This is a genomic window from Pseudomonas sp. NPDC089743 (assembly GCF_044748785.1).
GTDB classification, from domain to species: domain Bacteria; phylum Pseudomonadota; class Gammaproteobacteria; order Pseudomonadales; family Pseudomonadaceae; genus Aquipseudomonas; species Aquipseudomonas putida_X.
The window spans coordinates 1-227,039 of the sequence record NZ_JBIVGS010000004.1 but is presented as its reverse complement, the minus strand read 5'-3'; the positions used below and the strand labels follow the sequence as shown (position 1 = coordinate 227,039).

Here is a 227,039-nt window from a genome sequence, read left to right as displayed (position 1 = left end):
AAGCCGATCGGCGTCAGGCCCTCGGCCATCACCCACTGGGTGATCTGCTGCGGGATCTGCTCGGTGGTCAGCACATGGGCGAACAACATGGCGTTGGCGATGATGAACAGCAGCATGATGGTCAGCCGGCCCGACTCCAGCAGTACTTTCGGGCAGTCGCGCAGGCGCATGTCCTTGTACACGAACAGCGCGATGAACGCCGAGTACACCGCTGCCACGGCGGCCGCCTCGGTGGGGGTGAACATGCCGCTGTAGATGCCGCCCAATATGATCACCAGCAGCAACAGCCCCCAGAACGCACGCCTGGCGGTACTCAACCACTGGGCAAAACTGGCACGAGGTTGTGCGGGCAGGTTCTTGATCCGGGCGACGATGTAGATCGTCACCATCAGCGCCAGGCCCAGCAGGATGCCGGGTACCACACCGGCCATGAACAGCTTGCCTACCGAGGTTTCGGTCGCCGCCGAGTACACCACCATGACGATCGATGGCGGAATCAGGATGCCCAGGGTGCCGGCGTTGCAGATGATCCCGGCGCCGAACTCGCGTGGGTAACCGGAGCGCACCATGCCGGCAACGGCGATCGAACCCACCGCCGCGACTGTGGCCGGTGACGAGCCCGACAGCGCGGAGAACAGCATGCATGCCAGCACCGCGGCAATGGCCAGGCCGCCGCGTATGTGGCCGACACAGGCGTTGGCGAAGTCGATCAACCGCTGCGCCACGCCCCCGGTGGTCATGAACGCGCCCGACAGCAGGAAGAAAGGGATGGCCAGGAAGGTGTAGCTGTCGGAGGTCTCGAACAGTTTGATCGCCAGCGAGCTCAGGGAGTCCTGGCTGAACATCAGGATTGAAAGTGCGCCCGACAAGCCTAGCGAAATCGCGATCGGCACCCCCAGGAACATGAACACGAACAACAACAGGAACAGGCAGATGACCGTCATCAGTGATGCTCCTCACCTGGGTTGGCCAGCTTGCTCGCCTCGGCAGCCTCGTCGGCCAGGCCCAGGCCATACTGGCGGTGGGTGAACAGGCGATAGAGGATCTGCAGGTAGCGGACGATGACCAAGGCGAAACCGAAGGGCACGATCAGTGCGATATGGCCGACCTTGATGCCGTAGCGGTCCAGGTCTTCGGCGCCGATGCCGGCTACCAGCACCGCGCTTACCCATTTGATGCTCGCCACCAGGAACAGCCCGGCATACGCCAGGCAACAGGCACAGGCGATCATCGCCAGCACGCGTTGTACGGGCTTGGGGGTGCGCCGCACCAAAACGTCGACCCCCAGGTGGCCGGCGGTGCGCACGCCATAGGCAATACCGAAAAAGATCAGCCAGCCAAAGAGCGCCTTGGTCAGGGCTATGCTCCAGGTCATTTCCTGGGCGTAACCCATCAGGTGGTCGCCGATGCCCAGCAGCAGGTCACTGGCAAAACTCCAGTGATCACTGAGCGTGTAGAACACGGTATAGAGGTTGTTCAGTGCTACGTAGACGAAGGTCACCAAGGTCATGGCCGCCAGGAGAAAGGCGATCATGCCCTCCTCGAAGTGCTCCCAGACACGCCTGAGCGATTGCATAGGAATTCTCCACACAGAGAGAGGGTTGGCCACCTGTGCCAGAGGTGGCCGGGGCAGGCGTGCGGCTGTCAGGAAGCCTTGTTGGCCGCCTCGGCGGCCTTGATCAGGTCAGCGCCGATCTGGTCGGAGAACTTGTCCCACACCGGGCGCATGGCCTCACGCCATTGCTGGCGCTGCTCGGCAGTCAGGGCATCGATCTCGCTGGTCTTGGCATCGATGATTTTCTGCCTGGAGGTCTGGTTGAGGGCTTCGGCCTGTTTGTTCACCTCGACGGTGACCTGGTCCATGAGCGTTTCCAGCTCGGTACGCACATCCTCAGGCAGGCCGCTCCAGAACTTGGCGTTGGTGATCACCATGTAGTCGATCAGGCCATGGTTGGTCTCGGTGAAGAACGGCTGCACCTCGTTGACCTTCTGGCTTTCGTAATTGGACCAGGTGTTTTCGGTGCCGTTGACCGTGCCGGTCTGCAGGCCTTGATAAACCTCGGCGAAGCTCATCTTGCGCGGGTTGGCGCGGATCGCCTTGAACTGCTCTTCGAGCACGCTGGAGGCTTGCACGCGGAACTTCAGGCCGCGGGCATCTTTGGGCAGGATCACTTTCTTGTTGGCCGACAGCTGCTTGAGGCCGTTGTGCCAGTAGGCCAGGCCGTGGATGCCTTTGTCTTCCATCGAGGTCAGCAATGCCTTGCCCTGCGGGCCTTGCTGGAAGCGGTCGACGGCCGCCAGATCGTCGAACAAAAACGGCAGGTCGAAGATCTGCACCTGCTTGTTGTAGTGCTCGAACTTGGCCAGGGAAGGCGCCAGCATCTGCACATCACCCAACAGCAGTGCCTCCATCTCCTTGCCGTCGCCGAAGAGTGACGAGTTGGGGTAGACCTCGACCTTGACCTTGTCCTTGAGCTTCGGGTCCTGCGCCACCAGCTTCTGGAACATCAGCGCACCCTGGCCTTTGGGCGTGCTGTCGGCCACCACGTGGGCGAACTTGATGATTATCGGATCGGCAGCCTGTGCAAGGCCGGCCATGGACACTGCAGCGGCGCAGAACAGCGCCTGGGTCAGCTTCAACATCGATGTCACCTCTGATTTATTGTTGTAGGAGGATTGGAGGTAAAGATGGACCAATGGCTTGCGTGTGGTGAATTAGCATTTGTATAAGACAGCATTCGGTATAGCCGAACGCCCGCGCGGTTCAAGCGGGCGCCTGTGCCAACAACCGCTGCGCCCGCAACACCACTGGCGCATCCACCATGTGCCCGTCCAGCTGAAACGCACCGGCCCCGTTGGCTGCGGCGCTCGCCGTCAGCACCCGGCGGGCCCATGCCAGCGCCTCGGCGCTGGGGGTGAAAGCCGCGTGAATCACCGCCACCTGCGCGGGGTGAATGCACAACGCCCCGCCATACCCCAGGTCGTAGGCATGGCGCATCGCTTGGTGCAAACCTTCGGCATCGCCAATGGCCGGAAATACCCCATCGAGCGGTGGCAGCAGGTCGGCACCCCGCGAGTGTAGCTGCACGGCCATGCGTGCTTGATCGAGAAATTGCCGGGCCGCAGCGCTGTCGGTGTTCAGGTGAAGGTCCAGCGCCAGGTCCAGGCTGCCGAACGACAAGCGCTCGACCCCCTCGGCATGGGCGATCTGCTCCAGCGCCAACAGCCCCTTGGCGCTTTCGATGATGGGCCATACCGGTTTGCCGGTGTGCCGTGCTACGGCCACCTGGGCTGCGTTTTCCACCTTGGGCAGCAGCACGCCGGCGATGCCAGGCTGCTGCGCGCAAAAGGCCAGGTCCGAGGCATGTTCCGGGTGCTGCGGCGCGTTCACCCGGACCCACACCGACGCCAGTGGCGTGGCCTGCAGGAAAGCCCCCAGGTTGTCCCGGGCCTGACGCTTGAGGGGCTCCTCCACGGCATCCTCGAAATCGACGATGACGGCATCAGCCCCCGCCGCCAGCGCCTTGGCGAAACGCTCAGGCCGGCTGCCGGGTACGAACAGCGCAGAGCGGACGGCGTTCATACCACACCGCTTGCGGCCAGGCTGGCCTGCTCTGCCGGGCTCAAGCCCAGTTCGCCGAGGATGCCCTGGGTGTGTTGCCCAAGCGCCGGCACGCCGTCCATGCGCGGGGCAAAGGCTGCATTGCGCCCTGGTGGCAGCAGCGAGGGCAGCTTGCCGGCCGGGCTGTCCACTTCACGCCAGCAGTCGCGGGCCTGCAACTGTGGGTGGTGCCACACCCCGTGCATGTCGTTGACCCGGGCGTTGGCGATCTGCGCCTCTTCAAGGCGTGCCACTACCTGGTCCAGCGACAGGCTGGCGAAGCCCTCGATGATGATCTGGCGCAGCACCTCGCGGTTATCCGAGCGCTTGAAGTTGGCATTGAAGCGGTCATCACTGGCCCGCTTCGGGTCCAGCAGCACCTTTTCGCAAAACAGCGCCCATTCCCGTTCGTTCTGAAGGCCAAGCATGATGGTGCCGCCACCGCCAGTGGGGAACGGCCCATACGGGTAGATGGTGGAGTGCGAAGCGCCGGCACGTGGGGGCGGCGGCGCGCCGTCGTAGGCGTAGTACATCGGGTAGCCCATCCACTCCACCAGGCTTTCGAGCATCGAGACGTCGATGCGGCTGCCGACACCGGTTTTCTCCCGCAGCAGCAACGCCGAGAGCACGCCCGTATACGCGTACATGCCGGCGGCGATGTCGGCGATCGAGCAGCCGGCCTTGGCCATGTCGTTTTCGCCCGAGCCCCCGGTCACCGAAAGAAAGCCGCCTTCGCTCTGGATCAGCAGGTCATAGGCTTTTTTCTTTTCATAAGGCCCGCCTTCGCCATAGCCGGAGATATCGCACACGATCAGCCGTGGGAAGCGCGCGTGCAGGGCGTCGAACGACAGCCCCATGCGCGCTGCTGCACCCGGGGCGAGGTTTTGCACCAGCACATCCGCCTTGGCCAGCAGGGCCTGGAGAATACCGTCGGCGGCGTCCTGCTTGAGGTCCAGGGTAAGGCTTTCCTTTGAGCGGTTGGTCCATACGAAGTGCGAGGCCAGGCCATCGACACGCTGATCGTAGCCGCGGGCGAAATCGCCGCTGCCAGGGCGCTCGACCTTGATCACGCGGGCGCCTAGGTCGGCCAGCTGACGGGTGCAGAAGGGGGCCGCGATGGCGTGCTCCAGGCTGATCACGGTGATGCCGTCCAGCGGGCGGGGCGTTGTTTGAGTCATAGGGTCACCTGTTGGTGTTCAGTGCAGATCAGCCAGCGAGCGGGCGTCGCGCAGTTGCCACACGCGCTCGATCAATGCCTGGCCCTGGGCCGGGCTGCGCGCGCCGGAATAGGCCAGCAGGCGCTGGAACTTGGCCTCGAGCTCAGGGCGCGACAGGGTGTTGCCGGGGTCGCCTTTGGGTTCGTCGATGGCGGCGCTGAAGCGCCGGCCGTCGTTGCCGGTGACCTCCACGCGGCCCAGCCAGCGCTTGGGGTAGGCGGCGTCCACTTCGGTGTCCAGGTGCATCTCGACGCGCTCGCGAAAGTGCGCGACCTGTGGGTCGTTCAGCGCCAGGTCACGGAAGTCGATGAGTTGAGCGCTGCCATGCACCGCAATCAGCCCAAGTACGGTGCCCATCGAGAACTTGGCCTGGTGGACGGTGGCCGGTGTGGTAACGCGGCCAAGCACATCGATCGCGCCCTGATGCACGCGGGTGACGACCTTGGCGATCTGGTCATGGCGCAGGCCTTCGCGCTGCATCAGCACCAGCAAGGCATCGGCGGCGGGGTGGGTATGGCGACACGACGCGTGGTACTTGAATGAGGTTTCCACCAGGGCCCAACGGGTGCCCAGGCGGTCGCTCAGGCGCGCCGGGTCAGCATCGCAGGACATGCCGGCGGCCATGCCCTGTTCGCCTTCGAGGATATTGCGCGCACCGCTCAGGCCATCGGCGGTGAGGTAGGCGGCCAGCAGGCCGTCGGCGGCAGCCTTGGCGGTGTGCAGCTGTTTGGAGTCGGCGGCGTCGCGCAGAAACTCCCAGAGCCCGGCGGCCTGGGTGCCAGCGCTGCCGAGCAGGTTGATGAACTGCGCCTGGTTGAAGCCCAGCAGTTTGCCCACACCCACGGCGGCGGCCAGGGTGCCGGCAGTGGCGGTGGTATGGAAGATGCGGTAATGCGAGCGGCCGAGGAATTCACCGATGCGGATGCCGGCTTCATAGCCGGCTACCGCAGCCAGCAGCAGGTCCTGGCCAGACTTGCCAAGGTCCTGCGCCGCCGCCAGAACGGCAGAAAACACGACGGTGGCCGGGTGCAGCACCGAGCTGTTGTGCAAATCGTCCTGCTCGACCAGGTGCGAGGCCGCGCCATTGACCAGGGCGGCGAAGTAGGGCGATGACGTGCGCCCGTTGGTCAGCACCCGCGCACGGCCTTGCGCAGGCCCCATGCGTTCGGCATAGCGCTCGAACAGCGGGATCGGATGCGCGCCTTGGCTTGCCAGCGCTGAGCCAAGCCAGTCCAGGAACAGGTCTTCGGTGCGGTCCAGCACGTGGCCGGGCAGGTGCGGGTAGCGCAGGTCGGCGAGAAAGCCGGCCAGGGCATGGGTATGCTGCATGCTCAAGCCCTCAGAAGCTGCGCGGCAGTTCGAGCAGGTGCTCGGCCACGTAGGACAGGATCAGGTTGGTGGAAATAGGCGCCACCTGGTACAGGCGGGTTTCGCGGAACTTGCGCTCGACGTCGTATTCGCAGGCGAAGCCAAAGCCGCCGTGGGTCTGCAGGCACGCATTGGCAGCTTCCCAGGAAGCCTTCGCCGCCAGGTACTTGGCCATGTTGGCGCTGGCTCCGGCCGGCTGCCCGCTGTCGTACTCGGCGCAGGCGCGCCAGCGCATCAGGTCGGCGGCCTCTATTTCGATGTGCGCCTCGGCGATGGGGAACTGCACACCTTGGTTCTTGCCAATCGGCCGGCCGAACACCTCGCGGTCACGGGCGTACTGGCTCGCTTTCTCGACGAACCAGCGGCCATCGCCGATGCATTCGGCGGCAATCAGGGTGCGCTCGGCGTTGAGGCCGTCGAGGATGTAGCGGAAGCCCTTGCCTTCTTCACCGATCAGGCTGCTGGCCGGCAGCTCGAGGTTGTCGAAGAACAGCTCGTTGGTCTCGTGGTTGACCATGTTGGCGATCGGCTGCACGGTCAGGCCCTTGCCGATGGCCTCGCGCAGGTCGACCAGGAAGATCGACATGCCCTCGGACTTTTTCTTCACCTCAGGCAAGGGCGTGGTGCGGGCCAGCAGGATCATCAGGTCGGAATGCTGGACCCTCGAGATCCACACCTTCTGCCCGTTGATCACGTACTTGTCGCCCTGGCGCACCGCAGTGGTCTTGATCTTGGTGGTGTCGGTACCGGTGGTCGGCTCGGTCACGCCCATCGATTGCAGGCGCAGTTCGCCACTGGCCAGTTTGGGCAGGTAGTGGCGCTTCTGCTCTTCGCTGCCATGGCGCAGCAGGGTGAACATGTTGTACATCTGCCCATGCACGGTGCCGGAGTTGCCACCGCAGGCATTCACTTCTTCCAGGATCACCGAAGCTTCGGCCAGGCCCAGGCCCGATCCGCCGTAGTGCTCGGGGATCATCGCCGACAGCCACCCAGCGTCGGTCATGGCTTTTACAAAGGCTTCGGGGAAGCCTTTTTCTTCATCGATCTTGCGCCAGTAGCCGGCGTCGAATTCGGCACACAAGGCGCGCACGCCTTCGCGGATGGCATTGAGATCATCGCTGTCGTACGTATGCATGCGGGGGTTCCCTGTCCAGTTCTCAGTCGAAAAGCACGTCGGCGCTCTGCGCCACGCCGTCGGCATTGCCGGCCCACAGTTGCGCCTGGCCCGGTGCGCCCAGGCGCCCGGCCACGTCGAATGGGGTGGGCACGGTCAGTGGGCGTACACCGCGGTAGGTGAACTGGCGCAGGCGCTTGCCGGGGTTGGCGCGCTGGAAGGCGCGCAGGGTGAGGGTGGCGATCAACGGGCCGTGCACCACCAGGCCGGGGTAGCCCTCGGTGCCGGTGACATAGGGGTAGTCGTAGTGGATGCGGTGGCCGTTGAAGGTGACGGCGGAGTAACGGAACAGCAGGGTCGGGGAGGGCGTAACGGCCTCGCTCCAGTCGCTTGGGGCGCTTGGCACGGCACTGCTGAGTTTGGGCGGGGTCGGTTCGCGGTAGACGATATCCTGCTCTTCACGCACGCACAGTGCGCCGTGCTGTGAATACTCGTGGCGCACGGTGACGAACAGCAATGCGCCACTGCGCCCGTGCTTTTCTTCGATGTTCACGATGGTCGACAGGCGCTGGGCCTCGGCACCGACCTTGAGCGGGGCAATGAACTCGACACGGCCCCCGGCCCACATGCGGTTGCGGTTGTCGGCGGGGGGCAGGAAGCCGCCGCGCGCCGGGTGGCCATCGCGGCCCAGTTGCGATTCGGCCACCGGCTCCTGGAAAAAACACCACATCCACAGCGGTGGCAAGGGCTGCCCCACGGCGGGGGCGCTTTCGCCGAGGGTGGCGGCGATGCGCTTGATCAGGTTGCGGCTGAGCTCATCGACGGCTTCTTCGGTGCGGCCGATCCAGGCGCTGTAATCCGTGGGCGGGTGCGTAGCAGTCATAACCATTGGCCTCTGCATTTGTTGTTATGCAGCGATCATGCGAGGCACCTGGCATTCTGTGAATTTGCATTTGTGTAAAGCAGCGTTCATGTATGCTGAACGCCTGCACCCCTTTCGGATAGGCCCATGCATTTCGATCTGGCAGACCTGAGGCTGTTCATTCATATCGGCGAGTCACCGAGCCTGACCCAAGGCGCGCGGCGGGCATTCCTCTCGCCAGCCGCCGCCAGTGCACGGGTCAAGGCCCTGGAAGCGCAGCTGGACACGCGCCTGTTGTACCGTGACAGCCGGGGTGTCGAGCTGACGCCGGCGGGGCAGAAACTGCTCATGCATGCGCGGTTGATCATGCGCCAGGTGGACTACCTGAAAGCCGAATTCGCCCAGTTCGGCACCGATTCGGCCGGGCATATCCGCATCTTTGCCAACACCACTGCCGTGACCGAGTTCCTGCCCGAAGTGCTGGCGGGCTTTCTCGCCAAACGTCCCGGCGTGACCGTGGACCTGCAGGAGCGCCTGTCGCGGGATATCGTGCGCGGTGTGCTCGATGGCAGCACCGACATGGGCATCATTGCCGGCCCCGTGGAAGCCAGCGGCTTGCAAGTGCTGCACTTCAGTACCGACCGGCTGGTGCTGATCGTGCCGGCAGGGCATGAGCTGGCGGGCAGCCGGCAGGTCACGTTGAGGCAGACGCTGGCGTTCCAGCACATCGGGCTGCACGACGGCAGCACCTTGCTCAGCTTTCTGCGTGACCATGTCGAGCGCATGGGCTTGAGCCTATCGCTGCGTATCCAGCTGTCGAGCTTTGAGGCCATCTGCCGGCTGGTGGAGGCGGGCGTGGGGATTGGCATCATCCCCGAGTCGGCGGCGATCCGCCACAGCCAGACCATGAACCTGGTCACCATCGAACTGGATGAAGCCTGGGCCGTGCGTGAGCGGAGCATTCTGGTGCGTGAGCTGGATGCGCTGCCTGGGACGGTGAGGGCGTTGATCGCCACCTTGATGCCTGAGGGGGAAGACAGCGCATTGCAACCGCCCCCGGCCCCCTAGAAGAAACTACGCTGAGCCTTGAACGTCACCATGCTCTCGCAATACGTGTTGATACCGGCATAGGCATCGCAGCCCCCGCCGTTGAGGTCGGAGTTGCTGTAGATCAGGTTCAGGTCGATGCCCAGCCAGGGCCGCGACAGCTCCAGTGACCAGTCGGAGAAGGCATTGACCTGGCTGCCGTCGCCGATGGTGAAGGGCGTGCCCAGGCGATGATGGGCGAGTTTGACCGTGAGGTCGATGTCGAACAACGGCAATTGGCCGAAATCGGCGAACAGCGTACCGGTGCGATTGTCCGGGTTGTCACGCCAGGCCCCGCCGATCCGGCTGCCCATGACCGAAATGCCGCCATACAACGCATAGCTGTCCGGCCCTGCGATGTTCGGCTGGCTGTAGTGGATCAGGCCTACTTCGTAACCCAGTGTGCTGTCGAAGTGGTGCTTGTAGCCCAGGTAGCTGTCGAGGCGCAGGGTCGAGTCAGGCGTTACCCCCATGCTAGGCGCATACTGGCCCACGTACCAACCGCTGGAGTGGCTGAGGTCCAGGCCACCGTGAAAGGCGCCGCTGGCGCTGGGCGAAATCAGCCCCTGGGCCATGCTGCGTGAAGGCGTGGTGCCAAGTTTGAAGTCGAAATCGCCCAGTTCGCGCTGTATTTGCTGCGCCTGCAGCGCTGTGCTGAACAGCAGAGCCGCACTGAGCAACAGAAAGGGCCTGGTCATGGTCACCGTCCTGGAAGGCTTGCGCTTGAGCGGCACAGGATACCTGTGTTGGCGGGTGGGGAAAACAATACGGCGTATTCCAGCGGATTCAGGCGGGCTCAATCGGGTTCTGGCCCAGGTGGCGAACGTACTGCCTGCTTTTTGAATTCAACCTTCGATCGCCCCGGGCGTTTCGGCCGCCTCGGTCACCACCTGCTTGCTGGCGGCGCGCAAGATCACGCGCTTGCGCAGTTCGTACTCATCCAGGGACAGTGCCTGGCGCTGGATGGCTTCGAGCTGCAGCTGGCGGGTTTCTTCCGCGGTGTAAGGGCGCAATTCCGGGTGGCTGGCGCAACCGCTGAGCACGGCAATGGCTGTAGCGGACAAGGTGGCGAGCAGCAGGCGGGCCGTGGTGTTCATCGCGAAGCTCCAGGATTCGGGGATGGTGTATGACGAATCGATGGAGCAAGGTTATTGAGCGGCCGCGATCATTAGAAATTGCCATTCTCGATAGTGACTATCGATTGCACCGTGTGAAAACGGCAGGCTTTGCTAGCCCTAAGCGCCACGCGGGCTTGAGGGATACTGGGATGCGTATGCCATTGTCATGTCTCGTGGCTCACTCAGGTGTCAAAGGCGATCAGGCTACCCACCGCATCCAAGCGATCACCACCACCATCACGCTGCAAAGCAGCCACTGCACACCACTGAGCCCGGCAATCCGATAGACCGCTTGCAGCGGCCTGCGCCAACGATAGTCGCGGGCCTGCGGCCCCCAATCGGCGGGCTGCAGCAGCCCGATGATGCCAATGAGCACGTAGGTGCCCAGGCCAAGCGGCCCCAGCCAATGCCATAACAGCACGGCCAGCCCAAGCAACGGCCCTGCGTTGCGTATGACCAGGTAGCGACGGTCGCGGGTGATGCGCTTGCTGACGCACCAGGCGCTGAGGCGTTGATCGATGTCTTCAAGGCTGGCTGCAATCTGCGCCCAGTGGCCGAACAGCCACTGGCCCATCTTCGCTGCCAGCAGCCCGCCCACCGCGTAAAGCGGGAGCAGGATCAAGGTGGTGACAGGGTCCAGATTGGGCAAGCTTTTCAGCGCCAGGGCCAGTGTGATCACAGCGGCGGCGCGTTTGACGCCGTGGGGCGGGTCGCGGGGCTCGACCAGCATTTTCCAGAACCAGGCGTCATGGTTGGGGAACATCCCCAGCAGGTCGGGGTAGCGCGCTGCGAACGCCTCTGACAGGCGCTCGCAGGCTTGCCAGTCGGCCTCGACGAAGGCGGCGGCCATTGCCTTTTGCTGCTCAGGGTGAGGCGCCGACAGAAACAGCGCGGCGGCGTTGGCATCGGGGCTGGCCTGCGCCTCGCGGCGATCCGCCAGGCTGCGCAGGTGGCTCAGCCAGGCTCGCTGTTGGTAACGCCTGCGCAGGGTTTGCCAGTGCTCGTCTGCAATCGGCGGCTCGGCACCTGATGCGTTCCAGGCGAATGTCTGGCACAGGTGCTCGAACAGCTCGGGCGGCCAGCCTTCATCGTTCAGCAACAGGGTCAGCACGTGCACTTGAAGCGCTTGGCGACGCTCCAGGTCCGCTAGCCAGCCTTGGCGACTGGCCCGTTCGAGCATGCCGCTAAAGCGCTCATGCTCGCCTACGGCCAATAATTGTTCGAGCGCGTTGTAGAGGGTGGCAGCGAGTATGAGCGACAGGTGCTGCTGTTCGGCGTGCGAGGCGGGAAACTGCTGCCATGGGGTGAGCCACTGACGCTGTTCGATACCCCAGTGCAGGGTATGGGAATGGGCTGATGCGGCGCGCAGGCAACGCTCGAACAAGAGGCGTTCGAAGACGCCCTCGATGCCTTTTGCTTGCGCTTGGGCCCAGGCCTTTTCGATGGCCGAGTCGACGAACCCGTCCAGCAAGGCAACGGCTTGCTCATGGGCTGAACCCGCGTGGAGCGTACGGCTGGCGGGTGGTGTGTCGGGCGCTGGCGCGCGTTCGGTAACTTGAGCATCCGTGCGCTCCCCCTGCAGCGCCTGCAGGGCCTGTTCATAGGCGTCGCGCAGCTGCTGGAACGCGGCCGGGTCTTCGTCGGGTCGCGTGACTTTGAGCAGTTTGGCGTACTGACGCTTGAGGCTTCGCGCGTCGCACGCGGATGTAAGCTCCAGCACCTGCCAGCAATCGTCAACCGAGCTCATCGGTCAGCGCCCGTCGCTGCTTTCGAATGCTGCCATGCGCGCGTTCAGCTCGTGGCGCGCCCGGCCGATGACACGTTCATCCTGGCTGGCAAGCGCCTCTTGGAACCGTGTGGCCCAGTGGTCTACCAGCTCACGACGCTCGCCCAGGCTTTCTTCATACAAGCGCTCCAGGCGGGCGACCAGCAGGGTGTTGACCTGCTGGTCGCGTGGGTGCACTTTCAGCGCTTCGAGCTTGTGCAGGCATTCGGCAATTTCATCGGCGCTGAGCACGCCGGGGTTGTTCTCGATGACCAGCGCGAACTGCTCGCCAGTGATGGGGATGCTGACCTGGCATTCGAGCAGGCCGTTGCTGTCGTAGGTGAAGCGCACATCAATTTCAACCACGCCCTTGTTCGGCGGCACCGGGATTTCCAGTTCGCCCAAGGCGATGTTGTCACGCACCAGGCGGCTCTCGCCCTGGTAGATCTGTACCCGCACGAGCTCTTGCGCCTCATGCACCGTGTACACGGTTTTCACCCGGCTGACAGGGACGGTGGAATTGCGCTCGATGATCGGCAGATAGTGCCCGCTCTCATGTTCGTTGCCCACCCGCCGCAGGGTCGCGATGCCGAGGGTATAGGGGCAGACGTCGGTCAGCACCACTTCTTCCAGCGCCGCGTGCCGTGCCTTCAAGGCGGCCTGCACCGCAGCGCCCAGCGCTACGGTTTCGTCCGGGTTCAGCTGCACCGAAGGGAAGCGGCCGAACAGGCTGGCAGCCAGCTTGCGGACCAGCGGCATGCGCGTGGCGCCGCCCACCAGCAGCACCTGGTCCAGTTCGTCGCTGCGTATGCGGGCATCGCGCAGGGCGCGTTCCACAGGGTTGCGCAGCCGCTCCAGCAAGGGTTCGAACAGCGTGGCCATGGCCTGCTGGGTGAAGGTGTGCTGCCAGCGTTGCGCACCGACCTGCAGCACGAATTCGCTGGTGGGGGAGTGGCCCAGTGCGATTCGTACGCGCTCGGCCTCGCGGCGCAGTAGCGGGCTGATCGACGCGCTATCCGGGAAGTCCGGATCTTCAGCGTGGGCCTGGATAAACTGCCTGGCCAGCAACTGATCGAAGTCCTCGCCACCCAGGTAGTTGTCGCCTGCGCTGGCACGTACCTCCATCACGCCGTCGAACAGCTCGAGGATCGACACGTCGAAGGTGCCACCGCCCAGGTCGAACACCAGAAACGACGACTCACTGCCGTGCTGGGGCAGGCCGTAGGCGAGCGCCGCGGCGGTAGGCTCATTGATCAGCTTGTCGACTTTCAGCCCGGCCAGCTCACCGGCGATGCGGGTCGCCTTGCGCTGGGCATCGTTGAAGTAGGCCGGCACGCTGATCACCGCTTCGGTGACTACCACGCCATAGGTGCGCTCGACATCTGCCTTGAGGCTTCTGAGCAGCATCGCCGACAGCTCTTCGGGACGAAACGGCGTCGCGCCCAGCTGCAGCGTGCGGGCACTGCCCATATGCCGTTTGAATAGCGCTGCGGTCAGTGACGGGTGCGTGCACAAGCGTTCGCGGGCAGCCTGCCCAACCAGTATCCGGCCTTCGTCGTCGAGCCCGACCACAGAGGGCGTCAGCAATTGCCCCAGGGCATTGGGCACCAGTTCACTGGTGTTTTCGTTCCATACCGCGACCAGGCTGTTGGTCGTACCAAGGTCAATCCCGACAATCATGGCGAATTCCTTTTCGTTCCGAATGCAAGTTTACGGCGCTGTCACCGAGGCAGAATGCGAGGCCGGCCACAAAAACGCAAAAAGGCAGGCCCTGCTTGAACTTCATCGAGTATTGAGTCTCTAGAATACCGCTCCCGGCTGATGGCAATGTGTCAGCAGCTGGTCGCCCCAGGACATGACAAGGATGAAGATGATGCAAGCAAGCAGGGTATGGCTAGGACTGCTGATCGCCGCAGGGGTTCTGCTGGCCGGTTGTGACAACGCGCAAGCACCTCGCAGTGCGACGGCCCCTCAAGGCCAGGTTGCGGCCGAACAACCCAGCGCCGAACAAATCGAGATCGAGAAGTACAACGCCTATGTCGATGCCGCCAACAGCGGTGGCAATTTTGCGGCCATTCTGGATCACCGCCGAACAGAGTATTCGAAGGACCTGCAGTCCAAGAACAAGCTGTCGGAGTACTACCTGTTCAGCGCCTACGACATCAGCCTCCTGCGCGACAACCTGAACAAGGCACTGGCCTTGCCGTCACCCATGCCGGACCTGGACGCGCCAGCAAAAGCGATGCTGGTGGCGCTGGACAAGCTGCAGCCCGTCCACAGCGAACTCGCCAACTACGCCGCCTCCAAAGGCTACCTGAGCGATGGTGGCCAGAAGGCCAGGGCGATGGAGCCGGCCCTGGATGCAGCGCTCGAGGGCGTTGCCATCGAGCAGGCCAAGTTCTATGACGGCCTGGCCAAGCGCGATGAAGTCAACACCCGACAGGCGTTCGACGAGGCCGAAAAGGACTCGCTGGCGTATTACCGCGCCGGGATCGTGCTATACGCCAAGCAATCGATGCGCTTGTCCACCGACTTCTTCCAGTCGGCCGGGGCCGAGGCGTCGGTCAAGCCATTTGAAGAAAGCCTGGGTAAAACCGCGCAGATGATCGAAGGCTGGCACAAGCAAAACACGGCAACCGGCCCAGGCTGCAGCGTGATGCTCAGCCGCCTGAACCAGTTTGTCGGCAAGGGCCGCGAAGCTATCGATACGGCCAGATCCGGTGGCTACAAATACAATGAGCAACGCCAGATGGCATGGAAGCACAACAACCCGATCGAGCATGATGCCAAGTTCTTCGGTAGCGCGTTCGACGATGTGATCAACGACCTGAACTCCACGAGCTGCAGCTGAGCAATTTTGGCATTTGCGCGACGCGTCGGTAGCTACCGTACACCGGCGGCACGCGTCGCCCAAAGGTACGTGATCAGCCTCCGGGCCTGCACCACCCCTGTGGGAGCCGCGCTTGCCGGCGATGGGCCGCAAAGCGGCCCCAGTTACCAATGCCTGCTTCGGGTTGAAAGCTGCCGGTCGGGATGGGTTGCTTTGCACCCAATGCAGACACTTGATACTGGGTCGCTTAGCGATCTTTCAGTCATCCAGGAACGGCAATACCGGCATGTAGTAGTGCCGCGATAATAAACGGAGACTTTTTCTCCAGATACTCAGCCATCCCACCCGTATTGCTCGACTCCAGTTGGAGCTTCAACGCTTCATACTGCTGGCGCATTGAGGCATTGCATCTGAGCAAATCTCTGAACCCCAGCATCTGGGTGATCGCAATGTGGCCACGAACACAAGCGTGGAGCTTGTGCGTGCGAATCCCATCCACATTACGCCGATAGAAATGATGCCCTTCCGACAGATCACTTCCTCGTATATACCCCAAACCCATCAACACCTCGTCCCGCGCCGAGGCGTTGCTATGATCGTGAACCTCGATGAGTACATCGATCTCGGGCTTCGCCGCGAGTCCTGGAACGGAGGTACTTCCAACATGTTGGATGGCAATCAGTTCATCGCCAAAGGCCGAAGCGATGAGTGGCTTGTCTGCCAGAAAGCGAGCGGGCCACGTGGGGTTGTAGGGGGTGATCTTGCTGGTCAATGCCATTTCCGTTCCTTGGCGGCTAGTACTCAATGATCCGAATGTTCCCTCAAAACTTGTGCACTCGCCAGCGCCTACATCTGGCCGACTGCCGCCCTATGCGAAGGGCAGCAATGAGTCGAAAGCTGCCGCTCGTTATTGGCTCCTTTCGACACGTAGTAGACAGCGATTCAAAGCTCAGTGGTCAGGTCCGCCCTCATCGCCGGCAAGCCGGCCACAGGAATGTCACCGGCCTTCAGGCATGCGGTGTACCTGTGGGAGCCGCGCTTGCCGGCGATGGGCCGCGAAGCGGCCCCGGGTACAAATGCCAGCTTCGGGTTGAAAGCTGCCGTACGTGACAGGCCGCTATCGACCCTTAGCTGCCTTTCGTTCGGGGCAGCAACCGGCCAGAATCGGGCATAGAAGCCTGAGAATCTATAGCGCCGAAACAGCCTCACTTGGAGCGTAAAGATGAGTAAACTCACCGCACTAATTGCAGAAGCACAGGCAGGACTTTCGATCCAGGAGAGAATTCCTGAGGAGAAATGGGCGGCAATTGCCGCGCAATGTGGGGCTGTAGAGGTAGCAGAAATCATGGAGCGGATAGCACGGCTCAAAGCCGAACTCGAAACCAGTGAAGATTGGGATTGTGACGCTAGGGATGACATTCATGCGGCTATCTACCGCTTTTCCCAACTATTGAGGCGCACCGCCGGCTAACTCGACAAGCACCCGATCATACCTACCTGAGGGAGTCCGCTATGCGTCGAAAGCAGTCAGTCTTGACCGGCAGCCGTTACCCCCTATGATGGGCTCCCGAATCAAGGACTGATTTCATGATTACCTGCCATGTCAAATACATCTTCGACCCGTTCCAAGTAGGCGCCTTCGCTGGCCCACCCTTTGCGAACGCACACTCATGAGTGAAATTGAAATACTGTCCTTGTCTCCAGACGGTCGCTACCAAGTCCAGGCGACCCCGTGGGAAGCTGGCAACACGCACTGGGTGTTCCCGCCGCAAATCATCGATACCCAAAACGCAAACGTGGTGTTTGGCTTTCAGGATCCTCTATGGTCAGCAGACCTCAGCACCTGGTTGAGCCCGACCCGGGTCGAACTCAAGCTGCGCAAATACCCCGGCCATCGAGCCCCTCGGGGGCTCACGGTGATCATTGAGTGTGCGCTGCGTACCGCTGAATATGGCGATGGTACACACATTGAATTAGCCCGTCTGGAAAGCACCCTTGAGGGGATGCTCGATCTGCTCGGCTGAACTCTACTTGTCGGCAAGGACCTGAATGATGGATTGGAAAGCGCTGGAACTGGCGCTGTTCGACGCCGCCAGGCAGGCATTGCAAACGCTGCTCGATGAGGGGGGCAGCCCTTTGTACGCCGCAGCCTTTCACGCCAGCTACCGAGAAGAAGGGGCGGTTTTGTCGCTGCCCAGCTTTGCCGCAAACAGCCTGCAAGCACTCAGCGAAGACTACCCCGACGAGGAAGATGAAAGCTTCAGTTCGGTGAAGTGGAACCCGGTGGACTGGCGCTGGGATTGGGAGATTTGCGCGGGTGAGTCGTTCACGCGGCTTGATGATGAGCTGCAAGCCCACGCCAACCGGCTTGGCCCGCGCCAATGGAAAGCGGCTGAGCAACGCTTGCTGGTCACCGTTAGCCGTGCCGCCAGGGCGCTGGGCCGCCATTTCGCTCAGCATCCTGGTGTGACGCCTGGTTTCGTGGTGATCTTTCATGACTTTGCTGGCTATATGGCCTTGGCCAAGCGCAGCATGACCCGCCAGCAGTTCGAGGAAAATTTCCCGGTCGAACTGGCCATTGAAAACACCCAGCGCGCAGTCGCTGCCTTGCCGCTCGCCGAGCAGGCCGCGTTCTACGTCAGCCGCTTGCATTGTTCGGATGGCATTTCGGGGGAGGACGCAGAGCGCTGGCTGATTGCCAACGGCCGTCCGGCACAGGCAGCGCTTATCGAACAGCTCAACGGGCACAAAGAGCCTACCGCTGCCGCGCGCATTCTCGGGCTGTCTGGCATGGCTGATGAGCCCGTCATTCAGGCTCTGCGCCGGCAGGCTATAGAGGCCTGTGAACAACCGACCCGCAACTGGTGCGCAAAGGCCTTGGGTTACCTCAAGGATTTCGACTGGCTCATGCAGCAAGCGTTCGACGTCGCTGTGGTGGGAGTCTGCGCCAACTTTGACGGTTTCCGCTGGCGGGGCGTGGAGCCACCGGTGCTGGACTACACACCTGTTGAGCGTCTGCTTGATCAGCGTCCTGAGCTCGCGGCTGCTGTTGAAGAGGCCCTTGAAGACGTCTACGGTCAGATCGATACCACCACCGCCGATGTCAACGAAGCCTTGCGCGGTTTGGCTTCACCCCGCGTAGCCATTCGTCGTCACGCCGTGAGTGGGTTGAATAACCGTGGCCTGCTGCCCGACGACGCGCTTCGAGCCATCGAGGCGCTACGCCTGGCAACCCAGGATGCCGATGAGCAGGTGCGGCACCTCGCGGGTCTCGGCCTGGAAGCCATGCAACCGTTTGCTGCCTTCCACCAAGGGTCGCTTTAGGTCGATTGCGGTCAGTCACGACCGGCCGCATTCGACCCGGAGCGTATAAAAACTCTTTGCCAGACCTAGAGTGTGCGCTTTTACATGAAAGCTCAAATTTGTGGGCACGTCAGCCGATCTGGATTTCGCCCAGGAACGCGACTTCCAGCCTAGTTTTTTGTTCCTCTCGCGCTCGAACTCGCCCGTGGCCGCTTCGGATCGAGATCTGCCGGCCGGGATTGGCTGCGTTCGACCCAAGGCAGGCGTTGCGAGGAGAGGCCGTCCCGAGCGGCACGCATAACTTCAGCGTGTCACTGCTAGCGCCTCTCGTATTTCTTGAACTACCAGCTTTTCAATACCTGCCTCTTGCGCCCCCACCGAGTGAACTGCACAGCATACGGCGGAGTCACCAACATCACACCGATAAACCGCAACAACGCTGCCTGGCCCCGATCCGGTATGCCCAGCCAATATCAGGTCTCCCTCGATTGCGCCTCGCATCAGGCCGAGCGCGTAACCAGGCGTCAACCAAGGCCGACCTGCCATTGGGCCACCCAGTACTCGTGTGGCCTGCATTTCCCGAATCAGATTGTCAGGTAGGACATCTCCAGCAAGCACACCATCCAAGAGCCGGGCAGCTTGTGAAACAGAGCCAATCAGCAGTCCGTGATAGACCCAGCCGGGGTCGTAACTCAGGTGATTCCCGTTCAGTTCAGCGCGCTCAGTTGCAAAGCGAACCGTCGATAGGTCGAGCGGCTTCAGGACTTGCTGTCTGACAGTGTCTGCGATCGACAGGTCGGCAGCACGCTCGATGATTTGGGCTACCAGCATGAAACCAACATTCGAGTAACGCCAACCCGTTCCAGGGCTATACCGCAGTCGGTGCCCATCCAGGCGCTGCATCATTTCGCCTACGGGCCATGCAGACTCATGATTGGCTACGGCGGCGTGGTATTCGGGAAGTTCGCCATAGTCCGCGAGCCCGGCCTCGTGACGCAGAAGTTGGCGCAGAGTGAATACACCCTCGGGAAGCGAAGCATCCAGGTCAAGCCTGCCGTCGCGGACTAATGTCAGGGCTGTCGCGGCTAATACCGTTTTCGTGAAACTCCACCAGGGCACGAGGGGGTCGTCCTGCAACGGTGGAGTTTTCAATCGGCCGTTGATAAGGGTAGAAATCAGCATCGGCTACTCAGTCGTGAATGACAGGTGAGTCTGGAGAGTGGGACGAGAGCATGCTTTATTACCGCGCAACCCTTCAATCTGATGTCTTTTGATGCGAGCTTTCCACGCGAACGTCCGCTGGCGGCCGTTTACTACTTTCCGCGAACGGCGCTAGGGTCGATAGCAGCCCTTGGCGACTGACGACTTTCGACCCAGAGCTGGGCCTCACTGCAGAAATCATGTTTCTAACAGCCGGATCGCACCGAACGTTTTTACCCAGCCTGGACCCAAAGCAGACATTTGTAACCGGGGCCGCTTCGCGGCCCATCGCCGGCAAGCGCGGCTCCCACAAGGTATACCGCATGCCTGAAGGTTGCTGACATTTTTGTGGGAGCCGGCTTGCCGGCGATGAGGCCGGAACTGACCACAGAGCGTTGAGTCGCTGGCTGCTATCGATACATTGCAGACATTCCGGACACGGCTTCAGACTGATCGCTGTTTCACACGAGCATATAGCTACTCGGTGTCTTCCTTACGCTTTCATTAGCGATCCACCAAAAATTCTTGGCGGTCACGCAGCAGCGCTTCACTCGCGATTTAGCATCTAATGACCTGGGGTAACCTGACCAGGCTGTGTGCCCACACTCGCGAGAAAAACATCGGTATCTCGATTACTCCGCAGGCAGACCACGCGACAGCTCGACGGGGCTGTTAGCACCAATCGCTTCATCGCCTCCCGCGACGAGGTTTTCGTCCGCCACATGAACCTGAAAAACTCCGGCAGGTTGGCCAGTAAATCCGGACAGTTGTCCGGCAAGTCGGGTCGGGTGCGACCGCGGTTCCACATCGCTCTGAGGAAAACGCGCCAGAATCGAAGCGGTGCCGAGCGATCAATCCAAATCAACATGTCAGCCCGGGCCAGCCGGTTGTTCCATGTGGCCGAATGCCCGCCTTCGAAGATCCAGCGCTCACGGGCCTCGACCACATGACAAAGACGCGTCTTCTCGTCCCGGCTCCGCTCAACCCACCCTGGCTGCCAATGAATCGTGTCGATATGCACGACCGGCAAGCCTGTACGTTCACCGAGCTTGCGCGCCAGGGTACTTTTCCCAGAACCTGGCTGACCAATGATCATCACCCGTTGCATTGAAACTCCCTCTCGCCATGCCTGCTAAATTTCGGGCGCGGGATTTTACGGCAATGGGCGAGGAGGTCAACCGCAAGCACACTTATGTGCTGGGCGTTCGGTGCAAATCGGCAACTGCTGTTGATAGCGAGTATCGACCTATATCGGTGAGCCGAGCCGAGACCGAATGCTGGCCTGTGTCTACCAGGGCGAAGCGTAGTCGACGTGCGCATGTCTTTGATGCGTCGGCACGCGGGGAGGTATCAAGCGTTCCTAGCGCTATGGATATCCAGCCGGCATATTCACCTTCAGAGCGTGACCAGAATAAAGTCGAGAGCCGCACGCCATACAAAATTCGTGCATTACTTTCGGTGAAGGTGCAAGTAACCGGCTGGAGCTTAGTGTTGACAAGGCACTATGAGGCCACTGACGCAAAACAAAAAGAGCCACGCTGGGCATGACTCTTTTATTTCAGCGGGCTGCGTTTTTACAGCGACTGCAGGGAAATACTGGCGCTCGTAGAGTCTTGTGGGCTATCAGCGTCCATCCAGACCCACTGCGTACCGTCACCTTGCAAGTTAGTGCTGACACTTTGAATCTGTGTCGCCACAATGCTAACCGCTCCGGGCTCCGAAGCGGTAGGCCCAATATTGGTAACTTGCCCAGCCAGTAAGCCGTTGGACGTTTCATTCACAACAAACACCGTCGCAGCGGCTTCGCGGAACTGGCACGAGATAAACTGGGTGATCTTGCTGGCGATGGTCAGATTCATCCATTTTGATGGTGGCACCGCATAATAGCGACTGTATTTGTTGAAAGGGTATTGCTCGCCATTGGCCTGCAAGGGATTATTGTTAATCCCGCTGGTGTTGGTCGGCATGCTGGTACTGCCCAACCACAGTTCGACCTGGGCTATACCACTGTTGCTTGGTAAGGAGACCGAAATGGTCTGGGTGTCGGTGCCCGAAACGAAGCCCAATGAGGCCAAACCTGCATTAGCCGTGGTACCTGGCACGGTAATCCGTGCCGGAGGCTGGCTATTGCTCCATACCACACTGACGGTGGCATTATTGTCACTCCCCGCCGAGTTATACAGGAAAATCCCGTATATCTGGCCCGGACGTAACGTCGTGCAGGTGGCGGTATCACCAGGGCTCAACGTAATCCGTTGGCCACCATTCCAGTTGATTTGTGATGCGGCGATAGCGAAGCTTTCCATTTTTATACTCCTTTAATAGATCCGTCATGGTAAGCGCGCGTACATCCCTAATATCCGTTGCGCGCTTACGAGCTTAGTCACGCTTGAAAAAATGGCTATCGCCCATTTAGAATCATTGGCGATTAGTGAAATATGGCTAAAAGCCATTTATCTTGCCTGATTATGCAATGGCTGTTTCCATGCAAATGGATGCTGCAATAATGTCTGTAGTGACAATTGGATGCCGACTATTCTTCGGATTCTATTGAATAGCCCGAGCGCTTCGGCTTTGCGACCAATGGCACATCGTCGGTTTTCCTCGTTCGAACGGTCAGGCAGCGACATCAGCGACGCCCAACCACTGTCGAATGTGCAGCGTGCTATCGCGGGTGGCGGTGGATGACTGCCAACGGCCCATAGCTGCCCTTCATGGAGGGAGCTATGGCCATTAGCAGTCATTAGCCGCCGACAAAAGCTGGGGCATCCTCCACGCAATTGAGCACAGCGCTAGACTGAGCCCAGTATTCTCAATCGCTAATGGTGGCTCCCATGAAGCACTGGCTTCCCCTGCTGCTCACCTTGCCTCTGTCGCACACCCAGGCTGCGGGACCTGCCTTCAACTGCACTCAGGTCGAGGCCGGCAGCATCGAACAACAGATCTGCCAGAGCGAGTCGCTCTCGGCACTGGACCGGCAAATGGCCGAGGTCTACACAGCCGCACAGCAGAAGGCCGGCAATGAACATCCGCCGGTGCTCAAGGCCGAGCAACGGGGCTGGATCAAGGGTCGCAACGATTGCTGGAAAAGCGCGGACCAGCCCACTTGCATCGCCGACAGCTACCGCCTGCGCATCGCCGAACTGCAGGCCCGCTATCGGCTGGTCGAGGCCACCGGTTCGGTGTCCTACCAGTGTGACGGCAACCCGGACAAGGAAGTGGTTGCCAGCTTCTTCCGCACCGAGCCGCCCACGGCTATCGTGGAGTTCGGTGACCGCAGTTCGCTGATGTACATAGAACAGAGCGCCAGCGGCGCGCGCTACAAGGGGCAAAATGAGAGTTTATGGGAGCACCAAGGTGAGGCCACCGTAGTATGGGGCTATCAGGCTCCGGAAATGCACTGCACGGCGCGTCGATAGCCATCGGGAGGGACGATTTCTGAGCGGGTTCCACTGATTCGGCAGAAGCTCGGCGATTCGCTCCCAGCTTCTATAAGGCACCGTCTCGTTAAGAGGTGTGAGTAGGTCGCAGCGCTATGATCATTTGATCAAAAGCTGCCACCGCCTACCTTCCATCAATGCTTTTCAAGGTTGCCATTTCTAAAGGAAAGCCAAGTCGCAAGAGTCGCTGTTGTCGACGATGCTATCGCAGGTGACTCATGGTGGATTCCAGAGGGGCTACGCAGAGATTTGCACCATCCCCGTAGCCCCAGTCTTTCGTTAGCTTCGATAGTTGATAACAGGCTTGCATTTGATTGGGAAGTTGACCGAGTTGGCAATGAAACACTCGTGGTGAGCATCGTCATGCAAGCGCATTGCAAGCTCTTTATCTGATTGGCTACCAATGATGATTTGAGGTCTTAGCTCTGCTTCCACGAAATGGCCCTTGCGCTCGCCATCTCCTTCGACCATCCGGCCCACCGGGTAATCGACGTACTCCAGCACGCACACATTGTTGACGGCGCACAGATGAAGATACCAGAGCTTGTGGCAGGCCGAGATCGAGGCCAGCAACATGTCTTCAGGGTTCCAGCATTCGGGTTTACCACGAAAAGCAGGGTCGGCCGAACCAAGGATAGGCGCTTTCCCTGGCGCCTCGACAGTGAAGTCTCTCTGGTAAGCCATATAGCTGGCAGTACCCTCACCTGTGTTGCCTATCCAATTGATGGTTACAGCGTAGTTGTGTTCTTTCATCGTCACTCCTGTGTTGGTTCACGGCGAAGCAGGTAACTCGGACGACGGCACGGGCTTTACCCGTGTTCGTGGGTAAAGGGGCGGATTACATGATGACGTTCAACCCGCCCTTGATCACGCATTCGCTTCGGTCGCCACCCAGGCTGTCGGGTAAAAAGGCCGTCAGGTCATAGGGCAGCAATAGGGTGTCCAACGCAAAAGAAAACGGCGTATCGATTAGAAATGGCCAACTGCTCAACGTGTCTGGGTGATTTGCCCAGGCCCACGATGCGCGGGTACCGTGATAAACGCAACGTTCCCCGCTCATGTGGCCAATCGTGCTGAAGCAGCCGCCTAGCGATAACACGGTTAAAAGCAACAGAATTTTTCCCGGCATACATTCCCTTGTAGATTTAGTTGTCGTCCGTGGCGATGAAGCTCAATCAGGGCGCCCTGGCAGCACATATCCGACTTCCAGGGTCGGGCGTGGTGCATCAGTGCGAGCTGGTTGATTTTGCGTGGTCTGCATTAGGAATTACAAGGACGTCCATGATTCCTGTCGATATGCCGCTCAGGCCATATGCCAAGAAGCACGATTGCTGCAAAGGCCATGATGCTTACCTGCTCGCAAACCATCTTCAATTGAAGGCCTCCATTGGCCGCTACCCATTTACCACGAGCGTCCGCCTCACGCCCTGATGAGTCAGTACCGGCCTCATCGCCGGCAAGCCGGCTCCCACAAAATGGACTGCCCCCAAGACCTTGGACCCCATCCGACCCTTGTGGGCAGTCCAGGCAGCCTTCAGGCATGTCGTATACCTGTGGGAGCCGCGCTTGCCGGCGATGGGCCGCGAAGCGGCCCCGGTTACACATGTGGCTCGGCACTGGATAACGCAGCGCTGGGCCGCCGCCTGAGCAGACAAACGAGCAAGACGCATCAGCCTGTGAGAGGATGTTCGCCAACCAAGCCATAAGGCCAGACAGGACCCCGAACACAAGCCTGATGAAGACGCCAAAACGAATCGAACCGCTGATTGAAGACGGACTGGTCGACGAAGTACTGCGACCCTTGATGAGCGGCAAGGAAGCAGCCGTCTACGTGGTGCGTTGCGGCGCCCAGGTACGGTGCGCCAAGGTCTACAAAGAGGCCAACAAGCGCAGTTTCCGCCAGGCCGCCGAATACCAGGAAGGCCGCAAGGTACGCAACAGCCGCCAGGCCCGGGCGATGGCCAAGGGCAGCAAGTACGGCCGCAAGGAAGCCGAGGACGCTTGGCAGAACGCTGAAGTGGCGGCGTTGTTCCGCCTGGCCAATGCCGGTGTGCGGGTGCCCAAACCCTATGATTTCCAGGATGGCGTACTGCTGATGGAGCTGGTGACCGACGCCGATGGCGATGCGGCCCCGCGCCTGAACGACGTGCACCTGGAGGCTGAGGAGGCGCGTGAGTACCACACCTTCGTCATCCGCCAGATCGTGCTGATGCTGTGTGCCGGCCTGGTGCATGGCGACCTCTCCGAATTCAATGTGCTGCTGGGCCCGGACGGCCCGGTGATCATCGACCTGCCACAGGCGGTGGATGCAGCCGGCAACAACCATGCATTCAGCATGCTGCAGCGTGACGTGGCGAACATGGCTCACTATTTCGGGCGCTTTGCCCCGGAATTGAAAGACACCCGCTTTGCCCAGGAAATGTGGGCGCTGTACGAGGCCGGTGAACTGCGTGCGGACAGCCCGTTGACAGGCGAATTCGAGGACGATGAGCATGTCGCGGACGTGGGGGGCGTGATGCGCGAAATCGACGCTGCCCGCTTGGACGATGCCCGCCGCCGAGCTGCACGGACCGAAGCCGAGCATGGGCCGGTCAAGGGCGAAGAACCGCCGCCGCCTTGGCTGCAATGATCTGTCAGCCAAGTCAAAGCATCACTTTCTGGGCTACACGATTGTCCCTGTATCGCATGTTGTGACGAAGGCACTGATCGCCGGGGTTCAGTGCGACAGCAGTATGGGCATTCGAAGGGCTTGCAGAACCCCCCGGGTAGCGCCCCCCAGGACGAATGCTTTCAAGCGCGAATGACCGAACCCGCCCATGACCAACAGGTCGGCGCCGACGGTGAGTGCTTCTTGCTGCAGGCACTCAGCGATCGGTCGCCCGGCCAGCTTCACGCTCAGCGGCCGAGCGTTCAGGCCTCGGTGCTGTAAGGCATGGGCCATGTCCTGCGCGATGTCGGCGTGCTCGAGTGGCTTTTCGCCCTGCACGGTCAGGACCGTGATGAGCATGTCGGCAGCCATCAGGTGTGACGCGTCAGCGAGTGCTCGCGCCGCGACGCGGCTGCCGTCCCAGGCCAACGCCATGTGCCTGATGGGCTTGCTGGGCAAAGGGGGAACGAGGATGCATGGCCTGCCAGCGCCAAAAATCACCGACTCTGCCAGCTCTTGGATGACGGGTTTGTCGACTGCCCACGGCAGGAAGGTCAGGTCGAAATACCTTGACGCCTCTGCCGCTGCGGTACCCGTCAGGCCGGGCACTACCTCTCTGGTGGAGAATTCCACACTGCTCTGGCCGTGGTCCAGGCCGCCCACCATGGCCTGCAGCGCTTTGCACTGCGTTCGACTGTTGCTTTCGGTGGTTTGAATCATGTCGGGGATATTCAGCAGGGTGCTGCCAATGGACGGCGAAAGGTAGGGGATCTTCACCGCAAAGGTCATGACATGCAGGTCATACCCCAGCGCGACGGCCAGGTGTACACCGGCTGCCACAGCGTCATCGGGGAGCACATCCGGATAGGTGACCAACGGCAGGTAAGCCAGATGAAAATTTGCCATGTCCGATACCTTCAGCTGTTGCGAGGCGATGCGCTGCAAGCCAGGTGCACGCAGGCAACTGGCAGTTCAGTGAGGCGGGCTGTTTGGGTAACCCAGTTCCAGTGCCATCAGCGCAGGCATGTCCAGAATTTCCACCAGCCGGCCGTGCAGGTTGACGATACCCAGGGCGCGCAAGTGGGCGACCGAGCGGCAGATGGTTTCCAGGCGCAGCCCCAGGTAGGAGGCCATGTCCTCGCGCGACATGCGTAGCATGAAGCCGTGGGATGAATAGCCGCGGGTGACGAAGCGTCGGGACAAGCCGAGCAGAAAACTGGCCAGCCGCTGCTCGGCAGAGAGGTTGCACAGCATCAGCACGCGCTCATGCTCGCGGATGATTTCCCTGCTCATCAGGCGGTTCAAGCTCTGCTGCAGCGTGGGAAAATCACGCGCCAGGGCCTGCAGGCGATGGTATGGGACGGGGCAGACTTCGCTGTCTTCCAGGGCAATGGCGTCACAGACATGGTGCTCGGTGGCGATGGCGTCGAGCCCCAGTACGTCGCCCGGCATCCAGAAATTGATGACCACACCCTGGCCTTCGGCATTGTTCAGGTTGGTCTTGAAACTGCCTGAATACACCGCATACAAGGCGCTCAGGGGCATATTGGCGTTGAAGAGCGCAGCACCCTTCCTGATGCGGATGCGCGGGCCGATCAATGTGCCCAGGCTGCTGTTGTCACGCAGGGGCAAACCCGTGGGCAAGCACAAGCCGTTGACCCGGCACCCATTGCAGCGCGATGCCAGTGGTTGCAGGTGAATGGGTGGGGGCGGGCGCAGCTGTACCGGCTCGCCGAGCGACTGAACGTCGATCAGGCCCGACATCTCAGGCCTCCCTCGCCGGTCTGGAAGCGACGGTGGCGATCTTGCTCAGTGAATGGGGCGCGTTAAGCCGGGCGGTCAGCACGCCGACGAACTGTTCGGCTTCTATGGGGGTTCTGAAACTCACCCGCCATTCGTCCATGTGGACCCACCAGCGGTTGTCATTGGCGCTTTTCTCGACGTAGACGTTCATCGGAACCTCCAGTGCCTGCATGGGCAAGCAATAGCGATTGATTCGAGGCGCAATGGCGTCCTTGTCAGCAGCGAGGCTAGGTACAGCGTGCGCCGAAAAAACCAATAAGTCTTGATCCGTGTCAATTGCCCGGTAAGCGGCAACAGCCGTTGGTCTGCTCGCGTGCACTGTTGACATACATCAAACCGGGCAGCCGCCGGCAGCAGAGCATCGAGGTACTCATCGAGCCCGCAGAGGTGTGCCATGACCAACTCGCAAAGACTTCTTTTCATCGCTTCGCCCTTGATGCGCCGCACGCCGGTCTTTGATCGAGCGGCGGCGCTGGCCAAAGCCAAGGGCATGCCATTGCACATCGTCGCGTTCGACTACCTCGAGGGGCTGGCCACTGCCGGCCTGGTCAACGACCAGGCCTTGGCGGTCATGCGCGAGGGGTATGTGCAGCAACATCGTCAATGGCTGGAAACCCAGGCATCGTCGATGCGCCGCAATGGTGTGACGGTCACTACCGAGGTGTTGTGGGTACAGCACCCATTGGACGAGATCCAGGTGCATCTACGTGAACAGCCGTTCGCCATGCTGATCAAGGGGCTTGAACATGAGCCTTGGTGGATACGAGCCATGTTCACCTCGCTGGACGTGCAGCTGCTGCGTGACACCCGGATTGCGCTGCACCTGGTGCACAACGCCAGTAATGCCTTGCCGCGCCGGATACTGGCAGCGGTCGACCTGTCGCGCCCGGAGGATCAGTTCGAAGGCTTCAACGACCTGATCATCAGCGAAGCGCTCAAGCTGGCCCTGCAATGCAACGCTCAGATCGAACTGCTGTATGCCTACGATATGGGTGCGATGTACCTGAACGCCGAAGGCTCTCGGGAGCATTCGTTCCTGTTCGATTCGAACCGTTCACGGACACTTCACGAGGCCCAGGCCGATGCCTTCCAGGCATTGGCCGAGCGCAACGGGATCGCCTTCGAGCACCGCCACATGCGGGTGGGGGACCCGGCCAAGGTGCTGGCGCTGTTCATGGACAACAACGACATCGATGTGCTGGTGATGGGCAGCTACCACCATCACGGCATCGGCTGGTTCATTGGCAGTACGGCCGAGCGGATCCTGCACCGGCTCAGCACCAGTGTGCTGGTGTTATCACCCGAGCATTCGCAAGGTTAGAGGGGCAAGGCCCGCAAGGGCCTTGTTTCACCTGCGCAGGTCAAGTTCATGAAGGATTTCGCTGACATCGCCGCCCAGGTAGCGCGAGGTGAACCCCAGCGCCTTGGTCAGCCGGTGCATGGCGTAGTTGTTCGAGAGGTCCCTGGACACCATGCACTGGTAACCATTGCGCCGTGCCGCGGCGATCAGGTGCTGCAGCAACAGCTTGCCCAGCCCCTTGCGCTGCCAGCGCTCGTCGACAGCCACGGCGCATTCGCAATTGTGGCTGCCCGGTATTGCGGCATAGCGGCTGACGCCAAGCTGATGCAGCTGGCCATTGTCATGGGCCAGCGCTACGTAGGCCATGTGCTGGTGACCGTCGACCGGCATCAGCTGCGCGTCCAGGCCGGGCAAGCCACCGCTGAGCCCGGCGAGAAAACGAAAACGGCGGGCCTCATGGCTGATCGTGCTCACAAAGCGCCGGTCCCGTTCGTGATCATCATCGCGCAGCGGCCGAATCAGCACGGCTGTGCCGTCAGCAAGGGTGTCGACCCAGTGCTCGCTTGAATCTTCGGTTTCCAGCAACGGCTTGTTCATAGGGCCTCCAGAGGGCTCGACCAACGTGGGCTGTACTGGTTGTACCGTGAGACGGCGTCATGGTTCTGACATTGATCAACTTGGTGCGCCAGTGGTGACTTTCTGATCTGCATCAAACGCGCTATGGCAGGGGGTTCGAATATCGATGTTACTTGCCATCGCCGCGTGCGGCCGGAGGTTTCCCATGGGTCAGTATCGACAACTGCTGGTGCTGCTTACCGACATCGACCCGCACTCGGCGGCTGTGCGCCGGGCGCTTGCCCTGGCGCATGTCAGCGGCGCAGCGGTGCATATCGTTGGGCTGTTCGAGCCACACGCGGACCATGCGTTACGCCAGGAACAGCTGAACGAAGCCGAGATGCAGCGCCAATACGGGCGCTATCGCGAGCAGCTCGAGGCATTGGTCGAGCGTCACCGGCCCAGCGATGCCTGCCTGACGTTCGATACCGTCAAGGCAGAAGACCTGCGCGAGCAGGCCGCCGATTACATCCGCGAGCTCAAGCCCGATATGGTCATCAAGGACACCGAAAAAACACCGGCACTGGCCCGGTTTTTCGCCACGCCCCTGGACTGCGCGCTGCTGCGAGCGTGCCAGTGCTTGCTGCATTTCGTACCTCGGGCAGCCGCGTCCTTGCCAAAACGCATACTGGTCGCCGTGGACACCGCCCTGCACGATGAACCCCATGACCAGATGCTGTTCAATCGCGCCCTCATCCGTGCAGCCGATGCCCTGGCGTTGCAATGCGATGCGCAGTTGCATCTGCTGGGTGCATATGACCTGGCGGGTGTGTTCGCCCCAGAAATGCTGGTGACGCAGACCTGGGTCGAGGAGATGCGAGATGCCTTGCAGGTGTCGTTCGATGCATTGGCCGATGCCGAAGGTGTGCCCCACGATTGCCGGCACTTCAAGGAAGGAGGGGCAGTGCAAGTGATTCGCGAGCAAGTGGCGGCCCTGGACATCGACGTGGTGGTTATGGGGGTTGTGCAGCCCAGGGGGCTGAGCAAGCTGCTGGGCGACACCACCGAGCGCATTGTGAGCGACCCACCGTGCAGCGTGCTGTCCGTTCACCCCTGCGTGATCGACACCTGGGAGCCGCCACCATGCAACTGACCTTCTTCGGCGGTACGGGCACAGTGACGGGCAGCAAGTTCCTGCTGACGCGTGATTCGACACGGGTGCTGATCGACTGCGGTCTTTTCCAGGGTTACAAGCAGCTGCGCCTGCGTAATTGGGAGCCACTGCCGGCGGCGCTGCGGGCGGTCGATGCGGTAGTGCTCACCCATGCCCACCTGGACCACAGCGGCTACCTGCCGGTGCTGGCGCGCGAGGGCTTCAGCGGGCCGGTGTATGCCACCCCGGCAACCTGTGCCCTTGCTGAAATCCTGTTGCTCGACAGCGCCCGATTGCAGGAGGAACAGGCCGACCATGCCAATCGTCATGGCTATTCCAAGCATTCGCCGGCCCGGCCCTTGTACACCGAGCAGGATGCCAAACGTGCGCTGCAGCTGTTCAGGCCCGTCGAGTTGCACCAGCGTACCCCGATCGCACCGGGTGTCGAACTGTTGCTGCGCACGGCCGGGCACATTCTGGGCGCGGCGACCGTGCAACTGACGGTGGATGGTCAGACGCTGGTGTCATCAGGTGACCTGGGGCGGCCCAACGACCCCGTGATGCGTGCACCCGAGCTGATCGGTGCGGCCGATGTGCTGCTGGTGGAGTCGACCTACGGTGACCGCTCACACCCCGCCCAAGCGCCGGAACGCTACCTGGCCGACGTGATCAACCAGACCCTGCTGCGCCATGGCATCACGCTGGTGCCGTCATTCGCGGTGGGCCGTGCGCAACTGTTGCTGTACTACCTGTACAGGCTCAAGCGTGACGGGCTGATACCCGACATCCCCGTGTACCTGAACAGCCCGATGGCGACGGATGCCACCGCCCTGTACCAGCAGTTCAGGCGTGAGCACCGCCTGACGGCGCTGGAATGCGCACAGATGTGCAAAGGTACGCAGATCATCCGCACGGTCGATGAGTCCAGGCGCCTGGATCAGTTGCGCGAACCTGCGGTGATCATTGCCGCCAGCGGCATGGCCACGGGGGGGCGGGTGTTGCATCACCTCAAAGCGCTGGCGCCCAACGCGCACAACAGCATCCTGTTCTCTGGTTTTCAGGCGGGTGGGACCCGGGGCGCCGATATCGTTGCCGGGGCGCGCAGCGTGCGCCTGCATGGCGAAGACGTGCCGATTCGCGCGCACGTCTTCGCCATGGACAATCTGTCGGCCCATGCCGACGCGGACGAAATCATGGAGTGGTTGCGCGGTTTCACCCGGCCACCGCGGCAAACCTACGTCATTCATGGCGAACCGCATGCTGCGGACACCTTGCGTCGGCGGATAAGCCTTGAGCTCGGCTGGCAGGTGTGCGTGCCCGAGCACATGGAAACCGTTGCCATAGACCCTGTGCGTTGAACCGGGGCTGGAGGCTTTCATGAACATGCAAACCAGGGTGAGGCTAAGCGCTTGGGCAAGACGGCCCAAGGGCAGCATTGGGTGCATCGCGGCCATCGCCACATTGGCCATTGCCGCCTCGGTATACCAGGTACTGGGCCCAGCCTGGCGCCTGCCGATGCATGAGCCGGCCATTGCGCTGACGCTGCTGACACTGAGCGCGGCGGTCGGGTTGGGCGTGCACCGGGTTTTCAAGAAAACAGTGGGCACCACCATTTTTTCCGGGCAGGCCACCGGTTGGCAGGCAAGGCTCGCCATGGTCCGGGATGTGGCCAGAGAGTCGAACATTCTGCTGGGCATGTTGCTACTGCTGGCGATGCTGGGCGTCGGCACACTAGGGCTCGCCAGCCGCTCCGTGCAAGGCATCGTCAGCGGATGCGAGACCAACCTGCAGGCACAGGTCGATCTGCCAGAGGACCAAGCGCTCGCCGCGTTGATCGCCAAGCCCGTCTGTCAGTGCCTGGCGCAGACGTTTCTGGAGCGCAATGGTGTCCTTCGGCTGGCGCTGTTCAATACGCCGTTGCTGGAGGTCAGTGCTTTCAAAGGGCTGACCGAGGCTGATGAGCGGCGGTGCCTGGAGCAACTGGACCTGCTGCCCGAGGCTACCGCCGCAGCGCCGCCTCAGGCCAGCGATAGCCGGTGAATCACTTGGCTTGGGTCGTCCGGGTCTCTGGCAGTGGTAAACCCAGCTGCCTGGGCCAGGTCGCGCATCGCCACATTGGCCGCGGCGTCAATCGAATACATCTGGCGCAGGCCCTTGGCCCGTGCGTGGTCGATCAGGTGCCGGAGCAGCAATGTGCCCAGGCCGTGACGCTGCCAGCTGTCGAGCACGGTAACGGCGCATTCGCATGCTTGGTGATCCGCACCGGTGGCGTAGCGGGAGATACCGACTTCCTGTAGCTCACCGTCGACATGCGCGAGGGCCACATAGGCCATATGCTGGTCCTGATCGACCACCATCAGTTGGTCCAGCAGGGCTTCCCCAGGCTCCTTGAGCTGGGACAGAAAACGGAAGTGGCGCGACTGAGGAGACAGGCGTTCGATGAAGTGCTTTTCGCGTTCACGATCCTTGGGCTGCAAGGGCCTGATCAGCACATGGGTGCCATTGTCGAGTGCTTCGATCCAGTGTTCGCCGGTGGTCGCAGGAAATGCCGGTGCTGCTTGTGGGCGGGGTGTTTCGGCGGATGCCATGGCAAGCCTCCTTACGGTTTGCGGGTGTTCAAAGGAGGTTCAGTTTCAACGCGTTGCCTTTGGCGCGCTTGATCGTTGTCAATTGCCGGGTTGATAGGCCCACGCCTCGCTACTTGGCCTTCCAGTATTTCTGCATTTCCAGAAACAGAAAGGAGGCCGTCCAGGTGATCATCACCAGCCCCGTGAGTGCCTGCAGGCCTGTGAGGTATTTGAGGTCGCCGCTGGGCGTGATGTCGCCGAAACCGATAGTGGTATAGGTAGTGAACGAGAAATACACGCAGTCCATGAACGTGCCGTCGAAGTTGCCGCTCAGCGTGCCCCAGCCTTCGGTACTGGCCATCAGGTAATAGGCCAGGGCAAAGCACCAGACTTCCAGTGCGTGGGCCGCCAGCGCGCCGAGCACACCGATGACGATGCGGAACCGGCTCCAGAGCTTGAGCCGCGGCAGCCAGTCGTTCAGGCGCAGCAGGCATTCGTAATGGATCACCACCACCAGCACCACGACCAGCGCGTTGATCAGCGTGACGGTCAGCATCGACGGCTCCCCTGCGGCTTTGAGAGAAGTGTGGCCGGTAATGGCCATCGTGTCGGTTCTACAACTGAAAATCAGCAGGGGATTGATAAAGATCACCCACCTGCCAATTAGCCGCTGGCTTGCCGCCGATGGCGATGGTGGGGGAGCAGCCCAACAACGCAGGTCATCTCCGTAACTTCAGATTGCCTTCAGATTGACCACAGATACTCACCCCATCAAGCCCAAACGGGGGGAGTTTCATGACCCAGTCTCAGTGGAGCAGCCTGCTCCCATTGCCCATCGGCAGCCACGTCGACCACCAGGCTCACTTGTCGCTTCATCTGCACAAGGACCCGGGGCGCGATGAGCTTGAGCATTTCATCCATCAGTGTTTTGCCAACGTGCATCACGCTGATGTGCACCATTACCTGCCCGAGCTGCTGGCGTTGCATGACAGCCAGGGGCGGTTGGTCGCTGCCGCAGGCATGCGCCCGGCCAGCAGCGGGCCGCTGTTTCTGGAGCACTACCTGGATGAACCGCTGGAAGCTGCAGTTTCACGCGTGGCGGGCTGCACCCTTGAGCGCGCATGCATGGTCGAAGTCGGCAACCTGGCCGCGCTCAGTGCCGGTAGCGCGCGAATCATGATCATCGCGGTGACCTGGTTGCTGGCCCTGCGCGGCTTGAGGTGGGTGGCGTTCACCGGCGCGACGACATTGATCAACAGCTTTCAGCGCTTGGGGCTGGTGCCATCGGTACTGGCGTCGGCCGACCCAGCCCGGTTGAACGGGCAGGTGGACCAGTGGGGGACCTACTACGCTCAACACCCGAAAGTCTTTGCCGGCAATATCGGTAGTGGCTTCGATGCCTTGAGCAGGGCAGGGGTGTTCCAGCGCCTGGGCTTGCCAATGGTTTTTGAGGAAACTGGCCATGCCGCATGAGCTGGAGCGTTTTCATCAGCTGCTGGTCTCGTATGCCCGCGACCACGGTGACGCAATCGCCGTACAAGATTCGACAGAGCGCTTCACATTCAGGCAACTACTGGCAGAAGTGGGTTTGCGCATCCAGGATTTGCGCACGCGTTCGCCAGGCACGCTGGTACTGGCCCTGGATAATGGCCCGCAGTTGCTCTTCTGGGATCTGGCGGCGCTTTTTACCCAGCGCCCCTGCGTGGTCGTGCCCCCGTTCTTCAGTGTTGCCCAATTCAGCCACTGCATCGCGCAGAGCGGCCCCAGCCATGTGTTGTGCGGCCCGCAATGGTGCGCGCCGCTCGCTGAGCTTGGGTTCGCCCAACAGGATGGGTTTTGGGTTCGCGAGGCAGACGCCACTGCGGCGCTGCCGCCCGGTACCGCCAAGATCACCTACACCTCTGGCAGCACGGGCAAGCCCAAAGGCGTGTGCCTGTCTGCCGAAGCCCTGTTGCGGGTAGCCCGGGAACTGGAAGTGGCCAGCCGTCCCAGTGAACCGCAGCGTTACCTGGTGGTGCTGCCGCTGGGTGTGCTGCTGGAAAACCTTGGTGTTTATGCCGCACTGATGGCTGGCGCGGGTGTGTTGCTGTATCCCCAGGCACAACTGGGTATGGGAGGAGCCAGCCAGGTCGATTTCAAGCGCTTGCTGGGGGCAATCGTCCTGAGCGGCGCGCAAAGCCTGATCCTGGTGCCGCAGCTACTGATGGGGTTGATCACTGCCATCGAGCGCGGGCTGATGCGGGTGGGGGCGCTGCGCTTCGTTGCGGTCGGCGGTGCCCGGGTGGCGCCCAGCCTGTTGGCCCGCGCCGAAGCGATCGGCCTGCCGGTGTTCGAAGGTTATGGCTTGTCCGAGTGCGCTTCGGTGGTGGCCTTGAACCGGCCAGGCGCAACCCGCCGGGGCAGTGTCGGCAAACCGCTGCCCCATGTGCAGGTGCGTATCGCCGAGGACGGGGAGGTGCTGGTGGCGGGCTCAGTGTTGCTCGGCTACCTGGAGGAACCACCCGTCTGCGATAGCTGGTGGGCTACAGGCGACCTCGGCCACCTCGACGATGAGGGCTACCTGTACCTCGATGGCCGCAAGAAACATCAGTTCATCACCAGCTTCGGGCGCAACGTCAACCCGGAATGGGTGGAGGCGGAACTGACCCAGGGCGGTGTGATCGGCCAAGCGTTCGTGCATGGCGAGGCCCTGCCAAAGAACCTGGCATTGCTCTGGCCGCTGGACCCTGCCACCCCCAACACCCTCATCGACCAGGCCGTACAGCAGTGCAATGCCTTGCTGCCGGACTATGCCCGGGTACATGCCTGGCGTCGCCTGCCGTGCCCGCTGTCCAGTACCGACGACACCTTGACCGCCAACGGCCGCCCGCGACGCGAGGCCATCCTGCGGCGTTACCACTCCCTGTTATCCGATATCTCGTTGTGAGGGCTGCCATGTCTTTTTTCGACACGCTGCAACTGCAAACCACCCAGGAGCGCCAGGCCCTGTTCGCCGTGCCGGTCATACGCGATGCGTTGGCGGGCCACGTCAGCCTCGACAGCTATGTGGCCTTCCTGACCCAGGCATACCACCATGTACGCCACACTGTGCCGCTGATGATGGCGTGCGGGGCGCGCCTGCCTTCGCGCCTGGAATGGCTGCGCGGCGCTGTTTGCGAATACATCGAGGAGGAGTATGGCCACGAGCAGTGGATCCTCAATGACATCAATGCCTGTGGGGGCGACTGGGAAGCGGTGCGTGACGCTCGGCCAGCACTGCCGATCGAGCTGATGGTCGCGTACCTTTACGACCTGATCGCCCGGGGCAACCCGGTCGGGCTGTTTGGCATGGTCAACGTGCTCGAAGGCACAAGCGTTGCTTTGGCCACCCAGGCTGCCGGCACGATCCAGAGCACGTTGGCGTTGCCGGACCGGGCCTTCAGTTACCTCAGCTCCCACGGCGCTCTCGACCAGGACCATATGGTCACTTACAAGCGCCTGATGGACCGCCTTGATGACGCTGATGACCAGCGCGCTGTGATCCATGCGGCCAAAGTGGTTTACCGCCTGTATACCGACATGTTCCTGGGGCTGCCGCGTGCGGGCCTGCATGAGGTGCGTCATGCGCTTGCCTGAGTGCGCAGTGATACTCACCGGCGCCAGCGGAGGCATCGGCCTGGAGCTGGCCGAACAGTTGTGCGCAGACGGTGCCCGGGTGTTGGCGGTGAGCCGGCAGATGGGCAAACTCGCCGGCCTGATGAACCGTTACCACGACAGGCTGCTGTGGCAGTCGGCCGACCTGCGCAGCCATCAGGGGCGTGAACAGGTGCTTGCCCGCGCCCGGACGATGGGGGGCGTCAACGTCCTGATCAATGCCGCAGGCGTGAACCGCTTTGCCCTGCTTGACCAACTAGACGAGCAGGCGCTGGACGAACTGCTGGACATCAACCTCAAAGCCGCGGTGCAACTGACCCGTGTGTGCCTGCCGCTGCTGCGCGAACAACCCCGGGCGATGGTGGTCAACGTCGGCTCCACCTACGGCTCGATCGGTTACCCAGGTTACGCCACCTACTGCGCCAGCAAATTCGCCCTGCGCGGTTTCTCCGAGGCGCTGCGCCGGGAGCTGGCCGATACCTCGGTGAATGTCATGTACGCCGCACCCCGGGCAACCCGCACCGCGATGAACAGCACCGCCGCCACGGCGCTCAACCAGGCGCTGAAGGTCGGCATGGACGACCCTGCGGATGTGGCCCGCGCGGTGCTCAAGGCCGTGCAGTCAGAACGCAACGAGCTGTACCTGGGGTGGCCGGAAAAGCTCTTCGTGCGCATCAACGGCATGTTGCCCGGTGTGGTCGACCGTGCGCTGCGCAAGCAACTGCCGGTGATCCGTCGATACATCGCCAGTCATTCCAAGGAGTCGCTCAAATGAAAGGTCTGTTCATCGCTGGCCTGCTGGCCTTCGCACCGCTCACCTGGGCGCTGGACCAGGCTGGCAGCCAACAACTGGCTGACTTGCAACAGCGCTGGGCGCAGATTCAGTACCAGATGCCTGAAGGCAAGCGCGCCGAGGCGTTCGAGAGACTGGCAAGCGACGCCTCCACGCTGGTTCACCAGCATCCCGGCTCGGCCGAACCCTTGATCTGGGAGGGCATCATCAACAGCAGTTGGGCAGGTGCCATTGGCGGGCTGGGGGCGTTGGGCAAGGTCAAGTCGGCCAAGGCCAGCCTGGAAGAGGCGATCAAACTCGACCCCAGTGCCCTGCAGGGCTCGGCGTATACCAGCCTGGGTACCTTGTATGACCAGGTGCCCGGCTGGCCTATCGGTTTTGGTGACAGCGACAAGGCCGACACCTTGTTGCGCAAGGCGCTGCAGATCAACCCCAATGGTATCGACAGCAACTACTTCTGGGCCGATCATCTGTTCCGGCAAAAGCGCTATGCGCAGGCCACTGCCGCCCTGGAAAAAGCCCGGCAGGCGCCGCCACGCCCGGGGCGCGAGTTGGCCGACCAAGGCCGGCGCAGGGATATCGATGCTTTACTCAAGGCCATCAAGGACAAACAGGACTGAACATGCGGCTGCTGCTGGTTGAGGATGATCCCGCCCTGGGTGAGGGGATCTGCGACGGGTTGCGCCAGGAGGGTTATACCCTCGATTGGTTGCGCGATGGCCTGAGCGGGCTGCATGCCCTGCAAAACGAAATGTTCGACCTGGTGATCCTCGACCTCGGCCTGCCGCGCCTGGGTGGCATCGAGTTGCTGCGACGGGTCAGGGCAGGGGGCGACAGCCTGCCGGTTCTGATCCTTACCGCGCGCGATGCTACCGAGGATCGCATCATCGGCCTGGATGCCGGTGCCGACGACTACCTGATCAAGCCCTTCGACCTCAACGAGCTCAAGGCTCGGCTGCGCGCCTTGCTCAGGCGCAGTGCCGGCCGGGCCACGGTGCTCATCGAGCACGCAGGCGTAAGCCTTGACCCTGCCACTCAGCAGGTGCACTACAACGGTGTACCTGTGGTACTGACGCCCAAGGAGTATCGGCTGCTGCACGAGTTGCTGGCGCAACCGGGCAAAGTGTTTACCCGTGAGCGGCTGACCCAGTTGCTGTACGGCTGGGACGAGGAGCCTGAAAGCAACACGCTGGAAGTGAACATCTATCACCTGCGCAAGAAGCTGTTCAACGGCCTGATCCGCACGGTGCGCGGTATCGGGTATCTGGTCGAGGGCAAGGTATGAGCTCGCTGCGCCAGCGTACGCTGTGGCGGGTGATGGCGCTGATGCTGCTCGGCACCGGTTTGTTGGCGCTGTACAACTATCACGACAGCCGGCGCGAGATCAACGAAGTCTACGATGCCCACATGGCTCAGAATGCCCGGCTGCTGCAGGGTGTCATGAACCTGCCGGTGCAGGATGGCAATCGCGAAAAACTGTATCGGGCGTTCAACGAAGCGCTGGGCAAGGCCGGGCGCCATCGCGTGGGCCACCCCTATGAAAGCAAGCTGGCGTTCCAGGTATGGGGTGAGGGAGGGCGGCTGCTGGTGCACACGCCCAGTGCGCCGACGCTCGACGCACCGCCCACGGCCCCCGGCTTTTATGATTTCGCCAGCGGTGGCGAGCAATGGCGTGGCTTCGTTCTACCGGTGCCCGAGAAGCAGTGGGTGATCTGGGTGGGTGAGCGCGACGATGTACGCTACGACCTGATCGACCGCATCGTGCGCCATACCCTGTTACCGTTTCTGCTCGGCAGCCTGGGCCTGGTAGTGCTGGTCTGGGCAGCCATCGGCTGGGGATTGCGGCCGTTGCAGAACATGGCCGATGTGATTCGTGCGCGCCATGCCGACTCCCTGGAGCCTTTGCAACTGGTGCCGTTGCCGACCGAACTGGAACCCATGCAGGCTGCCATCAACCGCCTGCTGGCGCAGATCGAGGACCTGTTGCGGCGCGAGCATCGGTTCATCGCAGACGCCGCCCATGAGATGCGCACCCCGCTGGCGATCCTGCGCCTGCATGCGCAAAACGCACAGGCCGCCAGTACCGATGCCGAGCGACAGAAAGCCTTGGGCTTTCTGATTGGCGGTGTGGACCGGCTGACCCGGGTAGTCAACCAGTTGCTGACCCTGGCCCGTGTCGAGCCGCGCCTCGGTCAGCGTCCCACCGCCCTTGTCGACCTGAGCGAAGTAGTCACCGATGTGCTGGCGGATCTCACACCCTGGATACTGGATCGCGGCCTGGAGCCCTCGCTGGATATCAGCGAGGGTGACCACGGTCTGCTGATCGATGCTGGTGCGTTGGCCATCGCCCTGCAGAACCTGGTGTCCAATGCAGTGGAGCATTCACCGCCCGGTGGGCGCATCACCGTATCACTCAAGCGTCTGGCCAATCGCCTCGAACTGGTTGTCGAAGATGAAGGGCCGGGCATCGACGAGGCCAACCTCGGGCGGGTGTTCGAGCGCTTCTACAGCCGCAATAGCCCCAATGGGGCAGGGCTTGGGCTCTCGATCGTGGCTACCATCACCGAGCGCCTGGGCGGGCAGGTGCGCCTTGAGAACAGGGCCAGCGGCGGGCTGGCAGCTACCCTGACGTTTGCATTGCAGTAAGCAGCCAGCCAAACAGGCCGCAGCCCAGGACCACCAGCCAGGGTGGCATCTTCCAGAACATCAGGGCCACGAGGGCTGTGAGCGCAAAAGCGAAGTCCGATGGCGTGGCAATGGCGCTCGTCCAGACCGGGTGGTACAGGGCGGCTAACAGCAGCCCTACCACGCTTGCGTTCACACCACCCAGCGCGGCCTGGCTACGCGCGCTGTGCCGCAGTTTTTGCCAGAAGGGCAAGACGCCGACCACCAGCAGGAAGGAGGGAGTGAAAATGGCCAGAATGCAGACCGTAGCGCCCACCCAGCCGGAGGGCTGCACGGTCATGGATGCCCCCAGAAATGCCGCGAAGGTGAAGAGGGGCCCCGGTACCGCCTGTGCCAGGCCATAACCCGCCAGGAAGGTGTCGTTGCTGACCCAGCCGTTGGGCACTGTCGCCGACTGCAGCAACGGCAGCACCACATGCCCGCCACCGAAGACGAGTGAGCCTGCGTTGTAGAAGGCGTTCACCATCGCCAGGACCTGCGACGGCCAGACCTGGGCCAGCAGCGGTAGCCCGAGCAACAGAGCAAAGAACACTGTCAGCGCGATCAGGCCGGTTTTGCGGCTGACTGCAAACGGCAGTTTTTCCGCTGCCGGAGGTGGCGTGGACTTGAACAGCACCCAGCCTGCCAAGGCAGAACACACAATCACGCCGGTCTGCCCCAGCGCAGAGGGCCACACAAGCGCCGCGCAGGTGGCGCACAAGGCGATGGTCACACGCGCAACATCGGTGCAAAGGCTGCGTGCTATGCCCCACACCGCCTGGGCGACAACCGCGACTGCAACGATCTTCAGGCCGTGCAGCAAACCACCAGGGGCGGCGCCGCCCCATGCCGAGATGCCCTGGGCCAACAGGATCAGCATGATGGCCGATGGCAAAGTGAAGCCTGCCCAGGCTGCCACCGCGCCCGAGAAACCTGCGCGTGAGAGGCCAAGGCCTATCCCGACCTGGCTGCTCGCCGGGCCGGGAAGCACCTGGCACAGGGCGACCAGTTCGGCGTAACTGCGTTCACTGAGCCATTGGCGGCGCGATACCAACGCTTCGCGAAAGTAGCCCAGGTGCGCAATGGGGCCACCGAAAGAAGTCAGCCCCAGGCGCAGGAAAATCAGAAAGACCGACCAGGCAGAGTCGCAAGACTTCACCTCGCTGTTGCTGCGTTCTGACATGCAGGCTCCTTGGATTGATGTCGCCGCTGTTTTCCTGGGGCGCAACCACCTGCGTCGGGCGCAGGGTGGCGTTCGGGGTCACAGGCACTGAAAATCCCACGCCAAGCCCAAACTACCGACTCATTTTTTCAAAGTTTGCTGTGCGCCGCCTACGCTGTCCAGAACAGTGGCTGGCAGGAAGCACCATGAGCAATTTCCCTATCGTTGCTACCGTCCTCTCGATGATCTTGGGGCTGTCGGTCACCCGCCTGCTTCTGGGCGCGCTGACGGTCTTTCGTATTCGTCGTAGCGCTGCCCCTGATTGGGTGGCCCTGGTCTGGGCGGTCATGCTCTTCACCACACAGATGGATTTCTGGTGGGCGGTCAATGCACTGCCACAAGTAAGGGCGACCTTCTCGTTCCAGGAATTTCTGCTGCTGGTGCTGCTGGCGCTTTCGCTGTTCGTCTCCTCGGCGCTGATGTTGCCCAGCCGAAGCGAGGACGAAGTGGGAGGGCTGCGCCTGTACTTCGAGCAGGATGGCCGGTACGCGCTGCTGTTCCTGTCGGGCTATTACCTGCTTGGGCTCATCGTCAACATTTTGCTGTTCGGCGTCTCGCCGCTGGCGCTTTGGGGCGCTTTTGACGTGGTGATGATCGTGATTCCCCTGTGCGTGTTCGCAGCCCGCTCGCGGAGGGCCTATTCGCTGCTGACCGTGGTATTCGTGCCTATCAACATTGCGGACCTGGTGATAACGCTACTGGCGTGACCGAGGGTTGGCCCCGGCTCATTTGGCCATGAAGCCCGGCGGTGGCGGGGTAAGCTCGCCAAGCAGGCTTTTCAAACCATCACCCCATTGTTTGCGGATATGGCTGTAGTAGGGGTCGTCTTGATGGATGCGCACCGGCTCCCTGGCCGTGAGGCTGTCCTTGCCATACACCAAAAGGTCCAGCGGCATGCCGACCGACAGGTTGCTGCGAATGGTCGAGTCGAATGAGATCAAGCCGCAGCGCAGCGCTTCGTCCAAGGGCGTGTCGTAGGTCAGGTTGCGGTCGAGAATCGGTCTGCCGTACTTGCTCTCGCCCAATTGCAGGAACGGCGTGTCCGGCGTTGCCTGGAAGAAGTTGCCTTGGGCGTAGACGTTGTAGATGCCCATGGCGCTGCCCGCGATCTGGCCGCCCACCATGAACGAGGCGCTCAGGTCGATCTGCGCCGTCAGCTTGCTGCGGTCACGGGTGATGACTTCGCGAAGGGTTTCGGCCACCAGTGCCGCCGCGTCGTAGAGCGTGCCGACGTTCAGCAGGTGGCTGCCGGTACCTCGGCTACGTTGCTCAAGCAGGTTGACCACCGATTGCGAGGTGGCAAGGTTGCCGGCGGTCTGCAGGACGATCAGCCGGTCCCCCGGCACGCTGAAAACGAACAGTTTGCGAAACGTGGATATCTGGTCGATCCCGGCATTGGTACGGGAGTCGCAGATGAATACCAGCCCGTCCGCCAAATGCATAGCGACGCAGTAGGTCATGCTTTCTACCTTGTTCTTGGAATGGAGCGGCCCCGCCGCGCAGGGCGCGACGGGGCCCGCTAGCGTTGCGCCAGGCGCTTACTGGCGGTGCACGTGGACGCTGGCCTGCATGGATTCGACGCCGCCACCGCGGCGCACGCCCCGGACCGGGCAGGCGTCGAGGTAATCCAGGCCGACCGCCAGTTTCAGGTGCCGTTCGGGCCGGGTGAGGCGGTTGGTGACGTCGAAGCTGTACCAGGCATCATCGATCCAGGCTTCGGCCCACGCGTGGCTGGCCAGGTGGGTTTCGTCTTCGGTGCACAGGTAGCCGGACACGTAGCGCGCCGGGACGCCCAGGCTACGGGCGCAGGCCAGGAAGGCGTGGGTATGGTCCTGGCACACCCCGGCGGCGCCGGCAAATGACTCGCTGGCGGTGGTGCCCACCGAAGTAGCCCCCGGGCTGTAGGGCATATGGTCGGCCAGCCCTTGCATCAGGGCGGTCAGCGCGCCCCGGTCGCGGCGCTCGCCGCACTGCTGGGTGGCAAAGGCCTTGAGTGCGTCACTGGCCTGGGTGAGGTGGCTGCTGCGCAGAAAAGGCAGGGGCGATTGGCCGCCGGCCTCATGTTCACAGCCCGGGTCGATTTCCACCTGGCCACTGGCGGTAAGGGCCAGGTGGCCATGGGGTTTGTCTAGGGTCAGTACGTGCAGGATATTGCCATACGGGTCGATCTGGCTGTTCACCTTGCAGGGCAGGTCCAGTTGCCACTCGAGGATGCGCTGGCGCTCGCTGCTGCGCGGTGTCAGGCGCAGGAACTGGATGCTGTTGCACACATCACTGGCGTAGCTGTAGGTGGTGTCGTGGCGAATGGACAGTTTCATACGACCTCCAGGTAGGAATTGTGCACGGTCTGGCCCAGTTGGTGGATGCGGCCGATGAAGTCGGTCAGCCACACGTGCAGCCCGGCTTCGAGAATTTCATCGATGGCGGTGTAGCGCAGCCGCGCGTTGAGTTCGGCAGCCATCCGTTGTGCAGCGCGGCCGGTAGTGCCAGGCAGCGCGGCGAGTATCTGGTCGAGCTCTTCGATGCAGGCATGCAATGACCGTGGCACGTCAACGCGCAGCAGTAACAGCTCCGACACCGGCCGTGCGCTGGGCGCGTTGCGGTAGATTTCGTTGAAGGCTTCGTAGGACGTCAGGGCGCGCAACAAGGCGCTCCACTGGTAGTAACCCCTTGCCGAGTCGTCGCTGACCTCCTCGGAAGTTTCGCCGAACATTTCGTAGCGGGCATCGAGCAGGCGCAGGGTGTTGTCCGCCCGCTCCAGGAAGGTGCCCAGGCGAATGAAGCTGTAGGCATCGTTGCGCATGATGGTACCAGCGGTTGCGCCGCGGAACAGGTGGGAGCGTTCCTTGACCCAGTCGCAGAACTGGCTGATGCCATAGCGTCCAAGGCCGTTGCTGGCGATGTTGCGCATTTCGATCCAGGTGGCGTTGATGTTTTCCCACATGTCGGCGGTTATGCGCCCACGCACCGCATGGGCGTTGGTGCGCGCTGCCTGCAAGCAGCAATAGATGCTGCTGGGGTTGTTCGCGTCCAGCGCAAAGAAGTGCAGCATGCGCTCGGTGTCCAGCTCGGCGTGCTTGCGGATGTAATCGTCCAGCGTGCCGGACGCCAGCAGCGACATGGCCAGCTCTGTGTGGCCATCCGAACGGCCGGCTTGCGGCATCAGCGACAGCGAGTAGCTGACCTCGAGCATGCGCGCGAGGTTTTCGGCGCGCTCCAGGTAGCGGGACATCCAGTACAGGTCGGAAGCGGTTCTCGAAAGCATGGCTCAGTCCTCCACCACCCAGGTGTCTTTGGTGCCGCCGCCCTGCGACGAGTTGACCACCAGCGAGCCTTCCTGCAGTGCCACGCGGGTCAGGCCGCCCGGCACCAGGCGCGTTTCGCTGCCTGACAGCACGAACGGACGCAGGTCGATGTGGCGCGGCGCGATACCGCTTTCGACGAAAGTCGGGCAGGTGGACAGGCACAGCGTGGGCTGAGCGATGTAGGCGTGCGGGCGCGCCTTGATGCGGGCCCGGAAGTCCTCGATTTGCGCCGCCGTTGCAGCGGGGCCGACCAACATGCCATAGCCGCCGGAGCCTTGGGTTTCCTTGACCACCAGCTCGGGCAGGTGGGCCAGAACGTGGGACAGGTCCTGTGGCTTGCGGCATTGCCAGGTGGGCACGTTCTTCAGGATCGGCTCCTCGCTCAGGTAGAAGCGGATCATCTCGTCGACGTAGGGGTAGATCGACTTGTCGTCGGCAACGCCGGTGCCCACCGCGTTGGCCAGCACGACATTGCCTGCCCGGTACACCGAGATCAGCCCCGGTACCCCCAGCATCGAATCAGGGTTGAACGACAGGGGGTCGAGGTATTCGTCGTCCAGGCGGCGGTAGATCACGTCCACTTGCTGCGGGCCTGCGGTGGTGCGCATGTAGAGGTGGTCGTTGCGCACGAACAGGTCGGCGCCTTCGACCAGCTCGATGCCCATCTCCCGCGCCAGGAAGGCGTGCTCGAAGTAGGCACTGTTGAAGCGCCCGGGGGTGAGCACCACGGCGGTCGGGTTGTCCAGCGGGCTGGCACTCTTGAGTGTGTCGAGCAGCAGGTTGGGGTAGTGGTCGATCGGTGCGATGCGTTGGGCGGCGAACAGTTCAGGGAACAGGCGCATCATCATCTTGCGGTCTTCGAGCATGTAGCTGACGCCGCTGGGGGTGCGCAGGTTATCTTCCAGTACGTAATACGTACCATCGCTGTCGCGTACCAAATCGACGCCGGCGATATGGGCGTACAGCCCGCGGTGCAGGTTCAGGCCCTGCATGGCGACCTGATAACCCTCGTTGGCCAGCACTTGCTCTGGCGCAATGATGCCGGCCTTGAGGATGCGCTGATCGTGGTAGATGTCCTGGAGGAACAGGTTCAGCGCCTGAACCCGCTGGATGCACCCACGTTCAACGATGCGCCATTCGCTGGCGCGGATGCTGCGCGGGATGATGTCGAAGGGGATCAACCGCTCGGTGTCCTGCTGGTCACCGTAGAGGGTGAAGGTGATACCGGCCCGGTGGAACAGCAGGTCGGCCTCATGCCGCCGTTGTTCCAACAGTTCCAGCGGTGTGTTCGCCAGCCAGCGGGCGAACTCCTGATAGTGCGGGCGGCAACTTCCGTTTGCCTCATACATTTCATTGAAAAAAGCCCGGGACATACCCACTCCTTGCCACGACTCGTCGGCAGTTTCGTTTCTCGCTTGCCAAGCGATCGGGAGAGGGCGTTGCAATGACGATGCCGGAACGGGCAGGGCGCAAGCGTCAGGAACAAAAATGGCTCTGGAGCAGCGTGAGTGCGCTTGTCGCTATCAATATCGCGACAATATCAGGCGATTTGACGGAGGTTGGCGTGGGCGGAGCGCGCCGCCGGCCGCAGCCTGCTGCATCAAATGGGTGCACGCCCGGGTTTATCGAAAAAGTCGAACCAAATCAGGGCAAGCGGTCAGGCGTCAGGCTCTGGCCAGCCGTACCATCAGGCGGTTGCATGCCTGTGGTCGACAACCGTCACGCGGTTGCGGCCCGATGCCTTGGAACGGTACATGGCCTTGTCGGCACTGCTGAGCAAGGTATCGAGTTCACTGGCGGGGGCTTTGGCGAAGGCCAGGCCTATGCTGGCGGTAACGGCGTGTTCGCTGTTGACGCTCAGCTTTGCTATCAAGGTCCGCAGGCGCTCGGCGATCTCGCTGGCAGTGGCCAGAGGCGTGTCGGGTAGCAGGATGGCGAATTCTTCGCCGCCCAGCCTGCCGGCGATATCGTCAGCACGCAGGCTGGCGCTGATGGCTGCACCGATCCGTTGCAACACCTGGTCGCCCGTCGCATGCCCGGCGGTGTCGTTGATCTGTTTGAAATGGTCGACGTCCAGCATCAGCACGGCTACGTACGTCTGCGCTTCCTGGCACAGGGCGTGCTGCGCCAGGGCGCAGTCAAAGAAGGCACGCCGGTTGTTCAAGCCGGTCAGTTCGTCCGTGCATGAGGCCACGATGGCAAGGCGGTGTGCGCGCTCCATTTCATGCCTGAGGCGCCAGGCGGTGACCAGCGCTGAAGACAGGCTGTTCGTTGCATTGACCACGAACGACGCAAACACCAGCACCGCCAGGGCGATGCCCTGTTGCAGCGCGGATGGCTGCAGCAGCAGCCAGCCGGTGCAAGGCAGCAGTACCAAGGCGATCGAGACCAGGGTCATGTTGCGGTACGAGGAGTAACACGAGACTGCGCTGACGGACATGCCCACGGCAAACAGCATGATCAATGCCTGCCCCAACAGGTCGTCGGCAGGCATCACCGCCAGTGCGCCCAAGCCCCAGACTGCCGCAGACAACGCCAGGGTGGCCCAGTAGCGCCACTCCCAGCGTTCGGCCGTGCGTTGGCTGGCGGGTGCTCGCAGGTAGGCGATGAACATCGCGGTGCGCAGGGCCGTCGACAGGCTCAGCACTGTCATCCAGACGGCTACCTTTTGCTGGTCGAAACGCTCCCAGCCCAACCAGCACAGCATTGCCGCCGCCAGGAAACTGCCAAGTACAGCGGGTGCCGACTGGACGAACAGCTGGTGCAGGCGATCCGTCCTAACGCAGTGCGCTATCTCATCGCCTGGATTGAGCTCTGTCATGGCATCGGCCGCAATTCGTGATCGGTGGCGCATTGTGGCACTTTGCCTGCGCACTGGAAAAGCGTTCTGGCGTTCACGCCGGATGCACCCTCATGTTGGTGTCAGTGCGTGCCGAGTGGCAGCGCTTGTCTTGCCTGCCTCTTGTCGGGCCGTACGGGCAACATGGCAGACTGTAGCTGCTTTCCAACGGGATGCTCGAAAACAGTGCCGTGCTCGACGGGCCGGTCCTCGACGATGCGGCCAGCGTCCAGCAGTACGACCCGCTGGCAGAAGTACTGCACCAGGCTCAGGTCATGGCTGATCAGCACGAAGGCGGTGCCGCTGCGCTGGCGTAACGCCTCAAGCTGCTGCAGCGTTTGCAACTGCAATACCCGGTCCAGGTTCGACAACGCTTCGTCGAGCACCACCAGCTGCGGCGAGGCGGCCAGCGCCCGGGCGATGTTGGCACGCTGCAACTGGCCGCCACTCAACTGCTGCGGCAGCCGTTGCGCATGCTCGGCGCGCAGGCCCATGGCCTGCAGCAGTTCGAGCGTGCGCGCTTGCCGCTGGGCTTCATCCATGCCGGTGAGGTGGCGCAACGGTTCGGCGATGCTCCAGCCGATGCTGCGCTGCGGGTTGAAGGCACCGGGGGCGTCCTGGAACACCAGTTGCACGGTGCGCTGGAAATCGCGCGCCTGCTCCCCCCGTAGCTGGCTGACATCCTGCCCGGCAGAACTCACCTGGCCCTGGGTCGGTTTTTCCAGCCCGAGCAGCAGCCGCGCCAGCGTACTTTTGCCGCTGCCACTGCTGCCCAGCAGGCCGACCGACTCACCGGCATGCAGTTGCAGCTCGATACCGTCGAGCACCTGCAGCCAGCCCCGTTTGCGCAACAGCCCCCCGGTGCGATAGCGATGGCTCAGGTGGTGGACGTGCAGCAGGCTCATGGCTGGCTCCCGCAAAGTATCTGGTGGGCGTGGAGGAGGGTACGGGCAGTGGCGCTGGCAGGGCGCTGGAAAAGCGCATGCACCGGCTGGTACTCGACGACGCGGCCGGCTTCCATCACCGCGACCTGGTCTGCGCAGCGCGCCACCACGCCCATGTCGTGAGTGACCAGCAATACCCCCAGCCCATGGACCTGCACCAGTTCCATCAACAGGTCGAGAAAACGCGCCTGGCTCAGGGCATCGAGGTCACTTGTGGGTTCATCGGCCAGGAGGAACGGGGTTTCGGCCATGAGCGCCAGGGCGATCATCATGCGTTGCAGCATGCCCCCGCTGAGCTGAAAGGCGAACGATTGCAGGACCCGTTCACGGTCTGCCAGGCCCACCGCCTCCAGGCACTGGGCCATCCGCGCACGGGCTTGCGTACCGGTGACTCCGCGCTGCCGGAGCGTCTCCAGGCCGTGGCTGGCCATGTTGCGTACTGGGTTGAAGGCGCTGCGCGGGTTTTGCAATACCAGGCTGGCCAGGCGGCCACGGGCACTGCTGGCAGCCAGCGGCTGGCCGTCGAGCAGCAACTGCCCTTGGGTGCGGGACAGGCCTGGTGGCAGCAGGTCGAGCGCACCAAGGCAACTGAGGGATTTGCCCGAGCCACTGGCACCGACCAATGTGCAGACTTCGCCGCGGCGCAGTTGCAAGTCGACGCCGTGCACCAGCACGCCGGCCTGCGCCTCTATGCGCAGGCCGCGGATTTCAAGGACCGACGGGTTCATTCAATGGCGCTCCTGTGTAGGGTCCAGGCGGTCGCGCAGCGCATCGCCCAACAGGTTGAAGGCCATCACCGAGAAGAAGATCATCAGCCCTGGCAACAGCAGCAGTTGCGGGTGCGTCCAGATGAACTCCTTGGCGTCGTTGATCATCACGCCCCATTCGGCGGTGGGCGGCGCCACCCCAAGGCCGAGGAACGACAGGCCGGAGACGTGCAGCATCATGTGGCCGATGTCCATGGTCGCCAGCACCAGCAGGGGGCCGGCGATGTTGGGCAGCACATGCTGGCGCAGCCGCGTCCAGCGTGAGGCGCCGGCCAGGCGTGCAACCAAGACGTACTCGCGACCGCGCTGGGCAATCACCAGGCCACGCACCATGCGCGCATACCAGGCCCAGTGGGACAGCGCGATGGCGATGATCACGTTGCTAAGACCTGTGCCCAGCAAGGTGACGAAGAAGAATGCCAGTACCAGGGTGGGGAAGGTCATGAACATGTCGCACACGCGCATCACCAGCAGGTCGGTGCGCCCCCCGACGAACCCGGCCACGCCGCCGACCGCGAGGCCAAGCGCCAGCACCAGCGCCAGGGTCAGCATCACGCTGCCCAAGGACAGCCGCGTGCCGACGATCAGTCGTGAAAGCAGGTCGCGCCCGAGGTGGTCGGTGCCCAGCCAGTGGTTGGCGTCGGGCGCCTGCAAGCGCCGGCCAAGGTCGACCAGGTCGGGGTCATGCGGGGCGATCCACTGGCCGAACAGCGCCAGCATTGCCAGCAGGCCGACCAGGACCAGGCCGATCGTCAGGCTGGGGCGGCGCAGCAGCCAGGGCTGACGCAGGGCAGACGGCGTACTCATGCGTTCACCCCTTCCAGCCGGCTGCGAGGGTCAAGCCAGGCGTAGCAGACATCGACGACCAGGTTGCAGATCATCAGCAGGCCGGTCAGCAGCAGGGTGAAGCACTGCATCACCGGGAAGTCGCGGTTCAGCACTGCTGACACCGCAAAACGGCCAACGCCGGGCCAGGCGAAGATGGTCTCGATCACCAGTGCGCCGCCGATCAGTTCGCCGGTGTGCATGCCGGTGGCCGTTACCAGCGGCAACCAGGCATTGCGCAGGATATGGTCGCGCCAGACGTGCCGCTCGGGCAGGCCGCGGGCACGGGCATAGGTGACGTGGCGTTGCCCGCCGGCTTCCAGCAGGCTGGCACGCAGCAGACGGGCATTGATCGACATCGACATCAGGGCGATCGCCAGCACTGGCATTACCAGGTGCCCGGCCCCCCCGCGCCCCAGCGGTGGCAGCCAGCCCAGCCATAGGGAAAACAGCGCGATCAGCAGAAATGCCAGCCAGAAATTGGGCATGGACACCCCCAGGAAGGTCACTGCCCGCACGGCGTGGTCGGGCCAGCGCCCTTGCCAACGGGCCGCCAGCAGCCCCAGCGGGATCGACAGCAGCAGCGTGCAGGCCAACGCCAGGCCGCCGAGTTGCAGGGTGGCGGGCAGGTAGTAGAGCAGGTCATCGAGCACTGGCCGGCCGGTGATGTAGGAGATGCCGAAGTCCAGGTGCACGGCGTTCCACAGCCAACTCAGGTATTGCGCATACAACGGGCGATCCAGCCCCAGGGTATGGCGAACTTCGGCGATGGCTGCGTCGGTCGGTGGAATGTGCGAAAGCCGAAGGTAGTCCAGCGCCGGGTCGGTGCTGCCCAGGTGCAGCAGTACGAACACCAGCAACGACACGCCAAGCATGACCGGCACGAGCAGCGCCAGGCGCAGCAGGATGTAGCGCAACATGTCAGTCTTCCTGTTTCGGTGTCATGGTTTCGAACGGCACGTCGAACAAGGTGCTGCCGAACTGGACCTTGGCCACCGAGTCACGCCGCACGCTGATGGCCGTGAGGTGCGAGATGGGCAGGTAGACGGCCTGTTCGTGCAAGGTGGTGAGGATGAAGCGGTACTGCTCGGCACGCTGCTGCTCATCGGTGCTGGCCAGCACTTGGCCTATGCGCTTGTCCAGTTCGTCCTTGATGGCCAACCCACGCTGGGCCATGTAGTCGGCATGGCCGGCGTAGCGCATGGAACTGACGAACGAGTGCGGGTCGTAGGGCGCACCCCAGGTGTCGGCGAAGATCATGCCGAAGTCGCCGTCGCGCTGGCGCCGCGCCAGCGCCCCTTCCTCAACCGCACGCAGATCGATGTGGATGCCGATTTTCGCCAACTCCCCCTGCAGCACTTCGGCCAGGCTCTTCTGCAAGGCACTGGTGCCGAGGAACACCAGCTCGATGGATAACGGTTCGCCGCCTTTGCTACGCACTGAAGCGCCTGGCGCCAGGACCCACCCGGCAGCGTCGAGCGCACGTGCGGCCAGGGCAGGGTCATAAGGGTAGGGCTTGAGGCCGATACCGGCGTACGGCATGTTGCTGGCGAACAGGGTGTCTGCCCGTGGCTCAAGGCCATAGAGGATCTTGTCGATGATGGCTTGCTTGTCCACCGCCTCGTTGATCGCCTGGCGTACCGCCAGGTCGCGGGTGGCGCCACGGCCGGTGTTCATCGCCAGCGTGCGGGTGGCCAGCGGCGCCGACAGTGCGGTGGCGAAGCCTTGGTCTCGCAGGCGCACGAATGTGCCGGCCGTGATCTCGCCGGCGGCGCCCTGGATCAGCTCGATTTCGCCGGCCTGCAGCGCCAGTGCGCGGCTGTTGGGGTCTGGGATGACCTTTACCATGACCTCGGCATAGGCCGGCTTTGGCCCCCAGTAATGAGGGTTGCGCACGAAGCGGTCGTATTCGCCCAGGCGCGATTCGGCGCGCATCCACGGGCCGGTCCCGGCGGGCTGGCCAGGTTTGGCCTGAGGCGAGGCAAAGCGTAAGGGGCGAACCTGGGCCAATTCCATCAGCGTCGGGTAGTAGGGGTGCTTGAGTACCAGGCGCAGGGTCAGGCGCTCAGGTGCTTCAACGTGGTCCAGGGTGGTCACCAGCTCCATCCAGCGGTGGCGCTGAGTGTTGGCCAGCACTGCGTCGAAGTTGGCTTTGGCTGCAGGCGCATCGAAGGGTGTGCCATCACTGAAGCGCACACCGTCACGCAGCGTGAACGTGTAGGTCTTGCCGTCATTCGACACCTGCCAGGCCTCAGCCAGCCAAGGCTCCAGCGTACCGGCCGCGGTATAGCGCACCAGGGGTTCATAGACCATGGCCTGGGCGTACATCTGGTTCGGGGAGTAGCCACGCGGGTCGAGCGGCCCGGCATTCACAGGCCACGAGTACACCAGCCGTGGCCCTTGCTCGGCGGCGCTGCTGGCCGGTGCAACCGTGCACGCTGCGAGAAAAAGGAGGCCCAGGAGGGCGGGCTTTCGTTTACCTGGCTGCTGCTTCACACTGCGTTCCCCACCTTCACGGAGGCCGTAGGCTAAAGCGCAGTGGGTATGATGTCTATGTAAAATCATCTTACCGGAAGTTACCAAATGCAACGAATCACCATCACGCTGGATGAGGAACTGCTCGACGTCATCGACCGGCGGGTGGCGAGCCAGGGCTATCAGGGGCGCTCGGAGGCCATTCGCGACCTGTTGCGTGCGGGCATGCGCGAGTCTGAAACGTTGCCGGATGATGCCGCCTGCGTGGCCGTGGTCAGCTACCTGTACGACCACAGCACCCGCGAACTGCCCAGGCGGCTCAACCAGACCCTGCATGCCCACCACGACCTGACCCGGTCCACCTTGCACGTGCACCTGGACGCCGGCCATTGCCTGGAGGTCTCGGTGCTGCAGGGCGAAAGTGGCCGCATTGGCGAGTTGTCTCGGCAATTGATGGTCGAGCGTGGGGTGGAGCATGGCCAGGTGCAGGTGATGCCGGCGCCGGGTCAGGCCAAGGTGCGCTGAGGAACGGGATCGCTGCCCCAGCGCCGAGGCCAGGCAGCCGGGACCTCAGAGCAGGATGTAGTCGCTGTATTGCCGCAGCCCGCCATGCGCACCTTCTATCAAGTGCACATAGCGCCCGCCCACCAGGTCGACTGGCAGGCAATCGTCGACCTCAAGCACTGCATCGGTATGCGGCTTGAGCCAGCCTGCCTGCATGCGTTGCTTGCCCAGGTGCTTGGCCTGGGCCTTGTCCCTGGCCACTACCAGCAGGTAGCGATGCGCCTCACCGAACACCTGTGGCTCGTAGCCACCCAGGTTGATGAAGAACAGCCGCATGTCGTCCGGGCCTGGCGCCAGGGGGCTGAACCCGACACGGTAGCGGTCGATACCGTCGACTTCCAGCCACGAGTCGATATGCAGGCCTGCACGGCTGCCGAACCAGCCTTCGCGCAGTTGCGGGTACGCCTGCTGCAGTGAGTCCGCCTGCGCGAACAGCACGTCGTGCACCTCGATACTGGCCCGTGGGTGGCGGCCACCGAGCATGACTACGTACAGCATGAGCAATTCCTTCACAGGGCCGAAGCCACCTATTCTGCGGGTTATGAGGCCGGTCGACCATCGTCTCTCGACGCACCTTTGCCTGCCGGCTCTGGCGCCGGTCGCAGCGGCCCAGGGGCGATCGCTAAATATCAGCCGAAATCTATACAGTAAAAGCCAAAACCTATACACCGGTCTATTATTGTATAGGATTTACTGAGCCTGACATTTGCAAATGCCGCCCTGCGCAGCTGAAGCCTGCCTGATGGAGTACACGCCATGAACCTGCACAACCTGACGGAACTGGCCGCAGCCGGTAACGTTCGAGAACTTGAGCTGCTGTCGCTGGAAGGCGGCTTTTACATCCTGCGCGCGCTGACCGAAGAAGGGCCGCTCACCCTCAGCGATGCGAACGGCCAGGCACTGCGCTTGCGCTCGACGACCGAGCTGCGCCAACTGTTGGCCGATCTGCCGCCGGTGCCTTGCATGCTGGTGCAACAGGTGGTGCATGACGAGATGTGCGGCCAGCGCAACGGCCCTGTCGAGCCCCTGCGCGTACCGGTGACGCTGGCCAGCCAGTGGTAGACCGTACGATGCGCCTGGGCCTGGTGCTGGGGGATCAGCTGTCGTTCGACTTGGCGAGCCTGGCCACGCTGGACCCTGCACACGACGTTATCCTGATGGCCGAAGTGCAGGGCGAGGCGCGCTATGTGCCCCACCATCCGCAAAAGATCGTGCTCATCTTCAGCGCCATGCGCCATTTTGCCCAGGCGCTGCGTGATCGCGGCTGGCGGGTGGAATATGTGGAGCTGAACGCACCCGGCAACAGCGGCAGCATCGTCGGTGAGTTGCGCCGGTGGCAGCAGGCGCTGGGGGCGACGCACATCCACCTGACCGAGTGTGGTGAGTGGCGCCTGGAGCAGGCGTTGAACGATGCCGGCTTACCGCTGGTATGGCATCGCGATACACGCTTTCTGTGCTCGCGCGAGGCGTTCGCACGTTGGGCGAAAGACCGTCGCCAATTGCGTATGGAGCATTTCTACCGCGGCATGCGCAAGCGCTGCGGCCTTCTGCTGGAGCTCGATGGCAGCCCCGTGGGTGGGACCTGGAACCTGGACGGTGACAATCGCAAACCCTTGCCACGGGGGCTGCGTGGGCCATTCCCGGCGCGCTTTGAGCACGACGAAATCACCACGGCGGTCGTGGCGCTGGTCGGCGAATGCTTCAATGACCACTACGGCGCGGTCGAAGGGTTCGACTATCCCGTGACCCATGAACAGGCCCAGCAGCTCTGGCAACATTTTCTCGAGTTCGGCCTGGCCGCGTTCGGCGATTATCAAGACGCCATGGCCGAAGGCGAGCCGTTCCTGTTCCATGCGCGAATCAGTGCGGCCCTGAACATCGGGCTGCTGGATGTACGGCAGTTGTGCGACGACGTGGACACTGCCTGGCGTGAGGCGCGCATACCGCTCAACGCTGCTGAAGGGTTCATCCGCCAGCTGATCGGCTGGCGTGAGTATGTGCGCGGCATCTATTGGCTACGCATGCCTGAGTATGCCGCGCTCAACTACTTTGGCAACGACCGTGCGTTGCCGGAATTCTACTGGACCGGGCGTACCCGCATGCGCTGCATGGAGCAGGCCATCGGCCAGACGCTGCAACTGGGCTATGCGCATCACATCCAGCGGCTGATGGTCACGGGCAACTTCGCACTGCTCGCCGGCATTGTGCCCAGCGCGATATGCGAGTGGTACCTGGCGGTGTACATGGATGCCTTCGATTGGGTCGAGCTGCCGAACACGCTCGGCATGGTGATGCACGCCGACGGCGGCTACCTGGGGTCCAAACCCTATTGCGCCAGTGGCCGTTACATCCAGCGCATGTCCGACCATTGCAAGGCTTGCAGCTACAAGGTCGAACATGCGGTAGAGGAGGATGCCTGCCCATTCAATGCGCTGTACTGGCACTTCATCATCCGCCATCGTGACCTGTTGGCCGGCAACCCCCGCCTGGCCTTGGTCTATCGCAGCCTTGAGCGCATGTCGGTAGCCAGGCGTGAAGGCGTGTGGGCGCGGGGCGAAGCCTTGTTGGCCCAGCTCGACAATGGCCAGAGCCTGTGAAATAACCGTTCGATAAGCGACCACTTTTCCATGATCTGCAGCTACCGCTGGGCAGCCATCATGCACATTTGTGATGCTCGCAGATCAACCGCTCGGCGCAGTGCTCGCAGGTTCTGGATGCCAAGCCCGGCAGCAGGGCGTTCAGCGCCAGGTTGGGGCTGATCATGAACCGATTCCGGGCCTTCTTTTTGCAGTTCAAGGTGAGCTGCAACCTGAAACCCGCCGCTCTCGATAAGGTGTTCACGCTTGAAACTTCATCAGCTCAAGGCGCTTGTCGCCATTCACCAGGGGGGGAGCATTCTCGAGACCTCCAAGATCCTGCACATCACCCAACCTGCCCTGAGCCGTTCGATCAAGGAACTGGAGCGGGAGCTTGGGTTCACCCTCCTGCAGCGGTCGTACAAGGGCATGGCGTTGACCGATGAGGGCAAGCGCATCATCCGCCATGCCAACCTGGTGGTGGAGAGTATCCGCCGTTTGCAGATCGAGGCGGCGAGCATTCAGGATGCCGCATTGGGGGCGGTGTCGATCGGCGTCACCTCGCTGACGGCGATGCTTGACGGCGTGGATGAAAGCATCCTGGCTTTTCGGCGCAAGTACCCGCGGGTGAAAATTACCATCACCGACCTGCGTCCCAGCCAGATCCTGCAACGCCTGCGCGACGGTAGCCTGGACTTTGCCATCACCTCCCAGCAACCCTTGAGCCGTCTGAATCTGGATTGGGAGGCGGTGGGCAGCATCAAGGGCAAGGTGATCTGCCATGCGTCCAACCAACAGAAGTTTTCCCAGTCGCTGCGTTCGCTGCAGTACGCCAACTGGATCAGCCTGGACGAGTTGAGCGATCAGGCATCGCAGTTCCACCAACTGTTCGAGGTCAACGGCCTTCAGGTGCCACAGAACGCAGTGGAGTGCACATCGATAATGATGGCCCTCAAGCTTTTGAAAAACACCGAGTCGCTGATGACCATCAGTGAACTGGCCGTGAACGACGCCACCACCTTTGCCATCCGGCCAGAGTTCATTCAAGTGGCGGTGCAGGAGTTGGTCCCCGACTATCCGATCAACCTGGTCTGCATCGACCGCGATAGCCTCACGGCTCCGGCTCAAGAACTCTTCCACAGCTTGCGCGCAAGAGTCCTCAAGACGCTGCCACGTGACGTTTCAGAAGTGGTAGTACATGCCTAGTGAAACATTGCTTGGGTCATCGCCCACCTGATCGACAGGGGTGCCTGCGTAGGTCACCGATGACGCGCTCTGGTTGGCGATCATGCCCACCCGCGCATAGGCGGCCCAGCGCGGGTTGAAGAAATGGTCGTAGCCCAGCATCACGCCCAGCGCGTCTTTGTCGCGGGCCGACACCGACCGCTGGACCACCGCCAGCCTGAGCACGTCAAGCTTGCCCACCGGGGCCATCAGGCCGAAGGTGTAAACGGTGGTACTGGGTGTGCCGGCTTGGTCTACCTCCTGGCGTTGCCAGGTCAGGCTGGTGGACAGCGGGCCGAAATCATAGAACGCCGACAGGCTTGTGAAGTGGTTGGCAGTCTGTCGCGAGTTGCCACCATCGTCCCATGGGTCGCTGTAATACAGGTTGTAAGACCCCAACAGCAGCACACGGCTGTTCCGGTACTGCAGCTTCGCACCCCCACCACGCACCGTCCGCCCCTGGCTGCCGACATCATCGAAGCCGAAGCTCACGGCCGTTGCGACGCTGAAGCCGTTCATGCTCGGGCTGGTGTAGGCCAGGGTGTGCTTGGGCCGCAGGTCGAGATAGTAGGCGCCTCTGCCGGCAGCAGGTATGGACAGAAACGTATACGGTGAGCCGTATGCCGCCAGAAACGGGTCGGCGTAGGTCGGGGTGCTCACCCCGTAGGTTTTGCCGAACTCAAGCCTGCCAAGGCTGCGCGAACGCAGGGCGACCGTTGCCAGACGCAGCGTGCCGATAGTGTCCCAGGTCCCCACCATGGCCTTGCCGTTCAGATTGAAGCCTTCTTCGACGTCCAGTTCCAGCACCGTATCGGGGGCAACAGCTTTGCGGGCATACAACCCGAGCTTGTTGGTCCAGGCGCCGCCGCCTGCCAGTTGGAAACCTGAGTGGTGCTCGGAGTCGTGGTAGCTGGCGAATGCATCCACGGTACCGTAGACCTTCAGCTTGTCATCGAAACCCTGATCCACCCCGTAGTAACCGAACCCGGAAGCCAGCCGGTTGAGGGTCGGGAAACCCTCGGCCTCAGCCTGCGTGGCAAGACAAATCCCTTGGCTCATCAACAGCAACGACACGGTGCGAGTGATGCAAGTATTCATTCACGACTCCAGGCACAGGATACGGTCGCGCTAGATTCGATGAACATCAGGTTGCAGCGTGATTGCTTGTTTGGCCAACGTATGCCTGTTGGTTAATAAGGTGGGTTGGACTTGGCAGGGCCGGGAAACGATGGCCACGAAGCGGCTGCCTGGCAGTGCGCGATCCCTGTTCCCAGCCCAGTGCGTGGCCGATTTCGGTGACCCTTATCGGGGCACAAGGACGATGCCAGGGCATCTGTGCGCCATGCCAAGGCAAAGCGGCCACATCAGCGCCAGGTCAATTAACCATTGGTTAGCTCATTGCCAAAACCGCAAGTGTGTTGGCAGCGCGATTGGCTGATAGTCACTGCATGCCGTGATTCGCCATCGGAGATAACAATGAACAGACCGCTACCTGCACCTACGATCCTGGAGGCCGGGCCAAAGCGTCATGCGCAGGCATCATCCTCGCGCAGAACCCTGATAGCGTGCTCACTGGGCAACGCGCTGGAGATGTACGACTTCACGATCTACAGCTTCTTCGCAGTGCTGATCGGCCGGCACTTCTTCCCGTCGGAGTCGGCACTGGCCTCGCTGCTGATGTCGCTGGCAACCTTTGGTGTGGGCTTTTTGATGCGCCCTGTCGGGGGCATCATCATCGGCCGGTACGCGGACAAGCATGGCCGCAAAGCCGCCTTGAGCCTGACGATCGGTTTGATGACATTGGGCACTGCCTTGATCGCCTTCGCGCCGACCTATTCGCAAGTGGGCATCTTTGCAACGTTCATGCTGGTCGCCGGACGGCTTATTCAAGGGGTGTCGGCAGGTGGCGAGGTCGGTACCGCATCCGTTTACCTGATGGAGTCCAGTACTGCCGCCAAGCGCTGCCAGAGCGTGAGCTGGCAGGCGGCCAGCCAGGGGTATGCCGCGCTGGTCGGGGCGGGGTTCGGCTTCACCCTGAGCCAGTTGCTGGACCCGGCTAGCCTCGAGAGCTGGGGCTGGCGCATTCCATTCATTTTCGGCCTGCTGATCGGCCCGGTAGGCTTGTACATCCGCAACCGCCTACCCGAAACCCATGAGGCCGCTGCGGCACAGGAGGGCAGGCAGCCGCTGGACCCGGAGTTGCTCAAACGCATCGGCCTGGGCATCGGCCTGATGGCCAGTTCCACCATCGGCATGTACCTGTTCGTGTTCTACATGCCCACCTACCTGACGACCGCCATGCACTACCCGCAAAGCAGTGCCATGGCGATCGCCGGCATCAGCAGCGGCTGCATGGCGATCATATGCCCGCTGGCCGGCAAGTTCGCCGACAAGTACCAGCTCAGGAAACGCCTGCTGGTCTGGACCATTCTTGCGCCCGTGGTGCTGACGCTGCCGGTGTTCTACGTGCTTGGACACGTGCAGCACATGGGCCTGGCAATGATGTGTGTCGCGGCGTTGATTCTGCCGACCTGCATAGGCGCCGGCGCGTACTTCGCGTTGATCATGGAGGGCTTCCCCAAGGCACAGCGTGCCTTTGGCACCTCGGTCAGCTACAGCCTGGGGGTCACGCTTTTCGGTGGGTTTTCGCCACTGATCGCTACCTGGCTGATCGCCGCAATGGGCACCCCATTGGCACCGGCCTACTACCTGTTGGTGGGTGGTGCGGTAAGCCTGGTCTGCCTCAACTACTTCCCTGAAAACAAAGGATGCGAATGACATGGGTACCTTCGAACGAAATCAAACGCCGCAGTTGGCCGAAGACCTGGACGCGTTCATCAAGATCCGCCGCCAGATCCATGCCGCGCCAGAGCTCGGCGGCGACACGCCTGACACTGCTGCCCTGGTGGCTGAGAAGCTGCAAGCCTGGGGCTATGAGGTACACCGTAATGTGGGCGGGCACGGCCTGGTAGGGGTGCTTAAAGTGGGCGACAGCCCCCGCAGCATCGGGCTACGGGCAGACATGGACGCGCTGCCCATGAGTGAGAAGAACCCCTTCGCGCATGCCAGCAAGATCCCGGGGCGCATGCATGCCTGTGGCCATGACGGGCATACCGCGATCCTGCTGGCGGCGGCTTCGCGATTGGCTGCCACGCGCAACTTCAACGGTACCTTGAACCTGATCTTCCAGCCCGACGAAGAAGGCCTGGCCGGCGCCAAGGCCATGATCGATGATGGCCTGTTCGAGCGTTTCCCGTGTGATTCTGTGTACGCGTTGCACAACATGCCAGGCATGCCGGTGGGCACTTGCGTGGTGCAGAGCGGGCCGACCATGGCGTCTTCCCAGCGGGTGAGCATTCGCATCAGCGGCAAAGGCGGGCACGGCGCCATGCCGGAGCTTGCGGTGGACCCCATCTCGGCTTTGAATAGCCTGATCAGTGGCATCCAGACCATCAAGTCGCGCAACCTGAGCGTTGAAGAGTATGCGGTGATCAGTATCGGCATGATCCAGGCGGGCACGGTCTACAACATCATTCCTGATGAAGCGAGCATGTTGCTCAGCGTGCGCACCGATACGCCCGAAACCCAGTCGAAGATCAACCAGCGCATCGAGGCGCTGGTCAAGGGGCATGCCGAGAGCTTTGGGGTGGAGATCGCGCTGGACTTTACCCAGCTGGCGCCTGCGCTGAGCAACAGCGAGGCGCAAAGCGCAAAGCTGCGTGAGAGCCTGCGCCCGCTGTTTGCCGAAGGGCAGATGCTGGCGCGGATGCCCAAGAAGGTGATGGGAACCGAAGATTTCGCCTACATGCTCCAGGCGCGGCCGGGGTGCTACTTCATGCTGGGCAACGGCACAGGGGAGTTCCACGGTTGCTCGGTCCATAACCCGCACTATGACTTCAACGACGCACTGGTGAAGATCGGCTCCGATTGCTGGGTGAAGTGGGTTGAAGACTACCTCAGCTGATGTGGCGCAGGCTACGTGGCCTGCTCACGGCGATAGGCATAGGTTTCGGCGAAGCGCGACAGCATGTAGGCGCTGCACGAAACCGGCGGGTACTTGGGTGGGTTGTCGGGGCCGGAGCAGTTGGGCAGGCAACTGATCATCGTGTCCGGATGCGGTTCGGCAAAGAACGGCATCGAGTAACGGTGCGCGCCCTGCGGGCTGACGACCCGGTGGGGCGTTGAGGTGTACCTGTCGTTGCTCCAGCGCGCCATCATGTCGCCGATATTGACCACATAGGTGCCCTCGATCGGCGGCGCATCGATCCACTGGCCATCCACGCTCTGCACCTGCAGGCCGCCGGTGCTGTCCTGATACAGCAAGGTGACGCACCCGTAGTCGGTGTGCGCGCCGGCGCCTTGTTGGTCGGTGCTGCTGGCGGCCTGGCGCGGCGGGTAGTGGATCATGCGAAAAACGCTGATGGGGTTGGCGAAGCGCTGGTCGAAGAAATCCTGCTCGATGCCCAACGCCTGCGCCATCGCCCGCAGCAGGGTGAGCGACAGGGCGTGCATGTCTTGGTAATGCGCTTGCAGCAGCGCCTCCCACCCGGGGATGGCGGGGTGCCGATTGGGCCCACGCAGTGGCTTTTTCGCGAGCACGTCGGGATGATCCGGGGCCATGTGAAAGCCCATGTCGAAGGTTTCCTTCAGGTCGCTTGGCCGGGTCGGGTCCAGCTGTTCGGTGGCGATGGCGCCGTAGCCGCGATGGTGCTCGCTCTGGGTGATGTCGATGCGCAGCTTTTCCTCGGCAGGGCAGGCGAAGAACTGTTCGGCGGCCGCTTTCAGTGCGCCAATGCGGCTGGCCGGGATGGGGTGCCCCTTGATGTAGTAGAAGCCCCACTGCCTGCAGGCGGCGTCGATCTGCCGGGCTACGGCCAGGCGGGCGGTGGGATCTTGCTGGTACAGCGGGCTGATATCGATGATCGGCAGGGTGTTCATGAATGGCTCCGTGAAAGGGCGGTGCAAGCGGGAGCGGCTGGCGCTCCCACCCGTGTTTACTTGGGCAGTTGCGCCGTGATGCCTTTGACGTAGTAGTTCATGCCTGCCAGTTCGGCGTTGCTGGCCACGGCGCCTGCGGGGATCTTGACCGCACCCGCCTGGTCCAGGATCGGGCCGGTGAAGGGGTGGAACGTGCCGTCCTTGATGCTGGCGATGATCTGTTCGGCGCCGCTTTTGACCTCGGCGGGTACCAGGTCACTGAGGGGCAGCTGGACGGTGCCATCGGCAAGCCCGCCCCAGTAATCCTGAGGTTTCCAGGTGCCGTCCATGACCGCCTGAGTGCTTTTTATGTAGTGCGGCCCCCAATTGTTGACGATGGAGGTCAGCACTGCCTTGGGCCCGAAGTGGGCCATGTCCGAGGCGTAGCCGACGGCGTAGATGCCACGCCGTTCGGCGGCCTGGATCGGTGCCGGGCTGTCGGTGTGCTGGAACAGCACGTCAACGCCCTGGTCGATCAGGGCGTTGGCGGCATCGGCCTCTTTGCCCGGGTCGAACCATGAGTTGACCCACACCACCTTGATTTCGGTACCGGGGTTGTATTTGTCCAGCGCCAACTGGATGGCGTTGATATCGCGCAGCACTTCGGGAATGGGGAAGGAGGCCACATAGCCGATCTTCTTGCTCTTGGTCATCTTCGCGGCCAGGTAGCCGCCAACGTAACGGCCTTCGTAGGAAGTGGCCAGGTAAGTACCAAGGTTCTTGTCCTGCTTGTAGCCGGTGGCATGTTCGAAGGTGACCTTCGGGAACTGCTTGGCGACTTTGGCGGTGGGGTTCATGTAGCCGAACGAGGTGGCGAACACCAGGTCATAGCCGCCCTTGGCCATGTTGCGGATGACCCGCTCGGCATCGGCGCCTTCGGGCACGTTCTCGACGAAGCTGCTGTCGACCTTGTCGCCGAATTGCTTGATCAGGGCCTGGCGGCCCTGCTCATGCTGATAGGTCCAGCCATGGTCGCCGATCGGGCCGATATAGACGAAGCCAACCTTCAGTGGATCGGCGGCGGCGGCGGTCAGGGCGGTGCTCAGGCCAATGGCGGCTGCCAGGGCGCGCAGCAGGTGTTTGCTTTTATTGTGAGGTTTCAAGGTGTGGCTCCTGTAGGTCTTCATATTGGCTGTGTAAGGTGCGTTGGTAATGCAAGAAAACAGAGCAGAGGGGCATCGATAGCGGTAGGCGCGAGGCCTCAGCGCCCGGTCTTCCACGGCTGGCCCAGTGAAACCGGGGCGTACAGGCGGGTTTTGATGGCATCGCGCGACAGCACCACCAGCACCAGAATCGTGGCCACATAGGGCAACATGGCCAGCAGGTTGGCAGGGAAGCTCACGCCGATACCTTGGGCCACCAGGTGCAGGATGCTCGCCAGGCCAAACAGGTAGGCACCGAGCAGCACCCGCAACACCCGCCAACTGGCGAATACCACCAGCGCCAGGGCGATCCAGCCGCGCCCTGCGGTCATGTTTTCCGCCCACATCGGGGTGTAGGCCAGCGACAGGTAACCCCCGGCCAGCCCGGCCATGGCGCCGCCGAACAGCACCGCCAAGGTGCGCACGCGCAGCACGGGCAGGCCCATGGCGCTGGCGGCGTCGGGGTTTTCACCAACCGCCTGAAGGATCAGCCCGGTGCGGCTTTTGAGCAGCGTCCAGGCGATCAGCACGAACAGGCCGAAGGACAGGTAAACCAGTACATCCTGGTTGAACAGCATATGGCCGATGACCGGGATGTCCGCCAGCAGCGGTATGGCCAGCGGCTCGAAGCCACTCAGGGGCTTGCCGACCCAGGCGGTGCCGACGAAAGAAGACAGGCCGACACCGAAGATGGTCAGCGCCAGCCCGGTCGCCACCTGGTTGGCCTGGCAGCCGAGTGCTACGAGTGCGAACAGCGAAGCCAGCAGCATGCCGGCCAGGCACGCCATCAGCACGCCAAGCCAGAGGCTGCCGGTGGCGTAGGCGGCGATGAACCCTACCACCGCGCCGAACAGCATCATGCCTTCCTGGCCGAGGTTGAGCACGCCGCTCTTTTCGCACACCAGTTCGCCCAGGGCGACCAGTAGCAGTGGGGTACCGCAGCGCACCATGGCGTAGAGAATGTTGCCAAGCAGATCGAGATCCATAGTCGAAGCCTCAGCCTGCACGCGGTGGGCGGCAGGTAAACGAAAAGGTCATGGGGAGTCAGGCACTGGCAGGTTTTGCCAGCGGCGCGCGCCGGCGCCAGTTCAGCTTCAGGCGTAGCCGGTAGAGGATCAGCACGTCGCAGGCCAGCAGGTAGAACAGCATCATTCCCTGGAACAGCCCGGTCAGCGATTGCGGCAGGTTCAGGCTCATCTGCGCGTTTTCGCCGCCCAGGTACAGCAGGGCCATCAACAACCCGGCGATCAGAATGCCAAAGGGGTTGAGGCGCCCGAGAAACGCGACGGTAATCGCCGCGTAGCCGTAGCCGGGAGATACCTGCGGCACCAGTTGGCCGATCGGCCCGCTGACTTCGCTGACCCCGGCCAGGCCTGCCAGGCCGCCGCTGATCAGCAGCGCCAGCCAGACCAGGCGCTTGTGGCGAAAGCCGACAAACCCAGCGGCGCGCAGGTCCTGCCCGAGCACCTTGATCTGGAAACCCAGGAAGCTCTTGTGCAGCAGCACCCACACCGCCACCAGTGCCATCAGCACGAAGTACAGCCCGATATGCAGCCGGCCATCCTCGAACAGCGCCGGCAGGCGGCTGGCATCGCCGAACATTGCCGACTGCGGGAAACTGAACCCTTCGGGATCCTTCAGTGGCCCGTGAACGAAGTACAAGAGCAGGTTCAAAGCGATGTAATTGAGCATGATGGTGGTGAGGATTTCGTTGGCATTGAAGTGCGTGCGCAGCCAGGCCGCGAGTGCCCCCCATAGCGCACCGGCCAGGGTGCCCGCGAGCAACACCCAGACCAGCGCCCAGCGGCTTTCCCACTCGATGAGGTGGATCGCCACGGCACTGCCGGCCAGGGCGCCGATCAGCAGCTGGCCTTCGGCGCCAATGTTCCAGATGCGGGCTTGGTAGGCCACAGCCAGGCCGAGGGCGCAGAGCAGGATCGGCAAGGCTTTGAGCAGCAGTTCCGAGAGGCCGTAAAGGTCGCTGATGGGTTCGATCAGCAACGTGTGAAAGGTCTGCAAGGGGGCATGCCCCTGGGCGCTGAACAGGATCGCCCCGCTGAGCAGGGTCAACAGGGCGGCAAGCAGGGGTGACACAACGAGCATGGCACGGGACTGCTGGGTACGGGGTTCGAGGGATAGCAACATGAGGGGTTCTCGTCAGGCGGCGTCTTGCGGGGCATCGAACTGGCCGGCCATCCAACCGCCGACCTCCACGGTATGGGCCTGCGCGGTGGCCTTGAGCGGCGACAGGCGGCCACTGCACAGCGCGCCGATGCGGTCGCTGATCTGGAACAACTCTTCCAGGTCTTCGGAAATCACCAGGATTGCTGCGCCGGCGTCGCGCAAGGCAATCAGCGCACGGTGAATCGCCGCGGCGGCTCCGACATCCACCCCCCAGGTCGGGTGGGCAGCGATCAGCAGCTTGGGGGCTTGCAGGATTTCGCGGCCGAGGATGAACTTCTGCAGGTTGCCCCCGGACAGGCTACGTGCCGTGGCCCGGGCATCCGGCGCTTTGACCGCGAAGCGCTGGATGATCTGCTCGGCCAGCGCGAACACCTTGCCTGAACGGATCAGGCCACGGTTGACCAGGCCCTGCTGGAAAGCGGTGAGCAGGGCGTTGTCGGCCAGGCTCATGTCCGGCACCGCGCCATGCCCAAGGCGCTCGGCCGGTACGAATGCCATCCCCAGGGCGCGGCGGGCGTCGGGGTAGAGGTGGGCCATCGGCCGGTTGTCGAGGGTGATGCGTTCGCGGTCGCTGGCGGGCAGGCGTGTTTCACCACTGAGCAGGGCCAGCAGTTCGTCCTGACCGTTGCCGGCGACCCCCGCGATGCCTACGATCTCGCCGCTGCGTACTTCCAGGCGCAGGTGTTCGAAGGACGTGCCGAATGGGTCTTTGTTGCGCCAGCTCAGGTCGTCCACCCGCAGGCGTGGCAAGCCCCCGGCGCTTTTCGGGTAACTTGCCTCCAGCCCTTCGGCATCGCCCACCATCATTCGCGCCAGTTGCAGATCGCTGCATTGCGCCGGGTCGCAAGCGCCGGAGACCCGCCCACCGCGCAACACGGTGGCGCCATGGCACAGGGCACGCACTTCGTTGAGCTTGTGGCTGATGAACAGGATGCTGCAGCCCTCTGCGGCGAGTGTGCGCAGGGTGATGAACAGTTCGTCGACCTCTTGCGGGGTAAGTACCGAAGTGGGTTCGTCGAGGATCAGCAGCTTGATCGGCTGCATCAGGCAACGCACGATTTCCACGCGCTGGCGTTCACCGATCGACAGGCTGTGCACCAGGCGCTCAGGTTCCAGGCCCATGCCGTAGCGTTGGGACACTTCGCGGATGCGCGGCGCCAATTGCTTTGGCGTACCGGCATCGCGGCCAAGCGCCAAGGCAATGTTTTGCGCGACGCTCAGGGTTTCGAACAGGGAAAAGTGCTGGAACACCATGCCGATGCCCAACGCGCGGGCGAGGGCAGGGTCACGCATGTGCACGGGCTGCCCCTCCCATAGCAGCTGGCCGGCATCCGGCGCCGTGACGCCGTAGATGATCTTCATCAGGGTGCTCTTGCCCGCGCCGTTCTCGCCGAGCAGGGCATGGATTTCACCGGGCGCGATGCGCAGGTCGATGCGGTCGTTGGCCAAAGTGCCCGGGTATCGCTTGGTAATGGCACGCAGCTCGAGGCGCAATTGCGAGGGGGATGTGGACATGGGACTGCTCGGGGTCAGGGTGATGAGCAGTTGCACAGCAAAAACATGGCCAATTGGTCAGATTATTGTTCAAGGGCTTGTGTTAGAGGGGCTGCAGGGCGGGAAGGGCGCATGCTTGGTGAGTGGTCAAGCAGCGGTATGTGTGGTTTTGGGGCGCCAAGGTGCCAAATTGGGGCGCTGGGAGCAGGGGTTTGGGCGGAGCGCCAAGGTAGTAGGGTTGTGACGTCTTTAAGGGTGTGCTGGCGCCTTGAAAGTCCGGGTGACTGGGCTGGCCCGATCGCCGGCAAGCCGGGCTCCCACAGGTTCACCGGGGGCCTGAGGGGCGTGTGCAACCTCAGGGGCAGTGCTGTAGTAGAGAGCGTGGGGGCGGGGACTATCTTCAACGGCGTGAGTATCTTTGGGGGCTACAGGAAAGGGAATAAAACTGAATCCTTTACCCGTCGGCTGTAACGGCATGTAGCGCAGGCCGGTGTCCTTCTGGCTACAGCAGTGCCCTCAAGATCGAGTGCCGTCCGCATGGCGCTGAGCTCAAAGGTACTGAAGGTTCTGCGGCAAGACCCTATGACCTTGACAAATTATTGGTTAACAAAAATAATCGTTAACAATATTATCCACCTAACAATAACAAAGGATATTCTGTGCTCATGCAAGCGTTTATTGCACGTCCCTCAGCGGTCGCCGCTCGGTGCTGTCAAGGATTCCCGCCTCTGTGGTGTGGCGCCTCTCGGGGCCTGAACCCTACAAACTCCAATATCCATTCACTGCAGGAGGCAGCATGATGAGCCTTCGCAGAGGATTGCTCGTGCTGCTGCTTGGTGTTTGTACAGGTCTTGCCCAGGCTGCCAGTTACGCTCCGCCCCCGCTCAAGCTCGAACCCCTGGCGCGCTTCACGGTGGACCTGGTAGCGCCGGTGTGGGAGCTGGGCGAAACCAGCGCGCAGGGCAAGCGGCGTATCATCCCGATCACAGGCGGCCATTTCGAGGGGGCCAGGCTCAAGGGCACAATCCTCAATAACGGCGCTGACTGGCAGATCGTCAGCCCCGAGGGTGTGGCAATCATCGACACCCGCTACCTGCTGCAGACCGACGACGGTGCACTGATCTACCTGCGCACCGAAGGCTACCGTTACGGGCCGGCTGAGGTCATGAAGAGGGTTGCCGCTGGCGAAGATGTCGATCCCAGCCTCTACCAGTTCCGTATCACACTGCGTTTCGAGACTTCGGCGCCCCAGTACGCCTGGCTTAACCGCGCGGTCGGCGTGGGTAGCGCGATGCGCTTGGGCAATGCAGTGGTCTACGATGCGTTCGAAGTGAAATAGTTATCTGTATAAACTATCGTTTCACCGCTGCGCGCTTTGTTGCAGGTGAGCAGGCTGTGCTGACGGGTTCATACCGAATCGCCCCAGGCTAGGAAGCACCGGGGGCAGGACCTGCCTGGCTGTCCGGACCATGACGCTGGCCTGGTCCGGGTCGCCTTTTCAGCCTTTAACAAAGCGCCGGAAAACTTCTTCGCCTTGGACGTCGTAACGCACATTGACGAACCGATTCAGGGGCAGCCCGCAGGGTCAGACGATGAAGTTCACCAATCTGTTAGGTACCACGATCATTCTTTCAGCGCCTACCAGATATTTGCTCAATACCGCATCGCAGAGTGCCTGGCCACGGATCGTGTCGTGGTCGGCGTCGGCTTGGACGAGTATTTCCCCACGCAGCTTGCCGTTGACCTGCACCATCATCCTCACTTCATCCAGTTTTAGCGCTTCGCTGTCCGGGGTCGGCCAGGCACTATCATAGATCGCGCCAGGGAACGCGAGTGCTTCCCAGAGTGCTTGGGAAATGTGCGGAGTCACCGGATGCAGCACCTGCAGGAGAATGGCCATGGTCTCCCGACAGACTTGTCGGCCAGCCCCGCGGGCTGCTTCGAGCACTTTGAGCATCTTCATCGCGCCGGAGACGACGGTGTTGTACTGCAAGCGCTCATAATCGTAATTGATCTGTTGCAGTAAGCTATGGGTCTGGAAACGCACACGGCTAGTTTGCGCGGCATCCGTCACCAGGTCGTCACTTTCCTGCCAGCGCGCTTGCTCGTCAACGGCGAAGTTCCATAGACGGCGCAGGAAACGATAAGCCCCTTCGACACCGCTGTCGCTCCAGATCGTGCTCTGGTCCGCAGGCCCTGCGAAAATTGTGAACAGGCGGGCGGTGTCTGCGCCGTACCGGTTGATGATGTCCTTGGGTTCGACCACGTTGTTCTTGGATTTGGACATTTTTTCCACGCCGCCCAGGCTTACGGGCATGCCATCTTCGATCGCTGTGGCGCTGACCGGGCGGCCTTTTTCATCGTGGTGAACCGATACCTCGGAGGGGTAAAACCAGCGTCGGCTGCCGTCTTCAGCTTTGCGATAGTAGCTCTCCCGCAGCAGCATGCCCTGGGTGAACAACTTCTTGAACGGTTCACTGAAATCCACCAAGCCCTCGTCGCGCATCGCCCTGGTCCAGAATCTGGCGTAGAGCAAGTGCAGCACCGCGTGCTCAATGCCGCCGATGTACTGGTCGATGGGCATCCAGTAGCGATTGCCAGATCCGACCATTGAGGTGTGGCAGTCCGGGTCGCAGTAGCGCATGAAGTACCAGCTGGAGTCGACGAAGGTATCCATGGTGTCCGTTTCCCTAAGCGCGGGAGCGGCGCAACGCGGACACGCGACGTGGCGAAACGCATCATGCTGCTCAAGCGGATTGCCAGTGCCGTCGGGAATACAGTCAGTTGGCAATACTACCGGCAGATCCGCATAAGGCACTGGCACATCGCCACAGTGGTTGCAATGGATGATTGGGATCGGCGTTCCCCAGTAACGCTGTCGGGAGATGCCCCAGTCACGCAACCGCCAGGTGGTGGCTTGCTCGCCGCGTCCCAGCTGGGTCAAGGCTTCGCAGATGGCGAGGGATGCCTGCTCTACCGTGAGGCCATCGTAGGTGCCTGAATTGATCAGGCGACCTTCACGACTGGCATAGCGATCCGACCATGCGTCAGGGGCGTAGGCTGCTCCTTCGAAAGCGACCACAGGGCGTATGGGCAAGCCATACTGACGGGCAAAGTCGAAATCACGCTCATCGTGGGCAGGCACTCCCATCACAGCGCCTTCGCCATACTCACCGAGCACATAATTGGTGATCCAGACGGCGATTGTCTCCCCGGTCAATGGGTGCTCGACGTGTAAGCCGCTTGGGATGCCGAGTTTCGCTTGGGCAACGTCGGCGGGGCTGGCCTGCGCCGACTGCCGCAACGCCTGTACCTTCGGTTCCAGGCCAGGATCGAGCTCGATGGCTCGCTTTGCCAGAGGATGATCAGGGGAAACCGCGCAGAACGTCACACCCATCAGCGTATCAACGCGGGTGGTGAACACGTACAGCTTGCCCGCGTCGATTAACCGCCCGTTGGTATCTTCGATCGCGTGGAGGAAGGCCAGGCGTACTCCACTGGCCTTGCCGATCCAGTTACGCTGCATGCTGCGAACCATGTCCGGCCAGTCCGCCAGTGTATCGATGGCCGACAGCAGTTCTTCGCCATACTGCGTGATGCGCAGGTAGTAGCCAGGAATCTCACGCTTTTCCACCAGCGCTCCTGACCGCCAACCCCGCCCGTCTACCACTTGCTCATTGGCCAACACGGTTTGGTCGATAGGATCCCAATTCACTATCTGGGTTTTCTTGTAGGCCAATCCCTTTTCCAGAAGCTTCAGGAAGAACCACTGGTTCCACTTGTAATATTGCGGATCGCAGGTGGCGACTTCGCGTGACCAGTCGAACGCCAGGCCGAGGGGTTGCATCTGGGATTTCATGTCGGCGATGTTCATCCGAGTCCACTCCGCTGGGGGCACTCCCGATTGCATGGCGGCGTTTTCCGCTGGCAGGCCGAACGCATCCCAACCCATCGGCATAAGGACGTTGTAGCCCTTCATTCGCAAGTGGCGGGCCAGCATGTCATTGATCGTATAATTGCGCACATGGCCCATGTGTAGTTTCCCGGAAGGGTATGGCAGCATGGAGCAGGCATAGAATTTTGGCCGGCTTTGGTCTTCGACAGCTTTGAAGACTTCATCGCGAAGCCATTTGGCCTGAACCGTGCTTTCGACCCAGGCGGGATCATACTGCTGTCGCATAGACGCTCCTCAATGTTAGTGGCGCCGAGTGGCGACCAACCGTTTGGCATATTCGTTTTTGTTGAATATCACTTGGCCTAATGAACTACATCTGCCACCGATGTAGGGGGGCAGGGCAGTTTGATAGAGATCGGATTCGTCAAGGCAGTATTGGCGTACTGCTCGGGGTGCAGCGCGGAGCGGTACAACAGGCTTCTCGGAGCGGGCTGGCTCATCGTCAAGCGCTCACCCATGGGCAACCGGCAGCCCCTGGCGGGCCCGCTCGACCTCGGGGCGTACAGCATGAACGGACGCTGTCCATCGGTAAAATTGCCGACTGCCAGCAATGGCAACGATGCTACGACCCCCGCGCTGAATGAGGTTACGGTGAAGGCGCTGCACTTGAAGTGGGCAGACATTGCCTGCTCTAGTTCATCCAGTTCTTTCAGGCGGACGCGGATGCGGGAAGTCGGCAGATTGACGGTACCGCTTTGTAATACGTAGTTCGCCGCGCGTCTGGCCAGGCGAGGATTGATCTCCAGCCCGAGACAGGAACACGAGCACATGTTCATGAAAGCGTGCCCGTTGTGATCGACCATGCGGCTTCGCTCGGCACGCCTGACGCTCAAGTCGGTCGATCCGGAGTTCTGTGCGAGTTGCCAGGAGGGATTACCAATTTCGACCGTCCTGGCGGTATTTATATATTCATTCTTCACGTTAGACATAAGCCTTCCATTGCCTGGGTCAAGCATCAATAGAATTGTCTTTGTGTTACGAGCGTTGCCCGGCATCTCTAGGGATTCATCGTGAAGAAACTGACCTGATTTAAAAGGCCGGTCACCGTCGAGAGTGAGTGGTTGGTTGGTCGGTGAGGTTGAATATGGCCAGGGCCTAGCTTTGATGTCAAGCGTTTCTTTCAGTAAAGTACGGTGAGCTTTGAACAGTAACGCCAAGGGTGATTGTTGTTGAATTATCTAATCCTAGGTGCATGGGGCGGCGGTCTCAGGGCTTGGTGCGGGGTCTCTGAGTATGCTAAGGCCCAATGTTTCTGGTTCGTTGGAAAGGATCATTGACATGTTTAATAGTGCCGAATGAGCTGTAAGAAAATTCCCGAAAATGCGTAGGACTAATTTCCGCAGTGTATAGTTTTTGCTGCGGCTCAGGATATCTCCATAATGTCGACTGTAGACGGTTGTTAATTGAAGTGGCCATGAAGATAGATACCGTCTAATTATCGTATGCATTGCGCGGGCATGCGTTCGATGGTGGCAAGTTCATGGTGCTAATCGTCGGCATTATGTCGACATCGGAGAAAAACCTATGACCTTGAGCCTCTCTTCTTTCGTGAACTTTACTTCTCCTGCGAAGGCGTGAGGACGATGGACAAGACGGGTCAGTTCGGCGCGTAGGCGTGAAGTGGCACAGCCGGTCATGGACGCCATAGCTGTCTGGGCAATTACTAGGCTCTGTACGAAAAGATGTCCCAAACACTGCATGGAGCATGCGAGTGAGACCATGGTGGCATGACTTTTTGCGAGCTTGTCGAATCGTGTCACGATCCGGCGGTTCTCTTTCAGCCAGCCAACCATGCATTCGATGATGTTGCGCTGTCGGTATTTGGGCCGGTCGAACAGTCTGGGTAAGCCAGTCTTGGGCTTGCGCCTCATCGAGCGCAACGGGGTGACGGGCTACATTCGATATTGGTCGCAGTAGCGGCGTAGCCCTCGTCGACAAGCAGCCATTTACAGCGTTTGCGCGGGCGGCCACATTGGTTCGATGGAATGCTGACCTGGTCTGACAGTGGTTGTGCGTAGCTGATGTCACGGGCTTGGCCGCCAGAGAGGAGAAAGCGCAGCGGTGTTCTGTTGGCGTCGCAGAACATGTGGGTTTTGGTAGTCAGGCCGCCGCGACTTCGGCGTAGAGCATGAAAGGTAGGCTCGTCAGGCCCCTTTTCCCGGCGCCAGATGAGGCTCGGGTTGCGCGTACTGCGGTTGAGTCGATCATCCAAGTTTGCAGATCGATCAAGCCCTGCTCATTCAATCTCAGGTGCAGACGTTTGAGCATCGCCGTGCCATCACCGAATCCCTTTCGGTTAATGGCGCGTGACTCTACAAAATCTCAGCGCTGGAGGGGCGATGTTTAGGGTTCTCGGGATTTCGTACAGAGGCTAGGTGAATCGCACAGCGTTCGGCGGCGAGCTGTTCAAAAAGCGGATTGTTGATCGCTAGGCTGGTGGCGTGTTTCTCAGACCGGTATCTCCAAAAGTCATGTCTCACGACTAGCTGGTGAGATCAATGAACGCGGTCACGCTTTCCTTGACCGCCCGCTCGAAGGCGACTGGCCCTATCTCTAGATCGATGCCACCTACGTAAAAGTGTGGGAGGCCGGACATATCGTGTCGGCCGCCGTAATAATCGCCGTGGCCGTTAACACTGACGGTGGCCGCGAAGTCCTGGGCATGCGGGTCGGCCCGTCAGAGGCCGAGCCGTTTTGGACAGACTTCCTTTACAGCCTCATGGGACGTGGCTTGCGGGGCGTGAAGCTACTCATCTCCGACGCCCTAAGCCTGAAAGCGGTGGGAGGCCTTTGAGGCTGTCAGCGATTGCCCAAAGACATAGTGCTCCCGGGGATGGATGTGAATCGCAAAAACTTCAAATTACTTGAAGTCCTAGACAAGTTCTCCCTTTATTCCGGCAATAAATATCTGTTTATTGCCATTTCTAAGCAATTTATTTGAAATCTGCTGGCGTCCTCGCGAAAACAACGCAATCCAGGCAAACCACAACGGGTATAAATTGGATCCAATATTTGATTAGAGCGGTCGCCCCATGCGGCGGCCCATTACAATCATCGACAGGCCAAGGAGAACGCCGCCATGATGTTGAAGGATCCTTCCACGAAATACCGCCATTTCAACGTGGTCGACCTGCCGGACCGCACCTGGCCAAGTCAGGTACAGCAAAGGGCACCTGTCTGGTGCAGTGTCGATATGCGTGACGGTAACCAGGCGTTGATCGAGCCGATGAACGCCGAGCGCAAGCGGCGCTTCTTCGACCTGCTGGTCAAGGTCGGCTTCAAGGAAATCGAGGTTGGCTTCCCGGCCGCTTCGCAGACGGATTTCGATTACGTGCGCGAACTGATCGAAAGTGGCGCCATCCCCGACGATGTCACCATTCAAGTAATGACCCAGGCGCGCACGCACCTGATCGAGCGCACCTTCGAAGCGCTTAAAGGGGTGCCGCGAGCGATCGTGCATGTCTACAACGCCACTGCACCAGTATTCCGCGAGGTGGTGTTTGGTGTCGACCGCGCTGGCTGTATCGATATCGCGACCCAAGCCACCCGTGAGATCAAGGCGCTGATGCAGGCCAATGCGCAAACCCAGTGGACCTATCAGTACTCGCCTGAAACGTTCTGTTTCACCGAGCTGGATTTCGGGCTGGAAATCTGTGATGCGGTGATCGCCGAGTTCAAGCCGACGCCGTCCAACAAGATGATCCTCAACCTGCCCACCACGGTCGAAGTGTCTACCGCGAACGTGTTCGCCGACCAGATCGAATGGTTCTGCAGGCATGTGAGCCATCGCGACAGCGTGATCATCAGCGTGCACCCGCACAATGACCGCGGAACCGGGGTTTCCACTGCCGAGCAGGCCTGCCTGGCCGGTGCGCAACGGGTCGAAGGCACCTTGTTCGGTAATGGCGAGCGCACTGGCAACGTCGATATCCTGACCTTGGCCATGAACCTGTACACCAGTGGTATCAGCCCTGAGCTGGACTTCTCGGACATCATCCATGTCCAGCGTGAGGTCGAATATTGCAACCAGCTGCCCACCCACCCTCGCCATCCCTATGCCGGTGAACTGGTGTTCACCGCTTTCTCCGGCTCCCACCAGGACGCGATCAAGAAAGGCTTCGCGCACCGTCGCGACAACCCTGATGGCTACTGGGAAATCCCCTATCTGCCGATCGACCCCGCCGACATGGGGCGCAGCTACGAGGCCGTGATACGGGTCAACAGCCAGTCGGGCAAGGGCGGGGTGGCGTACCTGCTGGAACAGCAGGGCATCGTGCTGCCGCGCCGCCTGCAGATGGAGTTCAGCGGCCTGGTGCAGCGTGTTGCCGATGCCAAGGGCCAGGAAGTGACCAGCGACATGATCCTGTCCTGTTTCAACGAGAATTATCTGCAGCAGGGCAAGCCCTACATACTGACCCAGCCCATGCTCACCAGTGATGAAGCCACTACCTACGTGAACGCGCAATTGCTCGTCGACGGCGGACGTCTGCCATTGAGCGGTGAGGGTAACGGGCCGCTGGCCGCGCTGGTCAACGCCTTCGCCGCGCACGGCCTGTATTTCGACATCGCTGACTACCATGAGCATGCGGTACGTGATGGCGCCCAGGCCGAAGCGATTGCCTACGTGGAGATCCGCGTCAACAGTCAACTGCTGTTCGGCGTCGGCAGAGACAACAGCATTCTCCAGGCCTCGCTGCAGGCACTGGTCAGTGCCGTGTGTAGGGCAACTCGCCAGGGCCTGCTCAAGCCTTTGGGCAACGCTGTCGTCACGGCCTGAGGCACTCGCGGCATGGAAGCGTTAGGAATGGACTACGGGCACGGTGGGGTGGTGGCCAGCCACTGCCACGCCGATGATCAGCTCATCTACGCCGCCAGAGGTGTGATGCGAGTGAGCAGCGACAGCGGCAGCTGGGTGATCCCCTACGGCCACGCGCTGTTTGTTCCAGCGGGGTAAGCCTGGAGATCCGTATGGGAGGCGATGTCTCCCTGCGCACCTGCTGAGCTCGCAGGTCGACCCCTGCCAGATGACCGTGGTGTCCGGCTTGTTGCGCGAGCTGGAAACGGCGCAGCGGATCAACGCGTTCGTAGCGGTGCCACACCCCGCAAGGCTGCGCGCTTGGTGTGAACACTTCTTCGATGACCCCGTGCAGGACCTCACGTTCGACAGTCAGGCCAGACTTTTTGCGGCAACCTATGGGTTGGCCTCTTCCCAATCGCTTCGCGTTGCAGTAATCAGCGCATCCCAGTCATCAGGAGGGTTGCCGCGGCCCAGCATCTTCTCGAATACGGCGTAGGGATCGGATTTACTGCCTGCGGAGCGTAGCGTGTTTTCGTCGTTGACCCATGCATAGACGATGACTTTGGACCTTGAGTCATAGCGAAAGAACAGCCGAAAGCGCCTGCCGATTTTTGCTCGGCGCCAATGTCGGTAGGCGGTGCCGAGCGTATTGCCTTGGCGGAACTCATCACGGCCCGGATCGGCAGGCACAGCCTCCAGGATCAGATGGCTCAATGCCCGAAACAGCTTCACGTTGGCGTTGCTCTCAAAACCTTTTGGGTCGTTCTGCTCGGCCCGGGCGGCGGCTTCTTGCAATTTGCGTAGCTGTAACGTCACACCTTCATGGAACAACAATGTCCAGCCATGTCGCAGCATCAGATGGCGACCTCACCATCGATATCTTCGTCCAGGTTTACGGAGTGGTTTGCGTTGGCGAGCATGGTTTGCGCCAAGTCTTCCGGTAGGGTGGTGAGGTTACGTCCGCTTCGGATATCAGCCTCTAGCAAACCCAGGTACGCACCGATGGCAGGGTCTTCGTGGGTGGTCTCTACGCGGCTGACCACGATTTCGCCCCCGCGTACGTCGAATGCGATCTTGCCTCCAGTGTCTATGCCCAAAAGCTGGCGAACGGATTTGGGCAGTGTGATCTGCCCCTTCGAGGTTAGCGTTGCGATTTCGTGGATGGCAGGCATGTGCGTTCTCCCGGATGTATTTATTGGAGGGTAAGGAATAATCCTTACTTGGTCAATCTTGGTTTTCTGCTGACCAAGCATAAGCAGGGTGAAAGCTCAGAAGCACATCCGGATGAGTTACACCACCTCCTGGGACACGATCCAGTAAATGTCACGAAGCATTGGGCGCGACAGACGCTGCGATCGCGCAAACGGAGGCAGCGCTTGAGTCGTGCCAGGCAGGGAAGTATAGGGATGCGTTGTCGGGGAGGTTGGAAGAGCTGAAACGGCGAGCAAGTACCCACTGACCGAGGACTTAAAATTGCCTCGGGCCATTCTCAAACGGCCGCATTTGTCCGACTTCTGCCGATGGACACAGGCAGCAATCGGCCGACTTCAGGCGGTCGAGGACGAAGCCCCTAGAGGCTGTCAGGGTCGCCAAAGAACATCTGAATCCGCGACCTCAACCAGCGCTCCGCCGGGTCATTGTCCTGCGCCCCTCGCCAAGCCATGTGCAGCTCGAAGCTGCGCACCGTTATCGGCAGGTCTTCAGCCCGCAACCCGCCCGCAGCCGTGAGTGCATCAGCGGTGTAATCGGGCACCGTGGCAACGATATCGGTCCCGGCCAGCAGGCTGCCCAGGCCGTTGAATTGCGGCACGGCCAGGACCACATGGCGCTTGCGGCCGATCTCTTCCAGCGCTTCGTCGATGAAACCGGACAGGTCGCCTGCGAACGACACCAGTGCATGGGGCCGTGCGCAGAAGTCATCGAGGGTGATGCTGCCGGGTACGCTGTCGGCGCGCAGCAGCTTGGGCATGCTGCGGCGCAGCACCTTGCGCTTGGCGTTGGCGGGCAGTTCGCTGGTGTAGCTCACCCCCACCGAGATTTCACCGGAGGCCAGCAGGGTAGGCATGAGCAGGTAATTGACCCGGCGCACCACCAGCACGATACCGGGCGCCTCGGCGCGGATGCGCTTGAGCAACTGCGGCAGCAGGGCGAATTCGGCGTCGTCCGACAGGCCGATGCGGAACACCGCGTTGCTGGTGGCCGGGTCGAATTCGGCGGCGCGGCTGACGGCGGTGGAGATGGAATCCAGCGCCGGCGACAGCAGGGCAAAGATTTCATGTGCCCGTGCTGAAGGCTCCATGCTGCGGCCGGTGCGCACGAACAGCGGGTCGTCGAACAGGTTGCGCAGGCGCGACAGCGCCGCGCTGATCGCCGGCTGGCCGAGGAACAGCTTCTCGGCGGCACGGGTCACGCTACGCTCGTGCATCAGCGTTTCGAACACGATCAGCAGGTTGAGGTCTACACGACGCAGGTCGTTTCGATTCATTGGTGCGCTTCGCCTAAAGTGGGGCAGGGGTGAATCTTAAGGCCAAAGGCTGTTAACCTGCACCGATTTGTGGGGGCCAATGCACAGAAATGTGAGGTGCCCAATCGATGACAGGCATGTCGACTATTAATAGCCACTGATGGTCTAACGGTTAAAGCCCGGATAAAGTCCGTGGTAATACGAGATTCACAAAGGCGAGGTATGCGATGTCCCGCATGATCCGGTTCCACAAGTTCGGCGCTGCCGAAGTGCTCCGCTGCGAGGAGCAGGCCGAACCGTCAGCTGCTGTCGGCGAGGTGCAGATCCGCGTCGAGGCCATTGGCGTGAGCTGGTACGACGTGCTCTGGCGGCAGAACCTGGCGCCATCCCAGGCCCGTCTGCCTGCGGGGATCGGCCACGAGATGGCCGGCGTGGTGACTGCGGTGGGTGAAGGTGTCGAGGACATTGCAGTGGGCGACCGGGTGGCCAGCTTCCCGGCGACCAGCGCCAATGATCACCCGGTGTATGGGGATGTGATCGTCCTGCCGCGCACGGCGATTACCCGTTACCCGGATATCCTCACACCGATCGAGGCCAGCGTGCATTACACGCCGCTGCTGATCGCCTACTTCGCCTACGTCGACCTGGCCAGGGCCAAGGCCGGGCAGACCGCGCTGGTCACCGATGCCAGCCACTGCGCAGGGCCCGCCTTCGTGCAGTTGGGCAAGGCCCTGGGCCTCAAGGTGTTCGCTGCCACCAAGGAGCCGGAGCAGCGCGATCACCTGCTGGGCCTGGGTGCTGACAAGGTGATCGTCACCGAAGAGCAGGACTTGCTCATGCAGGTGGGCAAGTACACCGACGGGCGCGGCGTGGATATGGTCCTCGATGGCATGGGCGGCCCGCAGATGTCGCTCCTGGGCGACGTGCTCGCGCCACGCGGCAGCCTGGTACTGTATGGCCTGCAGGGGGGTAACCAGACACCTTTCCCGGCCTGTGCGGCGTTCCAGAAGAACATTCAGTTTTACGTTCACTGTATCGGTAACTTCACCGGCAAGCCGGAACTGGGCATTAGCCAGGACCAGGTTGCGTTGCAGCGCGCCCTGCGTGATATCAACCAGTTCACGGCTGACCAGTTGCTGACACCGCAGATCATCAAAGTGTATCCGTTTGATCAGGTGGTTGAAGCGCACCGGTACATGGATGAGTGCCCTTGTGGCGGCAGAGTGGTGCTGGACCTGGGCGTGGCGTGACAGGCGTTGGATGTACAAGAAAACCCGGGCTTGGCTCGGGTTTTTTTTTTGCAGGTTCACCGCTCGTTCATGATGCGACCGGGCGAATGCCTAGACCGCAACGCCATTGAACCCAGGGCGTGTAGTTCAAGTACCTTACCTCCGGCTATCCGTGAATAGCCTATTGTTTGGGATTATTCCTACAACTAACTAGCTCCCATCCCACATAAACTGCTGTTCCCACTTCGCGCGCCCGCACAACTCTTGAACATTCTTTGTCTTTGAAATTCCCCGGCCTCTGGCGCACAGTGACTTGTCATCCGGCTGAATGGTTTTTTTACCGGCATCTGTATCTTTTAATCGTTGAGCAACGCTTGATAATGGCGTAATGATGCTTTACGCAAGGAGCGTGCAATGGAGAAGAACACCCCTGGCTTTTGGTATTCTGGCGCAGCGCCGGGCACACGCGGGGTTTCATTTTTATCAATGTCATGGCGACAGTAATTCGTCACTTCAGTTTCTCTTAAAGACTTGTAGGAAGTTTCTTCAGGCTTGATTCGCCGCTTATTCATTCATGCAAAAGTGCATCGTTGGCGGTGGAAAGAATGAAGTAGTGAGGTGACATGTGAGCAATATCCACGATCAAGCGATGCACCATATCTACCAGCAGGTGCTGGATCGCGTGCTGGGCCATATGTCCCAGGTCCAGCGCGCCTCTTTACAGCTGTTCATTCAGCGCCTGCTGGTAGCCGCAGGTGGCCCCGAATACATCGGTACCTTCAAGTTGCTCGTGCTGCTAGGCGCAGACTGCCATAGCGCCCGGCTGCTGGCGGTCTTGCGTGCGGCCCAGTTGAGCATCGCCCAGCGTGCACCTGTCACCTTTCAGTTGCAGGTGGTGGCTGTATGCCTGCCTGCGGCCAGCGGCGCGCTTCTCGAGCAACATGAGCGTGTGTTCAGTGCCTTGTTTCTGCATGACGATCCTCGTGTGCAGTTGCAGATGCTCGAAGCCGGGCAGTTGGTGTCGTTCACCCGAAGGCCCTATCTGGAGGTCGAACCCTGGGCGCTGGCGCGCGATGCCCTGCTTGTGTTCGGCCATCTTGTCGATGCGCGGCCTGAAGCACTTTTGGGCAGCCGCACGCACCTGGAGCTCGGCGCAGCGCTGTGGCTGGCGCTTGAAGGCCAGCCGGCAGTCGATGCAATGGTAACCGCCATGCCTGCGCGGCAGCGGCTGCGTTACCTGGCATGGGCGCGCAGGGGCCTGCGCCAGTCGGGTGACGGGGGGACGGCAAACCTGCATCAATGCATGGCGACGCTTGCCGAGCGGTTGAGCCAGTTGCACAACACTGCCGGCACCTCACTTGGCGAGCCCGAAAAGCCGGGCACCGGGCGCTGCTCGGAGTTTCCGATCAGGTTGATTACCATCGACGACCTGATGCCCCAGCTGCTGAGTGGCGATGAGCTGGACTCGATGATGGAATGCCGCTTCGAAGCGGTGCACAAGGCCATGCCCCTGGCGAGTTTTCTTGACCCGCTGGCCTTGGCCCAGTTGCACGAATTGCTGTCGCGCTGCAATGCGCCTGTGCAGGCAAGCCCGGCGCAGCGTCTGCATTGCGAAAGGGCGCCAGCATCGCAGCACAGCCGTTTTGCCAAGGCCTATGGCCTTGAGCGAACTCAGCTCGTTTGCATGCTGCACAGCCCGTTCGCCAACAAGGGGCGCGGGCTGGAGCGCTTTCTGCAATGCTGCCACGCCGATATGTTGGTGGCCCTGCCTTATCTGCACCGCGTCATGCAGGGCAAGCCGTGTCCCGACCCTGTCAAGGATTGGTTGGTGAACACCAGTGGTTTGTCCCTCGCCCAACTGCGGGCCATTTACGAAGGGCGTTTGAATCACAGCACCTGGGCCTTGCTGGCCAACCTGGCGCGACGTGATGTGCATCTGGGGCTACTGGCCTGCCGGCCCGCTGCTGCTTCGATTGTCTGCGGGGGCTTGCCTGATGGGGCGTGAATTCGCCTACCAGACGGTGTATCGATATCTGGAAGCGCTGATCGATGAGGCCGCGCGGGGAGGGCAGCGCCGTTTGCCCTCACTGCGCGCCCTGTCGCGGCACCTGCGCGTTTCATTGGCCACCGTGCAAACGGCCTACGGGTTGCTGGAACATGAAGGGCGGGTGCTGTCGGTACCTAAGTCCGGGTACTTCGTGCCCGCGGGAGTCATTACTGGCGTAGCGGCCACTGCCGAGTCGGATCAGGCCGTGCTGGCGCATCCGGCGATGGAGCGTGTCTTGTTCGCTCACGAACGACGGCTGGCGCGACAGCGGGCCTGTTCATCCTCCGGCGCCCAGAGTTCGGGAGAAGTTCGCCTGCGGCACATACTGGCCGAACGTTATACCCGAGCGTCCCGGCAATCCTGGCGTGCTGAGGATGTGCACCTGGGGCCCGACATGCAGGCTTTGCTGGAAACGCTGCTGGAAGCATTGGCATTGCATGGCAGCACGGTGCTGGTCGCATCGCCGTGCTGCTGGCGTTTGCTGAGGGTTTTGCAGCGCTTTGGTCTGCACGTGCTGGAGATGCCCGTGGACAACCACGGCAGCCCCGACCTCGGCAGCCTGGCGCGCCTGCTGGGGCGTGAGTCGGTACGCATGATGGTCATACCGTCCTGCCTTGGCATGCCCACGGGGCGGTTGATGTCGCAACAGGCCCAGCGGCAGATTGCCCACTTGCTGGCCGCGCACCCTGTGTGGCTGCTGGAGAACGATCTGGACAGCGAGTACTGTTTCGATAGACCGCCTGTGGCACGTTTGCGAGACTGGGTCGACCAACGTTGGCTGTTGGTGCTGGGGTCGCTGCAGGCGTTGGTCGGTGCCGAGGCGCCCTATGCGTATGTGCTGGGCCTGCATGGCACCCTTGCCGAACGGTTTTCCCGGCGGGCTTTCCAGCTGCCGCCCGTGCGTCAGCAGGCATTGGCGCAGATGCTCGGCAATGGCGAGGTCGACGGACAGTTGAGCCGGCGTCGGCTGGAGCTGCGCAAGCGTATGGAGCAGTTATGCCATCAACTCACTGTTTGCCTGGGCGGGCAAGTGGCCTTCGACATGCCTGACGGGGGGTATGTCCTGTGGGTGCGCATGCTTGAGCCAATCGCCCTCGAGAGCATCGCGGCAGCATTGTCTGGCCCGGCCTTGCAAGTCCTGGCAGGTGCGCGGTTCAGTTTGCAGGGGCGTTATCAGCACTACCTGGCTTTCACCTGGGCAGGCGACCGGCCAGAAGCGCTTAGCGAGGAGCTTCGCCGGTTGAAGCAGCTGTTGCTACCGCGTCGCGGGCGCCAGGCTGACAGCAAAAGCTGATCGCCTGCCCTGGCAGGTCACGTATCATGGCGCCCTGTTCGTTCACACTCAGGAGCATCTGCATGGGCACCCCACATTTCCGTCAACCTGTTCCACAGGATGCCGAACGCTGCTACGAGATCGAAATCGGCGCGTACGAGGGCGATGAGGCCGCGACCCTCGAAAAGATCCGCACCCGCATCGCGCAGTACCCAGAGGGGTTTCTCCTGCTTGAGGTCGACGGCCTTGTCGTTGGCTTCATCAACAGTGGCTGCGCCCACGACGTGGTGATGTCCGATGAGGCCTTCAAGGAGCTGGTAGGCCACGACCCGGCGGCCGCCAACGTGGTGATCATGTCCGTTGTGGTGGATCCGGCTCATCAGGGCAAAGGCTACGCGAAGCTGCTGATGGACACCTTCGTGCAGCGGATGACCGCGCTGCACAAGCGCACCATCCACCTGATGTGCAAGCAGCAGCATGTCGAGCTGTACCGCAAGATGGGGTATCACTACGTGAAGCCATCGCCCTCGGACCACGGCGGCATGGCCTGGCATGAGATGGTCATGACGCTCTGAGGTGGCCCGCGCACCATTCGTCGGGCGCTGGCCGACCTGACCCACGGGGCTTGCCAGCAAGCGTTATCTGTATGTATAAACAGTGTCCGTTCCTGCTGCCCGACCCCGCCCTGTGATCGCCCATTCCGTCGACGACCCGCTCTATTACCTGCATAACTTCCGCCAGGTACTGCTGTGGGTCGAACACCGTTATGCCGACCTGCTCGATACCCAGGAGCTGGCGTTCATCCAAGCTTTTGCCAGGCTCGAGGAGCCAGCCCAGGCCCTGCTTGTGCGCATGGTGATGCGCAAGGGCGAGCTGTTTCGCAGCGACCGGCTGGATTATGCCGAGATCGGCGATTCGTCTGTGGCCTTGCAGCCCCTGCAGGCGCTGGGCTGGGTGCGCGAACCCGAACAGTTGAGCCTGGAGCAATTGTTCGCCTTGCTGCGCAAGGAAGAGCTGGCCAGCGGTTTTGCCGGCCTGCTGAGCCGACCGCGTGCGGCCAAAAGCGATCTGCTCGCGCAACTGCAAGCCTTGGCGCTGGCGCCCAGGCCACTGTCCGACTGGTTCGCCAGTGCACCGGTGCGCATCGTGCAGTGGTGCCTGCAGCCGCTGTGCGATCGCATGCGTCTGCTGTTCTTCGGCAACCTGTACCAGGACTGGTCTGATTTTGTCCTGGCCGACCTGGGCGTGCTGCGTTTCGAGCACGTGCCATTCAGCCCCGGCTCGCGGGCCTTGCAGCAGCGCAGCGACGTCGACCTGGCCATGGCCTTGCACCGGTGCGCCGAGCGCTTGGAGCTGGGTGAGGCGCCTGCGTCGATCCTTGAGGCATTGGTGGGCTGGGGCAGCGACAACCCGTGGCTGGCCCGGCGTCACGCGCGCTTGCTGTTTGCCTTGGGCCAGCAGTGCGAGCGCCTTGGCGACTGGGAGCTGGCACTGACGGTGTATGCCCAGAGCAGCCATGCCCAAGCGCGCATCCGCCAGGTGCGCGTGCTGGAGCGCAGCGAGCGCTGGCAAGACGCGCATGCCCTGGCATTGCAGCTGGCTCAAGCGCCTGCCAATGCCCTGGAAGTGCAGGCGCTACAGCGCATGGTGCCGCGCCTGGTGCGCAAGCTGGGCGGGCCGGCGCAGCGCCGTCGACGTGTTACACCCGCGCCGGTGATCGAGCTCGAACTGCCGCGCGAACAGGCTCCGTTGGGTGTCGAGGAGGCGGTTCGCCAGCACCTGGCCCAAGCAGGCGGGCAGGTTCACTACGTGGAGAACACGCTGCTCACCAGCCTGTTCGGGTTGTTGTGCTGGGATGCGATCTTTGCCCCGATTCCCGGCGCGTTCTTCAACCCCTTTCAGGCTGCACCGCAAGACCTGCATGACTGCGACTTCCAACTGCGCCGCGCCGCTCAGTTCGATGCGTGCCTGGGCCGGCTCGACGACGGCTCGCATCAGCAGGCCATCCTCGACTGCTATGCCGCCAAGCAAGGGCTGCAATCGCCGTTCGTGTTCTGGCAGATGCTCAGCCATGCTTTGCTCGTACAGGCATTGGCTTGCCTCCCGGCGGAGCACCTCAAGCAGTGTTTCCTGCGCTTGCTGCAGGACATCCGCAACAACCGTACCGGCATGCCTGACCTGATCCAGTTCTGGCCGGAGCAGGGGCGTTACCGCATGGTCGAGGTCAAAGGGCCTGGCGACCGTCTGCAGGACAACCAGTTGCGGTGGCTGGAATTCTGCGCCGAACACGGCCTGCCGGTCGCGGTCTGCCATGTGCGCTGGAGCGAAGAGCCATGAACTACCGCGTGGCGGTGCGGGCTTTGTGTGAGTTCACTGCCAAGGCCGGTGATCTCGACCTGCGCTTCACACCGTCGCCCACTGCCCAGGAGGGTATGGAGGGCCATCGCCGGGTCGTGGCCAGGCGGGCCGCCGGCTATGAGGCGGAGGTCGCACTTGAGGGTGCGTATCAGGGCTTGCAGGTGCGCGGTCGCGCCGACGGTTATGACCCCGCCGCAAACCGGCTTGAAGAGATCAAGACCTACCGTGGTGACCTGGCCCGGCAACCGGCCAATCATCGCCAACTGCACTGGGCCCAGGCCAAGGTCTACGCCTGGTTGCTGTGCCAGGCACGGCAGCTGCCCGCCATCGAGGTGGCGCTGGTTTACCTGAACGTGGACAACGACGGCCAGACCTTGATCAGCGAGCATTACCGCGCCGCCGAGCTGCATGCTTTTTTCGAAACCCAATGCCAGTGTTTTCTGGCCTGGGCCCAGGCGCAAACGCAGCGCCTGGCCGAGCGTGACCGCGGCCTGCAGAGCCTGGGCTTTCCTTACCCGCAGTTTCGCCAAGGCCAGCGGCAACTGGCCGAAACCCTGTACAAGGCGGTCAGCACCGGGCGCTGCCTGATGGCCCAGGCCAGCACCGGTATCGGCAAGACCCTCGGCACGCTGTTCCCGTTGCTCAAGGCCATGGTGCCGCAACAACTGGACAAAGTGTTTTTCCTCACCGCCAAGACCCCTGGCCGCGCCCTGGCGCTGGATGCCCTGCAACAGATCACCCAGGCTACGCCGCAGCCCGCGCTGCGTACACTGGAGCTGATCGCCCGGGACAAGGCCTGCGAGCACCCCGACAAGGCCTGCCATGGCGAGGCCTGCCCATTGGCCAGAGGCTTCTACGACCGCCTGCCGGCGGCGCGGGAGGCTGCAGCCCGGTTGCCGTTGCTGGACCGCGCAAACCTGCGCGAAGTGGCCCTGGAACATCAGGTTTGCCCGTACTACCTGGGGCAGGAAATGGCGCGCTGGGTCGATGTCCTGGTGGCCGACTACAACTATTATTTCGACGCTCACGCCCTGTTGTTCGGCCTGACCCAAGCCAACCAATGGCGCGTAGCGGTGCTGGTCGACGAGGCGCATAACCTGGTGGAGCGTGGCCGTGGCATGTACAGCGCCAGCCTCGACCAGGGGCAGTTGCTGGCGTTGCGTCAGCGCAAACCGCCAGGGCTGGCCAGCGCGCTGGACCGCTTGAACCGCCAATGGAATGCCGTGTACAAGGCGCAGCGAGCGCCTTATCTGGCCACCGAGCAGTTGCCGGACGCCTTTGTGCGTTCGCTGCAGCAGTGCATCGGGCTGATCCAGGAGCGGTTGAACGAGTCGCCCGTGGACGTGGATGCACACATCCTGCAGTTCTATTTCCAGGCGCTGCAGTTCAGCCGGGTCGCCGAGCTGTTCGATGAGCATTTTCTGTTCGACGTGAGTCTGCGCGCTGGCCCGCGCCAGCGACGCCTGGCCACCTTGTGCCTGCGCAACGTAACGCCCGCCAAGCTGCTCGGCCCGCGCATGCAGGCTGCGCGCAGTGTGACGTTGTTCTCGGCCACGCTCAGCCCGCGGCATTTCTACACTGACCTGCTCGGCATGCCAGCGGATACAGCATGGCTTGAAGTGGCCGCGCCGTTTCGCGCCGAGCAGCTCGAAGTGCGCATCGCCAGCCAGGTCTCTACCCGTTATCACGAACGTCAGGCCTCGCTGGCACCGATCGTTGCGCTGATCGCCGAGCAATACCAGCGCCAGCCCGGCAACTACCTGGCGTTCTTCAGCAGTTTCGAATACCTGCAGCAGGTGCATGCGCTGCTGGCCGAGCGACACCCGGCGATTTCGGCCTGGGCTCAGGCACCAGGCATGGACGAAGCCGCACGCCAGGACTTCCTCGCGCGCTTTGCCGCAGACGGCCAGGGTGTCGGCTTTGCCGTGCTGGGCGGTGCCTTTGGCGAAGGTGTCGACCTGCCGGGTAGCCGGTTGATCGGTGCCTTCGTGGCCACCCTCGGCTTACCCCAGGTCAACCCGGTCAACGAACAGTTCAAGCAGCGTCTGGGGCGTCAGTTCGGCGCTGGCTTCGACTACGTCTACCTGTACCCCGGGGTGCGCAAGGTGATCCAGGCTGCGGGCCGGGTCATTCGCGGCGATCAGGACCGCGGTGTATTGGTGTTGATCGACCAGCGCTTCGTCGAGCCGCGCGTGCAGCAGATGTTCCCTGGCTGGTGGCAGATAACCCGCGAATAATCCTCGGCAAGGCCTTCGCACCTCGTTGCAACTCCCAGTACACTGCGTGTTCCAACCCCAACATCCGTTGAACTCGAGGTTTCTGCATGACGCTCAGTCCTTTGGCAGGCAAGCCGGCTCCGGCCAGCGTGCTGGTCGATATCCCCCGCCTGCTCACCGCTTATTACACCGGCCGCCCCGACGCTGCCGTAGCGGCCCAGCGCGTGGCCTTCGGCACCTCGGGCCACCGGGGCAGCTCGTTCGACCTGAGCTTCAACGAAGACCACGTCCTGGCCATCACCCAGGCCATCTGCCTGTACCGCCAGGAAAAGGGCATCGACGGCCCATTGTTCATCGGTGCCGATACCCACGCGTTGTCCGCGCCGGCAGCCGCCAGTGCTCTGGAAGTGCTGGCCGCCAACGGCGTGCAGGTGATGCTGTCCAAGGACGATGAATACACCCCGACGCCAGCGGTGTCCCACGCCATCCTGTGTTACAACCGCGGCCGTGATGGCGGGCTGGCCGATGGTATCGTCATCACCCCCTCGCACAACCCCCCGCAAAGCGGCGGCTTCAAATACAACCCGCCCAACGGTGGCCCGGCTGACAGCGATGTGACCAAGTGGGTCGAGGCCAAGGCCAACGAATTGCTGGCCGCAGGCCTGGCCGGCGTCAAGCGCATGGACCATGGGCAGGCCCTTCAGGCCCCGACCACCCAGCGCCACGACTATGTCAGCCATTACGTGGCCGACCTGGCGAACGTCATCGACTTCGACGTCATCCGCAGCGCCAATCTGCGTCTGGGCGTTGACCCGCTGGGTGGGGCAGGGGTGCGCTACTGGTCGGCGATCGCCGAGCACTACAAACTCAACCTGGAAGTGGTCAATACCGAGGTGGATCCGACCTTCCGCTTCATGACCGTGGACTGGGACGGGCAGATCCGCATGGACCCTTCCTCGCCGCACGCCATGCAAGGGCTGATCGGCCTGCGCGAGCGCTTCGATGTGGCCTTCGCCTGCGACCCGGACCACGACCGCCATGGCATCGTCACCGCCGATGGCCTGTTGCAGCCGAACAACTACCTGGCCGTGGCCATCGACTACCTGTACCGCCACCGCCCGCAATGGCGCAGCGATGCAGCCGTGGGCAAGACGGTCGTGTCCAGCGGCCTGATCGACCGCGTTACCGCGCGCCTGGGCCGTGAGTTGTATGAAGTGCCGGTGGGCTTCAAGTACTTTGCCCAGGGGCTGTTCGACGGCTCGTTGGGCTTTGGTGGCGAAGAAAGCGCCGGCGCTTCCTTCCTGCGCATGGACGGCACGGTCTGGGCTACCGACAAGGATGGCTTGATTCCGGCGCTGTTGGCCGCCGAGATGACGGCACGTACCGGGCGTAACCCGAGCCAGGCCTATGCCGACCTTACCGCGGCGCTGGGCACCCCGTTCGCTACCCGCGTGGAAGCCAAGGCCGACGCTCGGCAGAAGGCGTTGCTGAGCAAGTTGGCGCCGGAGCAGGTCAAGTCGACCGAACTGGCCGGGGAACTCATCGAGCAGATCCTCAGCCACGCGCCAGGCAATGGCCAGGCCATCGGTGGCCTGAAGGTGATGACCGCCAACGGCTGGTTTGCCGCGCGGCCATCCGGCACCGAGGACATCTACAAGATCTACGCCGAGAGCTTCATCGATCAGGCGCACCTGCAACGCCTGGTGGCCGAGGCGCAGCAACTGGTTGATGCCGCGATCGCCTGATTGACCTGTGAAGCAGGGCCGCAGCGCGGCCCTGCTTGTTCAAGCCACATCGACCAGCACGATTTCACTGTCCTCGATGGCGGTCACTCGCAGCACTTCTTCCTGCTCGATCGCAACCCCATCGCGGCCCTTGGCCCGCAGCCCATTGACCTCGATCAGGCCCTTGGCCGGCACCAGATACCCTCTGCGCCCGGTGTCAAAGCGATACTCGGCCGTTTCGCCTGCCCGCAGGGTTGCCGCCACCAGGCGCGCATCGGTGCGGATTTGCAGGCTTTCTTCATCCCCCGCACGGCCGCTGGCCAAGGTCACGAAGCCTTCGGCGCGCTCGCCTTTGGGGAATGGCCGAGTGCCCCATGACGGCGCCTCGCCGACGCGTTCCGGCACGATCCAGATCTGGAAAATACGGGTATCGATGTCTTCCAGGTTGTACTCGCTGTGCACGATGCCTGTACCGGCGCTCATGACCTGGACATCGCCGGCTTCGGTGCGGCCTTTGTTGCCCAGGCTGTCCTGGTGAGTGATGGCGCCTTCACGCACATAGGTGATGATTTCCATGTCGCGGTGTGGGTGCGGTGGGAACCCGCTGCCGGCGGCGATCAGGTCATCGTTCCAGACTCGCAGGTTGCCCCAGTGCATGCGCGCCGGGTCGTGGTACTCGGCGAACGAGAAGTGGTGACGGGCATCGAGCCAGCCGTGGTTGGCATGGCCAAGGCCTTCGAAAGGTCGCAGTTGCAGCATGATCGTGCTCCTTGAATGGGTGGAATGGGGCCATGATGCTTGAAAGAAAGATCGAAAATAAGCGTAAATATCGGCTGATTATGATCGTTTAACTGGATAGATTAGGCCGATGTGATTTGTGCGGTTCATCGCCTAATCCACTGATCTGCAAGCATTCGCTGGCGATTTCTTGCCGATGCGGCGAACATGCACGGTGTTTCGATTTTCAACGGAGTGACCGTGGCCCACGAGCAACCCCAGGCCCCTGCCGACCTGACCCCGCCCGCACAATTGCCCTGGCTGCGCCGCCTGGCTGCACGGCTTTTGGGCCGTGGCCTGAGCCGCTTGCAGGCGCAACACCGTGACTCCTGGTTTCTGGGCCATGCCACCGGCCAGCGCAGCGGTCACGCTGATGGCGTACGCGAAGGTTTCGAGCGTGGGCGGGTGGAAGGTTATGAGGCGGGTCGCCAGGTGCTGGTGATTCGCGATTCGCGCCCTGATAGCGCCGCAGTACCTGGCCGGGATGACCTGTTGTTCGACGACTGGCGCCTGCCGCTGACCACCGAGCTGAAAAAGCGCTTCAAGGCCGATGTAGCCCAGCGGTTGCCCGCTCAGGCGCAGCCCAGTGCCGCCCAGTGGAAGCTGATCTTCAGCGACACGCCCTCCACCTGCGTGGTGGCTGGGGCAGGGGCCGGCAAGTCTACGTCGCTGGTGTTGCGCATCCTGCTGCTGCGCCATTACCTGGGCTACGAGCTGGACGCGATGACGGTCGTCACCTTCACCCGTGAGTCTCGCAAGGATTTCATCAAGCGCCTGGTGCAGGTGTTCTCGCTGTGGCAGCTGGACCTACCGCCGGCGCGTGCCCGCGAGCTGGTACGTACCTTCCACTCACGCATCCTGCCGCTGGTCCGCAGCCTGCCGGGCTTTGGCCTGGTGCGTGCATTCGAGACCCTGGGCAACGACATGCCAGCGGGGCGTGAGGCGGAGGCCGAGAGCAACCTGTTCGACCTGCGCCTGAACGACGCCCAGCGCCAGCAGCTCAATCTGTGCTATCGCGACCTGCTCACCGAAAGCCCGCGCTTTGCAGAAATCATCGCGACCCTGCGGCGTGAAGCCCTGCAGCTCAAACCGCTGGACCCGGACCACCCCGACGTGCAGAAACGCGTGCAGGTGACGCAGCTGGCTGCCCAGCGTGACGAAGAGCTGTGCGACGTGATCGAGGACCTGTGGTTCGCGGCGGGCGTGTGGCCGATCAAGGGTATCGAGCCGTGCCGTGAAACGGTCGACATCCGGGGCAGCCGTTTCCATGTGCATGGCCGCCTGGAAGGCCTGGATGCCTGGGTGGTGCTTGGGTTCGACCCGTCGGAAAGTGCACAGTACCAGCGCCCGGGTGCCAAGCTTGGTGTACGTGCCGAATGGGCGGTCAAGCGCACGTTGCTGCAGGCGTTCTGCGACCGGCCGCTGATCTGGCTGGACAACTATGCGATGGCCCGGCGCCTGGCCGCCTCGCTGGCAGGCGACGCGGTCGCGGGCCCCGGGTTCGAGTACAAGGTCAAGGGCGAGCTGGCCCCGGCGCCGTTGCTCGATGCCTTTGTCGGTGCTGCCAACTTCATCGAAAACCTCGGCCTTGAGGTCAGCACTGCGGTGGCGGCGATGCGTTTCCCCTCCGGCGACAGCGACGCATTGTTCTTCGAGGCGCTGGCACTGTACTGGAAGGCCCTCGAGTCGCACCTGCTCGACCAGTCGCCGCCGGTGATGAGCTACAACCGCATGTTCGCCCTGTTCGGTGAGAACAATCCGGAAAACCTGCACCTGTTGCCAGACCCGTTGCTCAGGCCCTTGGCGCATCTGATGATCGACGAGTTCCAGGACGTTTCGCCGCAGATCGTCAGCTGGCTGCGTGCCAGCCTGGCGGAGATCCGCCGCCGCGGACCGGCCATGCACACGGGGCGCAACGCCCAGTCTTCTTCTCTGCTATGCGTGGGTGACGATTGGCAGTCCATCTATGGCTGGCGTGGCAGTTCGCCAAAGTACTTCATGGAGTTCACCAAGGCGTTCCCGTCGCCGGCCAACACGCGGGTGATGCTGGTCGACAATTATCGCTCTCAGCAACTGGTCATCGAGGCTGCCGAGCATCTGGTCAAGGGCGCGCCATCGATCACCGGCAAGAAGGCCCGGGCCGCGGGCCCTGCCGCCGAGTTGCCGGTATCGCCGGTGAAGGTGTGCGAACGTGACGAAGCGGTGCTTGGCCAGACGCTGATCGAACATTACCAGCGTGGCGAATCGGTGATGATGCTGTACCGCAAGGGCGCCGACAAAGCCTTGATGAGCGAGCACCTGGCCGGCGTGCTGCAAGACGAAGCGGCATTGCCGCCCGAACAGCGTCGTCTTCGCCAGCTGACCTACCACAGCGCCAAGGGGCTGCAGGCCGATGCCGTGTTCATGCTCGGCGATTGCCAGTACCTGACCAGCTCGCCATACAAGAACCAGGTATATCGCCAGGCTGGCCTTGGCCGTGCCGGTGATGCCCAGCCGTTCGACACCGCGCAAAAGGAAGAGGTACAGCGCTTGGCCTATGTGGCGGTCACGCGCGCCGCCAAGCACTGCTATTGGCACGTCGAGGCGGCCAGCGGCGAAGCGGCCGCGGCGCCACGGGCTTCGAGCCAGGTGGATGGCCGGCAGGCGTTCTTCGAAGACCTGCGCGGCCAATGAGCACGGCTTAGCCGGCGAGGGTTTCGGCCTGCCGGGTGAGGCTGAGCAACAGGCCATGCTCGACCTTTTGCTGCTCCTCGTTCAAGGCGCGCATGGCTCGGTCGAATTGGCCCTCATTGATCGGCACACGCCGCAGCAGGCCGCTTTCATCCAGCGGGTTGTGCGGCAGCACAGGCACCAGGGCTTGCAGCACCGAGGCGTCCAGACGGGTGACTGGCTCATAGCTGTCGTCCAGGCAATGGAACAGGTAGTCGTGGCCCACCCTCCAGAAATCGGTGAGCAGGCTGAAGGCTTCGCCATTGTGACGCTTGAGGTAGTGCACCCAGCCTGCCTGCCCGACTATCCATACCAGGCGCCTGTCGGTTACGGCGTCCTGGGCAAGCACAGCGCTGTGCACCCTGTCGATGATGGTGCTGTTGATCCTGGCCGTGTCCCGGTAGAGCATGCCGCGGCTGGGTTCAGGGAAGCCCAGCCGCGTTGCAAGGGATTGGCGCAAAGCAAGGCGGACTTCGATATCGTCGACCAGCCCCCTTTCGAGGTCGACGTCAGGAAAGGCCGCCGGATCATCCAGTGAATCGTAGCGGGGCAGATCCGTATCGAACACACCATTTTGCAGCGCCTGCTTGCGTAATGTCCTTCTCAGGCTGATGCGGTCGGCCAGTTCATTGACCAGCTCCCGGCGGTAAAGCTTGCGGTAGAGCGCGAGCAAGGTCTTGGCCTGGTCACTGCTGTGGCCTGCGGCCTCGTGGGCCAGCACTTCGATCTCCAGTGCACTGAAGGCATCGGCACCGGCATCACCGCAGGTCGGCGGGTACGCACGGGCGACGTCGGCAAGGCGTTCGCGCAGCGCCGTGTCCCGGCCGGCTTTCTCCAGCAGGGCCCAGAGCCTGCTGCGTAGGTGATCTGGCTCGTGCCGCGCTTCGGCTGACTGTACCAGGCGTTCGAGAATCCCCAGCAGCTCACCGTTTTCGCCTTGGTCGAACAGATCGCTCCAAAGCTGGTCCTGATGTGTGGAGGCGGTACTGCGCCACAGGGATTGCCATTCAGGCATGTCGGGTGCGTGCTCGAAAACCCGGACGCCGCTGGCACGCAGTTGCGCACGGGTTTGCGCTTCAAGCCTGTTGTAATTGAGGTGCCAGCGCCGTTCGGGTAATTGCGCAGCGACATCCCGGGCGAATGGGGTGCGTAGAATGTCTGCGAGGTTGGGCAGGGTGCGAATGCGGTTCATGGACAGGTCCAGGTGACGCAGTTGGTACTGATGCTGGCTCATCAGCTGGGTCAACCCCTCGGGCCATTGCTGCAAGCCGCAATTGTTCAGGCTCAGGGTGCGCAGGCGGCCCATGTAGCTGACGTCGGGGGCGAGACCCAGGGTGTTGAAATCCAGCATCAGTTGCTGGGGATGAACCATGGCCTGGAAAGCCGAGGCCAGGGTTTGGTCGAGGGTAATGGCATTATTTCCAAGGTCCAGCACATCCAGGCGAAGGCCAGCCAGCAAGGCGATGCTGGCAGCGTCCAGTTGCAGACGGTTCCTGCGCAGGTTGAGCTCGCGCAGGCCGGGCATGGCGGCCAACGCCTCATGGGCCCGTGGCGAGAGGGCTGGCAAAGCATTGCCGGTGAGCTGGAGCGTTTCTAGGCCAGGGGCCGACTGCAGCGCCTGGAACAACCCCTCGGCGTCTATGTCCGGGTTGCCGCTCACCTCCAGTGCGCGCAGGCCAGGGAAGCATGACAGGAAGCCGCCTTCCAGGCGCTCGAGCTCCAGCCCATCCAGCACCAGGGTGCGGACATGGGGCAGTCGTGCCACCAGTGCTGGCAGGGTGCGCAACCGCATGCGGTCCAGCCTCAAGGTGTCCCGGCTGGCGCCACCTTCGCGGCTCCAGGCGGCGAGCAGCTTCTCGGCGAAGTGGGAACGGTCGAAGCGATCGTCCAGGCCAGACGCGTCATCGACCCATCTGCTCAGGTCCTGGCGCAAGGTCCGTTGCTCGGCTTCCAGCCGGCTGATCTGTGTACCCAGGTTGCCCGCCTCTGCGAGTTCGGACTGCAGCGCCCTGAGCGCTCTTTGGTCGAGTTCAGTAAAGAGCGCGGTCAGACGTTGCACCGCGCGCCCGGCGCCGCGGCCACTGAGCGGGTAGCCAATACGGCCGGCGGCAAGGCGCAAAGGTGAACGATAGCCAGGCTTGATTGGCTGCTGGCCAATCAGCGCAGCGCAGTGTTCGCGGTTGGCGAGGGCCAGTTCAAGCAGTTGCGCGGCGCTTGCCTGCGGATGCTGGCTACGCAGGCCTTCGATCAACCGCTGGCTATCGCTGTTGGCCAGGTGCGGGCGGTACAGACCGATGATGGCGCGGTCCAGCCGGGTGCGGGCTTGCAACTGCCGCGCTTCTTCGGCTAAGCGTAACGGCACACGTCCGGTTGCCAGGCGTGCACGTTCGGTATGGCTGGCCGCCTGGACGATCTCTTCCAGGGCACTGGCTGGCACACCGGGGAATTGCCTGCGCAATGGTTGTGCCGCTTCACTGGCTGGCTGGGCATGGTAGTTCAGCATACTGTGGTAAATCGCCTCGCGCTGGCTTTGCAGCTGTTCGCCCAGTCTGGCGTTCAGGGCCGAGCCCCACTGCTGCAAGGGCAGGTCGCCGAGCATGGCACGCACGTGTCGCTCGTCCAGCTGTGCGACGACGGCGTGGCCCAATTGACCATTCTCCAGGTCCGTGCGGGTCAAGCTGATTTCCACCTGGCCAGGGGTGTCGGGCGCGCCATAGCGCAGCGCATCGCCCCAAGGTTCGGGGCCGGTGAATACCTTCAGCACGTGATCTTGCGGCCAACCTGGCAAGCGCAGCAGTTCCGGCAGTGCGAAGTTCTTGTGGGCAGCCATTGAAAGGCCGTTGCGCACACGGTGGATCAGGCTCTGCACCTCGTTGTCCAGGCGTAGGCGCAGCAGCATGTCTTCCAGCAAGGCCGGGGGGCGCAGCCCTTTGGCATGCATGCGGCGCAGCACACTGGCGTCTGCACCGGTACTGCGCATCGCCGTGATCAGCTCGCCGCTGTCGAGCCCCCGGCTGGTGAGGCCAAGGCGCTGCAGCACCTGCGTATCGTCCCATTGCACAGGCTGCTCGTGGGCCAGTAGCCAGCGCCCGTCACCCTGGTGGTGTAGCAGTGGCGCGTAGGCGGCTGGGGCGCTGGGGTGGCGGATGCGCCATTGCTGGTCGGGGCCCTGGAACGTCTCGTAGGCCGTGCCTTCCAGCACGACGTAGCGTTTGCCCTCGAGCTCGTAATGCCCGATCGCATCGGGCTGGCCTTCTGTTGGCAGCGTGACCGGGCTGGCATAGGGGCCCATGTCCGGGTGCCACAGTTGCAGACGGTCTTCATGCCATACCGCTTGCATGGCATCGACGAAACCTGACGCTTTGATGGCCTTGGCGGCGCCGGCAAAACCTGCGATCGCGGCAGCATTGATGGCCAACGATTCAACCTGGGCCAGTGCTTGCGCGGTATCACCTTCTTCCCAGGCCTCGAAACCGGTGAATACCGAATCCATCAGTTGATAAGCGAACACGCCGGTCATTACCGCGTTCAGGCCGGGCACGAAGAACGCGGCGATGTTCAGCACGTTCATGCCTATCTCCAGCCAGTACCGCAGGTGTCTCTGATGGACCTCGGCGTCGACATCGGCTGTGGGGACCGCCAGGACCCTGGCGTCGGCCTTGAGGCGGTCGAGGTGGGCACGGTAAAGGGTGGGCCACAACTCGGCTCGTGTTTGCGCTGGCACGACGTGGAGGTTGGGCGAGGTGCGTGGCCGTTGCCTGCCTTGCTCATCGGTCTCGAACAGTGCGTCTCGCAGCCTGCCCGCCAGCCTGGGCTGATCGCGCCTATAGGCGAGCCCGATCACGGTTTGGCGGAAGGTGCTGTGCACCAGGCGCTGTCGGAAATACTTGGCAGCAGCCTGACGGGAGGGGTATTCGCGCACTGGGTGCTCGCTGTCGCCTGGGAGGTAGACGATGCAGGGGGTGATTGCACCTGGCGTATCGGCGCCGATGAACAGCAGCTCGTGCAACGGAACGTCGAGCAGGCTCAAACGCCAACTGTGCAGGGGATGGCCGTCGTAAACGGGGTGAGGTACGCCATTGCACAGCTCGCTGATCGCGGCAAGGCCTTCTGCGCTCAGCAGGCCTTTGAGCCAGGCGATGTAGGCCTGCACGCGCAGTTCTTCCTGGCTGGCCCGCATCGACAGCTGACTGATCTGCCCCTTGAGCGGGCCCTCATAGATAGCCTGCAGGTGGTCCTGGTATTGCTGGCCAAGGTTAAGATCCCGGCAGTGCCCCGCGAATTGCACCGCGGACAAACCGGCCAGCGGCGTGTCGTCATCGGGCGCGCGGGTCAGATCGCTGTAAGGCCCGACTTGTTGGGCGCTTTCGAAGTTGTGCAGGGCGGCTTCGAGCAAGCTGCGGGGTTGGCGAGGGCCTACGGGGCGGGTGACGAAGGCCTCTACCTGCAGTTGCCCATCCCAGGGTACGTCCAGGCTGCCGGGGCCCGGCCCGTAATTGATGACCGTCTCGAAGGGCTGAAAGTTGTACTGGGCCTTGTCCACGGCCACGTTGAGCCCCAGCCGGCGGCTCAGCAGCGGGCTGCAGAACGCAGTGATGTCATTGAAACCGACAAGTGCGTTGCTCAGTTGGGTAATGCAGGTGTCACGGTGCCTGATGAGCGTGCGCAACTGCTCACGATGCGCTGGCAACGCGGTCGCATACCAGCTGTAAGGCGCGCCATTCTCGTCCATGTAGGGCGCGCGTGCGCGTTGCACGATGCCTCTGGCGTGCGTGGGATGCAGGGTGCGGGCCCATGGGGGCAGGGCCTCGGTGATCAGGTCGTGGTGCAGGGCAATCGCGTTGTGCATGGCATGAGCCTCGTATCTGTGGAGGCGGTAGTCGACACCGCTGGCGAAACGGCCGTGCGGTAGATAGTTGCCCGCAAGGGTCGGTCTCGTGCATGCATGGGTCGGTAAGAGGCCAGCAAGGCAGGCCACGCTGCGAGATGGTGGGGTGAAGGCATGGCGCCAGTGTTCAGCGAAGGAGAGTGCAATGCGTTCGCTATGCAGTCCCAAGGATCACCTGCTTGACCTCGACGGTATCGAAATAGCGGTACGCACGTGGGGCGCCGAAGACGGGATACCGGTGCTGGCGTTGCACGGCTGGTTGGACAATGCCGCCTCGTTCGAGCGGCTGGGCCCGTTGCTCGAGGGTTGCTTCGTGGTCGCCCCTGACCTGGTCGGTCACGGCCGCTCCGATCACCGGCGCCATGACAGCGGTTACTACGTGTGGGAGCATGCCGAGGATATGCTGGCGGTGGCCGACAGCCTGGGGCTGGCGCGGTTTCATGTGCTTGCCCACGGGATGGGTACCGGCATCGCCTCGCTGCTGGCCGCCATGACCAGTGGCATCGCCAGCATGACCTTCCTCGACGGCATGGGGGCGCCGTTCACGGTTGCCGAGAATGATCGCGTGCAGCACCTGGCCCGTGCCTATCGGCTCAAGCGCATGGTGCAACGCAGCCGGTTGCACGGCTTTGCCGACAGCGCCGGGAACCGTTTCGACGATCTGGAAACCGCCCTGCAGCAGCGGCGCAAGCGCATCGATGCCGAACTGGCCGAGGACGCCGCACGGTTGCTGGCCATGCGTGACCTGCTGCAGTTGGCCGATGGCTACTGCTGGCGTCATGACCCCCGGCTGGTGCTGCCCGAACCGATGCCACTGACCGAGCGCGAGGCGTGCGACCTGCTCAGGGAAATCCGCTGCCCGCTGTACCTGATGCTGGGCAGGCAGGGGGCATTTGCGGGCGGTGCTTTCGCGCAGCGCCAGGCAGCATTGCCCAGCCAAGCCAGGGTGTCATGGCACCCCGGTGGGCATCACTTCCACTTGGACGCGCCGGACCGAACGGTGGTCGAGCAGCTGCTACGGACCTTGGCCCGGCATGATGCCGGCCTGCTTCAGCGCCTGGTGAACGAGTAGCGGGGCGGGCCTTGCTGGGCTATGGTGGCCGGGACCTCTGTGCAATCGCCTCAAGGAGCGCCGGCATGAGACCCTTCGCCATCCAGCACATCGACCACCTGGTGCTGCGCGTCAGCGACCTGCAGCGTAGCGTGGCCTTCTACCGTGACCTGTTGGGCTGCACGGTCAGCCGGGAGCGCGAAGACCTGGGGATGGTCCATTTGGCAACCGGTACGGCCATGATCGATCTGGTCACCCTCGATGGCCCGCTTGGCCGCCCTGGTGGCGCTGCACCGGGAGCAGAAGGGCGTAACCTGCACCATTTCTGCTTGCGTATAGCGCCATTCGATGAACAAGCGTTGACCGCTTACCTGCAAGCGGCAGGCGTTGCAGTCGAGCCTGCCCAGGTGCGCTATGGCGCCGAAGGCGAAGGGTTATCGCTGTATTGCTACGATCCCGATGGCAACCAGGTCGAGCTCAAAGGCCCGGTGCCGGGTCGGGTTTGAAGTAAACGGAATTCGCCAATACTGGCAAAGTGGATATCCCGGCAAAGCCGATTATGCTTGAAATACCTTGCTGCGATCCGAGGCGGTCAGCCTCGTCGTGCTTCGCAACCAAAGCAAGCCCCTGAGGCCTGGGTGCGACGGTGAAATGGGTGTGAGGTACTCCGGCCTGCGACAACCACAATCCGGAGGCAACACATGGCGGTTCTCGACAGCGCATCCACGGGCAGTAGCGCGCCCCAACGCGGCATCACCAAGGAAGAGCGCAAGGTCATCTTCGCGTCCTCCTTGGGTACCGTGTTCGAATGGTACGACTTCTACCTCTATGGCTCACTGGCGGCGATCATCGCCAAGCACTTCTTTGCCGGGGTCAATGAAACCACCTCCTTCATTTTCGCCTTGCTTGCCTTTGCCGCCGGCTTTGCGGTGCGACCGTTCGGTGCCATTGTGTTCGGCCGCCTGGGCGACATGATCGGGCGCAAGCACACGTTCCTGATCACCATCGTCATCATGGGCCTGTCCACTGCGATCGTCGGGCTGTTGCCCAGCTACGCCACGATCGGAGTGGCAGCGCCGATCATTCTGATCGCCCTGCGCTTGTTGCAGGGCCTGGCGTTGGGTGGCGAGTACGGTGGGGCGGCCACGTATGTGGCCGAGCACGCGCCCAAAGGCCGGCGTGGCTTCTTCACCTCGTGGATCCAGACCACTGCAACGCTGGGCCTGTTCCTGTCGTTGCTGGTGATTCTCGCCTGCCGCACGGCCTTGGGCACTGAGGCCTTCGAAGCCTGGGGCTGGCGCATCCCGTTTTTGCTGTCGATCCTGCTGCTGGCGATTTCGGTCTATATCCGCATGCAGCTCAATGAGTCGCCGGTGTTCATGAAGATGAAGGCCGAAGGCAAAGCTTCGAAAGCGCCGCTGACCGAATCCTTCGCCCGCTGGGACAACCTCAAGGTGGTGCTCATGTCACTGCTCGGCGGCACTGCCGGCCAGGCCGTGGTGTGGTACACGGGGCAGTTCTATGCGCTGTTCTTCCTCCTGCAGACGCTGAAGATCGACCCGCAGACCGCCAACCTGCTGATCGCTGGCTCGTTGCTGATCGGCACGCCGTTCTTCATTTTCTTCGGCAGCCTGTCCGACCGCATCGGGCGCAAGAAGATCATCATGGCAGGCTGCATCATTGCCGCCTTGACCTACTTCCCGATCTTCAAAGCGTTGACCGAATACGGCAACCCTGACGTGTTCGTCGCCCAGGAGCAGAACCCCGTGGTCGTCATGGCCGACCCGAATCAATGCGCGTTCCAGTTCGACCCGGTGGGCAAGGCCAAATTCACCAGCTCCTGCGACATTGCCAAGAGCCTGCTGGCCAAGCGAGCGATCCCGTACACCAACGAAGCGGCCGAGCCGGGCAGCGTGGCGCAGATCCGTATCGGTGAGCGGGTGATCCCGAGCTTCGATGGCAGCAGCCTGGCGGCGGCTGACCTGAAGGCACAAAGCGACGCGTTTACCGCAAACCTGACGGGCGCCTTGAAGCAGGCGGGTTACCCCGAGAAGGCCGACCCTGCGAAGATCCACTACCCGATGGTGCTGTTGCTACTGACCATTCTGGTGATTTACGTGACCATGGTCTATGGGCCGATCGCGGCATGGCTGGTGGAGCTGTTCCCGGCGCGTATCCGCTACACCTCGATGTCGCTGCCGTACCACATCGGCAACGGCTGGTTCGGTGGTTTCCTTCCTACCGTGGCATTCGCCATGGTGGCAGCCACCGGTGATATCTACTACGGGCTGTGGTACCCGATCGTGATCGCGGTGATGACAGCGGTGCTGGGGATTTTCTTCCTGCCAGAGACCAAGGACCGGGATATCACGTGACCTGCTGCAGCGCTTTCAAGCCCCATCGCCGGCTGGCCGGTGATGGGGCGGTCACTGAACACAATCAGTCGAAATACCCACGCAGGCTGAAGGCATAGCCCAGATCCACGTTCTGGGCCTGGCCACGGCTCAAGCGTTTGCTCAGCACGAACTCGAATGCCGGTTCGTACAGCCCGTCGCGCACCACGGCGCCGCCCAGCACCTCGACGTCGTACCAGCCATTGTCCAGCTCGATGATCGGCCGCCCCGGCACTTGGTAGCGGGCCAGCAGGTCGCCGAGCGTCTTGTTGGTGAAGTGCTGGAGGATGCGCCAGGTGTAGACCATCACCGCACGGTTTTCGACCTGCAGCACATAACCGCCACGCCGATGTTTCAGTCGGCTGCCGGGCTCGAGCAAGGCGGGGGTATCACCCTCCAGGGTGAAGATGATGTGGTAGGGCAGGTTGTCGATCCCGGCCATGGGTATGACGATGCCTTCGCTCACCGCCCTGTCGCCGCTGTCGGTGTGGGTGAATTCGCTGGCCAGGTCATCAGGCAGGTCGTTGTCATGCTTGAAGCGGTCAAGCAACTGAATGTCCCCGACCAGGAAATAATCGACCAGGTCGTTGAGTACTTCGCTGAATTCGTGGCGCATGGGTTTTCCTTGTTCTGGCGCACCGGGAATAGCGGCAACTGTAGCCAATGGCAGCTTGGCCTGCCATTGCCCACGGTCAATGCTTTTGAGCGATCTGGATCAGGTTGCCGCAGGTATCGTCGAACACCGCGATGGTGACCGGGCCCAGGTCGGTGGGTTGTTTGGTGAACCTCACCCCGGCCTTGCACAGGCGCGTGTACTCGGCCTGAATGTTGCGCACGCCGAACGAGGCTGCCGGAATACCGTCCTGGCGCAGTGCGGCCTTGTAGGACTTGGCCGCAGGGTGGGCATCGGGTTCCAGGAGCAGCTGAACACCGTTGGGCTCGTTGGGTGAAGTGAGGGTGAGCCAGCGGTGCTGGCCCATGGGGATGTCGTCCTTGGGCTCGAACCCCAGTACGTAATGGTAGAACGCCAATGCCTTGGCCTGGTCGTCGACGAGGATGCTGGTGACAACGATTTTCATAGGCTCACACCGTTCCTGTGGCTGTTCACCCTTCAGTAAAGACGTTTTGCAGCCGGGCGTGGCAGAGCGAGAATATGTTCAAGGCATAGGCAAATCCTTCACCCTCGGGGCGCCCTTGGCTGCGGCGGCGCGGTAAAGTGGCAGGATAATTCCAAAGGCGCCCCCACCGGCGCCAGAGAGGTGCCTGTGGCTTCCTATACCCTGCGACAACTCAAATACTTCGTCACCACTGTCGAGGCCGGCAGCGTCGCCGAGGCCTCGCGCCAGCTGTACATCGCCCAGCCGTCCATCTCCACAGCGATCAAGAGCCTGGAGGAAAGCTTTGGTGTACAGCTGTTCATCCGCCACCACGCCCAAGGCGTTTCGCTCACCCCCAGTGGCAAACGCTTCTACGCCAAGACCAAATCATTGCTGCAGATGGCCCATGAGTTCGAGCAGAACGCGCTGGCCGATAACGATACGGTGGCCGGGCAGATCGACATCGGCTGCTTCGAAACCGTGGCCCCGTTGTACCTGCCGCGCCTGATCGCCGGGTTTCGCGAACGCTACCCGGGGGTCGATATCCGCCTGCGCGACGGCGAGCAGCAGGAACTGATCCAAGGCCTGACGGCGGGTACCTTCGACCTGGCGTTCCTCTACGATCATGACCTGGATGGCACCATCGAGGCTGAGCCGCTGATGCCCCCTCAGAAGCCCTACGTGCTACTGCCGGAAAAACACCGCTTTGCCGGCCAGTCGCAGGTGTCACTGCGTGACTTGTGCCCGGAGCCGATGATCCTGCTGGATGTGGCACCGAGCCGAACCTACTTCGTCAGCCTGTTCAACGAGATGGGCCTGACGCCGAACATTGTCTTCAGTTCGCCGTCGATCGAGATGGTGCGGGGAATGGTGGGGCAGGGGTTCGGGTTTTCGCTGCTGGTGACCCGGCCGCATTCTGAATGCACCTATGACGGGCAGAAGCTGGTGACGGTGGACATCGTCGAGCCGGTGGCGCTGTCGGGGCTGGCAGCGGCGCGGTTGAAGCGGGTGCAGCTGACCAAACCGGCGCAATTGTTCGTGGAGTTTTGCCGCGAGGAACTGGGCAGGATGTAGCTGACCGGGGCGCGGCGCGCCCCAGCCACCTCACTCGGTCAAGCCTGATCCGGCACTACCGCGATCACATCGATTTCCATCAGCCATTCAGGCTGCGCCAAGCCCGCCACGACCAGCCCGGTGGAAATCGGGAACACGCCCTTGAGCCACTTGCCCACTTCTTTGTACACCGGCTCACGGAAGCGCGGGTCGGTGATGTAGGTGGTGGTCTTGACGATGTGCGACAGGTCGGAGCCTGCTTCTTCAAGCAGTTGCTTGACGTTTTTCATCGCTTGTTCAGCCTGCGCCCGAGGGTCGCCCAGGCCTACCAGGCGGCCCTCGAAATCGGTACCGACCTGGCCGCGCACATAGATGGTGTTGCCGGCGCGCACGGCTTGGCACAAGTCGTTGTCCAGGGTCTGGTTAGGGTAAGTGGCCTTGGTGTTGAACATGCGGATGCGGGTATGGGTAGGCATCAGTGGGCTCCGAGGGTGCTGACGTTGCTGATCGAGGTAGGTTGCTGCTCATCCGCTTCACGCTGTTCGCGGTCGCGGTAGGCCAGGTAAGTGCGCTGGGTGGCGATGTGCCCGGCGACGTGCTTGGCATCGTGCCAGACGCCCCAGATGAACGAGGAACCACGGCGCGACAGCCACGGCAGGCCGAGGAAGTACACGCCCGGTTCACGGGACACGCCGCGCTGGTGCTGGGGCTTGCCGTTGGCGTCGAAGGTGTCGACCTGCAGCCAGCTGAAGTCCACGCCGTAGCCGGTGGCCCAGATGATGCTGGTGACATTGGCTTTGGCCAGGTCCAACGCCAGCAGCGGGTTGCTGATGCAATCCGGGTCCGGCAGGCGCTTGCGTGCTTCAGGCTCTGGCGGCAGGTCCAGGCCGTTGCGTTCGATGTAGGCATCGGCAGCGTCCAGCAGGGCCAGGTAGTTTTCGTCGCCTCGGCGGATGTTGTCGGCCAGGGTTTCCTGGAAGCGTGCCACACCGTTGTCGAACGATTGGGTCAGGCCGACCAGGGTCATGCCCTGATGTGCGAGGGCGCGGAAGTCTACGGTGTGGCCGCCCCGGGCGCCGCTGACGGCGATGGTCACGTGCTCGCGGCCCGGCTTGGCGATTTCCGCATCCCATTCGCCCAGCACGCCCAGCCACCAGCAGAAGTCACGGTTGCGATACGCCCGTGGCGGGCGATCGTGGGCGCCGACCGACAGGTACACCTGGCGCCCGGCGCGCATCAGCTCTTCGGCGATCTGCACGCCGGAAGAGCCGGCACCTACCACCAGCACGGCGCCTTCAGGCAGTTGCTCGGGGTTGAAATAGGCGGCGGAGTGGATCTGGTGCAGGTGCTCGTCCTTGGGCGCGATGGCCGGGATGACCGGGCGCTGGAACGGGCCGGTGGCAGCCACCACACGGTTGGCGTGAATCACCCCCTCATTGGTCTCGACGGTGAAGCCTGGGCGGTCGGCATTGCGCACCACCTTCTTCACTTCGATGCCGGTGCGCACCGGCAGGTTGTACTTGCGCACGTATTGCTCGAAGTAGTCGGCAACCTGGTCCTTGCCGGCGAAGGCGTCGGGGTCCAGGTTGAATTCAAGGCCAGGGAAGCGGTCGTGCCAGACCGGGCCATTGGCGACCAGCGAATCCCAGCGGCCAGTGCGCCAGGCCTCGGCGATACGCTTGCGCTCCAGCACCAGGTGCGGCACGCCGAGCTTGCTCAAATGTTCGCTCATGGCCACGCCGGCCTGGCCGGCGCCGACGACGAGGGTGTCGATTTCGATTGTGTTCATTGTCATGTCCGAGCCCTTGTTCAGGCGGTTTTTGTCAGGTCGGTTTGGAGGACCGCCGTTACCTGGGGCCAGACTAGGGATGCACGGAAAATCGCGAAATTAGTATTTAACGAGTACTTGCCGATAAAACGGCGAAGGCCTTGATGCGCAAGGGCTACAGCGGAGTTGGCGAGGGTTTTCAGGCGGGTGTGCAGGGCTGTGCACGGCCTTAGTTTTTTCCTGCTCAAGGCACAGGAAAAAGGTGGTTTCGCTCACTAAAAGGTTCTGCCCAGAATGCCTGCAATCGCCCAGAACAACAGGAGCCACTACATGACCTTCTCCATCATCGGACGCTGCCAGGAAACCGGCCAGGTCGGTATCGCCATCAGTTCGTCGAGCATCGCCGTAGGGGCGCGTTGCCCTTGGGTACGTGCAGGCGTCGGTGCCGTTGCCACCCAGAACATCACCTTGCCGGCGCTTGGTCCGCAGCTCCTCGATGCCTTGGAGCAGGGCCAGCTGCCGCCTGCTGCAGCGCTGGACCGGGTGCTCAGCGCCAATGGCTGGAGCGAGTACCGCCAGGTCACGGTGATCGACAGTAATGGCCAGGTGGCGCTGTTTACCGGCAAGCAGGCGTTGGGTGTGCACAATGCGGTGGCCGGTGAGCAATGCGCGGCGGCTGGCAACCTGTTGTCGTCGGTACAAGTGATCGAAGCCATGGTGCAAGCCTTCGAACAGGCCGGCGGGCACTTGGCCGATCGCCTGCTGGCGGCCATGCATGCGGCAATGGCGGCAGGGGGCGAGGCAGGCCCGGTGCACTCGGCGGCGCTGAAGATCGCCGGCGAGCTGACCTGGCCGCTGGTGGACCTGCGCGTGGACTGGGCCGATGAAGACCCGATCGGCGTGCTCGAGGGTTTGTGGCAGGCGTACCGCCCGCAGATGCAGGACTACGTTACCCGCGCGCTGAACCCCACCACTGCACCGAGCTATGGGGTGCCGGGTGATGAGTGAGTTCAGCAGCCGCGCGCTGTTGGCCCGGCTGATCGGCTATGCCACGGTCAGCCGCGATTCCAACCTGCAGTTGATCGGTTTCATCCGCGATTACCTGGCCGAACAGGGCGTGGCCAGCGAACTGTTCCATAACCCTGAAGGCACCAAGGCCAACCTGTTCGCCACCATCGGCCCGGCTGCTGTTGGCGGCGTGGTGCTGTCCGGGCATACCGATGTCGTGCCGGTGGATGGCCAGGCCTGGACGGTCGAACCGTTTGCCTTGAGTGAACGCGATGGGCGCCTGTATGGCCGTGGTACCGCGGACATGAAGGGTTTCATTGCCTCGGTGTTGGCGGCGGTGCCCGCATTCGTTGCAAAGCCGCTGCGCATGCCGGTGCACCTGGCGTTTTCCTATGACGAGGAAGTGGGTTGCCTGGGGGTGCGCTCGATGCTCGCGGCGCTCGAACAGCGGCCTGACAAGCCGCGGCTTTGCCTGATTGGCGAGCCGACCGAGCTCAAACCGGTGCTCGGCCACAAAGGCAAGCTGGCCATGCGCTGCCAGGTGCACGGCGCGGCGTGCCATTCGGCCTATGCACCCTATGGGGTGAATGCCATCGAGTATGCCGCCAGGTTGATCGGCAAACTGGGCGAGATCGGTGACGCGCTGGCGCTGCCCGAACAGCACGACAAGCGCTTTGACCCGCCGTTCTCGACGGTACAGACAGGCACCATCAAGGGCGGTAGGGCGCTGAATATCGTGCCCGAGGAATGTGCCTTCGACTTCGAGGTGCGCGCCTTGCCAGGCTTCGAAGCGCAGACGGTGGCCGATCAGTTGCAGGCCTATGCCGAGGCCGAACTGTTGCCACGCATGCGCACCGTGAGCGCCGCCAGTGCCATTCGCCTGGAGCCGTTGAGTGCGTACCCGGGGCTGGCCACGCCTGCCGACAGTGAGGCCGCGCGGTTGGTCGCCTTGCTCAGTGGCTCGGATGAGTTCGGCACGGTGGCGTTCGGGACCGAAGGCGGGTTGTTCGATCAGGCAGGCATCCCCACCGTGGTGTGTGGCCCGGGGAGCATGGAACAGGGGCACAAACCGGACGAGTTCGTCAGTGTCGAACAGTTGCAGGGGTGTGATGCGATGCTGTCGAGGCTGGTGGATTACCTCAGGCAGGATTGAAAAAGGGGCCGTACAGCGGCCCCCGGGCGGTCAGAAGGTCGCTTTGACCTGCAGGCCCACCACCAGCGCGTTGTCGATGTCCTGCCCGGAGAAAGCACCCGGTTCGATGATGTATTGCACATCCGGACGCAGGTTCAGCCACGGCGTCGCCTGGTAGCCATAGCTCAGTTCGATCAACTGCTCGGCGCTGTCGATGTCGGGGAACTGTTGCCCGGCATCGAAGGCGGCATCTTCCAGTACGTCACGGCTGCGCGGGTTCGGCACGGCGCGGCCATAACCCAGCGCCACGGTGTCACGCGGGCGGCCTTCGAACGGCTTGTACAGCACCACACCGGCGCCATACCACTTGGTGAATGGCGAGGCTGCCTTGCTCGACGCCGAGTACTGGCCGAAGGCATGCAGGCTGCGGCCCGGCAAACCGGCATCGTTCCACACTGCCTGGTCGATCAGCAGATAATGGCCGCCACGGCCGGACACCTCGTCGTCGCTGCCAATGCGTTTGACGTCAGAGCTGTCGTAGTAGTAGCCCAGCTTGTATTCACCCGGCAGTTCACCCTGCAGCTTGTAGATCAGCTCGACCGGCACCACGGTGCCTGTGGTGTGCTTGGGCCCCAGGTGCCAGGCGCGGCTGGAGTTGCCATTGCTTTCGGGGTCGACGTTGAACGCCGCCACGCGCAACTGCCACGTCGGCGACAGGTCGTACTTCACACGCACGCCCAGGTGGGCGTTGGGGTAGTTGGCCCAGCCGCTGCCACCGGACATGTTCAGCGGGTGGCCGCAGAAGCCGGCGTTCATGAAGTTGCACAGGATGCCACTGTCCAGGCCGCCGAGGTCGTTGCCCATGGCCATGTAGCCGAGCTTGACGTTGAGCGCCGGGGTGAACAGGGTGCGTTCGTAGCTCAGCTCGGTCAGGCGAGTGTACAGGCCACCGTAGTTTTCCTGGATCGGCAGACGGTTGCCCACCAAGTCTTCCGAGGCGCTGTTGCCGCGACGGTCGTTGATGGTCAGCTGGACCTTGCCGCCGTTGTCCAGGCCATACAGTTTCGACAGGTCGAACTGCACGCCGAACTTGAGGTTCTGCGAATAGCGCGCCGAGCGGTGCAGGCCACCGTGGGCGTTGTACGCGGTCTCACCGCTGTAGTCGCCAGTGACCTTGATGCCGCCTTCTTCAAGCTGGTGGCGCAGGCCGCCCCAGTCTCCGGTCATGGTGCTGCGGGTCAGCAGGTCGCCGTCGGCCAGGGCGGCGGTGCTGGCCAGGGCCAGCAGAAGGGGGGAGGTGATGCGAATAGCGGATGGCATTGCTGGGTCTCGAATTGATCTTTCAGGGGCTCATCACCCGCAAGCCGGCTGCCCCAGGCGCTTGCGACGAACCTGGGGCAGCCGGCTTGCCGGCGATGAAGGCGACGCGGATTACGGCAGGGCGTAGGAAATCACGTAGTCGCCACGGTCAGTCGACTGACGGGCGCCACCGGCAGTGACCACCACGTACTGCTTGCCAGTCTTGGGCGAGACATAGGTCATCGGGCCACCCTGGCTGCCGACTGGCAGGCGGGCCTTCCAGATCTCGTTACCGTTGCTGCTGTCGTAGGCGCGCAGGTAGAAGTCCTGGGTGCCGGCGATGAATACCAGGCCGCCTTGGGTCGACAGGGTGCCGCCCAGGGTCGGCAGGCCGATCTTGATCGGCAGGTGCATGCGGATACCCAGCGGGCCGGTATCTTCAACGGTGCCTACCGGTACCTGCCAGGCCACCTGGCGGGTCTTCATGTCGATGGCGGTCAGGGTGCCGAACGGTGGCGCCTGGCAAGGGATACCGGCAACCGACAGGAAGCGGTTCTTGTTCACCGCATAAGGGGTGCCCTTGAGCGGTACGGCGCCCATGCCGGTGTTCAGCGCTTCACCACCGCCAGCGGCCGCGCCTTTGTTCTGCGACGGGATCATCTGGATCCACAGGCCCAGGCGCATGTCGTTGACGAAGATGAAACCATGGACCGGATCGGTGGAAATGCTGCCCCAGTTCATGCCACCCAGCGAACCGGGGAAGCTCAGCGACAGGTCGGTGCCCGGCGCGGTGTACAGGCCGTCGTAACGCATCTTCTTGAAGTCGATGCGGCACAGCAGCTGGTCATAAGGCGTCGCGCCCCACATGTCCGACTCGGTCAGGGTCTGCGCGCCGATCTGCGGCATGCCAACCGATTTTGGCTGGGTTGGGGAGTAAGGTTCGTTCGGGATGTTGCTCGGCTTGACCGGAACTTCATCAACCTGGGTCAGCGGCTTGCCGGTGGCGCGGTCGAGCACGTAGATCTGGCCGGCCTTGGTGCCGATCACCACCGCCGGCACCGACTTGCCGTCGTCCTTGGTGAAGTCGATCAGGCTGGGTTGCATCGGCAGGTCGAAGTCCCACAGGTCGTTGTGCACGGTCTGGAACACCCACTTCTCGTTACCGGTGGTGGCGTCCAGGGCCAGCACCGAAGCGCCGTAGGTGTGGTCCAGCTTGCTGCGCTCGACACCGTAGATGTCGGTGGACGACGAACCCATCGGCAGGAACACGGTGTTCATCGCCGGGTCGTAGGACATCGGTGCCCAACTGTTCGGAGTGCTGCGCACATAGGTGCTGCCGTCAGCCGGCGCGTTGCGGTCTTGCGGGTTGCCCGGGTCGAACGCCCAGCGCATGGCGCCGGTGAACACGTCGAAACCACGGATCACGCCACCTGGCATGTCGGTCTGGACGTTGTCGGCGACACGGCCGCCTACCACCACGGTGGTACCGGCCATCAGCGGAGCGGACGACAGCTGGTAGTAGGAGTCCGGCACGTCACCCAGGCCAGCCATGAGGTTGACCTGGCCGTTGTTGCCGAAGCCTTGGCAGAACTCACCGGTGTCGGCGTCGACCGCGATCAGTCGGCCGTCGATGGTGTTGGTCAGCAGGCGGCGCTGGCAGTTGGCGCCAGCCGGGACGCTACCGACGGTGATCGGCGAGCTGTTTGGCTGGGTCGGCTGGGCGAGCGGCGCGGTGGCGTCGAAGTAGGCCAGGCCACGGCAACGTTGCCAGACCTTGGACTGGGCGTTGATCTCGTTCTTCCACAGCTCTTTGCCGGTGTCGGCATCCAGGGCGATCAGGTTGTTGTGCGGGGTGCAGATGAACACCTTGTTGCCAACCTGCAAGGGGGTCAGCTGGTCTTCGGCACCGTTGCCGTCGCTCACGGCGACGTCACCGGTGCGGTAGGTCCAGGCGACCTTGAGCTTGTCGACGTTGTCGCGGTTGATCTGGTCCAGTGCAGCGAAGCGGCTGCCACCTTCGGTATTGCCATAGTGGGCCCAGTCCTTTTGCTCCTTGCCGGCTTCGACCGGGGTCATGCCCGGGCCTTTGCCGGTGGGTGCGACGCTTGGATGGGCAACGAACATGTTGCCCACAGCGATCACCAGCACCACGGCCAGCACGCCGGCGATGCCGTAGGCACCACGGCCGGTGCTACCGCCATTGGCACGTACCAGCTGTGGGTAGACGAGCGCCACCACCAGGCCGATCGCACCGAACATGAACAGGCGCGAGAACAGCGGCCAGAACACCAGGCCGGCATCGATCAGCGCCCACAGTGCGGTGCCGACCAGGAAGACAGCGTACAGCCAGGCACCGGCTTTCTTGCGCCGGGCAATGAGTACACCGGCGATGGCCATGGCCAGGCCGCCGATCAGGAAGTACCAGGAGCCGCCAAGGCCCGCGAGCTTGACGCCGCCGGCAGCCAGGAGGAGGCCGAGCAGGGCGATGATCACGCCCAAGCCGACCAGGATGATGTTTGTGACGCCAGAGGCGCGCGGTGTTTCGTTCATGCCAGGGATCTCAGCAGGTGGAATGTGCGCAGTTTAAGCCCTTAGCAAGCTAATTAACAAGTTGGTACATTATGTTCTGAGTCTGATTGTCGCAGGCTTGAACTTGCTCAATTGTTGCGAAAAGTCTAGATCAGGTAGTGAAAAGTGCATAAAAGGTTCAGCTAATCGGCATCCAAAATTATCTGCCGCGCGAGTGCCTGGCGCTCCGACTGGGTTGTGCAGCACAAAAAAAGGAACCGCAACGCCAGGGAGAGAAGCGCTGCGGTTCAAGGGGGAGCTGTTTAGCGCTGGGTGGCGGTGGCCATGTTGCCGTTGCCCATCTGGGTGATGGTGGCGGCCTGGTTGGCGCCGCTTTGGTCGACCAACGCCGTGTTGCCGGCGCCGCCCTGTGTCACGTAGGCGACGTTGGCGGTGTCGGCCTGCTTGATGGTTGCGCTGTTGCCGCTGCCGTAGAGCTGGGTGGTGAAGCTCTGGTTGGCGTAGCCGGACTGGTCCAGGTTGATGGTGTTGCCGGTGCCGGTGGTGTCGCCGGTGGCATAGTTGTCCATACCGCGCTGGTCTGCGATCAGGATGTTGTCGGTGCCGTTCTGCTCGAAGTACAGCTCGTTGTTACTGTCGGCCTGCTTGGTTTCCATCGAGTTGTTGGTACCTTTCTGGCCGAGGGTGGCCAGTTGCAGGCTACCGTTCTGGGTCAGGTTGACGGTGTTTTCCGTGCCTTTCTGGTTGATCACGGCGGTCTGGTCGCTGCCGAACTGCCCACCCAGTTTCTCGCCTTTCCAGTTGCTGGCCATGACCTTGTTGCCGGTGCCTTGAGTGGTCACGGTCAGGCTCTGGTTGTCGCCGGTCTGGTAGGTGTAGTGCAGGTTGCTGGTGCCGGACTGGGAAATGCTGGTGGTCGAGTTGGTGGTCTCGAACTGATCGGACCAGCTGGCGTTGGACTTGCCTTGTTGATAGAGGCTGGCAGTGTTGTCCTGGCCCAGGCTCTGGTCGATATAGCCTTCGTTGAGCTGGCCATTCTGGTTGACGGTGGCCTGGCTGCCGACTTGAGTGTCCTGCCAGACTTCCACCGAGTTGCCCGTGCCGTTCTGGTCGATGCCGATGAAGCCGCCAGTGCCGTCGCGCTGGTCGCCATAGGCCCAGTTCTGCTTGCCTTGCTGGTAGATTTCGATATTGCCGTCGTTGTGCGTCAGGTGTTCGGCAGCGGCATAGTTGTCCTGGCCGTTTTGGTTCACCAGGCTTTTGTTGTTGCTGCCGCCGAACAGCTGTTCGACGTAGGCTTCGTTGCGTTGGCCGCTTTGCTGGGTGGTTGCCTGGCTGCCCAACTGGGTGTCCTGCCACACGGTCGAGCGGTTCTCGGCGCCTTGTTGCATCTGCAGCGCCTGGTTGTTTTCACCCAACGACTGGCTGGCGAAGGCGTCGTTGTAGGTGCCCTCGGCTTGCTGGGTGATCTGGCTGCCATTTTCGAACAATTGCTCGCCGTAGGCGGCGTTGTACGAGCCACTGGCGGTCTGGTCGATGTAGCTGGTGCTGGTGTCCTGCACCGCCAGGTGGTTGTGGCCTTTGCCGGTCTGGGTCTGGGTGGCTGCGGCGAAAGGCGCGACGGTCTGGCTGACTTCGGCGATGTTCTGGTTGCCGGTCTGCGACTGGGTCGAGGTGCTGTCATCCGCCATGACCTGGCCGGCCACGGCCAGGAGGATAGCGGCACTTAGGGGAGCAAGCTTGAACATGGTGGTGCCTCCAGGTCTATCGGTATTGAGTGATCTGAACATGCTGGCCATTGCCGGCCTGGGTCACGGAACTGCTCAGCCCCGAGCCGGCTTGGACGATGCTGGCGCTGTTGTCGTTACCGATCTGCTCGATGCTGGCGTTGTTGCTGGTGCCGCTCTGGCGGATCGACGCGCTGTTGCCATTTCCCTGTTGGCTGATGCTGGCCATCAGGTCACTACCTTCTTGCAGGATGTAGGCTTCCTGCGCGCCCCCGGCCTGAACGATGCGGCCCAGCAGGGCCTGGCCGTTCTGGTCGAGGGCGGCGCGGTTGCCCGACCCCAGCTGCTCGATCACTGCCATTTGCCCGGCACCTGCCGGTAACAGGCGGATGATCACCGGGTCACCGAGGTCGCTGCCGGCAGCGAGGTCGGCGTTGTCCATCAGATCATCGGCCTGAATCTGGCCGGCGAGGGCGAGGCACAGCAGCAGTGGGTGCACGCGTTTCATGACGTTCTCCTGGCCTTAGCGCACAACGACGTTGACTGTGCGTGTGGTGCCTTGGCTGCTGGTTACGGTTGCCGTAGGCGCGGCAGTCGGGATCGCCGTGGTGCTGTTGCCCACTGCGAGGCGCCAGCGTCCGGTCACCGGTACCGTGACGGTGCCGAGGACCTGCTCACCCGTGGTGGTGCTCACGCGCACGGTGACGGTGTTGCCGGTGGTCACCGACGAGGTACCGCTGATGTCCCAGTTGAAGCGGTTATTGGAGCGCGCCGTGACCGTTGCCGCGGTGACCGCGAAGGTTTCAGCGGCCGGGCGTGGCGACACGTTGACGGTGACGGTGCCGGGGTTGGACAGCGCACCGAGCGAGTCACGCACCTGGTAGGTGAAGGTGGTGGTGAACGCCGCGGTGACCGTCGCCGGTGGCGTGTAGGTCACCGTGCTGCCGTCGGTACTGACCGTTCCGCGGCCGGCAGCGGGTTGCGTGACGTTGTCCACGACCAGTGGCGCGTTGCCTTCCGGGTCGGCGGCGCCTGCCAGTACGTTGATGCTCAGGGGCACGCCCAGTGTCGCGACGGTCTGGGCGGCCACGGTTGGCGGCTGGTTCGGCGCCACGTTCACGGTCACGGTGGCCGGGGTGGACTTCAGGCCCTTGGCATCCATCGCCTGATAGCTGAAGGTGGCGACCAGGGGTTGCGTGGCGCCGGCCGGCGGGGTGTAGGTGACCGACGTGGTGCCGTTGAGCACGACACCGCCAAGGCCGGTACCTGGTTGGGTCAGGTCGCTGATGGTCAGCGGCACGTCACCGTCCGGGTCGCTGTCGTTCTGCAACAGGTTGAGGGTCAGCGGCACACCGACGCTGGTACTGCCGGTATCGGCCTGGGCCAGCGGTGCCTGGTTTTCGGCTTCGACGGGCGCATTGCCGACCACGATCACCGGTTCCACATCGCTGCCGCCATGGGCGGACTTGATGGTGACAGTGGCTGGCGGCTGGCTGAGGTCGTTGACGGTCAGGTTCTGCAGGGTGCCGGATTTGGACAGGCGGCCATAGCCTTGGGCAACCAGATCCGGGACTACCACCTCGTCGCTGGAGCGCGCTTCGATCACCAGGCGCTTGTTGGTCCAGTCGTAGCGCGCAGTGTCCACTTTCACCACGTCTGTCAGCTTGCTCGACAGCGAAGTGGGGCGTGTGCCACCGGTAGCCGTGCTGCCGGTCACCACCACCACTGGCGGCGGCGCGATCTGGCTCAATTGCTGGGTGAAGAACAGCCCGTTGTTATCCGCAAGCAGGCTGAACTGGCAGGGCGAGGGCGGCGTTCCGACCAAGGCCAGGCCGTTGCGCATGCACACATCAGCGTCGTTCGGCGCCTTGGCGAAGACTTCGATCCGGGTGCCGGCACCGTTGCGCGAATAGGTGGCGCGCTCCAGGGTGACCGGCGTTTGCGCACGCTGGTCAAGTACCTTGCCCGATACGGTGAACACGTTGGTCTGGATGGTCCCCGCCGGCCCTTGGATGCGTACGAAGTTGGTGTTGAACGGGCTACCGGTGACGGCCTCGGTGAGGTTCGGGTCGCCGATGAAGGTTTCGCTGGCCCCGGTGTCCGGGTTGACTTCGGTATAAGGGCCACCGACGCCGCGCAGCCACGGCCCGAGGTTGCCATTGAGCGCTCCGCTGAAGACCCCCGGGGCGCCGATACCGATGTCGCGGGTAATGTTGATCGCCCGCCGACCGGCGGCGGTCACGTTGACCGTCTCTACACCGTATGGGTGGGTGATGACATAGGTGCCGGTAGTCGGGACCGAGGCGCGGATGCGGATACGGGCAAAGCTTTGCTGGTCACCGTCTACCGGGTTTTCCGCCGCGAAAGCGGCTTCCAGGCCTGCGACGTAGACTTCCAGCTCATAGCCACTGTTGCCAACCTGCGGGATCGAGGTTTCAGCCAGGAACCAGAACATCTCTGGGGGCCAGTTGTCGGGGAACACCAGGGGCAACGCGTCGTCGTAGACACCCGGTTCAGGCAACAGGGTACACATGTAAGCGGGTGCGCCCGGCGCACCCGGGGCCCGCGTGCTGGTAGCGCGCGACTGGCACAGCTCCAGGGACAGGTTGTCGGCGTCCTTGTACCACATCGGGTAACCACCGGTGGCAAAGGTGTAGGGGCCCGGGTCTACCTCCGACAGTGCGGCCCACGCCGCGCTGGTCACAGTGAGGGAGAAACCGGCGGCCAACAGCGCACGGCGTTGCCAAGTGTTCATGCTGCCTCCTTGAAGGCGGAGCCTTTGTCTGTTCATGGCACCAGCACCACGTCTTCGCTGTCGCTACCGCCGTTGGCACTGGTGACCTGCACCGTGGCCGGAGGGATGGGGGAGAGCGAGGTGCTCAGCGTTTTCACTGCACCACTGCCCGCCAGGTCGCCGATCAGCGCGCCGTTACCGGTGTGGGCGGTGAGGACTGGGGGGCTGGTCTCGTCACTGGAGCTGGCCACCAGGGTCAACTGGCCGCTGGCCAGGCTGAATTCGGCACGGGTGATGGTCACCAGATCGGTCAGCGGCAGATTGACGGTGGCCAGGCTGCTGGTGGGGATCGCCACACTGTTGTCAGCGGTCAGAGTCAGCGAAGTCGGCAACAGCGGGTTGAGGACGGACTGGGCATACCAGGCGCCGGTACTGTTGGCTTCGGTCAGGCTCAGGTTTGGCGTCTGGCTGGTCAGGGTGACGGTAGCCGGTGGCGGCGGGGCCATGACGAACACATCCTGCTGGGCACGCAGGTCGCCATCCTCGGTATGCCGCGAGTAGGTGCTGCGCAGTGGCATCACCGGGGTTGGCCGGGCAACGTCGGAGAGCTTGCCGGAGATCGAGAACAGCTCGGTGCGCAGGTCGATGCCGCCGGGGCCCTCGATACGTACGTAGTTGGTGTTGTACGGGCTGCCGGTGACGGGCTCCTCCAGGTTCGGGTCGCCGATGAAGCGCTCGCTGCCTTCGGTGTAGGGGCCGTTGACGCTGCGCAGGAACGGCCCCACGTCACCTTTGAGCGCGCCGCTGAAATCACCAGCGCCGGCGATGCCGATGTCGCGGGTCATATTGATCGCCCGATCGCCGGCGGCGGGCACGTCGAACACGTCCACGCCGTAGGGGTGCGTGACGATGTAGGTGCCGGCGGTCGGCACATCGACGCGGATACGGACCCGGGCGAAGCTGACCTGGTCGCCTTCGACCGGCTCCTCGGCGGCGAACGCCGCTTCGATTGCCGTGCCGTAGCTCAGGTCGATGCCGCGGGCGGCATCGACGATGGCGGCGTCGGCGGTGAACCAGAAGGCTTCGTCGGGGAAGTTGCTGGGAAACACGATGGGCTGGGTGTCGTCGAATACACCCGGGGTCGGCAGCAGCGTACACATGTATGCCGGTGCACCAGGGGCGCCGGCGACACGTGAGCTGACGGTCTTGGTCAGGCACAGGTCAAGGGTTCGCCCGTGGGTATCCTGATACCAGGCGGCGAAATTGCCATTGGCGGGGTCATAGGGCCCGGGGTCGACAGCGTACAGCGCTGCTTGAGCCGGGAGCTGGAGCATGCTGGCGAAAATCGCCACTGCCAGCGGAGTGGGTATCGGTCGGTGCATGAGTCATTTTCTCCTGCAAACGGGCCCATGGACTTGGGGCGTCTGACAGGAGATCGGCAACAGCCGTGCCAAAAGTTTGAAACAAGCTCAAGGCCACGTATTCTCTGGCTTCCAGCTTGGATGTGGCGGTTTGCTGAGGTGTTTTCGGTGGGTTGTGTTCCCCAGGGTTGGGGGATTGGGGATGATCATTTGCAGGGCGGCGCCATCAAAGCAATCGACGCCCGGATCAACGATGCTGCACTAGCCGGCTGCCGGTGACAGGGCTGGTGCAGTCGGCTAATGGCTCACCCCTGCAACAGGTCAGGGCTGTTGAAATTGTTCAAGCGCGGGTCGCCCTCGGGGCATTCCAGGGCCTGCAGCGGCGCCAGCAACAGGGCCTTCTGCAAACTCCGTTCACCCGCCGCCCAGGCCTGCTCCAGCAGCGGCAGCACGCTGCGCGGCAGCACGCTGAACATCGGTTGCCAATACCCGCCCTGACGCACCATGGCCGCACTGTCATTGGCCACTGCCAACTGCACCAGGTCTTCGATCAGGCGGCGGTCGATCAGCGGTGCATCGCACGCCAGCACCACCACCCACGCATGCCTGGCCGCCGTCAGGCCGGCAATCACCCCGGCCAACGGGCCGGGGAAGTCTGCTTGTGCATCGCACACCAACTGGTCGGCGAACGGGCGATAAAGGTTGTGGTTGCGATTGCAGGAGATCACCACATCGTCACTAAGGGGGCGCACCACCCGCTGCACATGCGCCACCAGCGGCTCGCCACGCCAACGCACCAGCCCCTTGTCACGGCCACCCATGCGCTGGCCACGGCCACCGGCAAGGATCAACGTGGTGAAGGGCGGCAGGGGTTCGGTCATTGGTCTGGTTCCTGAAGATAGGCCAGCGCACCCTCCCACGCTGCAGTGCAATTGTCCAGGCTGACCGGTAAGCGCCACCTGGCATATTTGCCAGTTGTGCTGACAGGGCGATCTTCATTCAATGGTCATCAGTGGCAGGAAATGCACAGGCCCATTCCGTACGCCAAGGAGCAAGGACATGAATAAAACTGTATTGATTGCCCAAGTAGCAGATAAAACTGACCTTACCAAGGCCCAAGCTGGCAAAGTTGTCCACGCCATGATCGAAGCGTTTAATAAGTCATTGAAAAAAGACGGGGAGATCAAGCTGATTGGGTTTGGCACTTTCAAACGCGATCTACGTTCAGGGCGCAAGGGGCGTGACCCAAGGACGGGGCAAGAGATCGACATCAAGGCAGCCCCCGTTGTCAAATTCAAGGCTGGTAAAAAGTTGAAAGACGCCGTGGCGGAACAGGATCCGAACCGTCAATAGCTGCTTGCGCCGCCCAGTGCAGCGGTGGCCAAGGGGGCTGGCGATGCAGCCCCACTGGTCTCACGTATTGTCGCCACTTGCCACCTTAGCCCCGGGCGTTTCATGACGGGTGCGAGCCAGGCGCATCACCACCACGAAGAACACCGGCACGAACACCACGGCCAATGTGGCGCTGAGCATCCCGCCGATCACCCCGGTGCCAATCGCCTGCTGGCTCGCCGAGCTGGCGCCAGTGGCGATGGCCAGTGGCACCACGCCGAGGATGAACGCCAGCGAGGTCATCACGATCGGCCGCAGGCGCAGGCGCGCGGCCTGCACAGCGGCGTCAAAGGGTTCCACGCCTTGGTCCACCAGGCCTTTGGCGAACTCGATGATGAGGATGGCATTCTTCGCCGACAAGCCGATCAGGGTGATCAAACCGACCTTGAAGAACACATCGTTGGGCATGCCGCGCAGGGTCACCGCCAGGACTGCGCCGAGCACGCCGAGCGGTACCACCAGCAGTACGGCGGTAGGGATCGACCAGCTTTCGTACAGCGCCGCCAGGCACAGGAACACCACCAGCAGTGACAGCGCCATCAGCAGCGGTGCCTGGCTGCCGGACAGGCGCTCCTGCAAGGACAGGCCGGTCCATTCCAGGCCGGCACCGGCCGGCAACTGCGCCACCAGGCGCTCGACTTCGGCCATGGCTTCGCCCGAGCTATAGCCGGCTGCCGGCTCACCGGAAATCGACACCGCCGGGTAGCCGTTGTAACGGGTCAGCTGCACCGGGCCACTGACCCATTTGGCCAGGACGAAGGCGCCTAAGGGCACCATCTTGCCGCTGCTGTTGCGTACGTGGATCTTCAGCAGGTCCTCGACCTGGCTGCGCTGGTCGCCTTCGGCCTGCACCACCACCCGCTGCATGCGGCCCTGGTTAGGGAAGTCGTTGACGTAGTTGGAGCCCACGGCGGTGTCCAGCACCGCGCCAATGTCGGCGAACGATATGCCCAATGCATTGGCCTGGCGGCGGTCGATTTCCAGCTGTACCTGCGGGCTTTCGGCCAGCGAAGCCTCGCGTACGTTCACCAGTATCTTGCTGCTCGCGGCGCCGGCCAGCAGTTCGTCACGTGCCGCCATCAGTGCGGCATGGCCCATGCCCCCACGGTCCTGCAGGCGGAACTCGAAACCGGTGGACTCACCCAGCCCGTCGATAGGCGGCGGCAGCACGGAGAAAGCGACCGCGTCGCGGATCCGGGAAAATGCAGCGCTGGCGCGCTCGGCAATTGCCTGGGCACTGTCGTCGGCGCCGCGTTCTGCCCAGTCCTTCAGGGTGGTGAAGGTCAGCGCCGCGTTCTGCCCGCTGCCGGAGAAGCTGAAACCGAGAATCACCGTGGTGTTGCCCACGCCCGGCTCCTGGGCGTTGTGCGCCTCGATCTGCGCGGCTACCTGCTCGGTACGCATGCGGCTGGCGCCTGGTGGCAGCTGGATGTCGGTGATGGTGTAGCCCTGGTCTTCAGTGGGCAAAAACGCCGTGGGCAACTGGCTGAAGCCGTAGCCGAGCACCGCCAGCAGCAGGCCATACACCAACAGGTAGCCCCCGCTGCGCTTGAGGGCGTGCACCACCCAGCGCTGGTAGCGGTCGCTCACGCGGTCGAAACTGCGGTTGAACCAGCCGAAGAAGCCCTTGCGTTGATGGTGGCCGCCCTTGGCCACCGGTTTGAGCAGTGTGGCGCACAGGGCAGGGGTCAGGCTCAGGGCCAGAAACGCCGAGAACAGGATCGACACCGCCATCGACAGCGAGAACTGCTGGTAGATCACCCCGACAGAGCCTTTCATGAAGGCCATGGGCAGGAACACCGCCACCAGCACCAGGGTGATGCCGATGATGGCGCCGCTGATCTGGCCCATCGCCTTGCGCGTCGCGGCCTTCGGCGGCAGGCCTTCCTCGGCCATGATCCGTTCCACGTTCTCCACCACCACGATGGCATCGTCGACCAGGATGCCAATGGCCAGGACCATGCCGAACAGCGTCAGCACGTTGACCGAGAAGCCCAGCGCCAGCATCACGGCGAAGGTCCCCATCAGCGCCACCGGCACCACCAGGGTCGGGATCAGCGTGCAGCGCAGGTTCTGCAGGAACAGGAACATCACGGCGAACACCAGCAGCATGGCTTCGAACAGGGTGCTGATGACCTGCTGGATGGAGACTTTGACGAACGGCGATGTGTCATACGGGATGTCGTACCGGACCCCCTCCGGGAAATACACCGACAGCTCCTGCATCTTCGCCCGCACCAGGGTGGCGGTTTGCATGGCGTTGGCGCCCGGCGCCAGCTGCACGCTGAAGGCGCTGGCCGGCTTGCCGTTCAGGCGTGTGCCGTACTGGTATTCCTGGGCGCCGATCTCGACCCGCGCCACATCGCCGATGGTCACCGTCGAGCCGTCGGGGTTGGCGCGTAGCACAATGGCGGCAAACTCCTCCGGCGTGCTCAGCTGGCCCTTGACCACCACATTGGCGGTGATCTCCTGGGTGCTGCGGGCAGGCAGGTCACCGATGCTGCCGGGCGCCACCTGGGCGTTCTGGGCGGCGATGGCGTTGGCCACATCGTTGGGCGTGAGGCTGAAACCGATCAGCTTGCCCGGGTCGATCCAGATCCGCATGGCACGCTCGGAGCCGTACAGCTGGGCTTTGCCGACGCCCTTGAGGCGGCGAACTTCGTTCATCACGTTGCGCGCAAGGATGTCCGACAGGGCGGTTTCATCGAGGCTGCCGTCTTCAGAGGTCAGGGTGCCGAGCAGCAGAAAGCCGGTGGACACTTTCTCCACCTGCAGGCCCTGCTGGGTCACCGGGCGCGGCAAGCGAGACTCCACGACCTTGAGGCGGTTTTGCACGTCGACCTGGGCCAGGTCAGGGTTGGTCCCAGGCTCGAAGGTGGCGGTAATGGTGGCGCTGCCCAGGCTGCTCTGCGACTCGAAGTACAACAGGTTGTCGGCGCCGTTGAGCTCCTGCTCGATCAGGCTGACCACGCTCTCGTCCAGGGTGGCGGCGGACGCCCCCGGGTACACGGCATAGATTTCCACCTGCGGCGGGGCCACGTTGGGGTATTGGGCCACCGGCAGTTGCGGGATGGCCAGGGCGCCAGCCAGCAGGATGAACAACGCGACCACCCAGGCAAATACCGGGCGGTCGATGAAAAATTGCGGCATGGGTCAGGCCCTCACTGGCCGTTGTGCTGGGTGATGGGTTGGCTGCCCTGGGCCGTGTCGACCTGGACCTGGTCACCGGCCTTGACATGTTGCAGGCCCTCGACCACCACACGTTCGCCGGCGGCCAGGCCTTCATTGATGATCCAGCGGTCGCCTTGGGCGTTGCCCAGTACCACTTGGCGTTCACTGATGCGCGCCTGCGCGTCGACCACCAGCACTTTCGGCACACCCGCGCTATCGCGCAGGATGGCGCGCTGCGGCACGCTGATGCCTTTGGGCTGCACGGCCTGCTCCAGGCGCACGCGCACGTAGCTGCCGGGCAGCAGGTCCAGATTTGGGTTGGGGAACTCGCTGCGCAGGGTGATCTGGTTGGTGCTTGGGTCGACGCTGATGTCCGAGAACAGCAGCTTGCCGGGCAGCGGGTAGGCAGTACCGTCATCCTGGATCAACGTGGCGCTTGCTTCTCCCTTGCCTGCCTGCTGCAACTCGCCTGCGCGCAGCGCACGGCGCAGGGCGTTGAGCTCGCGGGTCGACTGGGTGACGTCGGCGTGGATCGGGTCCAACTGCTGGATGGTCGCCAGGGGCGTGGCCTCGTTCTGCCCCACCAGTGCGCCTTCGGTGACCAAGGCGCGGCCGATGCGCCCGGAGATCGGTGCGGTAACCGTGGCGTAACCCAGGTTCAGGCGCGCCCGTTCCAGCGCAGCCTTGGCTGCGGCCACTTCGGCGTCGGCCTGAAGGAAGGCCGCGCGGGCGTTGTCGTACTCCTGGCGGCTGACGGCCTTGTCGTCGACCAGTTCGCGGTAGCGCTGCTCCTGCAGGCGGGCCTGGTACAGGTTGGCCTGGGCCCTGGCCAGTGCGGCGCGGGCGCTATCGTGGTCGGCCTTGAACGGTGCCGGGTCGATCAGAAACAGCACGTCGCCCTGCTTGACGTCGCTGCCCTCGCGGTAGACCCGCTTGAGCACCACGCCCGCCACGCGTGCGCGCACTTCGGCGGTACGCGGGGCACGCATGCGCCCACTGAGCTCCGTGCTGATGGCCAAAGGTTCAAGCTGCAGGGTTTGCACCCGCACCTGGGGTACCGGGGGCTGGGTAGCCTGCTCTTCGGTATCGTTGCAGCCGGCTAGGAGCAGGGCCAGAAGCGCCACGAGCGCCACGGGGCGCAGGCGATGGACAAGAATGATAGGCATACGGATCTTCCGATGATGACCGGCTGTATGCTATGGCAGGCGGGGCGCGGGTGCCTGTTAATACCTGTAGGACGTGTGTGAAAAAGTGTGAAGAAAAATCCTGCACTCGTGGGGATTCTATATTCTTGCCGCACATGCCTCATTGGCCTCCTTCAGCCCGTACCAAGCCCTATGCCAAACATTCTTCTGGTCGAAGACGACAGCGCCCTGTCTGAATTGATCGCCAGCTACCTGCAACGCAACGACTTCCATGTGCGGGTGATCGCCCGGGGCGACCATGTGCTGGACGCGCTGCGGCAAGATAAACCCGACCTGGTCATCCTTGACCTGATGCTCCCGGGTATCGACGGCCTGCAGGTGTGCCGCCTGCTGCGCCACGAATCGCAAAGCCTGCCGATCCTGATGCTGACGGCCCGCGACGACAGCCACGACCAGGTCTTGGGGCTGGAGATGGGCGCCGACGACTACGTGACCAAACCGTGTGAGCCGCGGGTGCTGCTGGCACGGGTGCGCACCTTGCTACGGCGCAGCAGCGTCCATGAGCCACGGCTGGACAGCGAGCAGATCCTGGTCGGTGGCTTGCGCATCGACCTGGCCGAGCGCCTGGTCAGTTGGCGCGGCGAAGAGGTGGAACTGTCCAGCGGTGAATACAACCTGCTGGTGGTGCTGGCGCGCAATGCCGGGGAGGTGCTCAGCCGCGACCGAATCCTTCAGCAACTGCGCGGCATCGAGTTCAACGGCACTGACCGTTCGGTGGACGTGGCCATTTCCAAGTTGCGGCGCAAGTTCGACGACAGTGCCGGCGAAGCGCGCAAGATCAAGACCGTGTGGGGCAAGGGTTACCTGTTCAGTCGCGTCGAATGGGAGTGCTGAAGCAGCATGCTGAAGATTCTGGTGCGCCTGTACCTGGTGATCATCGTCGCCTATGCCGGTGCTCTGTTGTTGATTCCAGACGCCATCGTCGGCCTGTTCCATGACCGGTTCATGGCCTACAACCTGGACCAGGCCAAAGGCGTGCAGTCACTGATCGTGCGCCAGTTCCGCCAGGCCCCGCGCGAGCAATGGCCGGCGGTCGAACAGGACCTGGCCGAGGCGTTCGCGCCGCTGCAGGTGAGCCTGTTGCGTACCGATCAGGCCAGCTTGAGCGCGCCGGAGCAGGCGCGTCTGGCCCAGGGCTTGTATGCGGTGCGCATCGGCGACTGGGGTTACTACCAAACGGTGCTGGCGCCGCTGGAGGAGGGCTGGCTGGTAAGCCTGCACTCGCCACCGGACCCACTGGACATCAACGTGCTGTCCTGGGGTGTGACCGTGCTGATCGGCGCCGCACTGCTCGGTTGCCTGCTGCTGTGGCTGTGGCCTCACTGGCGCGACCTCGAGCGCCTCAAGGAAACGGCCAGGCGCCTGGGCCAGGGGCAGATGGCCGAGCGCACGCATATTTCCCCGCATTCGAACATCGGTGAGCTGGCCGGTGTGTTCGACACCATGGCCAGCGATTTGGAGCGCCACGTCAATCAGCAGCGTGAGCTGCTCAACGCCGTGTCCCATGAGCTGCGCACACCGCTCACCCGCCTGGACTTCGGCCTGGTGCTGTTGTTTGACGAAGTGCCGCCCACCAGTCGCAAGCGCCTGCTGGAGTTGGTCGGGCACGTACGCGAGCTGGATGAGCTGGTACTCGAACTGCTGTCCTACAGCCGGCTGTACAACGCCGACCAGGCCCGTGAGCGGGTCGAGGTGTCGTTGCTGGAATTGGTCGACAGTGTGCTCGGCGGCTTTGCCGAAGAGCTCGATAGCCGGGGCATCCGCTGGGAAGTGCGCGCCGATGATGGTTTGCCCCGTTTTGTGCTTGACCCGCGTCTGACGGCCCGGGCCGTGCAGAACCTGGTGCGCAATGGCATGCGCTATTGCGATCAGAGCCTGCTGCTGTGCCTGCGCCTGGAAGAGGACGGTGCTTGCCTGTTGACGGTCGAGGACGACGGTATCGGCATCCCGGCCGAAGAGCGCGAACGGATCTTCCAGCCGTTCTACCGCCTGGACCGCAGCCGGGACCGAAATACCGGCGGCTTCGGCCTGGGGCTGGCGATCAGCCGGCGGGCCATCGAGGGGCAGGGTGGGACACTGACCGTGGCGCAGTCGGCGCTGGGTGGGGCGCAGTTCAGGATTCGTCTGCCAGCAGCTTGGTAAACTTACACTTTCAATAGCGAATAATTTCTTCGCGGATGTAATAGCGAAGGTAACTTTTCTGAAGTAATAAACGAACTTTTTCTCACCCCCCGTAAATGCTCGACCGAAACTTTTAGAATCATTCACGGGGTTATTTTTTTCCAATGGATGATGAGATTTATGTGCCTTCCTTAATGACGGATTGAGAGGTCCATAGATGTCTGAATTATCCTGCAAGAGCTGTATCCCGGATGCGGCTTTCGGTCAAAGCGGAAAAGTTGAGATTGTCTTCCCCGGTAACGTCGCCAGCGGCGTGCACGGTATGGCGTTGAATAACGGCCGCCTGTTCGTGGTGGCCCGGGTCAGCCACGGCTTTGCGGGCCAGGTCGCCTTTGCCGGTTTGACCGAGCAGGGCCAGGTGGACCCAAGCTTCGGCCAGCAGGGCTTTGTCATGGCGCCGTTCGGTAAAGACCATGCGGCCAAGCCGATCGAGGTCATCGCCAGTGCCGGTGGTGACTTCGTGGTGCTGGCTGAAGACCGTTCGCAGTCGGCTGGCTTCCCCATCCTGGGGCGCTACAAGCCCAATGGCGAGCCGGACCGCAGCTTCGGCGAGGCGGGGGTGGTAACGCTCAAGCTGCCAGGGCTGCTAGCCAACGATGAACCCTTTGGCCTGACCGAACTGGCGGATGGGCGGCTGCTGGTCGCCATCACCCGCTTCGACCACGAGGCGAACAGCGTGGGCCTGCTGGTGCGTTTGCTGGCCGATGGCAGCCTTGACGCCTCGTTCCATGACAACGGCGTGTTTGTCTTTGCCTTGAACGATGCGTCCAACCTGTGGTTCGAGGGGGCCTTGCAGCAACAGGATGGCCGGGTAGTGGTCTGGGGCTCGACCGATGCGGCGGGGTTGTTGCTGCGCCTGGGCCTGGATGACCTGCCCGACGCTGGCTTTGGCGAGGGCGGCTGCGTGCGTCTCACCGCGCCGCGTGGTACCCAGCGGGCGAGCATCGAGTTCTATGACGTGGTCGAGGGTGAGGGCGGCGACCTGGTGGTTGCCGGTGCCACCGACAGCCGGCCTTATCTGGCAGTGGTCGGGCGAGTCACGTCCACGGGACAGTTGGATCCGTCCTTCAACAACGGTGATGTGCTGGTAACCGCCGCCAGCAGCTTTGGCTCCCGTTGGGTCCGCAGCCTGCAGCGGGACGGCCGAGTCACGGTCTGTGCTGGCTTGACCGGTATTCCTTACAACGAGCGCGAGACCGAGTTTCTGGTAGGTCGCCTGTTGGCAGATGGGCAACTGGACCCGGGCTTTGGCAATGGTACCGGCCTGAAGCGCACCAATATCGAAGCGGGCGCAGACGTTGCACACTGTGCGTTGAGCCCGGACGATCAGCGCCTGATCCTGGGCGGCACTGCGAACGTGCCGGGTGAGAACAGCAAGGCCTACCTGGTGTGCTACTTCGTTTGACGCGATACAGGCAGGGGCTGATCAGCCCTTGCCTTGCGGGTCGAGCGCTTGCCTGTCGGCCTCCTGCTGCCAGAGTACGTAGCGGTCCTTACCGGCATGCTTGGCTTGGTAAAGGGCTTGGTCGGCATGCATCAACGCCTTGCTCAAGGTGTCCCCGGCGACGATTCGGGTCAGGCCAATGCTGATCGTCACCGGTTGTGCGTCCACGTCCTTGCGCACCCGTTGGCACAACATCGCGACGCGCCGCTCGGCGTCTTGCTGGTCGAGCCCGGCGAATAAAATGACGAACTCTTCACCGCCCAGCCGGGCAAATTCATATCCCTGCATCGTGGTCTTGATGTGCGCGGCCACGCGCTTGAGCACCTCATCGCCGACGTCATGACCAAAGCGGTCGTTGACCTTCTTGAAATTGTCGATATCGATCATCGCCAGGTATTGCCCCGGCGGCGCCTGGTGCAATTGGCGCTCGGCCTTGACCATGAACGAGCGGCGGTTGGGGATTTCGGTGAGCACATCTACATAAGCCTGTTCGAGCAGCAACCTGGACATGTAGAAGTTGTGCAGCTTGGCCTGGCGGATGCGCAGGTAGCTGTAGATCACCAGGCCGCTTAAGAACACGGCATAGCTGAGCAGCATGGCGGCTTCAAGTTCGTCGAGGTCGATGTTGGTACCGTAGAACGGGTTGAGCATGGCCCAGGTGATGACCATGGCGCAGAAGAAAGACCAGCGCCGGACTGGCAGAACCGAGACGCTGTACAGCACGGTGGATGTGCCCAGCACCAGCCAGACCGGGCGCAGGGCGATAGGCAGGCCTTCGATGACCAGGCGCATGCCCAGGGTGATGACGGTGATGAACAGCAGGTTGAGTACGTCGAAATGGTGGCTCCGGCGGGTGAAGCCCAAGACTACCGTGAGGCTGCACAGCAATGCCATGAACAGGCCGGAACGCCAGGTGAAGCCCTGGTTGCCCAGGTAGCTGACAATCAGGTCGAAGACTAGCCAGACGGCGATGCTGACGCAGAAAATCAGCTGGCAGAAGCGCCGCGAGTTGTCGAATTCATGCTGGCGGAACTCGGCGCGCAGTGCAGCGGGCGCGACCTGCTGGCGAACGTGGTCCTCGATGGTCTTGAACATGCCTGAGTTCCTGCTCAAACGGCCACTCACTCTAATGACAGAACACCGCGAGCCCAAGGCCGATAACGCAGCGCAAATACCGCTTCGGCATGGCATCCGCCGGTCAGCACAGGCTCAGCCGCCTGCGCCCGAAAAGCCTGCCCCGGGCCACTCACCTGGCGAAACGCCTCACGCACCACACCCACGCGGCACGGCAAGGCCTGCTCGTACCCCTGGCGCACCAGGGGCGGCAGCCGCCCGGTGCCGGCGCCGTCCTGCCACCACACAGTCAAGCCCAGCTGCGCCAGTTGATCCAGCCATGCGGCGTTGACCCGCGGCGCCAGCCTGCCGGCACTGAAGGCACTGAGGTGCAGCGGTTTGTCCAGCTGCCGGTTGAATGCCTGCAGCTGGCTGTACAGCGCCTCACGGCGCTGGGCGTCATGAAAGTGCAGGTCGTCCAGTTCCATCGGCAGGTACCACCCCACCACATCGAGGTTCCAGTCCTGGCGTAGCTGCTGATAGTGACTCAAGGAGCGTCCCAACTGAGCCTTCCAGTAGCTGCTCAGCCCCTCGCTGTCGGACTGCTCGATGCGCTTGTAATAATCCGGGTCCATGTAAAGCCCGAGCACCAGCTCCAGGCCTTGGGCGCGGGCTTGGCGCAGGCTGTTGGCCAGCCAGCCCTGGGCGCCGCCAAAATCACTGTCGCCATAGGCGCTCCATTGCACGATCAGGGTCTTGCCACCCTGCGCCGCCGTGGCCTGCCACAGTCGCTGCCACTGGGCCGGGCTGATCTCGGCATCGCGGTTCAGCGGCTGATAGAACAGGCGTTGGTCTGCCAGCGCCGGCAGGCACAGGGCGAGCATGCAGATTGCCAGGAAGGTACGCATCAGAAGGTCATCTCCGCGCCAACCAGCACACCGTCAGCCCGCTGGTAGAGGTTGCCTCCCAGCGACTGCTGATATTCGGCACGCACTTTCAGCGTGCCGCGGTAAGCGTTGTAGCGATCGTCGTCGAACCACCACTGCCAGCGCAGGCCGACACCGGCGCGGGCATCCTGGCGCCAGTCGTTGCTCGGGTCCTGGCTGGAAAATTCGACGAATCCGTATGGCATCAAGGTTTGCGGCGAGCTGCCAGGCAGCTTCCAGGCATGGCCCTGTTGGTAGCGCGATAGCCAGGCATGGTCGCCGGCACGGGTCCACCAGGCAGCGTCCAGGTAGAGGAAACGTTCGTTCCAGTCGTCTTCGTCGACCCGCCAGTCGTTGCGCCAGGTGCCCTGGTCGAGGAACGACGCCGTCGCGCGCAATAGCAGGTCATTGCTCGACTCGGCATGGTTGCGCAAGTCGCTCCAGTTGCCGCCGACCTTGCTCGGGCTTAGCAGCTCGCCCAGGCTCAGGCCGCTGTAGTGCTCGGTGTCGATCTGCCGCTGGTGGTACAGCTCGGCATACAGGTTGAGGTTGGCCTGGCCGAGCGGTTTGTAGCGCAGGCCAACCCCGGTGCCCATGCTTTGCGCGTAATCGGTGCGGCTTTGGCCACCGAACAGCACCCGGCCGTACACCGACAAGGTGCTGCCGTCGCGGCTGGGTTCTTCGCCCAGGGCGTGGTCCCACATGGCCATTTGCACATTCTGCGATTGCGCCCGGCGGGAAGTGCCGCTGCGCTCGCCGTTTTCGAGGAATTTGTCGTTGGTCGAGGTGCCGGCGGGCGACCAGGTGCTGGCCAGGGAGACACTGTCACGGCGCGACAAGGTTTCGTGGGCGCGACGCTGGCGGTATTTGCGCGCTTCGAGGCTGCCGAACTCATCGTCGGCGTCGACCAGATGCTGCTCAACATCGAGGATCCGGCGCAATTCGCGGCGGGCCGAGGCGCTGTCTTGGGCTTCGTCATAACGCAGGGCGAGGGTTTCGCCAATGCGGTAATCCTCAGGGTAGTCGCGGGTAGCCTGCTCCAGGTACGGGATCGACTGGCGCCGCAGGGTTTTGTCGGGCGAACTGGCCAGGCGCATGCCGTAGTCCGCGCGGTAGCGTGGCTGGTCGGGGGCCAGGCGCACCGCTTCGGCAAGCCAGGCGGTGCTTTGGGCGGGGTCGCCTGCCAGCTGCGCGGTGCTGGCAGCCGCGTAGAAGTGCTCCGCGCGTGGGTTCTGCGCCAGCGCTTGGCGCTGGAAACCCAACGCCGTCTGTGGGTCGCCCTGGCGTTGGGCGATCGCGGCGCCGAGCGCCCAGCTGTCGGCGCTGTCGTGTGCAGCACCATCCCAGTAACGGCGGGCAGCCTGGATGTCGCCGGCGTTCAAGGCCCCGGCGGCGGCGGTCAGGCGGGCGTTGTCAGTCCAGGCGCTGTCCGGCAGGCTGCGCCAGATGGGCAGGGCGGCTTCGGAGTCGCCAGCAGCTTCCAGGGCGTAGGCCAGCGGTAGGCGACTACCCCTGTCGCCCAAGCGTTCGGCAGCCTGGTAATAGACCACTGCTTCACCGGGTTGCTCAGGCATCGCGCAGCGACCCAAGGCGCGGTACTGCCCAGCTTCGGTGGGGGGGGCCGCAATGGCCTGGCGCACGGTGTCGCACTGGCCGGCCTCGGCCAGGCGGCCGAGCAACTGGGCGCGGGTGCTGGCATCCACCCTGGGCACCAGGCTGAGCATGCGCCGGTTGCCCAGCGGGCCGTCGTTGCGTGCATACAGATTGCCCAGGCGCTGCAGCAGCGAAGGCGTCAGACGGCCTTGCCGGCGGTCGTAGGCCTGCTCCAGCAGGCCTCGGGCACGGTCGCCATGGCCTTGCTGCAACAGCAGGAACGTGGCCTGTTCGAGTGCCGCCAGGTCACCGCTTTGACGGTAACGCTGTTCCCATTCGGCTGCAGTACGTGGTTGCGGCGCTGGCGCAGGGTCGCCATAGAGGCGCTGCTTGAGCACCGCATAGGCGCGGGGATCCGCGCTGATCTGGCAGCCCTTGAACTGCGCGCGGGCGACATCCGGGTCGTGGCGTGACAGCCAATCGACGGTGTCCAGGCACGGGCGCTGCAGTTCGTTGCTCAAGCGCCGGACCAAGGGCGCATCGTCGCCTTCACGGGCCAACTCCCAAAGCTGCTGGCGCAGTGCCGGGTCCTGCAATTGCTCGGCGGGCAGGCTTTGCAACCAGCGCTGGGCCTGTTCGTTATGGCCCACGGCGATGGCCCGGTTGGCCATCGCCAGCCGGGTGCGGTCGGCGATCTCGGGCGAGGGAGCGCTTTGCAGGAGCTTGCCCTGGCCCTTTTCATCGAGTTGTTGAACGTACGCATTGGCCAGCCGCTGCCAGTCCTCTGCCGGCAACTGGCCGTGGTCGGCCAAGGGTTGCAGCTGTTCGATGGTCTGCTTCCAGTTGCGCAGTTGCTCGGCGAAGTTGGCCCGGGCAAGGCGCAGCACCTGGCCGTCGTCGCGCGGCGGCAGCTGGTTGAGCCAGTCCAGGGCCCGGCCGGCGCCTCCGAACTTGGCCAGGCTCAGGCTGTAGGCCTGCCACAGGCGGACCCGCTGCATGCTGTCGGCCGTGGCTAGCCAGCTTTCCACCTGGCTGGCGGGCGGTGGGTCCTGTTCGATCCAGGTCAGGCGCAGTTCCAGCAGGGCATTGGCGTATTCGGGGCTGCCACCGAGTTGCTCGGCCAGGGCTTGGGCGTCCTTGTAGCGGCGCTGGTGAGCCAGTGCCTCGACCAGCAACGCGCGGGCCTCGTCATTGTTCGGCACCCGGCCCAGTACATGGCGGGTCAGGCGCTCGACTTCGGCCCAGTTGTCCTTCTTCGCTTCGCGGTAACTGCGCTCCATGAACGGGTAGCTGGTAAAGCGCTGAAAATCGGTCATCGGCGCCGCCAAGGCAGGCAGGGCGCAGGAGCACAGCAGCAGGCTGGTGAACGTGAGGGTCAAACGCGGCTTCATGCCACCTCCCTGATCAGGTCGAAGGCAGCTTGCTGCTCGCTGGCCTGTTCGGCGAGCGCCTGCTCCAGCACGGTCTCGGTGATGATGCCGCGTGCGATCAAGTGCTCGCCGAGGCTTTGCTGCTCGGGGTCGAAATCGATCAGCGCCTGGTTGAACAGCGTCACCGGCACCATGCCGCGCACCTGCAGCAAGGCACCGAGCATGACCTGGTGAGTGCTGACCTGCTCGATCAGTTCGGCGTTGTCCTGGTGCTTTTCCAGCACTTCCAGCATCTGCTGGGTCTCAGCATGCTGCCAGGGGCTGGGGTAGTGATAGCGCAGGCCCAGCGTTACCCGTCCCTGTGGCGCCAGCCGGTAGTTGACCGGGCGCTTGAGCTGGCGGCTGATGACTCCCAGCGAGACCTGGCTGACCGGGCTTTCGCTGGCCAGCACCAGGGTGTCGCCCTCTTCGGCTACCGGCAGTACGCCATAGTGCGTCGCCAGGCGGCGTGGCAGTAGCGCGATCAGTTGCCGATCGAGCTTGAACGGGTTCAGGGGGGCCCAGGGCAGGTCGAGTTGTTCGGAGAGGGTCTGCACCAGCTGTTCACTGGTCAACCAGCCACGCAGCAGCAGTTCGCGGCCCAGACGCCGCCGTACCGGGCTGGTGATGGCCTGTTCGAGCTGTGCTTCGCTGATATAGCCCTTGGCGACCAGGCGATGCCCCAGCGGAGTACGGGCCGGTGAGGCGATGGCAGGGAATTCGTGGGTGGTCTTGTCCCAGGCCACCCGGCGCGAATCGCCCATCTCCATCACTTGCCGCAGGGCGCGCAGGTTGGCGAAGAAGTTGACGAAGTTGCTCCACATCATCCGTGGGGCCGACAGCAGCCCCTCACCGATGCCGTAATAGCGGGTGACGAACCAGCCACGCTGGAACAGGCGGTTGATCAGCAGCAGGCCGTTGAGCCAGAGCAGCGTGGTCAGCAGTTGGCTGTCGCTGAGGATCGACATGAAGCGCCAGGATTGCGGAGCAATCACCGTCACCAGCCACATCGCCAGCAGCACCAGCAGCAACAGGTTGACCAAGAAGCTCAGCAGGTAGGCGAACAAGCCTCGGCGGTCGCGCCAGAGGAAGTAGTTGAGCGCGCCTGTTCGGCTCCAGCCCAGGTTGCTGGTGCCCTGAAACACGATGCCGACGATCCAGCGGGATTTTTGCCGGATGGCATGCTGCCAATCGCGCGGGAAGTGCTCGCGCACGCAGATCACCTGGGCGAACTCGCGGCTCATGCCGGGGCGCCATTGCTGCTTGAGGGCCAGTGCTGGGTCGGTGACCGAGTAGCGGGCAAAGATGCACTTCATGCCTTTTTGCTTCAGGCGAAAGCCGATGTCGTAATCCTCGGTCAGGCTCTGCACGTCGAAGGCGATGCCGTCACCGTCCTCGAGCAGGGCGCTGATGGCACGGCGGCTGAAGCAGGTACCCACCCCGGCACTGGGCACCTGACCGGTAAGTGCCTCGCGGACGATCACGTCCTTGCCGTGGTTTTCGGCGAACTCGTCCACGTAATGCCCGGCGGTGAAGCCGCGCCATTGCGGCGCGTACGGGTACACCGGGATCTGGATCATGTCCTTGGCGGGCAGCAGGTAGTTGAACAGCCGCAGCTCCATGGGCGAGATCACGTCCTCGGCGTCATGCAGGATGAAGCCTGCGAACTCGATACGCGCGTCGTTCTGGAAACGCAGGATGGCATCGATGATGTTGTTCAGGCAGTCAGCCTTGCTGGTGGGGCCGGGGCGGGCGCAGACCACCTTGTGGACGTTGGGGTAGTGCAGGCACACGGCATCGACGTCGGCCTGGGTTTGTGGGTCGTTGGGGTAGGTGCCGACAAAGATCTGGTAGTTCTCGTAGTCGATGGTCGAGGCCGCCAGGCGCGCCATTTCACCCACCACGCCCACTTCGTTCCAGGCCGGGACCATGATCGCCAGGGGCTTTTCCGGCACCTCGAACAGGCGCTTCTCGTCGGCCCTGGCGTACTTGTCATAGATACGCAAATGGCGAAACAGCTTGCGGCACCAGTAGCACAGGTCGATGAACAGGTCGTCCAGCCCGAGCAGGAACATCAGTGCGGCGAGGATGATCGCCAGGATCTTGAGGCCAAACAGTACGTAGGTGAGAAAATCGATGAAAGCCAGGCTCATGCGTCATCCCGTTTGCTCAGGCTTTCCTCGAACCAGCGGCTCAGGCGCTCGGCGATGATTTCGCTGGCGTGGCCGTCACCGAATGGGGTGAATACGCGCGCCATGCGCGCGTAGGCCTGGTCATCGTCCAGCAATAGGCTGGTTTCCTTGACGATGCGCTCGGTCTGCGTGCCGACCAGCTTCACCGTTCCGCCTTCGAGCACTGATGGCCGTTCGGTGACCTTGCGCAGCACCAGCACTGGCTTGCCCAGGGCCGGGGCTTCTTCCTGGATGCCACCGGAGTCGGTGAGGATGATGTGGGCGCGGTTCATCAGCCATACGAAGTGCTGATAGTCCTGTGGCGCTATCAAGTGGATGTTGTCACGCCCCGAGAGCAGGCCGTAGACCGCTTTCTGCACTTGCGGGTTGAGGTGTACGGGGTAAACGAACTGCACATCGGGGTATCGCAGGGCCAGTTCGGCCAGTGCCAGGCAGATACGTTCGAAACCGGCGCCGAAGTTTTCCCGGCGATGGCCAGTGATCAGCACCATGCGCTGATCGGCCTGCAGGTGGTGCAAGGGCGAGTCGGCGGCGGGGTGCCATGCGGTTTCCTTCAGGTATTCACGCATCCACAGCAAGGCGTCGATGACGGTGTTGCCGGTGACTTCGATATGTTCCAGCGGTACGCCTTCGCGCAGCAGGTTGTCGCGGGCCTTGGTGGTGGGCGCGAAGTGCAGGTCGGCAATCACCCCGGTCAGGCGCCGGTTGGCTTCCTCGGGCCAGGGTTGCTGCAGGTTGCCGGTACGCAGCCCGGCCTCGACGTGGCCGATGGGGATATGCCGGTGGAAAGCGGCAAGGCCGGCGATGAAGCTGGTGGTGGTATCGCCGTGGACCAGCACGATCGCTGGCTTGACCTGTTCATAGGCCGTGTCGATCGAGCCCAGCAGGTCGCGGGCAAGGCCATTGAGGGTCTGGTTCTGGGTCATCACCTTCAGGTCCTGATCGACGCTCAGGCCAAAGGCGGTCAGCACTTGTTCAAGCATCTCCCGGTGTTGGCCGGTCGAGCAGATGTGCAGATCGATGTCGGGCCACTCACGCAAAGCCCTGGCCAGTGGGGCCATCTTGATCGCTTCTGGGCGAGTACCGAATACCATCATGACGGTGTTGGCCATCGTGTTGTTCCTCGTACGATTCCCTGGACGAAGGTGTACGACCTTGCGCCGCCTGCAATGGGTAGATACAAGCAGGCAGGTGCCGGGTTGTCCAATGCACGCGCGTTCGCAGCCAACGGCCTGCGTTGAGCGCATCAAGGCGAGGTCGATTCAGGCCGCCAGGCGGCCGGGTTCCAGGGGGGATGGGGTGGTGCGGAAACGGTCATGCTAGTTTTTCTTGACTGGATGGTCAGTCAAAAAAGTATTTCTGACTTTTTCTTGCTGGCGGCTTCTTGTAACTTGGGAGGCCTTTTCTAGAGGGATCTGAACATGCAAGGCAAGGCACGCAAGATCGTCCAGGCCATTCTCTACGAGGCCATTGCCGTGGCCTGCGTGGCGCCGGCGCTGGAGCTGGCATTCGGGGCCGGCATGGCGCAATCGACCGTGCTGTCGATCCTGATGTCGGGCATCGCCATGAGCTGGAACATGGGCTTTAACTGGGTGTTCGAGCGCTGGGAAGCACGCCAGCCCAAACGCGAGCGCACGTTCTTGCGCAGGGTGCTGCACGCACTGGGCTTCGAAGGCGGGCTGGTGGTGATCCTGCTGCCGCTGGTGGCGTACTGGCTGGATGTCAGCCTATGGGCAGCGTTGCTCACCAACATGGCGTTGTTCGTGTTCTTCTTCGTTTATGCTTTCGTGTTCCAGTGGGGGTTCGACAAGGTCTTCGATGTGCCGCTCTCGGCACAGCAAGCCAAGTGTTGACACGCCGACGTACAGCGGGATAAGTTCCCACCCCATGAACACTTTCCCGCACGTGAACGCCATTATTATTACCGCCATTATCAGTTTGGCGGGCTAGCGCGTACGTGCACCGAACCCGCCCTGGAGGCGGGTTTCCACTCTTCGACTCCTGGGCAACGTGAAAACAGCCAAGGAGTTGCACCCGATGACCAGCCTCAACGTCAGCCCCCGTACCCCGCTTAGCCCTCAGCAGCTGCTGTCGGAGCAGGTGCGGCGCATTTTGTCCGCGCCGGTGTACGACCTGGCCATCGAGACCCCTCTGCAAGCGGCGCCGGCGTTGTCTGCACGCCTGGGCAACCAGGTGTTGCTCAAGCGCGAAGACCTGCAGCCCACGTTCTCGTTCAAGATCCGTGGTGCCTACACCCGGCTGGCACGTCTGACCACCGCCCAGCGCGAGCGCGGTGTGATCACCGCATCGGCAGGCAACCACGCCCAGGGTGTAGCGCTGGCGGCCTCGCATCTGGGCATCAAGGCGACCATCGTGATGCCGACCACCACGCCATCGCTGAAGGTCGAGGGTGTGCGTTCACGGGGTGGGCATGTGGTGCTGCACGGTGAAAGCTTCCCCCATGCGCTGGCCCATGCACTGACCCTGGCTGACAGCGAAGGCGCCACCTTCGTCCCCCCATACGATGACCCGGACGTGATCGCCGGGCAGGGCACGGTGGGCATGGAAATCCTTCGCCAGCAGCCCGGCGCGCTGGACGCCATCTTCGTACCGGTCGGTGGCGGGGGCCTGGTGGCAGGCATCGCCGCGTACGTGAAGTACTTGCGCCCTGAGGTCAAGGTGATCGGCGTGGAGCCTGAGGACTCCAATTGCCTGCAGGCCGCCATGGCTGCCGGGGAGCGGGTGATCCTGCCGCAGGTTGGCACCTTCGCTGATGGTGTGGCGGTCGCCCAGGTCGGCGCGCACTGCTTCGAACTGTGCCGGCATTTTGTCGATGAGGTGGTGACCGTCAGCAGTGATGAGCTGTGTGCGGCAATCAAGGACATCTACGACGACACCCGTTCCATCACCGAGCCGTCTGGCGCTCTGGCTGTTGCAGGCATCAAGAAGTACGTGGCCCGCGAAGGCGCGCAGGGGCAGACGCTGGTGGCGATCGATTCCGGTGCCAACGTCAACTTCGACCGCTTGCGCCACGTGGCCGAACGCGCCGAGCTGGGTGAGCAGCGCGAGGCGATCATCGCCGTGACCATCCCCGAGCAGCCCGGCAGTTTCCGCGCCTTTTGCCAGGCACTGGGCAAGCGCCAGATCACCGAGTTCAACTATCGCTACTACCCCGGCAAGCAAGCGCGGCTTTTTGTCGGTGTGCAGACGCACCCGCTGCACGACCCGCGGGAGAACCTGCTGGCACAGCTGGCCGAGCAGGGTTACAGCGTGCTCGACCTGACCGACAACGAGTTGGCCAAGCTGCATGTGCGCCATACCGTGGGTGGCCATGCGGCGCCGGGGGCCGATGAGCGGGTGCTGCGCTTCGAGTTCCCGGAACGGCCGGGCGCGTTGTTGGGCTTCCTGGAGCGGCTGGGCAAGCGCTGGAACATCAGCCTGTTCCATTACCGCAACCATGGCGCGGCCGAGGCGCGGGTGTTTGCCGCCCTGGAGGTGCCAAAGGATGAGCAGGCAGGGCTGCCGCTGGCGCTGGATGAGATGGGCTATCGGTATTGGGATGAAACCGACAACCCGGCTTACAAGCTGTTTCTTGGATGATCGGGCGCTGTTGAGATCGACGGCCGCGCACGGGGCGCGCGATCTCGACAGCCCCGCAATACTCAACCCATAGGCCGGCACGCGACAACGGCCGGCTCAGCGCTCGCGCATGAAGAACCCGGCCACGAACTTGCGGAATGTCTCCAGGCTCTTGAAGTCGGCGTAGCGCTTGAAGTTCTCGGCGTCCGGTTCCGGCCCCACCGGCTGCTCCAGCAGCGACACCGACAGCACGCGGTCCTGGTCGGAGGTCAGCACCAGTTCATCCATCACCTGGCCACCGATCACCGGCCTGCGCATCTGCACCTTCACCCCCTTGCTGGCCATCCAGTCAATCAACGACACCAGGGCCTTGAGCGGCTCACGTTCCTCGTCGCGGTAAACCGGGAACAGGTGAGCGCGCGACAGCACCGGCACGCTGGCCACGTGGATCAGTTCATAGAAGTGACTGCCTGCGGTGGTGGGCGAGTACAGGGTCAGCGCCAGCAGCGGCCCGGATGCCCGACTGCCGCCCCAGTACAGATGGTGCCCCTGGAAGTCGAAACCGTCCTCGCTGCGGTTGTTGAACAGCTTGCGGCCCTTGATCTGGTCGACGCAGTCCAGCAGCAAACCGTGGCGGCGGTGGCTGCCGAACACCGTGGCTTCGCGCAGGCGGGCCTTGAGCATCATCATGTGCTTCATGTCCAGCCGGGTTTCCAGGTAGTTGCTGGCGGGCACGCGTTCGAGCAGCGGGTAACGGCTGGCGACGCTGCGCAGTTCGGCGAACTGGCTGGTCAGGTCTTTCTTCAGGTGCGTGGCGTAGAGGTTCAAGCCGCTGGTTTCGATCCAGGTCAGCAGCAGCGAGAGCAGGCGCTGTTGATCGCGGCGTTCATTGCCATCGCCGGCGCCGCCCGTGCTGTCGCTGGCCTTGCGGAAGTCGCCGAGCAGGCGCAGTGGTGTGTCGGGCGCCAGCCAGGCGGCGGGCGGGGCAGGGTCTTGCTCATGGTCGGCGCCCTCACGCTCGTCTTTGCTGAACGGGCAGCCGGGTGCATGCTCGGCGGTACCGGGGTTGTTCTTGAGAAACAGCGTGCCGGTGCTGCCATTGAGGGTGACATTGAGCACCGGCAGGGCGTCCTTGCGGCAATCGCATGCCAGCCACTGGTTGGCGCTGCGCACCTTCATCAGCAACTGGTTGGCCTGTAACAGGCCGGGGCCTGTGAGGGTGCCGGTGGCGAATGCCTGCAGCAGTGCCTCTTCGGCCGGGGTCAGGCTACGTACCTGCGCGGCGGTTTTGTCGATGATTCGCATGAAGCAGCTCCAAGCTACGAGCCACAAGCTTCAGGCAAAGTTGCGCCGCTTTCAACCAATCGCTCAGTTGCCGGCGAACAATGTTGCGGCGCGGGCGCGAATTTCGTCGGGGCTGAGGTCTTCTTTATGGGTGGAGACGAACCACATGTTACCGAACGGGTCTTTCAACGTGCCGCTGCGGTCGCCGTAGAACTGGTCCTTTACCTCATGCAGGGGGCTTGCTCCTGCTGCGATGGCCTGGGCGTAGACCTTGTCGCAGTCCTCCACGTACAGGTGCAGGCCAACGGCGACACCGTTGAGTGACTGGCTGGGCGCCAGCCCTCCGGCCATGTCGCATGGGTCGGCGAGCATCAGCGAAGAATCGCCGATCTTCAGCTCGGCGTGGCCTATACGGCCGTCCGGGCCCTCTAGACGGAACATTTCGACCGCGCCGAAGGCTTGCTTGTAGAAGTCGATGGCCTTGGCGGCATCCTTGATGCCCAGGTACGGGGTGATGCTGTGTTGGCCTTGTGGAATCGGGCTGGCTGCCATGTTCGACACTCCTCTGAAATGAATGCGAAAGGGGCAGGTAGCGCCCCCTTTGCATAGAGTCGGTCAGGCCGCTTGAAGATCGACACGGTCGCTAGATCGTTTGTCTATAAGCATGGCCGGGTCAGAAGATGTAATCGGTGGTGAGGAAGGTCGATTGCCGGTTGCGGATGATTTCGCTGATCAGTTCCTTGTTGGCTTCCTGGAAGCGGGTCGCGACCAAGGTACGGATGGAGAACACGCGCAAGGCGTCATGCACCGACAAGGTACCCTCGGCGCTGTTCTTGCGACCATTGAAGGGGTAGGTGTCCGGGCCGCGCTGGCACTGGGCATTGAGGTTGATACGGCCGACCTGGTTGGCAAAGATATCGACCAGGCTGCCGATGGTCTTCGGGTCGTTGCCGAACAGGCTCAACTGCTGGCCGAAGTCGGAATCGAGCACGTAGTCGATCACCGTCTGCAGGTCGCGATAGGGCACCACCGGTACCACGGGCCCGAATTGCTCTTCGTGGTACACCCGCATGTCGCAGGTTACCGGGTAGAGCAGGGCAGGGTAGAAGAACGACCCGCGGCTGTGCCCACCCCCCTCGTTGACCACCCGCGCGCCTTTGGCCGTGGCATCTGCCACCAGGGCGTCGAGGTAATCGACCTTGCCCGGCTCCGGCAGCGGCGTCAGGGCCACCCCTGGCTCCCAGGGCATGCCTGGCTTGAGCGCAGCGAGCTTGCGCTGGAATTTGTCCAGAAACGGTTCGACCACGTCCTCATGGACGAACAGGATTTTCAGTGCGGTGCAACGCTGGCCATTGAACGACAACGCGCCGGTGACCGCTTCTTCGACTGCATTGTCCAGGTCTACCTGGGGCAGCACGATGCCGGGGTTCTTGGCATCGAGCCCTAGGGCGGCGCGCAGGCGGTGCGGGCGCGGGTGGAGCTTTTTCAGGTCGCTGGCGGCCTTGTGCGTGCCGATGAAGGCGAACACGTCGACCTTGCCGCTGGCCATCAAGGCACTGACCGTTTCGCGCCCGCGGCCATAAATGACGTTGATCACCCCCGGCGGAAAGCTGTCACGGAACGCTTCGAGCAGCGGGCGAATCAGCAGCACGCCGAATTTGGCCGGTTTGAACACCACCGTGTTGCCCATGATCAGCGCGGGAATCAACGTGGTGAAGGTTTCATTGAGCGGGTAGTTGTAAGGCCCCATGCACAAGGCCACGCCCAGTGGCGCGCGGCGGATCTGGCCGAGCGTGCCCTGTTCGAGTTCGAAGCGGCTGGACCGGCGGTCGAGGTCTTTCAGGGCGTTGATGGTGTCGACGATATAGTCGCAGGTGCGATCGAACTCCTTCTCGGAGTCCTTGAGGTTTTTGCCGATCTCCCACATCAGCAGCTTGACCACGGCCTGGCGCTGTTCGCGCATGCGCGCCAGGAAGGTTTCCACATGCTGGATGCGTTCGGCCACACGCATGTTCGGCCACGCGCCGCGGCCTTTGTCATAGGCCTGTACCGCGGCGTCCAGTGCCGTCAGTGCCGTATCGGCATCGAGCAGCGGGGCGCTGCCGAGGATCACCTGGCGCTCGCCGCCGCCTTCCTTCAGCCAAACCGGGCTGCGCACGGTGGCCAGCGGGCCGTCCCAGCGCCTCAGTTCGCCATTGACCAGGTAATCGCGTTGCTCCAGGGGGGCATCCAGCTGCCAGGGGGTAGGGACATCCCCGGCAGCAGGAAACAGCGAATCGAGCAGATGGTCCATGTGTGCTGCACCTCACAAGTCTGGGTAGGTGAATCGCTTCAGCTTCGAGGATGCACCCGCCGAAAGAAAAATACCAGTCTGGCTCAATATTGCCCGCAGTGCGCCGATACAGAATTAATCGAGCGCATACCAAGGCCTATGACTCCGTCCAATACCCCACTACCTGATGAGCCGCCGCCCACCGGCCTGCCGCGCCGCTCCCTTGGCAGCCTGATGCCGGTAGGCTTTGCCCTGGTCGGCATCGCCCTGTCGGTGCTGCTGGGCAACCTGGACGTGCAACGCCAGCCTGGCGGCCTGTTGACCAGCCCTCTGGTCTCGCCGCTGCTCTGGTTCGCCCTGGCCTGTACGGGTTTGACCAGCCTGTTCCTGGCGTTGATCAACCGCAAGCAACGCCAGCTGCAGCAACGCAACCGAGAACTGCGTAGCTCCCAGGCGCAGCTTGAGCGGCTGGCCCATTACGACACCATCACTGGCTTGCCCAACCGCGTGCTGTTCCAGCAACAGCTGGCCGATGCCATTCTCAAGGGCGATGGCCTGGCTGTGCTGATGCTGGACATCGATGGCTTCAAACAGGTGAACGACAGCCTCGGTCATGCCATGGGTGACCTGTTGCTGCAGCAAGCCACCGCACGCTTTTTGCAGGAGCTGGACGCGGCTGACCGGGTATGTCGCCTGGGCGGCGACGAGTTCGTTTTCATGCTGCGCGGCACCCAGGGCCAGGTCAGCCATCAGGTGGGCCATCTGCTGCGTTGCCTGCAGCGGCCGTTCGACCTCAACGGCAGCACCGCCCTGGTGACCGGCAGTATCGGGCTGGCCAGGTGCCCGCAGCATGGCGAGGATGTCGGTAGCTTGCTGCGTCACGCCGATACGGCGATGTATGCAGCCAAAGAAAGTGGGCGCAACGCCTGGCGCCCTTACCACACGGATATGACAGCCCGCCTGCAGCAGCGCCTGGAGCTTGAGCGCAACCTGCGCCGTGCCTTGCAGGCGAACGAGTTCGAGCTGTGGTATCAACCCAAGGTCGACCTGTTCAGCGGCTGCGTGCAGGGTGTCGAGGCATTGCTGCGCTGGCGCGACCCGGTCCATGGCCTGGTGTCACCTGCCGAATTCATTCCGTTGGCCGAGCGTACGGGCTTGATCATCCCGCTAGGTGAGCGGGTGTTGGCCCTTGCCTGCGCTCAGATGGCCACCTGGCGTGACGAAGACCGCGTACCCGGGCCCATGGCGATCAACGTGGCGGCGCTGCAGATCGAGCGCAGCGACTATGTCTCCAGCCTGGCCCAGGCGCTGGAGTGTCACGGCCTGGCGCCGAGCCTGCTGGAAGTGGAAATCACCGAAAGTCTGCTGATGGAAAGCCAGCAACAGGCCTGTGAGGTACTCGCCCAATTGCAGGCCATGGGCGTGACCACGGCCGTGGACGACTTCGGCACGGGCTATTCTTCCTTGGCGTATTTGCGAGCGCTGCCGATCGATCACCTGAAGATCGATCGTGCGTTCATCAAGGACTTGCCGGACGATGACGATGCAGTGGCCGTGGCCCGGGCCATCATCGACCTGGGCCACGCGCTGGGCTTCCGGATCACTGCTGAGGGCATTGAAACCCAGGAGCAGTATGACTTCTTGCGCAACGCCGGATGCGACCAGGGGCAGGGCTATCTGCTGGCCCGGCCAATGCCGGCGGCGGACCTCGCGCGCTGGCTGGCGACCCGTACCGAGCGGGGCCGCCAGGGCAGCGCCTGACCCGCCTCAGAGCTCCAACAGCAGGCTGGCTGGCGAGTCCAGCGCCAGCTCGCGGAAGGCGGGGTCTGTATCCATCCGCTCCAGGCGGCGCCACAGTGATTCCAGGCCCGTCAGGGTGTCATCGTAATCGGCCGCGTCGTCGATCAGTTGGCGCAGCGCGCGTCGGTAGTGCAATGGCACCCGCGTCCACAGCTGCAGCCGCCTTGCACTGGCGTCGGCCAGCAGTGGCTGGTAGTCGATATCCGACACCAGCAGGTCCGCACCCTGCAACTGGTAATACTCTTCAATCTGCTCGCGAATGTGCGGCCCAAGCGCCGGGCTCTCCAGGGTCAGGGCATTGGCGGTGTCAACGGGCAGGGTGAAGCCCGGCGCCAGGCGCTGGAACTGGTTCTCGGACAGGTCGATGATCAACGCCGACTCCAGGCGCTCAAGGCCTTGGGGGAGTTCGGTCAGGCCGCAATTGACCATGAACACCGAGCCAAGCCCCGGCAGGTGCTGCAGGTTCGGCGCCTGGAGCAAGGGGTTCTGAGACAGGTCCAGCACCCTCAATCCGGTCAGTCGCTCCAGCGCTGCCTGTGCGCGGGCGTCCCAGCTGATGCGGTTATGTTCAAGGTCAAGCCATTGCAGGTTGCCGGGTACCCGAAGCTCGGGAACCGCGTCGAAGCGGCAACGGCTCAAGGTCAGGCGCTGCAGTTGGGGCAGGCTTTGCAGCCAGTGTGCGGGCAACTCGCTCAGGGCGTTGTTACCGCTGAGGTCAAGGTCGGCGATGTGGCTCAAACCCGTTGGCAGCGTGAGGGACGCCAAGTCGCTGTTTTCAAGCTCGAAGTTTTTCAGGTCGAGGGCGTGGATGCGTTGGCCGGTGGACAGCACACGGATCGAATTCTGCTGCCAGGCGTTGAGAATCTTGCGCACGGCGGGCCGGCGCCTGGGAACGGCCGCCGCCCATCGATCAAGGTCGATGCGTACCTGCCTCAAGGCGTCTTCGCGAATTTGCAGTTCCGTTTCCGCAGAGCGCATCGTGTTACGCCAGTCTGCCTGCAAGCGCTCGACCTGCTCCTGGGTGATGCTGGGGTAAAGCCTGCGCAAGCGCGCCGGCACGCTCCGATCGAAGAACGGTGAACTGGGTACCTGTGGGGAGAGCGGTGCGCCACCGCGCAACCGGTGACGCAGGGCAGGGCGCTTGGCCTGGGGCCCCCAGAGGCGCAGTGGCCATTTCTCCCGCTCGGCAGCGGCCAGGTGTTGCGTATGCTCAGCCAAGGCTTGTGCGCTGCCCCAGGTCGCTTTCAGTTTCGCTGGCGCTGCGCTGTACAGCGCTTGGTAGGCGTCGCGATACACGGGCCCGGCCACCGGGCGCTCGCCCTTGAACACTTCGTACCCCAGGTCAGACCTGAGCAACACGCAACGCTCGCTGGCCTGTTGCGCGCCGATGGCCGCCAGTAGGCGGCCATCGGGATGGGTTTGGCGGATTTCCAGGCGCACGGGGTCTGGCCAGCCGGAATGCCGTTCAATGCAGGCCAGTAGCAAGCGTTCGCTGTCGCTGTCGGCCAGGCGTGGCTGGTACAGGCCCTCCAAGGCCCGGGCCAGGGGTAGATCGCGGGTGATCTGCTGGGCTTGCTGCTGCAGCCAGGCCGGGAGCGTACCCTGCGAGTGCCAATCGGCCAATGCCTCTGGCGAGAGGCGCGCCAGCAGGCGCCTGGCCAGCGGTGGTGTCAACGGCGCATAGGCCTGGCACAGCCGCTGTTCGGCGGCGCTTGCCGTACGCTGGTAAATGCGCGTCAGTGCCGCGCCGCCCAGCTCGGGCATCTGCTCGGCCAGCGTAAGGCGCTCCAAACTATCGGCGAGCAGTGCAGGCGTGGCCTCACCGGCCAGGTGGACTGCCAGCAACTGTGCCCGGTCCACGCCACTGATGACCATGGCCTGCTGCAATTGCACATCGTCCAGGGTATCCACGGGCAAGCCCAGGCGCCGTATGCACTGGCTGTCGGACCAGCCCTGGGGCACCTCGTGCTCCCCCCGCCAGGCGCCCTCGCCGTTGTCTTCCAGCAACGGTTGGTAGGCCTTGGGGTCAGTCGGGTGGACTACCCTCCAGCGCGGGTCGGTCCACGCTGGGCTACTTCATACTGTTGCCCCTCCATGCGGAGGAACTGCCTGCCCTGATAGGCTTGCAGCCCTTGCGGGTCGGCTTCAGGTTCTGCAGGTACCGGCTCGGTACGCGCGTAGCCTGTCAGGTCCGCTCGCCAGAGTCGCTTGCTGCCGTCCTGCAGCTTCACCGGTTCGAGGCTTTCCATCAGCGCGCTGTTGAACAGCTTCGGCAGCACCTTGCCTGCTGCATGCAACCCGCCGATCACAGCCAGGTTCAAACCGACCGCCTCGATGTGCTGCAAGGCCAGGTGGCGGTCGCCGATGCTCCACGCCTGGTAACCCTCGAACACCTCGCCAAGCAACTGGCAGGCGACTACCCCTGTCATCAGGGTGCCGACCCCGGGTATGAAGAAACTTGCAATCATCAGGGCGTTCAGGCCGATGCTTTGCCACTGGGCCATGCGCCGCTGGTGCGCCTGCCGGTCGAGCGCTGCGCTAGGCACTGCCAGGGCTGCGGCCTCGGCCTTGAGGCGTGCCACATGGTCGTCGTAGAGAAACCTCAGCAGGGGCGCCTCGATGGGGGCAAGGGTCAGGTGCAGGTCGGCGCCCTCGCGCATCGACCACTGTTGATCCAAGGCACTGGTACCTGTGGCGTCGAGGTTCTGCTGCAGCAGGTCGAAGAAGCGGTAGCACTGCACGGATGACACGTAGCGCTGGAACGCGCGTCGGTACCCCGCTTGCAGCAAGTGGGTGGCCAGATGCGCATGCACCCCTGCAAGGCCAGGGAACTGCAGCAGGCGCTGCTCATCACCCGGCAGGTACAACAGCAACCCCGCCTTGCCAGCGTCGATGATCAGGACTTCGTGCAGCGCGATGCCGAACAGCGATGGCTGCCAGCAGGGCAGAGGTGCATCGCCCAGGAGCGCCTCGATGACGTCACGGCCGTTGCCGGTGATGGTGTGGCGCAGCAAGGCCATGTCGGCTGCAAGCAGCAGGCGATCGCGCAGGGTGTTCATGAAAGCTGCGCGTACTGGGCTCGAGGGTGTTTCGAAGATCGTCTGCAGGTGTTCCTGATACCGCTGCCCAATGTCCAGGTCCCGGCAAGTGCTGGCGAAGCTGCTGGGGGAAAGCGGCAGCGGCTTGATGCGATATGACTCGGACGGCAGGTCGATATCCACCAACGTATCGCTGTCGCCCAGGGTGGTCTGGCCGACGACCGTGGTTGCTTCGAACTGTGCATCACCGGCCAGTACCAGGGCACTGTCCTGGCTGAACGTAAGCTGCTGTTCAAAGTTGTGCAGGGCGGCTTCGAGCAGGCTGGTGGCTGTGTGGCCAGTGACGTAGGTGCCGAACGTGAAGATGCGTTGAATATGGATGAGCTGGGTACTGCGCAGCGGCACCGAGAGTTGGTGCTCGGTTTTGAGTCGTTGTCCGAGCAAGTCTTCGGCAAATTCGGCAACGTTCTGCAACCCAGCCGTGGCGCGCGCCAGCTGGTAGTGCGAGTTGTCCAGCCGGCGCTGGCTGGCAAGCACTGCTTCGCGCAGATCAGGTGCAGCATTGGCGAACCATGGCAATTGTTCATCCAGGCCTTGTGCGGGCAGCATGCTCTCGCGCAAGCGCTGCCAGTGTTCAGGGTGCAGGGTTCTGGCCCATGCCGGTAGCTGTGCCTGAATCAGTTGCTGATGAGGGTTGTGAGGGGCGAGATCAGTCATCGTCGGTACCTGCATGAGGGAAAGAGCCGGTAGCAGGCACCGTTTGCAGCGCAGCGGTGAGGTAGTTAACTACCCATTGCAGTAATTAATGACGAGAACCGTGCAGGAAAGAAAATTGACGTCATGAAATGAAGGCAGGTGATTGCAAAACGCCGCTTGCTAATGCGCGGGCTTGCATCTTAAATTGTTACTGAATGTTAGGCCGGCAAGGGGCAATGTTGTCGGAATATCAGTCGCTTACGTCACTGTCTTGAGCAATAACCCGCTTCTCTTCCGATAAGGCCGTTTGAATTCAAAGGACGTCGAAGAAGAAATGAAAGCGCACATGATGGCCGTAGCTCGAAAACTTATCTCGCCTTCGCTGCGTTACGAGATCAGAACCGTCTCAAACGTGTTACGCGACCTGCTGGGGCGGGCGTGCTTCTGGCATTGGGAGGTCGCCCGGTTCAGGCTGCAGCAGGAAAGCCCCTACGAGATTCTGTACATCGGCCGAAAGCAACAGCGTGAGATGGCCAAGCTGTTGATAGGCGGCAAGGCGCAGCAGCAGGCACCACAACCTGAGGGCTCGGCAGGCAGCTTGCCCAGCCGCGTAGTCGTCAGTGAGTTACCCACCCTCGGTGCGCTGTCCGTTCCGCACTACCTGAGTGCCGTTGTACCGCTGGGGCGCTCGCTGGACGATATCACCGCGCGCTATGACAGTGAATTGCGCCGCAGTATCCGCAAGAACCGACCGCTATACGAGATGAGGCAAACGCTGGCTGATGACGAAATTGCCATGGCCGACCGTGATCTGCTGCGGCCGTATGCCAGCGCCCGGCAAGGCATTCATGCGGCGCAGTTTCCCACCGAGGAGGTGTTCCGCCTGGCCAAGGGTGTTGGCCGCCTGGACTTGATCACGTTGAACGGCGAGGTGGTTGCCTGCCACCTTGGCTGTGAGATAACCCGGGCGGGCAAGCGCTACTGGAGCACGTTACGTTTCGGTTACTGCGAAGCCGTGTTTTCCGATGCCAAGAAACTGCGCGAGGTCAACTCCATCACCACCTACATGGCATTGGAGTGGGCCTTGGCCAATGGCTTCGACTACTACGACATCGGCCTTTGTCTGGCGCGCCCGGACGATGGATTATTGAAGTGGAAACGCCGGCGCGGGGGGGATATCGACTCACTGGGCAACCACGCTTACATGTTCATCCGGCTACCCAAGACGGGCGTGGCGCGTTTTCTTTGGGACACGCCGCTGTTTGCGGTCGAAGGCGACAAGTTGACGCTGCACCTCGGTTTACCGGAAGGGTCCAGTGATGAAGCGCTCGCCAGCCGCTACCACGAAATGGTGTTTGGCGGCTTGCACAAGATATACCTGTATGGGGCTAAAAGTTCGGGGGAATTGTTCTTCGAGAACTTGCGTCAACGCTATGCGAACTTGAAATCACCGCCCACGATGGAAAGGGTGTTGTCCAACTAACTCAGCGTCAAGGCCGGCCTGGATAAGGACGTTACTTTCGATCTTTTTTGGCGCTCTTATAACAGGGGCTTTCCATGGGTAGCGATATTTCTAAGTTCAGTTCGACGCTGATCACCAGCGACACTGCCTGGACACTGGCGGCCTACAAACACATGGCGAGAAAGCGGCTTGCCCGTAAAGCCGATATCGACATAAAAACTCGCGCGGTTAAAACCTGGGACATTGCACCCGGTGAGACCACCGTCTCCCCACCGGCTTTTTTCCTGCCCAACCAGTTGGAGCGTGTGACCGGCTGGGAGGCCAAGCGGTTTTTCCCTCATGTTCACCCCGCCAGCACCATGCAAGGCGGTATTCGTACGCAGCAAGGCCCGACGCGGGGCTACCTGCTGAAGGATGTATGGCTGATTGACGGGGCTTTGTACAAAGACGATGCCACCCACTGGCTGTCGTTGAAGCCCAGCACCTTTCCGCGGGTAACGGTGGACTACGAAATCGAGCGCGGTGCCGTGTATTGCACGCAAAACGGCAACACGTGGTTCGGCACCTGGTTGATGGAAAATTGCCCGACCTACGCACTGGCGCGCAACGAGGGCATCCCTGTTACCACGGCACCGTCGGCCAGGTTTCCACTGTTCACTCAGGCCCCCGGTTACGAGGCGTGGCTGGACATGCAACCCTTGCGCTTGCGTAGCGCCTTTTTCAAGGAACTGGTGCTGTTCGATGACGTGAGCAACAACAGCAGCCGGCATCGGCGCTATCGCGCCATGGGCGACAAGTTGCTGTCGCATGTGGACCCTGTGACGCACCCCGGCGTGTTCATTCTGCGCGGCTGTGAAGGGGAGTTGCGGTTCATGCGCAATGAACTCGAGGTCGCCGAACACCTGCGCAGGCACCGTGGCTTTCGAGTCATCGACCCACTCAAATGCGATGTGCCGACCATCGTTGCGGCGTGCGCGGGGGCCAGGACGGTGATCGGCGTGGAGGGCAGCCAGCTGGTTCACGGCGTCAACGTACTGCGCTCAGGCGGCTCGCTGCTGACGCTGCAGCCCCCCAACCGCTTCGTCAGCTACTACAAGTACCTGACGGACCGTGACCATCAGCATTTCGGCTTTGTGGTCGGTATGCCGCAGGGTGATGGCTTCACGATCGATATCGATGAGGTCGAACGTACCCTCGATCTTTTCCCGTCATAAGCGTGACGCGAAGCGCAATGATTCGCACTGTTTCTCGTCTTTGAAACACATCGTTCAAGTCGCGCCTGGGTGTGTCTATCCGCAGGCGAGCCATTGGGGGCTCAGATGAAAAACCCTTTTTTCCGCCATATCAATGAGTTGTTACAGGTTAGCCACCCTGAAAAGAGCCTGCATCTTCTGCGTGTCGAAAATTTGACTAATCAGGGGGTGGTCGATTGAGATTTATTATGGTGTCGGAACGTTGACGTAATGGCATCGTGCCCATAAGCTCAAATCAACAGCGATTCATTCCTCCGCCAAAAAACCATAATAAATTTTCCTCTTCGTAGGAGGGGACCATGCGCTCAACACTGTTCATCAAATCCATCTTTTTGTTGGTGTTATTGAGTGGGGCGGCACGGGCGGCTGACTCTTATATGAGCCAGACAAACATTGTTCCCCTGTCGACGGCAGGCTGGGTGTTCGCCTTTGCAGTAATCGGGTTTGTCGCAGTTGCCAACAGAAAGAAAATTTGAGGACGTTGTTATTACAAATACGAAGTACTTATCCGTGGTGCCAGTGAATTGACGCTAGATAACGGATGTTTAGGTCAAATACGGAATCAGTCGCTTGTCAATTTTACAGCTGTTGCTATATTCCAGTAGCTGACGCCCCAGGCGCAAATTGGCAGTGGCAGGCGAAGCGGCATTGCGGTAACAGGGCCTCCTGGATGCTTGAGGCCGTCGCAGCGCGATAACGGCTGCGAAGTGGAGCGAGAGGTTTTGTGTCGTTCTCATTCAGTGCTCTTGAACCTGGGCCGTAAGGCCGGAGGGATCCCTGATGGCGCGTTTGCTGATTTCCATCTTCTGCGTATTGGTGGCTTGGTCCGGCAGCAGTGTTGCTGATCAAGGCAATTCGGCGTATCTGCTCAGCCCCGGTGACCGCGTGCTGATTTCGGTCTGGCAGGAGGACACCCTTCGCCAGGAAACCGTCGTACTGCCCGATGGCAGCATCACCTTCCCGCTGGCTGGCCGCATCGATGTGGCCGGCCTGGACGTCACGGCGGTTGCCGCCAAGGTCACCGCCGGCCTGAAACCCTACCTGGCCGATCCCAACGTAAGCGTCGTCGTCACTGGCACGGCGGGCAATCTTGTGTATGTGCAAGGCAAAGTCATCAAGCCAGGGCCGGTGCCCATGGCAGGCCCTACGGCGGTGCTTCAGGCGCTGAGCATGTCGGGTGGAATGGACAAATTCGCCGACGAAAGTGCCATCAAGGTCATCCGCGGCAGCGGCCCCTCACAAAAGGTATTGCCGGTGCGCTACAAGGATCTGGTTTCTGGGCGCGACATGTCCACCAACTTCCAACTTCAGGCTGGCGATACGCTGGTCGTACCTTGACTCTTCCAATATATAAGAACCTCTAGTGCCTATTTTTAGACCAACGCATATTGCAACGGCAATGATGATGTTGCCGTTGTCTGGGGTGGTTCACGCCGCCATTTGGCAGTCTTCAGTCGTGGTGCCCACGTCTGTCGAGTACGACAGCAACCCATTGCTCCTGACGTCCGAGGAGGAAGGTGTGACGCGTACCATCATTGCGCCCGACTACAGCCTGATCGGTCAGTTCGACCGCGACCAGTTGCGTCTGGGCCTGGGTGTCAACGTGCTGCGCTCATCCGACCGGTCGATCGTCGATGACCGAGAAGACCCCAAGTTGAGCCTGGGGTGGCAGCGCGAAACCCAGACCGGAGGCTTCGGTTTGCTGGCGCGTTATGAGGAAAGCTCCACGCTGTCCGGTGCGGTGCAGGACACCGGTGTGGTCACCACCGACGGCACGCAGAAGATGTCCACGCTCGAGGGCAACTGGAGCAGTGCGGTCACCGCGCGCAGTACGCTGGCCAACGTCCTTACCTATTCGCATGCCCGTTATGACATCAGTTCGCTGACCGGTTACGACGAGCTGTACAACACATCCACGTGGACCTACGCCTGGAACGAGCGCACCGACATCATCACCGGTTTCGACGCCAGGCGTTATGAGCCGCAGGACGATACCACCGCAGTGTCTTCCAACAGCTACAGCCCGAACATCGGCGTCAGGCACCGTTTTTCCGAACGGTTCGAAGGCGAGGTGCATGTCGGCGTCAACAAGACCACGGGGTCTGGCGGCGGGCGCCGTGGTGAAGGTGGCATGTCGCTGTTCTACCGGGGTGAACGTGCCGACGCCAGCTTCAGCGCTGAGCGCAGCACCGTAGCCAACGCCGAGGGCGGCTTTGCCGAGCTCGACATGGTGCGCGGCAGCTGGAGCTACCTGGTCACCGAGGTCGACCGCGTAGGTGTGGATGCCTCCTGGCAGGACAGCAAAGGGGTGTCGCCAAACACCTTGCAAACCTATGGCGTGTGGGCCAGCCGCGCATTCTCACCGGCCTGGGACCTGCGTTTTTCGTTGATGTACAAGCAGCGCCAGCAAGACGGCTTGCCCGATGCTGACGCGACCATTGCCGGATTGACGTTGACGTACAGATATCCCGACATCTGACTCTCGCACGGGTGGCCACCATGAAATCGGACTACGAGCTTTCCCTTAAAGATTACATCGCCATCATCAAGGACCGCGCCTTGTTGCTGGGGGTGAGCATCGTGGTCGTGATTGCGGCAACCATCGGGGTGGCCGTCACGGTGCCGCCCCTTTACCAGTCGACCGGCACCATCCTGGTGGAGTCGCAGCAGATTTCCCCGGAGCTGGTCTCGGCCAACAACAACAGCTTTGCCGATGAGCGTATCGAGGTCATTCGTCAGCGCGTCATGACCCGCGAAAACCTGCTGAAGATCATCGACAAGTACAACCTGTTCGCCGACAAGGGCAGGCGCTTCAGTGAAACCGACAAGATCGAGCAGATGCGCAGCGCCATCGCCGTGGCCACGCTCAGTACCTATGTCAAAGGCCGTGGCGAGGCGACGGTCGCGTTCACGGTTTCGTACGAGGACAAGCGTCCTGACGTTGCCAAGGAAGTGGCCGACGAACTGGTGACGCTGTTTCTCAACGAAAACATGAAGCAGCGCACCGAACGGGCAACCGAGACCACCGAATTCCTTACCCAAGAGGCGAACAAGCTGGGCGCCGAGTTGGCTGCGCTCGAAAACAAGCTGGCGGATTTCAAGCAGGCGCACGCCAATGCCTTGCCTGAGAACCAGCAGTTGCGCATGAGCATGTTGTCGCGCTCGGAGCTGGAGTTCCGCGAGGTCGATCGTGACTACAAGGCCGCCCAGGAAGAGCTGCGTTACCTGGAACTGGAACTGGCGGCTGCCAATGCGGGGGTGCCCGCGCAGGCGGCTGGCGGCAGGCCTGCCGCGGCGGACCAACCCCAGGACCTGGCCAGCCTCAAGGCCGAGTATGCCCGGCTGTTGACCAGGTACACCCCGGCGCACCCCGATGTGGTGGCCGTCAAACGCAAGATCGACCTGCTCAAGGCGTCGGGCGAGAAGGGGATCGCCGCTGCGGCGGCCATGAATCTCGATGCTGCCAGGGTACGCACCAAAATGGCGGCTACTCAGTCGCGCATCGCATCGCTTGCTGAACAGAAACGGCAGCTGACGGCCAAGATGGAAGGCTATGAGGCCGATATTCTCGAGGCTCCGCAGGTGGAGCGCGGCTTGGTCACGCTGATGCGTGACCATGACAACGCGCGCAAGAAGTATGAGGAAATCCGCAACAAGGAAATGGGCGCGAAGATCACCGAGAGCCTGGAGCAGGAAAACAAGGCCGAGCGCTTCGTGCTGCTGGAGCCGCCATTGATGCCGGAAAAACCGGTCAAGCCCAACCGCAAGAAAATTGTCGCATTGGGCCTGGTGTTGGCGCCGGCAGTGGGTGGCGGGCTGGTGATGCTGTTGGAAATGCTCAACCAGCGTATCCGCGGTGTCGGTGCCCTGGAAAGCGTGCTGGGCAAGCGCGTGCTGGTGGCCGTGCCGTACATCTCCACCCAGGCCGATGTAGCCAGGCGCCGCAAGTGGCGGGTGCTGCTGGCCATCGCCGGGTTGTTACTGATTGCTATGCTGATGGTGGTCGTCCATGTGTTCTACATGCCACTGGACCTCTTGCTGTTTAAAGCTATGGCTCGGTTTGAATAGGGAAGCGCAGCGATGGACAGAATTACGCCGGCTATCGGAAAGAACATTCATCAGGTTTCTCCCTCTCCCGCTGAAACGCCAAAGGCGCCGCTCGTGCCGCAGCAGCCCGAAGCCTTGGGGCAATTCGACTACGTGCAGACCAAGGTGGTGCCGCTGCGGGCGGAGCACCTGGAACGCAACCGGATCGTCTCCTACAACAAGAACTCGAACATGAGCGGGGCCATCGACCTGCTGCGCACGCAAGTGTTGCAGGCCATGGAAGAAAACGGCTGGCGGACGTTGGCGATCACGTCACCGACACCCGAGGCGGGCAAGACGGTGCTGGCTGTCAACCTGGCCATGAGTATCGCCCACCACACCACCAAGACCGCATTGCTGGTGGACTTCGACCTGCGCCGACCCAGGGTTGGCAGTAGCCTTGGCCTGCCCATGGACAAAGCGCTGAACGAGCTCCTCAAAGGCGAGGCCTGGCTGGAAGAGGTTCTGGTCAACCCGACCTTGCCACGGTTCGTGGTGTTGCCGACGCGCGAACCGATACCGATGTCCACCGAGATGTTGTCATCGCCCAAGGTCAACAGCCTGATCAGCGACCTGCGCGACCGCTACGACTCGCGCATCTGCATTTTCGATCTGCCACCGCTGTTGAGTTCCGACGATGCATTGACCGTCTTGCCGAAGTTCGACTGTGTGCTGCTGGTGGTGGCCAACGGGGTGAACAGCAAGAAGGACATCGAAGATTGCCTGCATCATCTGGCGACAGCGAACCTGATCGGGGCGGTATTGAACAAGGCGGATGAGCAACCGCGGCCTTACTACTGAGCCTTTGATTGCTGAAGCAAGGAGCTGGCTGACGAGGCTTGCTCCTTGCTTGCGCTTGCTGTTGCGCTCACCTCATTGCCAGGGGTATTGAAGCTCCCATTCCCAGGCGTGCCGCACGATCTGCTCCAGTGAATCGAAGCGTGGTTGCCATCCCAGCACCCCCCTGGCCCGTGCAGCGTCCGCCACCAGCCTGGCCGGGTCGCCATCGCGGCGGGCTGCCTCGACCACGTTGATCTGCCGCCCGGTCACGACCCGGGCGGTGTCGATCACCTCCTGCACGGAAAACCCAAGCCCATTGCCCAGGTTGAACGCCGTGCTTGCGCCACCGGCCAACAGGTAATCCACCGCCAGCGCGTGTGCCGACGCCAGGTCGGCCACATGCACGTAATCACGGATACAGCTGCCGTCGGGGGTGTCGTAATCATGGCCGAACACCGTGATCGCATCGCGCCGGCCAGAGGCCGCCTGCAGGATCAACGGGATCAGGTGGGTTTCCGGTTCGTGGCATTCGCCCAGCAAACCTTCCGGGTCGGCGCCCGCCGCATTGAAGTAACGCAGGCACACCGAGCGCAATCCGTAGGCGCGGTCGAAGTCCTGAAGGATCTGCTCCACCATCCACTTGCTGCGCCCGTAGGGGTTGATCGGCACCTTGGGGTGCTGCTCATCGATGGGGATGTACTGTGGGTCGCCGTAAACGGCTGCCGTAGAGGAGAACACCAGGTACTCGATCCCCGCTCGCACCATGGCATCGAGCAGGGTCAGCGTGGCAGCGACGTTGTTCTGGTAATACTTGCACGGGTCGCTGACCGACTCGGCCACCTGGATGAACGAGGCAAAATGGAAAACCGCATCGAAGTGGCAGTCGTCGAACAGGGCATCGAGCGCGTGCGTATCTGCGATATCCAGCTCGACCCATTCGATAGCGGGGCCGGTGGCCACGGTATCCGCTACCACCACTTCATGCCCGGCGGCCAACAGGTGCTTGACCATGTGTGAGCCGATGTAGCCTGAACCCCCGACAACCAAGTACTTCATCCAATCCTCCTGGAACAGAAGCAGCGTCGAATGCCTGGAATACAGGTCTGAATTGACTCTAGATGGCGATATGCCCTATTTCAAGAAAAGCCAGTTGGCCATGCTGCGGCCATTGAAACGGATGATGTAACGCCCCTGTTCGTAGCTCGACGCCAGCACCTGTTCCTGGCCGTCGGGCGCGCGGCCGTAGAGTTTCAGGCCTGCTGGCGCCTTGACGCTCAGGGTGCCTTCGAGCGGCTCGACGTGAAACGGGGTCATGTCGTCGGGCCGGGGCACGGCACGGGTACCCAGTGAAATCAGCAGGCTGCGCGACTGATTCAACGGCTTGGTATCGAGGCTTTGTACCACCACGCTGGCATACGCGGTTTTCAGCTGCAGCTGGATGTCGCCAAGGTCCATGGCCTGGCCACCCAGCCAGCCGGTCGCGGCCTGGGTCGAGGGCGTGTCGATGGTGTACACGCCCCGTTGCCAGTTGCGCCGCAGTTGCCCGGTGTCGGTGACCGACTCGCGGGCGTTGGCATCGAGCAGTGACTGGTCCGGGTCGTGCAGTACCTGCGCATCGGCGGGAATGGTACTGGCCTGCAGCCACGGCAGTTGCGCCGTCTGGGGCATGGCGATCTGCAGTTGGCCCTTTTCCATGGCGGTGCGCAGCAGCACCGAGGTAGTGGGGGTGATCGCCCTGTTGAACAAGGTCTCTGCAGTGGGTGCGAAGACGTAGCGGGTTGTCGCCAGCTGCACGTCCTCGCGGCGGTAGAGCAGGGCGGCGGCAGGCAGGGTAGCCATCAGCGCCGGGTCGTTGTAGGCATTCCAGTTGTCAGCGCGGCGCCACTGGCTGAAAAAGGCCTGCTGGCTGTAGGCGTACTGCATGATGGCGTCCCAGCCCTGGTGGCTGGCCGTGGCAGCCACATACAGCGGCAACGAGTGGCGATCAGGCAGCGGGAAGGGTTCGGCGTTCCACTCAGTGACCGTCATCGGCAGGCCCACCACCTGAGCGGCGCCGAGCCAGTTGATCAAGCCATCGCTGGTCAACGGGTTTTTCTCCAGCTGCCCGATGCCGCCATAGCCATGGGCATCGATCACGTCACCGGTGGTCAGCGACGGCAGCGAGGACAAGCCGTTGCCGCCCCAGGTGCTGGTGGTGGAGATCGGGACCTTGACCCCGATGTGGCGCAGGTCAGTGATCATGTCGGCGAAGACCCGGTGTTCCAGGTCGTTGAGGAACAGCTTCGAGGGCCCGTGCTCCCAGGCGCGCCAGGTCTTGTCCGCCGGCAGGTCCTGGCGGCTGGCGAACGCCTTGGCTTGGTCCATGTACAGCCGGCTGTGGCGGGGCACGCCTTTGTCCGGCAACAGTGCGTTGCCAAAGTGCTGGGTGATGTCGTTTTCGTTGGTGAGCAAAATGGCCGCGATGGCCGGGTCGTCTTTGTAGGCAAGCCCGGTATAGCGGTTGACGTGGGTCATGTAGCGTTCGGCGAAGCGCTTCATGGCCTGGGCAATGGTGACGTTGACGTAGGCATAGCCCTTCACGCCAGCGACGCCTTGCTCTTTGGGCAGCTCATCGAAGGCGTAGATGTTGTCGTTGGCGGTCAGGATGCGCGAGACGTTCATGTCGAGCCAGACATACACGCCTTCGTCCTTGAGGCATTTGATCCACCAATCGATCTTCCTCAGCGATTCGGCGTCCAGTTGCTCGGTGTTCTTGATCTGCGTGAGGTCGCCGAAGATGTTCGGGCTCACCCACGGCGAGTCATGGTGGTGCAGCCGTACCAGGTTGAACCCCAGTGCCGACAGCCGCTTGGCCTGCGCCTTGATTTCATCGTCCGGCGTTTTGAACAGCGCATAGGCCGACAGGTTGGTGCCCCAGAAACGCGCCGGAGTGTTGTCGGCAAACACCAGTCGTTCACCCGAAGCTTTGACGAAACCACGCTTGCCGGCTGGTTTTTCCCCTGCGTTGAGAAACGAAAGGTCCACCGGCGACGTGCGCCAGTCCAGCTGGTCGTCCGGCCATTGCGTGGGGTCGGCCAGGCCGAAGCGTTCGCTGGGCGTGGGGCCGATGGCGACGTCCCCGGTCACGGTCAGCGCCGCCTCGATCTGTTGGCGGCCAGGCAGAATCGGGTCGGTGTAGAAAAAGGTTCGCACCTGGCTGGTGTCGCCGCGCTCGAAATAGACCTTGGCCAACGGCGGATCGAAGCGCATTTCCACGTGCGGGCCTTCGCTGTTCTTGCCCCAGGCCCAGCCACGGTTGCCGGGCAACAGCACCGGATCGCCCATGTCCCCGGCGATCAGCGCGGGGTCGAAGCGCCAGACGATGCCACCGCCCATGACATCGTCTTGCTTGCTCTGTGCCTGCAGGTCGAAGTGCCAGGTCAAGGTTTGCTCCTGGTCCTTCTGGATATCGGCCTTGAGGTCGAAATCAAGGTCCTTGTTCCGCCCCGTCAGGGTGTAGCGGTAAGGTCCCTGAACCTTGAGTGTGGGGTAGAAGCCCGTCCAGCTCCAGTCTGGGCCCCAGAAGTCGAAGCTTGAGACAAAGGCCGGGCCGCCGCCGCGCGTCAGGGTGGGCAGGCCGTTCTGTTCGTCGACACTGACAACCCAGTCCGACGCCATGCCGGCCAGCGGCAGCATCAGCAGGCCAACCAGTGCCGTTGCCCGGGCCAAGGGGCAGAATGAAGTGCCGGTCATTGAACTACCTCGGTTGCAGGGTGGCGTTGGCTGGGTGTTCGGCATCGGCAAAAGCGTGCCTGCGTACCATCTGGATGTAGGCGATGCCGAGTCCGGCAATCGACCAGTACACCACCGGGATGACCGTGATGCTGCTGACCGTGAAAATGGTTACCAGAATGCCCAGCAATGTCGCCAACAGCACCCGGCCGAGCTGACGGTAAGGATCATTCCTGTCGGGGAAGGTGCGCATGCTCTTGTTGATGCCCATCAGCACGCAGGCGAAGAACCCTACGAACAGCCCCAGCCCAACCAGGCCGATCCGCAGTGCCAGGCCGATGTAGGTGTTGACGATGTCGATGATGCCTTCGCCCTGGATCATCGATTGCATTTCCGGCGTGTTGCGGAAATCGAACGAACCAAACAACGGGTAGCGCTGAATGACGATCCACGAATTGTCGAGCAAACGCTCGCGGTAGGTGATGTTCTCATTGTCCACGCTGCCGATGAACGGCAGCAGGTCGAGGATCTTGTCGCCGCCAGGCACGACGGTCAGCACTGGAATGCTCAGCACCCCTGCCAGGGCGAGCAGGGACAGGCGCGTGACCGCACGCTTGCCCATGGCGATATACACGACAATCATCACTGCCGCGCCCACCCAGGGGCCGCGAGACAGGGGGGCAAACAGGCCGGCGGCCAGCAGCAAGGCCCCAAGGTTGCGTTGCAACTGGCTGCGCACAAAGCCCTGCACGAACAGGAACAGGCCAATCGCAACCGTAATCACATAGCCCAGGGCAATGGCCTGGCCGGCGGTGACGCTGGCACGCAAGGAACCGCCCCGGCTCAGGTAGCCCTTCATGCTCCATTCCACACCCAAGGCGTCGAGCAGGGCGTTGTACAGCAGCCAGTGGCGGGCGTACTCAGCCACCGCCAGCAGCGACAGGACCATTGCCGCAATGACAAAGGCCAGCATCGCGTCCTTGAAGTCGCTGAGCTCTCTCAGCCCGCGGCTGGCGACGTAGTAGGGCAGGAACACGTCGACATACAGGTACACCGCCTGGCGCAGGGTATCGGTAATCGTGGTCTCGCGCAGGTACAGCAGCCCCATCAGCAACAGGCTGGCGGCCAGCAGCTTGTCGGCCCACAGGCGGCCGAAACGCAGCGTGCCGCTCTGCTTGCTCAGCACCAGTGCGGCGGGAAGCAACACGCACAGGGTCAGGATGCGTTGATGGTTCAGCTCGATCAGGTAGTTGACCACGCCAAACCCGGGCACTTCTTTCGAAGCGGGCGGGATGACGAACAGCAACAGGAAGAACAGCGCCATGGGGTTGCGCTCCCGGCGCCTGGCCGTGAGCAGGATGACGGCGGCAACGGCGGTGTAGATCCAGTAGCTGTGCGCGAAGAAGGCCACCAGTGTCAAGGCGAACCACAGGTTGCGGCGGCGCTTGAAATCGCCCTCGGCAATCAGGTCCGTCGCCGGGCTGCGCGCGAGAAAGAACACCACGCAAGCCAGGAACAAAATGACGATCAGCGCACGTAAATGTTCGGGCATGGGAGAGTTCACCTGTCCCTGGGTGGATGGGCACTAGCATCATGGCTAATTGAAACTATAGTGACTTCTAGCCATTCAGTCAGAGATTCAACTCATGCCGTCGATTGATGTGCAAGCACCTGCCAGTCTGCGCAAGCGTGCCATGGGCGCAGGCGCATGGAACCTGGTCTCGCTGGTGGCCTCGCAGGTGCTGCGCCTGGGCGGCAACCTGATCATGGCGCGGATACTGCTGCCGGAAATGTTCGGGGTCATGGTCATTGCCACGACCGTTTCTGTGCTGTTGCACCTGCTGTCCGATGTCGGCCTGCGGCAGAACATCATTCAAAGCCACCGCGGCGACGACCCCTTGTTCCTCAACACCGCCTGGACGGTGCAGATCGTGCGCGGCTTCACGCTGTTCACGCTGACGCTGCTGTTGGCCCTCGGCGCCTGGTGGGCGCAAGTGGCCGATCTGTGGCCGGCGCATTCCACCTACGCTGCCCCAGAGCTACCGCTGGTGCTGGCGGTGACCGGCATTTCAGCGATCATTTGGGGGTTCCAGTCCACCAAGATAGACGTCGCGGTACGCGCCTTCCAGCAAAAGCGCGTGGTGCTGATAGAACTCGCCTCGCAGGTCGTCGGGTTGATCACGATGCTGGTCATCGGGTATTTCACCCGGTCCATCTGGTCTCTGGTGATCGCCGGGCTGGCCTCGGCACTGGTTGGCACGCTGCTGGGCCACTTCGCCTTGCAAGGCCCGCAGAACCGGCTGCAATGGGACCGTGCAGCGCTGACCGAACTGATCGTGTTCGGCCGCTGGATACTGCTGTCTTCGATGGTCGGGGTGCTGGCGATGTATGGCGACCGCATCTGGTTCGGCGGCACGATGACGGTGGCGCAGCTTGGGGTGTATTCCATTGCCGTGCTGATTCTGGGGTCGATCCAGACCGGCTTGCTCAAACTGGTTGCGTCAGTGGCGCTTCCGGCCTTCAGCGAGGCGGCCAGGGAAGGTGACCATGCGCGGCTGAAAAAACTCTACTTCCACTTCAGGCTGCTGGTCGATCTGGTCATGCTGTTCCTGTGTGGCGGCTTCCTGACCGCCAGCCCACTGCTGATCGGCTGGATGTACGATGATCGCTATGCCGGCGCAGGCCCAATGCTGGCTATTCTGTCGCTGTCGTTCTTCACCTTGCGCTATACCTTGGCACATCAGTTGTGGATTGCCTTGGGCCATACCAAGTACCAGGCCATGGACAACATCATCCGGCTCGTCTCGTTGTGGACACTGATACCGTTGTTGCTGTTCATGGGCGGAGTGAAGTACGCCATTTGGGGTGCCGCTCTGCATACCTTCCCGACGCTGGTACTGATTGTCTATGTCAATGCCAAGCTGAATATCTGGAGTTTCAAGCGTGAACTGGTAGTGCTACCGATGTTGGCGGTCGGTGCAGCGTGTGGGTTGCTGATCACGCGCTTTTTCGAATGGCTCTGAAGCCTTCCCGGCAGGCTGCTCAATAAGAAACCGGGCTAGATAAAACCAACGGCATAGGTCTTGTGATCATGGGGAAGCTACAGTTTCTTGGTCGGCAATTGGGTCGTCGCGGCTTTCTTCGCAGTGGGGTATTGCTGGGGGCCGGCGTAGCCGTTTTCGGTATTGGCGCCCGGGTAGCGCGCGAGCCTGCGCAAAAAGGCGGGTTCGTCGTGATCAACGGGTGGGTCTTGCCTAGCGAATACTTCAAGGACAGTCGAGCATGATCAAGGACTTCCAGGCTGAGAAGACCCTGCGCAAGGCCTACGACGTGTGCATCATCGGTGCCGGCCCGGCCGGCATCACCCTGGCCCTGCAACTGGCGCAGGCGGGGTGGAGCGTGGCGCTGCTCGAAGGGGGAGGGCATGAGTATGAACCACGCTCGCAGAACCTCTACGCCTGCAGCTCGACCGGCCTTGAGCTTTATGCCGAACAGACGCGCCTGCGTTACCTGGGCGGCACCTCCAATCATTGGGCAGGCCGTTGCCGCCCGTTCACGGCTTCGGATTTTGCCGTGGCACCGCCGGTGGGCCTTCCGGGCTGGCCGATCGATTATGCGCAGATCGAGCGCTACCTGCCGGCGGCCATGGCGATCGTCGACTTGCCGCACGGGGCTGATTTCAAACCCGAGAACACTGGCCTGAACGGGGGCGAATTCGACGCTGATTGTTTTCTGCTGAGCCCGCCAACACGGTTCGCGCAAAAGTATGCGTCGGCGCTCACAGAAACGCCTGGGCTGGAAGTGTTCATCAACTGCAACTGTGTCGACCTCGAATTCGATCAGGCCTCAGGGCAGTTGCAGGCAGCGGTAGTGTGCGATTACGACAAACAGCGCGAGCGTGTCGTGGCCAATCAGTTCGTCTTGGCGATGGGGGCGATCGAGAACGCCAGGCAATTGCTCAACAGCGCTTCGCTTGTGAAGGCGGGCGTGGTGAAAAAAGAAGGCCTGACCGGACGTTGCCTGATGGAACACCTGAACATCGACCTGGGCACCTTCATTCTCAAAGATGGCGTGGGCACCGAGCAACGCCAGTATTACACCACCGATGCATTCGTCGCTGAGTACCAGGCCGGCAAGGGCAATGTCTCTGCTACGGTACTGGCCGATGTGCAGACCTACGGTAGAACGGCTGAGGTCAAATACTTTCTGGAAAACCTGGCGTGTCAGATGGGGCTGGCCAGCAAGATCGAGTTCGTCGCCAAGTTCAGCTGCCCCGGCGATGGCGTGCTGACCACGATGATCGAGCAGTTTCCGGATGCGCAAAGCCGCCTATCGCTGCTCGACGAAAAAGACGAGCTGGGCGTTGCCAAGGTCAATGTCAATTGGGTGCTCAGTGCCACCGACAGGCATACCATCAAGTGCATCGGCGCTGAACTGGCCAAGCAGTTCGCCCAGGCGGGGCTCGGCTTTATCAAGCTCAACGATTACGTCTATGACACCGAACTGCCCTTGAAACTGTCGCCCCATGCCCATCACATGGGCACGACACGCATGGCGGCATCCCCCGAGTTCGGCGTGGTCGACGCCGACTGCAAGGTGTTCGGCAGTGAAAACCTCTATGTAGCGGGCAGCAGCATTTTTGCTACGGGCGGCGCCTCGAACCCGACGATGCCGCTGTTGCAATTCGCCCTCAGATTGGCCGACCACCTCGATGCGAAAATGAGGGCGGCCAGTGGCGCGATGGCTTGAACGGATGAGCAATGAGGGGAAGGGTTGAGTGCGAAAGGGTCAGCATGAACAAGAATGAGACCGGTTCGCCTCAGGGACAGTCCAGGACCGCTTGAAGTGCGAGGGTAGCAGAATGATTGGATGGATTCGCAATGCCATGACGCAGTATGTCTACTCAACAGGACGGGGAGGTTCGGCTTACAAGAAATTCTGCAACCCAACTCCTTTGGAGTGGGGCACCTACCTGGCACGGTGGGGCAAATTCCACTCGGTGGGCAGCAATGTCTATATCAACTGCGGCTGCAATGTAACCGACCCCACGCTGGTGCGTATCGGCAGCAACGTGGGCCTGTCGGACTGTACCTTGATCGGCCACGACGGTGTGGTTGCGCTGATCGAGATCTGTTACGGCAAGCACCTGGATTCGGTCGGCTACATTGACATCAAGGACAACTGCTTCGTCGGGCATGGCGCGATCGTCATGCCGCGCGTGACCATCGGGCCTGACTCGGTGGTTGCCGCCGGGGCAGTCGTCACCAAGGATGTACCGCCTGGCACGGTGGTCGGCGGTAACCCGGCCAAAGTCATCTGCACCACTGAAGAGCTGATCACCCGGGTCGAAGCGCGCTGCAATGCCTACCCCTGGATCGAAACGGTCAAGCAGCGCAAAGGCGCTTACGACCCGACAGTAGAACCTGCACTGGCGCGCCAACGCAGCGAGTACTTCTTCGGAGACGGCAGCAATGGATAGAAAACCCGTCGATGTGATGGTCGTCAATTTCAATACCGCATCGTTGTTGCAGCCGATGTTCGATGCGCTGCGCCAAGCCGGCAGTGAACGGTTGGCCAGCTATCTGGTAGTGGACAACGCATCCGTCGACGATTCGGTGCAGCGCCTGGCCGAGGTCTGCCCCGAAGCTGTGCTGCTGAGCAATACGCACAATGTCGGTTTTGGCCGCGCCAACAACCAGTTGCTGGCGCACCTGCAGGGCAAGTACGCGCTGCTGCTCAACACCGACGCTTTCGTCGCTGCCGACAGCCTGCAGAAAACCATCGATTACATGGACGCGCACCCGGACTGCGGCGTGCTGGGCGTGCGCCTGGTGGGGCGCGACGGTGATCTGCAGCCCAGTTGCAGGTACTTCCCCACGCCCTTGAATGTATTTGTCGCGCGTACCGGGCTGGGGCGCTTTTTCCCCGGGGTGAAGATGGTCGACGAGATGACCTGGGACCATGCCTCGGTGCGTGAATGCGACTGGTTGCCGGGCTGTTTCTACCTGGTGCGTCGTGAAGTGCTCGATCAGGTGGGCCTGTTCGACCCGCGCTACTTCCTTTATTACGAGGAAGTCGACCATTGCAAGCGGGTCAAGGATGCCGGTTGGAAGGTGGTGTTCTACCCGCATACCACCGTCGTGCACATCGGCGGGGAGAGCTCCAAGTCGGTCGCCGAGCTGGAGGCTGCGAGCCGGCAGATCTCCAGCTACCAGATCGAGAGCGAGCTGCTGTACTTTCGCAAGCACCATGGCGTGCCGGGCCTGATCCTGCACATGGTGCTGGTGAGCCTGGGTGACCTGGTGCTGGCGCTCAAGGCACTGCTCAAGGGGCGAGGCTGGGGCGCGATAAAGGCCTGTTGGCTGCACACGCGCGCCACCTGGTCGCTGTTGCTCAGGACCCAGTTTGCCAGCCAACCCACACGGTAGGTGAAGCCATGTTCCAGAACATACGCGCGGACTTACGTGCACACGGTGGAGATTGGGGTGCCCAGGGCTTCTGGGTCCTGGTGGTCTATCGCTTTGGCCGTTGGCGCTACGGGGTGCGGCCGGCGCTTCTGCGCAAGCTGCTGTCGTTTGTCTACAAGGTGCTGTTCAAATTCGTGCAGATCATCACCGGCGTCGAATTGCCGTGTGAAGTGGTGATCGGCCGCAATTTCGTCATCGATCATTTCGGCGGCATCGTCATCAGCGGCTATGCGCGATTCGGCGATGACTGCCGGATCCGCAACGGTGTGGTGGTCGGCCTGAAGAACGTCAATGAACCGATCGCACCCATCTTTGGCAACAACGTCGATATCGGCGCCGGGGCCAAGGTGCTGGGCAACATCCGCATCGGCAACAACGTCGCGATCGGCTCCAACGCTGTGGTGCTGATCGATGTGCCGGACAACTCACTGGCCGTGGGCGTACCCGCGACCATCAAGGCGAGAAAACCCAGCGAAGCGATGGAGTTCACATGAACCAGGCAATGGCTGACCGTACACGGGGTGGTTTCATCAAGCGTTGCGAGTGAGGTCCAGGGTGACAGGCATTGGCGTAGTGGTTATCGGCCGTAACGAAGGCCTTCGTCTGGAGCGCTGCCTGGCGTCGTTGGCAGGTCGTGCGGACAAGGTGGTGTACGTCGACTCAGGTTCCACGGATGGTTCCGTGCAACGGGCATCGGCCCTGGGTGTCGAGGTGCTGACGTTGGACATGAGCAGACCTTTCACGGCCGCGCGTGCACGCAACGAGGGCTTCGCCTGCCTGCAAAGGGCCCTGCCTGCCGTGCGCCTTGTGCAGTTCGTCGACGGCGATTGTGAAGTGGATGCCGGCTGGCTCGCCACGGCGCGAGCCTTTCTCGACGCCCACCCGCAGGTGGCGGTGGTGTGTGGGCGGCGCCGCGAGCGCTTTCCCCAGCACTCGGTCTACAACTGGCTGTGTGACCTGGAGTGGGACACCCCGGTGGGTGAAACCAAGGCCTGTGGCGGTGATGCGCTGATGCGTGTGGATGCCTTCGTGGCCGTCGCTGGCTATCGCTCGGCGCTGATCGCCGGGGAGGAGCCCGAGCTGTGCGTGCGGCTCAGGGCGGCGGGGTGGAAGGTCTGGCGCCTGGCTGCTGAAATGACGTTGCACGATGCCGCCATGACACGCTTCGGCCAGTGGTGGCGGCGCAGCGTACGCGCAGGCTACGCCTATGCCGAGGGTGCCTGCCTGCATGGGGCGCCCCCGGAACGGCATTGGCTGCGAGAGTCACGCCGTGCCTGGTTGTGGGGCCTGGGCATTCCACTGCTGGTTGCACTGGCAAGCGTCTTGGCGGGCCCGTGGACACTGTGGTTGCTGCTGGTCTACCCCTTGCAGATGCTGCGCCTGGCGCGCCGTGGCGGCAGGTCGGCGCGTGAAAACGCAGTGCAGGCGGCCTTTCTGGTGCTGGGCAAATTCCCGGAGATGATGGGCCAGATGAAGTTTGTGCTGAACAGGTACACGGTCGGCAACCCGGCGTTGATCGAGTACAAATGAGAGGCCTAAGATGCTCGGATCGTTAGCCAGAAGCGTCCTCACCTTGCAACCGGGCTACTCGCTGCGGGCGCTCAACAACAAGTACAAGCTGGGCGCAGCCATGATCAGGCAGTGGCCGGACTTGCGCACCTTCATGCAGCGCATGTCCGCTGCGCTGGGCAACGAGCGCTTTGCCAGGCTAGGCGTGGACTGCATCGGGGTGGTGCAGTGGCCATACATCAGCAAATGCTGGGATGCCCGTGAGCGGCTCGATGTGGTGGCCTCGCACTATGAGGTGGTCGTCAGCCAGTTGCCGGCACTGTTGCTGTTGGGGCGCGAGGAGCGCCGAGTGGTCTGTGACCTGTCGGCCTACTCCAAGGATTGCGCTCTGGTGCTGGATCGGCCGATCTGGTTCAAGCGTGAGGGGGAATTGGTGATCAACCTGTTCCAGGCTGATCTGCGCGTGGCGTCGTTGGCGTTCACCCTGTGCCGCACAGAGGGCGAGTTGTGCCTGTTCATTGGCGCCGTGCAAGGTATTCATAAAGGCATCGACAGCGAAACCTCCCTGAACATCTACCGTGACCTGACCAAGGATTTCGAAGGGTTGCGCCCCCGAAGCTTTCTGCTCGAAGCCCTCAAGTGCCTGGCCAGAACGGTCGGGGTCGCGCGCATCCATGCTGTCGGTGATCAGTGCCGGCACCACCGCCACCCCTATTTCGGGGTTGATAAGGCTCAGGACCTGGCAGCCAACTATGATGTGATATGGCAGGAGAGCGGTGCCGAGGCGTCGCTGCGTGAGGACTTCTTCGAGCTCCCCCTGGCGCCTGCCAAGCGTAATCTGGAGGACATCGCGCCGAAGAAGCGCGCCATGTACAGACGACGCAACGCGCTACTGGACGACGTTTTCGCCAAGATAGAGGCAGCACTGCCCGGCACCACCGCGCAAACAGCGCTGCCGTTGCATCCTCAGCTAGCCTGTAGTCAGTGAGCCACAGCATGAGGTAAAGGTCAGGGCGTCGCCGAAGCGGCCCGACCCTATCAGTAAACGGATTTCGATTTGGGGGCGTATGCGCATTGCTTATTTCATCAATCAGTATCCCAAGGTCAGTCACAGCTTCATTCGTCGCGAAATTCTGGCGCTCGAACGTCAAGGCATGGAGGTTCAACGCATCGCCCTGCGGGGTTGGGACGCCGAGTTGCAGGACGATGAAGATATCGCCGAGCGGGGCAAGACCCGCTACGTGCTGCAAGGGGGCCTCAAAAGCCTGCTCAAACCGATGCTGCAGGTAGCGCGCGCCGAGCCGCGGCGTTTCCTTTCCGCGTTGCGCCTGGCGTTGAGCATGGGGTTGCGCGCCGATCGAGCCTGGCCTTATCACCTGGTCTATCTGGCTGAAGCGTGCCGTGTCGTGCAGTGGCTGAAAAGCGCTGCTGCTGAGCACGTGCACGCCCATTTCGGTACCAATTCCACCGAGGTGGTCATGCTGGCCAACACGCTCGGTGGCCCCCGCTACAGCTTCACCGTGCACGGGCCGGAGGAGTTCGACAAGCCGCAATTCCTGCACATGGCAGAGAAGGTACGCCGCGCCGCATTCGTCGCTGCGGTGAGCTCGTACGGGCGCAGCCAGTTGTTTCGCTGGGTGGCCCATGAGCACTGGGTCAAGGTGAAGGTGGTGCATTGCGGCCTGGAGCGCAGTTTCCATGAAGGCCCGGCCATCGCGCCCCCGGCAGCGCCGCGGCTGGTTTGCGTAGGGCGCCTGTGCGAGCAGAAGGGCCAGCTGCTGCTGCTTGAAGCCGCCCGGCGCTTGTTGGCCGACGGGGTGGCATTCGAACTGGTGCTGGCCGGCGATGGTGAAATGCGTGAGCAGATCGACGCGTTGATCGCCCGCCATGGTTTGCAGGGCCAGGTGCGCGTCACTGGCTGGATCAGCAGCGCCCAGGTCCGGGAAGAAATCCTAGCTGCCCGCGCGCTGGTGCTGCCGAGTTTCGCCGAAGGGCTGCCTGTGGTCCTCATGGAGGCCATGGCCTTGCGTCGTCCGGTATTGACGACCTTTGTCGCGGGCATCCCCGAGCTGGTTCGACAAGGGGAAAACGGTTGGCTGTTCCCGGCAGGCGAAGTGCAAGCGTTGGCCGAGGCCATGGCGGATTGCCTGGCGCAGCCTGCCCAAGCCCTGCAGCAGATGGGCCAGGCTGCCTACGAGCGCGTGCTCCAGCGTCACGATATCGATACCGAAGCGGCCAGGCTGGTTCGCTATTTCAAGGCAATTGCATGATTACTTTATTGAGTTGGCTGTTAGGCATCGTGGCATTGCTTGTGCTGCTGCCGGTGCTGGTGCTGTTGGTCCAGGTGCTGTTGGCTTGCCTGCCGGCGCGGCCGGTGCCACAGCTCAAGGGCGCACGGCCACGGGTGGCGGTGCTGGTACCGGCGCACAACGAGGCGCTGGTCATCGCGTCTGCACTGGCAAGCATCGCCGGGCAATTGCGCGAGGGCGACCAGTTGCTGGTGGTGGCGGACAACTGCAGCGACGATACCGCCGCATTGGCGCGGGCTGCCGGCGCGCAGGTGATCGAGCGTCAGGACCCGCACCTGCGTGGCAAGGGCTATGCGCTGGACTACGGCGTACGGCATCTGGCGCACAACCCGCCGCAGGTGGTGTTGATCATCGACGCCGATTGCCAGGTGAGCGCCGGTGCCGTCGAGCGCCTGGCGCACAGTTGCGTCGAGTCTGGCCGGCCGGTGCAGTCTTTGTACCTGATGCATGCACCTGCAGGCGCCGGGCTGAAAGTGCAGGTCGCCGAATTCGCCTGGCGCGTGAAAAATCTGGTGCGCCCGCGTGGATGGGCTCGGGCAGGCTTGCCGTGCCAGTTGATGGGGGCGGGCATGGCGTTCAGTTGGCAGGACGTGACAGCGGCCAACCTGGCGACCGGCCACCTGGTCGAAGACATCAAGCTGGGCCTGGAGCTGTGCCGCGATGGCAAACCCCCGCTGTTCTGCCCGGCGGCCACTGTCACCAGCCAGTTCCCGACCAGCCAGGAAGGCCTGAACAGCCAACGCACCCGCTGGGAGCATGGCCACTTGGGGTTGCTGCTGACGGAGGGCCCCGGGTTGATCCGCCGCTCGCTGGCGCAGGGTAACTGGCCGTTGCTGGCCATGGCCGTGGACCTGCTGGTACCGCCCTTGGCGCTGCTGGCCTTGGCCATGGTGGTGGTGTTCAGCGTGGCATGGCTGGCATTTGCGGTCTTCGGCATTGTACTGCCGGCAGTGCTTGCCACCATCAACCTTGCGCTGTTGCTGGCCGCGGTGGTGTTGGCCTGGTGGCGCTTCTCGCGTGAGGTGATCCCGTTTTCCGTATTGCTGTATGCGCCGTTCTACGCGGCGAAGAAGGTTCCCCTGTACCTCGGTTTTCTGCTCAAGCGCCAGGTTGAATGGGTGCGCTCGAAACGGGATGACAGCTGAATGGACGCATGGCCTTGGGTGCGACGCTGGAAGACGATCATCGACAAGCTGCGCGTGGTCGATGACGCCGCTGATGAGCGGCAGGTGCTGCAGGCACTGAGCGCGCCGCGCACGGCAACGGTGTTGGGCTTCGTCAATGCCCATGCCATGAACCTGGTGGCTGCCAACGCCGACTACTGCACCGCGCTGGCGGCAGCGGACGTGCTGCTGCGCGACGGGTCGGGCATCGCGATACTGTATCGGCGCCTGGGGCTGGCGCCCGGGCTGAACATGAACGGCACCGATTTCATTCCCGAGTTGCTCGCTGCGTTCAACGGCAGGCGGGTAGCGTTCTGGGGCACCCAGGAGCCGTACCTGAGCCGGGCCGCCGACCAGGCCGAAGCGCTTTACGGGGTAAACGTCGTGTCGCTGCATGACGGCTTTGCCAGTATCGACACCTACATCGACCTGGCGCAGCAGCAGCCGGAACTGATCGTGCTGGGCATGGGCATGCCCAAGCAGGAGAACGTCGCAGCGCGCCTGGCTGAATTGGGCAGGCCCTGCCTGATCGTCTGTGGCGGAGCGATCCTGGATTTCATGGGCGGCAAGGTCACCCGGGCGCCGGACTGGTTACGCCGCTTGGGCGGCGAATGGGTGTACAGGCTGAGCAGGGAGCCCAAGCGGCTGTTCGTACGCTATGTGGTCGGCAATCCGCTGTTCCTGCTGCGGGCGTTGCTGTTCAACAAAGCGAGCCTGACAGGGCCGTGAGCGAGGCGGATTGATCCCCGCACTCCCTGCTGGGTACTGCTACAGTGATATCAAGCGGCGAGGGGGTCGTGGCAGCTTTTTTGACTGATCTGGTGTTGGATCTAAGGTTGGTTGTATCGCACGGGTGTAATGGCAACAGGTGGGTCACGCACATAAAAAGAGGCCTCATAATGGTATTCGAGCCTAGAAGCAGCCGTTCTTTGCTGCAGCGAAGAAGTAGTGTGAGTAACGCCATTCAGGCCGGCCTCGATGGCATCGCCGTCACCAGTGTTGCGTGGTATCTGATCTATGACCAGTTTGGATATATTACTTCAGACTACGTGATCATGCTGTTGCTGCTGATAGGTGCGCTGGCCGTCATTTATGATCACTATGCCATTTATCGTAGTAACGTTGGCCTGTCCGTCAAAGCCTTCCGGTTGTTCAAGGCGTGGTCTGCCACGTTTTGTTTCTTAGTGGTTATCGCGTTTCTCACCAAACAGAGTGAAACCTATTCGCGGCTGTTGGTGGTGCAGTTGTTTGTGTTTGGTTACATTGCCCAGTTGCTCCTGCATATTGTGGTGCGCGAACTGCAAAAGCGCTTTACTGCCCATGCTCGCCAGGACAACGCGTTGATTATCGGCGGGGGCGACCTGGCGAACTTCCTCTACCAGAAAATCAGCAACAACCCTTGGTTCGGTGAGCGGGTGGTCGGTTGTGTGCTGATCGATGAGCAACTCGATGGGCCGGACACGGCCGATGCAAAGTTGCGCCTGCCTGTATTGGGCCGTATTACCGACCTGGACGAGCTCATCGCCAAGCACGCGATCCGCACGGTCTATCTGGTGACGCCGCTGGGCGGCTCTGAGCTGATCAACGATGTCTACCTGAAACTCTTGGACAAGTGCATTGCGGTCAACTGGGTGCCCGATATCTTCTCGCTGCGCCTGATCAACCACAGCGTCCGTGAAATTGCCGGCATCCCGGTATTGACGTTGTCGGAAACCCCGCTCACCGGCATGAGCCTGTTCCTGAAGAACCTGGAAGACCGCGTGCTGGCTGCGTTCATTCTGCTGTGTGCCTCGCCGGTACTGCTGGTGGTGGCCGCGATCATCAAGTTCGACAGCCCGGGGCCGGTGTTTTTCCGCCAGGAACGTACCGGGTGGACGGGGGAGTCGTTTCGCATCTGGAAGTTTCGCAGCATGCGCGTCCACCAACCCGACGCTGGCGTGGTCCAGCAGGCGCAGAAGAATGACCCAAGGCTCACCCGGGTCGGCGCCTTCATCCGGCGCACCAGCCTGGATGAGTTGCCGCAGCTGTTCAATGTATTGACGGGCGAGATGTCGCTGGTGGGTCCACGCCCGCATGCGCTGCAACACGATACGTTGTACTCCCAGGACATCGTCGACTACTTCGCCCGCCACAATATCAAGCCCGGCATGACAGGCCTGGCACAGGTGCGTGGCTACCGGGGGGAAACCAAGGACATCGAACAGATGATCCAGCGGGTGAATTCGGACATCGAGTACATCAACAACTGGTCGCTCTGGCTCGACTTCGTGATTCTGGTTCGAACGCTCAATGCCTTTACCGGCAAGCAGGCCTACTGAAGCCGCTACTCGACCACGTGCCATCCAAAGGGGCAGGGATCCATGAACAGGTTGTCTTGGCTGGGCGGGGTTGTGTCGAGGGTAGCGAAGGCCGAGTGGCCGATTTTTCTGTTATGGGCGTTTCTGCTGTCGCCGTTGTTCGTCAAGCTGTTGGTCGAGTGCAATTGCTCGAAAATGGATTTGTTGGTCATCTACACACTGGCCATTTCAGTGTTATGGCTGCTGGCCACGCGGTTCGTTTCAGCCAATCAATTCAAGGTTCATCTTCTGTTGTTGCCATTCTATCTGGCGGCCAGTGTCGACCTGTTCCTGGTTCTGAACTTTGGTTCGCGCTTGACGGCAGCCTATCTTTTTATCGGGCTGACCAATTATAAAGAGGCGACTGATTTTCTCAGTACCTACTGGCATTCGATCAGTGCGGTACTGCTGGTATTCGTGCTGTGTTATGGCGTTGGCTTGGCTGGCTTGTACCGGCGCACGTTTTACAAGAACAAGGCGATTTTTGGCTTGACGATAAGTGCCTTGTTGGTCGGGTATGGCGCCTATTTCTACAAAACCGTCAAACTCAATTCGCTGGGCAAGAGTGCAGTCCTGGACCTGGCAGCCAAGGATCAAAGTACCCCGGTAGGTTATTTGTCGCAAATCGGCTTGACGGTCACGTTGTATGCCGAGTCCAAGCGCTATATCAAACAGCGCCTGGAGTCCGAGGTGAAGATAACTGCAGTGTCGGACGCCGCTGATGTCGAGACCCTCGTGTTCGTCATCGGCGAGTCCTCACGGCCACACAACTGGTCGCTGTATGGTTACCACCAACCCACCACGCCGAACCTCGACAAAGCGGCGGGGGTGTTCAAGTTCGACAGCATGTGCACCACGGCGCCGTATACATCGGTCGCCGTGCCCTCATTGCTCAGCCTGGCGCCGATCAAGCACTGGGACCTGATCGCCTCGACCAAATCCCTGGTTGGCATCTACCGCGCCGCCGGCTACAAAACGTACTGGCTGTCTTCCCAGGAAGTCGACAGTTTTGGCGGGATCATTCCGCAGATTGCTGCTGAGGCGCAGACCCGCCAATACTTTGAGCGCAGCTACGACGGCGCCTTGATGCAAGCCTACGAAGACATCATCCAGCAGGGCGGCAGGCAGAAACAGGCAATCTTCATTCATATCAAGGGCAGCCATTTCGATTATGCCCGCCGCTACCCACGCGAGTTCGGCAAGTTCAAGCCGGCGAGCGACAGCGCGAAGGACCGGATCACCGCAGATTACGATAACTCGATCCTGTACACCGACTGGCTGTTGGGCCGGATCATCGATCAACTGAAAAGCAGCCAGCGCAAGGCGTTGTTGGTCTATTCGTCTGACCATGGCGAGAATTTGCTGGATGACAGCCGCGGTCTGTTGGGCCATGGCATGGGCAATGAGTATGACCTTTCGGTGGCCGCGTTCATCTGGGCTTCCGGCAGCCTGCTGCAGCGGCAGGCGCACGTGCTGCACAAGCTCAAACAGCGGGAAGGGCAAACCGTCAGCATTTCCTCCCTTGCCCATACGTTGTTGAACATCACGGGCATTTCCATGCCGGGTTATGACAGCGCCCAAGACCTGTTGAGCGACAACTTCGTCCCGTCCAAATGCCCACATGTGCTGGCCGGTGAGTACGTGCCCTCGTTTGATTTCGATGTGAAGCGCGTTGCAGTGGAATGATCACGCGGGTGTGCCGGTGGTCACGTCACGTGCTTGAACAGGGTGCTGCATGCGAAAGCTGTTGGCCTCTTCCACCAGCCAGTCGTGCACCGCACGAGCGCCCGGCTGGTTCAGCCCGCCTGGCGGGTAATGCACCACATAGCGCTTGTGGTTGGCGATCGGCACACCGAACGGCACGATCAATGCGCCCCGTTCAAGCTCATCATTGAGTAAGGTGCGGCGGGCTATGGCCACGCCGATCCCGGCGATCGCCGCTTCGATCGTCAAGTGATTGCGGTTGAAGGTATGCCCGCGTCGCACGTCCAGCCCTGGCGCACCGATGCCCTCCAGGTAGAACTCCCATTCGGCAAAATCCGAACTGCCGCGCCAGGCGGTGATGTCGTGCAGCAGGGGATAGTGGGCAAGGTCTGCAGGCCCGTGCAAGGGCGGGCGGCCGCGCAGCAGGGCTGGCGAGCAGACGGGGAAGACCTGTTCATCCAGCAGCGGCGTCGAGAGCATGCCCGGGTAGCTGCCATCATTCAGGTCAATGGCCAGGTCGAAGTCGCCTGGGTTCAGCGCCTGCGCGCTGTCTTCGGCCACCAGACGCAACTCGATATCCGGATACCGCTGCTGAAAGCGCGGCAGGCGCGGTGTCAGCCACTTGGCCAGGAACGAGGGAATCGAGCGTACGCGCAAGGTGCCGCGGATTTCGCCGGCATCCAGGCGCAGCAGTTCGGCTTCGATGCTGCCGTAGGCCTCGGCCACGGTCTGCGCCAGGCGCTGCCCCTCGGCGCTCAGCTCAACCCCGCGTGCACGCCGCAGGAACAGGCGGTAACCAAGGCGCTCTTCCAGTTGGCGCATCTGCTGGCTGACCGCGCCGGGGGTGATGTGCAATTCCTCGGCGCACCGGGTGAAGGAGAGGTGCCGGGCTGCACAGGAAAAAACATGCAGCCAGACGAACATCTGGCCGTTCATTTGTCGTCGCATCGTTTAGCTCTGCTAAAGGCTTGCTTAGAAAGTTTCGTTGGTCATCAACAGGTGAGCGCGGCAGTATCGCCCAACTTCGCAGTAGCGTTCAATTTATCCAGACAGCCGCGTAACGGTGTTTCAGCCCGGCGCGGTCAGGCATTAGCATGGCTATCAGTGTTTTCGATCTTTTCAAAATCGGCATCGGCCCGTCCAGCTCTCACACCGTCGGCCCCATGCGGGCAGCCGCCACCTTTGCCCAGGCACTGCGCACCCATGGCTTGCTGGGCCAGGTGCGGCGTATCGAAGTGCGCCTGTACGGTTCGCTTTCCGCTACGGGCGTGGGCCATGCCACAGACCGCGCCTGCCTGCTCGGCCTGATGGGGCAGTGGCCGGACCGCATCGACCCGGCCACGATCGACTCACGTATCGCTCAGGTGATGCAGGAGCAATGCCTGATGCTCGACGCCAGCCACCCGCTGACCTTCATGTATGCACGCGACATGCTGCTGTTGGACGAGAACCTGCCCTATCACCCCAATGCCATGACCCTGGAGGCCATGGGCGAGCAGGGCAGCCTGCTCAGCCAAACCTACTATTCCGTTGGCGGCGGCTTCATTGTCGAGCAGGGTGAAATCGACGCGCCGCACAACCAAGCGGCTGCTGTGACGCTGCCCTACGAATTCTCCAGTGCGGCCCAGTTGCTGGCGCTGTGCAAGGCCCATCAGCTGAGCGTTGCCCAGTTGATGCTGGCCAATGAATGCGCGTGGCGCAGCGAAGCCGAGGTGCGCGAAGGGCTGCTGCGGATATGGGCCGCAATGCGTGAGTGCGTCGACAACGGCCTGCGCAACGAGGGCATTCTGCCTGGCGGGCTTGGCGTCAAGCGCCGCGCTGCACGCTTGCATCGCAGCCTGCAGGAACTGGGCAAACCCAATGTGATCGGCTCGACCCTGAGCGCGATGGAGTGGGTCAACCTGTTCGCCCTGGCGGTCAATGAAGAGAACGCCGCCGGCGGGCGCATGGTCACCGCGCCAACCAACGGCGCGGCGGGTATCATCCCTGCGGTGCTGCACTACTACATGAATTTCAATCCCGCCGCCAGCGACGACGATGTGGTGGCGTTCCTGCTGGCCGCTGCCGCTGTCGGCATCCTGTGCAAGAAGAATGCATCGATCTCCGGTGCCGAAGTGGGCTGCCAGGGCGAGGTGGGTTCGGCATGCTCGATGGCCGCCGCCGGCCTTGCCCAAGTGCTGGGCGCTACACCCGGGCAATTGGAAAACGCCGCCGAGATCGCCCTGGAACACAACCTGGGCTTGACCTGTGACCCGGTCGGCGGGCTGGTCCAGGTGCCGTGCATCGAGCGCAATGCGATCGCCGCGGTCAAGGCGATCAATGCTGTGCAGATGGCCTTGCGCGGTGATGGCGAGCACTTCATCTCGCTGGATCGGGTGATTCGCACAATGCGTGATACCGGCGCCGACATGCATGCCAACTACAAGGAAACCTCGCGCGGTGGCCTGGCGGTGGCGTTCGTCGAGTGCTGAGTCAGCCCAGCACCTCGCGCACCCGATACCACAGCATCCCCAATGCCAGCAGCGGCGAGCGCAACGCCTTGCCGCCCGGGAAGGTGAGGTGGGGCACGGCGCTGAAGACATCCAGCCCCTGGCTGTGCCCCACCGCGATCCCTTCAGCCAGCAGCCTGGCCGTCCAGTGCGTCACGTTCAGGCCATGCCCGGAGTAGCCCTGGGCGTAGTAGACATTCGGGTACTGGCTCAGCCGCCCGACCTGTGGGAAGCGGTTGGCGGTGATGCCGATCATCCCGCCCCACTGGTAATCGATGCGTACCTCGGCCAGTTGCGGGAACACCTTGAGCACTTTGGGCCGCATGTAAGCGGCGATGTCCTTCGGGTCGCGCCCTGAATAATGACAGGCCCCGCCGAACAGCAGCCGACGGTCTGCGGTGAGGCGGTAGTAATCCAGGCCGACCTTCTGGTCGCACATCGCCATGTTCTGCGGTATCAGCGCCTTGGCCACGGCCTCGGGCAGTGGCTCGGTGGCCACCACGTAGCTGCCGGCAGGCAGCACTTTACCGCTCAGGCGTGGCTCCAGTTCGTCGAGGTGTGCGTTGCAACCGAGCACCAGGCTGTGTGCCCTGACCTTGCCCCGAGCGGTGTGCAGGGTGACCGTGGCGCCGTGCTCGATGCGCAGCACCGGGCTCTGCTCGAAAATGCGTACCCCCAGGCTGTGCGCCGCGCGCGCTTCACCCTGGACCAGGTCGAGCGGGTGCAGATGGCCCGACCCCATGTCCACCAGCCCGCCGGCGTACTGGTCGCTGGCAACGATTTCGTGCAGCCGCTCACGCTCGACCAGGCGCGTTTCATGGCTATAGCCAAGTTCCGCCAGGTCGCGTTGCTCGTCCTTGAACGCCGCGAACTGGGCAGGTGTATTGGCCAGCTCGCAGAAGCCCCAGCGCAGGTCGCAGGCAATGCCGTACTGCTCGATGCGCCTGGCCACCAGGGCCACCGAGTCGATGCCAGCCTGTTTCAGGTAGCGCACGCCATCCTGGCCGACGTAGCGGGCAAAACCGCTGACGTCATGGCCGATGCCGCGGATCAGCTGGCCACCGTTGCGCCCGCTGGCGCCCCAGCCGACGCGCCGGCCTTCGAGCAGGATCACCGACAGGCCACGCTCGGCCAGCTCCAGCGCGGTATTGACCCCGGTCAGCCCACCGCCGACCACGCACACATCCGCGGTCAGTTCGCCGTCCAGGCTAGGGTAGGGCGCGGTATCGCGCGCGGTGGCGGCGTAGTAAGACGCAGTGTGTTGGGTATCGAATGGCATGGCGCGCTCTCGGCTCAGCGGTTGGACTTGATCTTGCTCCAGGAACGGGTCATGACACGCATGATCTTCGGGCTCGGCGTGCTGGAAATGTACAGTTTGTCCAGCACCTCCTGGGGCGGGTAGATCTCGGGGTTGTTGACCAGCGATTCATCCATGTAGGCCTTGGCGTCGGGGTTGGCATTGGCATAGCCGACCGTGGCGCTGACCTTGGCGATCACCTGCGGTTCGAGCAGGTAGTTGATGAAGGCCAGCGCCTGCTCGGGGTTGCTGGCGTCCTTGGGAATGGCCAGCAGGTCGAACCACAGGTTGCTGCCTTCCTTGGGGATGCTGTAGGCGATGTTCACGCCGTTTTTCGCCTCGACTGCGCGGTGGGCCGCCTGGAACACGTCGCCGGAATAGCCGAACGCGATACAGATGTCGCCGTTGGCCAGGTCCGAGACATATTTGGACGAGTGGAAGTAGGTGATGTAAGGGCGCAGTGCAAGCAGGTGCGCTTCGGCCTTGGCGTAGTCAGCCGGCTTTTCGCTGCGCGGGTCCATGCCCAGGTAGTTGAGCATGGCTGGGAACAGTTCGTCGGGCGAGTCCATGAAGGCCACCCCGCACTGTTTGAGTTTCTTGAGGTTCTCGGGCTCGAACAGCACCGCCCAGGAATCGATACGCTCGATCCCCAGTGCAGCTTTGACCTTTTCGACGTTGTAGCCGATGCCGTTGGTGCCCCACAGGTAGGGCACCGCGTACTGGTTGCCGGGGTCGTTCTGTTCGAGTTGCTTGAGCAGTTTGGGGTCCAGGTGCTTCCAGTTCGGCAGCTTGCTGCGGTCCAGTGGCAAGAAGGCGCCGGCCTGTGCCTGGCGGGCGAGGAAGTGGTTGGACGGCACGACCACATCGTAGCCGGTGCGCCCGGCAAGCAGTTTGCCCTCCAGGGTTTCGTTGGAGTCGAATACGTCATAGACCACCTTGATCCCGGTCTTGGCCTGGAAGTCGGCCAGGGTGGTATCACCAATGTAGTCGGTCCAGTTGTAAACGCTGACCGTGGGCTCAGCCTGGGCGGCTGCACCGAACAGCAGGGTGAATGCTGCGGGAATCAGGGCTTGCAGATGACGCATGTCGACACCTCGTTGGTCTTGTTCTTTGCGTTGGGTGGTAGGGGCTGCACAGCAGCCCCGAAGATCAGACGCTGAGCAGCAGGAATTCACGCTCCCACGAACTGATCACACGTTTGAAGTTTTCATGCTCGGCACGTTTGACCGCCACGTAGCCCTGGACGAACTGCTTGCCCAGGTAGCGCTGTACGGTCTGGCAGTCCTCCATGTGTTGCAGCGCGTCCTCGATGGTGATCGGCAGGCGCAGGTTGCGCCGCTCGTAGGCGCGGCCCTGTACTGGCGCACTGGGCTCGACCTTTTCGACCATGCCCAGGTAGCCGCACAGCAGGCTCGCGGCGATCGCCAGGTAGGGGTTGGCGTCGGCGCCCGGCAGGCGGTTTTCCACGCGCATGGCGTCCGGGCTGGAGGTCGGCACGCGCAGGCCAGCGGTGCGGTTTTCCTCGCCCCATTCGACGTTGACCGGCGCCGAGGTGTCCGGCAGGAAGCGGCGAAACGAGTTGACGTTCGGCGCAAACATCGGCAGCAGCTTGGGGATGTACTTCTGCAGGCCGCCGATATGGTGCAGGAACAGCTCGCTCATGCTGCCATCGTCATTGGCGAACACGGGTTTGCCGCTGGCGATATCGACCACGCTCTGGTGCAGGTGCATGGCACTGCCCGGTTCATCGGTGATCGGCTTGGCCATGAAGGTGGCCGTAACGTTGTGCTTGAGCGCTGCCTCGCGCATGGTGCGTTTGAACACGGTGATCTGGTCGGCCAGGTCCAGCGCATCGCCATGGCGGAAATTGATCTCCATCTGCGCCGGGCCGTCTTCGTGGATCAGCGTGTCCAGGTCCAGGCCTTGCAGTTCGCACCAGTCATAGACGTCTTCGAACAGTGGGTCGAATTCGTTGGCGGCGTCGATGGAGAACGACTGGCGCCCGCTTTCGGCGCGGCCGGAGCGGCCCAGTGGCACTTGCAGTGGCAAGTCCGGGTCTTCGCAACGCTTGGTCAGGTAGAACTCCATCTCCGGAGCGACGATCGGCCGCCAGCCCTTGTCGGCATAGAGCTTGAGCACCTTCTTCAGCACGTTGCGCGGCGACAGTTCGATCGGGTTGCCCTGTTTGTCGAAGGTGTCGTGGATCACGATGGCGGTCGGTTCGATGGCCCAGGGAATCTGGTACACCGCAGTCGGGTCAGGGCGGCAGACCATGTCGATGTCAGCGGCATCGAGCAGGCTGTAGTAGATGTCATCGTCTACGTAGTCGCCGGTGACGGTCTGCAGCAGCACGCTCTCGGGCAGGCGCATGCCTCGCTCATGGAGAAACTTGGCGGTCGGCGCGATCTTGCCGCGGGCGATGCCGGTCAGGTCGCTGATCACGCATTCGACTTCGGTGATCCGGTGTTCTTTCAGCCAGGTGGAAAGCTGATCGAAGGGGGCGTTCATACAGACCTCTTGGTTGGGTTTTTGTGGCACTGGTGTGCAGGAGCCTTCCCACATGCCGTGCTGAGGGCTATCTTGGGCGCAGCCCCCATGGGCAATCTATCCACTTTCTTCGGCAATGAATGCACCAAAAGAGTGCAATTAGGACGCAGCGTGACAACGCCCAATGCCTTGCAGGTCCAGGCTTTCCACACCACCGATGTCACCGAGCAGGTGCGCGCCACCCCCGGTTGGCAGCAGCAGTACCGGCAGATGTCACCCGGCAACTTCAGCGGCCAGCTGCGTTGCCTGGGCCTGGATGGCGTGCAGGTGTACGAAGAGCGCCTGAACACGCGGGTCGAGCAGTTTTTCCGTGCCCCCAGCGGCGCGTTGGCGTTCTGCTTCGACCGCAGCGAAAACAGCCTGTACCTGCTCAACGAACAAAGCCGGAATATCTGGATCACACCGGAGAACTACCAGGAAGTCGCGGTGGTCTTCGACCAGGCCTTCCTGGCCAGCCACGGCCTGGACCCGCAGCGCCTTGACGGCTTGTTCATGGTGCCGCTGGGCAGCGGCCAGAATGCGCTGTTCGGCAGTTGGCTCAGCGCTACCCTGACCCGGCTGGGGGAAGCGGATTGCCCGCTGGCGGGGCAAGCGTTGGCCGAGCAGTTGCTCGAAGACTGCCTGTTCATCCTGGATAACGCCTGCCAGCGGCTGCAGGGCGGGGCGCTGGGGCGGCGGGGAGAGGAGCGGGCGATCATGCAGCGGGTCAGCGAGTGGGCGGCCGACTGCCCGGAAGAAACCCTCAACCTGGTGGAGTTGGCGGACGTTGCCGGCGTTTCCCTGCGCCAGTTGCAGCAGGCATTCAAGGCCTTTACCGGTATGCCGCCGGCCCATTGGCTGCGGCTTCGCCGGCTCAACGGGGCTCGGCGTGACCTGTTGCGCGGGGGCGGGGTGACGGTGGCCGAGGTGGCCATGCGCTGGTCGTTCTGGCATTTGGGGCGCTTTTCCGAAAGCTACCGGCAGTTGTTCCGGGAGTTGCCCAGCGAGACGCTCAAGCGGGGGCGGCCGGTTCGCGGTTAAACCCAGCATTGCTTCGCCAAAGTTGCTATCGTGCCCGCCCGTTTCCACCCGAGGTCCCGATGTTCTACCTGCCTTTGCCCAGCGATCAGGCCGAGCGCCTCGCCAGCGCGCCCCCTGTCACCGACTTTTTCCCTGACGCCAGCCTGCTGCAGGCGGCCGCCGTGCTGTTCGTGCAGAACCTGCCGCGCCAGCCTGCCAGCCTTTCAGCGGACGCACAGGAACGCCGCTTCGCTGAAATCGTGCGCATCGCCAATGAGGTCGAAGCGGCAGCACCGGGCCGTTTTCAGGGGCAGGTAGCGCAGCTTTTCGACCGCGAAGCGTTTGCCATGGGCCTTGGCATGCTGGGTGAGAACGGCGTCGCGCTGGTATCACCCGAGGTCGACTACGCTGCAGACGATTTTCAGGACGACGAAGGCCAGTGGAACTTCCAGTTCGCTGACAGCTACCGGCAACGGGTCACGCCGTTGCACCCGGTGTACCTGCCGTCGTTGGCCAGCGACCTCATGCTCAGCGATCAGCAGAACCGCCTGCTGCGCGAGTTTTTGTCCGGGGTGGACGAGTCGGTGGCGGTGCAGGGCTTTGCCGGGACTGGCAAAACCTTCCTGATTCACCAGTTCGCGCGCCTGCTCGACCCGCAACGCACGTTGCTGCTGGCGCTCACCGAAAGCCAGCTCAGGGCACTGCGGGCACGGGTCAAGGACGCTGAGGCGTACACGGCGATGACCTTTGGCCAACTGGCCGACGAGATTCTCAACCGCGACCTCACCAGCAACGGTTGGCGCCTGCGTGATCCTTACCGGACCAAGTTGTCCTGGCGCCCGCAGGAGGCGCAGGTGGTGAAATGGCTGGCCATTCCTGATATCGGCCCCTTGGCCGCCCGGGACGTGGTCGCCCTTTGCATCAAGGCCGTGCGCAGCTTTTGCCGTAGCGGTGATAGCCAGATGCAGCTGCATCACCTGCCCTGGGCGGGCCCGGGAACCTCGCCGCTGGATCAGGAAGTGCTGCTGGAAAAGGCCAGGCTGTACTGGCAGGAACTGATTCGCCCATCGTCGCGCGAGATCCAATTGCCGGTGCGTGATTATCATCGGGTCAAACTGTTGTCGCTGACGGCCGAACAGATCGACAGCCGCTATAGCCATGTGATCGTCGATGAAGCCCACGAGTTGTCTGCACCCATGGTCGCCGTGCTCGATCGCAGCCCGCAGTCGGTCATTGCCCTGGGCGATGAACTGCAGAACCTCAATGGCCTGAGCCCGCACCATGGCGGCTTCATCCGCCAGCGTTACATCGACCATTCCTTGCGCGCAGGGCCTGCCATGGACAGCGTGCTCAACCCGTTGATCCAGGCCCACCCGGCGGCCATCCAGGCAGCCTTCAGCGGCAGTGCCGAGCATTACACGCGGGTCAGTTTCTTCGACACGGTGACGGTACCGGCGCAGCCCACGGCGTTGATCGTCGATGACGAGTGGGGGTTGTTCGGTTGGTTCCAGCGCCTTACCCACCAGGGCGTGCCATTCGTGCTGCTGCAAAGCGCACGCAAGGATTTCGAGCTGTTCGTCGAGGATTGCATCGAGTTGTACCGCTACGGCACGCGGCCGCGTCACCCGATGCTGTTTCGTTACCCGAGCTGGCAGGCCCTCGAGCAAGACAAGGGTGAGGACAAGGCGTTCGTTGCCGTGGCCAACATGCTGCGCAAGGGTTACACCCCGGAGCACTTCGCCAAGGCCAAGAGCCGCTACCGCTGGGACAACGCGCCCAAGCTGTTCCTTGGCCGCGTGCGCGATGTGAAGAACATGGAGTTCGCCCGGGTGATGGTCTCGCCGGAGCTGATGGTTGCGCCGGTAACGGCCGGTAATCGCAACGAGCGGGCCCGCATGCTGGCGGGGCTGTACACCGCGTGTTCGCGGGCGCGGCATGAGCTGATCGTGCCGGGGGGGATGCTGGACTGGGTCAAGGACCAGGTCCGCGATTGAGTGGCCGGGGCCGCTGCGCAGCCCAATCGCCGGCAAGCCGGCTCCCACCTGGATTGCGCCGAGTTTTAGAAATGGGTAAGACCGTTGCTTCCACAGGTAAAGCGCAGGCCTGAAGAACTACGCGGTCTCCAGTGGGAGCCGGCTTTCCGGCGATTGGGCTGCAAAGCAGCCCCGGTTCAGCACATCAGTTGCGGTCCAGCCACACGGTTTGGGCGTTGGTGAACTCGCGCACGCCGAAATGCGACAGCTCACGGCCGAAGCCACTCTTCTTCACCCCACCGAAAGCCACGCGGGGGTCAGAAGCACAATAACCATTGATGAACACCCCACCGGTGTCCAACGCTGCCGTCATGCGCTCGGCCAGGGCATAGTCTGCGGTGTAGATGGTCGATGCCAGGCCGAATTCGCTGTCGTTGGCCAGCTCCACTGCATGTTCGGCATCGCGGGCAGTGATGATCGCGGCCACCGGGCCGAACAGCTCCTGCTTGAACGCGGTCATGGCCGGGGTGACGTCGGCGAACACGGTCGGAGCATAGAAGTTGCCCACCCCTTCGAGCTTGTTGCCGCCCAACAGCAGGGTGGCGCCTTCGGCGAGGGTCGCCTGGACCTGTTCATCGAGCTCGTCGCGCAGGTCGTAGCGCGCCATCGGGCCGATGTAGGTGTCATCTTCCAGCGGGTTACCGACCTTCAACTGGCGCGTCGCCTCGACGAACTTGCGGGTGAATGCCTCGACGATGCGCTCTTCCACGATCAGGCGCTTGGCTGCGGCGCACACCTGCCCGGTGTTCTGGTAACGGCCGACCACGGCGGCTTTAACCGCAGCGTCCAGGTCAGCGTCGGCCAGCACAATGAACGGGTCCGAGCCACCGAGCTCGAGCACGCACTTCTTCAGCGCAGCACCGGCCTGGGCGCCGATGGCCATGCCGGCACGCACGCTGCCGGTCAACGTCACGGCAGCGATGCGCGGGTCGTTGATGGCGCGGGTGACACCGGCCGGGCTCACGTTGAGCACCTCGAACACGCCTTCGGGCAAGCCAGCATCTTTGAACAACTCGCCCAGCAGGTAGGCACTGCCCATGACGTTCGGCGCATGCTTGAGCACATAGGTGTTGCCGGCCAGGATCGCCGGTACGGCGCCACGCAGCACCTGCCAGATCGGGAAGTTCCACGGCATCACGGCCAGGATCGGGCCCAGCGGACGGTATTCGATACGCGCTTTTTCCACCTGGGTCGGCTCAGCAGCAAGCATCGCCGGGCCGTGCTCGGCATACCACCGGCACAGGCCGACGCACTTGCTCACTTCACCTCGGGACTGGCTGATCGGCTTGCCGATTTCGCGGCTGATCATCTGCGCGAAGGTTTCGGCTTTGGCCTCAAGGGTGTCGGCCAGGGCAAGCAGGTACTCGCTGCGCTGACCCAGCGACACCTGGCGCCACTGGCGGTAACCAGCCTTGGCACGTTGCAGCGCCGCTTCCAGTGCGGCGTCGGTGTCGAAAGGGTAGGTGCCGATCTGCTCGCCGCTGTGCGGGTCGATGGAGATGGCGTGGGTCAGGCTGCTGATCTCGCTCATGGCTGGACACTCATTGTTGTTCATCGGTGAAGCCAGACTAGTGGGCTAGGGCTTTAATGAAAACTGAATAATAATGAGCGAAACATTCACGTTTGGAGAATGACTGTGGACCTGGTGCAACTGGAGATCTTCAAGGCCGTGGCCGAGCAGGGCAGCATCAGCGCCGCCGCCCAGCACATTCATCGGGTGCCCTCCAACCTGACCACGCGTATCAAGCAGTTGGAGGTAGACCTGGGTGTCGAGCTGTTCATCCGGGAAAAAAGCCGGCTGCGCCTGTCGCCGGCTGGCTGGAACTTCCTCGAGTACACCCGGCGCATCCTCGACCTGGTGCATGAGGCTCGGTTGACGGTGGCGGGCGAAGACCCGCAAGGCACCTTCGCCCTGGGCTCGCTGGAGAGCACCGCAGCGGTGCGCATACCGGCATTGCTGGCCGCCTATAACCAGCGCTACCCGAAAGTCGATCTGGACCTCTCCACCGGGCCGTCGGGGACCATGCTTGAAGGCGTGCTGTCCGGGCGCCTGGTGGCCGCATTCGTCGATGGCCCGTTGCTGCACCCCACGCTTGAAGGCATGCCGGTATTCGAGGAAGAGATGGTGATCATCTCGCCACTCAACCACGCGCCGGTAACCCGAGCGCAGGATGTCAACGGTGCGAGTATCTATGCCTTCCGTGCCAACTGCTCGTACCGCCATCATTTCGAGAACTGGTTCGTCCAGGACCAGGCGGTACCGGGCAAGATCCACGAGATGGAGTCCTACCACGGCATGCTCGCCTGCGTCAGCGCCGGTGCCGGCCTGGCCATGTTGCCGCGCAGCATGCTCGACAACATGCCGGGTTGCAGCACGGTCTGCGCCTGGCCGATGTCGGAGGATTTCCGCTACCTCAAGACCTGGCTGGTGTGGCGCCGGGGTACCGTCTCGCGCAGCTTGAGCATGTTCGTCAAGCTGCTCGAGGAGCGGCGCGCTGGCTGAGGCGGCACTGCACATTAGCCATTAGTGGCAATTTACTTCCAACTTCCTGATTACTTGGACGATAATCAGAAAAGTATTACCTCGTGTGACCGGTTGGATGCACCGGTCACCGTAAAAATCGAGGGGCGAGAAGCCCCCGCTTGCCCGTGTTGACCATCAGGAGATGTCATCGATGAAAACCCGTTTCGCCACTATGCTGGCGGCCGCCGCATTGGCTTTTTCCGGGGCCAATCTGGCCCAGGCCGCGCAGGTGTCCGGCGCCGTGGGCGCCACCAGCCAGGGCGACATGACCTACCGTATCGGCCTGGCCTTCGACTGGGACAAGAAATGGCTGCAAAGCAGCACCGGCTTCGTGTCCGGTTACTGGGACGCGGCCTACACCTACTGGGAAGGTGGTGAGGCCAGCGGTGCCCACTCGCTGTCGTTCAGCCCGGTGTTCACCTACGAATTCAGTGGCTTCACCTACACCCCGTATGTCGAGGCAGGTATCGGCCTGGCAGCATTTTCCAAGACTGATGTCGGTGATCAACGCCTGGGTTCCTCGGTCAACTTCGAGGACCGCATCGGCTTCGGCCTGAAGCTGCCGGGCGAGCAGAAAGTCGGCATCCGTGCCATTCACTACTCCAACGCCGGTATCAAACAGCCCAACGACGGCATCGAATCCTACTCGCTGTTCTACAGCAAGGCGTTCTGAGACTGCGGGCCGCGCCAGCGGCCCCGGCCATTTCAGAAGGTGTACGATACCCCGGCTTGCACCGTACGCGGTGCACCTGGGTACACGTACGTGTTGAACGCCCCCTCGTCGTAGCCTTTGTTGAACACGTTGTTCACATCCAGGTTCAGCCGCACATGCTCGTTGACCTTGTAGAAGCTGTGCAGGTCCACCACGCTGTAGCTCGCCATGGTGTAGGTCGTGGCGGCGGTCTGCCCGGCACGCTCATCGATGTACTTGACCCCGACCCCCAGCCCCAGGCCCTTGGCCAGGCCGTCCTGAAACTCGTAGGTGTTCAGCAGGCTGAAGCTGTTGCGCGGGATGTTCGCCAGGCGCGTACCGCTGGGTACGGTGTTGTCCTGGGTCACCTCGGCGTCGACGTAGGCATAGCCACCGATCACACGCCACTCAGGAGTGAGGTTGCCGGCAATGTTGATGTCCAGCCCGCGGCTGCGCACCTCACCGGCGGCGATGCTGTAGGTGCCGGACGGGTCGTTGGGGTCGCGGGTCAGCACGTTTTCCTTGACGATGTGGTAGACGGCCGCGTCGATGCTTAGCGGGCGATCGGGCGCTTCCCACTTCATACCCAACTCATACGATTTGCCTTTCTCAGGGTCGAAACCACTGCCTTGCAGGCTGGCGCCACTGTTGGGCTTGAACGAGCGCGCGGTGTTGGCGTAAACGGCAAGCGTGTCGGTGAGGTCATACAGCAGGCCGAAACGGGGGGTGACGCCGTTTTCACCCTTGCTGAAGTCGCCAGCGTTGGTCAGCTTGTTGTCGTAATCATGCTCGTAGCGCTCGAAACGCACCCCGGCGAGGGCTTTCAGGCGCTCGGTCAGGGCGACCTGGTCCTGAATGAAGGCCGCCCAAGTCTTGAGGTTTTCCTTGTCGTGGGTAGTCGTGCGGGTCAGGGCAGGGCGGGGTTGGCCCAGCACCGGGTCGAAGATATCGATCGGATAGGCGTCGGCACCGACGGCCGAGCGTTGAATGATCGAGCTGTAGTCGTAATCTTCGTATTCGATACCGGTCAGCAGGGTGTGGGCAAAACCACCCGTGTCGAAGTGGCCGGTCAGGTTGAGCTGGTAATCACGGTCGGTCCATTCGAGCTTGCGGTAGTTGAAGTTGCGCCCCAGGGTGCGGCCATCGGCCTGCAACGCATTGGCCTCCACGGCGTTGCCCTTGAGTGAGCCATCCAGCCACTGCATGCCGCCGCCCAAGGTCCAGTCATCGCTGAGCGCGTGCTCGAAGCGCAACTGCGCCATGTTGTTGTCGTTGTGCAGCAGGTTGTCGCTGCCTTTTTCCCAGATATTGGTGTCACGCGAGGCGCTGCCGCGCTGGCCGGGCAGGCGGGTGAGGCCGCGGTCGAGCGGGTGATTGTTGCGCATGAAGTCGCCCTCGAAGACGATCTTCGTGGCGTCGTTGACCTGCCAGCTGAGCACGGGCGCAATGTCGTAGCGTTCACTTTCGACATCATCGCGGAAGCTGTCACCCCCTTCGCCCAGCACGTTCAGGCGGTAGGCGAGCGAGCCATCTTCGTTGAGCGGCCCAGTGGCATCGAGCGTTGCCCGGTGCATGCCTTGATCGTCGAGCTGGCTGCCCAGGGTCACCTTGGGTTCGGCCAGTGGCTGCTTGCTGACCACGTTGAAGGTCCCGCCTGGATCGCCACGGCCATACAGGCTGGTGGCCGGGCCGCGGATCACTTCCAGCCCGCGCTCGATCTGACCACCGCAAAAATCTCAGCCGATGCGTCAACGCAGGCCTTTGACCGCCAGCACATTGCACAGCGGATGCTCCAGCACATGCGCCGTGGTCCCGCCCAGGAACGCCTGCAGGGCGTCATGCCGGTGGTTGCCCATCACGATCACATCGACCCGGCTGTGGCTGACGAACTGGGCAATCGCCCGAACCGCCGCACCTTCCAGAAAGTGCCGGCATTCCAGCGGGATCTGGTGATGGTCGCCGAGGCGGTTGAACGCTGCCCGTTGCGCTGTGCGCACGTTGCCCTCGAAGCCAGGCATGGTCACCGTGCCGGCGCCGAAGTCGGCGAGGTGGGTTCTGGCCGCATCGCACACATGCAGCAGGTGCATCTCGGCGTTGCACTGCAGCGCCAGGGCGTGGGCACAGTGGATCACCTGCTCGTCCAGGTGTTCGCCGGCACCGTGGCTGTTGAGGTCGACGGCGACGGCGATTTGCCGGGGCAGCGGCAGGCGAATGTCGCTGACCAGGTGCACGGCCACCGGGCTGTCCTTGAGCAGTTGCCAGTCCAGCGGTGTGACCAGCAGGCGCTTGAGCACCGGTTCGTGCTGTACATCCTTGATCAGCAGGTCACAGCCCAACTGCTCGATGCGCTCGATCACGCTGCCCAAAGGGTCGCGGGTGAGCAGCAGCTCGGTGGACACATCCAAGCCGGCATCGCGCAATTGCTCGGTGGCGTCGGCCAGCCATTGGCGGTTGTCGGCAAGCAGTCGCTCGCGTTCACGGCCGTCGCTCATCAGGCCAAAGGTGTCGACATCGTCGACGAAGACATTGATATCCAGCAGGGCATCACTGGATTCAGCCAATGCCGCCGCGCGCTGCAGAGCGGGTGTATAACGCATCTGCGGGCCGAGCATCACTAACAAACGCTTGAACTGGCTCATCGCACACCTCCACGTGTGGGCAGCCCCCCGGTTCATGCCTGTCGATCTGGTCTGTTCAGTCTAGGCGGGAGCGGGCTTGCCCGCGAATGCCCAAGCGTCTACCGGCACAGTGTTTGTCGGGTATGATGCCACCCCGTCATTTTCACGAGGCCCGTGCCATGTCCCTGAGTGCTGAACAGACCGGCGAATTCCGCGCCTTCGCCGAGCAGTTGGCCGATGCCGCTGCCGCCGCGATCCAGCCGTACTTCCGTGCCAGCCTGGACGTCGAGGACAAGGGCGGGCGCCTGTACGACCCGGTGACGGTGGCCGACAAGGCGGCCGAAGATGCCATGCGTGCGCTGATCCAGGCGCGTTACCCGGAACACGGCATCCTTGGCGAAGAGCAGGGTGTGGCAATCGGCAGCAGCCCCTTGACCTGGGTGCTCGACCCCATCGATGGCACCCGCGCCTTCATCACCGGCCTGCCACTGTGGGGGACGCTGATCGCCCTGAACGATGGCAGCCGCCCGGTGCTGGGGGTGATGAACCAACCTTTCACCGGTGAGCGTTTCGTCGGCACCGCTGATGGCGCGTGGCGTAGCGGCACGCCATTGAAGACCCGCACCTGCACAGACCTTGCCGCGGCAACCTTGATGTGCACAACGCCAGACATGTTCGACACGCCGGCGCGCAAGGCTGCGTTCCAAGCCGTGGCTGACCAGGCGCGGCTGATGCGCTACGGCGGCGATTGCTACGCCTACTGCATGCTGGCCTCGGGGTTTGTCGATGTGATCGTCGAAGCGAGCCTGCAGCCGTATGACGTGCAGGCGCTGATGCCGATCATCGAAGGGGCGGGCGGGGTGATCACCGCTTGGGATGGCAGTTCGGCGCAGCACGGCGGCTGTGTGGTGGCCTGCGGTGACCCGGTACTGCACGCCCAAATGGTGCAGATGCTGCGCCACGCCATGTGAGCCTTGCTGGCAAGGGTTCATGGCCACCCGCCACGCAGGCGTGAGCAAACGGGCGAGCAGGCGCACTGACGTTCGGTCACCCCACCATCGCACTTTTTCCGCTTTGCGGGCTCTATGCTTGGCCAGGCCGCGCCGATCCCCGGCGCGGCCGCCGATTTCGACCCGGTGCCGATGGTTGCAAGCAAACCCGTAATCTTCCCACGCCTGCTGCTGGCAGGCGCGCTGGCCTGCCTGGGCGCCTGCACCCAGCAGCAAGGCCAGGACATCGTCAGCCAGTTCGGCAATGGCAAACCCAGCGAGCTGTTCCAGACCAGTGTCGACCGCATGGCGACGCTGGCCATGCGCGACAACCTGCAAAGCCTGTTCCTGCTGATGAACAAGCTGTACCTGCGCAACCCCAGCCAGTGGAAAATGTCCGGTTATCTCGATGCCACCACTGCAGAACGGCAGATCCGCATCGCCATCGAACAGCGGCAACCCTTGGCGCAGTTGGGCAACCGTCGTGACCTGGCTGCCTTGAGTTACGCCCTTAGCCCGGAGTTTCGCGGCGATCGTGTCGGGGCGTTCATCTACGCCATCGGCAGCATGCTGATTACCGCGCACGGCGGGCGAACGGAGTTCTTCATGACGGATACCATCGACCCTTTGTTCGTCAACAACGCCGCTCGCAACATCGAAAAGGCTACCTGGATGCTCAGCCAGCGCCAGGATGCCAATGGGGTATTGCTGTTGTTTTCCAACGAGATCTCGGAGGAGGGCAGCAACCTGAGTTTCGCGGTGGAGTTCGGCAAGATCGTGGCGCGCCTGGATTTGCTGGCGCAAATGTTGGACGAGCGCTACCGGCGGATCGGGCTCAACTACGCGCAAAGCCTGTTGCTGATGAACTTCCTGCCGGTGCAGTGAACGCCGTCACAGCAACGCCTGAATCGCATTTCGATAGCGCTGGCCGGCGCGGCTCATGCTGTTGTTGTGGCTGGCCCCCGGTACCAGCAACAAGGTCTTGGGCTGCTGCGCTGCCTCGAACAACTGCTGGCTGAAACGCGGCGGCACGAAACGGTCGTCCAGGCCGTGCACCAGCAGCAGCGGCAGGCCAACGTCCTTGATCTTGTCCAGCGAATCGAATTTCTGCGACAGCAGCCAACGCACCGGCAGGGTGGTATCGGCCACGGCAGCGGCGACATCGCCCAGTGACGTGAAGGTCGACTCCAGGATCAGCCCCCGTGCGGGCAGTGCCCCGCCTTCTTTCTGCGCCTGGCGCGTCAGGTCGGCAGCCAGCTCCACCGCTACCGCGCCGCCCAGCGAATGGCCAAAGATCAGGCGTTTGCCCGCATCCGGTTGCAGCTGGGCAAAACGCTCCCAGGCAATGCGTGCGTCTTCATAGACGGTCGCCTCGGAGGGCAGGCCGCCGCGGCTTTGGCCGAAACCTCGGTAATCCACGGCCAGCACCGAATACCCCATGGCATGCAGCTGTTCGATGCGAAACAGCTGGCCGGTGAGGTTCCAGCGTACGCCGTGCAGGTAGAGGATGGCCGGCGCATCGGCGCGGCGGGCCGGCCACCACCAGGCGTGCAGGCTCTGGTTGGCGGCGAAGCTGCGCGGGCGCAGGTCCAGTTCCTGCACGCCACTGGGCAGGCCACGGAACCAGCTTGCCTGGCCTGGCTCGATGCGGAACACCAGTTCACGTTCCTTGTGCTGCAGCACGGCGCAGCCGGCTGGCAGGCCGACAACCAGGAAGGTGGCGCACAGCCAGGTGAGCCAGCGACGGCGCAGGTGGGTGAATAAGGTAGTGGGCATGCGGTTTTGTAACAGATACCCAGGTTCGGATGTCGGAAAAGTTACCGGGTGGACGTGCAGGTTGGTTGCAAACTATTTCGTGCGATAACCGCCCAAACGCTGCTTTCGCCTATCCGATAGCCGCCCACCCAATCCGAACATCGCATTGCTCAGCTGCGCCCATTTGCTTAGTGTGTCAGCAAACCACCGGCGGTCAGCTGCCCCCTGAAACCCGACCCCGGCCCGGTAGAATGACCGTTGACCGCAACCACAGGCCCCGGGCCAGTAGGACGCGGCGCCCAGAACAATAACGATACCGAGTGCCTTGCCTATGGAAAGCCGCCTGCTGAGCGAGCGCAGTAGCGTGTTCCATCACGCCGACCCCTATGCGGTGTCCGATTACGTCAACCGCCACGTCGGCCAGCACTGCATCGGCCTGTCGCGCAGCACCCACCCGCAGGCCAGCCTCAGCCACCGCAAGTTCGCCGAACTCGACCTGTGCCGTATCAGCTACGGGGGCAGCGTGCGGGTCACGTCACCGGCCCTGGAAACCATCTATCACCTGCAGGTGCTGCTCCATGGCAACTGCCTGTGGCGCGGGCCACAGCGCGAACATCACCTGGTGCCAGGCGAACTGCTGCTGATCAACCCCGACGACCCGGTGGACCTTACCTATTCCGAAGACTGCGAGAAGTTCATCCTCAAGGTACCGACGCACATGCTCGACTCGATCTGCGAGGAGCAGCGCTGGCAGCGGCCTGAGGGCGGGGTGCGTTTTTTGCGCAACCACTACCGGCTCGAAGAGCTGGACGGTTTCGTCAACCTGCTGGCCATGGTCTGCCATGAGGCCGAGGTGAGTGATGCGCTGCCGCGGGTGCAGGGCCACTACAGCCAGATCGTCGCCAGCAAGCTGTTGACGCTGATGAGCACCAACATCCGCCGGGAAAGCCTGGGCACGCCGGGGGCCAGCCTGGAGCGGATCCTCGACTACATCGAGCGCAACCTCAAACTGGAGCTGGCAGCCGAGATCCTGGCCGAACAGGCCTGCATGAGCGTGCGCTCACTTTATGCGTTGTTCGATCGCCACCTGGGCACCACGCCCAAACAGTACGTACGGCAACGCAAGCTGGAGCGGGTGCATGCGTGCCTGAGCGATAGCAGTTGCGCGGTGCGCAGTGTGACGGAACTGGCGATGGATTACGGCTTCCTGCACCTGGGGCGGTTTGCCGACACCTACCGTGAGCGTTTTGGGCAGCTGCCGTCGCAGACCTTCAAGCAACGGCGCTGAGTTGACGGGGGCAATCGCTGGCAAGCCAGTCACTTCGAATAAAGCCCTGCCAGCCTGGCGGGCAGGGCTTGACCTTGGGGCCCGGTGAGAACCATCACAACGGATAGTGCTTCAATTCCCTGGCAATCAACATCCGCTGGATTTCGCTCGACCCTTCATAGATCTGCGTGATGCGCGCGTCACGGTAATAGCGCTCGACCGGGTAGTCTTCCAGGTAGCCATAGCCGCCATGCACCTGGATCGCCATCGAACACACCCGCTCGGCCATCTCCGATGCGAACAGCTTGGCCTGCGACGCCTCCGACAGGCAGGGTTTGCCCGCGCTGCGCAGGCGTGCGGCATGCAGGATCAGCAAGCGTGCGGCATTGACCTGCACCTGCATGTCGGCCAGCAGGTTGGCGATGCTCTGGTGCTCGTTGATCGGCTTGCCGAACTGCACCCGGTCGCGGGAATAGGCCAGCGCCGCCTCGAACGCGGCGCGGGCGATACCCAAGGCCTGGGCCGCGATGCCGATACGCCCGCCTTCAAGGTTGGACAAGGCAATGGCCAGGCCCTTGCCACGCTCACCCAGCAGGTTGGCGGCGGGGATGCGGCAATGGTCGAAGGTGACGGCGCAGGTGTCGGAGGCGCGGATACCCATCTTGTGCTCGCTGCGGTCGACCTTGAACCCCGGGTTGTCGGTGGGTACCAGGAATGCCGAAAGGCCTTTCTTGCCAAGCGCTGGGTCAGTCACGGCAAAGACGATGGCCAGGCCCGCGCGGCGGGCGTTGCTGACGAACTGCTTGGCGCCATTGATCACCCATTGGCCGTCGACCAATTCGGCGCGGGTGCGCAGGTTGTGCGCTTCAGAGCCGGCCTGCGGCTCGGTCAGGCAGAAACAGCCGATCACTTCGCCGCTGGCCAGGCGCGGCAGCCAGGCTTGCTGCTGCTCGGGGGTGCCGTAGGCCAGCAGCGGGCCGCAGCCCACCGAATTGTGGATGCTCATCATCGCCCCGGTGGCGCCGCAGCCTGCGGAAATTTCCTCCACGGCCAGGGCATAGGCCACGTAGTCGGTGTAGCTGCCCCCGAAGTCTTCCGGCACCACCATGCCCAAGAGCCCCAGTTCACCCATCTTGCGCACCACGCCGTCATCGATCCAGCCGGCCTTTTCCCAGGCCTGGGCATGCGGGGCGATTTCGCCGCGGGCGAAGTCCCGGGCCATGTCGCGGATCATGATCTGCTCTTCGCTCAGTTCTACGTCTTGCATCTGAGTACTCCCCGGCTCACAGGCCTTCGAAGAATTGGTCGACGCGCTGGCGTTGCAGCCCCGCCAGGGTAGGCGGGTTCCAGCGTGGCTGTTTGTCCTTGTCGATGATCAGGGCGCGCACGCCTTCGATGATGTCGCCGTGGCGGAACCATTGGCGGTCCAGGTGCAGCTCCATGGCGAAGCAGGCTTCCAGCGGCAGGTGACGGCCGCGGCGCAGCATCTCCAGGGTAACCGCCATGGCCAGTGGCGAGCGGCTTTCCAGCTGGTCGGCAGTGGCCAGTGCCCATTGGTGGCTGTCGCCGATGCTGACTGCCCGCAATTGCTCGATGATCGCTGCCACATCAGGCTGAGCGAAGTAGTGGTCGATGACCGGGCGCAGGCTTTCCAGTGGTGCGTCGTCCAGCACCTGCTTGCCCAGCCTGGCCAGCAGCCCCTGCAGGGCCTTGAGCGGATGGGCGCCGAGGTCCAGGCGGTCGAGGCCTTCATCGAGTTCAGCAAGTTTTTCGCTTGGCAGGTACCAGTCGGCCAGCCCGCAATACAGCGCGTCCGCCGCCTGGATCTGCGCGCCACTGACGCCCAGATAGGTGCCCAGCTCGCCCGGGATGCGTGAGAGGAAGTAGCTGCCGCCAACGTCCGGGAAATAGCCGATGCCGACCTCGGGCATGCCCAGCCGGCTGCGCTCGGTGACGATACGCAGGTCGCAGCCCTGTGCCAGGCCCATGCCGCCACCGAGGGTGAAGCCGTCCATCAGCACCAGCACCGGTTTGCGGTAGCGGTGGATCACCAGGTCCAGGGCGTATTCCTCGACGAAGAAGTCTTCGTGCAGCGTGTCGCCGGCCTTGTAGCTGTCATGCAGCGAGCGGATGTCGCCGCCGGCGCAAAAGCCTTTGGGGCCTTCGCCGCGCAGCACCACGGCTTGCACGTGCGGGTCATCGGCCCAGCGGTCCAAGTGCTGGCGCAGGCTGCGCACCATGTCGAGGGTCAGGGCATTGAGGCCACTGGGGCGGTTGAGGGTGAGGTGGCCAATCTGGTTGCGGACCTCGGCCAGAACATGGGCCGTTGCCGAGGTATGAGCGTGCGCGGTCATCGCGTTCTCCCTGCTTTGTTATTGATTTTCCAAGTGAAGTCTGGAGTGCGCTGGAGGATCGATGGATCCTGTCATGCAAAATTGCCCTGCACAATGGATATATCTGCAGGTGAGGCGTGCGTTTTTGCCAGGGCTCCGGCGTTGAGTCTTTCAGGCTAGTGCACCGCAGGCAAGCCAAGTGCAATCATTACCCTGAGCGTAACGATCACGCCGCCAGCTTGATTGATCACTCAACCGCCCAGTCCTAGTGTGCCTCTACGACAGCGAACCGTGGAGTCACCCATGACCATAACGAAGAATCCACCGCCGCAGTGGTCCAGGCGGCGCGCCGAGAAGCAGCGCCGCCTGGAGCGGGTCCGTCACCTGGCCGACGGTGTGGTGCTGCCGACCGAGCGCATCGTCGAGGCACTGGAGCTGTTGATCGCCCCAGGTGACCGGGTGGTGCTCGAAGGCAACAACCAGAAGCAGGCCGACTTCCTCTCCCGTTCGCTGGCCAAGGCCAACCCCGAGCAGCTGCACGACCTGCACATGATCATGCCCAGCGTCAGCCGTGCCGAGCACCTGGACCTGTTCGAACGGGGCATCGCCCGCAAGCTCGACTTTTCGTTCGCAGGGCCCCAGAGCCTGCGCATCGGCCAACTGCTCGAAGACGGCCTGCTCGAAGTCGGCGCCATTCATACCTACATCGAGTTGTATTCGCGCCTGCTGGTCGACCTGATCCCCAATGTCACGCTGGTCGCCGGGTTCATGGCCGACCGTGACGGCAACCTGTACACCGGCCCCAGTACCGAGGACACCCCGGCCCTGGTGGAGCCGGCAGCCTTCAGCGATGGCCTGGTGATCGCCCAGGTCAACCAGCTGGTCGAGCGCGTCGACGACCTGCCACGGGTGGACATTCCGGCCTCCTGGGTAGACTTCGTGGTGGTCGCCGACCAGCCGTTCTACATCGAGCCACTGTTCACCCGCGACCCGCGGCACATAAAACCGGTGCACGTGCTGATGGCGATGATGGCCATCCGTGGCATCTACGAAAAGCACAAGGTGCAGTCGCTCAACCACGGCATTGGTTTCAACACGGCCGCCATCGAGCTGATCTTGCCGACCTACGGCGAGTCGCTGGGCCTCAAAGGCAAGATCTGCCGCAACTGGACGCTCAACCCGCACCCCACGCTGATCCCGGCCATCGAGACCGGCTGGGTCGAAAGCGTGCATTGCTTTGGCACTGAACTGGGGATGGAGGACTACATCGCGCAACGCCCGGACGTGTTTTTCACCGGCCGCGATGGCTCGCTGCGCTCCAACCGCATGATGTGCCAACTGGCAGGGCAGTACGCGGTCGACCTGTTCATCGGCGCCACCTTGCAGGTCGATGGTGATGGCCATTCCTCGACCGTCACCCGGGGCCGCCTGGCCGGCTTCGGCGGCGCGCCGAACATGGGCCACGACCCCCGCGGCCGGCGCCACGCCACTGCGGCCTGGCTCGACATGACGGTGCCCGACACCTTGCTCGAACGCGGCCGCAAACTGGTGGTGCAGATGGTCGAAACCTACCAGGAAGGCGGCAAACCGACCTTCGTCGAAACCCTGGACGCCGTGGACGTGGCGAAGAAGGCCGGCATGCCGCTGGCACCGGTGATGATCTACGGCGATGACGTCACCCACCTGCTGACCGAAGAGGGGATCGCCTACCTGTACAAGGCGCGCAGCCTGCAAGAGCGCCAGCAGATGATCGCCGCCGTGGCCGGGGTCACCGCCATTGGCTTGCGCCACGACCCCAAGGACACCTTACCTCTTCGCCAGCAAGGCCTGGTCGCCTTGCCCGAAGACCTCGGCATCCGCCGCACCGATGCCAGCCGCGAACTGCTCGCGGCACGCAGCATCGCCGACCTGGTGGAGTGGTCCGGTGGCCTGTACAACCCACCTGCACGGTTCAGGAGCTGGTGATGCAACTATTCGATCTGCAACCGTATGCTCCGTTTCACCGGGCCGCGCGCCCACTTGAAAACTGCCCGTTCCCTTTGGCAGCCGGCTTGCCAGTGATCACGCCGGCAGCTGAAGCCGCAATTCCCCTTGCCGACCACCTGGCCGACCTGGCGGTCGAAGCGCTGATCGACGAGGCCGACCTGTCACCCAAGCCCGGCCTGGTGGACCGGCGCAGCAGCGGCGCGCACAGCGACATGACGCTGGCCATGATGCATGCCTCGGCGCTTGCCCTTTGGCCTTGCTTGCGGCAAATGGCCAGCGCCGCCCAGGCCCATGGCGAGGTTGGCCCGACGCTGCGCATCGAGCTGGGCCGTATCGGCCGTGAAGGGGAGGCCGCGATGCTGGCCACCACCTGCGGCGTCAACACCCACCGCGGCGCGATCTGGGCCCTTGGCCTGCTGGTGGCCGCCCAGGCCCTGGATGCCAAGGCCGACGCGAGTACCGTCGCAGCCCGTGCCGGGCGCATCGCCCTGATCGAGGACCCAGCCGCCTCCGCCCAGGACAGCCACGGCACCCAGGTACGCCGCCGTTACGGCGCCGGCGGTGCCCGCGAACAGGCACAACAGGGCTTTCCTGCCGTCATCGGCCACGGCCTGCCGCAACTGCGCCGCAGCCGCGCCAACGGTGCCAGCGAAAACCACGCACGCCTCGATGCCTTGCTGGCGATCATGGCCGCGCTGAGTGATACCTGCGTGCTCTGGCGCGCCGGCCCGCAGGGCCTGCAAACGCTGCAGCAGGGCGCCCGCCGTGTGCTCGCAGCCGGTGGCAGTGCCACCCTCGACGGCCGCCGCCACTTGCGTCTGCTGGACACCCAACTGCTGCAACTGAACGCCTCACCGGGCGGTGCCGCCGACCTGCTGGCCGCCTGCCTGTTTCTCGACAAAGCCGGGAGCCTGTGACATGGAAACCCTGACCTTTCAATTCCCTGCCGCCGAGCCTGGCCGTGGCCGCACCCTGGTGGGTTGCGTCAGCTCGGGCGACCTGGAAGTCCTGATGGAGCCTGGCACCGCGGGCAGCCTGAACATTCAGGTGGTGACCTCGGTCAACGGCAGCGGCGCCCGCTGGGAGCAACTGTTCCAGCGCCTGTTCCAAGGGCGCACATGGCCGGCGGTAAACATCGACATCCATGACTTTGGCGCCACGCCTGGGGTGGTACGCCTGCGCCTTGAGCAAGGTTTCGAGGAGATCGCCCATGACTGACACCGAACGCCTGCTGCAAAGCCGCAGCTTCGTCGAACTGGGGGCGCGCCAGCGTGCCCGCACCTTGCTCGACCCGGGCAGTTTTCGCGAGCTGCTCGGCCCGTTCGAGCGGCTGATGTCGCCGTGGTTGCCGCGCCAGGGCATCGTGCCCCAGGCCGACGACGGCGTGGTCATCGCCAAGGGCTTGCTGGGTGGCCGCAACTGTGTCATCGCCGCCATCGAAGGCGCCTTCCAGGGGGGCAGCATGGGCGAAGTGGGCGGTGCCAAGATTGCCGGTGCCCTGGAGCTGGCCATCGAAGACAACCGCAACGGCATCCCGACTTGCGCCGTGCTGCTGCTGGAAACCGGCGGGGTGCGCCTGCAGGAGGCCAACCTTGGCCTGGCGGCGATTGCCGAGATCCAGGCAGCCATCGTCGAGCTGCGCCGCTATCAGCCGGTGGTGGGCCTGGTCGCAGGCTCGGTGGGCTGTTTTGGCGGCATGTCCATCGCTGCGGGGCTGTGTAGCCACCTGCTGGTGACCCGAGAGGCGCGCCTGGGCCTCAACGGCCCGCAGGTGATCGAGCAGGAAGCCGGCATCGCCGAGTACGACGCCAAGGACCGTCCCTTCATCTGGAGCCTGACCGGTGGCGAGCAGCGCTACGCCAGCGGCTTGGTGGATGGTTATGTGGCCGATGACGTCGACAGCATTCGCCAGCAACTGCTGCAATTGCTCGACGCCCCCAGTGCCGACCGTGCAGGTCGTCATGCCTGGTACCTCGAACGGCTCGCAAGCCTGGGCAACACCTGGCCGCAACTGGATGCCGCTGCCGTACGCGCCCTTTATCAAGGAGATGCCCCATGAACCGTGCCCTGAACTGGCTGCCAGGCCTGGCCGGCGGCGAAGCACTGTCGGGTTATCCCGCCTCGCTGCGGGTCATCGATGGCGAACTGGACAACCGCCCGGCGCGCTTCATCGCCGTGGTGCCGGATGCGCACAACCCGTTCCCCCGGGCGCGCAACGGTGAAGTCGGCCTGCTCGAAGGCTGGGCGCTGGCCAAGGCGGTGAGCGAGGCGATCGAACTGGACCGCGATGGCGAGAAGCGCGCCATCGTCGCGGTCATCGATGTGCCCAGCCAGGCCTACGGCCGCCGCGAGGAAGCCTTGGGCATCCACCAGGCGCTGGCCGCTGCGGTGCAGGCCTATGCCCAGGCACGCCTGGCCGGCCACCCGGTGATCGGCCTGCTGGTGGGCAAGGCCATGTCTGGCGCGTTTCTGGCCCACGGCTACCAGGCCCAGCGGCTGATTGCACTGGATGACAGCGGGGTGATGGTGCACGCCATGGGCAAGGCGGCGGCGGCGCGGATCACCTTGCGCAGCGTCGACGAACTGGAGGCCTTGGCCGCCGAGATTCCGCCGATGGCCTACGACCTGGCCAGCTATGCCTCGCTGGGCCTTTTGTGGCGGCGCCTGCGCGTGGATAAGGTGGATACCCCGAGCGCAAGCGATCTGGCCCAGGTGCGTGCCTGCCTGGCCGAAGCGCTGCGCGATATCGGCAACAGCACCGACCTGACGTCACGTTTGGCCGGCGAGCACCGCAGCGCTTCGCGCGAAGTGCGTGCACGCTTGCGCAGCCAGTGGCAGGAGGCCTGAGATGAGCGCGCCGCAGCCACATGACCTGCTCTGGGGGATGCCCCCGGCCGCGCTCCCTGCCGATGCCCCTGCCTGGGCCACGCAGGTACTGGCAGCCGGGCAACCGGTGGTGGTGCGCCGAGCGTTCTGCGCGGCAGGGTGGGTGGCGGTGGGGTTGCGCGGGGAGGGGCGCGCCCAGCGCCTGGGTGTGCAGATGCGTCTGGCGGACATTCGCCGGCATCTGCGCCCGGAAGCCTTGCGCGGGCAGGGCGCGAGCCCCTGGCCTGCGCTACAGGCGCTGGCCAGCGTGGCCCCGCTGCTCGACGCCAGCGGGCTGGCCTGGGGGCCGACAGGCGGGGTGGGTTACCAACTGGCTACCGGGGTCGAGGTGCTGCACGCGGCCAGCGACCTTGACCTGCTGCTACGCACACCGCGGCCCATGAGCCGGGCCGCGGCGCGTGAGTTGCTCGATAGCCTCGACTGCGGGCCTTGCCGTATCGATGTGCAACTGCAAACCCCCGCAGGTGGCATCGCCCTGCGTGAATGGGCCGGGGCGGCACCGCGTGTGCTGCTCAAGTCGGCGCTTGGTGCCCGGCTGGTGGCTGACCCGTGGAACCTGCTGGAGTGCGCAGCGTGAGCAGCCTGTTCGCGTTCCCTGGGCAGGGCGCCCAGCAGGCGGGGATGCTTCATCGCCTTCCCGAGGGCTCGGCAGCGTTGTTGGAGGAGGCCAGTGACACCCTCGGGGAACAGGTGCTGGCCCTGGACAGCCCGCAGGCATTGCAAACCACCCGCGCCGTGCAGTTGTGCCTGCTGTTGGCCGGGGTGGCCTGGGCGCGCACGTTGTTGCAGCGCAGCCCGGCGCCTGAGTATGTGGCAGGGCTGTCGATCGGCGCCTACCCTGCCGCCGTCACGGCGGGCGCCCTGGCGTTTGCCGATGCCGTACGCCTTGTGGCCCTGCGCGGTGAGCTGATGCAACGGGCCTACCCTCAAGGCTACGGCATGACCGCCCTCAGTGGCCTGGACCTGGCCAGTGTCGAGCGCTTGCTGGCGCAGGTGGGCGGCGAGGTGTGCCTGGCCAACCTCAACAGCGACAACCAGATCGTCATCGCCGGCAGCGACAAGGCCATGGCCGCGGTCGCCGCCAAGGCGCGCAGCCGTGGCCAGGGCGTGGCCCGGCGCCTGGCGGTCAGCGTGCCGTCTCATTGCCGCTTGCTCGACGGCCCGGCGGCCGAGCTGGCGCAGGCATTTGCCAGTGTGCAGATAAACCGGCCGCACATCACCTACCTCAGTGGCAGCAGCGCGCGGCCGCTGTTGGATCCGCAACGCCTGCGTGACGACCTGGCCGGCAACATGGCCCGGCTCGTCGATTGGCGTGCTACGTTGCGCAACGCCTATGAGCGCGGCGTGCGCCTGCACCTGGAGCTACCGCCCGGCAGCGTGCTGACCGGCCTGGCCCGCCCGGTGTTCGAGCAGGGGCGTGTACTTGCCCTGGAGCAAACCCGATTCGATACAGTGGACGCCCTGCTGCGTCAGGAGGTCAGCCAGCGCCCATAAATGCCGTGTTTTTCGAAGGACAACAACAAGCAACTTCGACCCAACGCGAGGACAACAACAATGATCATTTACGGTGTGGCCTTTCTGGCCCTGTGTACCCTTGTAGGCCTGTTCATCGGCGAACTCCTGGGCAAGCTCCTGGGTGTCCCGGCCAACGTCGGCGGTGTCGGCATCGCCATGCTGCTGCTGATCTTCATCGGCAGTTACCTCAACAAGCGTGGCCTGATCAAGGCCAAGTCCGAACAGGGCGTGGAATTCTGGAGCGCCATCTACATTCCCATCGTGGTCGCCATGGCCGCCCAGCAGAACGTACTGGGTGCGCTGTCCGGCGGGCCGATGGCGATAACGGCCGGCGTCGTGGCGGTGATCGCAAGCTTCGCCATGGTGCCGCTGCTGGACCGCATCGGGCAAAAGAAGCCTGAGGCGGGCACCGACAAACCCCTGACTGCTGCGCAACGGTGACCGCCATGTACGAATCGATGATGAAAGTGATCAACGGGTATGGCCTGGTCAGTGGTTTCGCAGTGATCGGCGTAACCATGTGGCTGTCCTACTGGATGTCCGAGAAGCTGACCCGCGGGCGTTTGCATGGCTCTGCCATCGCGATTTTCCTCGGCCTGGCATTGTCTTACGTCGGTGGGGTGATGACCGGGGGGCAGAAAGGCTTGGTGGACATTCCGCTGCTGTCTGGCATCGGCCTGCTGGGTGGGGCCATGTTGCGCGACTTCGCCATCGTCGCCACGGCTTTTGGCGTCAACATCGAAGAACTCAAGCGCGCCGGGCTGTCCGGGGTGATCGCACTGTTCTTCGGTATCGGCACCTCGTTCGTCGCAGGGGTAGGGGTGGCCATGGCCTTTGGTTATACCGATGCGGTCAGCCTGACCACCATCGGCGCCGGGGCAGTGACCTATATCGTCGGGCCGGTGACGGGCGCTGCGATTGGTGCAAGCTCCGAGGTGATGGCGCTGTCGATTGCCGCGGGGCTGGTCAAAGCCATTCTGGTCATGGTGGTGACGCCCTTCGTGGCCCCGATGATCGGTTTGAACAACCCGCGCACTGCGGTGATCTTCGGTGGCTTGATGGGCACCTCCAGTGGCGTGGCGGGCGGCCTGGCGGCGACCGACCCCAAGCTGGTCCCCTATGGCTGCCTGACCGCAGCGTTCTACACCGCCCTGGGCTGCCTGCTGGGCCCTTCGCTGCTGTACTTCTGCATGCGTGGCCTGATGGCCTAGCCGAGCCTTGCCGTGGTGGTTCTGCCGAACCGCCGCGGTGCGCGGCGCTCAGTTTTCCCGGCTGTACATTCGGCACTCCGCCAGCAGTGCCAGCAGGTTGGGCTCGCGCTCCCGGGCCTTGAGGAACACCACACCGATATGCTGCTGCAGCCGGTAACGCGGCTGCAGCGCAATCAGCTTCACACGGTTTTCGTACACCGCGGCAATGCGCCCGGGCAACAGCGCAAAGCCCACCCCCGAACTGACCATGCTCAGGAGGGTGAAGATGTCGTTCACCTGCATCGCCACCTTCGGCTCGAACCCGGCCTGCTGGAACACCCGTGCGCCATCACGGTGGGTGGCAAAGCCTTGGGTCAGGGTGATGAAGGTGGACTCGGCCAGGTCCGCCAGGTCCACTTCCTGCTGCTCGGCAAACGGCGAATCGGTGGGCACGGCGAGGTAGATATCGTCGGAGAACAGCGGCAACTGCTCGCAGGCAGGGTCGGCCACGCTTTCATCCAGCGACACCAGCACCGCTTCGAGTTCATGATTTTTCAGCCGCTGCAGCAGGTCGACGTTCGAGCCCAGGGTCAGGTCGATGTTCAGCGCACTGCGCCGCAGCTTCAGGCCCATCACCAGTTTGGGCACGGTCTTGACGGTCAGCGAGTACAGCGCCCCGAGGCGGAAGCGTTCGGCGTAGAAGCCGGCCGCCTCGCGGGTCTGGCGCACCATCTGCTCAGCGTCCTGGATCAACTGGCGGGCCTTCTTCTCCAGCACATAGGCGCTTTCGAGCGGAATCAGCTGACGACCTTCGTGTTTGAACAGCGGGCAGCGCAGGGCGCTTTCCAGCGAATGAATGGCCCGGTGCACGCTGACCGCGCTGGTGGACAGCTCGGCGGCGGCGCGGCCGAGGTTGCCGCTGCGCATGAACGCGAGGAAGGTCTCGAGCTTTTTCAGGGTCAGTTCTTCGTCGATCAGCATGTTCAGGCCCTGAAATGAAAGAGCTGCAGAGCATGCCACAACCTCACCCCGAAGGGTGATGGCCGGCCCCGGCATCCCATGCAAGAATCCCAACCATGACCACCCCGGCATGGGACAACGACAATGAGCAAAGACCGGCTGAAATCGCCCGACTGGTATGCGCAGATGGGCCGTGTCATCGACGCCCAAGGCACGCCGGGTTTCGTCGAGGCGTTGTTCGCCGCGCTCAAGTTGCTGGCGCCGTGCCAGGCCATCACAGTGTTTCTTTACCCACGCAAGGGCCTGCCCTCGGCGCTGTTCGTCAAGGACGAGGAGGGCCCATGGCTGCCGGAAGGCAACGTGCAGCGCTACCTGGAAGGCTACTACCTGCTGTGCCCGTTCTACCGTGCCTGCATGGACGGTGTGGCGGCCGGCTGCTTTCGCCTCAGCGACGTTGCCCCGGACCATTTCAAGCGCAGCGAGTACTACCTGTCGTTCTACCAGCACGCACACCTTGAGGACGAACTGAACTTCATCGTCCCTCTGGATGAACACCTGACCATCGCCGTGGCCCTGGCCAGTACCCGCCGCTTGGACCGTCAGCAGGTCAGTGACCTCAAGTGTGTGGCGCCCTGGGTGGTGGCCGTGGTGCGTCGCCAGTGGAGCCACCTGGATGTCGACGCCGTGGGCGGGCGCTTCGAAAGTGCCCTGGGCCGGCAGATCAACGCCGCGCTGAACAACTTCGGCTCTTCACTGCTCACGGAGCGCGAGTGCCGTATCGCCCAGTACCTGCTGCGCGGCCACTCGACACGCTCGCTGGCCGAGCGCCTGGGCATCAGTGAAGACACGGTCAAGACCCACCGCAAGAATCTCTACACCAAGCTGGACATCGCCAAGCAGTCCGAGCTGTTTTCGCTGTTCATCGATTCGCTGGCCCAGGCTCAGGAAGGCCTGAGCAAGGACCCGCTGGAAAGCTACCTGCGAAGGCGCTGACGGCGCCACGTCCACCCACCTCTACAACACCTGCAACCGGCCGCACGCGCGGCCGAAAGGGAGACCTGCGTGCATACGAAAAGCGATTGGCAGCAGCGCGCTGCACGGCAAAGCTTCATCACCACGGCGCTGATCGACGGCCGCCCGCTGGCCCCGCAGCCCGGGGAGACCTTCGATGCGATCAACCCGGCCAACCGGCAGTTGCTGGCCCAGGTCGCCGCGTGCGGCGATGCCGAAATCGACCAGGCAGTGCGTGCCGCGCGGCGCGCCTTCGAGCAAGGCCCCTGGGCGCGCATGGCACCTGCGGCGCGCAAGGGCGTGTTGCTGCGCCTGGCTGAACTGATGATGGCCCACCGCGAGGAGCTGGCGCTGCTCGACTCGCTGAACATGGGCAAGCCCGTGATGGACGCCTACACCATCGACGTCCCAGGCGCGGCCAACGTATTCGCCTGGTACGGTGAGGCGCTGGACAAGGTCTACGACCAGGTCGCGCCAACGGCTGGCAATGCCCTGGCCACGGTCACGCGTGAAGCGCTGGGTGTGGTCGGCGCCGTGGTGCCATGGAATTTCCCGCTGGACATGGCTGCCTGGAAGGTCGCCCCGGCACTGGCCGCCGGCAACAGTGTGGTGCTCAAGCCCGCCGAGCAGTCGCCGTTCTCTGCCCTGCGCCTGGCCGAGCTGGCGCTGGAGGCAGGGGTGCCCGAAGGGGTGCTGAACGTGGTGCCGGGCCTGGGTGAAAGCGCTGGCCGTGCCCTTGGCCTGCACCCGGATGTGGATTGCCTGGTGTTCACCGGGTCCACCCAGGTGGGCAAGTACTTCATGCAGTACTCGGCGCAATCAAACCTCAAGCAGGTGTGGCTGGAGTGTGGTGGCAAGAGCCCGAACCTGGTGTTCGACGACTGCCAGGACCTGGACCTGGCAGCGGAGAAAGCGGCCTTCGGCATCTTCTTCAACCAGGGCGAGGTGTGCTCTGCCAATTCGCGCCTTTATGTGCAGCGCTCGGTCCACGACGAATTCGTCGAGCGCCTGCTGGCCAAGGCCCGCCAGTGGCTGCCCGGTGATCCCCTGGACCCGGCCAGCCGTGCCGGCGCCATCGTCGACGACGCGCAGAGCGCACGCGTCATGGCGGCCATCGAGCAGGCCCAGGGCGACGGCGCCCGCCTGTTGTGCGGTGGCCAGCGGCTGAGCTTCAACGGCTCGAACAACTTCATCGCGCCGACGGTGTTCGCCGACGTGCGTCCGGATTCGGCCCTGGCCCGCGAAGAAGTATTCGGCCCCGTGCTGGCGATCACCGCCTTTGACGACGAAGCGCAGGCCGTACGCCTGGCCAACGACAGCGTTTACGGCCTGGCCGCCTCGCTGTGGAGCGACGACCTCAACCGCGCCCACCGCGTGGCCCGGCAGTTGAAGGCGGGCACTGTCTCGGTCAACACGGTCGATGCCCTCGATGTGGCGGTGCCCTTTGGTGGTGGCCGCCAGTCGGGCTTTGGCCGCGACCTGTCGCTGCACGCCTTCGACAAGTACACCCAGCTCAAGACCACCTGGTTCCAGCTGCGCTGACCCTCACTCACGGAGAACAACAATGAACGCCCCCTTCCAGCCGCAACGCGACACCCGCGACTACCAGGCCAGTGACGCGGCCCACCACATCCACGCCTTCCTTGACCAGAAGGCGCTCAACGCCGAAGGCCCGCGGGTGATCACCCGCGGCGAACGCCTGTACCTGTGGGACAACGACGGCAGGCGCTACCTGGACGGCATGTCTGGCCTGTGGTGCACGCAGCTGGGCTACGGCCGCAAGGACCTGGTTGCCGCCGCCGCCGCGCAGATGGACCAGCTGGCGTACTACAACATGTTCTTCCACACCACCCACCCGGCGGTGATCGAGCTGTCCGAACTGTTGTTCAGCCTGCTGCCCGGGCACTACAGCCACGCGATCTACACCAACTCCGGCTCCGAGGCCAACGAGGTGCTGATCCGCACCGTGCGCCGTTACTGGCAGGTGGTCGGGCAACCGAACAAGAAGGTCATGATCGGCCGCTGGAACGGCTACCACGGCTCGACCCTGGCCGCCACAGCGTTGGGTGGCATGAAGTTCATGCATGAAATGGGTGGGCTTATTCCGGATGTGGCGCACATCGATGAGCCGTACTGGTACGCCGAAGGCGGCGAGCTGAGCCCGGCCGAGTTCGGTCGTCGTTGTGCTTTGCAACTGGAGGAAAAGATCCTTGAACTGGGTGCAGAGAACGTTGCCGGTTTCATCGCCGAGCCGTTCCAGGGCGCGGGCGGGATGATCTTCCCGCCGGAAAGCTACTGGCCGGAAATCCAGCGTATCTGCCGCCAGTACGATGTGTTGCTGTGCGCGGACGAGGTGATTGGTGGCTTTGGCCGTACCGGTGAATGGTTCGCCCATGAGTACTTCGGTTTCGAGCCTGACACGTTGTCCATCGCCAAAGGCCTGACGTCGGGTTATGTGCCCATGGGTGGCCTGGTGCTGAGCAAGCGTATCGCCGAGGCGCTGGTGGAGCGGGGCGGAGTATTTGCCCACGGCCTGACGTATTCCGGCCACCCGGTGGCGGCCGCAGTGGCCATCGCCAACCTCAAGGCGCTGCGCGACGAAGGCATCGTGCGCCAGGTCAAGGACGATACTGGCCCATACCTGCAGCGCATCCTGCGTGAGGTATTTGCCAACCATCCCTTGATTGGCCAGGTGCAGGGCGCGGGGTTGGTGGCGGCGTTGCAGTTCGCCGAGGACAAGGGCAGCCGCAAGCGTTACGCCAATGAGAATGACCTGGCCTGGCAGTGCCGCACCTACGGGTTCGAGGAAGGTGTGATCATTCGTTCGACGCTGGGGCGGATGATCATGGCGCCGGCGCTGGTGGCCACGCATGGCGAGCTCGATGAGCTGGTGGACAAGACGCGCATTGCCGTGGACCGGACGGCGCGGGGCCTGGGGATTTTGTAAGGTTCCGAGGAGGGCTCGCGTTGCGAGCCATCGCCGGCAAGCCGGCTCCCACCTGGATTGCGCCGGCTTTTGGAAATTGGGCAAGACCGTTGCTTGCACCGGTAAAGCGCAGGCCTGAAGAACCGCGCGGTCGTGGTGGGAGCCGGCTTGCCGGCGATGGGCTGCGCAGCAGCCCCCCCGAGCGGAGCAGTAATAGCCCCAGCGCGCTCGACGGGACCCGCGAGCATCTGGGTCCGCTGTGCGGCCCATCGCCGGCAAGCCCGGCTCCCACCTGAATTGCGCCGGCTTTTGGAAATTGGGCAAGACCGTTGCTTGCACAGGTGAAGCGCAGGCCTGAAGAACTGCGCGGTCGCGGTGGGAGCCGGCTTGCCGGCGATGGGCCTTTACAGGCCCACCCTCAGTGCGGTGCCCGGGGGATGGTCTTGAGCAGGTCTTCCGGGCTGATGTGCCCGACGACCTGTGCCACGGCACTGCCGGGTGTCGGCAGGTCGATGATGTGGCTCTTCATCTTGCCAACCACATGCATTTCGCATGGCTTGCAGTCGAACTTCAGGGTCAGCACTTCATCACCCTGGATCAGCTGCATCGGCGCCACCTTGGTGCGCACGCCGGTCACACCCTTGGCTTGTTTGGGGCACAGGTTGAACGAGAAACGCAGGCAGTGCTTGGTGATCATCACCGGCACCTCACCATGCTCCTCGTGCGCTTCGTACGCCGCATCGATCAATTGCACGCCGTGGCGGTGGTAGAAGTCGCGGGCCTTTTGGTTGTACACGTTGGCCAGGAACGACAGGTGCGACTCCGGGTAAACCGGCGGCGGCGTGGTCTCGGCCTTGCGCCCGCCACGCGGGTGGGCCTTGATGCGCGCTTCGGTCAGCGCCTCGATGGCTTCGCGGCGCAGGGCCTTGAGCTGCGAGTTGGGGATGAAGTAAGCCTGCGGTGCGTCCAGCACGATGGCGTTGGCGTGGTACATCGTGGTACCCAACTGGCCGAGCAGGTCGTGCAACTGGTCCAGGGCCTGCTGGGGCTTGTTGGCTACGCCGAACGGGCCATCCAGAGCGACCTGCACATTGACGCCTTCCTCACTGCAAACACCCAGCATCAGGCGCTGCTCGGTGAGCACGGCGTGCCACTCCACACCGACACGGCGCTCGGCCGAGGTGCGCTGCAGGGCCTGCTGCCAGTTGTGGTCCAGGTTGCGCGACAGCGGGTGATTGGGCCGCAACTTATGCAGGCCTTCAGGCATCTCGTTGGGTTCGACCCGGTAGCGGTAGCGCTTGTGGCCGTCTTCTTCGAACTCGCCACGCGGCTCAGCGATGTTGGCTCGGAACCCCACCACTTCACGCTTGACCAGCACGTTGAGGCCATCGCCGTTGGTCAGCGGTACTTCGGTGACCACCTGCAGGTCGCGCTTGCCGACTTTTTCCACCACACCTACCGGCAGGCCGGTGAAAGTGGGTGAGTCGAAAGCGCCGATATCCACCTTGCGGTCGGTGACGAAGTAGTCGGTGCTGCCGCGATGGAAGGTCTTGTCAGGATCGGGGACGAAGAAGTGCTCGGTGCGGCCGCTGGAGGCACGGGCCAGGTCCGGGCGATCTTCGAGAATGGCGTCGAGCTCTTTGCGGTAGTGGGCGGTGATGTTCTTCACATAGCCCATGTCCTTGTAGCGGCCCTCGATCTTGAACGAGCGCACCCCGGCATCGACCAGGTCGCGCAGGTTGGCGGTCTGGTTGTTGTCCTTCATCGACAGCAGGTGCTTCTCGAACGCCACCACGCGGCCCTGGTCGTCCTTGAGGGTGTACGGCAGGCGGCAGGCCTGCGAGCAGTCGCCACGGTTGGCGCTGCGGCCGGTCTGGGCGTGGGAAATGTTGCACTGGCCGGAGAAGGCCACGCACAGCGCGCCGTGAATGAAGAACTCGATGGCTGCATCGGTCTCGGCGGCGATGGCGCGGATCTGCTGCAGGTTCAGTTCACGGGCCAGTACCAGCTGGGAGAAGCCGGCCTGGTCGAGGAACTTGGCCCGCTCCAGGGTGCGGATGTCGGTCTGGGTGCTGGCATGCAGCTCGATCGGCGGGATGTCCAGTTCCATCACCCCCAGGTCCTGCACGATCAGTGCATCGACGCCGGCATCGTACAGCTGATGGATAAGCTTGCGCGCCGGTTCCAGCTCGTTGTCGTGCAGGATGGTATTGATGGTGGTGAACACGCGGGCGTGGTAACGCCGGGCGAACGCCACCAGATCGGCGATTTCGCCGACTTCGTTGCAGGCGTTGTGGCGCGCGCCAAAGCTCGGGCCACCGATGTAGATGGCGTCAGCGCCGTGCAGGATCGCTTCACGGGCGATGGCCACGTCACGGGCAGGGCTGAGCAGTTCCAGGTGATTCTTTGGAAGGGACATGTCGTTATAGGTTCGGGCTGTCACGGTAGGGCGGCATTGTAGCGGGGAAATGGGCCAGTGGCATGCTCTGCCTGCCCGGAGGTGCTTGGCCGGTACTGCGTGCTGCTTGGGTTGGGGCCGCTTTGCAGCCCCTGGCGGTGGTACCGGCTGTGTCAGCCCTTGGCGGCCATGGCGGTCACTTCCACACGCATTTGCGGGTACGCCAGCGCCGCCACGCCCACGGCAGCACGCACCGGCCACGGCTTGCTGAAGAACCGCTGGTACACCTCGTTGAAAGCGGCGCGGTCGGCCATGTCGGTGAGGTAGATGGTCAGGTGCATGACCCGGTCCATGCCGCTGCCGGCCTTTTCCAGGGCCTCTTTGAGGGCCTGCAGGGTGCTTTCGCTCTGCTGCACGATATCGCCGTCCAGATCAGCAGGAATCTGGGTGGTGACCAGCACGCCGTTGAACTCGGCGACGTCGGAAGAAATGGATTCGGCATCGGAGTCGGGGGTGAAGATGATGTCGGTCATGAAGTGTTTGCCTTGCGACGGAAGGAAAGCCGCAAGCCTACGCGAGCACGGCGCAGGGGTCGAGCCACAGGGCGCCGCTTGGCCCACGCGCATTGTAATACCGCGCCACGGCGGTCAGAATCGCGCCGATTGTTGAGCAAGGGGCTTGAGTTGAACGAACAGACATTGTCCATGCGCCTGGAGCGCGTGGCGGCGCATGTGCCGAAAGGCGCGCGCCTGGCCGATATCGGCTCGGACCACGGCTACCTGCCGGTGGCCCTGGCGCTGCGTGGCACGATCGAAGCGGCCGTGGCCGGGGAAGTGGCGCAAACGCCTTATGCGTCGGCCCAGCGCAATGTGCGCCGCAACGGCCTTGAGCAACGCATCACCATTCGCCTGGCCGATGGCCTGGAGGCGATCCAGGCGCAGGACCGCATCTCGGTGGTCAGTATCTGCGGCATGGGTGGCGACACCCTGTGCGAAATCCTGGAGCGGGGCAAGGCACGCCTGAGCGGCGGCGAGCGTTTGATCCTGCAGCCCAACGGCGGTGAGCGCGAGCTACGGGCCTGGCTGATGGCCAACGGGTATCGGATCGTCTGCGAAGAGGTGTTGCGTGAAAACCGCTTCGATTACGAGATCATCGTTGCCGAGCCGGGAGCAGCGGTGGTCTACAGTGCCGAAGAGTTGTATTTCGGGCCGGTGCTGATGCGTGAGAAAAGCCCAGCGTTCGTCACCAAGTGGCAACGCATGCTGCGTCAGAAGCAGCAGACCCTGGCCAACTTCGAACGCGCCCGGGATGCGATCGCGCAACACAAGCTGCAGGACTTTGCCAGGCAGGTTGGCTGGATCACCCAGGTGCTGGCCTGATTCATTGCTGCGAGCAGTTACCCATTTCCCGGTAGTTGACCTCGTGGGTCTGGCCCTGATGGTCGACGTAGACCATGTGCGCGGTGCCCACCTGGCAATCGGCAATGTTGCTGGCCGGGGAGATCGAGACGACTTTGGCGACATCCAGCGGCATGCCGTATTCGTAGTTGGCGCTGTCGCTGGCGACCGGTTGGGCGGCGGCCGGGGCGGCCAAGGCACCGAACGAGGCAAAGGCGGCAGAGAAGGCAAGCAACGCGATCGAGCGTTTGATGTTCATGGAAAGCTCCTTCATCAATGTTTAACCAATGATGTATTGTTTTGCTGTGCACAATAAATGGGCTAAATCGTGATAGATTCCTGCCTTTAGTGTACGAATAAGCACGAACCAAGGAGACCAGCCCCATGGACATGCTGCACGCCATGCGTACCTTCACCCGGGTAGTGGAGTGCGGCAGCTTCGCCGCCGCGGCCAACGCCCTGGACATTTCTGCCGCCCAGGTGTCGCGGATCGTCGCGGAGCTGGAAAACCAGCTGCAGACCCGCCTGCTGCACCGCACCACCCGGCGCCTGCGCATGAGTGAGGCCGGCGAGCGGTTTCTGGAACGCTCGCGGCAGATCATGCTGTTGACCGAGGAGGCGGTGGGCGAAGCGCGTGGCGCGCACCTGACCCCCCGTGGCAGGCTGCGCCTGCATTGCCCGCACGGCCTTGGCCTGTTGCTGATGCCGCTGGTGGCCGGTTACAACGCCCTATGCCCGGAGGTGGTGGTGGAGCTGACCCTGTCCCAGCGCAACCCCGACCCGCTGGTCGAAGGCCACGATGTGGTGATCACCCTGAACGAGGCGCTGCCCGACTCGCAGCTGATCGCTGTGCCGCTGGGCACCGTGTTCAGTATCCCCTGCGCCGCGCCCAGTTACCTGGATGCCCATGGCGTTCCCGAGCGGCCCGAAGACCTGCATGAGCACCGGTGCCTGCGTATGGCGTACCCGATGTATGAAGGCGACTGGGTATTCCCGGAGGGGTTGGACCATTGCATGATATCGCCGCGCGACGGCTTCATGACCAACGTCGCCGACGCGATGCTGGTGGCCAGTGAACTGGGCATGGGCATCGGGCTATTGCCGTTCTACACCGCCAGCCAGGCGATCGAGCAGGGGCGCTTGCGGCGGCTGCTGGCGCCTTACCGTCTGCGCGAGTGTGCGCTGTATGCCATGTACCCTTCGCGGCACTACCTGGATGCCAAGGTGCGGACCTGGATCGACTATCTCAAGGAGCAGCTGCCGGCGCTGTTTGCGGGGCATGAACAGATTGTCGATGACACCCAATACTGGCGTTGAATCACATTCGGTGCTCTCGCGGAAAAGGTGGCAGTAAACACCGACCCCTATTGGCGCATGTGCCGATTTTTGCCCGGCATTGGTGCAAAATTGGCGTACAGAGGGCATGGCTACCTACCTAATCATTAGCTTGCATACGAGTTGGCGCAGTGCTTGCTGTCACTTTGCCATTGTGGTGTCGCGTATGGTGAAGATAATGTCGCTTTCAAGTGGTTCCATGCAGTTGTCATCGGGTGAGCAGCGTTGGCTGCCGTGGTTCGGAAAAACCGGCAAGCTCAGCATGGGCTGGTCATGCGGGCTCAACCGAGCGATGTATCCGGTCATCGAACAGACTTTCGAAGCCATGGCCCAGACGCGCATGCAATTGCTGCAAAGCTGGGCGCGAGAACAGTGGGAGCACCTGGCCGAACTCGCTGAGAACCTTGCCTCGTCAGTGGCTCACGCCGACCGCACTGCTTTGCTGGACAAGCTCGCCCAGGCGAACGACTTCTCGGAACTCTTCGTCGTCGATACCGATGGCAGGGTTGTGCTGTCGAGTTGGGCGCAACGAAGCAATGGCCAACCCATCGCACAGCGTGGCGCGTTGGCCCAAGGGCTGAAAGCGCCGTTCCTGCACGGCCCGTATGTCGATCCGCTGACCTTGCAGATCGGCCCTTCTTCATCGCGGTTTCACGATGAAGTCACGTTGATGTTCTACCAACCGCTCAAAGCCCAAGGGAAGGTTTACGGTTGCCTCTGCGGCCGGGTGCCCAACGATGTGGTGGGCGACCTGATCCAGCGCGAAGCCGGGCATATCTATGCCGAGTCCGGTGACAATTACCTGTTCATGGCGCAATCGCATTTCGACCCTGCTATCGCACCGGGCACCGCCCTGTCGCGCTCACGTTTCGAGGATGGCACCTTCACCCACGGGGAAAACCTCAAGAGTGGCGTGCATACGCGGTGGAGCACCGTTCAGGTCCAGCGCCACACCGAGCTCGAACTGCGGTTTACCGACCCTGCCACCGGCGAGCTTCATCCCGGTGTTCGGGAAACCATCCGCCAGGGCGCCAACCTGTTCGTGACTTACCCTGGCTATTCGGACTATCGCCATGTGCCCGTGGTGGGCAAAGGCGTCACATTCCAGTTGCCGGGGTCGCCGGACCGGTGGGGCATGATGTGCGAAGCCGATCTGGAGGAAGTCTATCGGCGCCGCTCGCTCAGCTACGGGTTGATGAAGCCCTACATCGCCATCATGGCGGGCGTGTTTGGTTGCAACTTTCTGGTGCAACACTACGCGGGCTTCGGGCGAGGCATCGCCGATGCGTTGCTGGCGCTGGCCATGCTGGCTGCCACGCTGCTGTTCAGTGCAGTGGGGCCAAGGCGGCTGGCTGCCAGGTTCAATGGCATGACCGATGTGCTGCGTACCATCGCCGAGGGTGAGGGCAACCTGCGCCAACGGCTGGACACCACGACCATGGCCAATGACGAAAGTGGCGACATGGCGCGCTGGATCAACAGTTTCATCGACCGCTTGGACTCGGTGGTAGGCCAGGTGGTCAAGGCCAGCCGCACGGTGGGCGCCACCAACCAGATGATGCTGGGCCGCAGCCACGAAGCGAGCGTCACCTCCACCGAGGTGGCCGAGGCGGTGCACCAGATGATGATCATCATGGAGGAGCAACTGGGCGAGCTGCAGCAGGCCTCGGTCAGCGCAGAGCAGATGAAGCAGGCCATGGACGAGGTGGTCAGCCGTGCCCGCGAGCAGTACCTGGCGGTGCAGGCGGGCACCCAGTCGATTCGGGATGTGGTAGCGCGCTCGTCTTCCAGTGTGCAACTGCTCGACAGCCGGATGGCGCAGATCAGCAACATCAGCGGGCTGATCAGCGACATCACCAACCAGACCAACCTGCTGGCCCTCAATGCCGCCATCGAGGCCGCCCGCGCGGGCGAGCATGGCCGAGGTTTCGCGGTGGTGGCCGATGAAGTGCGCAGCCTGGCGGCGCGCACGGCGCGCGCGGCCGACGACATCCGGCACATGGTCACCGGGCTGCAGAGCGAAACCGGGCAAGCCGTCAGCTTCATGGAGCAGGGCGTACAGAACGTCGATGACAGCCTGCGCCTGGCCGAGGACGCTTCATCGGAGAACGTCCAGCTGCACCAGGCGGTAGAGAGCATGTTCCTGATCATCCAGCAGCTCAACCAGCGCAGCCTGGCTTATGGCAAGACCATTGAGCAGGTCAACCAGTCTTCCAGCGAAATGCGCCAGACGGCGGTGGTCCTGCAAAGCAGCGCCGAGACGGTGAAGGCCAATGCCAGCAAGCTGCAGAAGCTGGTCGGGCAGTTCGAGGTCAGCAGCGACACCAGCCCGGCCGCGGCGGCTTGAGGGCCACTGGGACGCTCCGGTTTCACCGCATCTGGCCGCCTTACGTTATCATCCGCGGCCATGACCGGAGCAGCCCATGGCCAAAGACATCGATAACCCTTGCGTCTCGCTTTGCCAGCTCAACAGCGAACTGTGCGTAAGCTGTGGCCGAACACGTGATGAAATCCGCAAGTGGCGGGGCATGAAACGCCCGGAGAAGATGGCCACCGTGCAGCGCGCTGCGACGCGGATGAAGGCCATCGTCAAGAAAAACGCCAAGCGCCAGGGCAACGAGTGATTCACCCGAGCGCCCAGGGCCTGGATACATCCCTTAAGATGTTGCCTGCCTGATCAACCCTTTGTACCGAGTGGCACCATGAACCGTCGCAAGAAAATCAAACAGTTGCTGCAAGCACACCAGAAAAAAGCCGCCGCCAAACTGGCACCGCGCAGCAAGCCTAAATACATTTGCAAGGCCGATCGGTTGAAGCTGGCAGCTGAAGCCGCTACCGAGTGCCCGCCAACTCTTTGCCCGGAGCGTGATGCCGTATGTTGAAGTCGCTATTGGCCATTGGCGTCGGTGCCATGGTCGGTGCCTGGTTACGCTGGGGGCTGGGCGTCAAGCTCAATGCACTTTTCCCCGCCGTACCGCCCGGTACGCTGCTGGCCAACCTCATTGGTGGCTACATCATTGGCTTGTCCATCGCCTTCTTCTCTGCATCGCCGTCGCTCAGCCCCGAATGGCGCCTGCTGCTGATCACTGGGTTTTGTGGCGGCTTGACCACGTTCTCGACCTTTTCCGCAGAGGTCGTGTCGCTTATTCAGGAGGGGCGTATTTCATGGGCCCTGGGCTCCATCGCTGTGCATGTCACGGGTTCTTTGTTGATGACTGCAGCAGGCCTTGCGACGTTCTACTTCTTCAGCGGACGCTAAAAATCGGAGTAAAGCTGCTGCGGTTCCATTAGCATTGGGCGCTTGTCTGCTGCCTTGCAGGCACGATGAGCCCACCCTTGTCTTTTGAAACCGACGCTGCCCTCAATGACTGCCTTCTACCTCAAGTTCCTGATCACCCCGACCCTCATGCTGGCCATCTCGCTGGCGGCCAGGCGCTGGGGCACGCAGATCGGCGGGCTGCTCTCCGGGTTGCCAGTCACCTCGGCATTGGTCATGTTGTTCCTCAGCCTTGAACAGGGCCCGGGTTTTGCCTTGCAGGCGGTGCCTGGCGCATTGGCAGGGGTGGCTGCGGTACAAGCAACCTATCTGTTCTACTTCCTGGTGACACGGCGTGTGTCCGCCTTCACCGGTTGCATCACGGCCCTGGCGGTTTACGCTTGCACCGCCTTTGTGATGAGCCGCTTGGGTGGGGTGGCATTGTCCGTCGGCGTGACGTTGGTCCTGCTTACGCTGATCATCATCCTCAGCTCGAACAACACGCAGACCGGCGTCGCCAAGGTTGTGCCATTGCCGCGCTGGGTGATTCCCATGCGCATGCTCACGGCAACCCTGCTGTTGCTGGCGATCACTGCCAGTGCCCAATGGCTGGGGCCGGTAGCCAGCGGCCTGCTGGCACCCATCCCGGTGATCGCCTGGCCGCTGGCGGTGTTCGCCCATGTTCAGGGCGGCCATCAGGAACTGGGGGCGATCGTGCGTGGCAATGCCATCGGCGCTGTAGGGGTGCTGGGCTTCTACCTGGCGGTGAAAAGCTCGATCGAGCCGTTGGGTACGGTACCGTCCATTACGGGTGCAGTCGTGCTGGCCGTGGTGGCAACGTTCGTGCTGGCAAAAATGCTCGGCAAACGCTGAGGGGAGGGCAGGCGTAGGGTTTCAAAGCCCTGCCCACAGGCCCCGCAGCATCTGCCAGCGCATTTCAGGCCTTCTGCTTTGCAGCTTTTGCTTCACGCGGCGCGCTGCTCACCCTTGAGCATCTTTTTATGCGCTTGCATGGCTTGGCCCATTTCCTCCAGCAGGTCTTTGCTCAACAGCTTTTTCGCAGTGGGAAACAACTCGTCTTCCTCTTCTTCGATATGGTGTTCGAGCAACTCTTTCATCACTTTGACCCGGCCAGCGAATTCGAGCGTGCCGGTTTCGGTGTGCAGCAGGTCGGGCAACACCAGCGCGTCGACGGTGCGGTGTTCCTCTTTCGCCTCGTAATACATTTTCGCTTCTTCCTTGCCTCCGGCCTGTTTGATGGCTGGGTAAAGGATCTCTTCTTCCAGTGCGGTATGGATCTGCAACTCCTGTTCGATCCGGTGCAGGAGTTCGGCACGCTTTTTCACGGCGCGTTCGGTGGTAGAAGACAGTTCGTCCAGCAGCTTCTTAACCAGCTTGTGGTCCTGGATCAGCAGATCGATAGCGTTCATGTTGCACCTCATCGCGGTTTGGGAATCAAGGCCTTGGGATCAAAGAATGGGTTTGCCGCCAGTCACGGCATAGCGCGCGCCGGAGATGTAGCTGGCCTCATCGGAGCCCAGCAGGACGTAAACCGGGGCCACCTCGACCGGTTGGCCCGGCCGGCCCATCGGATAGGCTGACCCAAAGTTCTTCACCGCCTCATCGGGCATGGTGGCAGGGATCAGTGGGGTCCAGATCGGGCCTGGTGCCACACTGTTGACCCGCACCCCTTTGTCTCCCAGCAACTGGGCCAGCCCGGCGGTGAAGTTGGCGATGGCACCTTTGGTAGTGGCATAGGCCAGCAACTGGGGTGACGGGTCATCGGAATTGACCGAACTGGTGTTGATGATCGAGCTGCCTTTGGGCATCGACGGGAGCGCCCGCTGGCAAATGCGGAATATGGCCGTGATGTTCACGTCGAACGTCATGACCCATTCGTCATCGTCGATTTCATCGAGGCATTCGTGCGCCATCTGAAACGCGGCGTTATTGACCAGGATGTCGATACGACCGAACTGCTCCACAGTCTTGTCAACGATGTCGTAGCAGTGCTGTTTATGGGCCAGGTCCCCAGGCAGCAGGAGGCAGCGCCGGCCAGCAGCCTGGACCCATTGGGCGGTTTCCTGCGCATCGTCGTGCTCATCGAGATAAGCGAGGGCAATGTCCGCGCCTTCGCGGGCGTAGGCGATGGCGACTGCACGGCCGATCCCGCTGTCGGCGCCGGTGATCAGCGCTATCTTGCCGGTGAGCCGACCGCTGCCGGTGTAGGTGTGCTCTCCGCAGTCCGGGGTGGGCTCCATCTTGCGCTGTGAACCCGGAACGCTTTGCGGTTGTGAGGGAAACGGAGGGGTGGGGTAGTCACGCATGGTGCAAGCTCCTGCAGTTGGAAAGCGCATACCTGTTCGAAAGATGCCCCAAGGGTTTGTTGAGCGCGATCGCGCATTAGACCGACGAGCGGTTGGGTCGGCATCGTGACTGAATTTTCATTGCCCACCCGGTTCTACCGCTCAAGCGCCTACCGCCATCCGGGGTATGGCTCAGCCAGTGCCAGGAGTCGCCACGTGCCGCGAATCATCACCCCTACCACCCCTGAACACGAGATCGATGCACACAATGCGAGGATGTTTGGTTCGCCGAAGGAGCGGCTGGACTTCTACCGCAGGGAAATCCAGTACGAAACCACCATCCTGGCCAACCGCACCGATGCCTATCTGGCCGCTCAGTCATTCCTGGTCATCGCTTTCGTGTCGTCCATGGGCAACCTCAACCAGAGCTGGGGGGAGATGTTCACCCTCCTGGTGCCTGCCTTTCTGGCTTTGCTGGGCGTGATGAGTACGCTCAATGCCTGGCCAGGCATTCGCGCGGCGTATCGCATCATCGATCACTGGCAGGTCAAGCAAAGCAACCTGCTGCTCAGTGAGCCCATGATGGGCTTGGCCTACGATGAATCGCCGCTGTTCTGCGAGGCGGAAACCTCCCGTGCAGGGCACCGTAAGTCACTGCTCTTTTCGCTGCGTACGCCTTGGCTCTTTCTCGGTTTCTGGCTGTTGCTGGGCAGTTACTCGATTTATATCCAGCTGGCATGATCAGATTCACTGCTGGGAGTTGCACCAAAGCGATAAGCGGTGGTACACCAGATCCGATGTAGCCTACAGCCGCTTCTGCAGGGGCTAACCTTAGAACGGCATTTCTCAGCGCCCTGGAAGACTATTGATGCAGCAGCTGCCCCCTGATGAGACCATTCGTGCCGCCCTCAGGAGATCCCAAGCCCGGCTGCAAAGGCAGCATGAGCTGGTGGTCGAGTACGCGGTCATGTCGCTTAAATCCACCAACCTGGATGAGTTGCTGGACCAGGCTTGCGCATTGGTCGCAAAAGGCATGCAAACCCGATTCGCCAAGATCCTCATGCCCATTCCCGATACTGACCGGTTCCTGCTGACGCATGGGGTAGGGTGGGATGAAGCCGATATCGGCCACGCCACCGTGGGCGCCGACGAGGCCAGCCCTGCCGGGTTTGCCATCCAGACCTACCGGCCTGTGATTTCCAATCATCTGGGCCAGGAACAGCGCTTCAGAACGCCGGATTTGCTGAAAAAGTACGGTATCGAGCGTGCCATCAACGTGCCTATCAGGGGCGCATTGCTGCCTTTTGGGGTACTTGAGGCGGACAGTAGCGATGGTGAAGACTTCATTGAAAGCGATCTGGTCTTCCTTGAAGGTATCTCCAACGTCATCTCCATGGCGGTAGAGCGGCTGACCGCAGGGGCTGACGCTCAGTTGGTCGACCCCTATTCGGAAAGCATGCTCAACGCCAGCCCGGACTGTGTGAACGTGCTGTCCAGCAGCGGTGACATCGAGTTCATGAACGAGGCTGGGCTGGCGTTGATGCACATCGACGACCTGGCGCAGGTCAAAGGCCAGCCATGGTTGCAGCTTTGGCTTGACGATTCGCGCCCGGCGGTGCAGGAGGCTTTGGAAAAGGTCGGCAGAGGCGAGTCGACCCGCTTCGAAGGGGTCTGCCCTACTGGCCAGCAAGTGCTCAAATGGTGGGACGTCACGGTCGCCCCGGTCCTGGGCGTCGATGGCCAGCTGGAAAAGATCATTGCCGTATCCAGAGACATCACCGAACGGCATTATTACGAGGCTCAGTTGCTGTCGCTGATCGATTCTCAGAATTCCAGGCTCAACAAGACCGACCTGCATCTCGAAGAAATCCATCACCGCGTCAAGAACAGCCTGCACCTAGTCAATACGCTGCTGCTGTTGCAAGCGAACCTGACGCCGGATGCCGCGGTAAAGCTGCAGCTGGAGACGGCAGCGGGGCGGGTCTTGACCATTGCCAGCGTGCACGAACGGCTCTATCAGACGGCCGACCAGGAGGTACTTGCCTGCGACTACCTCAGCGCCTTGCTCGGTGACCTGGGAAGGGCGCTGGCCGACCGCAAGATCGTCCTTGACGCTGACCCGTTCACCCTGCTGCCGGCAAGGATGGCACCGCTGGGGCTGGTCATTTCAGAACTGATCACCAACGCCCTGAAATACGGCAAAGGCACCATCGAAGTCAGTGTGCGCGATGCCGGTGACCACGCCTTGATCACGGTGACCGACGAGGGTGATGGTTTTCCTGCTACCTATCCCAAACCGAGCGGGACGGGCCTTGGAATGCGGCTTGTCAGAAGTTACTCAGGCTATGGAAGCTCGGCGATCTCGATCGATGCCTACAAAGGCAAAAGCACCATCCACGTTCGCTTCAAACTTTGACGGCCAAGCGCGCCCGGCGTTATGCCTGGAATGCACTGATACCCGTGAATCGAGCGCCGCCTGGGCGGCGCCCGATCCCCTGAGCCCCGCCCGCTGCTACAGCACTTTGTCCAGCGTTATCGGAAACGCTCTGACGCGCTTGCCGGTGGCATGGTAAACGGCATTGGCAACCGCCGCCGCGACCCCCACGATACCGATCTCGCCCACCCCCTTGGAGCCAAGCTCATTGACGATGTCGTCATCCTCGTCAACGAACATCACCTCGATATCAGCGATATCGGCGTGCACCGGGATGTGGTATTCGGCCAGGTTGTGGTTGAGGATGCGCCCGAGCTGATGATCGGTTTGGGTCGCTTCCTGCAACGCCATGCCCAAGCCCCAGACCACGCCCCCGAGGATCTGGCTACGGGCGGTTTTCGGGTTGACCACCCGCCCGGCGGCCACTGCGCTGACCACCCGGGTGACTTTGATCGTACCCAGGGCCTCGTCCACCTGTACCTCTACGAAGACGGCCGAATGGGTAGCGGTCGAGAACGGCGTGCGTCCGGCACCAGGCTCGGCGTCGATCTGCACCTGCAGCTCGCCGTCCCTGGCCGTTGCGGCGATGCTGGCGATGGCGATACGGTGTTCCCCCGCTTGCAGGTAGCCTTGCGCGAAGGCCACATTCTCTACCGGTATTGCAGCTATTTCGGGGAAATTCTGCCGTGCGAGTTCCAACACCTTGGTGCGCAGGGTCTGGCAGGCCTGCTGCACCGCCGAACCCACTGAAGACACCGTGAACGAACCACCCTGCAACGGCGCGGTTGGCAGTGAGGAGTCGCCCAGCAGGAAAGTCACATCCTGTGGCAAGACCCCGGCAGCGTCCGCAGCAATCTGGGTCATCACGGTATAGGTGCCGGTGCCTATGTCGGTGGTAGCGCTACTGACGGTCAAATGCCCGCGGCTGTCGAAGCACGCCCTGGCGCTGGCCTTCATCTGCAACGCTTCCCAGACCCCACCCGCCACGCCCCAGCCGATCAACTGCTGGCCCCGGCGCATGCTGCGTGGCTTTGAAGTGCGTTTGCCCCAGCCGAAGCGCGCGGCGCCCTGGTCATAACAGGCCAACAGCTCTTTGCTGGAATAGGGTTTGCCGTCGTTGCCATTGTGGCTGGCGAAGTTGCGGCGACGCAGTTCGAGGGGGTCAAGGTTCGCGGCACGTGCCAACTCATCCATCGCGCACTCCAACGCCAGCACGCCGGACGCGGCACCCGGCGCACGCATGTCCAGCGGGGTGTAGACGTCCAGCGGCGCAAGGCGATAACTGAGCGCAACGTTGTCGCAGTGGTAGAGCATGCCGCTCCATTCCACCAGATGTTCGGTGAAGTCTTCGAAGCGCGAGGTCTGGCCGAGCGCGTCGTGGGCAACCGCCAGCAGCTTGCCATCGGCCGCCGCGCCCAGGCGCAGCCGTTGCTGGGTACGGGGGCGGTAGCCGAAAGTGAACATCTGTTGGCGTGTGAGGGTAAGGCGCACCGAACGTTTCAGGTGCAGGGCTGCCATCACGGCCAGCGGCAACTGGTATTGCGGCCGCAGCCCGGAGCCGAAGGCACCGCCGACAAAAGCGGCGAGCACCCTGATGTTCTGTTTGGGCAGGCCGAACACCTTGTGCAGGTAGTCCTGACAGTTCTGCGTGCCCTGGGTCTTGTCATGAATTTCCAGGGTGTCTCCCGCTTTGTAGAAAACGGTCGACGCGTGGGGCTCCATCGGGTTGTGATGCTCGATGGGCGTGTCGTAGGTGGCATCGATACGCACTGCGGCTTGAGCGTAATACCCAGCGAAATCACCGCGGGGCTCTGGCGTCTCTGCGGGTGCCGGGTGCGTCTGGTCGAGCACCGCGCCCAGGTCGGTCTGGTGCGGCTCTTCGCTGTAGTCGATGCGCACCAGGGCGCCGGCATGGCGGGCCAGTTCAAGGCTCTCGGCGACCACCAGTGCCAGCGGTTGCCCGCTGTACAGCACACGGTCGTTGAACAGCGGCCGGAACGGGGAGCCTTCGGCCGAGTCGGCATCACTGTAATCGTCGTCATAGCTGGAAATGCGTGGGCGATTGGCGTGGTGCAGCACGGCGACCACCCCGGGTAACTGCATTGCCTGGGTCGTGTCGATGGCGCGCACCCGGCCGCGGGCGATGGTGCTCGATACCACACTGGCGTGGAGCAGCCCCGGCTCGGGGTGCTCACCGGCATACCGCGCTGTGCCAGTCACCTTGGCCACGCCATCCACTCGGTCCAGGGGTTTGCCCACCACGTTGGTCGTCTGGGTCATGGCGTTGTCCTCTGAATGCTGGTGCCATCGGCGGCTTCATTGAGCGCACGGACGATCGCGCGCTTGGCGAGTTCCACTTTGAATGCGTTGTGGCTCAGCGGTTGAGCCGCTTGTAGCCACGCTTGGGCCGCGCGGTCGAAGAGCGCCTCGGAAACCCTTTGCCCTTGCAGGGTCATTTCCACGGCCCGGTCTCGCCAAGGCTTGTGTGCCACGCCTCCCAGGGCCACTCGGACGTCCTGGATCACTTCGCCATCAAGCTTCAGTGCGGCAGCGACGGACACCAGGGCAAATGCGTAGGAGGCACGGTCACGAATCTTCAGGTAGCGGGCGTGCTGCGCAAATTCAGGGGGCGGCAACTCGATCGCGGTGATCAGCTCATCGGCTGAGAGGTGGTTGTCGTGTTGCGGTGTGTCGCCCGGCAAACGGTGAAAGTCGGCAAAGGGTATCTGCCGCGTGCCCGCCCGGCCTTGCACGTGGACCACCGCATCGAGTGCTGCCAGTGCCACACACATGTCCGAAGGGTGGGTGGCGACGCAGGCATCGCTGGCGCCCAGGATAGCGTGGCTGCGATTGAGGCCCGACCGTGCAGGGCACCCGCTGCCCGGCTCACGTTTGTTGCAGGGGGTGCCGGTGTCATAGAAGTAATAGCAGCGGGTGCGCTGCAGCAAGTTGCCCCCGGTGGTCGCCATGTTGCGCAACTGCGGCGATGCGCCGGCAAGGATCGCCTGGGACAGCAACGGGTAGTGCTGCTCGATCAAGGCATTCCAGGCCAGGTCGGCGTTGCTGACCAATGCGCCGATCAGCACCCCGCCGTTCGCAGTGGGCTCGATACCTTTCAAGTCCAGGGCAGTGATGTCGATCAGGCGCGCCGGGCGGACCACGTTTTCCTTCATCAGATCGACCAGGTTGGTGCCGCCGGCAATGAAACGGCTGGCGCCGTCCGCCAGGCTCACCGCTTCGCTGACCGAAGATGGCTTGTGGTAGCTGAAAGGGGTCATGGCTTCGGCCCTCCCTGCGGCTCGGCGGCAGCCTGCATCAGCGGTAATGCCTCTTCGACCGCTGCGATGATATTGCTGTAGGCGCCGCAGCGGCAGAGATTGCCGCTCATGTGTTCGCGGATGTCTTCACGGGTGACGGCGCGGCCTTCGTGGGCCAGCCCGACGGCAGAACAGATCTGACCGGGTGTGCAATAGCCGCACTGGAAGGCGTCATGGGTAATGAAGGCGCGCTGCATGGGGTGCAGTTGCTCGCCTTGGGCCAGCCCCTCGACCGTGACCAGGTCGGCGCCGTCGCACATCACGGCAAAGGTCAGGCAGGCATTGACCCGCTTGCCGTCGCGCAGCACCGTGCAGGCGCCGCACTGGCCATGGTCACAGCCTTTCTTGCTGCCGATCAGGTCGAGTTGCTCACGCAGCAGATCGAGCAGGGTGGTCCAGGGTTGGACGTGCAGCGACGTGCGTTTGCCATTGAGTGTCAGGCTGATGGGATGCCCATCGACACCCTGTTGGGAGTTGGTGCTCATGGGAAAACCTCACGGTCAGGAATGCATTCGCGCAATCAAGTGCGTCTATTCCCTGCGACTGGAGGGTTTTGCCAAACGTTCAGGTTTTATTTGGGGCTCGCGGTCATGCGCCGTGCCGGCAGGCTAAGCCATCCATGGCAAACGGGCTCAACGGGCGACGGCTTGTTCTTCTGCCGAGGCGCCGAAGGACAGGTAGTACGCCAACCCCACGAAGATCGCGCCACCCACTGCGTTGCCAAGGAAGACTGCCGCCAGGTTGTGCACCAGCTGCCCCCAGCTCAGGTAACCGGCGAAGATCGCTGCCGGGATCAGGAACATGTTGGCTACCACGTGCTGGAAGCCGATGGCGACGAAGGCCATGATCGGGAACCAGATACCAAGCACCTTGCCGCTCATCTCACGGCTGGCGTAGGCCAGCCACACAGCCAGGCACACCAGCCAGTTGCAGCCGATGCCGGAAACGAAGGCATGGAGGAAATCGGCGCTGGCCTTGCTGGTTGCCGCGGCCAGCGTCTTGCTCAGGTAGGCACCTTCAGTGAGCCCAAGCAAGTGGCCAAAGCAGTAGGCCACGAACAGCGCGCCCAGCAGGTTTGCCACGGTCACCAGGCCCCAGTTGCGCGCGACGTCCACCAGGCGGATGCGCCGGGCGAACATCGCCAGGGGCAGGCTCATCATGTTGCCGGTGAGCAACTCGCCGCCGGCCAGGATGACCAGGATCAGCCCGATCGGGAATACCGCGGCGCCCAGCAAGTTGCCCAACGAGGCCCAGGGCGCAGGGATCATGGCGCTGACATGGATGTCCAGCAGAAAGCCCATTGAGATGAAGGCCCCGGCCAGAAAACCCAGGATGAGCGTGGCACGGGCGGGCATGTGGGCTTTGCGGGTGCCGGCTTCGATGACCAGCTCAGTGATGCGGGAGGGGGTATTGACGGACATTTCAGTAACTCGAACGCAGGGACGGCGGTCACGCCATGAGGCATGTTCGCGGTCGGGGGTTAACAGAGGGCGCAGGGCAGTCAGCGAGGTATTCAGCAGAAGGGCAACACAGACAAACTCGATCGACTTCGTGGAGCGGGGCACGTTATCTGAGGCAATTTGACGCAGTCAAATCGATAGACTGGATGGCTTGATAGAGGCACTCGATGATGGGGGGAATGTGGGCGCTGGCCTGATACCTGTCAGAGTTGGCAGCGCGTGCCGGCATCGAACCGGCCACCGTTGAAAACTGGGGGCTTGGGCTGTTGAGAAACCTCAGGGCGTAGTGCTGGGGCCACGCAGCGCGAATAGCCCTGAGGCCTCGATAGCAACGAAAATCAGCGGCGATAGTAGTGGTGATCGGCTTCGTAGCGGTGGTGCATGGCCCGCTCATGGCGGCGCTGCCACTCGCGGCGGCGTTCGGCTTCACGGCGCGCCTGCTCACGGCGCCACTGGTCGCGGCGCCATTGGTCACGACGCCAGTCGTCTCTGCGGTCGTGCCAGTGGCCGTCGCGCCGGTAACGGTCATCATGGGCCAGTAGCGCAGCGGGTTGGGCGGCCGTCACGCTCGCCAGGCTCGGCCAAGGGTTGTTGGCGGCCTCGTTGTACGCCTGAACAGGGGTGGCTTCGGTGGCAAGGCGCGGCGCGGGTGCTTTCGCCGGTGTTGCGCAGGCCGAGCCCATTGCCGCGAACGCGAACAGGCCCAGCAGCACTATCCGTGGAACTTGGAATTTCATGAGCGAAGACAACCTCTGATGGACATCGGGACGTTGGGCCATGGCGTCGCGGGCAAACCCAAGGGCAGCCAGCGACGTTCATCTGCCTGTTCACATAGACCCGTAATCAAAAAAAAGTTCTGGAAAACCGTAACTTAGTCATCTGGGTTGCAACGCCGTGTGCTCGTCCAAGGGCGTCATCGGCCGCCAGCAACGGTATACTCCGTACCTTTGCCAGCGCCCCGGAGACAGCCATGCGGCAGGTTTTACTCATCATCGACGTACAGTCCACCTTCAGCCCGCCCGAGTGGCTGGTCGATGGTGTGCGTGCGCTGTCTGCGATGATCCCGACCATTGCCTCGGTGCAGTTGCACGATGAACAGGTCACGCCGTTCGAGCGGCAACTGGGCTGGCACCCGGCAGCAGAAGACGAGAGCCTGGTGGAGGCCGACAAGGTCTTTATCAAGCATGGTTACAGGCAGACTGCCGAGACCATCGAGTACATCAGGGCGCTAGGCGTGGAACGGGTATTGGTCTGCGGGTTGCAGACCGAGACGTGTGTGCTTGCCGCCGGCTTCGCGCTGTTCGACGCGGGGCTCATGCCAACGTTGATCACCGACCTGACCGTGGGGTCTTCCCTGGATCGCTCAGGGAAAATGGGCATCGAGTTGTGGAAGCATCACTTCGGTAACGTCATCACCCGGGCTCAGGTGCTGGCCGAAGGGGGCGTCTGAACACGCTCCAGGCTGGTCGCTGATCCATACGAGTGGGCGCGATGGATCAGCGCTGGCCATGCGCTTGAATGTTTCTGAATCGAGCATGGCGCTTACCTGGCCGACCTTGGCAAGCAGCTGGTCGGCGAAATCTGCGCTGATGATGCCGCTGTCTTCCACGGACACACCATGACCTTCGTGCTGGATCGCCAGATGATAGTGGCTCATGCCCTGGTCGTTTTGGCTGCTGGCCAGCGTCACGATGCAGCTTGGGCCGAGCACCGTGGCCAGGCGTCGCTGCACCTGCTCTAGCAACGCGTGGGGTAATTGTTGTTGCAGCATGGAGGGATACCTGCCAGGCGAGTTCTAGGGGGAGTCAGCTTAGGCAAACGGACTGTCAACTTGGGTTAAGCCGGGGTAAAAGCGTGTAAGACTCGTGCCCAGGGCACCACCCCGCTCCTGGCAAAGTCAGAAGGTCTGCCCCAACGAGAACTGGAATATCTGCGTCTCGGCGTTCTCCGGCTTCTTCACCGGCGTGGCAAGACTGAACGTCAGCGGCCCCATGGGGCTGTACCAGGTCACCCCGACGCCCAGTGACACCGCCAGTTGGTCCAGGCTCGCGCTGCCGCAACCCTGGGTGGTGGACAGGTAGCAGGTGTCGGAAAACACGTTCCCAGCGTCCACGAAAACCGAGCTGCGCAGCTGGCGCTGGTCCTTGATGAAGGGCATCGGGAAGATGTACTCGGCGCCGCCGGTTATGAGGATGTTGCCGCCCAATGCATCGGTGTCGCGGTCGGAATAATAGGCCTGGCCGGCACTTGCGTAAGTACCGGTGGCCGGCGTATTGCGTGGGCCCAGCGAGCCATCCTTGAAGCCGCGCACCGAGCCCTGGCCACCGGCTGTGTAGTTCTCATAGAACGGCAGGCCTTCGGTGGAACCGTACCCATTGCCATAGCCCAGGCTGGTATGCAGGCGCAGCGTGGTGCGGTCGCTCAGCGGCAGATAGGTCTGGCCGCTGTAGTCGAGCTTGTAGAACGACAGATCGCTGCCGGGCGTGGTGGCCATCAGCGTCAGGCTCTGAGAGTGGCCTCGGGTTGCCAGCACGCCTTTGTTCAAGGTCGACTCGGACCAGCCGATCGAAGCCTTCAGGTTGTTGAAGCTTTCGCCCTCGCGCTGGATGAAGTCATAGATCTCGTCGGCGCTGTAGGTGCCGGGTGAGATGTCGTCGTGTTGCAGGGTGAGGCCGTAGGTCAGGCGCGATGTTTCGCTGATCGGGTAGCCCAGGCTGACGCCCGCGCCATAGCTGTTGATGGCGTAGTAGGAAACCCCGTCGTCGTAGTAATCGCTGTAGTCGGTGCTGCTGTAGAACAGGTTGTAGCCCAGGCTTACGCCATCGTCGGTGAAGTACGGGTTGGTGAAGCCGAAGTTGTACTTGGTCTGGTATTCCGAGCGGGTCAAACCGATGGAAACCTTGTTACCCGTACCGAGGAAGTTGGTTTGGCTGATCGAACCGCCCAGGATCAGGCCGG

195 protein-coding genes and 3 pseudogenes (1 of these 198 running past the window's edge) are annotated in these 227,039 nt (G+C 62.7%); 99 read left to right on the top strand and 99 right to left on the bottom strand.

Annotated features, from left to right (window positions below):
* The 8 genes from dctM to ACIPZC_RS10200 all read right to left on the bottom strand — a co-directional run.
* A protein-coding gene (dctM, locus tag ACIPZC_RS10235; RefSeq protein WP_241805207.1) for a C4-dicarboxylate TRAP transporter large permease protein DctM crosses the window boundary here: on the bottom strand, positions 1-944 show its 5' portion. It extends 340 nt beyond the left edge of the window; 944 of the gene's 1,284 nt are visible here — the first part of the coding sequence; its start codon is at positions 942-944; its stop codon lies beyond the left edge, outside the window.
* Entirely contained in the window at positions 944-1,576 is a 633-nt protein-coding gene (locus tag ACIPZC_RS10230) for a TRAP transporter small permease (protein ID WP_241805206.1), read from the bottom strand. The genes dctM and ACIPZC_RS10230 overlap by 1 nt, the downstream gene beginning before the upstream one ends.
* Positions 1,577-1,644: 68 nt before the next feature.
* The gene (locus tag ACIPZC_RS10225; protein ID WP_400626648.1) at positions 1,645-2,643 is read right to left on the bottom strand and encodes a TRAP transporter substrate-binding protein; all 999 of its coding nucleotides are present in this window, start codon (positions 2,641-2,643) and stop codon (positions 1,645-1,647) included.
* 121 nt (positions 2,644-2,764) lie between these two features.
* Positions 2,765-3,583: an HpcH/HpaI aldolase/citrate lyase family protein gene (locus ACIPZC_RS10220; RefSeq protein WP_400626646.1), complete on the bottom strand. Its 819-nt coding sequence runs from the start codon at positions 3,581-3,583 to the stop codon at positions 2,765-2,767.
* A complete protein-coding gene (locus tag ACIPZC_RS10215) occupies positions 3,580-4,779 on the bottom strand; it encodes a CaiB/BaiF CoA transferase family protein (RefSeq protein WP_400626644.1) in 1,200 nt (399 codons plus the stop codon). Before ACIPZC_RS10215 ends, ACIPZC_RS10220 begins: the two co-directional genes overlap by 4 nt.
* An 18-nt stretch (positions 4,780-4,797) precedes the next feature.
* Positions 4,798-6,147, bottom strand: coding sequence for an MmgE/PrpD family protein (locus ACIPZC_RS10210; protein WP_241805202.1), 1,350 nt, complete (start codon positions 6,145-6,147; stop codon positions 4,798-4,800).
* Between the two features lie 10 nt (positions 6,148-6,157).
* Positions 6,158-7,321, bottom strand: a complete 1,164-nt coding sequence (locus ACIPZC_RS10205; RefSeq protein WP_267816672.1) for an acyl-CoA dehydrogenase family protein — start codon at positions 7,319-7,321, stop codon at positions 6,158-6,160.
* A 22-nt stretch (positions 7,322-7,343) separates the two neighbouring features.
* Positions 7,344-8,183 (bottom strand): MaoC family dehydratase N-terminal domain-containing protein, encoded by an 840-nt coding sequence (locus tag ACIPZC_RS10200; RefSeq protein WP_400626641.1) that lies wholly within the window; start codon positions 8,181-8,183, stop codon positions 7,344-7,346.
* Between the two features lie 126 nt (positions 8,184-8,309).
* Here ACIPZC_RS10200 and ACIPZC_RS10195 point away from each other — a divergent pair, with 126 nt between their 5' ends.
* Positions 8,310-9,230 (top strand): LysR family transcriptional regulator, encoded by a 921-nt coding sequence (locus ACIPZC_RS10195; RefSeq protein ID WP_349974858.1) that lies wholly within the window; start codon positions 8,310-8,312, stop codon positions 9,228-9,230.
* Here ACIPZC_RS10195 and ACIPZC_RS10190 read toward each other — a convergent pair.
* The 4 genes from ACIPZC_RS10190 to ACIPZC_RS10175 all read right to left on the bottom strand — a co-directional run bounded on the left by ACIPZC_RS10190 (position 9,227) and on the right by ACIPZC_RS10175 (position 13,811).
* On the bottom strand, positions 9,227-9,946 hold the full coding sequence (locus tag ACIPZC_RS10190; protein WP_400626639.1) for a TorF family putative porin: 720 nt from the start codon (positions 9,944-9,946) through the stop codon (positions 9,227-9,229). The two genes, ACIPZC_RS10195 and ACIPZC_RS10190, sit on opposite strands and share 4 nt — an antisense overlap.
* A gap of 147 nt (positions 9,947-10,093) precedes the next feature.
* Positions 10,094-10,345: a hypothetical protein gene (locus tag ACIPZC_RS10185; RefSeq protein WP_400626637.1), complete on the bottom strand. Its 252-nt coding sequence runs from the start codon at positions 10,343-10,345 to the stop codon at positions 10,094-10,096.
* A gap of 220 nt (positions 10,346-10,565) precedes the next feature.
* Positions 10,566-12,113 (bottom strand): J domain-containing protein, encoded by a 1,548-nt coding sequence (locus ACIPZC_RS10180; protein ID WP_400626635.1) that lies wholly within the window; start codon positions 12,111-12,113, stop codon positions 10,566-10,568.
* A gap of 3 nt (positions 12,114-12,116) precedes the next feature.
* Positions 12,117-13,811, bottom strand: coding sequence for an Hsp70 family protein (locus ACIPZC_RS10175; RefSeq protein WP_400626633.1), 1,695 nt, complete (start codon positions 13,809-13,811; stop codon positions 12,117-12,119).
* A 193-nt stretch (positions 13,812-14,004) separates the two neighbouring features.
* On the opposite strand from ACIPZC_RS10175, the gene ACIPZC_RS10170 reads away from it, so the two are divergent.
* Entirely contained in the window at positions 14,005-14,982 is a 978-nt protein-coding gene (locus tag ACIPZC_RS10170) for a YiiG family protein (protein ID WP_400626631.1), read from the top strand.
* A gap of 241 nt (positions 14,983-15,223) precedes the next feature.
* Here the strand turns inward: ACIPZC_RS10170 and ACIPZC_RS10165 are convergent, their stop codons facing one another.
* Positions 15,224-15,739 (bottom strand): GrpB family protein, encoded by a 516-nt coding sequence (locus tag ACIPZC_RS10165; protein WP_349974854.1) that lies wholly within the window; start codon positions 15,737-15,739, stop codon positions 15,224-15,226.
* A 444-nt stretch (positions 15,740-16,183) separates the two neighbouring features.
* On the opposite strand from ACIPZC_RS10165, the gene ACIPZC_RS10160 reads away from it, so the two are divergent.
* The 3 genes from ACIPZC_RS10160 (at position 16,184) to ACIPZC_RS10150 (ending at position 18,285) form a co-directional block, all read left to right on the top strand.
* Positions 16,184-16,432 carry a hypothetical protein gene (locus ACIPZC_RS10160; RefSeq protein WP_400626629.1) on the top strand — a complete coding sequence of 83 codons (249 nt, stop codon included), beginning with the start codon at positions 16,184-16,186 and terminating at the stop codon, positions 16,430-16,432.
* Between the two features lie 199 nt (positions 16,433-16,631).
* On the top strand, positions 16,632-16,985 hold the full coding sequence (locus ACIPZC_RS10155; protein ID WP_241803798.1) for a hypothetical protein: 354 nt from the start codon (positions 16,632-16,634) through the stop codon (positions 16,983-16,985).
* A 25-nt stretch (positions 16,986-17,010) separates the two neighbouring features.
* Entirely contained in the window at positions 17,011-18,285 is a 1,275-nt protein-coding gene (locus ACIPZC_RS10150) for a DUF4303 domain-containing protein (protein ID WP_400626627.1), read from the top strand.
* A 282-nt stretch (positions 18,286-18,567) separates the two neighbouring features.
* On the opposite strand, the gene ACIPZC_RS10145 is transcribed toward ACIPZC_RS10150, so the two are convergent.
* The 3 genes from ACIPZC_RS10145 to ACIPZC_RS10135 all read right to left on the bottom strand — a co-directional run bounded on the left by ACIPZC_RS10145 (position 18,568) and on the right by ACIPZC_RS10135 (position 21,770).
* Entirely contained in the window at positions 18,568-19,446 is an 879-nt protein-coding gene (locus ACIPZC_RS10145) for a serine hydrolase domain-containing protein (RefSeq protein ID WP_400626625.1), read from the bottom strand.
* 583 nt (positions 19,447-20,029) lie between these two features.
* Positions 20,030-20,572, bottom strand: coding sequence for an AAA family ATPase (locus ACIPZC_RS10140; RefSeq protein ID WP_400626623.1), 543 nt, complete (start codon positions 20,570-20,572; stop codon positions 20,030-20,032).
* A 466-nt stretch (positions 20,573-21,038) separates the two neighbouring features.
* Positions 21,039-21,770, bottom strand: a complete 732-nt coding sequence (locus ACIPZC_RS10135; protein WP_349975722.1) for a hypothetical protein — start codon at positions 21,768-21,770, stop codon at positions 21,039-21,041.
* A 528-nt stretch (positions 21,771-22,298) separates the two neighbouring features.
* Here ACIPZC_RS10135 and ACIPZC_RS10130 point away from each other — a divergent pair.
* Positions 22,299-22,883: an MliC family protein gene (locus ACIPZC_RS10130; protein ID WP_400626621.1), complete on the top strand. Its 585-nt coding sequence runs from the start codon at positions 22,299-22,301 to the stop codon at positions 22,881-22,883.
* A 300-nt stretch (positions 22,884-23,183) separates the two neighbouring features.
* Here ACIPZC_RS10130 and ACIPZC_RS10125 read toward each other — a convergent pair whose 3' ends face one another.
* Complete coding sequence (locus tag ACIPZC_RS10125) at positions 23,184-23,657, bottom strand: OsmC family protein (protein ID WP_400626619.1); 474 nt, start codon at positions 23,655-23,657, stop codon at positions 23,184-23,186.
* An 85-nt stretch (positions 23,658-23,742) separates the two neighbouring features.
* Positions 23,743-23,964 carry a YceK/YidQ family lipoprotein gene (locus tag ACIPZC_RS10120; RefSeq protein ID WP_400626617.1) on the bottom strand — a complete coding sequence of 74 codons (222 nt, stop codon included), beginning with the start codon at positions 23,962-23,964 and terminating at the stop codon, positions 23,743-23,745.
* 675 nt (positions 23,965-24,639) lie between these two features.
* Between ACIPZC_RS10120 and ACIPZC_RS10115 the strand changes: the two genes are divergently transcribed.
* The gene (locus tag ACIPZC_RS10115; RefSeq protein WP_400626615.1) at positions 24,640-25,533 is read left to right on the top strand and encodes a PA4780 family RIO1-like protein kinase; all 894 of its coding nucleotides are present in this window, start codon (positions 24,640-24,642) and stop codon (positions 25,531-25,533) included.
* An 87-nt stretch (positions 25,534-25,620) separates the two neighbouring features.
* On the opposite strand, the gene ACIPZC_RS10110 is transcribed toward ACIPZC_RS10115, so the two are convergent.
* From ACIPZC_RS10110 to ACIPZC_RS10100, 3 genes are all read right to left on the bottom strand, one after another.
* A complete protein-coding gene (locus tag ACIPZC_RS10110; protein WP_400626613.1) occupies positions 25,621-26,457 on the bottom strand; it encodes a universal stress protein in 837 nt (278 codons plus the stop codon).
* A gap of 66 nt (positions 26,458-26,523) precedes the next feature.
* Positions 26,524-27,315 (bottom strand): helix-turn-helix domain-containing protein, encoded by a 792-nt coding sequence (locus ACIPZC_RS10105; protein ID WP_400626611.1) that lies wholly within the window; start codon positions 27,313-27,315, stop codon positions 26,524-26,526.
* Position 27,316: 1 nt separating this feature from the next.
* A complete protein-coding gene (locus ACIPZC_RS10100) occupies positions 27,317-27,505 on the bottom strand; it encodes a hypothetical protein (protein WP_267816613.1) in 189 nt (62 codons plus the stop codon).
* Positions 27,506-27,748: 243 nt separating this feature from the next.
* Here ACIPZC_RS10100 and ACIPZC_RS10095 point away from each other — a divergent pair, with 243 nt between their 5' ends.
* Positions 27,749-28,675: a universal stress protein gene (locus ACIPZC_RS10095; RefSeq protein WP_400626608.1), complete on the top strand. Its 927-nt coding sequence runs from the start codon at positions 27,749-27,751 to the stop codon at positions 28,673-28,675.
* Between the two features lie 27 nt (positions 28,676-28,702).
* Here ACIPZC_RS10095 and ACIPZC_RS10090 read toward each other — a convergent pair whose 3' ends face one another.
* Positions 28,703-29,251, bottom strand: a complete 549-nt coding sequence (locus ACIPZC_RS10090; RefSeq protein WP_241803786.1) for a GNAT family N-acetyltransferase — start codon at positions 29,249-29,251, stop codon at positions 28,703-28,705.
* Between the two features lie 184 nt (positions 29,252-29,435).
* Here ACIPZC_RS10090 and ACIPZC_RS10085 point away from each other — a divergent pair, with 184 nt between their 5' ends.
* Genes ACIPZC_RS10085 through ACIPZC_RS10075 form a run of 3 tightly spaced genes read left to right on the top strand, consistent with a single transcriptional unit; the run spans position 29,436 to position 32,402 of the window.
* On the top strand, positions 29,436-30,362 hold the full coding sequence (locus tag ACIPZC_RS10085; RefSeq protein WP_400626604.1) for a universal stress protein: 927 nt from the start codon (positions 29,436-29,438) through the stop codon (positions 30,360-30,362).
* Entirely contained in the window at positions 30,353-31,720 is a 1,368-nt protein-coding gene (locus ACIPZC_RS10080; RefSeq protein ID WP_267816604.1) for an MBL fold metallo-hydrolase RNA specificity domain-containing protein, read from the top strand. Before ACIPZC_RS10085 ends, ACIPZC_RS10080 begins: the two co-directional genes overlap by 10 nt.
* A gap of 19 nt (positions 31,721-31,739) precedes the next feature.
* Entirely contained in the window at positions 31,740-32,402 is a 663-nt protein-coding gene (locus ACIPZC_RS10075; RefSeq protein WP_400626602.1) for a hypothetical protein, read from the top strand.
* Here ACIPZC_RS10075 and ACIPZC_RS10070 read toward each other — a convergent pair.
* Together ACIPZC_RS10070 and ACIPZC_RS10065 are read right to left on the bottom strand one after the other, a co-directional pair.
* Positions 32,381-32,950 carry a GNAT family N-acetyltransferase gene (locus ACIPZC_RS10070; RefSeq protein ID WP_400626600.1) on the bottom strand — a complete coding sequence of 190 codons (570 nt, stop codon included), beginning with the start codon at positions 32,948-32,950 and terminating at the stop codon, positions 32,381-32,383. The two genes, ACIPZC_RS10075 and ACIPZC_RS10070, sit on opposite strands and share 22 nt — an antisense overlap.
* Positions 32,951-33,059: 109 nt before the next feature.
* Complete coding sequence (locus tag ACIPZC_RS10065) at positions 33,060-33,485, bottom strand: potassium channel family protein (protein ID WP_267816598.1); 426 nt, start codon at positions 33,483-33,485, stop codon at positions 33,060-33,062.
* 239 nt (positions 33,486-33,724) lie between these two features.
* Between ACIPZC_RS10065 and ACIPZC_RS10060 the strand changes: the two genes are divergently transcribed.
* The 7 genes from ACIPZC_RS10060 to ACIPZC_RS10030 are packed head-to-tail and all read left to right on the top strand — an operon-like array spanning position 33,725 to position 40,001.
* Entirely contained in the window at positions 33,725-34,402 is a 678-nt protein-coding gene (locus ACIPZC_RS10060) for a thermostable hemolysin (RefSeq protein ID WP_400626598.1), read from the top strand.
* Positions 34,392-35,855, top strand: coding sequence for an AMP-binding protein (locus ACIPZC_RS10055; RefSeq protein ID WP_400626596.1), 1,464 nt, complete (start codon positions 34,392-34,394; stop codon positions 35,853-35,855). Before ACIPZC_RS10060 ends, ACIPZC_RS10055 begins: the two co-directional genes overlap by 11 nt.
* 8 nt (positions 35,856-35,863) lie before the next feature.
* A complete protein-coding gene (locus ACIPZC_RS10050) occupies positions 35,864-36,544 on the top strand; it encodes a TenA family transcriptional regulator (RefSeq protein WP_241803778.1) in 681 nt (226 codons plus the stop codon).
* Positions 36,531-37,337 (top strand): SDR family oxidoreductase, encoded by an 807-nt coding sequence (locus ACIPZC_RS10045; RefSeq protein ID WP_400626594.1) that lies wholly within the window; start codon positions 36,531-36,533, stop codon positions 37,335-37,337. The genes ACIPZC_RS10050 and ACIPZC_RS10045 overlap by 14 nt, the downstream gene beginning before the upstream one ends.
* A complete protein-coding gene (locus tag ACIPZC_RS10040) occupies positions 37,334-37,975 on the top strand; it encodes a hypothetical protein (protein WP_400626592.1) in 642 nt (213 codons plus the stop codon). Before ACIPZC_RS10045 ends, ACIPZC_RS10040 begins: the two co-directional genes overlap by 4 nt.
* A 2-nt stretch (positions 37,976-37,977) precedes the next feature.
* Positions 37,978-38,640: a response regulator gene (locus ACIPZC_RS10035; protein ID WP_400626590.1), complete on the top strand. Its 663-nt coding sequence runs from the start codon at positions 37,978-37,980 to the stop codon at positions 38,638-38,640.
* A complete protein-coding gene (locus ACIPZC_RS10030) occupies positions 38,637-40,001 on the top strand; it encodes a sensor histidine kinase (RefSeq protein WP_400626588.1) in 1,365 nt (454 codons plus the stop codon). The genes ACIPZC_RS10035 and ACIPZC_RS10030 overlap by 4 nt, the downstream gene beginning before the upstream one ends.
* On the opposite strand, the gene chrA is transcribed toward ACIPZC_RS10030, so the two are convergent.
* Positions 39,976-41,202 carry a chromate efflux transporter gene (chrA, locus tag ACIPZC_RS10025; protein WP_400626586.1) on the bottom strand — a complete coding sequence of 409 codons (1,227 nt, stop codon included), beginning with the start codon at positions 41,200-41,202 and terminating at the stop codon, positions 39,976-39,978. The genes ACIPZC_RS10030 and chrA overlap by 26 nt on opposite strands.
* Positions 41,203-41,387: 185 nt before the next feature.
* Between chrA and ACIPZC_RS10020 the strand changes: the two genes are divergently transcribed.
* Positions 41,388-41,948, top strand: a complete 561-nt coding sequence (locus tag ACIPZC_RS10020; protein ID WP_400626584.1) for a hypothetical protein — start codon at positions 41,388-41,390, stop codon at positions 41,946-41,948.
* An 18-nt stretch (positions 41,949-41,966) separates the two neighbouring features.
* On the opposite strand, the gene ACIPZC_RS10015 is transcribed toward ACIPZC_RS10020, so the two are convergent.
* The 10 genes from ACIPZC_RS10015 to nikA all read right to left on the bottom strand — a co-directional run bounded on the left by ACIPZC_RS10015 (position 41,967) and on the right by nikA (position 52,417).
* Positions 41,967-42,701: a proteasome-type protease gene (locus tag ACIPZC_RS10015; RefSeq protein WP_349975740.1), complete on the bottom strand. Its 735-nt coding sequence runs from the start codon at positions 42,699-42,701 to the stop codon at positions 41,967-41,969.
* Positions 42,702-42,779: 78 nt separating this feature from the next.
* Positions 42,780-43,559 (bottom strand): transglutaminase family protein, encoded by a 780-nt coding sequence (locus ACIPZC_RS10010; protein ID WP_241803770.1) that lies wholly within the window; start codon positions 43,557-43,559, stop codon positions 42,780-42,782.
* Positions 43,556-44,506, bottom strand: a complete 951-nt coding sequence (locus ACIPZC_RS10005) for an alpha-E domain-containing protein (protein ID WP_241803769.1) — start codon at positions 44,504-44,506, stop codon at positions 43,556-43,558. The genes ACIPZC_RS10010 and ACIPZC_RS10005 overlap by 4 nt, the downstream gene beginning before the upstream one ends.
* Before the next feature lie 3 nt (positions 44,507-44,509).
* Positions 44,510-45,919, bottom strand: a complete 1,410-nt coding sequence (locus ACIPZC_RS10000) for a circularly permuted type 2 ATP-grasp protein (RefSeq protein WP_241803768.1) — start codon at positions 45,917-45,919, stop codon at positions 44,510-44,512.
* 314 nt (positions 45,920-46,233) lie between these two features.
* The gene (locus tag ACIPZC_RS09995; RefSeq protein WP_400626582.1) at positions 46,234-47,367 is read right to left on the bottom strand and encodes a diguanylate cyclase; all 1,134 of its coding nucleotides are present in this window, start codon (positions 47,365-47,367) and stop codon (positions 46,234-46,236) included.
* A gap of 101 nt (positions 47,368-47,468) precedes the next feature.
* A complete protein-coding gene (gene nikE / locus ACIPZC_RS09990) occupies positions 47,469-48,290 on the bottom strand; it encodes a nickel import ATP-binding protein NikE (protein ID WP_400626580.1) in 822 nt (273 codons plus the stop codon).
* Positions 48,287-49,057 (bottom strand): nickel import ATP-binding protein NikD, encoded by a 771-nt coding sequence (gene nikD / locus ACIPZC_RS09985; protein WP_400626578.1) that lies wholly within the window; start codon positions 49,055-49,057, stop codon positions 48,287-48,289. The genes nikE and nikD overlap by 4 nt, the downstream gene beginning before the upstream one ends.
* A complete protein-coding gene (gene nikC, locus ACIPZC_RS09980; RefSeq protein WP_400626576.1) occupies positions 49,058-49,903 on the bottom strand; it encodes a nickel ABC transporter permease subunit NikC in 846 nt (281 codons plus the stop codon).
* Positions 49,900-50,841 (bottom strand): nickel ABC transporter permease subunit NikB, encoded by a 942-nt coding sequence (gene nikB, locus ACIPZC_RS09975; protein ID WP_400626574.1) that lies wholly within the window; start codon positions 50,839-50,841, stop codon positions 49,900-49,902. The genes nikC and nikB overlap by 4 nt, the downstream gene beginning before the upstream one ends.
* 1 nt (position 50,842) lies before the next feature.
* The gene (gene nikA / locus ACIPZC_RS09970) at positions 50,843-52,417 is read right to left on the bottom strand and encodes a nickel ABC transporter substrate-binding protein (protein WP_400626572.1); all 1,575 of its coding nucleotides are present in this window, start codon (positions 52,415-52,417) and stop codon (positions 50,843-50,845) included.
* A gap of 87 nt (positions 52,418-52,504) precedes the next feature.
* Here nikA and nikR point away from each other — a divergent pair, with 87 nt between their 5' ends.
* Positions 52,505-52,921 (top strand): nickel-responsive transcriptional regulator NikR, encoded by a 417-nt coding sequence (gene nikR / locus ACIPZC_RS09965; protein ID WP_241803762.1) that lies wholly within the window; start codon positions 52,505-52,507, stop codon positions 52,919-52,921.
* A gap of 45 nt (positions 52,922-52,966) precedes the next feature.
* On the opposite strand, the gene ACIPZC_RS09960 is transcribed toward nikR, so the two are convergent.
* A complete protein-coding gene (locus ACIPZC_RS09960) occupies positions 52,967-53,458 on the bottom strand; it encodes a DUF1543 domain-containing protein (RefSeq protein WP_400626570.1) in 492 nt (163 codons plus the stop codon).
* 258 nt (positions 53,459-53,716) lie between these two features.
* On the opposite strand from ACIPZC_RS09960, the gene ACIPZC_RS09955 reads away from it, so the two are divergent.
* The 3 genes from ACIPZC_RS09955 to ACIPZC_RS09945 all read left to right on the top strand — a co-directional run bounded on the left by ACIPZC_RS09955 (position 53,717) and on the right by ACIPZC_RS09945 (position 56,742).
* The gene (locus tag ACIPZC_RS09955) at positions 53,717-54,022 is read left to right on the top strand and encodes a DUF6482 family protein (protein ID WP_241803760.1); all 306 of its coding nucleotides are present in this window, start codon (positions 53,717-53,719) and stop codon (positions 54,020-54,022) included.
* Positions 54,023-54,030: 8 nt separating this feature from the next.
* On the top strand, positions 54,031-55,557 hold the full coding sequence (locus ACIPZC_RS09950; RefSeq protein WP_400626866.1) for a cryptochrome/photolyase family protein: 1,527 nt from the start codon (positions 54,031-54,033) through the stop codon (positions 55,555-55,557).
* 246 nt (positions 55,558-55,803) lie between these two features.
* Complete coding sequence (locus tag ACIPZC_RS09945; RefSeq protein ID WP_400626568.1) at positions 55,804-56,742, top strand: LysR family transcriptional regulator; 939 nt, start codon at positions 55,804-55,806, stop codon at positions 56,740-56,742.
* On the opposite strand, the gene ACIPZC_RS09940 is transcribed toward ACIPZC_RS09945, so the two are convergent.
* Positions 56,719-57,858 (bottom strand): porin, encoded by a 1,140-nt coding sequence (locus ACIPZC_RS09940; RefSeq protein WP_400626566.1) that lies wholly within the window; start codon positions 57,856-57,858, stop codon positions 56,719-56,721. The genes ACIPZC_RS09945 and ACIPZC_RS09940 overlap by 24 nt on opposite strands.
* Before the next feature lie 378 nt (positions 57,859-58,236).
* On the opposite strand from ACIPZC_RS09940, the gene ACIPZC_RS09935 reads away from it, so the two are divergent.
* Together ACIPZC_RS09935 and ACIPZC_RS09930 are read left to right on the top strand one after the other, a co-directional pair.
* Complete coding sequence (locus ACIPZC_RS09935; protein ID WP_267816559.1) at positions 58,237-59,538, top strand: MFS transporter; 1,302 nt, start codon at positions 58,237-58,239, stop codon at positions 59,536-59,538.
* Between the two features lies 1 nt (position 59,539).
* Entirely contained in the window at positions 59,540-60,724 is a 1,185-nt protein-coding gene (locus ACIPZC_RS09930) for a M20 aminoacylase family protein (RefSeq protein WP_400626563.1), read from the top strand.
* Positions 60,725-60,735: 11 nt separating this feature from the next.
* On the opposite strand, the gene ACIPZC_RS09925 is transcribed toward ACIPZC_RS09930, so the two are convergent.
* From ACIPZC_RS09925 to ACIPZC_RS09905, 5 genes are all read right to left on the bottom strand, one after another.
* Positions 60,736-61,698, bottom strand: coding sequence for a 2-oxoglutarate and iron-dependent oxygenase domain-containing protein (locus ACIPZC_RS09925; RefSeq protein ID WP_400626561.1), 963 nt, complete (start codon positions 61,696-61,698; stop codon positions 60,736-60,738).
* Between the two features lie 56 nt (positions 61,699-61,754).
* Positions 61,755-62,864: a BMP family ABC transporter substrate-binding protein gene (locus tag ACIPZC_RS09920; protein WP_400626559.1), complete on the bottom strand. Its 1,110-nt coding sequence runs from the start codon at positions 62,862-62,864 to the stop codon at positions 61,755-61,757.
* 74 nt (positions 62,865-62,938) lie between these two features.
* Positions 62,939-63,865 (bottom strand): ABC transporter permease, encoded by a 927-nt coding sequence (locus ACIPZC_RS09915; RefSeq protein ID WP_400626557.1) that lies wholly within the window; start codon positions 63,863-63,865, stop codon positions 62,939-62,941.
* Positions 63,866-63,923: 58 nt separating this feature from the next.
* Complete coding sequence (locus ACIPZC_RS09910; RefSeq protein WP_400626555.1) at positions 63,924-65,024, bottom strand: ABC transporter permease; 1,101 nt, start codon at positions 65,022-65,024, stop codon at positions 63,924-63,926.
* A 12-nt stretch (positions 65,025-65,036) separates the two neighbouring features.
* Positions 65,037-66,578, bottom strand: coding sequence for an ABC transporter ATP-binding protein (locus ACIPZC_RS09905; protein ID WP_400626553.1), 1,542 nt, complete (start codon positions 66,576-66,578; stop codon positions 65,037-65,039).
* Positions 66,579-67,356: 778 nt separating this feature from the next.
* Here ACIPZC_RS09905 and ACIPZC_RS09900 point away from each other — a divergent pair.
* A complete protein-coding gene (locus ACIPZC_RS09900) occupies positions 67,357-67,896 on the top strand; it encodes a DUF3237 domain-containing protein (RefSeq protein ID WP_400626551.1) in 540 nt (179 codons plus the stop codon).
* A 246-nt stretch (positions 67,897-68,142) separates the two neighbouring features.
* Here ACIPZC_RS09900 and leuS read toward each other — a convergent pair whose 3' ends face one another.
* The 3 genes and pseudogenes from leuS to ACIPZC_RS09885 form a co-directional block, all read right to left on the bottom strand.
* Positions 68,143-70,737 (bottom strand): leucine--tRNA ligase, encoded by a 2,595-nt coding sequence (leuS, locus tag ACIPZC_RS09895; protein WP_400626549.1) that lies wholly within the window; start codon positions 70,735-70,737, stop codon positions 68,143-68,145.
* A gap of 77 nt (positions 70,738-70,814) precedes the next feature.
* The gene (locus tag ACIPZC_RS09890; RefSeq protein ID WP_400626547.1) at positions 70,815-71,441 is read right to left on the bottom strand and encodes a hypothetical protein; all 627 of its coding nucleotides are present in this window, start codon (positions 71,439-71,441) and stop codon (positions 70,815-70,817) included.
* Between the two features lie 747 nt (positions 71,442-72,188).
* A pseudogene (locus ACIPZC_RS09885) lies at positions 72,189-72,792 on the bottom strand (IS5 family transposase); the annotation flags it as partial.
* Between the two features lie 172 nt (positions 72,793-72,964).
* Between ACIPZC_RS09885 and ACIPZC_RS09880 the strand changes: the two are divergent.
* The 3 genes and pseudogenes from ACIPZC_RS09880 to ACIPZC_RS09870 all read left to right on the top strand — a co-directional run.
* Positions 72,965-73,276, top strand: a pseudogene (locus tag ACIPZC_RS09880) (transposase); the annotation flags it as partial.
* A gap of 315 nt (positions 73,277-73,591) precedes the next feature.
* Positions 73,592-75,289 carry a 2-isopropylmalate synthase gene (gene leuA / locus ACIPZC_RS09875; protein WP_400626545.1) on the top strand — a complete coding sequence of 566 codons (1,698 nt, stop codon included), beginning with the start codon at positions 73,592-73,594 and terminating at the stop codon, positions 75,287-75,289.
* 12 nt (positions 75,290-75,301) lie between these two features.
* The gene (locus ACIPZC_RS09870) at positions 75,302-75,466 is read left to right on the top strand and encodes a hypothetical protein (protein ID WP_400626543.1); all 165 of its coding nucleotides are present in this window, start codon (positions 75,302-75,304) and stop codon (positions 75,464-75,466) included.
* 237 nt (positions 75,467-75,703) lie between these two features.
* Here the strand turns inward: ACIPZC_RS09870 and ACIPZC_RS09865 are convergent, their stop codons facing one another.
* From ACIPZC_RS09865 to ACIPZC_RS09855, 3 genes are all read right to left on the bottom strand, one after another.
* Positions 75,704-76,165 (bottom strand): type II toxin-antitoxin system YhaV family toxin, encoded by a 462-nt coding sequence (locus ACIPZC_RS09865; protein WP_400626541.1) that lies wholly within the window; start codon positions 76,163-76,165, stop codon positions 75,704-75,706.
* Positions 76,165-76,482, bottom strand: coding sequence for a type II toxin-antitoxin system PrlF family antitoxin (locus ACIPZC_RS09860; RefSeq protein WP_400626539.1), 318 nt, complete (start codon positions 76,480-76,482; stop codon positions 76,165-76,167). Before ACIPZC_RS09860 ends, ACIPZC_RS09865 begins: the two co-directional genes overlap by 1 nt.
* Positions 76,483-76,880: 398 nt before the next feature.
* Entirely contained in the window at positions 76,881-77,795 is a 915-nt protein-coding gene (locus ACIPZC_RS09855) for a LysR family transcriptional regulator (RefSeq protein WP_241803743.1), read from the bottom strand.
* 206 nt (positions 77,796-78,001) lie between these two features.
* Between ACIPZC_RS09855 and ACIPZC_RS09850 the strand changes: the two genes are divergently transcribed.
* From ACIPZC_RS09850 to pgm, 7 genes are all read left to right on the top strand, one after another.
* Positions 78,002-79,024: a zinc-dependent alcohol dehydrogenase family protein gene (locus ACIPZC_RS09850; protein ID WP_400626537.1), complete on the top strand. Its 1,023-nt coding sequence runs from the start codon at positions 78,002-78,004 to the stop codon at positions 79,022-79,024.
* 604 nt (positions 79,025-79,628) lie between these two features.
* Positions 79,629-81,008 carry a hypothetical protein gene (locus ACIPZC_RS09845; protein WP_400626535.1) on the top strand — a complete coding sequence of 460 codons (1,380 nt, stop codon included), beginning with the start codon at positions 79,629-79,631 and terminating at the stop codon, positions 81,006-81,008.
* Positions 80,998-82,344, top strand: coding sequence for an aminotransferase class I/II-fold pyridoxal phosphate-dependent enzyme (locus tag ACIPZC_RS09840; RefSeq protein WP_400626533.1), 1,347 nt, complete (start codon positions 80,998-81,000; stop codon positions 82,342-82,344). The genes ACIPZC_RS09845 and ACIPZC_RS09840 overlap by 11 nt, the downstream gene beginning before the upstream one ends.
* Positions 82,345-82,406: 62 nt before the next feature.
* Complete coding sequence (locus ACIPZC_RS09835) at positions 82,407-82,898, top strand: GNAT family N-acetyltransferase (protein WP_349975690.1); 492 nt, start codon at positions 82,407-82,409, stop codon at positions 82,896-82,898.
* 112 nt (positions 82,899-83,010) lie between these two features.
* Positions 83,011-84,660: a VRR-NUC domain-containing protein gene (locus tag ACIPZC_RS09830; RefSeq protein ID WP_400626531.1), complete on the top strand. Its 1,650-nt coding sequence runs from the start codon at positions 83,011-83,013 to the stop codon at positions 84,658-84,660.
* A complete protein-coding gene (locus tag ACIPZC_RS09825) occupies positions 84,657-86,918 on the top strand; it encodes an ATP-dependent DNA helicase (protein ID WP_400626529.1) in 2,262 nt (753 codons plus the stop codon). Before ACIPZC_RS09830 ends, ACIPZC_RS09825 begins: the two co-directional genes overlap by 4 nt.
* Before the next feature lie 86 nt (positions 86,919-87,004).
* Positions 87,005-88,642: a phosphoglucomutase (alpha-D-glucose-1,6-bisphosphate-dependent) gene (gene pgm / locus ACIPZC_RS09820; RefSeq protein ID WP_400626527.1), complete on the top strand. Its 1,638-nt coding sequence runs from the start codon at positions 87,005-87,007 to the stop codon at positions 88,640-88,642.
* Positions 88,643-88,681: 39 nt separating this feature from the next.
* On the opposite strand, the gene ACIPZC_RS09815 is transcribed toward pgm, so the two are convergent.
* A complete protein-coding gene (locus tag ACIPZC_RS09815; protein WP_400626525.1) occupies positions 88,682-89,380 on the bottom strand; it encodes a pirin family protein in 699 nt (232 codons plus the stop codon).
* A gap of 186 nt (positions 89,381-89,566) precedes the next feature.
* Here ACIPZC_RS09815 and ACIPZC_RS09810 point away from each other — a divergent pair, with 186 nt between their 5' ends.
* Positions 89,567-92,071, top strand: a complete 2,505-nt coding sequence (locus ACIPZC_RS09810; protein WP_400626523.1) for a UvrD-helicase domain-containing protein — start codon at positions 89,567-89,569, stop codon at positions 92,069-92,071.
* 7 nt (positions 92,072-92,078) lie between these two features.
* On the opposite strand, the gene ACIPZC_RS09805 is transcribed toward ACIPZC_RS09810, so the two are convergent.
* Positions 92,079-96,956, bottom strand: a complete 4,878-nt coding sequence (locus tag ACIPZC_RS09805; RefSeq protein WP_400626521.1) for an NEL-type E3 ubiquitin ligase domain-containing protein — start codon at positions 96,954-96,956, stop codon at positions 92,079-92,081.
* A gap of 184 nt (positions 96,957-97,140) precedes the next feature.
* Between ACIPZC_RS09805 and ACIPZC_RS09800 the strand changes: the two genes are divergently transcribed.
* The 3 genes from ACIPZC_RS09800 (at position 97,141) to ACIPZC_RS09790 (ending at position 100,421) form a co-directional block, all read left to right on the top strand.
* Entirely contained in the window at positions 97,141-98,067 is a 927-nt protein-coding gene (locus ACIPZC_RS09800; protein WP_400626519.1) for an alpha/beta fold hydrolase, read from the top strand.
* A gap of 65 nt (positions 98,068-98,132) precedes the next feature.
* Positions 98,133-98,552 carry a VOC family protein gene (locus ACIPZC_RS09795; RefSeq protein WP_349975684.1) on the top strand — a complete coding sequence of 140 codons (420 nt, stop codon included), beginning with the start codon at positions 98,133-98,135 and terminating at the stop codon, positions 98,550-98,552.
* Between the two features lie 195 nt (positions 98,553-98,747).
* Entirely contained in the window at positions 98,748-100,421 is a 1,674-nt protein-coding gene (locus tag ACIPZC_RS09790) for an MFS transporter (RefSeq protein ID WP_400626517.1), read from the top strand.
* A gap of 64 nt (positions 100,422-100,485) precedes the next feature.
* Here the strand turns inward: ACIPZC_RS09790 and ACIPZC_RS09785 are convergent, their stop codons facing one another.
* Positions 100,486-101,055 carry a hypothetical protein gene (locus ACIPZC_RS09785; RefSeq protein WP_241803731.1) on the bottom strand — a complete coding sequence of 190 codons (570 nt, stop codon included), beginning with the start codon at positions 101,053-101,055 and terminating at the stop codon, positions 100,486-100,488.
* Between the two features lie 76 nt (positions 101,056-101,131).
* Positions 101,132-101,518: a VOC family protein gene (locus tag ACIPZC_RS09780; protein ID WP_400626515.1), complete on the bottom strand. Its 387-nt coding sequence runs from the start codon at positions 101,516-101,518 to the stop codon at positions 101,132-101,134.
* A 186-nt stretch (positions 101,519-101,704) separates the two neighbouring features.
* Here ACIPZC_RS09780 and ACIPZC_RS09775 point away from each other — a divergent pair, with 186 nt between their 5' ends.
* Positions 101,705-102,610: a LysR family transcriptional regulator gene (locus tag ACIPZC_RS09775; protein ID WP_241803729.1), complete on the top strand. Its 906-nt coding sequence runs from the start codon at positions 101,705-101,707 to the stop codon at positions 102,608-102,610.
* A 38-nt stretch (positions 102,611-102,648) separates the two neighbouring features.
* Here the strand turns inward: ACIPZC_RS09775 and ACIPZC_RS09770 are convergent, their stop codons facing one another.
* Both ACIPZC_RS09770 and ACIPZC_RS09765 read right to left on the bottom strand, forming a co-directional pair.
* Positions 102,649-103,065 (bottom strand): RidA family protein, encoded by a 417-nt coding sequence (locus tag ACIPZC_RS09770; protein WP_241803728.1) that lies wholly within the window; start codon positions 103,063-103,065, stop codon positions 102,649-102,651.
* Positions 103,065-104,384, bottom strand: coding sequence for a flavin-containing monooxygenase (locus tag ACIPZC_RS09765; protein ID WP_400626512.1), 1,320 nt, complete (start codon positions 104,382-104,384; stop codon positions 103,065-103,067). Before ACIPZC_RS09765 ends, ACIPZC_RS09770 begins: the two co-directional genes overlap by 1 nt.
* A gap of 303 nt (positions 104,385-104,687) precedes the next feature.
* Between ACIPZC_RS09765 and ACIPZC_RS09760 the strand changes: the two genes are divergently transcribed.
* Both ACIPZC_RS09760 and argE read left to right on the top strand, forming a co-directional pair.
* Positions 104,688-105,365: a DUF1028 domain-containing protein gene (locus ACIPZC_RS09760; RefSeq protein ID WP_400626510.1), complete on the top strand. Its 678-nt coding sequence runs from the start codon at positions 104,688-104,690 to the stop codon at positions 105,363-105,365.
* Positions 105,358-106,518, top strand: a complete 1,161-nt coding sequence (gene argE / locus ACIPZC_RS09755) for an acetylornithine deacetylase (protein ID WP_400626508.1) — start codon at positions 105,358-105,360, stop codon at positions 106,516-106,518. Before ACIPZC_RS09760 ends, argE begins: the two co-directional genes overlap by 8 nt.
* A 30-nt stretch (positions 106,519-106,548) precedes the next feature.
* Here argE and ACIPZC_RS09750 read toward each other — a convergent pair whose 3' ends face one another.
* The 7 genes from ACIPZC_RS09750 to mobA all read right to left on the bottom strand — a co-directional run bounded on the left by ACIPZC_RS09750 (position 106,549) and on the right by mobA (position 117,028).
* Positions 106,549-107,817 (bottom strand): carbohydrate porin, encoded by a 1,269-nt coding sequence (locus ACIPZC_RS09750; protein WP_400626506.1) that lies wholly within the window; start codon positions 107,815-107,817, stop codon positions 106,549-106,551.
* A gap of 111 nt (positions 107,818-107,928) precedes the next feature.
* A complete protein-coding gene (locus ACIPZC_RS09745) occupies positions 107,929-110,346 on the bottom strand; it encodes a glucose/quinate/shikimate family membrane-bound PQQ-dependent dehydrogenase (protein ID WP_400626504.1) in 2,418 nt (805 codons plus the stop codon).
* Between the two features lie 281 nt (positions 110,347-110,627).
* Complete coding sequence (locus tag ACIPZC_RS09740; RefSeq protein ID WP_400626502.1) at positions 110,628-112,073, bottom strand: curlin; 1,446 nt, start codon at positions 112,071-112,073, stop codon at positions 110,628-110,630.
* Positions 112,074-112,089: 16 nt separating this feature from the next.
* Positions 112,090-112,560 carry a curlin gene (locus tag ACIPZC_RS09735; protein ID WP_400626500.1) on the bottom strand — a complete coding sequence of 157 codons (471 nt, stop codon included), beginning with the start codon at positions 112,558-112,560 and terminating at the stop codon, positions 112,090-112,092.
* Between the two features lie 15 nt (positions 112,561-112,575).
* Positions 112,576-114,807 (bottom strand): Ig-like domain-containing protein, encoded by a 2,232-nt coding sequence (locus ACIPZC_RS09730; RefSeq protein WP_400626498.1) that lies wholly within the window; start codon positions 114,805-114,807, stop codon positions 112,576-112,578.
* Positions 114,808-114,839: 32 nt separating this feature from the next.
* Positions 114,840-116,168 carry a hypothetical protein gene (locus ACIPZC_RS09725; RefSeq protein WP_241803712.1) on the bottom strand — a complete coding sequence of 443 codons (1,329 nt, stop codon included), beginning with the start codon at positions 116,166-116,168 and terminating at the stop codon, positions 114,840-114,842.
* Positions 116,169-116,452: 284 nt separating this feature from the next.
* Positions 116,453-117,028: a molybdenum cofactor guanylyltransferase MobA gene (gene mobA / locus ACIPZC_RS09720; RefSeq protein ID WP_400626496.1), complete on the bottom strand. Its 576-nt coding sequence runs from the start codon at positions 117,026-117,028 to the stop codon at positions 116,453-116,455.
* 178 nt (positions 117,029-117,206) lie between these two features.
* Between mobA and ACIPZC_RS09715 the strand changes: the two genes are divergently transcribed.
* Positions 117,207-117,500 (top strand): HU family DNA-binding protein, encoded by a 294-nt coding sequence (locus ACIPZC_RS09715; protein ID WP_400626495.1) that lies wholly within the window; start codon positions 117,207-117,209, stop codon positions 117,498-117,500.
* A 60-nt stretch (positions 117,501-117,560) separates the two neighbouring features.
* Here the strand turns inward: ACIPZC_RS09715 and ACIPZC_RS09710 are convergent, their stop codons facing one another.
* Together ACIPZC_RS09710 and ACIPZC_RS09705 are read right to left on the bottom strand one after the other, a co-directional pair.
* Positions 117,561-120,689 carry a multidrug efflux RND transporter permease subunit gene (locus tag ACIPZC_RS09710; protein ID WP_400626494.1) on the bottom strand — a complete coding sequence of 1,043 codons (3,129 nt, stop codon included), beginning with the start codon at positions 120,687-120,689 and terminating at the stop codon, positions 117,561-117,563.
* Positions 120,690-120,700: 11 nt separating this feature from the next.
* Positions 120,701-121,876 carry an efflux RND transporter periplasmic adaptor subunit gene (locus tag ACIPZC_RS09705; RefSeq protein WP_400626492.1) on the bottom strand — a complete coding sequence of 392 codons (1,176 nt, stop codon included), beginning with the start codon at positions 121,874-121,876 and terminating at the stop codon, positions 120,701-120,703.
* A 171-nt stretch (positions 121,877-122,047) separates the two neighbouring features.
* On the opposite strand from ACIPZC_RS09705, the gene ACIPZC_RS09700 reads away from it, so the two are divergent.
* The 3 genes from ACIPZC_RS09700 to ACIPZC_RS09690 all read left to right on the top strand — a co-directional run bounded on the left by ACIPZC_RS09700 (position 122,048) and on the right by ACIPZC_RS09690 (position 125,501).
* Positions 122,048-122,749, top strand: a complete 702-nt coding sequence (locus tag ACIPZC_RS09700; RefSeq protein WP_241803706.1) for a response regulator transcription factor — start codon at positions 122,048-122,050, stop codon at positions 122,747-122,749.
* 6 nt (positions 122,750-122,755) lie between these two features.
* The gene (locus tag ACIPZC_RS09695) at positions 122,756-124,057 is read left to right on the top strand and encodes an ATP-binding protein (protein WP_400626489.1); all 1,302 of its coding nucleotides are present in this window, start codon (positions 122,756-122,758) and stop codon (positions 124,055-124,057) included.
* Positions 124,058-124,253: 196 nt separating this feature from the next.
* Complete coding sequence (locus tag ACIPZC_RS09690) at positions 124,254-125,501, top strand: delta-60 repeat domain-containing protein (RefSeq protein WP_400626487.1); 1,248 nt, start codon at positions 124,254-124,256, stop codon at positions 125,499-125,501.
* Between the two features lie 21 nt (positions 125,502-125,522).
* Here the strand turns inward: ACIPZC_RS09690 and ACIPZC_RS09685 are convergent, their stop codons facing one another.
* The 5 genes from ACIPZC_RS09685 to wecB are packed head-to-tail and all read right to left on the bottom strand — an operon-like array spanning position 125,523 to position 133,825.
* Positions 125,523-126,635 carry a diguanylate cyclase gene (locus ACIPZC_RS09685; RefSeq protein WP_241803703.1) on the bottom strand — a complete coding sequence of 371 codons (1,113 nt, stop codon included), beginning with the start codon at positions 126,633-126,635 and terminating at the stop codon, positions 125,523-125,525.
* Between the two features lie 26 nt (positions 126,636-126,661).
* On the bottom strand, positions 126,662-127,501 hold the full coding sequence (locus tag ACIPZC_RS09680) for a DUF4434 family protein (RefSeq protein ID WP_400626485.1): 840 nt from the start codon (positions 127,499-127,501) through the stop codon (positions 126,662-126,664).
* On the bottom strand, positions 127,501-130,503 hold the full coding sequence (locus ACIPZC_RS09675; protein ID WP_400626483.1) for a phage receptor: 3,003 nt from the start codon (positions 130,501-130,503) through the stop codon (positions 127,501-127,503). Before ACIPZC_RS09675 ends, ACIPZC_RS09680 begins: the two co-directional genes overlap by 1 nt.
* Complete coding sequence (gene nrfB / locus ACIPZC_RS09670) at positions 130,500-132,674, bottom strand: cyclic di-3',5'-guanylate-activated glycosyltransferase NrfB (RefSeq protein WP_400626481.1); 2,175 nt, start codon at positions 132,672-132,674, stop codon at positions 130,500-130,502. Before nrfB ends, ACIPZC_RS09675 begins: the two co-directional genes overlap by 4 nt.
* Positions 132,671-133,825 (bottom strand): non-hydrolyzing UDP-N-acetylglucosamine 2-epimerase, encoded by a 1,155-nt coding sequence (gene wecB / locus ACIPZC_RS09665; protein WP_400626479.1) that lies wholly within the window; start codon positions 133,823-133,825, stop codon positions 132,671-132,673. Before wecB ends, nrfB begins: the two co-directional genes overlap by 4 nt.
* 309 nt (positions 133,826-134,134) lie before the next feature.
* Here wecB and ACIPZC_RS09660 point away from each other — a divergent pair, with 309 nt between their 5' ends.
* Positions 134,135-134,566 (top strand): PACE efflux transporter, encoded by a 432-nt coding sequence (locus tag ACIPZC_RS09660; protein ID WP_241803697.1) that lies wholly within the window; start codon positions 134,135-134,137, stop codon positions 134,564-134,566.
* 184 nt (positions 134,567-134,750) lie between these two features.
* Positions 134,751-136,313 (top strand): threonine ammonia-lyase, biosynthetic, encoded by a 1,563-nt coding sequence (gene ilvA / locus ACIPZC_RS09655; protein WP_267816421.1) that lies wholly within the window; start codon positions 134,751-134,753, stop codon positions 136,311-136,313.
* Positions 136,314-136,409: 96 nt separating this feature from the next.
* On the opposite strand, the gene ACIPZC_RS09650 is transcribed toward ilvA, so the two are convergent.
* The 3 genes from ACIPZC_RS09650 to ACIPZC_RS09640 form a co-directional block, all read right to left on the bottom strand.
* Positions 136,410-137,597, bottom strand: a complete 1,188-nt coding sequence (locus ACIPZC_RS09650; protein WP_400626477.1) for a hypothetical protein — start codon at positions 137,595-137,597, stop codon at positions 136,410-136,412.
* Between the two features lie 63 nt (positions 137,598-137,660).
* Positions 137,661-138,128 (bottom strand): VOC family protein, encoded by a 468-nt coding sequence (locus tag ACIPZC_RS09645; RefSeq protein WP_400626475.1) that lies wholly within the window; start codon positions 138,126-138,128, stop codon positions 137,661-137,663.
* A gap of 121 nt (positions 138,129-138,249) precedes the next feature.
* Entirely contained in the window at positions 138,250-139,869 is a 1,620-nt protein-coding gene (locus ACIPZC_RS09640) for an NADP-dependent glyceraldehyde-3-phosphate dehydrogenase (protein WP_241803690.1), read from the bottom strand.
* A 138-nt stretch (positions 139,870-140,007) separates the two neighbouring features.
* On the opposite strand from ACIPZC_RS09640, the gene ACIPZC_RS09635 reads away from it, so the two are divergent.
* Complete coding sequence (locus ACIPZC_RS09635; RefSeq protein WP_241803688.1) at positions 140,008-141,609, top strand: bifunctional diguanylate cyclase/phosphodiesterase; 1,602 nt, start codon at positions 140,008-140,010, stop codon at positions 141,607-141,609.
* A gap of 6 nt (positions 141,610-141,615) precedes the next feature.
* Here ACIPZC_RS09635 and ACIPZC_RS09630 read toward each other — a convergent pair whose 3' ends face one another.
* Entirely contained in the window at positions 141,616-143,655 is a 2,040-nt protein-coding gene (locus ACIPZC_RS09630; RefSeq protein ID WP_400626473.1) for a hypothetical protein, read from the bottom strand.
* A gap of 32 nt (positions 143,656-143,687) precedes the next feature.
* On the bottom strand, positions 143,688-145,403 hold the full coding sequence (locus ACIPZC_RS09625; RefSeq protein WP_400626471.1) for a dermonecrotic toxin domain-containing protein: 1,716 nt from the start codon (positions 145,401-145,403) through the stop codon (positions 143,688-143,690).
* Positions 145,404-145,716: 313 nt separating this feature from the next.
* Here ACIPZC_RS09625 and ACIPZC_RS09620 point away from each other — a divergent pair, with 313 nt between their 5' ends.
* The 7 genes from ACIPZC_RS09620 to ACIPZC_RS09590 all read left to right on the top strand — a co-directional run bounded on the left by ACIPZC_RS09620 (position 145,717) and on the right by ACIPZC_RS09590 (position 152,984).
* Positions 145,717-146,865 carry a hypothetical protein gene (locus ACIPZC_RS09620; RefSeq protein WP_400626469.1) on the top strand — a complete coding sequence of 383 codons (1,149 nt, stop codon included), beginning with the start codon at positions 145,717-145,719 and terminating at the stop codon, positions 146,863-146,865.
* Positions 146,866-146,939: 74 nt separating this feature from the next.
* Positions 146,940-148,058 carry a glycosyltransferase family 61 protein gene (locus ACIPZC_RS09615; RefSeq protein ID WP_400626467.1) on the top strand — a complete coding sequence of 373 codons (1,119 nt, stop codon included), beginning with the start codon at positions 146,940-146,942 and terminating at the stop codon, positions 148,056-148,058.
* Positions 148,059-148,396: 338 nt separating this feature from the next.
* The gene (gene eppA, locus ACIPZC_RS09610; RefSeq protein ID WP_241803681.1) at positions 148,397-148,573 is read left to right on the top strand and encodes an EPS-associated small membrane protein EppA; all 177 of its coding nucleotides are present in this window, start codon (positions 148,397-148,399) and stop codon (positions 148,571-148,573) included.
* 304 nt (positions 148,574-148,877) lie between these two features.
* Positions 148,878-149,435 carry a polysaccharide biosynthesis/export family protein gene (locus ACIPZC_RS09605; protein WP_241803679.1) on the top strand — a complete coding sequence of 186 codons (558 nt, stop codon included), beginning with the start codon at positions 148,878-148,880 and terminating at the stop codon, positions 149,433-149,435.
* 25 nt (positions 149,436-149,460) lie between these two features.
* Positions 149,461-150,576 (top strand): hypothetical protein, encoded by a 1,116-nt coding sequence (locus ACIPZC_RS09600; protein WP_400626465.1) that lies wholly within the window; start codon positions 149,461-149,463, stop codon positions 150,574-150,576.
* 20 nt (positions 150,577-150,596) lie between these two features.
* Positions 150,597-152,165 carry a GumC family protein gene (locus ACIPZC_RS09595; RefSeq protein WP_400626463.1) on the top strand — a complete coding sequence of 523 codons (1,569 nt, stop codon included), beginning with the start codon at positions 150,597-150,599 and terminating at the stop codon, positions 152,163-152,165.
* A gap of 12 nt (positions 152,166-152,177) precedes the next feature.
* Positions 152,178-152,984 (top strand): CpsD/CapB family tyrosine-protein kinase, encoded by an 807-nt coding sequence (locus ACIPZC_RS09590; RefSeq protein ID WP_241803674.1) that lies wholly within the window; start codon positions 152,178-152,180, stop codon positions 152,982-152,984.
* A gap of 72 nt (positions 152,985-153,056) precedes the next feature.
* Here the strand turns inward: ACIPZC_RS09590 and galE are convergent, their stop codons facing one another.
* The 3 genes from galE to ACIPZC_RS09575 form a co-directional block, all read right to left on the bottom strand.
* The gene (gene galE, locus ACIPZC_RS09585) at positions 153,057-154,019 is read right to left on the bottom strand and encodes a UDP-glucose 4-epimerase GalE (RefSeq protein ID WP_400626461.1); all 963 of its coding nucleotides are present in this window, start codon (positions 154,017-154,019) and stop codon (positions 153,057-153,059) included.
* Between the two features lie 75 nt (positions 154,020-154,094).
* Entirely contained in the window at positions 154,095-156,695 is a 2,601-nt protein-coding gene (locus tag ACIPZC_RS09580) for a glycosyl hydrolase family 5 (RefSeq protein WP_400626459.1), read from the bottom strand.
* Between the two features lie 4 nt (positions 156,696-156,699).
* Positions 156,700-158,226 carry an O-antigen ligase family protein gene (locus tag ACIPZC_RS09575; protein WP_400626457.1) on the bottom strand — a complete coding sequence of 509 codons (1,527 nt, stop codon included), beginning with the start codon at positions 158,224-158,226 and terminating at the stop codon, positions 156,700-156,702.
* Between the two features lie 94 nt (positions 158,227-158,320).
* Here ACIPZC_RS09575 and ACIPZC_RS09570 point away from each other — a divergent pair, with 94 nt between their 5' ends.
* From ACIPZC_RS09570 to ACIPZC_RS09515, 12 genes are all read left to right on the top strand, one after another.
* On the top strand, positions 158,321-159,697 hold the full coding sequence (locus ACIPZC_RS09570; protein ID WP_400626455.1) for an oligosaccharide flippase family protein: 1,377 nt from the start codon (positions 158,321-158,323) through the stop codon (positions 159,695-159,697).
* 259 nt (positions 159,698-159,956) lie between these two features.
* The gene (locus tag ACIPZC_RS09565; RefSeq protein WP_400626453.1) at positions 159,957-161,423 is read left to right on the top strand and encodes an FAD-dependent oxidoreductase; all 1,467 of its coding nucleotides are present in this window, start codon (positions 159,957-159,959) and stop codon (positions 161,421-161,423) included.
* Positions 161,424-161,535: 112 nt separating this feature from the next.
* On the top strand, positions 161,536-162,153 hold the full coding sequence (locus ACIPZC_RS09560) for an acyltransferase (RefSeq protein WP_241803663.1): 618 nt from the start codon (positions 161,536-161,538) through the stop codon (positions 162,151-162,153).
* Positions 162,146-163,102: a glycosyltransferase family 2 protein gene (locus tag ACIPZC_RS09555; RefSeq protein ID WP_241803661.1), complete on the top strand. Its 957-nt coding sequence runs from the start codon at positions 162,146-162,148 to the stop codon at positions 163,100-163,102. The genes ACIPZC_RS09560 and ACIPZC_RS09555 overlap by 8 nt, the downstream gene beginning before the upstream one ends.
* Before the next feature lie 8 nt (positions 163,103-163,110).
* Complete coding sequence (locus ACIPZC_RS09550) at positions 163,111-163,635, top strand: serine O-acetyltransferase (protein WP_241803660.1); 525 nt, start codon at positions 163,111-163,113, stop codon at positions 163,633-163,635.
* Between the two features lie 61 nt (positions 163,636-163,696).
* On the top strand, positions 163,697-164,671 hold the full coding sequence (locus ACIPZC_RS09545; protein WP_400626451.1) for a glycosyltransferase: 975 nt from the start codon (positions 163,697-163,699) through the stop codon (positions 164,669-164,671).
* A 10-nt stretch (positions 164,672-164,681) separates the two neighbouring features.
* Positions 164,682-165,638: a VirK/YbjX family protein gene (locus ACIPZC_RS09540; protein WP_400626449.1), complete on the top strand. Its 957-nt coding sequence runs from the start codon at positions 164,682-164,684 to the stop codon at positions 165,636-165,638.
* A 79-nt stretch (positions 165,639-165,717) separates the two neighbouring features.
* Complete coding sequence (locus tag ACIPZC_RS09535) at positions 165,718-166,920, top strand: glycosyltransferase family 4 protein (protein ID WP_400626447.1); 1,203 nt, start codon at positions 165,718-165,720, stop codon at positions 166,918-166,920.
* Positions 166,917-168,104, top strand: a complete 1,188-nt coding sequence (locus ACIPZC_RS09530; RefSeq protein ID WP_400626445.1) for a glycosyltransferase family 2 protein — start codon at positions 166,917-166,919, stop codon at positions 168,102-168,104. The genes ACIPZC_RS09535 and ACIPZC_RS09530 overlap by 4 nt, the downstream gene beginning before the upstream one ends.
* Positions 168,105-168,851, top strand: coding sequence for a WecB/TagA/CpsF family glycosyltransferase (locus tag ACIPZC_RS09525; RefSeq protein WP_400626443.1), 747 nt, complete (start codon positions 168,105-168,107; stop codon positions 168,849-168,851).
* Positions 168,852-169,021: 170 nt separating this feature from the next.
* Positions 169,022-170,440 carry an undecaprenyl-phosphate glucose phosphotransferase gene (locus ACIPZC_RS09520; RefSeq protein WP_400626864.1) on the top strand — a complete coding sequence of 473 codons (1,419 nt, stop codon included), beginning with the start codon at positions 169,022-169,024 and terminating at the stop codon, positions 170,438-170,440.
* A gap of 42 nt (positions 170,441-170,482) precedes the next feature.
* Positions 170,483-172,144 (top strand): phosphoethanolamine transferase, encoded by a 1,662-nt coding sequence (locus ACIPZC_RS09515; protein ID WP_400626441.1) that lies wholly within the window; start codon positions 170,483-170,485, stop codon positions 172,142-172,144.
* Here the strand turns inward: ACIPZC_RS09515 and ACIPZC_RS09510 are convergent, their stop codons facing one another.
* Positions 172,145-173,110, bottom strand: coding sequence for a LysR substrate-binding domain-containing protein (locus ACIPZC_RS09510; RefSeq protein ID WP_400626439.1), 966 nt, complete (start codon positions 173,108-173,110; stop codon positions 172,145-172,147). It abuts the gene before it with no gap.
* 146 nt (positions 173,111-173,256) lie between these two features.
* Here ACIPZC_RS09510 and ACIPZC_RS09505 point away from each other — a divergent pair, with 146 nt between their 5' ends.
* A complete protein-coding gene (locus ACIPZC_RS09505; protein ID WP_400626437.1) occupies positions 173,257-174,633 on the top strand; it encodes an L-serine ammonia-lyase in 1,377 nt (458 codons plus the stop codon).
* A 1-nt stretch (position 174,634) separates the two neighbouring features.
* Here ACIPZC_RS09505 and ACIPZC_RS09500 read toward each other — a convergent pair whose 3' ends face one another.
* The 3 genes from ACIPZC_RS09500 to ACIPZC_RS09490 form a co-directional block, all read right to left on the bottom strand.
* Positions 174,635-175,930 carry an FAD-binding oxidoreductase gene (locus tag ACIPZC_RS09500; RefSeq protein ID WP_267816371.1) on the bottom strand — a complete coding sequence of 432 codons (1,296 nt, stop codon included), beginning with the start codon at positions 175,928-175,930 and terminating at the stop codon, positions 174,635-174,637.
* Positions 175,931-175,944: 14 nt separating this feature from the next.
* Positions 175,945-177,033, bottom strand: coding sequence for a polyamine ABC transporter substrate-binding protein (locus ACIPZC_RS09495; RefSeq protein WP_400626435.1), 1,089 nt, complete (start codon positions 177,031-177,033; stop codon positions 175,945-175,947).
* A 64-nt stretch (positions 177,034-177,097) separates the two neighbouring features.
* Complete coding sequence (locus ACIPZC_RS09490) at positions 177,098-178,456, bottom strand: glutamine synthetase family protein (protein WP_012314747.1); 1,359 nt, start codon at positions 178,454-178,456, stop codon at positions 177,098-177,100.
* Positions 178,457-178,606: 150 nt separating this feature from the next.
* On the opposite strand from ACIPZC_RS09490, the gene ACIPZC_RS09485 reads away from it, so the two are divergent.
* Positions 178,607-179,515 (top strand): helix-turn-helix domain-containing protein, encoded by a 909-nt coding sequence (locus tag ACIPZC_RS09485; RefSeq protein WP_267816367.1) that lies wholly within the window; start codon positions 178,607-178,609, stop codon positions 179,513-179,515.
* Positions 179,516-179,574: 59 nt separating this feature from the next.
* Positions 179,575-181,488 carry an AAA family ATPase gene (locus tag ACIPZC_RS09480; RefSeq protein ID WP_400626432.1) on the top strand — a complete coding sequence of 638 codons (1,914 nt, stop codon included), beginning with the start codon at positions 179,575-179,577 and terminating at the stop codon, positions 181,486-181,488.
* Positions 181,489-181,672: 184 nt separating this feature from the next.
* On the opposite strand, the gene ACIPZC_RS09475 is transcribed toward ACIPZC_RS09480, so the two are convergent.
* Positions 181,673-183,058 (bottom strand): aldehyde dehydrogenase family protein, encoded by a 1,386-nt coding sequence (locus ACIPZC_RS09475; RefSeq protein ID WP_400626430.1) that lies wholly within the window; start codon positions 183,056-183,058, stop codon positions 181,673-181,675.
* A gap of 105 nt (positions 183,059-183,163) precedes the next feature.
* Here ACIPZC_RS09475 and ACIPZC_RS09470 point away from each other — a divergent pair, with 105 nt between their 5' ends.
* Both ACIPZC_RS09470 and ACIPZC_RS09465 read left to right on the top strand, forming a co-directional pair.
* The gene (locus ACIPZC_RS09470) at positions 183,164-184,030 is read left to right on the top strand and encodes a LysR family transcriptional regulator (protein WP_400626862.1); all 867 of its coding nucleotides are present in this window, start codon (positions 183,164-183,166) and stop codon (positions 184,028-184,030) included.
* Between the two features lie 172 nt (positions 184,031-184,202).
* Positions 184,203-184,724 carry an acyloxyacyl hydrolase gene (locus ACIPZC_RS09465; protein ID WP_400626428.1) on the top strand — a complete coding sequence of 174 codons (522 nt, stop codon included), beginning with the start codon at positions 184,203-184,205 and terminating at the stop codon, positions 184,722-184,724.
* 32 nt (positions 184,725-184,756) lie between these two features.
* Here ACIPZC_RS09465 and ACIPZC_RS09460 read toward each other — a convergent pair.
* Positions 184,757-186,460, bottom strand: a pseudogene (locus ACIPZC_RS09460) (TonB-dependent receptor); the annotation flags it as partial.
* A gap of 30 nt (positions 186,461-186,490) precedes the next feature.
* On the bottom strand, positions 186,491-187,381 hold the full coding sequence (locus ACIPZC_RS09455; protein WP_400626426.1) for a universal stress protein: 891 nt from the start codon (positions 187,379-187,381) through the stop codon (positions 186,491-186,493).
* 158 nt (positions 187,382-187,539) lie between these two features.
* Here ACIPZC_RS09455 and hisN point away from each other — a divergent pair, with 158 nt between their 5' ends.
* Entirely contained in the window at positions 187,540-188,331 is a 792-nt protein-coding gene (hisN, locus tag ACIPZC_RS09450) for a histidinol-phosphatase (RefSeq protein ID WP_241803633.1), read from the top strand.
* Positions 188,332-188,502: 171 nt separating this feature from the next.
* Complete coding sequence (locus tag ACIPZC_RS09445) at positions 188,503-189,234, top strand: hypothetical protein (protein WP_400626860.1); 732 nt, start codon at positions 188,503-188,505, stop codon at positions 189,232-189,234.
* 6 nt (positions 189,235-189,240) lie between these two features.
* Here the strand turns inward: ACIPZC_RS09445 and ACIPZC_RS09440 are convergent, their stop codons facing one another.
* Positions 189,241-190,125 carry an alpha/beta hydrolase gene (locus tag ACIPZC_RS09440; protein WP_400626424.1) on the bottom strand — a complete coding sequence of 295 codons (885 nt, stop codon included), beginning with the start codon at positions 190,123-190,125 and terminating at the stop codon, positions 189,241-189,243.
* 310 nt (positions 190,126-190,435) lie between these two features.
* Between ACIPZC_RS09440 and ACIPZC_RS09435 the strand changes: the two genes are divergently transcribed.
* Positions 190,436-191,392, top strand: a complete 957-nt coding sequence (locus ACIPZC_RS09435; protein WP_267816355.1) for an AraC family transcriptional regulator — start codon at positions 190,436-190,438, stop codon at positions 191,390-191,392.
* Between the two features lie 94 nt (positions 191,393-191,486).
* Here ACIPZC_RS09435 and ACIPZC_RS09430 read toward each other — a convergent pair whose 3' ends face one another.
* Positions 191,487-192,638, bottom strand: coding sequence for an acyl-CoA dehydrogenase family protein (locus ACIPZC_RS09430; RefSeq protein WP_400626422.1), 1,152 nt, complete (start codon positions 192,636-192,638; stop codon positions 191,487-191,489).
* Positions 192,639-192,654: 16 nt separating this feature from the next.
* Positions 192,655-193,725, bottom strand: a complete 1,071-nt coding sequence (locus tag ACIPZC_RS09425; protein ID WP_400626420.1) for an enoyl-CoA hydratase/isomerase family protein — start codon at positions 193,723-193,725, stop codon at positions 192,655-192,657.
* 282 nt (positions 193,726-194,007) lie between these two features.
* On the opposite strand from ACIPZC_RS09425, the gene mdcA reads away from it, so the two are divergent.
* The 9 genes from mdcA to madM are packed head-to-tail and all read left to right on the top strand — an operon-like array spanning position 194,008 to position 201,302.
* Positions 194,008-195,669, top strand: coding sequence for a malonate decarboxylase subunit alpha (gene mdcA, locus ACIPZC_RS09420; RefSeq protein WP_400626418.1), 1,662 nt, complete (start codon positions 194,008-194,010; stop codon positions 195,667-195,669).
* A complete protein-coding gene (locus tag ACIPZC_RS09415) occupies positions 195,669-196,607 on the top strand; it encodes a triphosphoribosyl-dephospho-CoA synthase (RefSeq protein ID WP_400626416.1) in 939 nt (312 codons plus the stop codon). The genes mdcA and ACIPZC_RS09415 overlap by 1 nt, the downstream gene beginning before the upstream one ends.
* Position 196,608: 1 nt before the next feature.
* Positions 196,609-196,908 carry a malonate decarboxylase subunit delta gene (locus ACIPZC_RS09410; RefSeq protein ID WP_012314731.1) on the top strand — a complete coding sequence of 100 codons (300 nt, stop codon included), beginning with the start codon at positions 196,609-196,611 and terminating at the stop codon, positions 196,906-196,908.
* Positions 196,901-197,749 carry a biotin-independent malonate decarboxylase subunit beta gene (locus ACIPZC_RS09405; protein ID WP_400626414.1) on the top strand — a complete coding sequence of 283 codons (849 nt, stop codon included), beginning with the start codon at positions 196,901-196,903 and terminating at the stop codon, positions 197,747-197,749. The genes ACIPZC_RS09410 and ACIPZC_RS09405 overlap by 8 nt, the downstream gene beginning before the upstream one ends.
* The gene (gene mdcE, locus ACIPZC_RS09400; protein WP_400626412.1) at positions 197,746-198,537 is read left to right on the top strand and encodes a biotin-independent malonate decarboxylase subunit gamma; all 792 of its coding nucleotides are present in this window, start codon (positions 197,746-197,748) and stop codon (positions 198,535-198,537) included. The genes ACIPZC_RS09405 and mdcE overlap by 4 nt, the downstream gene beginning before the upstream one ends.
* Position 198,538: 1 nt before the next feature.
* Positions 198,539-199,153, top strand: a complete 615-nt coding sequence (locus ACIPZC_RS09395) for a malonate decarboxylase holo-ACP synthase (protein WP_400626410.1) — start codon at positions 198,539-198,541, stop codon at positions 199,151-199,153.
* Entirely contained in the window at positions 199,150-200,070 is a 921-nt protein-coding gene (gene mdcH, locus ACIPZC_RS09390) for a malonate decarboxylase subunit epsilon (RefSeq protein WP_400626408.1), read from the top strand. The genes ACIPZC_RS09395 and mdcH overlap by 4 nt, the downstream gene beginning before the upstream one ends.
* A 60-nt stretch (positions 200,071-200,130) precedes the next feature.
* Positions 200,131-200,532: a malonate transporter subunit MadL gene (gene madL / locus ACIPZC_RS09385; RefSeq protein ID WP_267816334.1), complete on the top strand. Its 402-nt coding sequence runs from the start codon at positions 200,131-200,133 to the stop codon at positions 200,530-200,532.
* A 5-nt stretch (positions 200,533-200,537) separates the two neighbouring features.
* A complete protein-coding gene (gene madM, locus ACIPZC_RS09380; RefSeq protein ID WP_400626406.1) occupies positions 200,538-201,302 on the top strand; it encodes a malonate transporter subunit MadM in 765 nt (254 codons plus the stop codon).
* Between the two features lie 48 nt (positions 201,303-201,350).
* On the opposite strand, the gene ACIPZC_RS09375 is transcribed toward madM, so the two are convergent.
* Positions 201,351-202,262 (bottom strand): LysR substrate-binding domain-containing protein, encoded by a 912-nt coding sequence (locus ACIPZC_RS09375; protein WP_241803619.1) that lies wholly within the window; start codon positions 202,260-202,262, stop codon positions 201,351-201,353.
* A 123-nt stretch (positions 202,263-202,385) separates the two neighbouring features.
* On the opposite strand from ACIPZC_RS09375, the gene ACIPZC_RS09370 reads away from it, so the two are divergent.
* The 3 genes from ACIPZC_RS09370 to ACIPZC_RS09360 all read left to right on the top strand — a co-directional run bounded on the left by ACIPZC_RS09370 (position 202,386) and on the right by ACIPZC_RS09360 (position 206,199).
* Positions 202,386-203,234 carry a helix-turn-helix transcriptional regulator gene (locus ACIPZC_RS09370; RefSeq protein ID WP_241803618.1) on the top strand — a complete coding sequence of 283 codons (849 nt, stop codon included), beginning with the start codon at positions 202,386-202,388 and terminating at the stop codon, positions 203,232-203,234.
* Between the two features lie 69 nt (positions 203,235-203,303).
* Positions 203,304-204,794, top strand: a complete 1,491-nt coding sequence (locus ACIPZC_RS09365; RefSeq protein WP_400626403.1) for an aldehyde dehydrogenase — start codon at positions 203,304-203,306, stop codon at positions 204,792-204,794.
* A 22-nt stretch (positions 204,795-204,816) separates the two neighbouring features.
* Complete coding sequence (locus tag ACIPZC_RS09360; RefSeq protein WP_400626401.1) at positions 204,817-206,199, top strand: aspartate aminotransferase family protein; 1,383 nt, start codon at positions 204,817-204,819, stop codon at positions 206,197-206,199.
* A 397-nt stretch (positions 206,200-206,596) separates the two neighbouring features.
* Here the strand turns inward: ACIPZC_RS09360 and ACIPZC_RS09355 are convergent, their stop codons facing one another.
* On the bottom strand, positions 206,597-208,597 hold the full coding sequence (locus tag ACIPZC_RS09355) for a U32 family peptidase (RefSeq protein ID WP_400626399.1): 2,001 nt from the start codon (positions 208,595-208,597) through the stop codon (positions 206,597-206,599).
* Between the two features lie 152 nt (positions 208,598-208,749).
* Positions 208,750-209,109 carry a RidA family protein gene (locus ACIPZC_RS09350; protein WP_241803614.1) on the bottom strand — a complete coding sequence of 120 codons (360 nt, stop codon included), beginning with the start codon at positions 209,107-209,109 and terminating at the stop codon, positions 208,750-208,752.
* Between the two features lie 150 nt (positions 209,110-209,259).
* On the opposite strand from ACIPZC_RS09350, the gene ACIPZC_RS09345 reads away from it, so the two are divergent.
* Entirely contained in the window at positions 209,260-209,955 is a 696-nt protein-coding gene (locus tag ACIPZC_RS09345) for a tRNA (adenine(22)-N(1))-methyltransferase (protein WP_400626397.1), read from the top strand.
* Between the two features lies 1 nt (position 209,956).
* On the opposite strand, the gene ACIPZC_RS09340 is transcribed toward ACIPZC_RS09345, so the two are convergent.
* On the bottom strand, positions 209,957-210,226 hold the full coding sequence (locus tag ACIPZC_RS09340) for a DUF2790 domain-containing protein (RefSeq protein ID WP_400626858.1): 270 nt from the start codon (positions 210,224-210,226) through the stop codon (positions 209,957-209,959).
* Between the two features lie 131 nt (positions 210,227-210,357).
* On the opposite strand from ACIPZC_RS09340, the gene ACIPZC_RS09335 reads away from it, so the two are divergent.
* The 6 genes from ACIPZC_RS09335 to ACIPZC_RS09310 all read left to right on the top strand — a co-directional run bounded on the left by ACIPZC_RS09335 (position 210,358) and on the right by ACIPZC_RS09310 (position 215,437).
* Positions 210,358-211,290: a LysR family transcriptional regulator gene (locus ACIPZC_RS09335; RefSeq protein ID WP_400626395.1), complete on the top strand. Its 933-nt coding sequence runs from the start codon at positions 210,358-210,360 to the stop codon at positions 211,288-211,290.
* 106 nt (positions 211,291-211,396) lie between these two features.
* Positions 211,397-213,655 carry a methyl-accepting chemotaxis protein gene (locus ACIPZC_RS09330; protein ID WP_400626393.1) on the top strand — a complete coding sequence of 753 codons (2,259 nt, stop codon included), beginning with the start codon at positions 211,397-211,399 and terminating at the stop codon, positions 213,653-213,655.
* A gap of 76 nt (positions 213,656-213,731) precedes the next feature.
* Complete coding sequence (locus tag ACIPZC_RS09325; protein ID WP_241803610.1) at positions 213,732-213,932, top strand: DUF1289 domain-containing protein; 201 nt, start codon at positions 213,732-213,734, stop codon at positions 213,930-213,932.
* Positions 213,933-214,010: 78 nt separating this feature from the next.
* Positions 214,011-214,190: a DUF2986 domain-containing protein gene (locus ACIPZC_RS09320; RefSeq protein ID WP_241803609.1), complete on the top strand. Its 180-nt coding sequence runs from the start codon at positions 214,011-214,013 to the stop codon at positions 214,188-214,190.
* Positions 214,184-214,567: a fluoride efflux transporter CrcB gene (gene crcB / locus ACIPZC_RS09315; RefSeq protein WP_267816315.1), complete on the top strand. Its 384-nt coding sequence runs from the start codon at positions 214,184-214,186 to the stop codon at positions 214,565-214,567. Before ACIPZC_RS09320 ends, crcB begins: the two co-directional genes overlap by 7 nt.
* A 105-nt stretch (positions 214,568-214,672) precedes the next feature.
* Positions 214,673-215,437, top strand: a complete 765-nt coding sequence (locus ACIPZC_RS09310; RefSeq protein ID WP_400626390.1) for a hypothetical protein — start codon at positions 214,673-214,675, stop codon at positions 215,435-215,437.
* 92 nt (positions 215,438-215,529) lie between these two features.
* On the opposite strand, the gene ACIPZC_RS09305 is transcribed toward ACIPZC_RS09310, so the two are convergent.
* Positions 215,530-215,994 (bottom strand): hemerythrin domain-containing protein, encoded by a 465-nt coding sequence (locus tag ACIPZC_RS09305; RefSeq protein WP_241803606.1) that lies wholly within the window; start codon positions 215,992-215,994, stop codon positions 215,530-215,532.
* A 39-nt stretch (positions 215,995-216,033) separates the two neighbouring features.
* On the bottom strand, positions 216,034-216,891 hold the full coding sequence (locus ACIPZC_RS09300) for an SDR family oxidoreductase (RefSeq protein ID WP_400626388.1): 858 nt from the start codon (positions 216,889-216,891) through the stop codon (positions 216,034-216,036).
* 195 nt (positions 216,892-217,086) lie between these two features.
* Here ACIPZC_RS09300 and ACIPZC_RS09295 point away from each other — a divergent pair, with 195 nt between their 5' ends.
* Together ACIPZC_RS09295 and ACIPZC_RS09290 are read left to right on the top strand one after the other, a co-directional pair.
* Positions 217,087-217,611: a hypothetical protein gene (locus ACIPZC_RS09295; protein WP_241803604.1), complete on the top strand. Its 525-nt coding sequence runs from the start codon at positions 217,087-217,089 to the stop codon at positions 217,609-217,611.
* 127 nt (positions 217,612-217,738) lie between these two features.
* On the top strand, positions 217,739-219,286 hold the full coding sequence (locus ACIPZC_RS09290; protein WP_400626386.1) for a sensor histidine kinase: 1,548 nt from the start codon (positions 217,739-217,741) through the stop codon (positions 219,284-219,286).
* A 96-nt stretch (positions 219,287-219,382) separates the two neighbouring features.
* Here ACIPZC_RS09290 and ACIPZC_RS09285 read toward each other — a convergent pair whose 3' ends face one another.
* The 5 genes from ACIPZC_RS09285 to ACIPZC_RS09265 all read right to left on the bottom strand — a co-directional run bounded on the left by ACIPZC_RS09285 (position 219,383) and on the right by ACIPZC_RS09265 (position 224,818).
* A complete protein-coding gene (locus ACIPZC_RS09285; RefSeq protein ID WP_400626384.1) occupies positions 219,383-221,584 on the bottom strand; it encodes a xanthine dehydrogenase family protein molybdopterin-binding subunit in 2,202 nt (733 codons plus the stop codon).
* Positions 221,581-222,582, bottom strand: coding sequence for an FAD binding domain-containing protein (locus ACIPZC_RS09280; protein WP_400626382.1), 1,002 nt, complete (start codon positions 222,580-222,582; stop codon positions 221,581-221,583). Before ACIPZC_RS09280 ends, ACIPZC_RS09285 begins: the two co-directional genes overlap by 4 nt.
* Positions 222,579-223,106, bottom strand: coding sequence for a (2Fe-2S)-binding protein (locus tag ACIPZC_RS09275; RefSeq protein WP_400626380.1), 528 nt, complete (start codon positions 223,104-223,106; stop codon positions 222,579-222,581). The genes ACIPZC_RS09280 and ACIPZC_RS09275 overlap by 4 nt, the downstream gene beginning before the upstream one ends.
* 147 nt (positions 223,107-223,253) lie before the next feature.
* Entirely contained in the window at positions 223,254-224,042 is a 789-nt protein-coding gene (locus tag ACIPZC_RS09270; RefSeq protein ID WP_241803599.1) for a formate/nitrite transporter family protein, read from the bottom strand.
* Between the two features lie 377 nt (positions 224,043-224,419).
* The gene (locus ACIPZC_RS09265; RefSeq protein ID WP_400626378.1) at positions 224,420-224,818 is read right to left on the bottom strand and encodes a hypothetical protein; all 399 of its coding nucleotides are present in this window, start codon (positions 224,816-224,818) and stop codon (positions 224,420-224,422) included.
* Positions 224,819-225,051: 233 nt separating this feature from the next.
* On the opposite strand from ACIPZC_RS09265, the gene ACIPZC_RS09260 reads away from it, so the two are divergent.
* Positions 225,052-225,531: an isochorismatase family protein gene (locus ACIPZC_RS09260; RefSeq protein WP_267816294.1), complete on the top strand. Its 480-nt coding sequence runs from the start codon at positions 225,052-225,054 to the stop codon at positions 225,529-225,531.
* On the opposite strand, the gene ACIPZC_RS09255 is transcribed toward ACIPZC_RS09260, so the two are convergent.
* A complete protein-coding gene (locus tag ACIPZC_RS09255) occupies positions 225,445-225,852 on the bottom strand; it encodes a hypothetical protein (RefSeq protein ID WP_400626376.1) in 408 nt (135 codons plus the stop codon). The genes ACIPZC_RS09260 and ACIPZC_RS09255 overlap by 87 nt on opposite strands.
* Positions 225,853-225,978: 126 nt before the next feature.
* Positions 225,979-227,039 (bottom strand): outer membrane protein assembly factor BamA (bamA, locus tag ACIPZC_RS09250; RefSeq protein WP_400626374.1); only part of this gene is annotated, 1,061 nt, incomplete at its 5' end.

What these genes read in the sequence shown, in the direction of transcription:
- ACIPZC_RS10130 (WP_400626621.1), top strand. Translation starts at nt 22,299, where the DNA reads ATGAAGCACTGGCTTCCCCTGCTGCTCACCTTGCCTCTGTCGCACACC.
- ACIPZC_RS09415 (WP_400626416.1), top strand. Translation starts at nt 195,669, where the DNA reads ATGCAACTATTCGATCTGCAACCGTATGCTCCGTTTCACCGGGCCGCG.
- ACIPZC_RS09605 (WP_241803679.1), top strand. Translation starts at nt 148,878, where the DNA reads ATGGCGCGTTTGCTGATTTCCATCTTCTGCGTATTGGTGGCTTGGTCC.
- ACIPZC_RS09825 (WP_400626529.1), top strand. Translation starts at nt 84,657, where the DNA reads ATGAACTACCGCGTGGCGGTGCGGGCTTTGTGTGAGTTCACTGCCAAG.
- ACIPZC_RS09565 (WP_400626453.1), top strand. Translation starts at nt 159,957, where the DNA reads ATGATCAAGGACTTCCAGGCTGAGAAGACCCTGCGCAAGGCCTACGAC.
- ACIPZC_RS09910 (WP_400626555.1), bottom strand. Translation starts at nt 65,024, where the DNA reads ATGTTGCTATCCCTCGAACCCCGTACCCAGCAGTCCCGTGCCATGCTC.
- ACIPZC_RS09800 (WP_400626519.1), top strand. Translation starts at nt 97,141, where the DNA reads ATGCGTTCGCTATGCAGTCCCAAGGATCACCTGCTTGACCTCGACGGT.
- ACIPZC_RS09905 (WP_400626553.1), bottom strand. Translation starts at nt 66,578, where the DNA reads ATGTCCACATCCCCCTCGCAATTGCGCCTCGAGCTGCGTGCCATTACC.
- ACIPZC_RS10145 (WP_400626625.1), bottom strand. Translation starts at nt 19,446, where the DNA reads ATGCTGATTTCTACCCTTATCAACGGCCGATTGAAAACTCCACCGTTG.
- ACIPZC_RS09285 (WP_400626384.1), bottom strand. Translation starts at nt 221,584, where the DNA reads ATGACCCAGACGACCAACGTGGTGGGCAAACCCCTGGACCGAGTGGAT.
- ACIPZC_RS09745 (WP_400626504.1), bottom strand. Translation starts at nt 110,346, where the DNA reads ATGAACGAAACACCGCGCGCCTCTGGCGTCACAAACATCATCCTGGTC.
- ACIPZC_RS10080 (WP_267816604.1), top strand. Translation starts at nt 30,353, where the DNA reads ATGCAACTGACCTTCTTCGGCGGTACGGGCACAGTGACGGGCAGCAAG.
- ACIPZC_RS09955 (WP_241803760.1), top strand. Translation starts at nt 53,717, where the DNA reads ATGAACCTGCACAACCTGACGGAACTGGCCGCAGCCGGTAACGTTCGA.
- ACIPZC_RS10110 (WP_400626613.1), bottom strand. Translation starts at nt 26,457, where the DNA reads ATGGCAAATTTTCATCTGGCTTACCTGCCGTTGGTCACCTATCCGGAT.
- ACIPZC_RS09795 (WP_349975684.1), top strand. Translation starts at nt 98,133, where the DNA reads ATGAGACCCTTCGCCATCCAGCACATCGACCACCTGGTGCTGCGCGTC.
- ACIPZC_RS09780 (WP_400626515.1), bottom strand. Translation starts at nt 101,518, where the DNA reads ATGAAAATCGTTGTCACCAGCATCCTCGTCGACGACCAGGCCAAGGCA.
- ACIPZC_RS09935 (WP_267816559.1), top strand. Translation starts at nt 58,237, where the DNA reads ATGAACAGACCGCTACCTGCACCTACGATCCTGGAGGCCGGGCCAAAG.
- ACIPZC_RS09515 (WP_400626441.1), top strand. Translation starts at nt 170,483, where the DNA reads ATGAACAGGTTGTCTTGGCTGGGCGGGGTTGTGTCGAGGGTAGCGAAG.
- ACIPZC_RS10150 (WP_400626627.1), top strand. Translation starts at nt 17,011, where the DNA reads ATGATGGATTGGAAAGCGCTGGAACTGGCGCTGTTCGACGCCGCCAGG.
- ACIPZC_RS09660 (WP_241803697.1), top strand. Translation starts at nt 134,135, where the DNA reads ATGCAAGGCAAGGCACGCAAGATCGTCCAGGCCATTCTCTACGAGGCC.
- ACIPZC_RS09435 (WP_267816355.1), top strand. Translation starts at nt 190,436, where the DNA reads ATGGAAAGCCGCCTGCTGAGCGAGCGCAGTAGCGTGTTCCATCACGCC.
- ACIPZC_RS09900 (WP_400626551.1), top strand. Translation starts at nt 67,357, where the DNA reads ATGAGCCTTCGCAGAGGATTGCTCGTGCTGCTGCTTGGTGTTTGTACA.
- ACIPZC_RS09575 (WP_400626457.1), bottom strand. Translation starts at nt 158,226, where the DNA reads ATGCCCGAACATTTACGTGCGCTGATCGTCATTTTGTTCCTGGCTTGC.
- ACIPZC_RS10070 (WP_400626600.1), bottom strand. Translation starts at nt 32,950, where the DNA reads ATGGCATCCGCCGAAACACCCCGCCCACAAGCAGCACCGGCATTTCCT.
- ACIPZC_RS09265 (WP_400626378.1), bottom strand. Translation starts at nt 224,818, where the DNA reads ATGAAATTCCAAGTTCCACGGATAGTGCTGCTGGGCCTGTTCGCGTTC.
- ACIPZC_RS09940 (WP_400626566.1), bottom strand. Translation starts at nt 57,858, where the DNA reads ATGAATACTTGCATCACTCGCACCGTGTCGTTGCTGTTGATGAGCCAA.
- galE (WP_400626461.1), bottom strand. Translation starts at nt 154,019, where the DNA reads ATGAAGTACTTGGTTGTCGGGGGTTCAGGCTACATCGGCTCACACATG.
- eppA (WP_241803681.1), top strand. Translation starts at nt 148,397, where the DNA reads ATGCGCTCAACACTGTTCATCAAATCCATCTTTTTGTTGGTGTTATTG.
- ACIPZC_RS10200 (WP_400626641.1), bottom strand. Translation starts at nt 8,183, where the DNA reads ATGACTGCTACGCACCCGCCCACGGATTACAGCGCCTGGATCGGCCGC.
- ACIPZC_RS10195 (WP_349974858.1), top strand. Translation starts at nt 8,310, where the DNA reads ATGCATTTCGATCTGGCAGACCTGAGGCTGTTCATTCATATCGGCGAG.
- ACIPZC_RS09505 (WP_400626437.1), top strand. Translation starts at nt 173,257, where the DNA reads ATGGCTATCAGTGTTTTCGATCTTTTCAAAATCGGCATCGGCCCGTCC.
- ACIPZC_RS10015 (WP_349975740.1), bottom strand. Translation starts at nt 42,701, where the DNA reads ATGACCTACTGCGTCGCTATGCATTTGGCGGACGGGCTGGTATTCATC.
- ACIPZC_RS10210 (WP_241805202.1), bottom strand. Translation starts at nt 6,147, where the DNA reads ATGCAGCATACCCATGCCCTGGCCGGCTTTCTCGCCGACCTGCGCTAC.
- ACIPZC_RS10020 (WP_400626584.1), top strand. Translation starts at nt 41,388, where the DNA reads ATGAGCAATTTCCCTATCGTTGCTACCGTCCTCTCGATGATCTTGGGG.
- ACIPZC_RS09960 (WP_400626570.1), bottom strand. Translation starts at nt 53,458, where the DNA reads ATGCTGTACGTAGTCATGCTCGGTGGCCGCCACCCACGGGCCAGTATC.
- ACIPZC_RS09425 (WP_400626420.1), bottom strand. Translation starts at nt 193,725, where the DNA reads ATGACCGCGCACGCTCATACCTCGGCAACGGCCCATGTTCTGGCCGAG.
- ACIPZC_RS10125 (WP_400626619.1), bottom strand. Translation starts at nt 23,657, where the DNA reads ATGAAAGAACACAACTACGCTGTAACCATCAATTGGATAGGCAACACA.
- ACIPZC_RS09625 (WP_400626471.1), bottom strand. Translation starts at nt 145,403, where the DNA reads ATGACTGATCTCGCCCCTCACAACCCTCATCAGCAACTGATTCAGGCA.
- ACIPZC_RS09735 (WP_400626500.1), bottom strand. Translation starts at nt 112,560, where the DNA reads ATGAAACGCGTGCACCCACTGCTGCTGTGCCTCGCCCTCGCCGGCCAG.
- hisN (WP_241803633.1), top strand. Translation starts at nt 187,540, where the DNA reads ATGTCCCTGAGTGCTGAACAGACCGGCGAATTCCGCGCCTTCGCCGAG.
- ACIPZC_RS09490 (WP_012314747.1), bottom strand. Translation starts at nt 178,456, where the DNA reads ATGAACGCCCCCTTCGATCAGCTTTCCACCTGGCTGAAAGAACACCGG.
- ACIPZC_RS09785 (WP_241803731.1), bottom strand. Translation starts at nt 101,055, where the DNA reads ATGCGCCACGAATTCAGCGAAGTACTCAACGACCTGGTCGATTATTTC.
- ACIPZC_RS10120 (WP_400626617.1), bottom strand. Translation starts at nt 23,964, where the DNA reads ATGAGCGGGGAACGTTGCGTTTATCACGGTACCCGCGCATCGTGGGCC.
- ACIPZC_RS09410 (WP_012314731.1), top strand. Translation starts at nt 196,609, where the DNA reads ATGGAAACCCTGACCTTTCAATTCCCTGCCGCCGAGCCTGGCCGTGGC.
- chrA (WP_400626586.1), bottom strand. Translation starts at nt 41,202, where the DNA reads ATGTCAGAACGCAGCAACAGCGAGGTGAAGTCTTGCGACTCTGCCTGG.
- ACIPZC_RS09750 (WP_400626506.1), bottom strand. Translation starts at nt 107,817, where the DNA reads ATGCCATCCGCTATTCGCATCACCTCCCCCCTTCTGCTGGCCCTGGCC.
- ACIPZC_RS09645 (WP_400626475.1), bottom strand. Translation starts at nt 138,128, where the DNA reads ATGGCAGCCAGCCCGATTCCACAAGGCCAACACAGCATCACCCCGTAC.
- ACIPZC_RS09550 (WP_241803660.1), top strand. Translation starts at nt 163,111, where the DNA reads ATGTTCCAGAACATACGCGCGGACTTACGTGCACACGGTGGAGATTGG.
- ACIPZC_RS09650 (WP_400626477.1), bottom strand. Translation starts at nt 137,597, where the DNA reads ATGCGAATCATCGACAAAACCGCCGCGCAGGTACGTAGCCTGACCCCG.
- ACIPZC_RS09835 (WP_349975690.1), top strand. Translation starts at nt 82,407, where the DNA reads ATGGGCACCCCACATTTCCGTCAACCTGTTCCACAGGATGCCGAACGC.
- ACIPZC_RS10055 (WP_400626596.1), top strand. Translation starts at nt 34,392, where the DNA reads ATGCCGCATGAGCTGGAGCGTTTTCATCAGCTGCTGGTCTCGTATGCC.
- ACIPZC_RS10000 (WP_241803768.1), bottom strand. Translation starts at nt 45,919, where the DNA reads ATGTCCCGGGCTTTTTTCAATGAAATGTATGAGGCAAACGGAAGTTGC.
- nikR (WP_241803762.1), top strand. Translation starts at nt 52,505, where the DNA reads ATGCAACGAATCACCATCACGCTGGATGAGGAACTGCTCGACGTCATC.
- nikB (WP_400626574.1), bottom strand. Translation starts at nt 50,841, where the DNA reads ATGTTGCGCTACATCCTGCTGCGCCTGGCGCTGCTCGTGCCGGTCATG.
- ACIPZC_RS10230 (WP_241805206.1), bottom strand. Translation starts at nt 1,576, where the DNA reads ATGCAATCGCTCAGGCGTGTCTGGGAGCACTTCGAGGAGGGCATGATC.
- ACIPZC_RS09260 (WP_267816294.1), top strand. Translation starts at nt 225,052, where the DNA reads ATGCGGCAGGTTTTACTCATCATCGACGTACAGTCCACCTTCAGCCCG.
- ACIPZC_RS09275 (WP_400626380.1), bottom strand. Translation starts at nt 223,106, where the DNA reads ATGAGCACCAACTCCCAACAGGGTGTCGATGGGCATCCCATCAGCCTG.
- mobA (WP_400626496.1), bottom strand. Translation starts at nt 117,028, where the DNA reads ATGACCGAACCCCTGCCGCCCTTCACCACGTTGATCCTTGCCGGTGGC.
- crcB (WP_267816315.1), top strand. Translation starts at nt 214,184, where the DNA reads ATGTTGAAGTCGCTATTGGCCATTGGCGTCGGTGCCATGGTCGGTGCC.
- ACIPZC_RS10115 (WP_400626615.1), top strand. Translation starts at nt 24,640, where the DNA reads ATGAAGACGCCAAAACGAATCGAACCGCTGATTGAAGACGGACTGGTC.
- ACIPZC_RS09270 (WP_241803599.1), bottom strand. Translation starts at nt 224,042, where the DNA reads ATGTCCGTCAATACCCCCTCCCGCATCACTGAGCTGGTCATCGAAGCC.
- ACIPZC_RS09920 (WP_400626559.1), bottom strand. Translation starts at nt 62,864, where the DNA reads ATGAAGACCTACAGGAGCCACACCTTGAAACCTCACAATAAAAGCAAA.
- ACIPZC_RS09495 (WP_400626435.1), bottom strand. Translation starts at nt 177,033, where the DNA reads ATGCGTCATCTGCAAGCCCTGATTCCCGCAGCATTCACCCTGCTGTTC.
- ACIPZC_RS10040 (WP_400626592.1), top strand. Translation starts at nt 37,334, where the DNA reads ATGAAAGGTCTGTTCATCGCTGGCCTGCTGGCCTTCGCACCGCTCACC.
- ilvA (WP_267816421.1), top strand. Translation starts at nt 134,751, where the DNA reads ATGACCAGCCTCAACGTCAGCCCCCGTACCCCGCTTAGCCCTCAGCAG.
- mdcA (WP_400626418.1), top strand. Translation starts at nt 194,008, where the DNA reads ATGACCATAACGAAGAATCCACCGCCGCAGTGGTCCAGGCGGCGCGCC.
- ACIPZC_RS09635 (WP_241803688.1), top strand. Translation starts at nt 140,008, where the DNA reads ATGACTCCGTCCAATACCCCACTACCTGATGAGCCGCCGCCCACCGGC.
- ACIPZC_RS09395 (WP_400626410.1), top strand. Translation starts at nt 198,539, where the DNA reads ATGAGCGCGCCGCAGCCACATGACCTGCTCTGGGGGATGCCCCCGGCC.
- ACIPZC_RS09405 (WP_400626414.1), top strand. Translation starts at nt 196,901, where the DNA reads ATGACTGACACCGAACGCCTGCTGCAAAGCCGCAGCTTCGTCGAACTG.
- ACIPZC_RS09540 (WP_400626449.1), top strand. Translation starts at nt 164,682, where the DNA reads ATGCTCGGATCGTTAGCCAGAAGCGTCCTCACCTTGCAACCGGGCTAC.
- ACIPZC_RS09855 (WP_241803743.1), bottom strand. Translation starts at nt 77,795, where the DNA reads ATGAATCGAAACGACCTGCGTCGTGTAGACCTCAACCTGCTGATCGTG.
- argE (WP_400626508.1), top strand. Translation starts at nt 105,358, where the DNA reads ATGAGTGAGTTCAGCAGCCGCGCGCTGTTGGCCCGGCTGATCGGCTAT.
- ACIPZC_RS10215 (WP_400626644.1), bottom strand. Translation starts at nt 4,779, where the DNA reads ATGACTCAAACAACGCCCCGCCCGCTGGACGGCATCACCGTGATCAGC.
- leuS (WP_400626549.1), bottom strand. Translation starts at nt 70,737, where the DNA reads ATGCGACAGCAGTATGATCCCGCCTGGGTCGAAAGCACGGTTCAGGCC.
- ACIPZC_RS09440 (WP_400626424.1), bottom strand. Translation starts at nt 190,125, where the DNA reads ATGCCCACTACCTTATTCACCCACCTGCGCCGTCGCTGGCTCACCTGG.
- nikE (WP_400626580.1), bottom strand. Translation starts at nt 48,290, where the DNA reads ATGAGCCTGCTGCACGTCCACCACCTGAGCCATCGCTATCGCACCGGG.
- ACIPZC_RS09620 (WP_400626469.1), top strand. Translation starts at nt 145,717, where the DNA reads ATGAAAGCGCACATGATGGCCGTAGCTCGAAAACTTATCTCGCCTTCG.
- ACIPZC_RS10030 (WP_400626588.1), top strand. Translation starts at nt 38,637, where the DNA reads ATGAGCTCGCTGCGCCAGCGTACGCTGTGGCGGGTGATGGCGCTGATG.
- ACIPZC_RS09860 (WP_400626539.1), bottom strand. Translation starts at nt 76,482, where the DNA reads ATGCCTGCCATCCACGAAATCGCAACGCTAACCTCGAAGGGGCAGATC.
- ACIPZC_RS09590 (WP_241803674.1), top strand. Translation starts at nt 152,178, where the DNA reads ATGGACAGAATTACGCCGGCTATCGGAAAGAACATTCATCAGGTTTCT.
- ACIPZC_RS10100 (WP_267816613.1), bottom strand. Translation starts at nt 27,505, where the DNA reads ATGAACGTCTACGTCGAGAAAAGCGCCAATGACAACCGCTGGTGGGTC.
- ACIPZC_RS09350 (WP_241803614.1), bottom strand. Translation starts at nt 209,109, where the DNA reads ATGACCGACATCATCTTCACCCCCGACTCCGATGCCGAATCCATTTCT.
- ACIPZC_RS10170 (WP_400626631.1), top strand. Translation starts at nt 14,005, where the DNA reads ATGCAAGCAAGCAGGGTATGGCTAGGACTGCTGATCGCCGCAGGGGTT.
- ACIPZC_RS10095 (WP_400626608.1), top strand. Translation starts at nt 27,749, where the DNA reads ATGACCAACTCGCAAAGACTTCTTTTCATCGCTTCGCCCTTGATGCGC.
- ACIPZC_RS09760 (WP_400626510.1), top strand. Translation starts at nt 104,688, where the DNA reads ATGACCTTCTCCATCATCGGACGCTGCCAGGAAACCGGCCAGGTCGGT.
- ACIPZC_RS09370 (WP_241803618.1), top strand. Translation starts at nt 202,386, where the DNA reads ATGAGCAAAGACCGGCTGAAATCGCCCGACTGGTATGCGCAGATGGGC.
- ACIPZC_RS10135 (WP_349975722.1), bottom strand. Translation starts at nt 21,770, where the DNA reads ATGGAAAGCTTCGCTATCGCCGCATCACAAATCAACTGGAATGGTGGC.
- ACIPZC_RS09680 (WP_400626485.1), bottom strand. Translation starts at nt 127,501, where the DNA reads ATGCGTACCTTCCTGGCAATCTGCATGCTCGCCCTGTGCCTGCCGGCG.
- ACIPZC_RS10065 (WP_267816598.1), bottom strand. Translation starts at nt 33,485, where the DNA reads ATGCTGACCGTCACGCTGATCAACGCGCTGGTCGTGGTGCTGGTGGTG.
- ACIPZC_RS09615 (WP_400626467.1), top strand. Translation starts at nt 146,940, where the DNA reads ATGGGTAGCGATATTTCTAAGTTCAGTTCGACGCTGATCACCAGCGAC.
- ACIPZC_RS10160 (WP_400626629.1), top strand. Translation starts at nt 16,184, where the DNA reads ATGAGTAAACTCACCGCACTAATTGCAGAAGCACAGGCAGGACTTTCG.
- ACIPZC_RS09870 (WP_400626543.1), top strand. Translation starts at nt 75,302, where the DNA reads ATGGAAGCGTTAGGAATGGACTACGGGCACGGTGGGGTGGTGGCCAGC.
- ACIPZC_RS10005 (WP_241803769.1), bottom strand. Translation starts at nt 44,506, where the DNA reads ATGCTTTCGAGAACCGCTTCCGACCTGTACTGGATGTCCCGCTACCTG.
- ACIPZC_RS10085 (WP_400626604.1), top strand. Translation starts at nt 29,436, where the DNA reads ATGGGTCAGTATCGACAACTGCTGGTGCTGCTTACCGACATCGACCCG.
- ACIPZC_RS09950 (WP_400626866.1), top strand. Translation starts at nt 54,031, where the DNA reads ATGCGCCTGGGCCTGGTGCTGGGGGATCAGCTGTCGTTCGACTTGGCG.
- ACIPZC_RS10075 (WP_400626602.1), top strand. Translation starts at nt 31,740, where the DNA reads ATGAACATGCAAACCAGGGTGAGGCTAAGCGCTTGGGCAAGACGGCCC.
- ACIPZC_RS09530 (WP_400626445.1), top strand. Translation starts at nt 166,917, where the DNA reads ATGATTACTTTATTGAGTTGGCTGTTAGGCATCGTGGCATTGCTTGTG.
- ACIPZC_RS09995 (WP_400626582.1), bottom strand. Translation starts at nt 47,367, where the DNA reads ATGACAGAGCTCAATCCAGGCGATGAGATAGCGCACTGCGTTAGGACG.
- ACIPZC_RS09320 (WP_241803609.1), top strand. Translation starts at nt 214,011, where the DNA reads ATGAACCGTCGCAAGAAAATCAAACAGTTGCTGCAAGCACACCAGAAA.
- ACIPZC_RS09890 (WP_400626547.1), bottom strand. Translation starts at nt 71,441, where the DNA reads ATGTCTAACGTGAAGAATGAATATATAAATACCGCCAGGACGGTCGAA.
- ACIPZC_RS09840 (WP_400626533.1), top strand. Translation starts at nt 80,998, where the DNA reads ATGGGGCGTGAATTCGCCTACCAGACGGTGTATCGATATCTGGAAGCG.
- leuA (WP_400626545.1), top strand. Translation starts at nt 73,592, where the DNA reads ATGATGTTGAAGGATCCTTCCACGAAATACCGCCATTTCAACGTGGTC.
- ACIPZC_RS09915 (WP_400626557.1), bottom strand. Translation starts at nt 63,865, where the DNA reads ATGGATCTCGATCTGCTTGGCAACATTCTCTACGCCATGGTGCGCTGC.
- ACIPZC_RS09810 (WP_400626523.1), top strand. Translation starts at nt 89,567, where the DNA reads ATGCACGGTGTTTCGATTTTCAACGGAGTGACCGTGGCCCACGAGCAA.
- ACIPZC_RS09290 (WP_400626386.1), top strand. Translation starts at nt 217,739, where the DNA reads ATGCAGCAGCTGCCCCCTGATGAGACCATTCGTGCCGCCCTCAGGAGA.
- ACIPZC_RS09570 (WP_400626455.1), top strand. Translation starts at nt 158,321, where the DNA reads ATGCCGTCGATTGATGTGCAAGCACCTGCCAGTCTGCGCAAGCGTGCC.
- ACIPZC_RS09685 (WP_241803703.1), bottom strand. Translation starts at nt 126,635, where the DNA reads ATGTTCAAGACCATCGAGGACCACGTTCGCCAGCAGGTCGCGCCCGCT.
- nikD (WP_400626578.1), bottom strand. Translation starts at nt 49,057, where the DNA reads ATGAACCCGTCGGTCCTTGAAATCCGCGGCCTGCGCATAGAGGCGCAG.
- ACIPZC_RS09430 (WP_400626422.1), bottom strand. Translation starts at nt 192,638, where the DNA reads ATGCAAGACGTAGAACTGAGCGAAGAGCAGATCATGATCCGCGACATG.
- ACIPZC_RS10225 (WP_400626648.1), bottom strand. Translation starts at nt 2,643, where the DNA reads ATGTTGAAGCTGACCCAGGCGCTGTTCTGCGCCGCTGCAGTGTCCATG.
- ACIPZC_RS09560 (WP_241803663.1), top strand. Translation starts at nt 161,536, where the DNA reads ATGATTGGATGGATTCGCAATGCCATGACGCAGTATGTCTACTCAACA.
- ACIPZC_RS10140 (WP_400626623.1), bottom strand. Translation starts at nt 20,572, where the DNA reads ATGCAACGGGTGATGATCATTGGTCAGCCAGGTTCTGGGAAAAGTACC.
- pgm (WP_400626527.1), top strand. Translation starts at nt 87,005, where the DNA reads ATGACGCTCAGTCCTTTGGCAGGCAAGCCGGCTCCGGCCAGCGTGCTG.
- ACIPZC_RS10035 (WP_400626590.1), top strand. Translation starts at nt 37,978, where the DNA reads ATGCGGCTGCTGCTGGTTGAGGATGATCCCGCCCTGGGTGAGGGGATC.
- ACIPZC_RS09850 (WP_400626537.1), top strand. Translation starts at nt 78,002, where the DNA reads ATGTCCCGCATGATCCGGTTCCACAAGTTCGGCGCTGCCGAAGTGCTC.
- ACIPZC_RS09790 (WP_400626517.1), top strand. Translation starts at nt 98,748, where the DNA reads ATGGCGGTTCTCGACAGCGCATCCACGGGCAGTAGCGCGCCCCAACGC.
- ACIPZC_RS09480 (WP_400626432.1), top strand. Translation starts at nt 179,575, where the DNA reads ATGTTCTACCTGCCTTTGCCCAGCGATCAGGCCGAGCGCCTCGCCAGC.
- ACIPZC_RS09770 (WP_241803728.1), bottom strand. Translation starts at nt 103,065, where the DNA reads ATGCCTACCCATACCCGCATCCGCATGTTCAACACCAAGGCCACTTAC.
- ACIPZC_RS10220 (WP_400626646.1), bottom strand. Translation starts at nt 3,583, where the DNA reads ATGAACGCCGTCCGCTCTGCGCTGTTCGTACCCGGCAGCCGGCCTGAG.
- ACIPZC_RS09465 (WP_400626428.1), top strand. Translation starts at nt 184,203, where the DNA reads ATGAAAACCCGTTTCGCCACTATGCTGGCGGCCGCCGCATTGGCTTTT.
- ACIPZC_RS09475 (WP_400626430.1), bottom strand. Translation starts at nt 183,058, where the DNA reads ATGAGCGAGATCAGCAGCCTGACCCACGCCATCTCCATCGACCCGCAC.
- ACIPZC_RS09445 (WP_400626860.1), top strand. Translation starts at nt 188,503, where the DNA reads ATGGTTGCAAGCAAACCCGTAATCTTCCCACGCCTGCTGCTGGCAGGC.
- ACIPZC_RS10105 (WP_400626611.1), bottom strand. Translation starts at nt 27,315, where the DNA reads ATGTCGGGCCTGATCGACGTTCAGTCGCTCGGCGAGCCGGTACAGCTG.
- ACIPZC_RS09805 (WP_400626521.1), bottom strand. Translation starts at nt 96,956, where the DNA reads ATGCACAACGCGATTGCCCTGCACCACGACCTGATCACCGAGGCCCTG.
- ACIPZC_RS09360 (WP_400626401.1), top strand. Translation starts at nt 204,817, where the DNA reads ATGAACGCCCCCTTCCAGCCGCAACGCGACACCCGCGACTACCAGGCC.
- ACIPZC_RS09925 (WP_400626561.1), bottom strand. Translation starts at nt 61,698, where the DNA reads ATGAACACCCTGCCGATCATCGATATCAGCCCGCTGTACCAGCAAGAT.
- ACIPZC_RS09255 (WP_400626376.1), bottom strand. Translation starts at nt 225,852, where the DNA reads ATGCTGCAACAACAATTACCCCACGCGTTGCTAGAGCAGGTGCAGCGA.
- ACIPZC_RS09325 (WP_241803610.1), top strand. Translation starts at nt 213,732, where the DNA reads ATGGCCAAAGACATCGATAACCCTTGCGTCTCGCTTTGCCAGCTCAAC.
- ACIPZC_RS09715 (WP_400626495.1), top strand. Translation starts at nt 117,207, where the DNA reads ATGAATAAAACTGTATTGATTGCCCAAGTAGCAGATAAAACTGACCTT.
- ACIPZC_RS09520 (WP_400626864.1), top strand. Translation starts at nt 169,022, where the DNA reads ATGGTATTCGAGCCTAGAAGCAGCCGTTCTTTGCTGCAGCGAAGAAGT.
- ACIPZC_RS09305 (WP_241803606.1), bottom strand. Translation starts at nt 215,994, where the DNA reads ATGAACGCTATCGATCTGCTGATCCAGGACCACAAGCTGGTTAAGAAG.
- ACIPZC_RS09525 (WP_400626443.1), top strand. Translation starts at nt 168,105, where the DNA reads ATGGACGCATGGCCTTGGGTGCGACGCTGGAAGACGATCATCGACAAG.
- ACIPZC_RS10090 (WP_241803786.1), bottom strand. Translation starts at nt 29,251, where the DNA reads ATGAACAAGCCGTTGCTGGAAACCGAAGATTCAAGCGAGCACTGGGTC.
- ACIPZC_RS10155 (WP_241803798.1), top strand. Translation starts at nt 16,632, where the DNA reads ATGAGTGAAATTGAAATACTGTCCTTGTCTCCAGACGGTCGCTACCAA.
- nikC (WP_400626576.1), bottom strand. Translation starts at nt 49,903, where the DNA reads ATGAGTACGCCGTCTGCCCTGCGTCAGCCCTGGCTGCTGCGCCGCCCC.
- madM (WP_400626406.1), top strand. Translation starts at nt 200,538, where the DNA reads ATGTACGAATCGATGATGAAAGTGATCAACGGGTATGGCCTGGTCAGT.
- ACIPZC_RS09595 (WP_400626463.1), top strand. Translation starts at nt 150,597, where the DNA reads ATGAAATCGGACTACGAGCTTTCCCTTAAAGATTACATCGCCATCATC.
- ACIPZC_RS09455 (WP_400626426.1), bottom strand. Translation starts at nt 187,381, where the DNA reads ATGAGCCAGTTCAAGCGTTTGTTAGTGATGCTCGGCCCGCAGATGCGT.
- ACIPZC_RS09740 (WP_400626502.1), bottom strand. Translation starts at nt 112,073, where the DNA reads ATGTTCAAGCTTGCTCCCCTAAGTGCCGCTATCCTCCTGGCCGTGGCC.
- nrfB (WP_400626481.1), bottom strand. Translation starts at nt 132,674, where the DNA reads ATGAGCCTGGCTTTCATCGATTTTCTCACCTACGTACTGTTTGGCCTC.
- ACIPZC_RS09500 (WP_267816371.1), bottom strand. Translation starts at nt 175,930, where the DNA reads ATGCCATTCGATACCCAACACACTGCGTCTTACTACGCCGCCACCGCG.
- ACIPZC_RS09705 (WP_400626492.1), bottom strand. Translation starts at nt 121,876, where the DNA reads ATGCCTATCATTCTTGTCCATCGCCTGCGCCCCGTGGCGCTCGTGGCG.
- ACIPZC_RS09865 (WP_400626541.1), bottom strand. Translation starts at nt 76,165, where the DNA reads ATGCTGCGACATGGCTGGACATTGTTGTTCCATGAAGGTGTGACGTTA.
- mdcE (WP_400626412.1), top strand. Translation starts at nt 197,746, where the DNA reads ATGAACCGTGCCCTGAACTGGCTGCCAGGCCTGGCCGGCGGCGAAGCA.
- ACIPZC_RS09330 (WP_400626393.1), top strand. Translation starts at nt 211,397, where the DNA reads ATGGCTACCTACCTAATCATTAGCTTGCATACGAGTTGGCGCAGTGCT.
- ACIPZC_RS09640 (WP_241803690.1), bottom strand. Translation starts at nt 139,869, where the DNA reads ATGGACCATCTGCTCGATTCGCTGTTTCCTGCTGCCGGGGATGTCCCT.
- ACIPZC_RS09765 (WP_400626512.1), bottom strand. Translation starts at nt 104,384, where the DNA reads ATGACAATGAACACAATCGAAATCGACACCCTCGTCGTCGGCGCCGGC.
- ACIPZC_RS09690 (WP_400626487.1), top strand. Translation starts at nt 124,254, where the DNA reads ATGTCTGAATTATCCTGCAAGAGCTGTATCCCGGATGCGGCTTTCGGT.
- ACIPZC_RS09355 (WP_400626399.1), bottom strand. Translation starts at nt 208,597, where the DNA reads ATGTCCCTTCCAAAGAATCACCTGGAACTGCTCAGCCCTGCCCGTGAC.
- ACIPZC_RS10175 (WP_400626633.1), bottom strand. Translation starts at nt 13,811, where the DNA reads ATGATTGTCGGGATTGACCTTGGTACGACCAACAGCCTGGTCGCGGTA.
- ACIPZC_RS09555 (WP_241803661.1), top strand. Translation starts at nt 162,146, where the DNA reads ATGGATAGAAAACCCGTCGATGTGATGGTCGTCAATTTCAATACCGCA.
- ACIPZC_RS09335 (WP_400626395.1), top strand. Translation starts at nt 210,358, where the DNA reads ATGGACATGCTGCACGCCATGCGTACCTTCACCCGGGTAGTGGAGTGC.
- madL (WP_267816334.1), top strand. Translation starts at nt 200,131, where the DNA reads ATGATCATTTACGGTGTGGCCTTTCTGGCCCTGTGTACCCTTGTAGGC.
- ACIPZC_RS09725 (WP_241803712.1), bottom strand. Translation starts at nt 116,168, where the DNA reads ATGCACCGACCGATACCCACTCCGCTGGCAGTGGCGATTTTCGCCAGC.
- ACIPZC_RS09930 (WP_400626563.1), top strand. Translation starts at nt 59,540, where the DNA reads ATGGGTACCTTCGAACGAAATCAAACGCCGCAGTTGGCCGAAGACCTG.
- ACIPZC_RS09700 (WP_241803706.1), top strand. Translation starts at nt 122,048, where the DNA reads ATGCCAAACATTCTTCTGGTCGAAGACGACAGCGCCCTGTCTGAATTG.
- ACIPZC_RS09300 (WP_400626388.1), bottom strand. Translation starts at nt 216,891, where the DNA reads ATGCGTGACTACCCCACCCCTCCGTTTCCCTCACAACCGCAAAGCGTT.
- ACIPZC_RS10205 (WP_267816672.1), bottom strand. Translation starts at nt 7,321, where the DNA reads ATGCATACGTACGACAGCGATGATCTCAATGCCATCCGCGAAGGCGTG.
- ACIPZC_RS10010 (WP_241803770.1), bottom strand. Translation starts at nt 43,559, where the DNA reads ATGAAACTGTCCATTCGCCACGACACCACCTACAGCTACGCCAGTGAT.
- ACIPZC_RS09510 (WP_400626439.1), bottom strand. Translation starts at nt 173,110, where the DNA reads ATGCGACGACAAATGAACGGCCAGATGTTCGTCTGGCTGCATGTTTTT.
- ACIPZC_RS10185 (WP_400626637.1), bottom strand. Translation starts at nt 10,345, where the DNA reads ATGAACACCACGGCCCGCCTGCTGCTCGCCACCTTGTCCGCTACAGCC.
- ACIPZC_RS09280 (WP_400626382.1), bottom strand. Translation starts at nt 222,582, where the DNA reads ATGACCCCTTTCAGCTACCACAAGCCATCTTCGGTCAGCGAAGCGGTG.
- ACIPZC_RS09710 (WP_400626494.1), bottom strand. Translation starts at nt 120,689, where the DNA reads ATGCCGCAATTTTTCATCGACCGCCCGGTATTTGCCTGGGTGGTCGCG.
- wecB (WP_400626479.1), bottom strand. Translation starts at nt 133,825, where the DNA reads ATGGCCAACACCGTCATGATGGTATTCGGTACTCGCCCAGAAGCGATC.
- ACIPZC_RS09675 (WP_400626483.1), bottom strand. Translation starts at nt 130,503, where the DNA reads ATGAAGCCGCGTTTGACCCTCACGTTCACCAGCCTGCTGCTGTGCTCC.
- ACIPZC_RS09695 (WP_400626489.1), top strand. Translation starts at nt 122,756, where the DNA reads ATGCTGAAGATTCTGGTGCGCCTGTACCTGGTGATCATCGTCGCCTAT.
- ACIPZC_RS10045 (WP_400626594.1), top strand. Translation starts at nt 36,531, where the DNA reads ATGCGCTTGCCTGAGTGCGCAGTGATACTCACCGGCGCCAGCGGAGGC.
- ACIPZC_RS09730 (WP_400626498.1), bottom strand. Translation starts at nt 114,807, where the DNA reads ATGAACACTTGGCAACGCCGTGCGCTGTTGGCCGCCGGTTTCTCCCTC.
- ACIPZC_RS09580 (WP_400626459.1), bottom strand. Translation starts at nt 156,695, where the DNA reads ATGACCGGCACTTCATTCTGCCCCTTGGCCCGGGCAACGGCACTGGTT.
- ACIPZC_RS10060 (WP_400626598.1), top strand. Translation starts at nt 33,725, where the DNA reads ATGACCCAGTCTCAGTGGAGCAGCCTGCTCCCATTGCCCATCGGCAGC.
- ACIPZC_RS10190 (WP_400626639.1), bottom strand. Translation starts at nt 9,946, where the DNA reads ATGACCAGGCCCTTTCTGTTGCTCAGTGCGGCTCTGCTGTTCAGCACA.
- ACIPZC_RS10180 (WP_400626635.1), bottom strand. Translation starts at nt 12,113, where the DNA reads ATGAGCTCGGTTGACGATTGCTGGCAGGTGCTGGAGCTTACATCCGCG.
- ACIPZC_RS09815 (WP_400626525.1), bottom strand. Translation starts at nt 89,380, where the DNA reads ATGCTGCAACTGCGACCTTTCGAAGGCCTTGGCCATGCCAACCACGGC.
- ACIPZC_RS09535 (WP_400626447.1), top strand. Translation starts at nt 165,718, where the DNA reads ATGCGCATTGCTTATTTCATCAATCAGTATCCCAAGGTCAGTCACAGC.
- ACIPZC_RS09310 (WP_400626390.1), top strand. Translation starts at nt 214,673, where the DNA reads ATGACTGCCTTCTACCTCAAGTTCCTGATCACCCCGACCCTCATGCTG.
- ACIPZC_RS10050 (WP_241803778.1), top strand. Translation starts at nt 35,864, where the DNA reads ATGTCTTTTTTCGACACGCTGCAACTGCAAACCACCCAGGAGCGCCAG.
- ACIPZC_RS09375 (WP_241803619.1), bottom strand. Translation starts at nt 202,262, where the DNA reads ATGCTGATCGACGAAGAACTGACCCTGAAAAAGCTCGAGACCTTCCTC.
- ACIPZC_RS10165 (WP_349974854.1), bottom strand. Translation starts at nt 15,739, where the DNA reads ATGGCATTGACCAGCAAGATCACCCCCTACAACCCCACGTGGCCCGCT.